The sequence below is a fragment of the Streptomyces kronopolitis genome (genome assembly GCF_014646275.1).
GTDB lineage: Bacteria > Actinomycetota > Actinomycetes > Streptomycetales > Streptomycetaceae > Streptomyces > Streptomyces kronopolitis.
In genome coordinates this window covers 228,087-458,772 of record NZ_BMND01000001.1, presented here as the reverse complement: position 1 = coordinate 458,772, position 230,686 = coordinate 228,087, and the positions used below count along the sequence as shown (strand labels likewise).

The 230,686-nt window shown below is 72.0% G+C and carries 160 protein-coding genes and 5 pseudogenes (2 of these 165 only partly in view); 88 read left to right on the top strand and 77 right to left on the bottom strand.

What is annotated here, in order from left to right:
* From IEY78_RS01730 to IEY78_RS01715, 4 genes and pseudogenes are all read right to left on the bottom strand, one after another.
* Positions 1–847, bottom strand: the 5' portion of a protein-coding gene (locus IEY78_RS01730; RefSeq protein WP_189095673.1) for a methyltransferase. 155 nt of this gene lie to the left of the window's left edge; only the first 847 of its 1,002 coding nucleotides appear in the window; it begins with the start codon at positions 845–847; its stop codon lies beyond the left edge, outside the window.
* A gap of 22 nt (positions 848–869) precedes the next feature.
* Positions 870–4,007 carry a non-ribosomal peptide synthetase gene (locus IEY78_RS01725; RefSeq protein ID WP_189095671.1) on the bottom strand — a complete coding sequence of 1,046 codons (3,138 nt, stop codon included), beginning with the start codon at positions 4,005–4,007 and terminating at the stop codon, positions 870–872.
* Positions 4,004–4,858: a hypothetical protein gene (locus tag IEY78_RS01720; RefSeq protein WP_189095669.1), complete on the bottom strand. Its 855-nt coding sequence runs from the start codon at positions 4,856–4,858 to the stop codon at positions 4,004–4,006. Before IEY78_RS01720 ends, IEY78_RS01725 begins: the two co-directional genes overlap by 4 nt.
* 723 nt (positions 4,859–5,581) lie before the next feature.
* A pseudogene (locus tag IEY78_RS01715) lies at positions 5,582–5,845 on the bottom strand (ATP-binding protein); the annotation flags it as partial.
* 444 nt (positions 5,846–6,289) lie between these two features.
* On the opposite strand from IEY78_RS01715, the gene IEY78_RS01710 reads away from it, so the two are divergent.
* From IEY78_RS01710 to IEY78_RS01690, 5 genes are all read left to right on the top strand, one after another.
* Positions 6,290–6,781 (top strand): DUF2975 domain-containing protein, encoded by a 492-nt coding sequence (locus IEY78_RS01710; protein ID WP_189095667.1) that lies wholly within the window; start codon positions 6,290–6,292, stop codon positions 6,779–6,781.
* Positions 6,781–7,056 (top strand): helix-turn-helix domain-containing protein, encoded by a 276-nt coding sequence (locus IEY78_RS01705; RefSeq protein ID WP_189095666.1) that lies wholly within the window; start codon positions 6,781–6,783, stop codon positions 7,054–7,056. The genes IEY78_RS01710 and IEY78_RS01705 overlap by 1 nt, the downstream gene beginning before the upstream one ends.
* Before the next feature lie 159 nt (positions 7,057–7,215).
* On the top strand, positions 7,216–8,439 hold the full coding sequence (locus IEY78_RS01700) for an FAD-dependent oxidoreductase (RefSeq protein ID WP_373294041.1): 1,224 nt from the start codon (positions 7,216–7,218) through the stop codon (positions 8,437–8,439).
* A 24-nt stretch (positions 8,440–8,463) separates the two neighbouring features.
* Positions 8,464–8,835, top strand: a complete 372-nt coding sequence (locus tag IEY78_RS01695) for a hypothetical protein (protein WP_189095663.1) — start codon at positions 8,464–8,466, stop codon at positions 8,833–8,835.
* A 264-nt stretch (positions 8,836–9,099) separates the two neighbouring features.
* The gene (locus IEY78_RS01690) at positions 9,100–9,978 is read left to right on the top strand and encodes a GNAT family N-acetyltransferase (RefSeq protein ID WP_229699622.1); all 879 of its coding nucleotides are present in this window, start codon (positions 9,100–9,102) and stop codon (positions 9,976–9,978) included.
* A gap of 259 nt (positions 9,979–10,237) precedes the next feature.
* Here the strand turns inward: IEY78_RS01690 and IEY78_RS01685 are convergent, their stop codons facing one another.
* Positions 10,238–10,933 (bottom strand): 2OG-Fe(II) oxygenase, encoded by a 696-nt coding sequence (locus IEY78_RS01685; protein WP_189095662.1) that lies wholly within the window; start codon positions 10,931–10,933, stop codon positions 10,238–10,240.
* Between the two features lie 355 nt (positions 10,934–11,288).
* Between IEY78_RS01685 and cysC the strand changes: the two genes are divergently transcribed.
* From cysC to IEY78_RS01670, 3 genes are read left to right on the top strand one after another with little or no spacing between them, the layout of a single operon-like run.
* A complete protein-coding gene (gene cysC, locus IEY78_RS01680; RefSeq protein WP_189095661.1) occupies positions 11,289–11,846 on the top strand; it encodes an adenylyl-sulfate kinase in 558 nt (185 codons plus the stop codon).
* A complete protein-coding gene (gene cysD, locus IEY78_RS01675) occupies positions 11,843–12,766 on the top strand; it encodes a sulfate adenylyltransferase subunit CysD (RefSeq protein WP_189095660.1) in 924 nt (307 codons plus the stop codon). The genes cysC and cysD overlap by 4 nt, the downstream gene beginning before the upstream one ends.
* Positions 12,767–12,768: 2 nt before the next feature.
* Positions 12,769–14,100 (top strand): sulfate adenylyltransferase subunit 1, encoded by a 1,332-nt coding sequence (locus IEY78_RS01670; protein ID WP_189095659.1) that lies wholly within the window; start codon positions 12,769–12,771, stop codon positions 14,098–14,100.
* A gap of 79 nt (positions 14,101–14,179) precedes the next feature.
* On the opposite strand, the pseudogene IEY78_RS34090 reads toward IEY78_RS01670, so the two are convergent.
* A pseudogene (locus IEY78_RS34090) lies at positions 14,180–14,329 on the bottom strand (IS5/IS1182 family transposase); the annotation flags it as partial.
* A 181-nt stretch (positions 14,330–14,510) separates the two neighbouring features.
* On the opposite strand from IEY78_RS34090, the gene IEY78_RS01665 reads away from it, so the two are divergent.
* Positions 14,511–15,704 (top strand): arylsulfotransferase family protein, encoded by a 1,194-nt coding sequence (locus tag IEY78_RS01665; protein ID WP_189095658.1) that lies wholly within the window; start codon positions 14,511–14,513, stop codon positions 15,702–15,704.
* Positions 15,705–16,022: 318 nt separating this feature from the next.
* On the opposite strand, the gene IEY78_RS01660 is transcribed toward IEY78_RS01665, so the two are convergent.
* Together IEY78_RS01660 and IEY78_RS01655 are read right to left on the bottom strand one after the other, a co-directional pair.
* Positions 16,023–16,748 (bottom strand): dienelactone hydrolase family protein, encoded by a 726-nt coding sequence (locus tag IEY78_RS01660; protein WP_189095657.1) that lies wholly within the window; start codon positions 16,746–16,748, stop codon positions 16,023–16,025.
* Positions 16,749–17,041: 293 nt separating this feature from the next.
* A complete protein-coding gene (locus tag IEY78_RS01655) occupies positions 17,042–17,749 on the bottom strand; it encodes a 2OG-Fe(II) oxygenase (RefSeq protein ID WP_229699621.1) in 708 nt (235 codons plus the stop codon).
* Positions 17,750–18,307: 558 nt separating this feature from the next.
* Between IEY78_RS01655 and IEY78_RS01650 the strand changes: the two genes are divergently transcribed.
* The 6 genes from IEY78_RS01650 (at position 18,308) to IEY78_RS01620 (ending at position 25,898) form a co-directional block, all read left to right on the top strand.
* Entirely contained in the window at positions 18,308–18,634 is a 327-nt protein-coding gene (locus tag IEY78_RS01650) for a hypothetical protein (protein WP_189095656.1), read from the top strand.
* Between the two features lie 952 nt (positions 18,635–19,586).
* Positions 19,587–20,471: a TauD/TfdA dioxygenase family protein gene (locus IEY78_RS01645; RefSeq protein ID WP_189095654.1), complete on the top strand. Its 885-nt coding sequence runs from the start codon at positions 19,587–19,589 to the stop codon at positions 20,469–20,471.
* A 1,122-nt stretch (positions 20,472–21,593) separates the two neighbouring features.
* Positions 21,594–21,860, top strand: coding sequence for a hypothetical protein (locus tag IEY78_RS01640; protein ID WP_189095652.1), 267 nt, complete (start codon positions 21,594–21,596; stop codon positions 21,858–21,860).
* Positions 21,861–23,319: 1,459 nt separating this feature from the next.
* The gene (locus tag IEY78_RS01630) at positions 23,320–24,585 is read left to right on the top strand and encodes a hypothetical protein (RefSeq protein WP_189095648.1); all 1,266 of its coding nucleotides are present in this window, start codon (positions 23,320–23,322) and stop codon (positions 24,583–24,585) included.
* A 414-nt stretch (positions 24,586–24,999) separates the two neighbouring features.
* A complete protein-coding gene (locus IEY78_RS01625) occupies positions 25,000–25,197 on the top strand; it encodes a hypothetical protein (RefSeq protein WP_189095647.1) in 198 nt (65 codons plus the stop codon).
* The gene (locus IEY78_RS01620; RefSeq protein WP_189095645.1) at positions 25,188–25,898 is read left to right on the top strand and encodes a glycosyltransferase family 25 protein; all 711 of its coding nucleotides are present in this window, start codon (positions 25,188–25,190) and stop codon (positions 25,896–25,898) included. Before IEY78_RS01625 ends, IEY78_RS01620 begins: the two co-directional genes overlap by 10 nt.
* A gap of 147 nt (positions 25,899–26,045) precedes the next feature.
* On the opposite strand, the gene IEY78_RS01615 is transcribed toward IEY78_RS01620, so the two are convergent.
* From IEY78_RS01615 to IEY78_RS01600, 4 genes are all read right to left on the bottom strand, one after another.
* On the bottom strand, positions 26,046–26,486 hold the full coding sequence (locus IEY78_RS01615) for an NUDIX domain-containing protein (protein ID WP_189095643.1): 441 nt from the start codon (positions 26,484–26,486) through the stop codon (positions 26,046–26,048).
* A gap of 389 nt (positions 26,487–26,875) precedes the next feature.
* A complete protein-coding gene (locus tag IEY78_RS01610) occupies positions 26,876–27,202 on the bottom strand; it encodes a DMT family transporter (RefSeq protein ID WP_189095641.1) in 327 nt (108 codons plus the stop codon).
* Entirely contained in the window at positions 27,199–27,549 is a 351-nt protein-coding gene (locus IEY78_RS01605; protein WP_189095640.1) for a DMT family transporter, read from the bottom strand. Before IEY78_RS01605 ends, IEY78_RS01610 begins: the two co-directional genes overlap by 4 nt.
* Positions 27,546–28,094, bottom strand: a complete 549-nt coding sequence (locus IEY78_RS01600; RefSeq protein ID WP_189095638.1) for a TetR/AcrR family transcriptional regulator — start codon at positions 28,092–28,094, stop codon at positions 27,546–27,548. Before IEY78_RS01600 ends, IEY78_RS01605 begins: the two co-directional genes overlap by 4 nt.
* Before the next feature lie 132 nt (positions 28,095–28,226).
* On the opposite strand from IEY78_RS01600, the gene IEY78_RS01595 reads away from it, so the two are divergent.
* A complete protein-coding gene (locus IEY78_RS01595) occupies positions 28,227–28,919 on the top strand; it encodes a LysR substrate-binding domain-containing protein (RefSeq protein ID WP_308426848.1) in 693 nt (230 codons plus the stop codon).
* Between the two features lie 2 nt (positions 28,920–28,921).
* On the opposite strand, the gene IEY78_RS01590 is transcribed toward IEY78_RS01595, so the two are convergent.
* The gene (locus tag IEY78_RS01590; protein ID WP_229699620.1) at positions 28,922–30,781 is read right to left on the bottom strand and encodes a virginiamycin B lyase family protein; all 1,860 of its coding nucleotides are present in this window, start codon (positions 30,779–30,781) and stop codon (positions 28,922–28,924) included.
* Between the two features lie 447 nt (positions 30,782–31,228).
* Positions 31,229–32,656, bottom strand: a complete 1,428-nt coding sequence (locus IEY78_RS01585) for an aminotransferase class I/II-fold pyridoxal phosphate-dependent enzyme (RefSeq protein ID WP_189095635.1) — start codon at positions 32,654–32,656, stop codon at positions 31,229–31,231.
* Positions 32,657–32,823: 167 nt separating this feature from the next.
* Here IEY78_RS01585 and IEY78_RS01580 point away from each other — a divergent pair, with 167 nt between their 5' ends.
* The 5 genes from IEY78_RS01580 to IEY78_RS01560 all read left to right on the top strand — a co-directional run bounded on the left by IEY78_RS01580 (position 32,824) and on the right by IEY78_RS01560 (position 37,596).
* Entirely contained in the window at positions 32,824–33,834 is a 1,011-nt protein-coding gene (locus IEY78_RS01580) for a substrate-binding domain-containing protein (protein WP_229699619.1), read from the top strand.
* 81 nt (positions 33,835–33,915) lie between these two features.
* Entirely contained in the window at positions 33,916–34,749 is an 834-nt protein-coding gene (locus tag IEY78_RS01575; protein ID WP_189095633.1) for a nitrilase-related carbon-nitrogen hydrolase, read from the top strand.
* Between the two features lies 1 nt (position 34,750).
* On the top strand, positions 34,751–35,686 hold the full coding sequence (locus IEY78_RS01570) for an ABC transporter substrate-binding protein (RefSeq protein WP_189095632.1): 936 nt from the start codon (positions 34,751–34,753) through the stop codon (positions 35,684–35,686).
* 135 nt (positions 35,687–35,821) lie between these two features.
* Complete coding sequence (locus tag IEY78_RS01565) at positions 35,822–36,790, top strand: amino acid ABC transporter permease (RefSeq protein WP_229699618.1); 969 nt, start codon at positions 35,822–35,824, stop codon at positions 36,788–36,790.
* Positions 36,787–37,596 carry an amino acid ABC transporter ATP-binding protein gene (locus tag IEY78_RS01560; protein ID WP_308426847.1) on the top strand — a complete coding sequence of 270 codons (810 nt, stop codon included), beginning with the start codon at positions 36,787–36,789 and terminating at the stop codon, positions 37,594–37,596. The genes IEY78_RS01565 and IEY78_RS01560 overlap by 4 nt, the downstream gene beginning before the upstream one ends.
* A gap of 96 nt (positions 37,597–37,692) precedes the next feature.
* Here IEY78_RS01560 and IEY78_RS01555 read toward each other — a convergent pair whose 3' ends face one another.
* Positions 37,693–38,676, bottom strand: a complete 984-nt coding sequence (locus IEY78_RS01555) for a glycine betaine ABC transporter substrate-binding protein (protein WP_189095629.1) — start codon at positions 38,674–38,676, stop codon at positions 37,693–37,695.
* A gap of 1,022 nt (positions 38,677–39,698) precedes the next feature.
* Here IEY78_RS01555 and IEY78_RS01550 point away from each other — a divergent pair.
* Positions 39,699–40,424 (top strand): hypothetical protein, encoded by a 726-nt coding sequence (locus IEY78_RS01550; protein ID WP_229699617.1) that lies wholly within the window; start codon positions 39,699–39,701, stop codon positions 40,422–40,424.
* Positions 40,425–40,604: 180 nt separating this feature from the next.
* Here IEY78_RS01550 and IEY78_RS01545 read toward each other — a convergent pair whose 3' ends face one another.
* Positions 40,605–40,967: a hypothetical protein gene (locus IEY78_RS01545; protein WP_189095628.1), complete on the bottom strand. Its 363-nt coding sequence runs from the start codon at positions 40,965–40,967 to the stop codon at positions 40,605–40,607.
* A gap of 322 nt (positions 40,968–41,289) precedes the next feature.
* Here IEY78_RS01545 and IEY78_RS01540 point away from each other — a divergent pair, with 322 nt between their 5' ends.
* Both IEY78_RS01540 and IEY78_RS01535 read left to right on the top strand, forming a co-directional pair.
* Positions 41,290–42,501 (top strand): DUF3103 family protein, encoded by a 1,212-nt coding sequence (locus tag IEY78_RS01540; RefSeq protein ID WP_189095626.1) that lies wholly within the window; start codon positions 41,290–41,292, stop codon positions 42,499–42,501.
* Positions 42,502–42,644: 143 nt separating this feature from the next.
* A complete protein-coding gene (locus IEY78_RS01535; protein WP_189095624.1) occupies positions 42,645–43,142 on the top strand; it encodes a MarR family winged helix-turn-helix transcriptional regulator in 498 nt (165 codons plus the stop codon).
* A 7-nt stretch (positions 43,143–43,149) separates the two neighbouring features.
* Here IEY78_RS01535 and IEY78_RS01530 read toward each other — a convergent pair whose 3' ends face one another.
* The 3 genes from IEY78_RS01530 to IEY78_RS01520 form a co-directional block, all read right to left on the bottom strand.
* Positions 43,150–44,205 carry a CinY protein gene (locus IEY78_RS01530; protein WP_189095622.1) on the bottom strand — a complete coding sequence of 352 codons (1,056 nt, stop codon included), beginning with the start codon at positions 44,203–44,205 and terminating at the stop codon, positions 43,150–43,152.
* A gap of 86 nt (positions 44,206–44,291) precedes the next feature.
* Complete coding sequence (locus tag IEY78_RS01525; RefSeq protein WP_189095621.1) at positions 44,292–46,358, bottom strand: cellulase family glycosylhydrolase; 2,067 nt, start codon at positions 46,356–46,358, stop codon at positions 44,292–44,294.
* Between the two features lie 60 nt (positions 46,359–46,418).
* Positions 46,419–47,531 carry a GDSL-type esterase/lipase family protein gene (locus IEY78_RS01520; protein WP_229699616.1) on the bottom strand — a complete coding sequence of 371 codons (1,113 nt, stop codon included), beginning with the start codon at positions 47,529–47,531 and terminating at the stop codon, positions 46,419–46,421.
* A gap of 869 nt (positions 47,532–48,400) precedes the next feature.
* Between IEY78_RS01520 and IEY78_RS01515 the strand changes: the two genes are divergently transcribed.
* A complete protein-coding gene (locus tag IEY78_RS01515; RefSeq protein ID WP_189095617.1) occupies positions 48,401–51,049 on the top strand; it encodes a helix-turn-helix transcriptional regulator in 2,649 nt (882 codons plus the stop codon).
* 213 nt (positions 51,050–51,262) lie between these two features.
* Entirely contained in the window at positions 51,263–53,869 is a 2,607-nt protein-coding gene (locus IEY78_RS01510; RefSeq protein ID WP_189095615.1) for a helix-turn-helix transcriptional regulator, read from the top strand.
* A gap of 8 nt (positions 53,870–53,877) precedes the next feature.
* Here the strand turns inward: IEY78_RS01510 and IEY78_RS01505 are convergent, their stop codons facing one another.
* From IEY78_RS01505 to IEY78_RS01470, 8 genes are all read right to left on the bottom strand, one after another.
* Positions 53,878–56,625 (bottom strand): helix-turn-helix transcriptional regulator, encoded by a 2,748-nt coding sequence (locus IEY78_RS01505; RefSeq protein WP_189095614.1) that lies wholly within the window; start codon positions 56,623–56,625, stop codon positions 53,878–53,880.
* A gap of 178 nt (positions 56,626–56,803) precedes the next feature.
* Positions 56,804–58,222, bottom strand: a complete 1,419-nt coding sequence (gene atpD / locus IEY78_RS01500; RefSeq protein WP_189095612.1) for a F0F1 ATP synthase subunit beta — start codon at positions 58,220–58,222, stop codon at positions 56,804–56,806.
* 182 nt (positions 58,223–58,404) lie between these two features.
* Positions 58,405–60,366 carry an FAD/NAD(P)-binding protein gene (locus tag IEY78_RS01495; protein WP_189095611.1) on the bottom strand — a complete coding sequence of 654 codons (1,962 nt, stop codon included), beginning with the start codon at positions 60,364–60,366 and terminating at the stop codon, positions 58,405–58,407.
* Entirely contained in the window at positions 60,363–62,480 is a 2,118-nt protein-coding gene (locus IEY78_RS01490) for a prolyl oligopeptidase family serine peptidase (RefSeq protein WP_189095609.1), read from the bottom strand. The genes IEY78_RS01495 and IEY78_RS01490 overlap by 4 nt, the downstream gene beginning before the upstream one ends.
* Positions 62,477–63,739, bottom strand: coding sequence for an MFS transporter (locus IEY78_RS01485; protein WP_189095607.1), 1,263 nt, complete (start codon positions 63,737–63,739; stop codon positions 62,477–62,479). Before IEY78_RS01485 ends, IEY78_RS01490 begins: the two co-directional genes overlap by 4 nt.
* A gap of 317 nt (positions 63,740–64,056) precedes the next feature.
* Complete coding sequence (locus tag IEY78_RS01480; protein WP_189095605.1) at positions 64,057–64,212, bottom strand: hypothetical protein; 156 nt, start codon at positions 64,210–64,212, stop codon at positions 64,057–64,059.
* Positions 64,209–66,797, bottom strand: a complete 2,589-nt coding sequence (gene lanKC, locus IEY78_RS01475) for a class III lanthionine synthetase LanKC (protein WP_189095603.1) — start codon at positions 66,795–66,797, stop codon at positions 64,209–64,211. Before lanKC ends, IEY78_RS01480 begins: the two co-directional genes overlap by 4 nt.
* 327 nt (positions 66,798–67,124) lie before the next feature.
* Positions 67,125–67,862: a (2Fe-2S)-binding protein gene (locus IEY78_RS01470; RefSeq protein ID WP_189095602.1), complete on the bottom strand. Its 738-nt coding sequence runs from the start codon at positions 67,860–67,862 to the stop codon at positions 67,125–67,127.
* A 234-nt stretch (positions 67,863–68,096) separates the two neighbouring features.
* Between IEY78_RS01470 and IEY78_RS01465 the strand changes: the two genes are divergently transcribed.
* The 3 genes from IEY78_RS01465 to IEY78_RS01455 all read left to right on the top strand — a co-directional run bounded on the left by IEY78_RS01465 (position 68,097) and on the right by IEY78_RS01455 (position 70,977).
* The gene (locus IEY78_RS01465) at positions 68,097–69,086 is read left to right on the top strand and encodes an ABC transporter substrate-binding protein (protein WP_189095600.1); all 990 of its coding nucleotides are present in this window, start codon (positions 68,097–68,099) and stop codon (positions 69,084–69,086) included.
* 95 nt (positions 69,087–69,181) lie between these two features.
* Positions 69,182–70,186: a FecCD family ABC transporter permease gene (locus IEY78_RS01460; RefSeq protein WP_229699642.1), complete on the top strand. Its 1,005-nt coding sequence runs from the start codon at positions 69,182–69,184 to the stop codon at positions 70,184–70,186.
* Positions 70,183–70,977: an ABC transporter ATP-binding protein gene (locus IEY78_RS01455; protein ID WP_189095597.1), complete on the top strand. Its 795-nt coding sequence runs from the start codon at positions 70,183–70,185 to the stop codon at positions 70,975–70,977. The genes IEY78_RS01460 and IEY78_RS01455 overlap by 4 nt, the downstream gene beginning before the upstream one ends.
* A 117-nt stretch (positions 70,978–71,094) precedes the next feature.
* Here IEY78_RS01455 and IEY78_RS01450 read toward each other — a convergent pair whose 3' ends face one another.
* Together IEY78_RS01450 and IEY78_RS01445 are read right to left on the bottom strand one after the other, a co-directional pair.
* Positions 71,095–72,807, bottom strand: a complete 1,713-nt coding sequence (locus IEY78_RS01450) for a SpoIIE family protein phosphatase (RefSeq protein ID WP_189095596.1) — start codon at positions 72,805–72,807, stop codon at positions 71,095–71,097.
* Between the two features lie 58 nt (positions 72,808–72,865).
* The gene (locus IEY78_RS01445; RefSeq protein WP_229699615.1) at positions 72,866–73,222 is read right to left on the bottom strand and encodes an STAS domain-containing protein; all 357 of its coding nucleotides are present in this window, start codon (positions 73,220–73,222) and stop codon (positions 72,866–72,868) included.
* 266 nt (positions 73,223–73,488) lie between these two features.
* Here IEY78_RS01445 and IEY78_RS01440 point away from each other — a divergent pair, with 266 nt between their 5' ends.
* Entirely contained in the window at positions 73,489–75,084 is a 1,596-nt protein-coding gene (locus IEY78_RS01440) for a serine/threonine-protein kinase (protein WP_189095595.1), read from the top strand.
* 89 nt (positions 75,085–75,173) lie between these two features.
* Here IEY78_RS01440 and IEY78_RS01435 read toward each other — a convergent pair whose 3' ends face one another.
* Complete coding sequence (locus IEY78_RS01435; protein WP_189095594.1) at positions 75,174–75,746, bottom strand: GNAT family N-acetyltransferase; 573 nt, start codon at positions 75,744–75,746, stop codon at positions 75,174–75,176.
* Positions 75,747–75,935: 189 nt separating this feature from the next.
* On the opposite strand from IEY78_RS01435, the gene IEY78_RS01430 reads away from it, so the two are divergent.
* The 3 genes from IEY78_RS01430 to IEY78_RS01420 are packed head-to-tail and all read left to right on the top strand — an operon-like array spanning position 75,936 to position 79,729.
* Positions 75,936–76,502 carry a 2Fe-2S iron-sulfur cluster-binding protein gene (locus IEY78_RS01430; protein WP_189095593.1) on the top strand — a complete coding sequence of 189 codons (567 nt, stop codon included), beginning with the start codon at positions 75,936–75,938 and terminating at the stop codon, positions 76,500–76,502.
* Complete coding sequence (locus IEY78_RS01425) at positions 76,499–77,482, top strand: FAD binding domain-containing protein (RefSeq protein ID WP_189095592.1); 984 nt, start codon at positions 76,499–76,501, stop codon at positions 77,480–77,482. Before IEY78_RS01430 ends, IEY78_RS01425 begins: the two co-directional genes overlap by 4 nt.
* A gap of 9 nt (positions 77,483–77,491) precedes the next feature.
* Positions 77,492–79,729 (top strand): xanthine dehydrogenase family protein molybdopterin-binding subunit, encoded by a 2,238-nt coding sequence (locus tag IEY78_RS01420; protein ID WP_189095591.1) that lies wholly within the window; start codon positions 77,492–77,494, stop codon positions 79,727–79,729.
* Positions 79,730–79,998: 269 nt separating this feature from the next.
* Here IEY78_RS01420 and IEY78_RS01415 read toward each other — a convergent pair whose 3' ends face one another.
* A complete protein-coding gene (locus IEY78_RS01415; RefSeq protein ID WP_189095589.1) occupies positions 79,999–80,595 on the bottom strand; it encodes a TetR/AcrR family transcriptional regulator in 597 nt (198 codons plus the stop codon).
* A 94-nt stretch (positions 80,596–80,689) separates the two neighbouring features.
* Between IEY78_RS01415 and IEY78_RS01410 the strand changes: the two genes are divergently transcribed.
* From IEY78_RS01410 to IEY78_RS35075, 3 genes are all read left to right on the top strand, one after another.
* On the top strand, positions 80,690–81,910 hold the full coding sequence (locus tag IEY78_RS01410) for an alpha/beta hydrolase family protein (protein ID WP_189095587.1): 1,221 nt from the start codon (positions 80,690–80,692) through the stop codon (positions 81,908–81,910).
* Positions 81,911–82,424: 514 nt separating this feature from the next.
* On the top strand, positions 82,425–83,009 hold the full coding sequence (locus tag IEY78_RS01405; protein ID WP_189095586.1) for a DinB family protein: 585 nt from the start codon (positions 82,425–82,427) through the stop codon (positions 83,007–83,009).
* A gap of 36 nt (positions 83,010–83,045) precedes the next feature.
* Positions 83,046–83,354, top strand: a complete 309-nt coding sequence (locus IEY78_RS35075; protein WP_373294039.1) for a transposase — start codon at positions 83,046–83,048, stop codon at positions 83,352–83,354.
* 3 nt (positions 83,355–83,357) lie between these two features.
* On the opposite strand, the gene IEY78_RS01395 is transcribed toward IEY78_RS35075, so the two are convergent.
* Positions 83,358–84,023, bottom strand: a complete 666-nt coding sequence (locus IEY78_RS01395) for a hypothetical protein (protein WP_189095582.1) — start codon at positions 84,021–84,023, stop codon at positions 83,358–83,360.
* Positions 84,024–84,646: 623 nt separating this feature from the next.
* On the opposite strand from IEY78_RS01395, the gene IEY78_RS01390 reads away from it, so the two are divergent.
* The gene (locus tag IEY78_RS01390) at positions 84,647–86,191 is read left to right on the top strand and encodes an FMN-binding glutamate synthase family protein (protein ID WP_189095580.1); all 1,545 of its coding nucleotides are present in this window, start codon (positions 84,647–84,649) and stop codon (positions 86,189–86,191) included.
* 120 nt (positions 86,192–86,311) lie between these two features.
* Positions 86,312–87,070, top strand: coding sequence for an alpha/beta hydrolase family protein (locus tag IEY78_RS01385; RefSeq protein ID WP_189095578.1), 759 nt, complete (start codon positions 86,312–86,314; stop codon positions 87,068–87,070).
* 105 nt (positions 87,071–87,175) lie between these two features.
* On the opposite strand, the pseudogene IEY78_RS01380 reads toward IEY78_RS01385, so the two are convergent.
* Positions 87,176–87,580 (bottom strand): annotated as a pseudogene (locus tag IEY78_RS01380) (cytochrome P450); the annotation flags it as partial.
* 2 nt (positions 87,581–87,582) lie between these two features.
* Positions 87,583–88,563, bottom strand: a complete 981-nt coding sequence (locus IEY78_RS01375) for an AraC family transcriptional regulator (protein WP_189095576.1) — start codon at positions 88,561–88,563, stop codon at positions 87,583–87,585.
* Between the two features lie 544 nt (positions 88,564–89,107).
* Between IEY78_RS01375 and IEY78_RS01370 the strand changes: the two genes are divergently transcribed.
* Both IEY78_RS01370 and IEY78_RS01365 read left to right on the top strand, forming a co-directional pair.
* Positions 89,108–90,328 (top strand): styrene monooxygenase/indole monooxygenase family protein, encoded by a 1,221-nt coding sequence (locus IEY78_RS01370; protein WP_189095574.1) that lies wholly within the window; start codon positions 89,108–89,110, stop codon positions 90,326–90,328.
* 86 nt (positions 90,329–90,414) lie between these two features.
* Positions 90,415–92,139, top strand: coding sequence for a styrene monooxygenase/indole monooxygenase family protein (locus IEY78_RS01365; protein WP_189095572.1), 1,725 nt, complete (start codon positions 90,415–90,417; stop codon positions 92,137–92,139).
* 77 nt (positions 92,140–92,216) lie between these two features.
* On the opposite strand, the gene IEY78_RS01360 is transcribed toward IEY78_RS01365, so the two are convergent.
* Positions 92,217–92,588 carry a winged helix-turn-helix transcriptional regulator gene (locus tag IEY78_RS01360; protein WP_189095571.1) on the bottom strand — a complete coding sequence of 124 codons (372 nt, stop codon included), beginning with the start codon at positions 92,586–92,588 and terminating at the stop codon, positions 92,217–92,219.
* A 93-nt stretch (positions 92,589–92,681) separates the two neighbouring features.
* Here IEY78_RS01360 and IEY78_RS01355 point away from each other — a divergent pair, with 93 nt between their 5' ends.
* The 3 genes from IEY78_RS01355 (at position 92,682) to IEY78_RS01345 (ending at position 95,063) form a co-directional block, all read left to right on the top strand.
* Positions 92,682–93,521, top strand: a complete 840-nt coding sequence (locus IEY78_RS01355) for an SDR family oxidoreductase (protein ID WP_189095569.1) — start codon at positions 92,682–92,684, stop codon at positions 93,519–93,521.
* 262 nt (positions 93,522–93,783) lie between these two features.
* Entirely contained in the window at positions 93,784–94,104 is a 321-nt protein-coding gene (locus IEY78_RS01350; RefSeq protein ID WP_189095567.1) for a hypothetical protein, read from the top strand.
* A 275-nt stretch (positions 94,105–94,379) separates the two neighbouring features.
* Positions 94,380–95,063, top strand: coding sequence for a DUF4232 domain-containing protein (locus IEY78_RS01345; RefSeq protein WP_189095565.1), 684 nt, complete (start codon positions 94,380–94,382; stop codon positions 95,061–95,063).
* Positions 95,064–95,196: 133 nt separating this feature from the next.
* On the opposite strand, the gene IEY78_RS01340 is transcribed toward IEY78_RS01345, so the two are convergent.
* Positions 95,197–96,603, bottom strand: a complete 1,407-nt coding sequence (locus IEY78_RS01340) for a short-chain fatty acyl-CoA regulator family protein (protein ID WP_189095563.1) — start codon at positions 96,601–96,603, stop codon at positions 95,197–95,199.
* A 366-nt stretch (positions 96,604–96,969) separates the two neighbouring features.
* Here IEY78_RS01340 and aceA point away from each other — a divergent pair, with 366 nt between their 5' ends.
* The 5 genes and pseudogenes from aceA (at position 96,970) to IEY78_RS01315 (ending at position 103,937) form a co-directional block, all read left to right on the top strand.
* Positions 96,970–98,253, top strand: coding sequence for an isocitrate lyase (aceA, locus tag IEY78_RS01335; protein WP_189095561.1), 1,284 nt, complete (start codon positions 96,970–96,972; stop codon positions 98,251–98,253).
* 86 nt (positions 98,254–98,339) lie between these two features.
* Positions 98,340–99,930: pseudogene (aceB, locus tag IEY78_RS01330) on the top strand (malate synthase A).
* On the top strand, positions 99,927–100,808 hold the full coding sequence (locus tag IEY78_RS01325) for a 3-hydroxybutyryl-CoA dehydrogenase (protein WP_189095560.1): 882 nt from the start codon (positions 99,927–99,929) through the stop codon (positions 100,806–100,808). The pseudogene aceB and the gene IEY78_RS01325 overlap by 4 nt, the downstream one beginning before the upstream one ends.
* A 266-nt stretch (positions 100,809–101,074) precedes the next feature.
* Positions 101,075–101,812, top strand: coding sequence for a (2Fe-2S)-binding protein (locus tag IEY78_RS01320; protein WP_308426846.1), 738 nt, complete (start codon positions 101,075–101,077; stop codon positions 101,810–101,812).
* A 214-nt stretch (positions 101,813–102,026) separates the two neighbouring features.
* A complete protein-coding gene (locus IEY78_RS01315) occupies positions 102,027–103,937 on the top strand; it encodes an APC family permease (protein ID WP_189095558.1) in 1,911 nt (636 codons plus the stop codon).
* Positions 103,938–104,017: 80 nt separating this feature from the next.
* Here IEY78_RS01315 and IEY78_RS01310 read toward each other — a convergent pair whose 3' ends face one another.
* On the bottom strand, positions 104,018–104,239 hold the full coding sequence (locus tag IEY78_RS01310; protein ID WP_189095742.1) for a DUF7489 domain-containing protein: 222 nt from the start codon (positions 104,237–104,239) through the stop codon (positions 104,018–104,020).
* Positions 104,240–104,511: 272 nt separating this feature from the next.
* Here IEY78_RS01310 and IEY78_RS01305 point away from each other — a divergent pair, with 272 nt between their 5' ends.
* Positions 104,512–105,048 (top strand): hypothetical protein, encoded by a 537-nt coding sequence (locus IEY78_RS01305; RefSeq protein ID WP_189095556.1) that lies wholly within the window; start codon positions 104,512–104,514, stop codon positions 105,046–105,048.
* Between the two features lie 103 nt (positions 105,049–105,151).
* Here the strand turns inward: IEY78_RS01305 and IEY78_RS01300 are convergent, their stop codons facing one another.
* Complete coding sequence (locus IEY78_RS01300; RefSeq protein ID WP_189095554.1) at positions 105,152–106,195, bottom strand: D-alanyl-D-alanine carboxypeptidase family protein; 1,044 nt, start codon at positions 106,193–106,195, stop codon at positions 105,152–105,154.
* 382 nt (positions 106,196–106,577) lie between these two features.
* On the opposite strand from IEY78_RS01300, the gene IEY78_RS01295 reads away from it, so the two are divergent.
* The 4 genes from IEY78_RS01295 to IEY78_RS01280 all read left to right on the top strand — a co-directional run bounded on the left by IEY78_RS01295 (position 106,578) and on the right by IEY78_RS01280 (position 111,729).
* Positions 106,578–107,108, top strand: a complete 531-nt coding sequence (locus IEY78_RS01295; RefSeq protein WP_189095552.1) for an EF-hand domain-containing protein — start codon at positions 106,578–106,580, stop codon at positions 107,106–107,108.
* Positions 107,109–107,294: 186 nt separating this feature from the next.
* Positions 107,295–108,992, top strand: coding sequence for an acyl-CoA dehydrogenase family protein (locus tag IEY78_RS01290; RefSeq protein WP_229699614.1), 1,698 nt, complete (start codon positions 107,295–107,297; stop codon positions 108,990–108,992).
* A gap of 53 nt (positions 108,993–109,045) precedes the next feature.
* On the top strand, positions 109,046–110,398 hold the full coding sequence (locus IEY78_RS01285) for a cytochrome P450 (RefSeq protein WP_189095548.1): 1,353 nt from the start codon (positions 109,046–109,048) through the stop codon (positions 110,396–110,398).
* A gap of 236 nt (positions 110,399–110,634) precedes the next feature.
* Entirely contained in the window at positions 110,635–111,729 is a 1,095-nt protein-coding gene (locus IEY78_RS01280; RefSeq protein WP_229699613.1) for a PP2C family protein-serine/threonine phosphatase, read from the top strand.
* A 79-nt stretch (positions 111,730–111,808) separates the two neighbouring features.
* On the opposite strand, the pseudogene IEY78_RS01275 reads toward IEY78_RS01280, so the two are convergent.
* Both IEY78_RS01275 and IEY78_RS01270 read right to left on the bottom strand, forming a co-directional pair.
* Positions 111,809–112,243, bottom strand: a pseudogene (locus IEY78_RS01275) (SDR family NAD(P)-dependent oxidoreductase); the annotation flags it as partial.
* Between the two features lie 86 nt (positions 112,244–112,329).
* A complete protein-coding gene (locus tag IEY78_RS01270) occupies positions 112,330–112,650 on the bottom strand; it encodes a helix-turn-helix domain-containing protein (RefSeq protein WP_189095547.1) in 321 nt (106 codons plus the stop codon).
* A gap of 401 nt (positions 112,651–113,051) precedes the next feature.
* Here IEY78_RS01270 and IEY78_RS01265 point away from each other — a divergent pair, with 401 nt between their 5' ends.
* The 9 genes from IEY78_RS01265 (at position 113,052) to IEY78_RS01225 (ending at position 129,435) form a co-directional block, all read left to right on the top strand.
* Positions 113,052–116,870, top strand: a complete 3,819-nt coding sequence (locus IEY78_RS01265) for a Pls/PosA family non-ribosomal peptide synthetase (protein ID WP_229699641.1) — start codon at positions 113,052–113,054, stop codon at positions 116,868–116,870.
* Positions 116,871–116,922: 52 nt separating this feature from the next.
* Complete coding sequence (locus IEY78_RS01260; protein ID WP_189095543.1) at positions 116,923–118,278, top strand: M1 family metallopeptidase; 1,356 nt, start codon at positions 116,923–116,925, stop codon at positions 118,276–118,278.
* A 203-nt stretch (positions 118,279–118,481) separates the two neighbouring features.
* Complete coding sequence (locus IEY78_RS01255; protein ID WP_189095541.1) at positions 118,482–120,449, top strand: hypothetical protein; 1,968 nt, start codon at positions 118,482–118,484, stop codon at positions 120,447–120,449.
* Positions 120,442–122,061, top strand: a complete 1,620-nt coding sequence (locus IEY78_RS01250) for a SagB family peptide dehydrogenase (protein WP_229699612.1) — start codon at positions 120,442–120,444, stop codon at positions 122,059–122,061. The genes IEY78_RS01255 and IEY78_RS01250 overlap by 8 nt, the downstream gene beginning before the upstream one ends.
* Before the next feature lie 180 nt (positions 122,062–122,241).
* Entirely contained in the window at positions 122,242–122,424 is a 183-nt protein-coding gene (locus IEY78_RS01245) for a hypothetical protein (RefSeq protein WP_189095539.1), read from the top strand.
* 78 nt (positions 122,425–122,502) lie between these two features.
* Positions 122,503–124,512 carry a TOMM precursor leader peptide-binding protein gene (locus IEY78_RS01240; RefSeq protein WP_229699611.1) on the top strand — a complete coding sequence of 670 codons (2,010 nt, stop codon included), beginning with the start codon at positions 122,503–122,505 and terminating at the stop codon, positions 124,510–124,512.
* Between the two features lie 62 nt (positions 124,513–124,574).
* Positions 124,575–127,193 (top strand): lantibiotic dehydratase, encoded by a 2,619-nt coding sequence (locus IEY78_RS01235; RefSeq protein ID WP_189095538.1) that lies wholly within the window; start codon positions 124,575–124,577, stop codon positions 127,191–127,193.
* Positions 127,190–128,221, top strand: a complete 1,032-nt coding sequence (locus tag IEY78_RS01230; RefSeq protein ID WP_229699610.1) for a thiopeptide-type bacteriocin biosynthesis protein — start codon at positions 127,190–127,192, stop codon at positions 128,219–128,221. The genes IEY78_RS01235 and IEY78_RS01230 overlap by 4 nt, the downstream gene beginning before the upstream one ends.
* Positions 128,218–129,435 carry a thiopeptide maturation pyridine synthase gene (locus IEY78_RS01225; RefSeq protein WP_189095537.1) on the top strand — a complete coding sequence of 406 codons (1,218 nt, stop codon included), beginning with the start codon at positions 128,218–128,220 and terminating at the stop codon, positions 129,433–129,435. The genes IEY78_RS01230 and IEY78_RS01225 overlap by 4 nt, the downstream gene beginning before the upstream one ends.
* Before the next feature lie 20 nt (positions 129,436–129,455).
* Here the strand turns inward: IEY78_RS01225 and IEY78_RS01220 are convergent, their stop codons facing one another.
* The 3 genes from IEY78_RS01220 to IEY78_RS01210 all read right to left on the bottom strand — a co-directional run bounded on the left by IEY78_RS01220 (position 129,456) and on the right by IEY78_RS01210 (position 133,796).
* Positions 129,456–132,329 carry a LuxR family transcriptional regulator gene (locus IEY78_RS01220; RefSeq protein ID WP_189095535.1) on the bottom strand — a complete coding sequence of 958 codons (2,874 nt, stop codon included), beginning with the start codon at positions 132,327–132,329 and terminating at the stop codon, positions 129,456–129,458.
* Between the two features lie 311 nt (positions 132,330–132,640).
* On the bottom strand, positions 132,641–132,898 hold the full coding sequence (locus IEY78_RS01215) for a hypothetical protein (RefSeq protein ID WP_189095533.1): 258 nt from the start codon (positions 132,896–132,898) through the stop codon (positions 132,641–132,643).
* Between the two features lie 193 nt (positions 132,899–133,091).
* Positions 133,092–133,796 carry a DUF4232 domain-containing protein gene (locus IEY78_RS01210; RefSeq protein WP_189095531.1) on the bottom strand — a complete coding sequence of 235 codons (705 nt, stop codon included), beginning with the start codon at positions 133,794–133,796 and terminating at the stop codon, positions 133,092–133,094.
* Between the two features lie 325 nt (positions 133,797–134,121).
* On the opposite strand from IEY78_RS01210, the gene IEY78_RS01205 reads away from it, so the two are divergent.
* The gene (locus tag IEY78_RS01205) at positions 134,122–135,228 is read left to right on the top strand and encodes an FAD-dependent oxidoreductase (protein ID WP_189095529.1); all 1,107 of its coding nucleotides are present in this window, start codon (positions 134,122–134,124) and stop codon (positions 135,226–135,228) included.
* 52 nt (positions 135,229–135,280) lie between these two features.
* Positions 135,281–135,871, top strand: a complete 591-nt coding sequence (locus IEY78_RS01200) for an O-methyltransferase (protein WP_189095527.1) — start codon at positions 135,281–135,283, stop codon at positions 135,869–135,871.
* On the opposite strand, the gene IEY78_RS01195 is transcribed toward IEY78_RS01200, so the two are convergent.
* Positions 135,805–136,716, bottom strand: a complete 912-nt coding sequence (locus tag IEY78_RS01195) for a LysR family transcriptional regulator (RefSeq protein ID WP_189095526.1) — start codon at positions 136,714–136,716, stop codon at positions 135,805–135,807. The two genes, IEY78_RS01200 and IEY78_RS01195, sit on opposite strands and share 67 nt — an antisense overlap.
* 229 nt (positions 136,717–136,945) lie before the next feature.
* Here IEY78_RS01195 and IEY78_RS01190 point away from each other — a divergent pair, with 229 nt between their 5' ends.
* From IEY78_RS01190 to IEY78_RS01180, 3 genes are all read left to right on the top strand, one after another.
* Positions 136,946–137,641, top strand: a complete 696-nt coding sequence (locus IEY78_RS01190; RefSeq protein WP_189095524.1) for an SDR family oxidoreductase — start codon at positions 136,946–136,948, stop codon at positions 137,639–137,641.
* 93 nt (positions 137,642–137,734) lie between these two features.
* Complete coding sequence (locus IEY78_RS01185; RefSeq protein ID WP_189095522.1) at positions 137,735–140,548, top strand: SpoIIE family protein phosphatase; 2,814 nt, start codon at positions 137,735–137,737, stop codon at positions 140,546–140,548.
* Positions 140,549–140,635: 87 nt separating this feature from the next.
* Positions 140,636–141,778, top strand: a complete 1,143-nt coding sequence (locus tag IEY78_RS01180; RefSeq protein WP_373294037.1) for an ABC transporter substrate-binding protein — start codon at positions 140,636–140,638, stop codon at positions 141,776–141,778.
* A gap of 20 nt (positions 141,779–141,798) precedes the next feature.
* Here IEY78_RS01180 and IEY78_RS01175 read toward each other — a convergent pair whose 3' ends face one another.
* Complete coding sequence (locus IEY78_RS01175) at positions 141,799–142,947, bottom strand: PP2C family protein-serine/threonine phosphatase (protein ID WP_373294036.1); 1,149 nt, start codon at positions 142,945–142,947, stop codon at positions 141,799–141,801.
* A 626-nt stretch (positions 142,948–143,573) separates the two neighbouring features.
* Here IEY78_RS01175 and IEY78_RS01170 point away from each other — a divergent pair.
* Positions 143,574–143,966, top strand: coding sequence for an STAS domain-containing protein (locus IEY78_RS01170; protein ID WP_189095516.1), 393 nt, complete (start codon positions 143,574–143,576; stop codon positions 143,964–143,966).
* Positions 143,967–143,999: 33 nt separating this feature from the next.
* Here the strand turns inward: IEY78_RS01170 and IEY78_RS01165 are convergent, their stop codons facing one another.
* The 7 genes from IEY78_RS01165 to IEY78_RS01135 all read right to left on the bottom strand — a co-directional run bounded on the left by IEY78_RS01165 (position 144,000) and on the right by IEY78_RS01135 (position 150,242).
* On the bottom strand, positions 144,000–144,410 hold the full coding sequence (locus tag IEY78_RS01165) for an ATP-binding protein (protein ID WP_189095514.1): 411 nt from the start codon (positions 144,408–144,410) through the stop codon (positions 144,000–144,002).
* Positions 144,411–144,522: 112 nt separating this feature from the next.
* Positions 144,523–145,854, bottom strand: coding sequence for a PP2C family protein-serine/threonine phosphatase (locus IEY78_RS01160; protein WP_189095512.1), 1,332 nt, complete (start codon positions 145,852–145,854; stop codon positions 144,523–144,525).
* Entirely contained in the window at positions 145,851–146,864 is a 1,014-nt protein-coding gene (locus tag IEY78_RS01155) for a SpoIIE family protein phosphatase (RefSeq protein ID WP_229699609.1), read from the bottom strand. Before IEY78_RS01155 ends, IEY78_RS01160 begins: the two co-directional genes overlap by 4 nt.
* Positions 146,861–147,337 carry an anti-sigma regulatory factor gene (locus IEY78_RS01150; protein ID WP_373294035.1) on the bottom strand — a complete coding sequence of 159 codons (477 nt, stop codon included), beginning with the start codon at positions 147,335–147,337 and terminating at the stop codon, positions 146,861–146,863. Before IEY78_RS01150 ends, IEY78_RS01155 begins: the two co-directional genes overlap by 4 nt.
* Positions 147,315–147,731, bottom strand: coding sequence for an STAS domain-containing protein (locus IEY78_RS01145; RefSeq protein WP_189095508.1), 417 nt, complete (start codon positions 147,729–147,731; stop codon positions 147,315–147,317). The genes IEY78_RS01150 and IEY78_RS01145 overlap by 23 nt, the downstream gene beginning before the upstream one ends.
* Complete coding sequence (locus IEY78_RS01140) at positions 147,728–148,606, bottom strand: STAS domain-containing protein (protein WP_189095506.1); 879 nt, start codon at positions 148,604–148,606, stop codon at positions 147,728–147,730. Before IEY78_RS01140 ends, IEY78_RS01145 begins: the two co-directional genes overlap by 4 nt.
* A gap of 454 nt (positions 148,607–149,060) precedes the next feature.
* Positions 149,061–150,242 (bottom strand): PP2C family protein-serine/threonine phosphatase, encoded by a 1,182-nt coding sequence (locus tag IEY78_RS01135; protein WP_189095504.1) that lies wholly within the window; start codon positions 150,240–150,242, stop codon positions 149,061–149,063.
* Positions 150,243–150,322: 80 nt separating this feature from the next.
* Between IEY78_RS01135 and IEY78_RS01130 the strand changes: the two genes are divergently transcribed.
* From IEY78_RS01130 to IEY78_RS01115, 4 genes are all read left to right on the top strand, one after another.
* Entirely contained in the window at positions 150,323–150,832 is a 510-nt protein-coding gene (locus IEY78_RS01130) for a MarR family winged helix-turn-helix transcriptional regulator (RefSeq protein ID WP_189095502.1), read from the top strand.
* Positions 150,833–151,303: 471 nt separating this feature from the next.
* On the top strand, positions 151,304–152,095 hold the full coding sequence (locus IEY78_RS01125; protein ID WP_229699638.1) for a Rieske (2Fe-2S) protein: 792 nt from the start codon (positions 151,304–151,306) through the stop codon (positions 152,093–152,095).
* Positions 152,096–152,250: 155 nt separating this feature from the next.
* Entirely contained in the window at positions 152,251–153,222 is a 972-nt protein-coding gene (locus tag IEY78_RS01120) for an SDR family NAD(P)-dependent oxidoreductase (protein WP_189095498.1), read from the top strand.
* Between the two features lie 143 nt (positions 153,223–153,365).
* A complete protein-coding gene (locus IEY78_RS01115; RefSeq protein ID WP_189095496.1) occupies positions 153,366–153,593 on the top strand; it encodes a hypothetical protein in 228 nt (75 codons plus the stop codon).
* A 72-nt stretch (positions 153,594–153,665) separates the two neighbouring features.
* On the opposite strand, the gene IEY78_RS01110 is transcribed toward IEY78_RS01115, so the two are convergent.
* The 4 genes from IEY78_RS01110 to IEY78_RS34085 form a co-directional block, all read right to left on the bottom strand.
* Positions 153,666–154,127 carry a GNAT family N-acetyltransferase gene (locus IEY78_RS01110; protein WP_229699637.1) on the bottom strand — a complete coding sequence of 154 codons (462 nt, stop codon included), beginning with the start codon at positions 154,125–154,127 and terminating at the stop codon, positions 153,666–153,668.
* 95 nt (positions 154,128–154,222) lie between these two features.
* Positions 154,223–155,440, bottom strand: coding sequence for an FUSC family protein (locus IEY78_RS01105; RefSeq protein WP_189095494.1), 1,218 nt, complete (start codon positions 155,438–155,440; stop codon positions 154,223–154,225).
* A gap of 112 nt (positions 155,441–155,552) precedes the next feature.
* Positions 155,553–155,726, bottom strand: coding sequence for a CsbD family protein (locus tag IEY78_RS01100; RefSeq protein WP_189095492.1), 174 nt, complete (start codon positions 155,724–155,726; stop codon positions 155,553–155,555).
* 155 nt (positions 155,727–155,881) lie between these two features.
* Entirely contained in the window at positions 155,882–156,052 is a 171-nt protein-coding gene (locus tag IEY78_RS34085; RefSeq protein WP_086716166.1) for a hydrophobic protein, read from the bottom strand.
* A 191-nt stretch (positions 156,053–156,243) separates the two neighbouring features.
* On the opposite strand from IEY78_RS34085, the gene IEY78_RS01095 reads away from it, so the two are divergent.
* From IEY78_RS01095 to IEY78_RS01070, 6 genes are all read left to right on the top strand, one after another.
* Entirely contained in the window at positions 156,244–156,453 is a 210-nt protein-coding gene (locus tag IEY78_RS01095; protein ID WP_189095490.1) for a hypothetical protein, read from the top strand.
* A gap of 431 nt (positions 156,454–156,884) precedes the next feature.
* Positions 156,885–157,646 carry an SDR family oxidoreductase gene (locus tag IEY78_RS01090; RefSeq protein ID WP_189095488.1) on the top strand — a complete coding sequence of 254 codons (762 nt, stop codon included), beginning with the start codon at positions 156,885–156,887 and terminating at the stop codon, positions 157,644–157,646.
* Positions 157,647–157,901: 255 nt separating this feature from the next.
* On the top strand, positions 157,902–159,011 hold the full coding sequence (locus IEY78_RS01085) for an alpha/beta fold hydrolase (RefSeq protein ID WP_189095486.1): 1,110 nt from the start codon (positions 157,902–157,904) through the stop codon (positions 159,009–159,011).
* Between the two features lie 161 nt (positions 159,012–159,172).
* The gene (locus IEY78_RS01080) at positions 159,173–160,849 is read left to right on the top strand and encodes an NAD(P)/FAD-dependent oxidoreductase (protein ID WP_189095485.1); all 1,677 of its coding nucleotides are present in this window, start codon (positions 159,173–159,175) and stop codon (positions 160,847–160,849) included.
* The gene (locus IEY78_RS01075) at positions 160,846–162,303 is read left to right on the top strand and encodes an ATP-binding protein (protein WP_189095483.1); all 1,458 of its coding nucleotides are present in this window, start codon (positions 160,846–160,848) and stop codon (positions 162,301–162,303) included. The genes IEY78_RS01080 and IEY78_RS01075 overlap by 4 nt, the downstream gene beginning before the upstream one ends.
* A complete protein-coding gene (locus IEY78_RS01070) occupies positions 162,300–162,650 on the top strand; it encodes a UBP-type zinc finger domain-containing protein (RefSeq protein ID WP_189095481.1) in 351 nt (116 codons plus the stop codon). Before IEY78_RS01075 ends, IEY78_RS01070 begins: the two co-directional genes overlap by 4 nt.
* A 61-nt stretch (positions 162,651–162,711) precedes the next feature.
* Here the strand turns inward: IEY78_RS01070 and helR are convergent, their stop codons facing one another.
* From helR to IEY78_RS01055, 3 genes are all read right to left on the bottom strand, one after another.
* Positions 162,712–164,862 (bottom strand): RNA polymerase recycling motor ATPase HelR, encoded by a 2,151-nt coding sequence (gene helR / locus IEY78_RS01065; RefSeq protein WP_189095479.1) that lies wholly within the window; start codon positions 164,860–164,862, stop codon positions 162,712–162,714.
* Between the two features lie 411 nt (positions 164,863–165,273).
* Positions 165,274–165,681: a RidA family protein gene (locus IEY78_RS01060; protein WP_189095477.1), complete on the bottom strand. Its 408-nt coding sequence runs from the start codon at positions 165,679–165,681 to the stop codon at positions 165,274–165,276.
* 103 nt (positions 165,682–165,784) lie between these two features.
* Positions 165,785–166,132 (bottom strand): DUF190 domain-containing protein, encoded by a 348-nt coding sequence (locus IEY78_RS01055; RefSeq protein ID WP_189095475.1) that lies wholly within the window; start codon positions 166,130–166,132, stop codon positions 165,785–165,787.
* Positions 166,133–166,471: 339 nt separating this feature from the next.
* Here IEY78_RS01055 and IEY78_RS01050 point away from each other — a divergent pair, with 339 nt between their 5' ends.
* On the top strand, positions 166,472–167,002 hold the full coding sequence (locus tag IEY78_RS01050) for a fluoride efflux transporter FluC (protein WP_189095473.1): 531 nt from the start codon (positions 166,472–166,474) through the stop codon (positions 167,000–167,002).
* Positions 166,999–167,373 carry a fluoride efflux transporter FluC gene (locus IEY78_RS01045; RefSeq protein WP_189095471.1) on the top strand — a complete coding sequence of 125 codons (375 nt, stop codon included), beginning with the start codon at positions 166,999–167,001 and terminating at the stop codon, positions 167,371–167,373. Before IEY78_RS01050 ends, IEY78_RS01045 begins: the two co-directional genes overlap by 4 nt.
* Positions 167,374–167,408: 35 nt before the next feature.
* On the opposite strand, the gene IEY78_RS01040 is transcribed toward IEY78_RS01045, so the two are convergent.
* A complete protein-coding gene (locus IEY78_RS01040; protein ID WP_189095469.1) occupies positions 167,409–167,843 on the bottom strand; it encodes a VOC family protein in 435 nt (144 codons plus the stop codon).
* A gap of 352 nt (positions 167,844–168,195) precedes the next feature.
* Here IEY78_RS01040 and IEY78_RS01035 point away from each other — a divergent pair, with 352 nt between their 5' ends.
* Complete coding sequence (locus tag IEY78_RS01035) at positions 168,196–168,519, top strand: GatB/YqeY domain-containing protein (protein ID WP_229699636.1); 324 nt, start codon at positions 168,196–168,198, stop codon at positions 168,517–168,519.
* A gap of 350 nt (positions 168,520–168,869) precedes the next feature.
* Positions 168,870–170,312, top strand: a complete 1,443-nt coding sequence (locus tag IEY78_RS01030; RefSeq protein WP_373294034.1) for a cellulase family glycosylhydrolase — start codon at positions 168,870–168,872, stop codon at positions 170,310–170,312.
* A 69-nt stretch (positions 170,313–170,381) separates the two neighbouring features.
* Here the strand turns inward: IEY78_RS01030 and IEY78_RS01025 are convergent, their stop codons facing one another.
* Complete coding sequence (locus IEY78_RS01025) at positions 170,382–170,834, bottom strand: VOC family protein (RefSeq protein WP_189095465.1); 453 nt, start codon at positions 170,832–170,834, stop codon at positions 170,382–170,384.
* A 271-nt stretch (positions 170,835–171,105) separates the two neighbouring features.
* Here IEY78_RS01025 and IEY78_RS01020 point away from each other — a divergent pair, with 271 nt between their 5' ends.
* Positions 171,106–172,986, top strand: coding sequence for a transketolase (locus IEY78_RS01020; RefSeq protein WP_189095464.1), 1,881 nt, complete (start codon positions 171,106–171,108; stop codon positions 172,984–172,986).
* A gap of 45 nt (positions 172,987–173,031) precedes the next feature.
* On the opposite strand, the gene IEY78_RS01015 is transcribed toward IEY78_RS01020, so the two are convergent.
* Positions 173,032–173,889, bottom strand: a complete 858-nt coding sequence (locus IEY78_RS01015; RefSeq protein ID WP_189095462.1) for a helix-turn-helix transcriptional regulator — start codon at positions 173,887–173,889, stop codon at positions 173,032–173,034.
* Between the two features lie 157 nt (positions 173,890–174,046).
* Between IEY78_RS01015 and IEY78_RS01010 the strand changes: the two genes are divergently transcribed.
* The gene (locus IEY78_RS01010) at positions 174,047–174,781 is read left to right on the top strand and encodes an SDR family oxidoreductase (RefSeq protein WP_189095460.1); all 735 of its coding nucleotides are present in this window, start codon (positions 174,047–174,049) and stop codon (positions 174,779–174,781) included.
* A gap of 21 nt (positions 174,782–174,802) precedes the next feature.
* Complete coding sequence (locus IEY78_RS01005) at positions 174,803–175,276, top strand: nuclear transport factor 2 family protein (RefSeq protein WP_189095458.1); 474 nt, start codon at positions 174,803–174,805, stop codon at positions 175,274–175,276.
* Between the two features lie 70 nt (positions 175,277–175,346).
* Here IEY78_RS01005 and IEY78_RS01000 read toward each other — a convergent pair whose 3' ends face one another.
* On the bottom strand, positions 175,347–177,149 hold the full coding sequence (locus IEY78_RS01000) for an eCIS core domain-containing protein (protein ID WP_189095457.1): 1,803 nt from the start codon (positions 177,147–177,149) through the stop codon (positions 175,347–175,349).
* Positions 177,150–177,470: 321 nt separating this feature from the next.
* Between IEY78_RS01000 and IEY78_RS00995 the strand changes: the two genes are divergently transcribed.
* Complete coding sequence (locus IEY78_RS00995) at positions 177,471–178,340, top strand: universal stress protein (protein WP_189095455.1); 870 nt, start codon at positions 177,471–177,473, stop codon at positions 178,338–178,340.
* A 29-nt stretch (positions 178,341–178,369) separates the two neighbouring features.
* On the opposite strand, the gene IEY78_RS00990 is transcribed toward IEY78_RS00995, so the two are convergent.
* The 8 genes from IEY78_RS00990 to IEY78_RS00955 form a co-directional block, all read right to left on the bottom strand.
* A complete protein-coding gene (locus IEY78_RS00990) occupies positions 178,370–178,834 on the bottom strand; it encodes a hypothetical protein (RefSeq protein WP_189095453.1) in 465 nt (154 codons plus the stop codon).
* 200 nt (positions 178,835–179,034) lie between these two features.
* Positions 179,035–179,661 (bottom strand): GNAT family N-acetyltransferase, encoded by a 627-nt coding sequence (locus IEY78_RS00985; RefSeq protein ID WP_189095451.1) that lies wholly within the window; start codon positions 179,659–179,661, stop codon positions 179,035–179,037.
* Positions 179,658–182,720: a non-ribosomal peptide synthetase gene (locus IEY78_RS00980; protein WP_189095449.1), complete on the bottom strand. Its 3,063-nt coding sequence runs from the start codon at positions 182,718–182,720 to the stop codon at positions 179,658–179,660. Before IEY78_RS00980 ends, IEY78_RS00985 begins: the two co-directional genes overlap by 4 nt.
* A 95-nt stretch (positions 182,721–182,815) precedes the next feature.
* Positions 182,816–183,859 carry an NAD-dependent epimerase/dehydratase family protein gene (locus IEY78_RS00975; RefSeq protein WP_189095447.1) on the bottom strand — a complete coding sequence of 348 codons (1,044 nt, stop codon included), beginning with the start codon at positions 183,857–183,859 and terminating at the stop codon, positions 182,816–182,818.
* Positions 183,856–185,868, bottom strand: a complete 2,013-nt coding sequence (locus IEY78_RS00970; protein WP_189095445.1) for a fatty acid CoA ligase family protein — start codon at positions 185,866–185,868, stop codon at positions 183,856–183,858. The genes IEY78_RS00975 and IEY78_RS00970 overlap by 4 nt, the downstream gene beginning before the upstream one ends.
* 10 nt (positions 185,869–185,878) lie before the next feature.
* Positions 185,879–186,808, bottom strand: a complete 930-nt coding sequence (locus IEY78_RS00965) for a hypothetical protein (protein ID WP_189095443.1) — start codon at positions 186,806–186,808, stop codon at positions 185,879–185,881.
* A 3-nt stretch (positions 186,809–186,811) separates the two neighbouring features.
* A complete protein-coding gene (locus IEY78_RS00960; protein WP_229699608.1) occupies positions 186,812–187,867 on the bottom strand; it encodes a 3-oxoacyl-ACP synthase III family protein in 1,056 nt (351 codons plus the stop codon).
* A gap of 493 nt (positions 187,868–188,360) precedes the next feature.
* Positions 188,361–189,110, bottom strand: a complete 750-nt coding sequence (locus IEY78_RS00955; RefSeq protein ID WP_189095442.1) for a thioesterase II family protein — start codon at positions 189,108–189,110, stop codon at positions 188,361–188,363.
* 810 nt (positions 189,111–189,920) lie between these two features.
* Between IEY78_RS00955 and IEY78_RS00950 the strand changes: the two genes are divergently transcribed.
* On the top strand, positions 189,921–190,358 hold the full coding sequence (locus tag IEY78_RS00950) for a VOC family protein (RefSeq protein WP_189095724.1): 438 nt from the start codon (positions 189,921–189,923) through the stop codon (positions 190,356–190,358).
* A 45-nt stretch (positions 190,359–190,403) separates the two neighbouring features.
* On the opposite strand, the gene IEY78_RS00945 is transcribed toward IEY78_RS00950, so the two are convergent.
* Positions 190,404–191,396, bottom strand: a complete 993-nt coding sequence (locus IEY78_RS00945; RefSeq protein WP_229699607.1) for an amidohydrolase family protein — start codon at positions 191,394–191,396, stop codon at positions 190,404–190,406.
* A gap of 83 nt (positions 191,397–191,479) precedes the next feature.
* Positions 191,480–193,111, bottom strand: coding sequence for an FAD-dependent monooxygenase (locus tag IEY78_RS00940; protein ID WP_189095440.1), 1,632 nt, complete (start codon positions 193,109–193,111; stop codon positions 191,480–191,482).
* 354 nt (positions 193,112–193,465) lie between these two features.
* On the opposite strand from IEY78_RS00940, the gene IEY78_RS00935 reads away from it, so the two are divergent.
* Complete coding sequence (locus IEY78_RS00935) at positions 193,466–194,719, top strand: cytochrome P450 family protein (RefSeq protein WP_189095438.1); 1,254 nt, start codon at positions 193,466–193,468, stop codon at positions 194,717–194,719.
* A gap of 105 nt (positions 194,720–194,824) precedes the next feature.
* Here the strand turns inward: IEY78_RS00935 and IEY78_RS00930 are convergent, their stop codons facing one another.
* The 4 genes from IEY78_RS00930 to IEY78_RS00915 form a co-directional block, all read right to left on the bottom strand.
* Positions 194,825–195,337 carry a GNAT family N-acetyltransferase gene (locus tag IEY78_RS00930; RefSeq protein WP_189095436.1) on the bottom strand — a complete coding sequence of 171 codons (513 nt, stop codon included), beginning with the start codon at positions 195,335–195,337 and terminating at the stop codon, positions 194,825–194,827.
* Between the two features lie 751 nt (positions 195,338–196,088).
* Positions 196,089–196,292 (bottom strand): MbtH family protein, encoded by a 204-nt coding sequence (locus IEY78_RS00925; RefSeq protein WP_093488359.1) that lies wholly within the window; start codon positions 196,290–196,292, stop codon positions 196,089–196,091.
* 261 nt (positions 196,293–196,553) lie between these two features.
* Complete coding sequence (locus IEY78_RS00920) at positions 196,554–216,578, bottom strand: non-ribosomal peptide synthase/polyketide synthase (RefSeq protein ID WP_189095434.1); 20,025 nt, start codon at positions 216,576–216,578, stop codon at positions 196,554–196,556.
* Between the two features lie 11 nt (positions 216,579–216,589).
* Positions 216,590–230,686, bottom strand: the 3' portion of a protein-coding gene (locus IEY78_RS00915; protein ID WP_189095432.1) for a non-ribosomal peptide synthetase. Its footprint extends 4,542 nt past the window's final position; 14,097 of the gene's 18,639 nt are visible here — the last part of the coding sequence; its start codon lies beyond the right edge, outside the window — the gene reads right to left on this strand; its stop codon occupies positions 216,590–216,592.

The following is a 230,686-nucleotide window of genomic DNA, read 5'->3' as shown; positions in this document are numbered from 1 at the left end:
CCCGCCAGCCGTCGATGTCGCTCTCCACCAGCGGCTCCACGACGAGCAGCCGGGCGTCGGCGGGGCTGTCGGCCATGGCGGTGGCGACGGTGCGCAGGATCCGGACGCAGTTGTCGTACGTCCAGTCGTGCAGCACGTTCTTCAGCAGGTAGCGGTCGGCTCCGGCGGGGAGCTCGACGAAGAAGTCGCTCGGGGTGAAGTCGATGCGGGCGAGCACGTCCTGCTTCGCGACCCGCTCCAGGGCCGTGCGGCCCCTGGCGCAGACGCTGGCCCGGTCGGCGACGGTGCCGCGCAGGTCCGAGTGGGCGGCCAGCAGGCCGGGGAGCAGGCCGCCGCTCCCGCCGCCCACGTCGACGACCGTCTTGACGGCACTGAAGTCGTGCAGGGAGAGCAGGCACTGGGCCACCGGCGTCGCCAGGTCGACCATGCCCTTGTCGAACAGGTCCGCCGTCTCGGGGTGGGTCTCCAGGTAGCCGTAGAGGGATTCCCCGAAGATCTCCTGGAAGCCGGACTTGCCGGTCTTCACCGTGTGCAGCAGGCCGGCGAAGGCGTCGTCGTACAGCTCGGCGGCGAGGATGGCGAAGTGGCGCTGGGTGAAGGGGTGGTCCGCGCGCAGCGGCGCGTAGGCCTCGGTCAGCCGGAACTTCTCCCCGTCGCGCTCCAGGACTCCCGGCACGGTGAGCATCTGGAGGAGGCGGTGGAGGATGTCGGGGTCGGTCTCGGTGCGCTCGGCGAGTTCGGCCGAGGTCATCGATCCGCCGTCAAGGATGTCGGCGATCTCCAGGCGGGCGGCGACCGCGAGGGCCCGGGCGAACCAGCCGCTGACGGCGAGCTTGAGGATTTCCATGAGCGCGTCTCTTTCGGTTCCGTCAGGCGAGCCGGCGCAGCCGGTCGGCCAGGGCGGCGGGGGTGGGCGTCTCGAACACGTCGGTCAGCGCGAGCCGGACACCGGTGATGTCCTTGATGCGCTGGGCGAGGGCGACGGCCAGCAGCGAGTGCCCGCCGTTGGCGAAGAAGTGCGCGCCGGCGTCGAGGTCGCTGCGGTCGAGCAGTTCGGCGAACAGGCCGACGACGGTGGCCGTCAGGTCGTCCTGCGCCCCGGCGGCGGAGTCCGCGCCGTGGCCGCCGACGGCCGGGCCGGAGTGCCGGGCCGCCTGTTCGGCGAGGGCCAGGTGGTCGACCTTGTCGCTGCCGGTGCGGGGGAAGGCGTCCACGGCGATGAACCGGTGCGGGACGACCGAGCGCGGGAGCTGCCCGTGCGCGTGGTCCCACAGTTCGTCCACGGCCTCGGGACGGCGCGGGACCCGGACGAACGCGGCCAGATAGCCGTCCGCCCCGGGGTCGCCGACGACCACGACGGCCGCCGCCTCGACGTCGGGGTGGGCGAGCAGGACCGCCTCGATCTCGGCGGGTTCGATCCGGTTGCCGCGCAGTTTGACCTGCCGGTCCCGCCGGCCGAACAGGTCGATCCTGCCGTCGGTGCGCCAACGGGCCACGTCGCCCGAGCGGTGGAAGCGCCCGTACTCGGCGTTCTCGCCGAAGCGTTCCGCGGTCAGGTCGGGCCGCTCGTGGTAGCCGGAGGCGACGCCGACGCCCGCGACGCACAGCTCTCCGCGGAGGCCGACCGGGAGCGGCCTGCCGTGCGGATCGGCGATGAAGATCCGGGTGTTGGCGACGGGAGAGCCGACATCGACCCTTCCACCGTGGCCGGCCGGTACACGGCCGGCGGTCGCCCAGATCGTGCTCTCGGTGGGGCCGTAGACGTTCCACAGTTCGGCGCCGGCGTCGAGCAGCCGGGTGGCCAGTTCGGCGGGCAGGGGTTCGCCACCGGTCAGCAGGACGCGTCCGGCCGTCACCTCCGCGATCTGCTGGGCGACGAGCCGCCACGTCGTGGGGGTCGCCTGCAGCAGGCCGATGTCGTGGCCGGTGACGGCGGCCGCCAGCAGGGTGCCGTCCGTGCGCGCCTCGTCCGGGAGCACCACCGTGTGGCCGCCGTGGAGCAGCGGCATCATCAGTTCGAGCGAGGAGGTGTCGAAGCTGTAGGTGCTGAGCCAGCCGGTGGGGCGCGTGGAGCCGGCCACGCCGAAGCGTTCGGCGTAGTCGACGATGTGGTTGACGAGGCTGCCGTGCCGGATCGGGATGCCCTTGGGCTTACCGGTCGAGCCGGAGGTGTGGATCACGTACGCGAGGGCGTCGGGGTCGGCCTTCACCGCCGCCTCGTCCACCGGCACCTGGGGCACCTGCTCCCAGTCGGTGGCGGGGACGGCGGCGTGGCCCTCCGGGGCGGTGATGCCGGCGCCGACGATGACGACGCGGGCGCGCGTGTCGTCGAGCTGGTAGGTCAGCCGCTCCACGGGGTGGTTCGGGTCGAGCGGCAGGTAGGCCGCGCCGGCGAGCCAGGTGCCGAACACCGAGGCGGCCAGGGCTGCGCCGCGCGGCAGGAGGAGCGCGACGACATCGCCGGGGCGTACGCCGGCCTCGGCCAGCCGGGCGGCCGTGTCGACGGCGGCGGACCACAGGCCGCCGTACGTGGCCGTGCGCTCGCCCTCCCGTACGGCCACGGCCGAGGGGTCGGCGGCGGCGCGGCGGGCGAAGCCGGTGAGCACCGACGGCAGGCCGATCGCGCGATCCGTGGCGTTGGCGGCGTCGATGACCTCGTGGTCGCGGGCCGACCAGGTGGGCAGGGAGGCGATCGGGGTGTCCGCCCCCGTACCCAGCGCGACCAGCAGGGCGTCGTAGCGCCGGACCATCAGTTCCACGTCCGACCGGTCCAGCACCCCGGTGTAGAACGCGGCGCGGACGGTGGCGGTCTCCTGGTTGGCCGAGACGAAGAACTCGAGGTCGAACTGGCTGAAACCGTTCTCGACGACGAGGAGTTCGGCCTCGGCGCCGGCGAGGGTGAAGATGCGCTGGTCCTCGGCGAAGGGGACGTAGTTGAAGACGTGCTTGAACAGCGCGTTGCGCCAGCCGGAGCCGTCGCGTTCGACCATGTCGAGCACGTCGTCGGTCGGTACGTCCTTGTGCGCCATCGCCTCCATGAAGGTCCGCCGGGTCAGGGCCGTGAGGCCCCGGAAGGTGGCGTCACGGTCCAGCAGCAGACGCAGGACGACGAGGTTGCTGTGGTAGCCGACCGCGTCCACCGCCTCGCGCGGGCGGGTGTTGACCGGCGAGCCGATGGTGAGGTCGGGCCCGGCGCCGTGCGCGGCGAGGAGGACCGCGTAGGCGGTGAGGAGCACGACGGACTCGGGCGCCCGCAGCTCGCGCTGGAGGCGGCGTACGACCGCGTGGGCCTCGGCCGACAGGACGTGGGTGACCTCGTCGCCCTGGAGGGTGGTGACGGGCTGGTCGCGCTGCTCGCAGAGGAGTTCCAGGCCCGAGGAGCGGAATCCGGCCATGCGCTGCTGCCAGTAGTCGCGGCTCTCGGGGGACGGTGCGGGCTCGTGCAGGGCGGGCACTTCGGCGGGGGCGGGGTGCCCGCCCTCCAGGACCGCCTCGTAGAGGGCGACGAACTCGGCGCGCAGGATGGCCGTCGACTGCACGTCCGACACGGCGTGGTGGAGGGCCAGGCACAGCACGTCGGCGTCCGGCCCGTGCAACAGCAGGGCGCGTACGAGGGGGCTGCCGTCCGGGGTGAACGGGCGGGCCACGAAGGCCGTCAGGACGGCCGGTTCGTCCTCCGCGCCGCCGCGGTGCTCCGCCTCCTCCAGCCCGACGGTCAGGGACGGCATGACGGCCCTGGTCAGCTCGGCGCCGTCACGCCGGTAGACCGTGCGCAGCACCTCGAAGCGCTCCGTCAGGAGCCGCAGGGCGTGCGTGGTGGCGGCGGTGTCGAGACGGCCCCGCACGCGCAGGGCCAGCGACAGGTTGTTGGCGCCGCTGCCGGGGACCAGCTCGTCGAGGAGCCAGAGGGTGGTCTCCTTGCGGCTCGCCGGTACGCGTCCGGCCGGGCGGCCGGACCCGTCCTGCGCCTCGCCGGCCGTGAGGCCGGCCGTGGCTTCGGCGCTCACGTGTACTCCCCGGGGCGACTTGCCAGGACTCCGCCCACGGCTTCGGCGATGGCGGGGGTACGCAGCAGGTCCCGGTGCTCGACCTCGAAGCGCCGCTCGTCCGCGACCTCGATGGGGGCGACGCCGGGTGTGGTGCGCATCCGGTTCAGTCCGCTGGTCGCACTGGCGGAGGTGACGACCGTGGCCCCCTGCCAGCCGGGGCGCGGGTCGAGACCGGCGGCGGTGGCGAGGTAGGACATGAACGAACCGACCAGCTGGACCAGTTCGCCGGCGTAGTCCTCGTCGAGTCCGGCCCGCCGCAGCGCCGCGGTGCCGATCGGGCGGAAGGCCGCGTACAGGCCGGCGGCGAAGGCGGCCGGGGTGATGTCGGGCTGCGCGGCGAGCCGCTCGGCGGCGCCGGACAGCTCGGCTATCTCCTCCGGGGTCAGAACGGTGGTCATGTTGCCGATGACCCGGCCGAACTGGAGGTGGACGGTGGGCACATCGACCAGTTCGGGGTCGAACAGCACCACACGGGGGGCAATCGGCTGCCGTGCGCCGATCTTCTCGGCGAGCACGCCGGCGAATACGGAGCCCGCACAGTAGCCGAGCACGGCGCGGACCGTGCGACCGGATGCGGCCACCTCGGAGAGCCAGGGCTCCAGGTAACTGTCGTCCAGGGCCGCGGTCTCGGGGTCGCGGACCGGGGCGACGGTCTGCCACAGATCGCAGTCCAGCTTCAGACCGGGCGCCAGATCGGCGAATCCACCCTCGTTCCTCCCCGTCACCGGGAAATCGGCCGCAAGCACGATATCGGTGTCGGCGTCGGATCCTGCGTCCGAAACGATATTCCACACGGTGGGGTTGGGCATATCAAGATCCCCCGAAAGTCAATGTCTCATCGATTTAATTTCTCGACCATCTCCGGCCAGACCAGGCCAGATCCTAGGGTCGCCAATCGACACTGTCCATAAGAAATCGATCATGGCCCGCCCGCCGTTCGACCGGAAAAACTCCGGACCGCAAGGGATTCACGCCAAGGGATTTCGGACACGGGGGAAGCAGTTTCCGCCAACCCGCATCGCCCCCTGACCCCACGTCCAGGGAGTTTCCTGAGACGCACACCCCGTCGAGTAGGCGGGGCCCCGCCTTGGACGCCAACCGGACCCTCCGGGGAGAACTTCCCAACTGCCCCGATTTGCCGCGTGACGGCCACCACACGAGACAGTCCCTGGCGGCAATCGTCGCCCCCGGATCCCTGACGCGACAGAGGCACCGGACGGGGCCGCAGAGTGGCGGAAACGGGGGCCACGGCGGGTGGTACCTCCCCGCCCCCGGTCGCGAGCCTGTCGTTTCGCCAGCTCAACCAAGGCCAGGCGCGGCCCGGTTGCAGCCAATGCTTCCCATCGGAGAAAGCAACTGCCAGCAAGCAACTGCCAGCCGAATTACGCCGGACCGTCCTGGATCACGCACGAAAGTTCAGAGGGGCTGAAAGTGCGGAGCTGGGAGTGGGCGCGAATTACCTGACCGGTGACGGCAGGCTTTCGTCACAGGCCGAGCCCGGGACTCCGGCCTGCCGGAAGGGGCTGTTCCGCTCAGATGACCTTCCCCTCACGGGTATGCCGGGTGCCCCAGCGATTGGCGAGCTGGGCCACCAGGAGCAGGCCGCGGCCGCCTTCATCGAAGGTACGGGCACGGCGCAGATGCGGGGCCGTGCTGCTGGCATCGAAAACCTCGCAGATCAACGTTGCCTGCCGGATCATGCGTAGCCGGATGGGGCCCTTGCCGTAGCGGATGGCGTTGGTCACCAGTTCGCTGACGATGAGTTCGGTGGCGAAGGCCGCGCCTTCGAGCCCCCAGATAAGGCATCGCCATCAGACACCACAATAAAAAGACAAGGCCCAGCCGGTGAGCGCGCACTCCCCTTGGCCAGCAGGCCGCCGCGCCGAGGCCATGAGCGACGATGCTCGCGAATCAGCCACCCCCCGGGGCGACTTGTCGCGCGATCCGCCGGCGCCCCCGGGATACCCACTCCCGCTCTCGGTCGATGACGGCGAGCGTAGCCAGTACCCCGAGCTTGTCGGCGACGAGCCTGGCCCGCCTACCCTAGCCGTTACTCAGAGTCACCCCGATCTCGACCTTGACGCCACGCTCCAGCCGCTCCACGCGGACCCTGGAGCCGGCGGGCCCCACTACGTCAGGGCCCCCAGGGGACACACAGGCCATCCCGCCGACCGGACCCGGCTTGCCATCCCTATCGATATTCGATAGCTTTCCATCGTGATTCGATCAAGGGAGTGGCCTTGGGAAAGCTGACAGTGCTCGCGCTGCGCGCCGTGATGGTGGCACTGCACGCCGGGGCGGTCTCCGCCCAGGCAGTGATGGTGGCAATGCTGACGGGCGCCATGGACGAGAGCATCCTTGTGGACCGCCGCACTCCGGTCCTCGTGATCACGATCCTGGGCGTCGTGACGGTCCAGGTCGTCCTGGTCTGCGTGTGGCGGCTCGTGACGATGGCGCAACGCGGAACCGTGTTCTCCCACGCCGCATTCCGCTACGTCCATCTCGTGATGGGCGCGTTCGTGGCGGCCTCGCTCCTGGTGCTCGCACTCGGGGCGGTCCTGGCGCCTGGCGATGTCGTTCCCCCGGGCGTTGTGGCCCTGCTGGGCGGGGTCAGCCTGGCGATCTTCGGGAACGCACTCATCGTGCTCGTGCTGCGGATGCTGCTCGCACAAGCCGTCGCACGCGACGTCGAGGCGTCGCAGCTGGGGGCCGAGTTGGCCGAGGTGATCTGATGCCGATCGCCGTCGACATCGACGTGATGCTGGCCAAGCGGAAGATGTCCGTGGGCGAACTGGCGGACCGCGTGGGGATCACACCCGCCAACCTGGCGGTGCTCAAGAACGGCCGGGCCAAGGCGGTGCGCTTCACCACGCTCGCCGCGCTGTGCGAGGTGCTTGAGTGCCAGCCCGGAGACCTGCTGCGCTGGGAGCCCGACGGCCCCGGTGACGGGGACAAGGCTGCGCACGAATCCGGAGCATCCGTCCCGGCCGGCTCCCCGCCGCGGTGACCGCAGTCGCGGTAGTCGGCCGCCTGCACACGATCACGAGGCGCGACGCCCTCGACCGTCCCTGCTGCGCGCCCCGCTCCGCCTGATCTTCAGCAAGCCCCCGAGTGACGACCTGACGACGACGTCCGCACACCTCATCGCGGCACGGGCCTGGCCGTAGTGCCCGCCGCCGGTCGGCGCCCGCCGCGCGCACCGTTGACGGACTCCACAACGAACAGAGCAGACATGACGACAGCACGCCTCGCCTACCGCCTCGGGGTCACAGACAGTGCCGACGTACTGGTGGTCGGGGCCGGCCTGGCCGGACTCAACACCGCCACACTCCTCGCCCGACAAGGCCACGACGTGCTCCTGGTCGAACGCCGAACGAACCTTGCCGGCGCGATCCGCACCACAGGAATCTTCGTACGGAAGACACTCGACGACTTCCCGCTGCCCCCCGACTGCCTCGGACCACCGATCCGACGCGTGGTCCTCTACCCCCCTGACCTGCGCCGCCCGGTCAGCCTCACCAGCCCCCGCGACGAATACCGGGTGGGCGACATGGGACCACTGTACGAAGCGACGGCCGCCACCGCGGTCGACGCCGGCGTACGCATCGCACTGGGCACGCGCTACACCGGCCGAGAGGGCAACACCTTCCACCTTGCCGGTCGCGACGGACCGACCACGGTCCGGGCCCGCTTCATCGTCGGCGCCGACGGGGCCCGCTCAAGAGTCGCCCGCGACCTCGCTCTCGACCGCAACCACCACCTGATCGTCGGAGCCGAAGAGGTCTTCGCACTCCCCGGAAGCGATCAGCCACCGACATTCCACTGCGTACTCGACCCCTCACTCGCCCCCGGCTACCTGGCCTGGGTAATCAACGACGGGCAACACGCCCACGTCGGAGTCGCAGGCTATGCCGACCGCTACCCGGACGGTCTTCGCCGTGCGATGGAGCAGTTCAGCGCCTCAGCGCCCGGACTGACCGGCATCGAACGTCCCGAGAAGGTGGAGCGGCGCGCAGGTCCCATTCCCGTCGGCGGCCTGCTGCGCCGGATCAGCTGCGCCGACGGACTCCTCGTGGGGGATGCGGCAGGCGCGGTCTCCCCGCTCACCGCCGGCGGCCTGGACCCGTGCCTACGGCAGTCGCAGCTCGCAGCCGAGGTCCTCCACGACGCACTGCGCACCGGAAATCCGGACACGATGACCCACTACGACGGAGCCGCGCTCCGCCCCCACTTCCGCGGCCGACTCATGCTGCGCGGGATATTGGCCCGCGTACGGACGCCTGCCACAGCAGCAGCGGGATTCACCCTGCTACGCACACCGTTCGGCCGGGCCGCGGCAAGCCGAGTCCTCTTCGGCGACAGATCCTTCCCCGACCCCACACCCAAGTGAACTCACCGACCGAAAGGCCACATCATGCCCACCTTCCCCATACCGGCACCCACGAAGCTCATCACCACGATGGCGGGGCTGGCTGTCGCCTGCGGACTCCTGACGGCTTGTGGTGCCGAGAGTTCCGACGTGACGTACAAAGCCTGGACCGAAGGGGGCAGCCTGCAATCCGTCAGGCACGACTACGTCGATGGCCTCAACGGCGCGGTTAGCACGCCGGCCAAGGTGAGCGGAGCAACATGGAGCACCCAGGAAGACGGCGGGCACTCTCCACGCATCAAGGTCGTACCTACCGGCAAAGGCGTGGCGCACTGCCTCCTGAAGGAAGGCGACCGCGTTCTGGACCAACAAAAGGGAGCAGCAGGCCAGCCGGTGACGTGCTCCGCCAAGCGGTAGCGCACGCCCTCCGCCCACTTCCCCGCCACCCACAAATGATCGCGTCAACGGCCTCAAGCCCCTGAAGCGGCATGTGTTCGGCAGCACCCGCTGTACCGCTCCGGAGGACGGACGAGCGCCCGCCCGCGCCGGAACCAAGGCAGAAGTGGAGCCGGACCCTTCCGGCTCCACTGACCCTGCCTGCGCCACCCCCGCTGCTCCTTCCGTCCGCAGGGAACGGAGGGAGCAGCACGGCCCCGGAGTATGAGAGCGAGCGATGACGAGATGCCGCAGCTCAAGCTGCCGCAGCACTCGGCGAAATCGCCGTGGTCCGATCGCCGACGACAGAGTGCGGTGCACGGATGCACACACCTTGCCCCACATAAAGCTTTTTTGCTATCGATAGACATGCATAAAGCGACTCAGCATGATCAACAACGCCAAACCCTCATCGGTCTCGACGGACTTCCGGCTCTGACTTACGTCGAGGGCACTCGCGACGGACATCCCTGTGCCGAACTCGCCGAGGTAGTGGGACCCGATCCTGTCCCGGCCATCCTCGCCGACATGTCAGGGTGGGCCGTTTCAGGATCTGTAGAACTTGGCGAACAGCTGATCCAACGCGGCGCCCGCATCATGCGGCACGCGCACAGCATGCGCCGCGACCTGATCGCCGACCCTCCCCAGCCCGAGTGGTCGACCATCAGCCTGCCGGACGGACTCCGCCTCGCCCCCTGCGACCGTCAAGCCGCCGACTTGTTCCCGGCATGGCGTGCCGCTTTTTCTCCCGAGCATGCGGATCACCACCACGGAAGCGACCAGCACGCCCTCGACACAAGCCTGACCCCGCTGCTCGCCGGCGAAATACTGGGCCCGGTCATGCCCTGCAGCGTGCTGGCGGTTGATGAAGCAGACCACGTGATCGCCGGAGTCGTCGTCACTGACCGTGACGGCCTCACGTGGATCGCCAACGTCTTCCGCCAGCCGGATTCCCGTTACGCCGGTCTTGGCTCGGTGCTCCTGCGTCGCGTGCTGGCAGGCACCGCATCTCGCGGTCTGGCAGAAATCGCGCTGGCGGTGAGTGACGCCAATCCCGCCCGTGGCCTTTACGAAAAGCTCGGATTCCAGCTCACACGTACTTCCCTCACCGTCCTGGTTCCCTGACCCCGAGGCCCAGCCACACGTTTGCATTCATGGCGGACCTCCACCAGCCCACCCCGCCCGACCGCGTTCACCGCCCACGGCCTGGTCCAGGAGACGCTCGCCCGCCCCTGTCCATCGCCGCAATTAAGCCGGTGCTCACCGATTGGGGTTCCAGCGCCCGAATCCGGCGATCAGCTCCCCCGCCGCGTCCTCGCTCAACCTGAGAGTCGCATGTCGTCAGGTCCTGGACGGGCTTCGTGTGCGTCAAGTTCGATCGGCGTCAGTTCGAAGTCATGTGAGGCGCGCCCAGCCAGCCGTTGATGGCGAAGCGGCTGTCCTCGGGCTGCTTGGTCGGGCAGCTGACTTTCCGTACCTCGTGCCAGGCGGAGGGGCGGAAGAACACGATGCTGTCGTGTTCGGGCTCCCAGTCCCGCCAGGTGCGATCCTCCCAGGACACGGAGCCCTCGGTGTGCAGGGGCAGGGCGATATCGAATACACGCAATTCACCGCCCGTGAAGGGCCGGGGTGTGCGGTGCACGAAGTACACGAACTTGAGCATGCGCTCCGGGTGGAACTCAGGCGTGCTGTCCTGGTGCGGCGCGTAGAAGTCACCGTCGTTGTACGAGATGAGGCCGTAGGTGGGTTCGGTGCCCTGGCAGGAGACTCCGAGTGTGTGCTCGACCGCTTCCTGCACCTCGTCGATGCACGACAGCAGCTCGGGTACGGCGAAGTCGTGGCCCGACCGGGACCGCCAGATATCGCGGTTCACCTGCCGGTCCGGCCCGATCGTGGAGGGGGGCATGAGGCCGTCCGCGGCGGCCATGGCGCGTCGCAGGACCGCTGCGGATGTCTGTTCGCCGAGGAAGTTGGTGATGCGGCAGACCGTCACCGGGAGCCGCCACAAAGCGTCCGTACACACCGGCGAAGGTTCCGCCGTCGCCTCATGTGCCGTTGTCGCGGTGTCCTGCGTGGTCATCGATACCTGCCTTCGCTAGGGGATAAGCCGAGCTGCACAGCCGGCTCACCGAGGAGGCATTGGTGGCTTAGTCCCTGCCACTAACGCTCAAGGGGGCGGGGCGTGAAACCACGCGGCCGGAACGTGGCCCACCACGGCACTTCGACCGAAGCGTCACCGCTCGGCTGTCCAACGCGGTCACCCTGTGACTGTCACGGTCGTCACCGGCGTGGCCGGTGATCCGGCGGCCCCCATCCACTGGGGAAACGAGGCACCTGGCGAGGAGTCACTCCGCGGTCAGGGGCCTGAAGTCAGATGGTGACGTTCCACTGATCCGTTCGTTGATTTCGGCGTGATCGACCCATCCTCTGGATCCATGGGTGTCTGTACCTGTCGGCCGGGCGCCACCGTGTGGCTCACGGGTCTACCGAGTTCAGGAAAGTCAACGATCGGGAACTCCCTGGCCGAACTGCTGCGAGCGGATTCTCGCCGGGTGGAGGTCCTGGACGGCGACGAGAACCGTGCGCTCCTGTCGGCCGGTCTCGGGTTCTCCCGGGCCGACCGGTGCGTCAACGTGCAGCGCGTCGGTCTGGTCGCGGAGGTCCTCGCCCGCAACGGCGTCATCGCAGTGGTCCCGGTCATCGCCCCCTACGCGGACAGCCGTGCCGCTGTGCGAAAACGACACGAGCAGTCCAGCACGCCCTACATCGAGGTGCACGTGGCCACCCCCCTCAAGGTCTGTGCCGGGCGCGATGTCAAAGGCCTCTATGCCCGGCAACTTGCAGGCGAGATCTCGGGTCTGACGGGCGTTGACGATCCGTACGAGCCGCCCCCGGCACCGGACCTGCGGGTCGACGCGCACCTGCAAAGCACCGAGGAGTCAGCCGAGATGGTGTACGAGCTGCTGATCGCAAGGGGAGTGACCCGGCGGTGACCGTCGAGGCCCTGGCGGCGGTGGCCACGGAACTGTCGCATCTGGACGTCCTGGAGTCGGAGGCGGTGCACATCATCCGGGAGGCGGCAGGCGAGTTCGAGCACACCGGGTTGCTCTTCTCCTCGGGCAAGGACTCCTGCGTCATGCTGCATCTCGCGCTCAAGGCGTTCACTCCTGCGCGCATGCCCTTCCCACTGCTCCACGTGGACACGGGGCACAACTTTCCCGAGATCATCGACCACCGGGATCGCGTGGTCGCCGCGCACGGGCTGCGTCTGTATGTCGCGTCCCTCCAGGAGTACATCGACGACGGCCGGCTGCGCGAACGCCCTGATGGCACCCGCAACCCCCTGCAGACCCTCGCCCTGCTCGACGCCATCAGGCATCATCGCTTCGACGCGGTCCTGGGCGGCGGCCGCCGGGACGAGGACAAGGCCCGCGCGAAGGAGCGGGTCTTCTCCCTCCGCGACGAGTTCGGAGGCTGGGACCCGCGGCGGCAGCGCCCCGAGCTCTGGCAGCTTTACAACGGCCGGCATGCACCCGGCGAACGCGTCCGTGTCTTCCCGTTGTCCAACTGGACGGAACTCGACGTCTGGCAGTACATCGCCCGAGAGGACATCGTGCTTCCGTTCCTCTACTACGCGCATCAGCACGCGGTTTTCGCCCGGGACGGCATGTGGTTGGCACCGGGCAGCTGGGGCGGGGCGCGCAAGGGCGAGCAGGTCGAGCGCCGACTTGTGCGCTACCGCACGGTCGGCGACATGTCGTGCACCGGTGCGATCGAATCGACCGCCGTGACCGCGGAACAGGTGATCGCGGAGATCGCGGCCTCTTCGCTGACCGAACGTGGCGCGCCCCGGGCCGACGACCGACTCTCGACCGCCGCGATGGAGGACCGCAAACGCGAGGGGTACTTCTGACCATGACCACCCCGGACGCTACTTCCCTCTTGTCCTTCGCAACCGCGGGGTCGGTGGACGACGGCAAGTCCACTCTGGTGGGTCGGCTTCTGTGCGACACGAGGTCGGTGCACACTGATCAACTCGCCGACATTGAACGTGCATCGCGGGACCGAGACGGGACGGAGCCCGATCTCGCCCTCTTCTCCGACGGGCTGCGGGCGGAGCGCGAGCAGGGCATCACCATCGATGTCGCCTACCGCTACTTCTCGACGCCGCGACGACGTTTCGTCCTGGCCGACACCCCGGGCCACGTCCAGTACACCCGCAACATGGTCACCGGCATTTCCCACGCAGACCTCGTGGTCATCCTGGCCGACGCGCGCAACGGTGTGGTCGAGCAGACCCTGCGCCATGTAGCGATCTCCGCGCTGCTTCGCGTCCCCCAACTGGTCCTGGCCGTCAACAAGATGGATCTTGTGGACTGGGACGAGCAGACATTCGCCGGGATCGCGCGGAACTTCACTGAACACGCCGCGATCCTCGGCGCGCGGGAAGTCACCGCCATCCCCATCTCAGCGCTTACCGGTGACAACGTCGTGAGCCCCTCCTCCCGCATGACCTGGTATCGAGGGCCCAGCCTGCTGAGCCACCTGCAGACCACCCCCGCCCGACCCGACCTGTCCAAAGGCCCGACACGCTTCCCGGTCCAGTACGTGCTCCGCTCCGGAACGACCACGTGTCCCCAGCGGGGATACGCGGGCCGGATCGCCTCCGGCCGGTTCCGTGTCGGCGAGGCCGTGACAGTCCTCCCCTCCGGACAGTGCACGACGATCGACGCGATCGACGTACTGGGTAGACCCGTCGACATCGCCCGGGCCCCGCAGTCGGTCACCCTCCGACTCGCCGGACAACTCGACGTCCCCCGCGGCGATCTCATCGCGTCCGGACACGATGTGCCCCGCACCACACGGGAGGTTCGCGCCACCGTCTGTCACCTGCACGATCACCCGCTCCGATCCGGTGACCGCCTCCTGCTCAAACACGGCAGCCGGACGGTCCGGGCCCTCGTCACGGAGATCATCGACCGGCTCGACATCGCCACGTTGGAGCAGCGCACCGGCTCCGGCGAACTGCGGGCCAACGACATCGGCACGGTGCATCTGCGCACCTCCGAACCGCTCGCCTTGGATGCCTATGCCCACTCACCGCACACCGGCTCTTTCGTGCTCATCGAACCCGTCCGGGGCGATACCTACTCCGCGGGACTGTGCTGGCGGCAGCTGAAGATCTCAGCACAGCGTTCGAGGGGAATCCTCCCCGGGCTCGGAAACCGCCTAACCGCATCCCCGTAAATGACCTTCGTTGCGGTCGCCGGGCAACGGCCGGCTGACGGCGACGACGAGTCGGGGCTCGGCGTCGATGACGACACGGGGCGACCAACAGCACCCGGGCCTCCAGCCGCAGGTACCAGGGCCGGCCCTGGCTGACCAGGTCGACGCCCTCGCGCCACAACGCTGAGATCAGCCCACCGAACTGACGCGGGCTGAACCCGCCGAACGGTGCTGTCCAGGACGGCTCGGCTCCAACTCCGTGAGCACACCAACCACATCAAGAACATCTGGACCGTGAACAGCAGTTACGGACAGCCCTCAGGCAGCGCCTTCCGCGCCGTGCCAGAGCGAACACCACTGAAATCGACCGGCCCGCCCCCAAAGAAACAGGAGAGAACGCCTTGCACCCGCATCAGCAGCACAATCCAGAAGTGATCGACCCCGCAGACAGTGTCGACCACTTCGTCTTCTCCCCGTCCTCCTCCTATCCCAAGCCGTACGCGCGGCTGTTCGACCGGCACGGCACTGAGGTCCACACCTGGAGCAATGATGTGGCCCAAATGCCCGTGGAGGAAGATCCGCCAAGCTTCATGCGGGGCTGGAACCACGTCGAAGTCGGCCCCGACGGATGCCTGTTCGCGATTGTCCCGATGCGCGCGCTGCTCAAGTTGGATGTCTGCTCCAACCTGGTCTGGCAGGCCGACGTCTCCGCACACCACGACGTAGCCCTCGCGCCTGGCGGTGGAGTCTACGTACTGACCGAAGTCCCGCGGCAGATCAGCGTGGACGGCCGCGCCCGCACCGTCGTGGATAACGCTGTCACCGTATTGGACGCGTCCGGCCGGCAGGTCCGCGACATCTCGCTGCTCGATGTCCTCTCCACCGACCCCGCGTTGTCCGCCATGGTGCAGGACCAGGTGGCCCGCAGGCACAATCGCTTTGAGCGGGCAGAGTTGGTACTCGATGCCGAGCAAGCCGCATTGCTGGCATCCGGCACCTACAGCGGACCGCAGAGCCGTGCGCTGCAGGTGCTGCGACAGCTGATGGGAGAGCCGTGCGACGTGCTGCACACGAACACGTTGGAAATCCTTGAGGCGCACCCGGCCGGGCTGTGGCAGCGCGGCCATGTCCTCGTTTCGATGCGGAACCTGGATCTCGTGGCAGTCCTCGATCTCGACACCCCGAGGGTGCTGTGGTGGTGGGGCCCTGGCGAGCTGTCCGCGCAACATCAGCCCTCGGCGCTGCCCAATGGCAACGTGCTGGTCTTCGACAATGGAGTGGCGACAGGGGTCTCCAGAGCCCTGGAAGTTGACCCCACCAGCAGCACCATCATCTGGGAATACCGTGCCTCGTCCTTCACGGCGTGCGCAGGCGGATGCGAGCTGCTGCCGAGCGGGAATGTCCTGGTGACGGAGGCTCAGGTGGGGAGGGCCATCGAGGTCACCCGCGACCAGCAGATCACCTGGCAGTGGAGGACGGCGAAGCTGTCCTCCGGACCGCTGACCAGCCGCGCGACGCTCTACCGCGTGGCAGGAGTCCCCTGGGCGACCGTCGAGCAGATTCTTCGCCACCAGCCAACACCCGCCTCGACGCCAGGCGCCAGCGAGCTCCAGGTGTGCCTCTGACCGGTGCCCAACCCATACCCGACCCGTGCGCCGGGATCGCACAACAGCAGCGCTGTGCACGCCACCGCTTCTCAGCCAGTGTGAACCGCCCGGGGAGCAGCCAAGACCAGGAAGGAGCCGGTCTTGGCTGCTCCCATAGGTACCCGGGTGACGCGAAGACGCCGGTCGTTGCGGTCTGGAAGGCCGCCGCTCGGCCGCTACAGCTTCACCGCCTCCACCCCGGCCGCCGGCGCCCTGCGCCCGCTGCGCGACCCGGACGCCCCAGAACTGGACGAGACGACGACGGCGGGCAGGAGTGAGTATCAGGAGCCGATCGGATCAATCCGTGACGGGCAGGCACTCGGCGAGCAGGGCGACGATGTCATGCCAGGCTCGCTGTGCGTGCCGTGGGTGGTAACCGACGCCGGGACGCACGGTGTGGTCGACCGTTGGATGGTGGAAGGCGTGCAGGGCTCCTCCGTAGACCACGAGGCGCCAGTCGACGCTCGCGGCCTGCATCTCTGCGGTGAACGCGTCCCGTTGGGCGGGCGCCATGATCGGGTCTTCCGACCCGACCCCGGCCCATACCGGGCAGCGGATGCGCGCCGCCTCGCCCGGTCGGCCCGTGATCAGCCCGTTGACTGTCGCGATCGCGCGCAGGTTGACGCCGTCGCGCCCGAGTTCCAGAGCGACGGCGCCCCCGGTGCCGTAGCCGACGGCGGCAATCCGGTCGGGGTCGGTTCGCGGTTCGGTGCGCAACACGTCGAGCGCCGCTTGGCCGATGCCTCGCGTCCGGTCGGGGTCGGCGAGCAGCGGCATGCAGCGGGCCAGCATCTCCTCGGGGTCCCCCAAATAGCGCCCACCGTGAAGGTCGAAGGCCAGCGCTACATATCCCAGCTCCGCGAGGGCATCCGCTCGGCGGCGCTCGACATCGCTGAGCCCCGTGCCCTCTGGTCCGAGCAGCACCGCGGGCCGGCGGTCGACACCGGCCGGGAGCGCGAGGTACCCGATCATCGTCAAACCGTCGGCCGGATACTCGACCGTGCGCGTCGTAATCGTTGTCATGAGTCTGGACGGTAATGACCGTTGCGCCCGCTCGGGGTGGCGTTCACCGATGGCAGACAGCAGTCTGTCCCGACTACAACACCCGGACGCGCCTGCTGCCTGTCGGCAAACGATCGATTGACGACAAATAGCCTGACGGGTCTCCACCGGGGCGTGAAGCGCCCGGCTCCCCGGTGCACATCCGGTGAACACCGAGGCGCAAGGTCGCCACGGGCGACGAACGCCCCCAGCATCGCGGAACAGCGATGTTGGAGGCGTTCGCGCGTCGGGGCGCAAATCTGTGGCCTTGTCCCTCAGCGGGGGTTTGGGATTTCCGGGCGGCACAGCCAGCCGTTGACGGCGAAGCGGCTGTCCGCGGGCTCCTTGGTCGGGCAGCTGACCTTCCGCACCTCGTGCCAGGCGGTGGGGCGGAAGAACACGATGCTGTCGTGTTCGGGCTCCCAGTCCCGCCAGGTACGGTCCTCCCAGGACGCGGCGCCCTCGGTGTGCACCGGCAGCACGACATCGAACACCCGCAGATGCCCGCCCTGAAAAGGGCGCGGTGTGCGATGCAGGTAATACACGAACGTGAGCAAGCGCTGTGCGGCCGGCCCGGGACCGGTGTCCTGATGCGGTAGATAGAAGTCGCCGTCGTTGTGCACATTGAGGCCGTAACTGGGCTCGGTGCCCTCACAGGACACTCCCAACGTCTGCTCGACCGCCTCCCGTACGTCCTCGATGGCCGACAGCAACTCAGGCACCGCGAAGTCACCATCCGACCGCGACCTGCGCATCGCCGGATCCACCTCCCGATTGACGCGAACCGTGGAAGGCGGCAAAGCACCCGAAGCCGAGGCAATGGCGCGCTCCAACAAGGCGCCGGACGCGCGTTCGCCCAGGAAATTGGAGATGCGGCACACCGTCACCGGCAACCGCCACAGCGCATCCATGGACACCAACGACGGTGCCTCCGACGCCTCAACAGTGGTGTCCGACCGTGCCATGGTCGCCTCGGAAGTCATGCTGCCTACCCTCAACAGTCAGAATCGGTGAACCGCCCTCACAGCCGGCCCACGCAAGGGAAAACGGAATGGATGGCGCCGCCGATAACCCACCCAAGTGTCCGGTGAACCAAAGGCCACGCTCGACCGAAAGCACCCTGGACGCCCTTCGGGATCTCCGGCGGCCGTGCCTCCCAGAACTTCCCCGACCAAGTGTCCGCGCTATCACAGCAGACACGTCATGCCATCACGGTGACGTGGCCAATGATCGGCTGGCCCCTCGCCATATCGACAACGACCCATCTGGCGGGACGTTACTCCAGAGGGATTCGCCTTCACTCGTGTGCCACTCCGCCGACCGGGGGCGGGTCCTGTCCAGCATGGTTGGCATTCCGTCTGGACGGGGTACTTCACTGGCACCGTCAGCCACATACCGAACAGCCCATCGATGCTTCCTCCACCATGCGCCATTGAGCAGAACAGGTGAATCGACGGAGCCATTCGCACCCTGTTTCTTCGCTGCTCGTTGTGGGTCTGTGGTCTCATTGACAGGACCGCATTGCTGACCAAGGAGGGATAATGCTCAGGCAGGCCGCCTATATCGTAGCTGCGGCGAGCGGGCTCTTGCTCGCGGACGCAGGCTTGGCCATTGCCGACTCGGGCGCCCACCACGCCCGTGGAGTTCACCATGTCCAGGTGAACTCCAACAACATCGATCAAGAGTCTCACAGGGTGTACAGGGACTCCCACGATGTTATTCAAAACAGCCGCACCAGGGTGTGTGCCATCGCCACCGGTTCAATGGCGCCGAACTCGTGTGGCAGCACGAATGTCTACCACCCCGTCATCTTCGGCGACGTGCTCGGGGCAGTACTCTCCCCCGGTGCCGCCGTTCCCCTTCTCTAGGGGACGCTGACCGTGAGCCTGGGGACTCCTCCTATGCCCCAGCGCTGAGGTCCGGAGGTCCGCAGTCCACCGACTGCGGCCATTCGGACCTGACTGGCCATTACTTACCAGCACTCATTTCACCTCGTCATCGTGTTGCCGTCAGCCAATGCGGTGAGGTCAACGCCAGCGAACAATCAGTCCAGGTGTGACGTGCGTTGCGGAATATGCAGAGACATAACTTCATCGATGCTGGCCCGCCAGTGCAGGAATTTGCATGCAACATTGCATCAACACCGCCATGTTGGCCATGAGCACTTGCCGACCCACCAGATCAGTCACCTCGGCTCACGATCCGTCCCTGCGCGAGGCCACCAGATATCACAGGACCACCACTCACGAGCTCATGTGAGTGCAGCTGTTCGGTGAGCGGAGCAGTAAGGGCAATTTGCCTCACAGCGCGCTAACCGCCGTATTGCTCGTTGCTGGTACAGCCACAGCGCTGGCAGGGCGCCGGTGAGTTCGCGATGGCAGCCAAGGTCCGGGGGCCGATTCCAATCCGTTGAGGATCACCGCGGCGCCTTCGCCAAGCGACCGCACCGGACGCATGAGCATCCATTCCGGTTGCCGGCGGTGGCCAGCGTGGCCGCCCGGGCTGGCTCGGGATGATCTTGAGCTGGCGGGGCGGACCACGGGATCCACTCCAAGTCCGACGACGCGTAAGGGCCCGTGGGTCACTGCCCAGCCGCCAGAGGCCGAGAAGTGAGTCGATCTCAAGCGCATAAGGCGCCATCACATTTCCGGATCCGTCGGCGACGCCGGTGCCGGATCTGCTGCAGCGTGACTTCACTACGGCCGAGCTGAATGATTAGCACGTTCGCCCTCGCCGGTCCGAGCACCGCTGCGGTTAGGCGAGATATCCAAAGTGTACCGATTCGCACTCGGTCGATATCAGCGTAGTGGGAGAAGATGCATGAAACTGACAAGACTCGGCACGTTTTTGGGCGCAGTTGTGGAGGATTACAAACTCGACACGGCCGACCCTGATCTGGCTCTCACCGTCCGGGAGTTGCTGCTGAAGCACAAGGTCGTCTTCTTCAAGCGGCAGCATCTCGATCAGCACCAATTCGTAGAAGTCGCCAAAGCGCTCAGCACATCGCTCGGCGCTGTCGACATCCACCCCTTCAAGTCCCACAGAGACCCGATCGTCAGAGGCCTCTCACCGCTCCAGCCGTACAGTGAGTACCCGGAGATTGTCGGCGTCTACCACGATGAGTCGACCACGAGGAACATCAACCGCTGGCACAGTGACCTCACCTGGCGTGAGGCTCCCCCGTTCGCCTCGATTCTCCGAGGCCTGGTGATGCCGCCCCTGGGTGGCAACACTTGCTGGGCCGACATGGCAAGTGCCTACAAATCGCTCGATGACTCGACCAAGGCCCGCATCCAGGAGATGCGGGTTGTCCACAACTGGGCTCAGAGCTTCCAGGGCGACTGGGCGCAGGGCTTTCAGATGGTGTTCGGTTCTAACCCCGAACTCCTCAAGGACATGAACGAGAAGTATCCGCCGTGCTCCCACCCGCTGGTACTCACTCACCCCTTCACAGGCGAGACTGTCCTTTTCACCAATCAGGTCACAGCCACCCACGTCGAAGGCATGTCCATCGAGGAGAGCCGAGAGCTGCTCGACGAACTGCACCGACTGCCCGCACGGCCTGAGTTCCAGTGCCGGTTCGCGTGGGAGGAAGGCGACATCGCACTCTGGGACAACCTGGCGACCCAGCACTACCCGGTCGCCGACTACTGGCCACACCAGCGCAAGGTTGAGCGCATCACCTTCGAAGGCGTCACGCTCTGACGTCCGTCGGGGTCTGTACCGGGCAACTGCTCGTCTCACGGGGCCCCTCGACGGACAGTGGCAAAAACAGGCTGACCACTCCCCGGCGCAGCACCAGGCCGCCTCCCGCCAAGGCGAGGTCGTGGGCGACTCGCCAACTGGGGATCTACACGGTGCGGGAGGTGGTGCCCAACTGGCGCTTGCTGTATCTGAAGGCGGCGCAGGCGCTGGTAGAAGCGTTGGCAGGTTCGTCCAGAGGTGGAGCAGACGATGGGGTGACTGGACGAGCTGCACCGTCTGTTGGACGAGCCGGCCGGAGAGAACCTGGCAGTGGCGCTGTTGGAGGTGTTGGAGCGGCCCGTCCCGGTGGCAGCTGTGGCAACGTCGTGGCCGGAGAACTATCACGCGTGGGTGGATGGTTGACGGGCCGGTGGCCTCCACCGGCCGGTGTGGCAGGAGCTCCTGCGCCGGGCCGCTGCCGATCCCTCTTCGTCCGCGATGGCGGCAGCTGCCGGGGCTGAGAGGGCGGTGACTCAGACTCCGGCGGCCGCCCGCCGCACGGCCGACTTTCCGCCGGATCGGACCGCCAGACGCTCACCTCCTGGCTTCAGCGGCATCCCGGGACGAGATCGTCTGGCGGTACCGGGTCAGGTCCCACGCCACGGCGGTCGGCACCGCCGCTCCGGACGTGATCCAGACCGCGGACCGCTTCCCTCTGCGGCTCAACCTGTGCACGACAGCTGAGAATGGCGTCGACGCACACCGTCGGTTCCTCATCCCGCCGCCGCAGGACGAGGCCGAGCGGGACGTGACGAAGCAGTCCGTCGACCGCCGGCGATCGAGGGCAAGCGGGCGGCAAACACGCGAGGCCACTTCGTCGCGGTGCGCGAGATGTATGGCATGGGTGTCGCCTGCGAGTGATCGCCAAGACACTGCACATGGATCGCAAGGTGGTACGCAAATACGCGAGTACCGCCATGGTCGAGGAACTGATCTGCCCGCCGCGGCAGAGCCGCAGGATGCTGCAGCCCTGGGCCTCGTTCCGCAATTTGCACCGGCAGGAGAGCTGCACCGACAGCGAACGCCGGCTTCTTGAGGCCAACGCTGCGGCCATCGTGGCTTCAGCCGCAGCGTCCGAGGTGGTTGGAGCCCCTGCGCTCCGCGGACGCCCCGTCGCCCAAGTGGACCGCGGCGCCCACCGTCCGGCAGGTCGTCGGCGGGCTCACCCGCCACCCCGACAACCTCGTCTCCAGCCAGCAGCTCCTCAAGCGCCTCGTGGTCCGCTGCACCGAACTCGGCGCTCTGACACGGAACATCGGGGGCTTCGCCAGCACGATGACGAATCTCGACGGCCACCTCCTACCGAGCTGGATCACTGCGACTGAGCAGAGCGAGCTGCCCCCTACGTAGCTCCGCCCGCAGCCTCCGCAAGGACCACGACGCCGTGACCAATGGCTCGCCCCTCTGCCCCTGCCCAAATTGAGCGGCACGGTCTAAGGCAACGTCAACTGCGGTCATTCCTCGAACGCCAAGGCTACGGACCTGCCAACCTCGACCTCCTCCGACGCCACATCCTTCTCACGCCGTGAACGGCCACGCTCGACGAGCCCGAAAAGCTGATCAGAGCTGAACTGCTCACCGTCAGCCGCGAACCGCTACAAGGTCGGCTCCCCTGCAGGAAGTCTGACGAAATGAAACATGCCACCAGCGCTCCTGGCAGCCGGTGGCACTTCCCTGGCATCGTCAGCTGCCTCGAGCGGTGAATCGCCCTGCCCCGTCAGGTGTCGTAAGCGGAACAGGTGAATTGAGAGGGCCATTCGCACCTTGACGTTTGTCTGGTCGTTGTGAGGTCTGTGGCTTCAACACAGGCCATATCGCCTATCAAGGAGGGACATTGCTAAGGCAAGCTGCCTATATTGTGGCCGCGGCGGGCGGGCTTGTGCTCCCGGACGCAGGCTGGGCCATTGCTGACTCGGGTGCTCACCATGCTCATGGCGTTCACCATGTCCAGGTGGACTCCAACAATATCGATCAACAGTCTCACAAGATTCACAGGGACTCTCACGACGTTACTCAGCGTCGGCACAGCAACCTGTGTGCTATCGCCTCCGGAGCGATGGCGCCGAACTCATGTGGCAGCACGAACTCTTACCACCCGGTCGTCTTTGGCGACCTGCTCGGGGCGGTGCTCTCCCCCGGCACTCCTGGGCCCCCCGGTACCCCTGGCACCCCCGGCACCATCGGGCCCCCCGGCACCCCCGGTACCCCCGGGTCGGACGGTGCCAAGGGCGATGCAGGAGCCCCCGGGCCCCCCGGGCCCCCCGGCCCCCCTGGCCCCTCCTGGTAGGGGGACGGATGACCTCGGACCCTGGCGGCTCGCTGCACGGGTCTCGGTCCTGAGGTTCGAAGCTTCGCCGTGGGCTGCGGAGCTTCGAACCTGGTCCACCTGTTGAGGTTCAGCGTGGCGCCGTGAGTCTGATTTGCCTCGTTTCGTGTTCGCCCGATCGTGATGCTGATCATCGTCGGAGCCGCTTGGCGAGCATGTGCACGTTGAGCTGCGGGACGGGGAGAGAGCTGTACCTCAACGACCTATCGGGCAGGCGGCCTTCTATCAGGATCCGGGCGGGCCGTCAGCGGCGCTTCCTGTCAGCTGACTTCCCGGCCTGGTCAGCGATGTTCCATTACTTCTGACTGTGGCGTGAGAGGGGCTGGACCAGCGGATCCAGGAACTCCTGCGCTGCCAGGTGCGGGAAAAGGCCGGCCGCCGATTAGAGGACGCGTCTCGCGTGATCATCGCTACCCAGTCGGCCCGCGCCGCGGCAGGTGTCTGGAGGACCACAACGGGGCGGGATGTGAACAAGAAGGTGTCATGAATCTGCAAGAAGTCCATGTCGTCACCGTCGCCAGCGACGAAAGCCGGGCCCAGGCCTTGTTTGTTTCCGCGGCGCGGATGAACATCGCCGTCACCAATCTGGGCCGCAACGTGGCTTGGCACGGGGGCGACATGACGGGCCCCGGTGGTGGACAGAAACTCAATTTGATGAGGACGTTTCTGGACCGCTGTGCCGACACGGACATCGTGCTGTTTGTCGACGGCTACGACGTGCTCCTGACACAGTCGCTGGAGCAGATGCTGAAGCGCTTTGCGCGTTTCCAGGCCGACATCGTCTTTGGCGCCGAAAAAATCTGCTGGCCAGACCAGCAGGTCGCGCCGCGCTTCGCCGAGACCGCGAGCGGCTACCGATTCCTCAACAGCGGCGTCTACATGGGCTACGCCTTCGCCTTGAAGGAATTTCTCGCCCCGCCCATCGCCGACGCGGCGGACGACCAGTTGTACATGCAGTACCAGTATTTGCACTACGAGGACTCGCACCTGCGACCCGCGCTCGATACCCGGGCCGAACTGTTCCAGTGCCTGTCAGCGGCCGGCGCCGAAGTCAGCCTGACCGAGGACAAGCTTCTGCACAACAGCGTCACAGACAGCAGCCCAGGCGTCCTGCACGGCAATGGCGGCTGGGCCGACAAGCAGGCCTTTGAGCAGCTCTGCAAGAACTACTTCACGGAAGCGGATGAGATCGTCTTCCAATCCCAAGACCAGAGCTACGAGGTCCTGGAGCGCGACATCATCGCGATCGACTTCCTGACACCGGAGGACTGCACAAAACTGCTGCACATGGCCGAGGCCCAAGGCCAGTGGAAAGCCATGCCGGGCGACAGTTTTCCCGGCCAGGAAATGCGCATCCGCGCCCTGGACGTGCACCTCTACAACCGCCTGGAAACACACTTCAGACTGCACATCAACCCAATCCTGACCAAGTACTGGGCGCCGATGACCATGCACGGTCTGCGCGACGTCTTCATCATCAAGTACTCCCCGGGCTCCCAAAGAAGCCTGGCTTGCCATGTGGACGCCTCGCTGGTCTCGGGCATCGTCAAACTCAACGACGACTACGAGGGCGGCGACACCTATTTTTACCGCCAGGGCTACAGCACCATGGATCTGGCGGTCGGCAAAATGGCGCTCTGGCCGGGCCAGGTCACGCATGGCCACGAGGGCCGTGAAGTCACCTCGGGCACCAAGTATGCGCTGGTGATCTGGACCGGCAGGTACAAGGGCGACGTGCTCAATCTATGAGGGGCGTTAAGTCTGACCTTTTCTCGGTTCGTGGTCGCTCGAAGCAGGACAGGAGGGCGCGGCCGGCGACCGGAGATCCCGGGCCCTGCGACCGCCTCCGGGAGGACGTGAACGCGATCTTCTATCAGGACCGGACGGGCTGGCAGCAGCGCCTCCTGCCACCTGACTCACCAGCCTGGCCCGCGGTGTTCTGCTACTTCGGTCTGAGGCAGGAGGGGAACAGGCTGGACCGCCGGATCCAGGAACTCCTACGTTGCCAGGTGCGGGACAAGGCCAGCCCGCCGACTACTCGACATCGCGCGAGTGCAACCACCAGCCCGACACCTCCGCCTCACGGGTCTACCGAGCCTCGATGCCGGTGGCGTCAGCCGCGCCATTAGCTTGGGCAGCGCCCAGGGCCATTCGGTACAGCAAGTGATCGCCGTCGTAGGGCGGATCAGCGGCCGGCCGGTGGCGCAGACCCGAGCGCTGGCGCGCGTGGGCGATCCCGAGCGCCTGGTCGCCAACGCCGATTTGGCGCGGCAAATGCTGGATTGGTGCCCGAATACTCAACGGGCAGAATCGTCGCCCACACTTTGGGCCTGGCAGCAAAGAAGTTTGCAATGCGCCTGATCGACTTCGACAAGATTTACATCATCATCCTGCGCGAGCGGCAACTGCAGTTTGCCGCTCGCTGTATCCAATACCTGGCACAAAACAATTTCGACATCAGCAAAGTGGAATTCATCGACGCCGTGCGCGGAACTGCCCACGAAGGCCGACTTGCCGCGCCGGTCACGGTCTACGCGGACTGGCAAATCGACAGTAGCAATACCTGGTGGAACCGCCCGGTGAGTGCGGGCGAGATCGGTTGCTCGCTGTCCCACTTGATCGTCTGGCAGAAAATCCGCTCAGCCAAAGTAGGGTACGCGCTGATTCTGGAAGAGGACTTCAACATCCCCAGAAGTATCCCTCAAGACTTTCGGATCGAGCTCGACTACGACCTGCTCTACCTGGGCCGCAACAAGGTCCAGGCACACCAGGAGGAGGGACGCGTGAATGACCAGTTGGTACGTCCCGGCTACTCCTACTGCACCCACGCCTACGCCCTGTCCCTGGCCGGCGCCGGCAAACTGCTGGACGCCGGATTCCACAAGCAACTGATCCCGGTGGACGAATACCTGAACCTGTTCTTCACCACCCAGCATCCGCGCCAAGAACTCTACCGCCTATACCAGTTGCCGACCGAGTTCCAGGCCTATGCGCTACGCTACGATCTGATCCGTCAGACCTCGAACGGCGACATCGATCGACTATTCCAAACCACCCCTTAGCCTTGTGCTGCACGACAGTAACTAAGCCACGCGGAGGCCGCGTTCTGCTTCGACCCGGTCGTTGTGCAGCGGCGGGTGAGTCGAGGGTTTTGAACCTCACGCTATTAGGCAACCGTGCTGGTCGCAGTCCTCAACGAAGGCCTGTGATCAGTGCTCTGTCCGTGTGGACTGCAGCATCCGAAGCGCATCGGAAGCCGCCGGCGACAGCATGGAGTCGCGCAGGTCCGCCAGGGGCGTCCAAACCGCCGCATCAATGGAACCGTCGATCTCGGTCACCGCCAGTGCCCCGGCCTTGAGGTCAACGGCGTAGAACAGTGCAGTGAGGCTCCAGTTGACTCCGTGTCGCTGCGCTGCGTACGTCCGCGCGTCGAGCAGTTGAGCAGCGGCCAGCTCTAGACCGGTCTCCTCCAGAAGCTCACGCGCCAAGGCCTCCACAGGCTGTTCACCTGGGTCGATTCCTCCGCCCGGCAGGTGCCACAGTCCTGGGGCAAAGATGGGTGATGCGTCCGACAACCGGGCCAGGAGCAGCTGCTCTTCTTCCACCGCGATGGCGTATGCCGAGACACGCGTCTGCACGTCATCATCCATGGTGCTCGTCCCTCCCCCAGATCAAAGCCACCCGGCGAAGAGTCTAGGCGAGCCAGCACTACCGACTCATTCGCGAGAGCGCCTTCCCGAACATGACTCGGGATCAGCCGGTGACCGCCACCCCGTTCGCGCTCAACGGCTACACCGAACCGGCCTGACCTCCCCCACAACTCACCGGGTCAGAAGAAGGGGTGGCTGGCCGTCTACGGGGCGTGGCACCGGTCACCTCCGGCAGGAGCGCTTGGCTCCGGCGCCGCGGCTCCAGGCGGTGCCCGGGCGAATCGCTGAGCGGCTCGTGGGAGTCGGTCTGGCGGTCGTGGGGCGGTAGGCGGCTGGTGTCTTGGCGTCGCCGCTGGAGGGCTTTCGTGCGGGGCCTTCCGGCGGTCGCGTCAGTGGACGGCTCCGAGTTCGATGGTGAGGACGCCGGCGACGATGAGGGCGATGCCGAGGCTCATGACCTTGGTGAGGGGTTCGTTGAACAGGATGCGGGAGGCGAGGGCGGTCAGGGCCACGCCGGAGGCCGCCCAGATGCCGTAGGCGACGCCGAGGGCCAGTCCGCCGTGCAGGGCGAGGGTGAGCAGGACGAAGGCGGCCAGGTATCCGGCACCCAGGCCGATGAACCACTTCCTCTTGTTGTCGGCCTGCGCGGCCATGCGCAGCGACAGGGTGGCGGCGACCTCGGAGAGGATGGCGCCGGCCAGGTAGACCAAGGTCATGAGGCTATTCCTTCCTTACGGGCGTGGGCTGCCTGAGAGCCGAGTTCGACACACAGCGCGCCGCCGATGACCAGGGCGATCCCCAGGCCGGTGGTTGCGGTGAGCGGGTCGCCGAAGATGAGCGTCGCGAGGATGGCGGTGAGGGCGACGCCGGAGGCGCCCCAGATCCCGTAGGCGACACCGAGGCCCATTCCCTGACGCAGGGCGAAGGTCAGGGCGGCGAACGAACCGATGTAGCCGATCGCCACGACGGCGACCCAGGCCGGGTGGTCGAGGGCCGCTCGCAGGGAGACGGTGGCGGTGGCTTCGAGCAGGATCGCGGCGAGGAGCAGCAGCCATTTCCTCATGAGGCGCTCTCGTCCTTCAGGAGTTCTTCGGCGACCGCGATCACCTGTGCGCGGTCTTGTGCCTGGGCGGGGAAGACGTCGGTTGCGGCGGCCATCCAGTAGCCGTCGGCCAGCAGTCGTGCGGCCGTGAGCCTGCCCCGGGCCGCGGCAGGCAGGTCGTCGGGCAGGTCGAGCCATCCCTCGAAGCGACGCACCCAGGCCGCGGTGAGGGCCTCGCGGTACAGGGCGTCGGAGTAGATCGCGAAGTCCGCGCGATCGAACTCCGCGGCCAGTGCCACCTCGACGTAGGCGCGGATCCGCTGGTGCGGCGAGGCCGTCTCCAGTGGCTGCCCCAAGCGGTCGAGCAGGAGCTGCTCCCACCGGGCGGCGACGTGGTCGACGACGCCGAGCATCAGGGCTTCCTTCGTCGGAAAGTGGTACATCAGCCCCGGCTTGGTCAGCCCGACCTGCTTGGCCGCGGTGGCCAGAGTGATCGCGCCACCCCCTTCTGCGCGCAGAAGATCGAGCGCGCCGTCCAGGATCTGGCGTTTTGCGTTTCCTGTCATGGCTCTACTTTACCTTCCGGAAGGTAAAGTGCAAGCGGCGGCTCCTCCCGTAGGCGCTGACCTGGAAGGACACGTGAGGGAGGCCCACTACCGCAGGACTGTCCGGCCGCAAGAGACCCGCCCCCTTCCTCCGTGACGTCCGGGTCACGCAGGGGCCGCAGGCCTCCGGGCAGGACGGACCCGCAGATCACGGTCACCACCAGCGAGGGCACCACGCCTCCTCTGATCCGGGCGCTGCGCGCGGGCTCGCTCGACCTCGCCGTGCTGATGTCCCGCCCACCCCACCGCCCCTTCGACGGCGACTCGCCGCGCCTGCACGTCGAGATCGTCGCGGACACCGAACTGGTCGTGGCAGTGCCCTCGACCGAGGAGTTCGGAAGACGAAGCACGATGCATGTCGACGAGTTGGTCGCCGCCGCGTGGATCGCCGCCCCGTCGTCGAGTTCCGAGTCGCTGCTCGGCGTCTGGCCCGGCCTGCCCGGACGGCCGCGCATCATCCACTCCGCACGCGACTGGCTGACGAAGCTTCAGCTGGGCGCCGGCGGCTTCGGCGTGACGACGGTGCCGTCCGGGCTCTCACCGGTGCTGCCACCCGGGGTGAGCCTGCTGCGCGTCGACGGCGCACCCCCGAGATCCGTTGGGTGCTCGTGGCACGTCTCCCCGGCCGCCCCGCCCCAGCCATCGAGACCGTCGCCCGAGCGATCACTTCGACCGCTTGAACCGCCGCCAAGGCCGCGCACGATCGCGTGTGCCCACGTCCTCCTCACGGGTGGGCACCGCGGTCGCCGTTGGCCTGTTCTTCGGCGTGGGTTTCGGGGCTGGTGAGATCAGCCCGGGATGGGGATGAACAGCAGGATGCCGTGGTCGCTGGCGGCGGTGTAGCAGGAGTTGCCGGCGAAGGTGGCGGTGTAGAAGGGGGTGGCGACGACGAAGACGGGGACGACGGCGTTGTGGATGGTGGCGGTGCCGTTGGCGTCGGTGATGGCCGTGCCGAGGTTGACCGGGCCGAAGAGCGTGGTGGCGGTGAAGGTCACCGGCTGGCCGACCACCGGCATCCCCGAGGTGGTCGTCAGGGTGGCGCTGAGGGTGGGGATGTAGAACTCGGGCAGCGGGGTCAGCCGGAGCCGGATCGTGCCTGGCTGCCCGGTCAGCTTTGTGGGAGTGGCGTTCACCGTGACGGGGGTGCTGGTGGAGGAGCCGGTGAAGCAGCTGTCACCGCCGTAGGCGGCGGTGAGGGTGCCGGTGGTCAGGGCGGAGGTGGTGAAGCAGGCCTGCCCCGAGGCGTTGACGGGGACCATCTGGGTTTGGCCGTTGGGGAGGGTGAAGGTGACCGTGCCGGTCGGCACTGTGGTGGTGGCCGCGTCCGGGGTGATGGTGGCGCATACCGTCACGGTCTGACCGCAGGTGGAGGGGTTCGGCGTCACCGACAGCGTCGTCGTGGTGGAGTTGGGGCTCACGGTGACGGGGGTGGGGTTGCCGTTCACGGTCGCGGTGAACGAACCTGCGGTGTAGGTGTGGGTGGTCTGCCCGCTACCGGTGGCGTCCAGGGGGACGGTGACCGTGGGGCTGCTGTCCCCGAAGTCCACCACCGCTGTTCCGTTCGGAGTCCCCCCGGAGATGCTGAACGTCACCGGCTGCCCGCACGCCGGCGCCGCAGGCGAGGGCGTCACCGTCAACGGCGAAATCTCCGTCACGTTGGCCGAGTTGGCGTTGGTGACGTAGACGTTGCTGTTCGGTGCCGCCGCCACCGAGAACGGGAACGCGCCGACGGGGACAGTGGCCACGACCGTGTTCGTGGCGCTGCTGATCACCGTCACGTTGTTGGAATTGCTGTTGCCGACGTAGACGTTGCCGGTCGGCGCCACCGCCACCCCGAACGGCCCCCCGCCCGTGGGAACGGTGGCCAGGACCGTGTTCGTGGCGCTGTCGATCACCGTCACGTTGTTCGAGACGGTGTTGGTGACGTAGACGTTGCCGTTGGGCGCCACCGCGATCACCCCGGGGACCGTGCCGGCGGGGACGGTGGCCACGACGGTGTTCGTGGCGCTGTCGATCACCGTCACGTTGTTCGAGGTCTGGTTGGCGATGTAGACGTTGCCGTTCGGCGCCACCGCCGCATAGCCCGGGAAACCACCGGTGGGGAGGGTGGTCAGGACGGTGTTCGTGGCGCTGCTGATCACCGTCACGGTGTTCGCGTTCCGGTTGGCGACGTAGACGTTGCCGTTGGCCGCCACCGCCACCGCGTCCGGGACCGCGCCGACGGGGACGGTGGCCAGGACGGTATTCGTGGCGCTGCTGATCACCGTCACGGTGTTCGACGTGCTGTTGCCGACGTAGACGTTGCCGTTCGGCGCGACCGCCAGCGCGAACGGGCCCCCGCCCGTGGGCACGGTGGCCAGGACCGTGTTCGTGGCGCTGCTGATCACCGTCACGTTGTTCGAGCTCTGGTTGGTGACGTAGACGTTGCCATTCGGCGCCACCGCGATCATGGCCGGGTCCGATCCGGCGGGGACAGTGGCCAGGACGGTATTCGTGGCGCTGCTGATCACCGTCACGTTGCCCGAATTGGCGTTGCCGACGTAGACGTTGCCGTTCGGCGCCACCGCCACCCCCAGCGGGGTCGTACCCGCCGGGATCGTCACCGTGGAGAACGCCGCACTCAGCAGCGGGGCCACAAGCCCCCGCACAGCGGCCACTTCAGATCCACCAGCCGGTACACCCGGCTGAACCCCGGCGACCGCCGGAGCTCCCCACCAACCTGTAGTCAGATCCATGACAAACCTCTCTCAGTTGAGAGGGCCGCCCGAAAACTCCCACCGGGGCCCGCGTCGTACAGCGCCGGAATACGCGAACCGGATCACCGCTTGCACACCGGGACAGAGAGACGCGCCGACACGTACGCGCACCGGAGCACCGCAGGGGTTGCCCATCTCTCCCCGGAGAGATGGGCAACCCACCGGAAAACGCTCACCATCATTAACCCGAAATGGCCAAGGGAACACCACCCTCTTGACTCGACAATCACCCGGACAGGCCAATCACCGCCCTACCCGGGCATGTTGTTGGAGGGGACGAACAAGTCCGGCGGGGTGGCTCGACGGCGGGCGCGCAGGCGACGTAGCGACGTGTGCCGCTCAGTGCAGGTGGTCCGCCGTGGCCGAGGCCGCGAGGGCCAGCAGAGTGGCGGTCTCGTCCAGGGCTGCCGGGTCGTCGGAGAGTCTGCTGGTGGCGACTCGGATGTGAGGGGTGTCGTAGGAGACGCAGTAGCGGCTGCCCGGTGACACGGTGATGCCGCGGGCAGCCATGGTGACCAGGGCGGACGTCTCGTCGGCCACCGGTACCCAGAGCATGAGGCCGTCCTGGTTGCGGGAGTGCACGCCGTGTTGGGCCAGGCGCTCGCCGAGGGCGGTTCTGCGCAGCGTGTACCGGTGGGCGGCCTCGCGAACGAGGTGGGTGGTCGCCTCGTCGGTGAGGAGGTGGGCCAGGGCATCCTGGAGGATGCGGCTGGTCCAGCCGGTGCCGAAAGTGCGCAGGACACGGGCCCGTTCGACCAGTTCCCCGGGGCCGCCGATCACGCCGAGGCGCAGATCGGGTCCGTATGCCGTGGAGTACGAGCGCACGAGTGCGGTGCGGGCGGGGAGGTGCGCGCCGATGCTGGTGCCGGGGACGGCGGCGAGGGGGCCGATGCCGTCGTCCTCCAGGACGGTGACGTTCGGCGCGCTCTCCAGGACGGCGGCGAGGGCGGCGGCCCGCGCTTCGGTGAGGGTGCGGCCGCAGGGGACCTGGGCGCGGGGCTGGTGCAGGAACAGGGCGGGGCGCCGGTCCAGGGCTTGGGCGAGTGCGTCGGGCAGCGGGCCTTGGTCGTCGCAGGCGACGGGGACGATCTGGGCGTCCAGGGCGTCCAGGATGTCGAGCAGCCGCGCCGCCGTCGGGTCCTCCACGATCACGCGGTCGCCCGGCACGAGCAGCGACTGGCACAGCAGATGGATGCCCTCGTAGCCGCCGCCTACGGCGAGCCACGCGTCGGGGGTGAAGGGCCAGGTGTCCCGTACGGCGTCGAGCAGGGCGTCGGTGACGGGGGTGCGGGTGTAGTCGTTGAGGCGGGGGGTGCGGGCTCCGGCGAGCAGTGCCTCCTCCAGGGGTGGCAGCAGCGCGGGGTCGGGCACGGCGACGGCGAGGTCGAGGGTGAGGCGGTCGCCGAAGTTGCCGACGCGCTCGTAGCGGAGGGGGCGGGGTACCGACGGCGGGCCGGCGACCACACTGCCGCGCCGCCCGAGTGTGGCGATCATCCGGTGCCGGCGCAGCACCGCCCAAGCTTCTGCGACGGTGCCCGGGCTGACGTTCAGCGCGCCGGCGAGGGCCCGCACCGTGGGCAGCGCGCTGCCGGGTGCCAACTCTCCCGATCGGATCAGGTCAGTCAGGGTGGCCGCGATGCCGCGGGCGCTCGCGTCCTCGACGCGTGCGGCCAGGTCGGCCGTGGACCACGTCCGCGCTTCACCGCCTCCCCCGTCTTCGCTCTCGGCCGCGCCCTGTCCCCGGTTCACCTGGGCGTTCTCCCGCATCGGTCCTCCCCTGCCGCGTATGGCTCCACAGGTTGCGCCACGGAAAAGTTGTGTTCAGTAACAAAATGAGTCTTGTTTTCTCTGTTTTCTGAACAATAACCTACCGCACAGTGCATGACCGAAAGAGGGCTATGCGCATCATGTGCGAACTGCTAGGAGTGCGAGCTGTGTCAGGTCTGTCCGTCCCCACCGTCCACCTGGGACTGCGCGACTGGGACCATCTGGTGCCGTTGATGACGGGACTGGTGCGGGTTCCGGGCTTCGAGGTGCGGATCGAGGCGCGGGACAGCACCCCGGACGTACTGGCCGAGCCCGGCCTGGACGGCGGGGAGACCTCGTTCAGCCGCTATGTGCAGGCCAGGGCGGCGGGCGACGACCGGCTGGTGGGCCTACCCGCCTTCGTGATGCGGGGCTTTCGCCACCGCTGTGCGCTGGTGCGGACCGACAGCCCGCTGCGGTCGTTCGAGCAGCTCGCCGGCGCCCGCGTCGGCCTCACCGGCTGGCCCGACTCCGGCAACACCTGGACCCGGGCGCTGATCCGCGCCGCGGGCGTGGACCTGGCCGACGTCACCTGGCGCGTCGGGCCGCTGGCCGCCGGTGAGACCGACAAGCGCCGGCTGGGCGACCGCCCGCTGCCGGCGAACGTCTCGGCGATGAAGGCGGGCGAGTCCCTGACCGGGGAACTGGCCGCCGGGCGCCTGGACGTGATCCTCACGCCCTTCATGCCGCCGGAGTTCTTCACCCCGGACAGCCGTTTCAGGCATCTGCTCGACGACCACCCCGCCGCCGAGCGCGCCTACTGGTCGGCCACGGGGTTCGTCCCCGGAATCCACCTGGTGACCCTCAAGAAGGAGGTCGTCGAGGCCCACCCCGAGCTGCCCGCCACGCTCCTGGCGGCGCTGGAGCAGTCCAAGCGCCACTGGCTGGGCCGACGCCGGCTGCTCACCGACACCACGCCCTGGCTGCTGCACTCGCTCACCGAGTCGGCCACCGTATTCGGCGACGACTGGATGCCGTACGGCACCGTGCGCAACGCGGCGATGACCGCCGCCTTCTGCGAGGAGCTGCACGCACAGGGCGTCTGGCCCGACCCGATCGACCCGGCCGTCGTCTTGCCGGAAGCCTTCCCGGAGCCCTTCCCCGAACCGTCCGCCGCGGCCGCCACCTCGGCCGCGTGAGCCGCAGACCTCGCCCACCCGACCCCATCCCCCCTCCACGTCTCCTTCATCCACCCGCCACCGCATTCTGGAGGAGCGCCCATGCGCATCGCCGTAGGACAGTTCGCCGCCGGTCCCGACTGGCAGGACAACCTCACCGCCTGCATCGACCTGGCCGCCGAGGCGGACCGCGGCCGCGCCGACCTGCTCGTACTGCCCGAGGGCGTGCTGGCCCGGTTCACCGAGGACCGCCACCGGATCCGCGAGGTGGCGCAGCCGCTGGACGGCCCGTTCGTCACCGAGCTGGCCGCGGCCACCGCCCGCAGCAGCACGGCCATCGTGGTCGGCATCCATGAACCGTCCGACGACGGCCGGGTCTTCAACACGCTGGTGGTGCTGCGCGCGGGTGCACTGATCGCCCGCTACCGCAAGATCCACCTGTACGACGCCTTCGGCACCCAGGAGTCCGTCGACGTCCGTCCCGCCGACGAGCCGCCCGTGGTCGTCGAGCTGGCCGGCACCAAGGTCGGCCTCATGACCTGCTACGACGTGCGCTTCCCGGAATTGGCCCGGCTGCTCGCCGACGCCGGTGCCGAGGTGCTGGCGCTTCCGGCGGCCTGGGTGCGCGGCCCGGCCAAGGAGCGTCACTGGGAGGTCATGGCCACCGCGCGGGCCCTGGAGAACACCTGCTGGGTCGCGGCCAGCGGCGAATGCGGCCCGCGCAACATCGGTAACAGTCTGATCGTCGACCCGCTCGGCACCGTCCGCTCCCGGCTCGCCGCAGCGCCGGGGCTGGCCTGGGCCGAAGCCGACCCTGGCGTCACCGCTGCCGCCCGCAGCACCCTCCCGGTCCTCGCCAACCGACGGTTCGCCGTCGACCCCGCTGTCCGTCTCCTCGGCACTGCCCCCGCCGACGCGTTTCCCCTCGGAGCCTGACATGTTCACCAGCAGACGCCTCGTCCTCACCCTCGGTGCCCTCTCCTGCACCGCCCTCGTCGCTGCCTGCGGCAGCAACCCGCCCCAGGCCGAGCCGGGCGGGTCGGCCGCCACCGGCTCGGGCGGCACGGTCAAGGTCAGCGAGGACAAGACGCTCCACGACAAGCTGCCGGCCAAGGTCCGCACGGCCGGGAAGCTGGTCTCGGTCAACAGCGGGTCCTTCCCGCCCTACGAGATCGCCGGCACCGACGGCCACACCCTCAGCGGCGCCTCCGCCGACCTGTCGGCCGCCCTCGGCCGGCTGCTCGGCGTCAAGATCGAGGACGTCACCGCCGACGGCCTGCCCAGCGTGCTGACCGGCATCAAGGCCGGCCGGTACGACTTCGCCATGGGCCCGGTCGGCGACTTCAAGGAACGGCAGGGCGCCAGCGACTTCGTGGACTGGGTGCGCGAGTTCGTCGTCTTCGCGGTGCCCAAGGGCAACCCCAAGAAGATCACATCCCTCGACACCGCCTGCGGCCAAAAGGTCGCCGTCATGGCCGGCGGCTCCGCCGAGGGCGTCATCAAGAAGCAGTCCCGGACCTGTGTGAAGGACGGCAAGTCCGCCGTCCAGGTGCAGTCCTACAAGGACCAGCCGTCCTCCGTCCTGGCCGTCAAGTCCGGTCGCGCCGACGCCTTCTTCTCCTCGCAGGCCCCGCTCACGTACTTCGTCAAGGAGTCCAAGGGGCAGCTGGAGCTCGCCGGCACCGGGCAGTCCAACGGCTTCGACGCCCTCTACCAGGGTGCCGTCGTCCCCAAGGGCGGCGAGCTGCGCGACGTACTGCACACGGCGTTCCAGAAGCTCATCGACAACGGCACGTACGGGCAGATCATGAAGAAGTGGGGTCTTGAGGACAACCAGCTCAAGCAGGCGGGCATCAACCTCGCCAAGTCCTAGGCCACGACGCCGGACCACCCACGAGAGCGACAGGAGACAGCCGCCATGGGCACCCCATCCCCCTCCCCGGAGCCCCGGGGCAACGCACCGACGGTCGCCGTCGGGACCGTGAAGGCGCCTGTGGACCACAGGCACGTGGACAACGAGCCCGTCGGCACAAGGCCGGACGACGTGGACGTGGCCCACGCGATCCCCCTGCGACATCCGCTGCGCTGGCTGTCCGTGGCGGTCCTGGCCGTGCTCGCCGCCCAGCTCGGGCACGTCCTGTTCACCAACCCGAACTTCGAGTGGGGCACGGTCCGCGCCTACTTCGGCGCACAGATCTTCGGCCAGGGCATCGCCACCACCATCGAACTCACGGTGGTGGCCATGGCGATCGGCATCATCGGCGGGGTGTTCGTCGCGGTGGGCCGCATGTCGGAGAACCGGGTGCTCGGCACGGTCTGCGGGGCGTACGTCTGGTTCTTCCGCGGCATCCCCGTGCTGGTGCAGCTCATCTTCTGGTACAACCTGTCGGCGCTGCTGCCCCGGATCTCCTTCGGCATCCCCTTCGGCCCCGAGTTCGTCAGCGCCGGGACCAACTCGCTGATCAGCCCGTGGCTCGCGGCCATCCTCGGCCTCGGGCTCAACGAGGCCGCCTACATGGCGGAGATCGTGCGCGGCGGTCTGCTCGGCGTGGACCACGGCCAGACCGAGGCCGCCTCGGCACTCGGCATGGGCCGGGCGCGGATCCTGCGCCGGATCGTGCTGCCGCAGGCCATGCGGTTCATCGTGCCGCCCACCGGCAGCCAGGTCATCAACATGCTCAAGGCGACCTCGCTGGTCAGTGTGATCGCCCTGGCCGACCTGCTCTACACGGCTCAGTCGATCTACAACCGCACCTTCGAGACCATCCCGCTGCTCATCGTGGCCTGCCTGTGGTACCTGGTCATGACCTCGGTGCTGTACATCGGGCAGTCGTTCATCGAGCGCCATTACGCCCGCGGCAGCAGCCGCAACACCCCGCAGAGCTTCTGGGACTTCGCGCTCTTCCGCCGGCGCACGGCACCCGCGAAGACACCCTCGGCAGACCCGGCAGAGTCCGCATCGGAGGCCTCCTCATGACGACCGACACGACCACGCTCACGACGGACGCCGCCCCGGCCACCGAGACGCCGATGGTGCGGGCCCACCAGGTGCACAAGCACTTCGGGCACCTGGAGGTCCTCAAGGGCATCGACCTGGAAGTGCGCCGCGGGGAGGTCGTCGTACTGCTCGGCCCGTCCGGCTCGGGTAAGTCGACGTTCCTGCGCTGCGTCAACAACCTGGAGCGGATCGACTCCGGCTCGGTCCACGTCGAGGGCGAGTTGATCGGCTTCCGCAGGTCGGGCTCCCGGGTCCACCACCTGCGCCCGAGCCAGGCGACGGTGCAGCGGCGGGACATCGGCATGGTGTTCCAGCACTTCAACCTGTTCCCGCACCAGACCGTCCTGGCCAACATCATGGAAGCCCCCGTGGGCGTCCTCCGAGTCTCCAAGGCCGAGGCACGTCAGACGGCGCATCGCCTGCTGGACCAGGTGGGCCTCGCCGACAAGGCGAACGCTTACCCCCGCCAGCTCTCCGGCGGCCAACAGCAACGGGTCGCCATCGCCCGCGCCCTGGCCATGCGCCCCAAACTGATGCTCTTCGACGAGCCGACCAGCGCTCTCGACCCCGAACTGGTCGGCGAGGTCCTCGCCACCATGCGCGACCTGGCACGCGGCGGTCTCACCATGCTGGTCGTCACCCACGAGATCGGCTTCGCCAAGGAAGTCGCCGACCGCGTGGTCTTCATGGACGGCGGCCGCATCGTGGAGAGCGGCACCCCCGAGCAGGTCCTGGACCACCCGGAGAACCCGCGCACGAGGGCATTCCTGAGCCGGTTCCTGTGACCGCACCACACCACCGTGCCCACCCGTTCCCGGCCATGTATACGAGCGGCAGGGCGCTCTCCCCCTGCCCGTCGGACGCTCACGCGAATCCGTCTGTCAGCCTTCCCGGATGAAGCCCTGCCGCATCAGCCAGTCCTTCGCCACCTCGTGCGGGTCCTCACCGTCCACGTCCACCCGGGCGTTCAGCCGTTGGGCCTCTGCTCCCGTCAGGCGCTTGGTGATCGGGGCGAGGAGGTCGGCGATGGCGGGGTACTTCCTCAGTGTGGCGCTGTTCATCTCGGGTGCCGCGTTGTAGTTGGGGAAGAAGTGCCGGTCGTCCGCCAGCACCTTCAGCTTGAGCTGGGGAATGCGGCCGTCGGTGGTGGCCGCCACGCCGAGGGAGCAGGCCGCGCCCTTGGCGACCTGGGTGTAGACGACACCGTCGTCCATCTTTTTGAAGTTCCCGCGCCGGAGGGCGAATCCGTAGGTCTTCGCCACGCCCGGCAGGCCGTCCTCGCGCACCGAGAACTCGCTTCCGCCGCAGATCGTCGCCGCGCCCGGGTCCTTCTTCGTCAGACGTGCCACGTCGGAGAGTGTGCGCAGCCGGTACTTCTCCGCATTCGACTGGTTCGCGACCAGCGCGTAGGTGTTGTTGAGCGGGGCGGCGGGCAGCCAGGTGATGCCGTTGCGGCGGTCCGCCTCGCGTACGGCCTCCCACTGGCCGCGCGGGTCGACGACCCGCTTGGTGTGACCGAGGTAGGTGATCCAGGCCGTGCCGGTGTACTCGTACATCCCGTCCGCCGCACCGGACTTGACCGCCTCGCGGGCACCGATCGAGCCCTGGATGTTCGTCCGGTCCAGGACTTCCGCGCCGGCCGCTTTGAAGACCAGCCCCATGATCTGGCCCAGGATGATCTGCTCGGTGAACTCCTTGGAGGTCACGGTCAGTTGGGCGCCTTTCAGCGGTCGCCCCTTCCCGATGGAGCCGGGGCGCACCGAGTCGGCCAGCGGGCTGCCACTGGTCAGTCCGCAGCCGCTCAGCGCTGCGGCGGCGAGCAGCAGGGCGCCCGCGACGGCCGTCCGTACCTGGGCCAGGCCCATCAGTCCACCTCCAGGACGCGTGGGCGTATCGCCACACGCACCTCGCCGAGCGTCTCGTCGGTATCTGTACCTCTGGCGACCGGGCACATCTGGGACTGTATCTCCGCCGACGCGTTTCCCAGTGGCAGAAACTCCCCCACCGTGCCCTTGAGAATGGGAATGCAGGTCACCGGCCCCCTCAAGCACAGCACGCACCCACCTGGCCAATTGAAGTACCCATCACTCCTCACAGCGTGACGCATCGTTCCCCTTGCCGACAGTGGCTCGAATCAGCCATCCCGGCTCACGGTGCGGCCGCAAGGGCTCCTCTCGGCACCGACGCTCGGTGACCGCCAGGCACTCATCACGCGGGCCTCGGTGTCGCGCGCATTCTGCGGGAATTGCCAGGCCATCGACCTCACCTGACGAGCCATTTCGAAGTAACCGCTCAGTGGGCAGATCGATTGCCGGGAGGGTGGCGCTGTAGTTACCCGTGCGGTGATCCGGTCGCGTTACGTTCTGCACGCAGTGGCGGTCCCTCCCGAGGGCGGGCGCAGCAACGGCCGATACCGCGAGGTGGGCGAACCTGTCGTCCCGTGCCGGTGGAACATCTACCCAGGGCAGGTAAGAGATGAAGGACGGCGTTGCGCTGACCGAGAGTGACGTACTCGACTACGTGTACACGCCGCTGCGCGACCTCCCGTTGACGGAGTCCATTCCGGATGGCCACGGCCTCAAGGGGGACGGTGACGACGACCCCGACGAAGCCGGCGAATGTCTGAGGGGCGCGGAACTCGGCACCACCGGGTGCACGCCCGCCGATCACGCGGAGACATGCAACGCCGGACGGGATCACCCCCACCCTCAAGAGCGCCGGACTCAACCCGGCGGACCACGACACCGAGCCGTCCTGCATCCAGTGCACATGGGCTCTGCTCCAGGACGCCGGCCTTCTGCCGCACCATCTACCGCGCCGTGAAGTCCCCTTCCCCATAAGGGATCAGGGACCCGAGCCGGTTGCACCGATCGCACAAGGAGTTCGCATGACCGAGTTCATGAAGTTCACCCCCGACGACGAGAACGAAGTCCATGACGTGGTGGACTTCAGCGACCCGGGCCGGTGTCATGTCACACCCGTCATCCAGCTGCCCGCCGAGATCTCCGTGGCCATCACCGACGCCCTGAGCGGTGTGGTGCGTACCGCGCACCACACCCCGGCCGCGATCACCCAGGACAAGGACGGCATCCAGCGCGCCCAGACCTTCGAGGAGGGGGACGTCTACATGCTGGACGCCCCCTTCGACGGGTTCTTCGCCGACCGCTACCTCATGGACTTCTACGATGTCATCGACCGGGACATCTGCTCCCGGATGCACCTGCACACCGGGCTGCGCTTCGTACGCATGATGACCGGTCCCGACACCCGCATCCGGGTGTCCAGCCTCTCCCCCATCGACGTGACCCACATCGAGGGCCTCACGCCGTTCCGGCCGGAGGTCTTCGAGGACGTCGCCTCCGACACCCCGGACGGCGTGGAGCGCACCCGCTACAACCTGATCGTCCCGGAGAACTCCTGGGCGGACATGCAGATCCCGCGCGGCGTCAGCCACCAGTTCAACGCGCACGGCCCGCACGCCGTCATCGACTCGGTGCACCCCGAGGAGTCCATCGAGACGTTCCGCGAGCGCATCAGCGGCTACAAGATGATGGCCCAGACGATATTCCTCGCCAAGGAGCAGCCGGCCTCCGAAGCCTGCAAGCTCGACTGAGCCGCGCCGTTCCGCTCCGCCGGTAGCCGCCGGGATTACCGTGGCTACCGGCGGAGCGGTGTAACGGCCGCGGGCCCCCGGTGCGCAAGGGATCTTCTGCCTCTGCCCTCTCCGACTGCTACAGCGTCGTGACCACGCCCGAGCCCCGCCCGACCACGGCGCGGGTGAGGTCCGGATCTTTCATGGCCCGACGCTCCGTGTGCGCAGGGCGAGCGCGCCGGCCATGACGAGGCCGCCCACGCCGAGCACGGTGCACATCCCGCGTGAGCCGAGCGCGCGGCGCGGGCCGGCGGTCAGCAGGGACCACCGCGCCTGGACGGACAGCGCGCTTCCGGTGATCTGCAGGGACCCGAACGACAGCAGCGACATGGACGATCCGATCGAGCCGATGGACAGTGCGGAGCCGACCGAGCCGATGGACAGGACGCTGCCCACCGATCCGATGGACAGCACGGAGCCCGCGGAGCCGATCGACAGGAAGGAGTCTCTCGACCACAAGGAGAGCGCGGAATCTCCTGCTGCGCGGGAAGAGGAGTGCGTCATGGAGGCAGTGTGCCGCGTGAAGGCGCGGCGCACACCGCAACGCACTGAGGCCGAGCCGAAGGAACCACAAGGGGCCGGGGACACCGCCACGCCCCGATAGGGCCGTTCCGTCCCAATTGCTGTGCAGCGAAGGGTTGTTGAGTAGCGGCTACCCATGACAGGGCGTCCGCTCGCGGCCTTAATGAGTCCTCGGCGCGGAACGCGGTGTGCGTCCGGGACGGTCATGGCCCACGAAGCGGTGACGTCCCGCTGCCGCGCCGAATCGTGGACCGAGGCGGGCGCGGCATCCGAACGCGCCGCCGCGAGCAATGGAGAGAAGACCATGGACCGGTCTGGACTGATCAGGACGGCGGTGGCCGTGGCCACGTCGTCCGTGTGCCTGGTGAGCGGCGCCGCGGGGGCGTGGGCGCAGCCCGGGGCACGTACCGCGCCGGGTGGGGCGCGGCCCGCGCGGGTGGACGTCGTGCAGGACGCGAAGCAGGCGGCGGCGCGGAGCCTGCGGGAGGCGTATGCCTCGGGGCAGGCCAAGGGGGCGGTGGCCGGCCTGGCGGCCTCGGCGAACGAGGTGGGCATGGACCGGCTGCCGGTCGGGTCGACCAGCGCTTTCCGCGCGAGCGTGGCGTCGTCCAACAGTGCGATCCTCGCGGCCAAGGGGCTGCCCGCCTCGACGGGCAACGTCCTGCAGGTACGGCTCGCCAACCCGCGGGCGCGAGCCGCGCTGGCCAGGGGGGTGCAGCCGCTGATCGCCGCGGAGCCCTCCGACCGTCGGGCCGACACACTGACCGCGTACCGGCCCGACGGCAGTGCGGTGACGCTGGGGGCCACGGCGCCCGCGGATGTCCCGGTGCTGATCGTGGGCACCGACGGCGACCGGATCGTGGCGGCCGGCACGAAAGTGATGAGCGAGGGCTTCAAGGCCGCCCGAGCGCAGTCGGGTGCCGCCCCCACCCGCGGCCGCTCCGCCCCGAAGCCGCAGACCGCGGCCCGGGCGGCCGATTCGCCGCAGGGGAAGGACGTCACCCGTATCAACGACGTCTCCTTGCTCCGGAGCAACGAGGAGCCGTTCTGGAAGGGCGGCGCCGAGGCGTTCGCCGTCGTCGGCGGCTGGGACAAGAACGACAAGGCATTCGCCGAGCCGGCCCTGCAGATGCCCTACCTGGACTCGACGGGCGTCGCCTACCACCCGAACCAGAACCTCATCGACTGGAGTCACTTCGGATACGACTCGGCCGATCTGGTGTTCCTGGAGGAGGACGACGGGACCAACTACCGGGACCTCACCAAGGCCATCGTCGACGCGCTACTGACGGTCACCGGCTACGGCACGACCGGCATCCCGCTGGCCAACACCATCATGGACGCCATTCCTGACAAGTGGTGGACCGATGACACCGACGACCTTGACCAGGTGTACTCGGTCAGCCATGCCGCCATCGCCGGGGCGCAGAACTCCGGCGCACCGGGACTGACGTACTCCGGGGCCGGCGGCAACATCTCTCTGGGGCTGAGCAACGCCTTCATCCCCAAGACCTGAGCGGTTTCCGGCCCACCCGGGACCGTTGAGTGAGGGCCCGCCGCATCTGCGGCGGGCCCTCGTCGAGCGGTGCACGGCAAGGCCCCACGCCGCAAGCACAACCATATTTGCGCAACCGGAGTTGGCAAATACACAATGGCGTCATGTCCGAACCCGCACGCCATGCCGTTGCCACCGACCGGCTGGACACCGGCAGCCTCGCGCTCTTCGTCGGCTTCGCCGCCTCCCAGCTGGTGCAGGAGCAGCTCGCCGAGCAGGGCTTCGGAGATCTGCGCTTCTCGCACGGCTATGTCTTCCAGCATCTCGTCGACGACGCCCGGCCCACCGTCGGGGAACTGGCCGCCAAGCTGGACATGACCCAGCAGGGCGCCTCCAAGGCCGTCGTCGAACTCGAACGCCTCGGGTATGTCGAGCGCGTCCCCGATCCGGGGGATGCCCGCGCCCGCCGCGTGGTGCTCACCGCGCGCGGCCGGGCGGCGGTCGCCGCGGCGCGACAGGCCAGGAGCACCCTCGACGACCGCTTGGCCGCGCGGTTCGGCGCGGGCCGGCTGGCCGAACACCGCGCGCTGCTGGCGCAGTTGCTGGACGAGCTCGGCGGCACGACCGACGTCCGGCGCCGCGGGGTCCGGCCGCCCGCCTGAGCCGCTGTCAGCAGTCGCGGGCCGGGTTGTCGTGGCTGAGTGCGCAGGCCAGCCGGGTTCCCCGGTCCGGCCCGTAGGTGGCGGTGAGGGTCTCGCGGAAGCCCTGCCACTGCACGCGGGTGTTCTCCACGGCCATCGACACGGCGGCGGCGAAGTTGCCGGACACCTGGCCGCGCGGTGTGGTGGGCCGCGTCGCGGCGCCCGATACCGCGTCGATGATGCCGGTGTCCTTGTTGAGCGTGTCGTGGGTGACCCGGTCGGCGCAGCCGCCCGGCCACAGGGAGTAGCACCCGGTGGTGAGGTCGGCCGGGACGGTGGAGAGGGCGGCCGGCGCGGAGAGCCGGAGGAAGGGGGCGGGGGTGGTCTGCCCCAGGCCCGGCGGATTGGCCGTCCCGATGGCCCGGTGGGGGTCGGCGTGGTCGGTCCAGTTGCTGTGGGAGTAGAAGTCCTGGGTCCCGTGCAGGGCGCGCCCCAGGCCTTCCAGCGCATCGCATTTGGCGCGCCCGGGCACGCCCAGGGCGAACGTGCAACCCGGCACGAGGCGCACGTCGTTCACGTCGACCTCGCCTCCGGGTGCCATACCCGCCGCCCGTGTGATGCCGCGGGTGAAGTCCGCTTTCAGATGGGCCACACAGTCCCCCAGCGCGCCGCGCGCCGCGGCCCGGCTGCGCGGATAGCCGGGGACCGCCAGGTAGTCCGCGTCATCGCAGTGTGCCGCGGGGGTGAAGAACTCGTCGATGTCCGGAGTGCCGACAGCCCCGAACGCCCCATTCGTTCCTGCGAGTTGGTCGAGTGAGGCGGGCTCGAAGCAGTCGTTGCCGCTGCGGCCGGGCGTGCAGGCGAGCGCGGCGCGGGTGATGCGTTCGTGCTCGGCGTGCTGCCCGAATCCGTTCATGGTGCCGAATCCGTACGGGGACCCGTCCGGCGTGGTGGTGTGCGAGGGGGCGGTGGCCCAGGCCGGGCCTCCGCTGCCGGACACGGTCGCGGTCAGTGCGGCGACGAGCAGGACGGGCAGGCAGAACAGGGGCCGGAGGGGGCGGCGCGGGCGCGGCGCGGCTGTCATGTCGTATCTCCTGGGCGGGGTGGGGCGGTGGGGGCGGGCGCCCGGTCCGAGGTCGGGGACGGGCGCCCGCTCCGGTGGGCCGTTCGTCAGTGGTCGAGCTTGCCGAGCAGCTCGACGGGGTTCTTGTGGTCCCGGACGATGCTCCGGTTGAGCTGCGACTGGATGCGGGTCAGGTCGGCCCGGTCGCTCGCGCTGGGGTCGGCGACGACCACGGCGTAGTGCCAGGTGTCGTCGGTCTCGCCGGTCTCCGGGTCGTCCCAGACCATGAGCCGGCGTCCTCGTGCGGTCGAGGCGTCCGTCCCGGAGTCCTGCGTGAGCAGCACCTCGTCCGGGAGGTTCTTGGGGGCCTCGTCCTGCGCGCCGAACCCGAACCGGGTGGTCTTCTCGGTGATCACCGCGGTCGACGCCGGGTCGAACCCCGGCGGCAGGGCGATTTCGGTCGGGGCGGCGGAATGCCGGCTCCGCCAGGTGACAAGGGCGAACTTCTTGCCCTGGAAGTAGTGGGAGTCGGTGCCCTGGGGAGCCAGCCCGTACCAGTCCAGCGGGGTCTTCCAGCCGTCCTTGGCCATGTCGTTGTAGGTGAAGTTCATCAGGTCGCCCTGCACGGCCCGGGGGTAGACCCGCTCGGTGTTGGCCGGATCGACGGTGAACGAGACCGGTCCGCTGCCCTTGTCCACGACGGAGAAGTTCTCGTCGTTCCAGCCGTCGCCCTTGGTGAGGACCTTGTCCGGGTTGCCGTTCATGGTCTCGTGGTGCTTGTCGTGGTAGATGTCCCAGTGCCACTGGGTGCCGGAGATCAGCGGGGTGTACGGGTCGATCCGGTTCGGGCCGTTGGCGGCCTTCCACTGGTCGCTCTGCTCCATGCCCTGGTAGGTGGCCTTGATGATCCGGTCGGTGTCCTTGGCGCCGATGCCGTTGAGCCACATCCCGTACTCGGAGAGGAACATCGGGATGCCCAGGTACCGGGCCTCGTTGCGGACGTCCTGGAGCTGGGGCAGGTAGGTGTTGTTGTCGACCCCGTCGGGATTGGGCCCCATCCGTCCGGAGTCGTAGAAGTGGCTGTTGAAGACGAAGCCGGGGCCGGGCTTCTGCTTGAGGTAGTGGCCGCCGGTGGCCGGGGCGAAGACGCCGGCCTGGGAGTTCCAGAAGACCAGGGGTTCGGCGAAGACCTGCTGTGTGCTGAATCCGGTGTCGTTCATGACCTTGCGGACCCGCTGGTAGAAGGGCCACAGGAAGTCGTTGTCGAACCTGGACCAGTCGCTGCCGACGACACCGCCGTCAGCGGGCTCGTTGAAGGGGTCCACGCCGAGGAAGTGGTCGCGGTCCTCGGCGTGCAGTTGGGGGCTGAGGTACTCCAGCGCCTGGGTCATCTGCCATACGAAGGCGTCCTGGACCCGCGTCTGCTCCGCCGGGGTGCCCGCGGGGAGCGGCCCGGCCGGGCTGTCGAGGTCTGTGATGGGGGTGTTCTTCCAGAAGCTGCGGTAGGCGCTGCGGATCAGCTCGTTGGTCTGCAGGTTCATCGCCCAGTGCGGGCACACGACCCCGCAGTACTCCTTCCCTCCCGGCACCGCCCACCGCGGCGCGCCGTTGCCGGTGAACCAGGAGTCCTTGTGCCACAGGTGCCGGGAGTACAGGTCCTGGTGCCAGTCCAGCAGGACGTACAGTCCGCGGCTGGTGGCCTCCTTGATCTGCGCGGCGACCTTGTCCAGGTAGTCGTGGTCGATGACGCCCGGCCGCGGGTTGACGCCCTCCCAGGAGATCAGGAAGCGGACGGTGTCGGCTCCGGTGAGGTTACGCATCTGCTGGAAGGCGGCCGCGGCGTCGGCGGTCGTCTTGAAGGGCTTGAAGCCCGCCTCGGCGATCTTCGTCTCGCCGGACGTGTTCCAGCCGCGCAGGGACACCTCCCTGCCGGTGCCGTCCCGGAAGACCTTGTCCGTGACGCTGGCCTTGCCGAGGGGGCCGAGGTCCTGGACGACGGTCTTGTCGCCGATGCTGATCCTGGCGGCTCCCGGTTGCCACTCGTAGTCCAGGCTGTGGTGGACCTCCCCGGCCCGGGCGGGCGAGGTGCTCAGTGTGGTGACCACACCCAGCAGAGCGGTGAGGAGGAGCGGGGTGCGCCGTGTCCGGGAGGCGGAGCGGGCCTTGTGATGCATGCGGTTGCCTTGTCTGGTGAGGCGGATCGAGGCTGCGGGAGGAGCGCGCGGAGAGCTGTCTCAGCCGGTGGTGAGGTACATCCCGTCGTAGCCCTGGCCCGGGGTGTTGCGGCATTTCCGGCTACCGCCTCCGGCGTTCCACAGACGGCCCAGGCAACGGCCCAGCGCGAGCTGTCCGTAGGCGTTGGGATGCAGGGATTCCTTGAGCTCCCCCTGCAGCGCTCCGGTGTTGAAGTAGCGGGCCCAGTCGCTGCCGGTGGCGGACGGCGGGTGGGTGGCGTCGGCCATGTGCGAGTTCCTGGAGCACACTTCGCGTCCCTGCAGTGCGTCGCTCAGGTCGAGGAAGTCCGTGCCGTTGGCCTGTGCCACGGCCCGGAGCCCGTCGGTGATGCGTGGCATCAGGGTGTCCCTGGCCCAGTCGAGGTCGGCGTCGAACATGGGGCAGCCCTCGTAGGTCCGCGCCCCGGATTCCGGATAGCGCATCTCCGCTCCGCGCGGCAGCGGGGACGGGTAGGACTGCACGACCAGGTGGTAGTCCGCGGGGGCGTATCCCGCCCCGGACATCACCGCCCGGATCTCCTTGACCGACCTGTCGACCGCCGCCATGGCGGGGGCGAAACGCGTCTGGACCCGGGCCTGCTGGGCGGTGTGGCAGCTGCCGGTCCCGGTCAGGTAGCCGGTCATGCAGGCCTGGAGGATGTCGCCGAAGCCGATGTCGTTGCCGCCGACCGACAGCACCACCAGCTGCACCCGGTGCGAGCGCGCGACCTCGGCCAGGGCATCCGCCTGGGGCCGCTCGCCCTCGAGTGGCTGTCCGCCGTGCGCGCTGCGCCAGATGTTCGGGGACTCGGCGCCGGAGCAGGCGAGGTTGAGCGCCTGGTCGACCGGGATCCCGGTGCGCCTGATCTCGGCGACGTCCGACCGGAAGCAGCCGCCGTCGGTGGTCCCGTAGACCGTGGCCGGGTCGTATCCGTTGGGGACCGCGGCGCGGTCGGTACCGCTGCGGTCCCCGAACGGATCGTCGCTGTTGCCGCGCCACCGGCCGGCGTTGCCCGCGATGTAGCTGTCGCCCAGGGAGACGACGGCGGTCGGCCCGGCCGGCGCGGCCTCGGCCGGGGCGGGTGCCACACAGGTCGCGGCCGCGAGGCCCAGGAGGGCCAGGACGCGGGGCATGGAGCGGGTACGGGGTCTGGCTCGGCGCATAGGAGTCGGTGCCTTCGGATCGAGAGGTGTGGGGCGCACACCGACCGGGGACGCCGAAGCCGCAGGCACCAGCGGCCCATCACGGTGCTCCGTGTCCGCCGGGCCGCCGCCGTCGTCCCGCCGGCAGGTCCCCGGCCGGTGTGGTGGCCCCAGGGTCACCCCGGAAACCGGTCGCCTCTGGAGCAACGGCTACTCAAAGGCGGTCATCCGGCCCGTGTTTCGGTGCCGGGGGCACTCGTGCGCGGCGGTGCGGCGCACGACCTCCCACCCGGGTCGGGCCGGGGGGGGCACCGGGTACTGGCCGGGGCGGCTGCCGGGCGCCACAATGCCGCGGGAGCGGGCCGCGGCGCCGGGTGTGCGCGGGGTATGCCGACGGAGTTGAGTAATCGCTCCCCTGGTCGGTGCCGGGGCGGATACCGAGACTGGCCGGGACCATTGATCACCTGGCGCCGCCCGGCACGGCGGCGCGTACTGCCCGCGCGGCCGTCCCGGACGCGAGGAGGAGGGGCGGGGACATGTCCGCGGCGACACGCCACCGAATCCGTCGCATCCCACCGGTGCCGGGGCGGGCGGTCGCAGGGCCGCCGCGAGGCCGCTGCCGCCGGCGGCGCATCCGCCCGTCGCCGCGCTGACCTCCCCGTCCCCCACCCGTCACGCACCCCCGGCGCCCGGCCGCCGCGGTACGGAGGTACGCCGCGGCGCAGCCCCCGTTACGCACCCTTGCCCCGTTACCCGGCCCGAAGCGGCCCCGCACCCCACGGTGGCCTGCGCCGTTCTCCCGGACGCGTCGTGCTGCCCGGCCGCCGCCGGGCCGGTCCTGATCCTCAGCCCAGGAACTCATGAATTCTCTTCCCCACCCCCCGCACTTCCCGGTCACCCAGCCGCGGCCGGTGCTCGCCACCGGCTCGCCCTTCGTCGGCAGGGTCGGCGAACTGGAGCAGATCCGCCGGGTGTTGGCGTCCCGGCGGGGCCCGCGCGGCGTGCTGATCGCCGGACCGGCCGGCATCGGCAAGTCCCGGCTGCTGCACGAGGCGCGGGCGCTGGCGCCGGGCCGGCAGCTCATCAGCCTGCACCCGCGCGCCGACGCCACGGTGTCCGGCCACGACGCGGGCCGGCGCCCCTCCCCCGCCGCACGGGCCCTGACCGACCTGGTCCGGACCGCGGAGCGCGACCCGGCCTGCGCCTGGCTGCTGTGCGTCGACGACGCGGAGCTGCTGGGCCCGGCGCTGTGGCCGCTGGTGTACGAAGCCGCGCGTCACCCGGCGGGCAAGGTGCTGCTCTCGGTGACCGGCGACGGGCAGGCCCTGCCCCCGGAGATCCAGGCGCTGTGGAGCGACCACGCGCTGGTGCGCATGGACCTGCAACCGCTGGACGCAACCGACGTCAAGGAACTGACGGACTCGCTGCTGGAGGGCGGGCTGGGGCAGACCAGCGCGGCCCGGCTGGCCCAGCTCTGTGCCGGCAGCCCGCGGCTCCTGCGGGAGGTGACGCGCACGGCCGTCGAACAGCGCCTGCTGGTGCGCGCGGAGGGCTGCTGGCACTTCCTCCACGATCAGCTGCCCGTGCCCCCGTCCGTGCTGGAGCTCGTCGATCCGCAGATACGCCGTCTCGGCGCGGCGGGCCGGGAGGCCCTGGAACTGGTCGCCCTGGCCGGGGAGCCGCGCCTGTCGTCCGTCGAGCGCCTCTGCGACGCCGAGCAGCTGGAGGAGCTGGAGCAGCGCGCTCTGCTGCGCACCGTCGACGACGCCCCCGCCGGCTCCGGTGAGCCACGGGTCCGCATCACCCACCCGCTGGTCCGCTACGCGCTGTCCTGCGGCCTCGCGCCGCTGCGCCGACGGCGCCGGCTGCGCGACTGGCTGGCCGCGCACGGCGGACCGGCGGCGCTGATGGCGCACGACGACTGCCTGCGCCTGGCCGAGTGGCATCTGGACGCCCTCGAACAGCCGCCCCGGGCGCTGCTGGACCGGGCGGTGGAGCAGAGTCTGCGCGAGCAGGTGCTGCCGAGCGCGATCCGGCTCACCCGGGCGGGCTGGCGGCACTACCCCGGGGAGGACACCGCCGAGCTCCACGCCCAGGCGCTCATCGCCGGCGCCGAGTTCACCCGGCTGACGTCGTTCGTCACCACCGTCCGCCGCAGCACCCCCCGCTACGCCCGTGGCCTGGAGCGGGCCGAGGCGCGGGCGCTGCTGCTCCAGGCCCGGTACGCGGAGCTGGACACCGTGCTGCCCGCCCTGTCCGAGGGCGAGCAGGACTACTACCGCATGGCCGCCGGGTACTTCCAGGGCCGCTTCGCCGAGGCGCACGCGCGGGCGGAAACCCTGCGCCGCACCGGGCCGGACGCGCACGCCCTGGAAGCCGGGCTCATCATGATGGGCTCGCTGTGTCACATGGGGCTGCCGGACCGGGCGTTGTGCCTGTACCGCACGCTCCGCTCGGAGCTGGAGCGCACACCCGGCGGCCCCGCCAAGTTCCACGCCGACTCCCTGGAGGAGCTGCACGCCTCCGCGCTGCACTACTGCGGCCGGTTCGACGAGGCGGAACGCATCTACTGGCGCGAGTACGCGCAGGCCGTGCAGAACCACCATGTGCGCGTCGATGCGCAGCGCGGCCTGGCGCTGGGGCATCTGCTGCACGATCGCGGCAACATCGAGGTCGCCCTGAAGTGCTGCACGTTCACCTCCAGTTACCGGGTGGGGTGGCGGCAGTGGCAGGTCAAGGCGGGGATCCACGCCGCCCTCGCGCTCAGCTCACTGCCGCTGGACCGGCGGGTGGCGGACCCGCTGCCCGCCGGCCTGACCGCGGACGAGGCCGGCCACTGCGCCATGGTCCTGGCGGTGGTGCGGGCCCGGCGGCACCACGAGCGCGGGGAGACCGCCCTGGCCGAACGGACCCTGCACGACGCGGTGGCGCGGGCACTGGGGGACGCGGCGCACGCCGATGCCGCCATCGGGTTGCACGAGTGCGCGCGGCTGTCCCTGCCGGCGCCGGAGCCACCGCCCACCGGACTGCACCTGGAGGGCACCTTCCTGCAGACCCGGGCGGCCTACGCCGAGGCCTACCGGGCGCGGGAGCCCAAGCTCATGGGGCGGGTGGCGCGGGCCTTCGCGGAGATGGGTGCCGACCTGTTCGCCGCCGAGGCGTACGCCGAACTCGCCCGGTTCCACCAGCGGTGCGGGGGCGCCAAGGCGGCCACCGCGGCCACCGCGCGGGCCCGGGAGCTGCTGAACGGCTGCGGACCGGTGGACACTCCCCCGCTGCGCTTCCTCGGCCGTTCGGCGCTCCTGTCGGACCGCGAGCGGCTCATCGCCGGGCTGGCGGCCGGCGGGCTTCCGGACAAGGAGATCGCCGAGCAGCTGTGCCTGTCCGTGCGCACCGTCAGCAACACCCTCTACCGGGTCTACCAGAAGGTCGGTGCGGCGAACCGCCGGGACCTCCGCCTGCTGATGACGCAGCGGGACGGCGGGGCTTCCGTCGTCGCCGAACGCTGATCCGGGTCCGGCGTCCCGTCCCGTCGCCCGCGCGGGGTCCGGCGTGCGGCCCCGGCCGCTGCGCAGGGCGTTGACGGGCGACAGGTGCGCGGGGTACCCATGCTCGTGGCAGGTCTTCGGGCCCGGCCGTTGCCCCCACGATGATCGGCAGCCCTGCGGTGCCCCGGCCGGCCGCTGCGGCATCCTGGCACCGCCGATGTGCAGGAAGCACCGATGAAGACGACGAGTCCCGACCGGCCCCGGCGGTCCTGGCCGCTGCTCGGCCGCGACGCGGAACTGGCCGAGGCAGGCCGGGCGATCGACGATCCCCGCCGCGGCGGGGTGTGGGTGACCGGGCCCTCCGGCACCGGCCGCAGCCGGCTGGCGCAGGAGTGCTGGGAGCGGGCCGGGCGCCGGGGACACCCGCGGCTGCGCGTCACGGCGACCGCCGCCGCACGCTCGGTGCCCCTCGGCGCGCTGGCCCCGCTGCTCCGGAGCGGCCCCGACGGGACGCCCGCCCTCGACACCGACGCGGCGCCCGGGCGGCGACGGCCCGTGCTGCTGCTGGACGACGCCCACCATCTCGACGGCGCGTCGGCCCGGTTGCTCACCTCCTGGCTACAGGGGCGCCGGATCGCACTGGTCGCCACGGCCGACGCCGCGGGTGCCGACGCTCCGTGGCCGGAACACGCCCTGCACGCCGTGCGACTGGGGGCTCTGCCGCAGGCCGTGGTGGGAGAACTCCTGGAGCGGGTGCTGGACGGTGCGGTCGAGCGCAGGACCGTGCGCGTGCTGCACGAGACCAGCGGGGGGCGGCCGCGCGACCTGCGGGAACTGGTGGACGACGCGGTGCGGCGGCGGACGCTGGTGCCGGAGGGGCCGCTGTGGCGGCTGGTCGGTCCGCTCACCGCTCCCCCGAGGCTGCTCGCCCTGATCGAGAGCCGGCTGCGCCGCCTCGACCCGCCGCACAGCGCCTTCCTCCAGCGGTTGGCGGTGTGCGGGCGCCTCGCGCTGGGCTCCGCGGAGCGCGCGTCCGCGGAGGTGCTGGCCGACGAGGGCTGGCTCCGCTTCGTGGCGGAGGGCCCGCGGCAGTGCGCCGAGCCGGCCGGTCCGCTCTACCCGCAGGTGCTGCGGGCGGGACTTCCGGCGCAGCGGATCCGCCGCATACTGCGGGACCAGGCCGCACGTTCGCGGGCCCTGGACCCCGGCCCCGCGGGGCTGCTGCGTTCGGTGTGCTGGCGCCTCGAAGCGGCCGACGCCGTGGATCCGGGCGAGCTGGAGCAGGCCGTCGCACTGGCCCGGCGGGCCCAGGACCACGCGGTCACGCTGCGGCTGGCCCGGGAGCTGGCCCAGGTGCGCCCGCATGCGCGCACCCTGCTGCTGCTGGCCGAGGAGCTGTACGAGGGCGGCCACCCGCGGGAGGCCGAACGCACGGTGCGACGGGCGCTGGAGGAGGCCACCGAGGACGACGACCGGCTGTTCGCCGTGGCGTTGCACGTCCAGAGTCTGGCCTTCGGCCTGCTGCGGGTCGACGAGGCGCTCGACGTCAACTCCGCGGCGCTGCGGGCGTTCGCCGGCCACCCGGAGGTGGCGGTACTGCGGGCGAACGAGGCCGCGCTGTGGAGCCTGCTGGGGGACGTACGGCGGGCCGGGCGGGCGCTGCGGGAGGTCGCGGCGGCCCCGGGAACGCCCGCCGCCGCTCTCGTGGCGGTGCCCCGCGTGTACTGCCTGACGGAGGCGGGCCGCACGGGCGACGCGGTGCGGGCCGCCCGGCAGGCGCGGGCCCGGCGCCGGGCGGAGGCCGGCGCCGACACCATGGCGCACCCGACGCTGCTGCTCGGCGCCGAGGCCCGGGCGCTGGCGGAGTCCGGGGCGCTGGCCGCGGCGGAGGAACTGGCCCGGCAGGGCTACGACCGGGCGGTAGACGCCGGTGCGGGACGCGCCCAGACCTGGTTGTCGGAGCACCTGGGCTGGATCTGCTATCTCGGGGGCCGGCTGGGCGAATCGCGGGTCTGGTACAGCAGCGTGCTCGCGCACGCCCGCGAGGTGGGGCTGCGTTCCGGCGAGTGGGTGGGCCTGTGCGGGCAGGCGCTGACCGCGGCGGTGTGCGGCGAGGTCGACCGCGCGGAACTGTGCTGGGAGCAGGCGCGGTCGCTGCGCCCGGGCCGTTGGTGGCGTCCGGAGGCGGCGCTGGTCAGCGCCTGGCTCGCGGCCGCGACCGGCCGGGCGTCGCGGGCCCGGGACGAGCTCGTCGCGGCGGCCGCGGAGGCCTCCCGGCGGGGTCTGCGCACCGCGGCGTCCCATCTGTGGTGCGACGCGGCCCGGCTCGGGGCGGCGCAGCAGGCGGTGGCGCCGCTGACGGAGCTGGCGGAGGGCTCCGACAGTGCGCTGGCCGCCGCACGTGCCGACCTGGCGCGGGCGCTGGCCACCGGGCGGGCCGGCCCGCTGGAGCGGAGTGCCGGCCGGCTGGCCTCGCTGGGCGCCGGGCTCCTCGCCGCGGAAGCCTGGAACGCCGCGGCGACCGTGCACACCAGGGCCGGCGCCGGGGTGCCGGCCCGCACCGCCCGGGAGCGCGCCCTGGCCCTCACCGGCCCGGGCGGCGCGCGGACTCCGGGGCTGGTGCCGCCGGCGGTGCGGTGCCGGCTGACCGCGCGTGAGTTGGACGTGGCGCTGGCCGCGGCGAGCGGTCTGAGCAGCGAGGAGATCGCCCGGCGGCTGTCCTTGGCGGTGCGCACCGTCGTCAACCACGTCCAGCGCATCTGCGCCAAGCTGGAGATCAACGACCGGAAGATGCTGCCCACCGCGGTCCACCGCCTGCCCGGGGAGCCGGCCGCGGGCTGACGCGGCGGCTATTCCCACTCCCCGAGCGCGCGGCCGAGTTCGCCGCGCGCGCTCACGCCGAGCTTCGCGTAGGCCCGTTGCAGATGGTTGTCGACGGTGCGTACCGACAGCACGAGCCGCGCCGCGATCTCCTGGCTGGACAGTCCGCCCGCCGCCAGCTGCGCCACGTCCCGCTCGCGGCCGGTGAGCGGACGGGCCTGGTCCCGGTGCGGCAGCGGCGCGCTGACGCGGTCCGTGCCGCAGCGGTCCAGCAGCCGTCGGGACAACACCGCGGCCGCCGCGGCGCTGCGCGACTCGCCCGCCCGGGCCGCCAGGGCCGACGCCTCGCCGGCGGCCTCGGCCCCCGTCATGTCGGCACCCAGCCGGGCGCACCGTTCGGCGGCCGCGCGCAGCGCCCGGTGGTCCTCGTCGGCGAGCCCCGCGGCCAGTCGGGCCCGGGCCCCGGCGAGCGGGCTGTCGCCGTCCGCGGCCAGTTCCGCGAGGCGGGTGCGGACCTCGGGGGCGGCGCCGAGCCGCGCGGCGTCCGCCAGGAGCCATCCCTCGTACGAGGCCATGCCCGTCGCCCGGGCACGGGCGGCGGCGGCCAGCAAGGCGCGTTGTGCCGCCGGCCGGGCGCCGCGGGCCGCGTGCTGCCAGGCGAGCGCGAGCTGCCGGATGAGCCAGGACGCCTGCTGGCGTTCGCCGTCCGGGCCGCCGGTGGCGGCGAGTTCGCGCTCGGCCCGGTCGGCGCGCCCGGCCTGGGCGTGCACCGCGGCCAGGCCCGCGCCCGCGAACACCACCGCCCGCCGGAAGCCGTGGCCCCGCGCCAGGCCCAGTGACTCGGTGAACCAGTCGTGCGCGGCGCCGAGATGGCCGGCGAGCAGTTCGCAGCGCCCCAGGTGCGCGGCGATCCAGATCTGCGGTGCCAGTGCCCGGGCCGCCACCGCTTGGGTGAAGGCCGCCCGGCCCACGGCGCGCGCTTCCCCGCCGCGCCCGGCATCGGTCAGCGCCGCGACGCGGTAGATGGCGGGTCCGCTGGCGTGCGACGAGGGGCTGCCCGGCCGCTGTTCGCCCTCGGCGGCGACGAGTTCCTCGTGCACCTCGCGGGCAAGCTCCACGGCCTCGCCGGTGCGGCCGGCGTAGCCGAGGGCGAGCGAGCGCTGCAGCTGTGCCCACAGCCGCAGCCGCGGGACGGCGATGTCCTCCGCGTCGGCCAACAGCCGCAGTGCGTCGGGCACGCCACCCGCGTTGAGCCGATAGGCGGCCTCGTTGACGCGCAGGAACCGCCGGCCGCCCGCGTCCAGCCGGGTGGCGGCGCGGGCGTTGACCTCCAGGGTGCGCGCGGTGTCGCCGAGGCCCCAGTAGAGGTTCTGAGTGCGTTCCATGGCGACGGTGACGATGTCCTCGTGGCTCGTCGCCAGGCGTTCCGCGGCGCTCAGGGAGTCCTCGGCCTCCGCCCAGCGGCCGGTGTGGTGGTACGCCTCCCCGCGCAGCAGCAGGACCTCCAGGACCGCGTCGTTCCGCGGGACATCCGCGAGGAGTTCGACGACCTTGGGGTAGTCGCGGACGTGTCGTGCCATGCGGGCCGCGGGGAGCAGTGTCTCCAGGCCGACGGGCAGTCCGGCGGCCAGCCGCCAGGTGGCCAGGCGCAGCGCGTCCTCCCGCCGGCGGGCCCCCAGTTCGGCGAGGTGGGCGGCCTGGTCGCGGTAGATCGCCCGACGGCGCGGGGCGGCGATGCCCCGCCGCAGCACCTGGCCGTAGAGCGGGTGGTCCAGCACGCAGACGACGCGCCGTCGGTCCATGCGGACGCGTATCAGTCCGTCCTCCTCCAGCGCCTCGACATCCTCCGGCCGGTGACCGCCGTGCGCCAGGGCGTCGGGCGAGAGCGGCTCGCACAGGGCGAGGAGTTCGAGCACCCGCAGCCGGCGGGCGTCGAGGCCGGCGAGCCGGCTGCGGACGATCTCGGTCAGCCGGCTGGTGCCGGCCAGCGGACCGGTGAGGTGCCACAGCCCGTTCTCGCGCACCAGCTCGGCCGAGTCGAGGGCGCCGGCGACCAGTTCGCGCAGTACGAGGGCGTTGCCGCGCGAGGCGTGACTCAGCGTGCGGAGGGTGGCGTGCTCCACGGGTCCGCCGAGCACTCCGCGGACGAGTTCGGCGGTTTCGGCCGCGTCGAACGCGGCCAGGTCCAGGCGGTGGCTGCCCTCTTCGTGCTCGAAGGACTCCACCACGTCCGACGGCGGCACCGGGGTGCGCACCGTGCCCACCAGGGTGACGACGCCGGTCCGCACCAGGTGCCCGAGCAGCACGGCGGAGGCGTTGTCCAGCAGGGGGAGGTCGTCGACCAGGACCACGGTGGGCCGGGGGCGCCCGGTGGCCGGGGGCGGTGCGAGGGCCTCCGCCGCGGCGTGGAAGGTCCGCACCGGGTCGTGGGCCGGCGCATCCGGTGGCAGCAGATGCCCGAGCGCCCCGAGCGGCAGTGCGGCGGTCGCGGCGGTGGCCACCACTCGCTCGGTGCGGTGACCCGCGCGTGCCGCGTGGCGCAGGAACTCCTCCGCGAGCCGGCTCTTGCCCACCCCGGCCGGGCCGTACAGCAGCAGGGCACATGCCTCGGCGCTGTCGAGGTGGGACCGGAAGGCGGCCAGTTCCTCGGCGCGGCAGGCGAACGGCCAGCGGTGGCGCCGAGCGCCCGGGAGCGGGCAGGCCCCGTCCCGGGCACCGGTTGCCGGGCCCTCACCTGCTTCGTTGCGCGGTCCCGAGGAGGACCGGGGGGACGTCACCTCATGCTCCCTGCTCGTTGTGCCCTGCGCCGCCGGCCGACCGGCCGGGCCGCCCGTCGCGGAGCGGGCCCTGCCGGCCCGCCCCCAGTCTGTCCGCTCCCGGCGCCGGGCACATGAGTAGGTATTGCTCCGATGGCCCCGAACCCGCGCGGCCGGGCACCACGCGGTCAGGCTGCCCTCAGAGCAGCGCCTTGGCGTTGCGTTCCAGGTCCTCGATGCCGCCGCACAGGAAGAATGCCTGCTCGGGGAAGTGGTCGTAGGTGCCGTCGGCGATCGCGTTGAAGGCGTGGATCGACTCGTCCAGCGGCACGGTCGAGCCGTCCATGCCGGTGAACTGCTTGGCGACATAGGTGTTCTGCGACAGGAAGCGCTCGATACGGCGGGCTCGGTGGACGATGGTCCGGTCCTCGTCGCCGAGTTCGTCGATGCCCAGGATCGCGATGATGTCCTGAAGGTCCTTGTACTTCTGCAGGATGCTCTTGACCCGTGAGGCGCACTCGTAGTGGGCCTGCGAGATGTAGCGCGGATCCAGAATGCGGGACGTGGAGTCCAGCGGGTCGACCGCCGGATAGATGCCCTTCTCCGAGATCGGACGGGAGAGCACCGTCGTGGCGTCGAGGTGGGCGAAGGCCGTGGCCGGAGCCGGATCGGTCAGGTCGTCGGCGGGGACGAAGATCGCCTGCATCGAGGTGATCGAGTGACCACGGGTCGAGGTGATGCGCTCCTGCAACAGGCCCATCTCGTCGGCCAGGTTCGGCTGGTAACCCACTGCCGAGGGCATCCGGCCGAGCAGGGTCGACACCTCGGAACCGGCCTGGGTGAATCGGAAGATGTTGTCGATGAAGAACAGCACGTCCTGCTTCCGCACATCGCGGAAGTACTCCGCCATGGTCAGACCGGCCAGCGCGATGCGCAGCCTGGTGCCCGGCGGCTCGTCCATCTGACCGAAGACCAGCGCGGTCTTGTCGATGACGCCCGAGTCGGCCATTTCCTCGATGAGGTCGCTGCCCTCCCGGGTGCGCTCGCCGACACCGGCGAACACCGAGACGCCCTCGTGGTGGTGGGCGACGCGGTAGATCATCTCCTGGATGAGCACCGTCTTACCGACACCGGCGCCGCCGAACAGTCCGATCTTGCCGCCCTTGACGTAGGGGGTCAGCAGGTCGATGACCTTGACGCCGGTCTCGAACATCTCCGTCTTCGATTCGAGTTCGTCGAAGCGGGGCGGACGGCGGTGGATCGGCCGGCGCTCGACGGTGTCGGCGGGCCTCTCCGCCCCGTTCAGGACATCGCCGAGAAGGTTGAACACCTTGCCCTTGGTGAAATCCCCGACCGGGACCGTGATCGGGGCACCGGTATCGGTCACCGGGGCCCGGCGGGCCAGACCGTCCGTGATCTGCATGGCGATGCATCGCACCAGCCCGTCCGCCAGGTGGTGAGCCACCTCCAGCGTCAACGTGCGCCGCTCGCCCGCGAAATCCACGTCCACGTGCAGCGCATGGTGGATTTCCGGCAGCGCGTCCGGGGGGAATCGCACGTCGACGACGGGCCCGAGCACGCGGGCGACCCGGCCGGTGACGGGGGTGGCGGTAGCCATGAGAGGGCACTCCTTGCCTTCGCGGATGGGGCTCGGCCCATCTCGACCAATTACACACAACCATAGTTGTGGAAATCTAGATTCTCAACCTTGGTTGTGCATTTCCGCGAGGAATCCCACCTGAGCTCCGTTCGTCCTCGACGCCCCGGCCCTGCCGTCGCCCCCAGGCCCGGGGTGCCGGGTCAGTTGTCCGGCGCGTCCGAGCCCATCCGGGCATCCGTGCCGCACACGGCCGGCCCGGGACGGGGCCGGGTCCCGTCGACCGGCGTGCACAGCCAGTCGACGACCTTGTCGTTCTGCCGGAAGAACGCGGCGTTGGTCCGCGGCCGCGACAGCGACCCCAGCGCGCCGGAGGCGGCGTGATCGCCGAGCGCGACGAGCCGGTCGTCCCGCCGCCCGTGGCCGTCGAGGACGTGGAACGTCCGCGGGCAGGTGGCGAGCTTCGCCCCGTGGGCAGGCGTGGCCGGTACGGTCACCCGCGCGAGACCGCCCTCCGCCATCCCGCGCAGCAGCCCCGAGGCGTCCGCGAGGACATCGGAGTCGGGCAGCCAGGCGTCCACCAGGTGTGCGGCCCGGAACTCCTCGCCCGGCAGCGTGCGGGTGCGCAGGACGAAGGTCCCGGTGGACGGGTCGGTCCCCACGGCCGGCTCCGCTCCGGCGAAGCGGACCAGGCCGCATCCGGCCAGCGCCGCGAGCTGTTCGATCCGCAGCGCGGGCGCGCCCGCCGCGGCGCGCCGGGCGAACCCGGACAGCGTCGCGACGAGTCGGCGCGCCTCCGGGCCCGACGCGGCCCCCTCCCGCATCAGCACGCCGATGATGGTCTCGACGGCGCGCACCAGGGCCTGTTGGGCCGCGGCGTCGGTGGTGTGCCGGGGGTCGTCGGCCCGGCGCGCCGCCGCGTGCAGCCGCTGCCGCATCCAGGTCGTGAGCCGGTCGGCGGACGGCATGACGGGCAACGCGGCCGGTGCGAGGTCGGGTTCGACGAACCGGTCGGCGGGGTGGGTGAGGTGCCGGGCGAGGGCGGACCATGCGGGGTCACCGACGGGGGTGGCCCGCAGGACGGCCGCGCACGCGTCCCATCCCATGGGTCCGGCCTGCGGATCCCTGGCGAACAGCTCCTCATAGTGTGCCCAGGCCATCTCCCGCACCACGGCCCGCCACAGCTCCCCCGGGACGGCCCGCCGCACGGCCTGGCCGCCACTTGTCAGGCGGTCCGCGGCTGCCCGGATGTCCGCTTCGCTCAGCAGGACGGGCGCGGTCCGCTCCGGCGTGAGCGGCGGCACGGAGGGACGGGCGCGGGGCGGGAGGCCCCGGCGCGACGCGACGACGAACGCCGGTTCACGGCCGGACGGCTCGTAGGCCAGCGCTCCGGACGTGTCCCGGCGGAAGACGCCTCCGCGCCCCTCCGTCAGCAGGATCATCAGGTCCAGGAACGCCAGCCCCAGCCCCCGTACGAGGAGCGGTTCCCGAGCCGGCATGCCGGACAGGTCGAGGTCCGCGGTGTAGGAGGGCGGGAGGTAGCGGCCCCCGCTGCGCACGGCGAATGTGTGCAGGTCCCGCTGCCCGGGTGAGGGGGCGCCGTCGAGATTGCCGAGGGCGAGGACCGCGCGGTCGGCGACCAGGCGGCGGCCGCCCTCCAGGTGGACGTCCAGCGCGCCGTCGGAGCGTTCGCGGACGCGGAGTGCGCGCACGGCATGGGTCACCACCGTCCACCCGGAGGACAGCGCGTCCAGCGACGTCCGCAGACACCAGGACAGGTACGCGCCGCACAGCCGGCGGCTCGCATAGCTTCGGGGTGTCAGCAGACCCGCTTCGGCGACCAGCGCCGGATCGGTGCACCAGCGGGGTGCGATGCGCGAGGCCCAGGTGTACAGCGTCGGCCCCACCGTCAGCGGGCCGGTGGTCCGGACGCTCTCGTCGGGCAGGAGGGTGACGTCGCCGCACCGCGAGTTCATCCACAGCAGCGAGGACTGGTCCTGCCGCCAGACCCGGCCGCCGTCGGGGTGCGGATCCACCAGGTGCAGCGTCCCCGGCCCCTTGGGGCGGCGGGCCGCGAGGCGTTCGACGATGCCGACGCCTCGCGGGCCCGCGCCGATGACCACGACACGGGGGGCGGTGCCGCTCGGGGAGCCGGCCGCGCTCACGGGGTGCTCCCCCGGGTGAGGTCGAGTCCGGTGTGGTGAGCGGCGAAGGACAGCACGTCGCAGCTCATCAGGTGGCGGGCGCCGCGGGCCATCGAGGTGTGCCCGCTGTCGCCGTAGGAGCGCAGGAGGTACGGGCCCCGGCCGCTCGACGCGCGCTGCAGCCGGGCGCAGAACTTCCGGGCGTGCAGCGGGGCGACGCGGGTGTCTCCGTGCAGGGTGATGAGCAGCGTCGGCGGATACCGCAGCCCGTGCTCGATGCGGTGGTAGGGCGAGTAGGAGAGCAGATGCCGGAACTGGTCGGGGTCGGCGGCGGAGCCGAACTCGTGCCGCCAGGACCGCCCCAGTCCGCTCCGCTCGTAGCGCACCATGTCGGTGAGCGGAGCGACGCAGACCACCGCGGCGTACCGGTCGGGATCGCGCACCATGGCGGCGGCCATCGTCAGACCGCCGTTGCTCATTCCCACAAGGGCCAGCAGGTCGGGCCCGCCGAGTCCGCGCCGGCGCAGATGGTCGGCGACCGCCTCCAGGTCCTCGAAGGTGCTGTGCTTGCCCGCGGCCGCGGTCGGTCCGCGCAGGTCGGGGACCACGACGAGGCCGCCCGCCCGCACCCAGGCCAGCACCAGCGATTCGTACGACGAGGTCAGCTCCCGGCCGAAGCCGCCGTAGCCCAGCAGGAGGGTGGGCAGCGGGCCGGAGGGCCGGCCGCGGTGGGCGAGCAAGGTCAGCGGCACACCGGTCCCGTCGGCGGAGGGCGCGGACTCCCGCCACTCCTCCAAGGGCTGCGGTCCGGCCTCCGGGATCGTCACACCGGGCGCGGAGTCCGGGTCGAGGGGGACCGCGACGGGCGGTGTCGTCCAGCTCGTCCAGCCCAGTCGTACCCCGCCGTGTGGTGGGGACTCCAGGGAGAGCACCGTGCCGGAGGGAGGAAGCGGCAGCGGGCGCGGCGGGGTGCGCGTGCCGGGGTGGTGGACGAAGAGCGCGGGGCTGCCGGCGAGGGTGCGGGCGACCAGCAGCCGGGGCGGGCGGGACCCGTCGGCGTCGTCCACGGGGCACAGGTGGGTCAGCGGGGCCCCGGGTTCCTCCGGGATCACGGTCGTCCAGTGGTCCGGGCCCGGCCGGTCCCGGTCGACCACGACGACCTGCCCGTCCGGTGCCCCGTGCGTCGTGGCGACGAAGACGGTTCCGTTGCGTGCGACATGGGCGGTGGAGACGGCGTCGGCTGCTTCCTGCAGCGGTGTCCAGACGGGGCGGGCCGGATCCGCGCCGAGATCGGCGAGCCACAGCCGGTTGCGGGTCTCGCTGCCGCGGCGGATCTCGACCGTCAGCCACCGCCCGTGCCACACACGGGCCCGGTAGCGGTCCAGATCGTCGCTGCCGTGCCACACCTGCCGGTCCCGGCCGTGGCGGTGCAGCCAGAGGTCCTGGGGCCCGCCGTCCGCGGCGCTCCTGGCGTGGAAGAAGCCGCTGCCGTCCGGCAGCCATGCGACCGGGCTGTGCCGCGTGCGCGGGATGCGGTGGCGCACCTCACCGGTCGCCACGTCCAGGAGCAGCAGCGGGGTGTGGTCCTCGCGCCCGTCCTGGAGGATCTGGCAGGCGACCGTACGGCCGTCGGGAGCGGGCTCCCAGGACGCCAGGGCCGACTGCCGCCACAGGACGACCGGTTCGTCGTCGCGCCCCGCCTCGAAGACGGCCAGGGCCGGGAATTCCGCCTCGGCGTCGACCACTTCCCGGAAGACGCGGGTGCCGACGCGGCGTTCCGGCCGCCGTCCCCCGTACGCCATGAGGTGCGACAGGGTCCGCGCCGCGGCATGGCGGCCGGGGAGGGCGGCCAACTCGGCGTCGGAGAGCCGGTCCTGGTGTGCCAGCCAGTCGAGGGTGGCGGGCGCGGCGGGGTCTTCCAGCCACCGGAACGGGTCCTCCACGAGATGGCCGTGGATCACCTCATGCGCCGGCGCGCATGGGCCGACGGGGTGGGTGACGCCGCCGGGGCCGCCCCGGGGTGCGGTCGTGTCGGGGCGGTCCCGGGGTGCGGAACGAGGGTGACCGTCCGGGCGGTCGGGCCCGTACGGGCCGGTGCCCGGGTGGGCCGGTCCGGGGTGAGGCGTGGGGGTCATGACACCGCCTTCTCCGTGAGGGTGGTCGGGGCAGGTCCCGGGCGCCGGCCAGGTGGGGTGCGTACGCCCCTGGCCAGCCAGGGAAGGGTGAGCAGCGGAAGGGCGGCGGCACACCACAGCGTGGTCCGGGTTCCGGCGACGGTGGCCAGCAGCCCGGCGCCGAGTGCGCCTGCCACCTGGCAGGCGGTCGAGGCGCTGCGCAGGAGGGCCACGGTGCGCCCGAGGGTGCCGGGTGCGCTGTCGGCCAGGACCACGGTGGAGAGGCAGACGTTGGAGACCGCCCCGGAGAACTTCGCCGCGGCGAGGCCGGCGGCGGCCGTGGCCGCGGCCAGCGGAAGCGGTCCGCCGGCGGCGGCGAGCGCGGCGGACGCCAGGATCTGTGCTGCGCTCGCCGCGAGGAACCACCGTCGGGTACCGCCGCGCCGGGCCAGGCGAGGTCCGGCCCAGGAGCCGAGCATGCCCGCCAGGCCGGTCGCCACGAAGGCGAAGCCGAACAGGGCGGCCGGCACGTGCAGTTCGCGCAGGAGGAAGGGGCCCAGCAGCGCCGCGCCGGCGGCGGTCGCGGCCGATTGCAGCAGGAGCAGACCGAAGACCGACCGCAGGAATGAACCCCGGCGGAGCAGGCCGTGGAGCCGCACTCCCTCGCGAGCGGGCCGGTCCTCCGCCGCCGCCCCGTCGTCGGAGACGGGCGCGTCGGGCCGGCGGATGCTCAGCAGCAGCACGGCGCTGAGCGCGTAGGTGAGGGTGTCGATGCCGTAGGCGGCGGCGCCGCCCAGGGCGGCGACGGTGAGCCCGGCCAGCGCGTTGCCCGCGAGCCTGGCCCCGTACTCTCCGCTCTGCAGCGTGGCCCGCGCCTCGGGCAGCGCTCCGGCGGGCACCACACTCTGGAGGTGCAGGAAGTACAGGGTTTCCGACGCCGCGGCGATGCCACCCAGCAGCAGGGTGAGCCCGGCCAGCCAGAGGACCGAGAGGTGAGCCGTCGCGGCGGCAAGTGCGGTGAGTGCCAGCAGACTTCCGGCGGCGAGGTCGCAGCGGACGAGCTGTCGGCGGGGCCGCCGGGCCCGGTCCGCTGCCGCGCCCGCCCAGGGGCCGAGGAGGGCCGCCGGAAGGTATCCCGCCGCGGTCAGCAACCCGGTCTGCGTGGTCGAGGCGTTGAGGGACTCCACCGCGATCGTGGTGGTGGCGACGAAGGTGAGGACCGTCCCGAACTGCGAGGCCACCTCGGCCCACCAGTACCGGCGGAAGTCCGTGCTGCTCATGGCGGGGCGGTCTCCGTCCTTGGTTCTCCGGTGGCCGTGGGCCGGGCGCATCGTCACTGGGTGCCCCCCCCACGGCCGGATATCAGCAGGCGATGGAGAGCGTGCTCTTCTCCGGCGGCATCGGAGCGTCGTCCACGTCGGTGGCCAGCTGCTGCAGCTCAATAACGTTCATCACGATCAATTCCTTCTTCTCGAACGGACGGCGGTCGGGTGCGACCGCCGCGGCCCCGGGGGCTCCCCGGGAAGTGCATTGGGACCTGTCGGTCCGGTGGCCGTGGGCCGGGCACTCGGTGAGTCGCCCGGCCCACGGCCGGGCATCAGCAGGCGATGGAGAGCGTGCTCTTCTCCGGCGGCATCGGAGCGTCGTCCACGTCGGTGGCCAGCTGCTGCAGCTCAATAACGTTCATCATGATCAATTCCTTCTTCTTGAACGGACGGCGGTCGGGTATGACCGCCTCTCCCGGGGAGATCACCCCGGGAAGTCTGAGGGGAGGGCAGGCGCCGGCACCGGGCGCCGCTCGACGTGGGCGTCGAGGGTGAACAGCGGGTCGGCGGTGCCTCGCAGGAGGTGGTCGAGGAAGAGCAGCACGCCCGCGGAACCGCTGCCGAGGTCGCAGCTCAGCCGCACCCCCGGGTCCCCGTGCAGGTAGGTGCCGTCCTCGGTGGGGACGAGGTGCACGAACAAGCGCGTCGCCACGTCCTGGGCCATGGCGCGGGCCGATTCGTCCGCGGACCGCCGGGCGGCGTCGGACCAGTGGGTGCCCAGTCCGGCCAGCCCCTGGAACAGGCCGCCGGCACGGGTGAAGAGACAGCTCGCGGCCGTGCGGATCCCGGCCGCGGCATCGCACAGCTCCTCGTCGTCCCCGAGCGAGCGGTAGCGCTCGACCACCATGCCGATGCCCGCGCTCCCGCTCCAGAGGTACGGCATGAGCCGGCGGTCCGTCGCCGACACCGGGAAGAGCAGACCTCCGTGGTCGTACGTCCCCCGCCCGAGGTCGCGGGCGAGCAGCCGTCGGCCCCGCACACGCGCCGGTTCGTCACCGGTGAGCCGGTAAAGGTAGTAGAGGGCCATGGCGACCCCGGCGGGTCCGGTGGCCAGCCCTGTGGTCGCCAGGTCGCCGGGAGTCTCGTCACGCGACGGCGCGAGCAACTCCGCGGCCCACTCGGCGTATCGGCACTCGCGCGTCGCCGCGTGGAGTCGCAGACACGCCATCGCCACGCCGGCCCGCCCGTGAGCGAAGTCGGGACAGTCCCGCAGGACGGGGTGGTCCACGGCGAGCCGGAGCAGCGCCGCGGCCTCGTCGAGCCGCCCGGCGTCGGCCAGGACCCAGCTCAGGCCCGCCGTACCGCTGAAGAGCCCCGGGGGCAGGACGGTCCGTGACGCGACGGCGTCCCGTGTGAAGCGGGCGAGGATCGCGTCCGGCACCTCCACCCCGGACCGCTGCAGCGCGTACAGCACCCCCGCCGAACCGTGCCGGATCGCCAGCGTGTTGGTCGCGAAGCCTTCGGGGACGGTGGGAAAGAGCGTGCCACCGTTCTCCGGGTCCGCCGCGCTCAGGATGCCCCGCACCAGATCGTCCCGGAGCGCGTGCAACTGCGGCGCGGGCGCGCTCGCCGGCCGCTCCGGGGACACAGCGGGCGTCGGCGGGGACACCAACAGGGGTGCGCTGCGGCGCAGTACCTGGTCCCACAGGGCCTTCGGCGGCGGACTCACCCGCTCCAGCAGGGCCCGCAGATGACCGAGCACGGCGGGATTGCGGTCCGCGGTCACCTGGATCGGGGCCAGCAGGTACAGCGCCACGGAGGACAGGGCGTGCTCGTCCTGTGCGAGAGGGCGGGTCCTGGCGAGGTCCGGATCGAAGAAGCCGGCGGCGCCGATCAGGGCCGGCAGCCGGCCGACGGGGCCGACGGTCTCGAAGTCCACCAGTCGCGGCACTCCGCCCTCCTGGACCAGGACATTGTCCGGACCGAGGTCGATGAAGGCGTGGCCCGCCGCATGGAGGCGCCGCAGGTCGTCGCGCAGCGCGTCGATCAATTTCTCGCAGGCGGCGAAATACCGCTCGAATTCCGCCGCGGTCGCGGTGCTGTTGACAATGGGGTTGTTCCGCACCGTCCAGGCGTGGAGGCTCTCCCCGTCAACGAACTCCGTCACCAGAAAGTCGTGCCCGCCCTCGGTGAAGTAGTCGAGTGGCTCCGGACACAAACCCGGGTGCAGGGCGTGCAGTGCCGTCAAGGCCTGGAATTCGGAATGCAGTCGCTGCCGCGCGTCGCTTTCCGTGCTGACCAGGCCGACATGCGGCCGGGCCTCTTTCAGGAACACCCGCCGTCCGGTGGACTGCTGGACGCCCTGGTACGTTCCGCCGCTGTTGCTGAACCGCACGACGCGCTCGATCGTGCAGCCACCCACCGACACCTCTCCCGCCCGGGGCGCCCGGGAGGCCACCGGCTCCTGGAAGGGGTCGGTGATGCCCGGGGGAAGTCCGCATCCGATGCCCCGCTCGTCCTCGACGGTGTCGCCGTGCGCGTCGATGACCGTCCCCGAGAACGAACCGTCAGGTCGTACGCGGCCCTGCGAGGTGAAGGCACCGTAGCGGTAGTACACGCAGGCCGAGCCCTCGAAGGCACGATCGGTCAGGACGTACGGGCCCTCCTCGCCGGCCAGCGCCTCCTTCAGGTCGCGCATCAGGCACAGGGCGGTCCGCGGGTCACCGGGATACGCGGCGATGAACTTGCCGGCCTGGCGCCGCGAGGCGTGCTTGTGGTGCATCACCACGAAGTCGAGCGGGGTGGCCAGGTGTTTGAACACCACACCGTGCTCCGCGCAGAGCGGCGCTGCGATGTCGAGCACGTGCCGGGCCCGGTCGGCGCGCGCACTGATGTGCACCTTCCAGCCCTGCGCCTCGATATCCGCGCCGCCGCCCGGGTGCCATTGCCGCCATATTCCGGAGACGGTGTTCCGCCAGTCGACCGGCAGACCGTGCGGAACATAGGAGGCATCTTTCCCGGGCACCGTCCCGGCCTGGACATAGAAAGGACCGGCTCCCAGAACATGAGCCAATTCATTCATGGTTGCCCCTTCGGGTGGAGTGGTCCGCCGGGAGCCTCCGTCCGGCTCACCGTGCTTGCGGGAATGACAATTCCATCGCCGGAAACCTCTCCGGTGAGTAATCACGACTCCATCCGTATCGCTCGATCGAATGACAGCTCGCTCACTTGCTCAAACAAGAGAACATGCCGGTGCTGAGTGGGCTAAGACGGGTGATAGCGCCCATGACGCCTATGACTCCCATGGCACCTATGCCGCAAGTGATGTGTGTGCCCGAACATGCGGACGGGTGGACGCACGTCCCGGCGGCGGGATCCCCGGCCGCTCGGCCCAAGGACGCTATGTGGCGGCGGAGTTGACGCGTTCGACGCCGCGTGGAGCACGTCCCCTGCGGTGGAGGACGCACTCGTCGCAGTACCCGGAGTCCGAGACCCGGTAGTAGAGGCAGCAGCTGTGGCGACGGTAGTCGAGGGGGTCGAGGGTGAGGGTGCCGGCGCTCGCGAGGGGCTCCCGTTCCAGTAGGGCGGTGGCGAGCGGGAGCGGCGGGTGCGGGGCGTGCGGAGCGCGCCTGGTCAAGGTGCGTACGGCGCCCATGAGCGCGGAGGTGGCGTTGCCCTGCAGCACCTTCGGCGAGAGTCCGATGTGCCGGCGCATCGCCTCGTCCAGCGGCCGCAGGTGGCGTACGACGATGCTCTCGTACAGGGCGTCGGGCAGGTCGTGGCCACGGGAGCGGGCCGGCAGCTCGGGCAGCCAGAGGTCGATCGGGCCGGAGGCGGTCGCGCGCCACCACAGCCGCTCGGGCGCGAGGTCGGGTACCTCACCTGTCAGTGCGGTGGCGGCCAGGGCGACCGACCACAGGCGGGCCGCCGTTCCGATGTGGAGGGTCGAGGCGGACACCCGTCGCTGATCGGTGCCGAGTCGTTTGCCCATGGCGGCGACGGAGGCTTCCAGCGCTCCCTGGTCCCCGTGCAGTTCGCTCAGCGGCGAGAAGTGCGCGGCATCGGGTCGTGGCCCGCTGGACACCTTGAAGTAGGGGCCGATGGCGGAGATCTGAGCGAGTGTGTCGGTGGTCATCATGGGTGCCCCGCTCGGGTCGGTCGTGGAAGGAAGCGTGACCTGCCTTTCGGCCGAGGAGCCACGCGACGTCGGTGTTCGTGTATGCCGGGCCCATGCATCCGCGCGTCCCCTCCCCCATGTCTCTCCCCTCGGCAGCTTTATTGCACGACTATCCCAGTTGCACATAACTTGCGGAACCGTGGCCTCCCGCTGTGCGGCGTGCGCCGCCTCCCGAAAATGCCTGGAAGGAAACCCATGAAGAGCAGACGCTCGCTGCCGTTGCTGCTGACCGCGCTCGTGGCCATCTCGGTGGCCGGCTGTGGCGGCCCCGTCAAGCAGAGCGACGCCTCCTCAGCGGGCCCCGCCCCGAAGGGGTTCCCCGTCACCGTGTCCAACTGCGGCGTGCGGACCACCTACCAGCGCCCGCCGCAGCGGGCCGTCTCGCTGAACCAGCACGCGACCGAGGTCATGCTGGCGCTCGGGCTGCAGAAGTCGATGGTGGGCACGGGCTATCTCGACGACAAGATCCTCCCGCAATACCGGAGCGCCTACGGCAAGGTCAAAGTCCTGTCGAAGGAGTACCCCTCGTTCGAGACGCTACTGGCGGCCGAGCCCGACTTCGTCTACGGCGGGTTCGCCAGCGCCTTCGACGAGAAGGAGGGACGCGGCCGCGCCGCCCTCACCAAGGCCGGGATCAACACGCATCTGAACATCGAGGGGTGCGCCAAGGGACCCGTGACGATGGACCGGATGGACGAGGAGATCCGTACCGTCGCCAAGATATTCGGCGTACGGGAACGAGGAGAACGGGAGGTGCGGAGTCTGCACACCTTGCTCGACGGCGTGCGGCGCAAGCTCTCCGGGGTCTCGCCGGTCAAGGCCGTCGTCTATGACAGCGGCGACAAGACCGCCTTCACCGCGGGCGGCAAGGGCATCGGCAATGAGGTGATCAAGCGGGCCGGCGGGGCGAATCTCTTCGCCGACCTGGACAAGCCCTTCGGTGATGTCTCGTTCGAGCAGATCGCGCAGCGGGCGCCCGACGTCATCGTCCTCTACGACTACGGCGACCAGTCCGCCGAGGCCAAGAAGAAGTTCCTGCTGTCCAACCCGGCGCTGAAGGACGTGCCGGCGATCAAGAACAAGCGCTTCGCGGTGCTGCCGCTGTCGTCCACCGTGCTCGGCGTGCGGGTTCCGTCGGCCGTGGAGTCGCTGGCCCGCCAGCTCCACCCGGGGCGCTTCCGGTGACCGTGGTGAAGCAGGCGCCCGGGGCGGTCGAAGGGCCCGGCGGGCGGGAGCGGCACGGTCCACTCGCCGGGCGGCGCCCCGGAGTTCCCTACTCCCTGGTGCTCGCTGTTCTGGGCGTCGTGCTGCTCGGCGCCGCGACAGCCGGCATCGCGGCGGGCTCGATCAGCATCCCGGCCGACCAGGTCTGGAGCATCCTGCTGCACCGGTTGCATCCGGCGCTGGCCGAGCCGACATGGACCCCGGTGCGCGAGACGATCGTCGTCGACGTCCGACTGCCCCGGGTTCTGCTGGCCGGTGCCGTGGGCGCGGGACTGTCCGTGTCCGGGGCGGCGCTGCAGGCCCTGGTCCGCAATCCGCTGGCCGACCCGATGCTGCTCGGGATCTCGTCGGGCGCATCGGTCGGCGCGGTGCTCGTACTGGTCCTGAACGTGACCGTGTTCGGCATGTTCTCGCTGCCCATCGCGGCGTTCTGCGGGGCGCTGGCCGCGCTGGTCGCCGTCTATCTGCTGGCCCGTTCCGGCGGGAGGATGACCACGGTGCGGCTGGTGCTGGCGGGCGTGGCCATGGCCGAGGTGCTCTCCGCGCTGGCCAGCTTCCTCATCGTCACCTCCCACGACCCGCACAAGACCCAGTCCGCCCTGCGCTGGATGCTCGGCGGGCTGGCCGGCACCACCTGGACGACGGTGTGGATCCCGGTCGGTGCGGTCCTGCTGGGGACGGCGGTGCTGCTCGGCGTCTGCCGCTCGCTCAACCTCCTGCTGGCCGGGGAGGAAGCCGCGGCGGCCCTCGGCCTGGACGTGCACCGCTTCCGGGCCTCGCTCTTCACCCTCGTCGCGCTGATGATCGGCACGATCGTCGCGGTCAGCGGGCAGATCGGCTTCGTCGGACTGATCCTGCCGCATGTGGTGCGGCTGCTGGTGGGCGCCGACCAGCGCCGCGCGCTGCCCGCCGCCGCGCTGCTGGGGGCGGCCTTCCTGATCGCCGCCGACCTGGCCGCACGCACCATGATGAGTCCGGAGGAGATCCCCGTCGGCATTCTCACCGCCCTGGTCGGCGGCCCGTTCTTCCTGTGGCTGATGCGGCGGAAGGCGGCCCGATGACGACCGGCACGACAGCCGCGGCCGGGGCGCTCGACGCGCAAGAGGTCTCCGTCGTGGTCAACGGCAAAACCCTGGTCCATCCGGCGTCCCTGCAGGTGGCGCCCGGCGAGATGGTGGCGCTCGTGGGCCCCAACGGGGCCGGCAAGTCGACGCTGCTGCGCACGTTCTACCGGGCGCAGCGCCCCACCTCCGGCCGGGTGCTGCTGGACGGCACGGATGTCTGGCGGATGCCCGGCAAACGACTCGCGCAGCAACTGGCGGCCGTCCTCCAGGAAACCGCCGGCGACTTCGAACTCACCGTGTACGACGTGGTCGCCATGGGCCGCACGCCGCACAAGCGGGCCTTCGCGGGCGACGACGCGGACGACCGCGACATCATCCTGCGAGCGCTGGAGGAACTGCACGTCGACGCCCTGGCACACGCGCCGTTCGACCAGCTCTCGGGCGGGGAGAAACAGCGCGTCCTGATCGCCCGAGCGCTCGCACAACGCACCGGCACGATGGTGCTGGACGAGCCGACCAACCACCTGGACCTGCGCCATCAGCTCGACACACTGCGGCTCGTCCGAAGACTCGGCGCCACCGCCGTCATCGCCCTGCACGACCTCAACCTGGCCGCCGCCTTCTGCGACCGGATCTGCGTGATGGACGCCGGCCGGGTGGTCGCGACCGGAACACCGGTGGAGGTACTCACCCCCGCGCTGCTGTCCGAGGTCTACCGCGTCGAGGCAGAGGTGACCGAGCACCCACGCACGGGCGTGCCGCATGTCACCGTGCAGGCATCTCCGTGACACCGCAGTGCCCGGGGCAACTCCGTCGGGGTGGGGCATCGGGTACGAGACACGCACACCGCCCAGGTGGAGCGAACGTCCTGGCGGTGCGCGGGCTGCCTGCTCGTACCAACAGGGCTATGGAGTGGGCGTCCGGGCGGCGATGAGGGTGATGTCGTCGCGTGGGTCGCCGAGTTCTCGGGCGAGTTGGGCGCACAGGTCGGGCAGTGGAAGGTGGCGGTGGGTCGTGGCGTGCTGGCGGAGGCGGGTCATGCCGGTGTCGAGGGACTGGGTACGGGATTCGACCAGGCCGTCGGTGTAGAGCAGCAGCGTGGCGCCGGCCGGGAGCGGGGCGCGTGCGGTGGGACGTGGGGTGCCGGGACGCAGCCCGAGGAGCATCTCGTGCCCGTCGTCGAGGTAGCAGCCGGTGCCGTCGGCGGTGATGAGGAGTGGCGGCGGATGTCCCGCCGCTGACCAGGCCAGCTGCCACGTTCCGTCCGTGGCGCGGTGCAGGCGGGCGAGGACGGCGGTGGCCGAGTCCGCGAGGGTCAGCCGTGCCTGGGCCGTGTCGAGACGGCGGAGGATCTGACCGGGCGCCTCCTCGGGACGGTCGACGGCCAGGGCGCGGAGCATGTTGCGCAGCTCGCTCATGCGGGAGGCGGCCTGGATGTCGTGTCCGGTGACATCGCCGATGACCATGGCGATGTCACCGCCCTCCAGGGGGAAGGCGTCGTACCAGTCGCCGCCGACCTCTGCCGCATGCTGGGCGGGTTCGTAGTGGGCGGCCAGCTCCAGGTCCGCGACGTCGGGCAGATCGGTGAGCAGCGCGCGCTGCAGGGTGGCGGCGATGTCGGCCTGGGCCGCGTGCAGGCGGGAGTTGTCCAGCCCGAGGGCGATGCGACGGGCCACTTCCTCGGCCAGCAGGCGATCGGCCTCGTTGAAGGGCGGGCTGGCGGGGGCCCGCGTCAAGGTCAGTGCTCCGAAGGTGGTCGCCCGCAGCCGGATGGGGATGACGACCGCTTCCTCGGCCTCCACCAGCGTCAGCAGATCTTGCCCATCGCCCGGTGCGGTGACCGGCAGGTGGGTGTTCAGGTGCTGGGGCCCGGCCCCCTTGAGGACCCGCCGCAACGCCTCGGCGTGGGCCGGGCGGTCGGGCATTGCGCTGTCGTGGAGGGAGCCCGGGGGCAGCACACCGGGAATGTGGTGCGCGCCGGCCACGCGGCGCCGCCCGCGGCCCTCGGCCACGTCGATCAACGCCGTGTCGGCGATCCGCGGAACCAGCTGCCGCACCACCCGTCCCAGCGCTTCCTCCGCGTCCAGCGTGCTGACCATGGCCAGTGTCACCTCGCTGAGCCAGGTCGCCTCGGCCAGATCGTATTCGGCCTGCTCGCGCATGGTCTCGCTGTGCGCGTAGCGCTCCGCGCGCCGGCCTTCCCGCGCACGCTGGGCGGACGCGTCGTGGAAGACCACCACGGCACCCTCGTCATGTCCCATGTGTGCCGGCAGCGGCGCCGCGGTCCACCACACCTGCAGCGCGGTGCCGTCCGCCCGCAACAGCACCGCCCGGTCGCCGCTGACGCGTTTGCCGAGCGCGATGTCCTTGAGGATGGGCCGCTGAGTGGGCAGGCTGCCCTCCTCGGCGGGCGGGTGCAGCGTGCGATGCGCGTTGACGCCGATCAGGGTGCCGGGCTCGTACCCGAGCAGCTTCTCCGCCCAGGGATTGCAGGCGACCACCAGTCCCTGACCGTCCACGGCGTACACCCCGGCGCCGGCCGCGGCGAACAACTCCGACATCAGCGCCTCGCCCCTGCCCCGGCCGGCGGCGGGATCCGTCTGCGGGAGTCTCTCCACCCGCCGTATTCTGCCCTTCCGCCGCTCCGCGGTTGACGGGACCCGGGAAACCCGACCCTCATTGGCCGGGAGCCTTGCACGCCCCTGCGACGTCCTCGTAGACCTCCACCACGCCGTCCAGCCCGGTCAGCTCCAGCAGCCTGCGCACCTGGACACCGGGGCCGGCCAGCCGCAGCCCCCCACCGAGTGCCTCGGCGCCGCGGATCCCGTACACCAGTACGCCCAGGCCCGAGGAGTCCATGAAGGTGACCTGCTCCAGGTCCAGCACCAGCCACGCCCGGTCCTCCGCGGTCAGGGCGTCGATGACCTCTCGCAGCTCCGGCACCAGGCAGAGGTCCACCTCACCGGCGAGGACCACCACCGCCCACGGCCCGCAATCCCCGGTTCGTCGAACGCTGGACGCCGGAACCAACACGGTGGTTCCTCCTCACCCTGGAATCTCCCCATCCTCCCACCCCATCGACCCGCGGAGGCCATCGGCGTCACCCGCTCGTTCCTGGCCGGGGTGTGCCCGGCGCGCAACCCTCGGTGTCGGACACTGAGGAAAACCGCGGAAAACGGAGGCAGGGCCGAACCGCGTCGGCCGTGCGTGCGTCCTACACGTGGACGCCGCGGGCCGCCCCGCGTGGCTTGCGGTGGCCGGGCGAATCGCACGTGCACAGGGCTGGTGGAGGACGCGCAGTGTCGGATGAGGGACGGCTCGTGGCCGGACGCTACCGGCTCGCGGAGCGCATCGGACGCGGCGGCATGGGCACGGTCTGGCGCGCCGAGGACGAGGTCCTGGGCCGCCAGGTCGCGCTGAAGCGACTGCACTCGCAGCCGCACCTGGCCGAGGACGAGCTCGCCACGCTGTATGAGCGCACCCGCCGCGAGGCGCGCAGCGCCGCCCGCATCACACATCCGAACGTGATCGTCGTCCATGACGTCGTGGACGACGACGGCCGGCCCTGCATCGTCATGGAGTACGTCGCGCCGCCCACGCTCAGCGAGCTGCTCAAGGGCGGCCGGACCATCGGGCCCGAGGAGGCGGGCCGCATCGGCCTGGGCATGGTCGCCGCCCTGCGGGCCGCGCACGCCGCCGGCGTGCTGCACCGCGACGTCAAGCCCGGCAATGTCCTCCTGGGCACGGGCGAGCGGGTGGTGCTCACCGACTTCGGCATCGCGATGACGGCCGGGGCGTCGACGCTGACCAAGACCGGCGAGCTGGTCGGGTCGATCGACTACATGGCGGCGGAGCGCGTCCGCGGACGGACACCGGGGGCCGCTTCCGACCTGTGGGCACTGGGCGCGACCCTGTACCAGGCAGTGGAGGGGCGGCCGCCGTTCCGGCGTGACACCGCGATGGAGACCGCGTACGCCATCGCCGTCGACCCGCCGGAGCCGATGAAGCACGCCGGTCCCCTGGAACCGGTCATCGGGGCCCTCCTGTCCAAGGACCCGGACGACCGGCCGTCGGCGGACCAGATCGAGCAAGCCCTGCGGGACGCACGCTCGGGCGAGTCGACGGCGGGGATGTCACCAGCGGTCACCGGTGCGACCTCACCGGTGGAACGGCATTCCGTGGCCGGACCGGACCCCCTCCAGGAGCCCGGGTCAGAGGCTCGGGCCACGAGCGACGGGTCCGCACCCCCGACAGTGCCGGTGCCCCCACGGACCGCCGCCGGACGGGGCCGCCGCCGGGGCCGCAAGCGCCTCCTCCTTGCCTCGACCGCCGTCACCGTGACCGCGGCGGCCACCGCCGGGGCGCTCTACGCGGCATCGCACCGCAACCAGGGCGCGCCCGAGGCCCGGCAGAGCCATCACGCCACCCCGTCCTCGCCGGCGGCATCGCCGGTGCCCCACGGCTACCACCAGGTCAGGGAGGAGAAAATCGGCGCCTCCTTCCCCGTTCCGAACGGCTGGAAGAACTCGAAACGCACAGCCGAACAGGTCACCTACATCAACCCCGTCAGCCATGTCGAACTCACGATCAGGACAGTGGCTCCCGCTGGCCCCAACCCCATGTCCCGCATCGCGGACCAGGAGTCGAACACAAAGGTCAACTACCCCATATATCGCCGGCTGCGCATGACAGAGACGACGTTCCGGAACCAGCCGGCGGCGGTATGGGAGTTCGCCTTCCGGGGAAAGGCATCCTACCGAGCCATCGAACTCGGATTCGGCCACGAAGGCGGCCGGGAGTACGACATCTACGTCTCGGCGCCGGAAGGGAAGTGGGACACCTACCGTCCCGTCTTCGACAAGGTCCTGGATGGTTTCCTCCCGACCGCTTCCTGAGACAGCCAGTTCCTGAACTCCTCGCTACCGGACGGCACTTGACGGGTGGCAGCACCCGCGCCCTGCACGCGGACGAGCAGTCCAACCCCTTAGCGGTCTGGAGTCCACACGGCCGAGGGACGCCATTCTCGCTTGATCAAACCGAACACCCACGAGTCGGATACCTCGCCGTTCACGACGCAGTCCTCCCGCAGCGTCCCTTCACGCACGAATCCGACCTTCTCCAGCACCCGGGCGGATGCCTCGTTGCGCGTATCGGCCTCGGCCTGGACTCGATTCAGGTCCAGTGTGTCGAATGCCCACTCCAGCAAGGCGTGCGCGGCCTCTGTCGCGTAGCCGTGGCCCCACATCGCTTCGTCGAGGCAGTAGCCCAACGACGCACTGCGGTAGTCCGGGTTCCATCCGGTCAGACCGCACCAGCCGACGAAGGCACCGTCAGAGGCACGGTCGATGGCCACCCGTGCCCCGGTTCCTTCGTCCGCGATCGTCCGGCACTTCGCGATGAAACGAGCGGCGCGGGCATGGTCGGTCCACGGCGGGGAGTCCCAGTAGCGCATCACGTAGGTGCTGCTGTGCAGTGCGAAGAGGGGCTCGGCGTCGGCGTCGGTGAAGGGCCGCAGCCGCAGGCGAGCGGTGTGCAGTGTAGGGGTAGCCAATGTCATGCGCACCATCCTGTGTCCTCTTGGGGCGGGCAGAACAGCGAATATCCGACCCCGGTCCGCGGCAGTGCGGCCCCGGAGAAGCCGTCGCCATGCGAGGGCGGGGCTTCTGCGGGATCCTGGGGGCCAGGGGGCGCGCCCGGCAGTGGCGACACGTGGCACCGCAGCACCCAGTGAGGAGGGCCGGCTGTGATGAGCGAGCCAGATACGGGCGGCGGAGAGCGTCAGGCCGGGGCGGCTCCGCTCTCGGCGGTCGAGTTGCGCGTCAACGATCAGGTGCGGCGGCTCGAACTGGATCCGCGGACCTCGCTGCTCGACGCGTTGCGTGAGCATCTGCGTCTGAGCGGCACCAAAAAGGGGTGTGACCATGGCCAGTGCGGCGCCTGCACGGTGCTGGTCAACGGACGGCGGATCAATTCCTGTCTGACGCTGGCCGTCATGCACGAGGGCGACGAGGTGGTGACGATCGAGGGTCTGGGCGCGCCCGATGATCTGCATCCCATGCAGCGCGCCTTTGTCGAGTGTGATGGCTTCCAGTGCGGTTACTGCACTCCTGGCCAGATCTGTTCCGCCGTCGGCATGCTGGCGGAGGTGCGGGCGGGTTCGCCCAGTCATGCCACCGCTGAAGTCGCCTCGTCTCGGATCTCGTTGACCGATGAGGAGATCCGCGAGCGGATGAGCGGCAACATCTGCCGGTGCGCCGCCTATCCGAACATCGTCGCGGCCATCCGCGGCATCGCGGAGGGAGGCGCAGCATGAGGCCCTTCACCTACGAGCGGCCGACGGACGCACGGACCGCCGTGTCCGCGGTGTCCAGAAGCGGCGCCAAGTTCATCAGCGGCGGCACCAATCTGCTCGACCTGATGAAGCTCGACATCGAGCATCCCAGCCATCTGATCGACATCAGCAGGCTCCCGATGCGGGACATCGAGGAGCTGCCGGACGGCGGACTGCGCATCGGCGCCCAGGCGGTGAATTCCGATGTGGCCGCCGATGACCGAGTACGCACCCGCTATCCGGTGCTGTCGCAGGCGCTGGTGTCCGGCGCCTCGGGCCAGTTGCGCAACAAGGCGTCCACCGGGGGAAACCTGTTGCAGCGCACTCGCTGCCCCTACTTCTACGACACGGCCGCCGGCTGCAACAAGCGGGATCCCGGATCCGGCTGCTCGGCGATCGGTGGGTTCAATCGGATCCACGCGGTCCTCGGCGCCAGCGACGCCTGCATCGCCACGCACCCCTCGGACATGGCCGTCGCGATGACCGCCCTGGAGGCAGAGATCGAGCTGCTCGACGCCGAGGGATCGGTGCGCCGCGTCGTCATCACGGACTTCTACCGGCTGCCCGGCGACACCCCGCACCTGGAGACCGTACTGCGGCCCGGCGAGTTGATCACGGGCGTGATCCTGCCCCCTCCCCCGCCGGGCCGGCAGCTCTACCGCAAGGTCCGCGACCGGGCGTCCTACGAGTTCGCGCTGGTGTCCGTGGCGGCGGTCGTCTCGACCGAGCGGGGAATGATCAGCGAGGCGCGGGTGGCGTTCGGGGGTGTGGCGCACAAGCCGTGGCGGTCCTTCGAGGCGGAGGCCGCCTTGATCGGCCGCCCCGCCGAGATGGCCACCTATCGCGACGCCGCCCGGGCCGCGATGCGCGACGCGGTGGGCCAGGGGCACAACGACTTCAAGATCGAGCTGGCTCGGCGCACGCTGTGCCGCACGCTGGCACAAGCGGCCCGGTCGAGCTGAGGAGGCGAGATGATCGGGCAGCCTGTGAACCGCGTGGACGGGCCGTTGAAGGTCTCCGGCCGGGCCACCTACGCCTACGAGTACTGGGACGCCGGCCAGCCGCTCTACGGCTGCATCGTTGGCGCGACGATCGGCAAGGGCCGCATCACCCGCATCCACACCGAGAACGCCGAACGCGCCCAGGGCGTACGGATGGTGATGACACATCAGAATGTCCCGGTACAAGGTGTCCGTGACGAGTCGGTCCAGTTCGAGTACTGGCGCGCCCAGCCGGTGCTGACCGGTCCGGACATCCACTATCACGGCGAGCCGGTGGCACTCGTCGTCGCCGCGACCTTCGAGCAGGCCCGAGCGGCGGCCGACCTCCTCGACGTGGAGTACACCGTCGGGCGGGGACGTTTCGCCTTCGCCGCGGACGACGACGAGGCGTACATCCCGAAGGTGGTCAACGCCGGGCTCCCCACCGATACCGCGGTGGGCGACTTCGAGGCCGGATTCCGTGCCGCCGCCGTACGGGTCGACCAGCGCTACACCACACCGTATGAGTTCTCGATGCCGATGGAACCGCACGCGTGCCTGGTGGAACCGCGCGGCGAGGACCTGGTCGTCCATGTCAGCTCGCAGATCGTCGATGCGGCACAGACCTCGGTCGCCGCCACGCTGCGGATGGCCCCTGAGCGGATTCACATCGTCACGCCGTTCGTCGGCGGGGGCTTCGGCTCCAAGCTGGGCGTCCACGCCGAGACGATCCTGGCGGCGCTGGCCGCCCGCGTGCTGGGCCAACCGGTCAAGGTCGCGCTGACCCGGCAGCAGATCTTCCAACTCGTCGGTATGCGCCCCACATCGAGCCAGCGGGTGCGGCTGGCAGCGGGGCGCGACGGAAAACTGACGGCGATCGCTCATGACGTCACCATGCACACCAACCCCGACCTGGAGTTCGCCGAGCAGACCGCCGCTACCACCCGCAGCCTCTACGCCGCGCCCCACAGGTTGACCAGCCACCGGCTCACCCCGCTCGATCTGCCGCGCGGGGCGGACGTCCGCGCGCCGGGCGAGGCACCGGGCCTGCTGGCGGTCGAGTCAGCGGTGGACGAGCTGGCCCACGCCCTCGGGATGGACCCGATCGAGGTGCGGATCCGCAACGAGCCCACCGTCGACCCCGAGCGGGATGTGCCGTACAGCGACCGCCACCTGGTCGACTGCCTGCGCGACGGCGCACGCCGGTTCGGCTGGGAGCACCGGCCCGCCACGCCCGCGAGTCTGCGCGAGGGCAGATGGCTGGTCGGCTACGGCATGTCTGCCGCCATCCGCGGGCATTTCCAGGGGCCGACAGCGGTGCAGGTGCGGCTGGAGGCGGACGGCACCGGCGTCGTCCGGACGGACATGACCGACATCGGCACGGGCACCTACACCATCCTGACCCAGGTCGTGGCGGACGGACTCGGACTGCCGGCCGACCGGGTGCGGGTGGAGCTCGGGCGCTCCGGGCTGCCCACCAGCTGGGGATCCGGTGGCTCGTGGGGCGCCGCCAACTCCTGCGCGGCGGCGGCTCGGGCGTGCGCGGCCCTGCGGGAGAAGGTGCTGGTCGCGGCATGCGGCGACGCGGACTCCCCGCTGCACGGCCGGGACCCGGCAGGTGCCCATTTCGGCGACGGCAGCGTACGCATCGATGGCGCGGAAGGCGCGTCCCAGGCCCTGGGCGAGATCGTGGCACGCCACCATCCCGAAGGCATGGAGGCCCAGGGCGAGATCCGCTTCATGGGCGACGATCCGAACTACTCGGACTACTCGATCCACACCTACGGCGCCCATTTCGCCGAGGTCGGGGTCGACGCGGACACCGCCGAGATCCGTCTGCGGCGGATGCTGGGGGTGTTCTCCGTGGGTCGCGTGCTCAATCCGAAGACAGCGCGCTCACAGTTGATCGGCGGCATGATCTGGGGCGCCGGCGCGGCCCTCGAGGAGGAGGCAGTGGTCGACTCGCGATCCGGCGCCTTCGTCAACCGGGACCTCGCCCAATATCTGGTCCCCGTCCATGCCGACGTCCCCGACGTCGAAGCCGTCATACTCGACGGATACGACGACAAGGCCAACCTCCTGGGCGCGAAGGGCGTCGGCGAGTTGGGCATTTGCGGCGCGGGCGCGGCGGTGGCGAACGCGGTGTTCAACGCCACGGGTCTGCGCGTGCGCGACTTCCCCATCACGATCGAGAAGCTGCTGCCCGGGCTGCCGGACGTGGATGCCTGACTCTGCGGCCGGTCTGCCGAGCGTGGATGCCTGATTCCGACTCCGTGGCCCAATCTCCGGCCTCTCGGCACAAGTCTGCGGTGTAGTCACGGAGTTGACGTTCAGCGCCGCCTGCAACGTACTACGTATGTCGCGCGAAATGGCGGGACCGCCATCTTCAGCGATGTCTTTGCCCTGCCCTACAGCACCAAGCGCAGGGCCGACAACCGGGCACAGGCCATCTAGAACATGCAAGGCACCTTGGGGAGCCGGCTACTCCCAAAGAGAGCTCACTCCCCTCCGGCGGCGGCGTGCAGGCACAGCAGGCGGTCGACCAGTTCGTCGGTGTAGGCGGGAGTGAGCGGGCCCGTGCCGAACAGGATGCGGATGTACATCGGGGACAGGATGAGATCGAGCACCTGGAGGACGTCCGGCGGGTGTTCGCCTCGATCCCGGGCCCGGTCGAGCATGGCCTGTAGCTGGCGGGTGCGTTCGGCGAGAAACGCGTCGCGGGCGTCCAGGCCCGGCTGCCCGGAGTTGGACAGGGAGAGGGCCAGGCGCAGTATCGCCATCCCGTCCGGCCCGGCGACGTCGCGGGCGGCGGTGGCCGCGTAGGTGCGCAGATCGCCCTCCAGGCTGCCGGTGTCGGGGGTGGGGGAGGTCATGGTGAGCCGGGTGATGGCCACGTCCGAGAGGAGGGCTTCCAGGTTTCCCCAACGGCGGTAGACGCTCGTGTCGGCCACGCCCGCGCGGGCGGCGACGTCGCCGACGGTGAAGTTCCCGTATCCGCGGTCGCCGGCCAGGTCGGCGACCGCCTGATGCACTGCCGCTCGGACGCGCGCCGCGCGGCCACCGGGCCGACGGGCCGGCTCTCGTTCCCTCTCCATGATCCCCACCTTAACGCAGCCGAGACTTGCGTTTGCTGTTTCCGCGACCCTACAGTCCCACTAAACGCAGCCAACAACTGCTTTAGGAGTTTCGATGGAGCCCCTGTTCTTCCCGCACAACCCTTCGTTCTGGTTCGAGACACTGCGGTCCTTCGGGCACATCGCCTACGGCGGCGCCGACTTCGGGGAGGTCGTGGTGACCACTCAGCGGATCACCGCCGGCGACTACGACAGCTGGCACGACGAGTGGCTCGCCACCGCCGACCGGGTGGCCGACGAGGGACGTACGGCCCTGGCCGGCGGGCACCGCGTCAGCGCCCGGGACGCCTTCCTGCGGGCGTCGAACTACTACCGAAGCGCCGAGTTCTTCCTGCACGGCGACGCCACGGACCCGCGCATCCTGCACGCGTACGACGCGTCGGTGAGGTGTTTCCGCCAGGCCGCCGCACTGTTCACCCCGGCCATCGAGCCGGTGGAGATCCCCTACGAGGACACCGTGCTGCCGGGGTACCTGTACCGCGCCGACGACTCGGGCGCCGCCCGGCCGACCGTGGTCATGTTCAACGGGTTCGACGGCACGGCCGAGGAAATGCACTTCAGCGGCGCCGCCGCGGCAGTCGAGCGCGGCTACAACGTCCTGTCCTTCGACGGCCCCGGCCAGCCGGGCACCCGCCACCACCACGGTCTAATGTTCCGTCCCGACTGGGAGAACGCAGTCGGCCCCGTCCTCGACTACGCCCTCACCCGCCCCGAAGTCGACCCCGCCTGGGTCGCCCTGCTGGGCAACAGCATGGGCGGCCTGCTCGCGCCACGCGCCGCGGGCTTCGAGCACCGCCTCGCCGCCGTCATCGCCCTCGACGGCGTCTACGACCTGGGCGACATGGCCACCGGCTTCCTGTCCCTCGACCGCGCCGAGGCCGAACGGCGGCTGCGCGCCGACCACGACCCCGAACTCGACGCCGCCGTGGAGGCGGCCATGGCCGCCAGCCCCAAGATTCGCTGGCTCGTCGACCAGGGCATGTACGTCATGGGGGCCGACACCCCGCGCGGGCTCTTCGCCACCTTCCTCGACTATCACCTGCGCGACGGCATCGCCCAGAAGATCACCTGCCCCACCCTGGTCTGCTCGGCCCCGGACGACGTGTTCTTCGAGGGCCAGCCCGAACTGCTCCACAAGCACCTGACCTGCCCCAAGACGCTGCTGGAGTTCACCGCCGCACTGGGCGCGGACGCACACTGCCAAGCGGGCGCCCAACGCCTGGCCTTCGCCCGCGTGTACGACTGGCTGGACGACGTCATGACCGAAAGCGCCTGAGTACCTGACCCGACTGCCCTGCACAAGGCAGTCGTGAGCGGTGGCTTACCTGCCATCGCTGCTCCCGCCGTATTCGACTGCCCTCCGCTCAGCACGCCTTGCCCCTGCCGGCCCGTGACGTACCCCCACGGGCCAGTACGTCGCGCCCGCCTCCAAGCGAGACTTCGGCCGCGCTCCCAGGCCACAGGCCGGACGGCCTCGCCAGTGACCAGCCCCGCACCAGCGGGGAGAACCGACCAGCCGTGACGAGGAGGCCGGTCTCTTTCCGACAGCCCCTTGAATTAACGGCGTTGGTTCAAGAACTTCGGCCCGAGAGAGCTCCTGAGATCTACCTCAAGCACGGGATGAAGCAGTCGAGTTCGAGGAGCCTTAGAGGTTGTCTCACGTGGACAGGTTCCTGAGCTCCTTGCAGCAGGTCGGGGCGGTGACCATAGCTGACCACGGCTCCGCCAGTTGTTGCGGACCGCGTATGGGACCTTGAGACCTTGAGAAGCCGATGGCAGGCTCGTGCCGCATGATCGATGAGTTCGCGAAAGACAACCTGCACAAGAGACTGCGGCGGGACCGTGAGGCGTTGCTCTGGAAGATCGACGGCTTGTCCGAATACGACGCGCGCCGGCCTCTGACAGCGACCGGGACCAACCTCCTCGGCCTGGTCAAACACGTGGCCACGGTCGAAGCCAGGTACTTCGGTGAGGTCTTCGACCGCCCTTCTCCGGAACCGCTGTGCCGGTGGCAGGAATCCGACGGCAGCGATCAATGGGCGGCCGAGAACGAGACACGCGATCAGATCGTAGGGTTCTACCGGCGCACGTGGGAACACTCGGACGCGACGATCAATGAGCTTGCCCTCGATGCCCCCGGCCACGTGCCCTGGTGGTCGGAGCCTCATCCGAACACGAACCTGTTCGCCATCATGGTCCATGTCCTCGGCGAGACCATCCGGCATGCCGGGCACGCCGACATCCTGCGCGAGGGCATCGACGGCCGGACCGGGGTGCGCGCCGAAAACGAGCAGCCGATCGACGAGGAAGCCCGTGCAGCCTACTTCGCGAAGATCGAGCAGGCCGCCAGGACGGCCGCACCAACCAAGGCTTAGAAGGCTGTTCACGACGTGACGTGATGTTCGAGCGGCATGATGCCGGTCGTGAGTGCTGATCTATCGAAGCGTCTGGTCCCTGATGCACTCTGGGAGCTGGTAACCCCGTCATTGCCGTCGTTCGCGGCTCGACCGCAAGGTGGTGGGACCGCTCCGTGTGACGAAGGGGCCGTGTTCACGGCAGTGGTGTACGTCCTGACCACCGGCTGTGCATGGCGGCATCTGCCGCCGACATTCAGCACGTCCCCCGCCACCGCGCATCGCCGCTTCACGATATGGACCAAGGCCGGCCTATGGCGTCGGCTCCACCGGGCGGTGCTGGACGAACTCGGGGACTATCGATAGCTTTCAGAGATTTCTTACGGCTAGCTTTTCTCCGTCCGCCCCGCGTACCACTACATTCCAGGCGGTGCCGTCGCCATCGTCACCGTCCCACCACTTCGCAAAGGACTGCGCCAGGCCGGTAGCCGCCGAACGGTCGTCACCGGTAGACGAATAGTCGGTGGTCAGCTCGATGTCGTAGTCACTGTGGTGCAGTTCTACGAGGGTCAGCCTGTTGACATGACCGGTCATCGGCCGGTTGTCGGTGCCACTCAGCCAAGCCTTGAAGCGATCAAGGAGATCCTTGCCGTTGCTGTGCTTGGTGACTTGGCCGCTCGGCAGGTGCTTGGCGTTCTCACTCACGCCGTCCAGACATCCCGAGACCCAGGCTCCACGGTCGGCTTCGGCCTCCTGACCGGCGCTGAGAGCCCGACGTGTGCAGCCGCCCCAGACGACTTCACGGACTGGCGAGCCTTTGCCACCTGCGTCACGGACCGCCCGGCCCCGGTTGTAGCCGGCGGTGTAGGCGTCCTGCGCAACCTTCTTCTTGTCCTTCGCAGGTGCATGGGTTGGCCGCTGCGATGACTTGCCCGGTTGCGGGCTGCCTGGCTCGCTGCCGCATGCCGGTATGGCTAAGGCGGCAAGCATGGTCGCAGCGATCGCGAGACGCGGGCGATGACGGGGTAGATGCATGGTGTCTCCTGGCGTGTGCGCATGTTGAGTGAGGGTCTGGTGCCCGCCAAGTGTTCCTGCGGATAGCCGGCTCAGGGCCACTTCGAGCAGAACGTCCGGAACGGGCCAGAGGCTGGGCCGGCAGTGCCGCAGTCCCGAGGTCTGCATCAGTCAAGATCCGGGCTCCTCCCGGGCCAGCTGTCCCGGCAAGATCAACACGGCTGCTGTATTTGCGGGGTCAGCGGCCTGCTTGCGGATGGACAGCCGGCAGCGAAGAACCTCCTGTGGGTGGCTCGCGGTGGAGCGCGGCTCCCTACCAGTTCATCGCCGGAGCGCTCTGACCTGCGCTGGCTTCCCCCGGACCGATAACCGATCCGGCGCCGCCCGGCCCGGCGCAGCGCGACGCTCAGACGCTACGCCGCGTCACCCAACCATCACCGTGCACAGCCCGTTCCCACGTGCCGGGACCACCCGCCACCGGAAAGCCCACCCCGCCCCCGACCCGCCATCCGGGTGAGCCCCTAATATCATCTGGCGTCCTTCGACGGACGCGGACGCCCGCTGGGTCGTGCCCGGTGTCCGGCGCCCGGTAGGACGGCTCCGCCGCTTGGCAATGGAGTCGAGCATCGAGGAGAGGATCGTTCATGCGCGCCCGGAGCATCGCCACGGCCACCGCGACAGCATTGGCGCTGGTGGCCGCTCGTGACCTCGTTCAGAAGAAGCACGCATTGCTCCGGAACTTCCCCGTGCTCGGGCATGCCCGGTACCTGTTGGAGACGATCGGGCCGGAGCTGCGGCAGTACATAGTGACCTCGAACGACGAGGAGCGCCCGTTCAGCCGCGACCAGCGCACCTGGATCTACGCGTCGTCGAAGGGGGAGAACAACTACTTCGGGTTCGGAACCGACAATGATGTCGAGCACATCCAGGGGCACGCGTATCTGAAGCAGCGCACGTTCGCCGGCACGCTGCCCGACGCGCACGACCCGCAGGCCCCGCTGCCGTCGGCCAAGGTGCTGGGCGGGCCGCGCGGGCGCGCCAAGGCGTTCCGGCCGGCGAGTGTGGTGAACATCTCGGCGATGAGCTTTGGATCGCTGTCCGGCGCGGCGATCACGGCGCTCAACAAGGGTGCGGCGCTGGCGGGCACCCTGCACAACACGGGCGAGGGCGGTCTTTCGCCGTACCACCGCAACGGCGGCGATCTCATCCTGCAGATCGGTACGTCCTACTTCGGCTGCCGCAACGAGGACGGCAGCTTCAACATCGACAAGCTCAAGGACGTGGTCGCCGGCGCCCCGGTCAAGGCGTTGGAGATCAAGCTCTCCCAGGGTGCCAAGCCGGGGCTGGGCGGAATGCTGCCGGGCGCGAAGGTGACCCCGGAGATCGCCGAGATCCGCGGCATCCCGCGCGGCGAGGATTGCGCCTCCCCGTCGCGACACACCGCGTTCAGCGATGTCGACTCGATGCTCGACTTCGTCGAACTGCTCGCCGCCGAGACCGGACTGCCGGTCGGGATCAAGAGCGCGGTGGGCGAGATGGAGTTCTGGCAGGAGCTGGCCACGCTGATGGCGCGTGGTGACCGTGGTGTCGACTTCGTGACCATCGACGGCGGCGAGGGCGGCACCGGGGCGGCTCCGCTCACCTTCTCCGACTCGGTGTCGCTGCCCTTCCGGATGGGCTTCTCCCGGGTCTACGGCGTCTTCGCCGAGCGGGGGCTGACCGACGACCTGACCTTCATCGCCTCCGGAAAGCTCGGCCTGCCCGAGAACGCCGCGGTCGCCTTCGCGCTGGGTGCCGACATGATCAACGTGGCCCGTGAGGCGATGCTGTCAATCGGCTGCATCCAGGCGCAGAAGTGCCACACCGACAAGTGCCCCACCGGTATCGCCACCCAGAGCCCGTGGCTGGCCCGCGGCCTCGACCCGGTCTCGAAGGCCGACCGGGCCGCCGTCTACCTGCGCACCCTCCGCAAGGAGCTGCTGAAGGTCTCGGCGGCCGTCGGCGTCGCGCACCCGGCGCTCATCACGGCCCGGGACATCGAGATCATGAACGGCGACTACGAAGCCCGTACCCTGGCCGGGGTCTACGGTTACAAGGACGGCTGGGGTGAACTCGCACCGCACCTCGCCGAGGAGATCACCGCACTGCTCACCGCCGAGCGGTCCTCCGACCGGAAGCCGACCGCCTGACGCCGATCGCGGAAGGCTCCACGCTCGCCGCTCCCCTGCCCGGAGCGCGCGCGTGGTGCCGACCGGTGGCACCCTTGTCTTTCCTGCTCCACGCACAGCCCCTGCCTAGGTGATCACAACATGAGCGAAAAAGTGAGATTCCCGAGCGTCGTCGGCCCCGAACTGGCCGGCGCGATCGACCTGCCGGACGGCGAGATCCGCGGCTGGGGGATCTTCGTGCACGGATTCACCCTCGGCAAGGGCTCGCCGGCCGCGTCGCGTGTCAGCAAGCAGCTGGCCCGCGAGGGGATCGGCATGCTGCGGTTCGACAACCTCGGGATCGGGGACTCCGACGGCGACTGGGGCGACGGTTCCTTCACCGTCAAGGTCCAGGACACGATCCGTGCCGCCGCCATGATGGCGGAGCGGGGGACGCCGGCGGACCTGCTGGTGGGGCACTCATGGGGAGGCGCCGCCGTCCTCGCCGCGGCGGCCGAGGCAACCGGCGTCCGCGCGGTCGCCACGATCGGGGCCCCGGTCGATCCCAGCCACGTGGAGCGGCAGTACGACGCGGTCGTGGATCGCGTGCTTCATGAGGGGTCGCACGAATGGTTCGTCGGCGGGCGGACCCTGGTCCTCAAGCGTGCCTTCGTCGAGGACGTCCGCCGTGCGCACCTGCGGGATCGGATCGGCGAGTTGGATCTGCCGCTGCTCGTCCTGCATTCGCCGACCGACAACACCGTCCACATCGACAACGCCGGCGAGATCTTCCGCGAGGCACGACACCCGCGAAGCTTCGTCTCACTCGAAGGCGCGGACCATCTGCTGACCGCCCGAGGACAGGCGCAGCGAGCCGCCCACATCATCAGCGCCTGGGCCGACCAGTACATCCACGGGTAAGAGCCCGCAGGAGACACCTCAACCGGTTGAGTGCTCGCTCGGATACGTACGGGGGCTGAGCCTCACCCCTTCCGCCTCGGACCCACCGAACAGGCCTCAGAGAACTCAGAGGTCCCGTAGCCGCACCGTCATCCGGATGCCGTCCCGCGCCCAGAGCACGAACCGTTCCACCGGTGTCACTTCGTGTCCCGGCGCGGGTCGAAAGCTCAGGCGCTTGAGGAGGACGGCCAGGACGAGCTGGGCCTCGACCGTGGCCAACGCGGCGCCCTCGCAGCTGCGGGGCCCGATCCCGAAGGGGACGTACGCGAGCCTCGGCCGCTTGGCCACCTCCTGCGGTGTGAACCGTTCGGGGTCGAAGCGCTCCGGCTCGGGCCAGTGCTCGGGGTTCAGGTGCACCGCCCAGAACGGGTAGAACACCGTCGTCCCGGCCGGGATCTCGTACGGGCCCAGCACCAGGTCCTCGGTCGTCTCGCGGGCGCCGTACGGGCCGGGCGGGAACAGGCGCATCGACCCTATGACCGCAACGTCTCCGAAGGCGACTCCCCGAACTGCCGGCGGTACGCGAGTGAGAAGCGACCAGGGTGCAGGAAGCCCCAGCGGGAGGCGACGGCGGTCACGGTCTCGGTGCCCGGGTCGAAGGTCAGGAGTTCCTTGCGGACACGGTCCAGGCGGACCTCGCGCAGGTACGCGAGCGGGGTGGTGTCGAGGTGCCGGCGGAAGCCCTCCTGAAGGGCCCGTACGCCGATGCCCACGCATTCCGCGATCTCCGCGACCGTGAGCGGCTCGGCGGCGTGTCCCTCGATGACCTCCATGGCGCGGCGGACCGCGGGCGGTGCGATGCGCGGCTGCTCGCCGAGCAGCGCCGACGTGTAGTTGTGAGGTTGGGCCATCAACAGCTGGGTCATGAGGAGTGATTCGAGCTGCTTTGTCACGAGGGGCTGATTCCTCATCCCACCAGGCCCCTCCGCCTCCCGGCGCATGAGGTCGACGATGTTGAGCCAGGAGCGGGAGCCCGATGTCGTGAGGTTCATGCCGAGCGAGAAGAAGATCGGGCGGCGCACGGTGCGGCCGAGCAAACTGCCCAGGTGCGATTCCAGAGATGAGCGGTCGAACCACACGATCAGCTGCGGATTGCCGTCACCCCAACGCATATCCAACTTTCCGGTCGGCGAGGGGACGGAAGCGAGTTCAGGGGAGGAAATGATCTCCTCGCGGCCGCAGGTGATTTCGGCATGACCGGCGAGCGGGATCTGGACGAGGAAAAAGCTCTCCAGGTCGCCCGGTGTAATCCGGACTTCCGTTCCGTAATCCAGGTAATAGAGACCTGTCCGATCGAAGGGTGCACCGTGCAGCCGGGCGTCGAGCGTCGCCGAGCGCCGGGTGATGCGCAGGTCATGAGGGCAGAAGGCACGGCCGACCTCGGCCCGTGCCTCCCAAATGTCCGCTGTATGGAACAGCTGGTGATTTGCGAGGGGGGACTTTTCAGCGGGCATGTAAACCTCCACCGCCGAGATGCGCGATCGGGACAGCGACCCGCGTGATCCGGATAGCGGGGGTGATCTTGCCATACCAAGATTGACGCCTGAACGTCGCGGACCCGAGAGATCCTGGGAATCAACAATGCAGGGAGTGCCGGGCCGGACTGCGCTCGTCAGAAGCGGAGTCACGCCCAGCGGACAGCCCGCCGCATGCGCGCTGCGCGTATTACGCGCGACCGACGCGGTGAGGGCTGCCAAGGCCGTACCCCCGCACGTCGCGGCATCCCTGCCGCTGCTGCCCCGGCTCACCGACTCGGTCGGGCGTCTCCAGCCGGCAGGGTCACCCGGGCCCATCCCCCGGCCCCACGGGTGACCCGGCCTCCCGCGGCTGCCCGCCGGCCCCCCTCCGGCGGGCAGCCGCACTCCACACCACCGCCGTGCGCCCGTTGATGCCGCCGCGCGCCGGAACGCTCGTACAGCACGGCATCACACGGCGCCGCAAGGCACCGCACGGCGCCCCTCAAAATCCGCACGCCCCGAACCCCCGGAGAACCCGCTCATGCGCAAGATCACCATCGTCGGAGCCGGCCAGGCCGGTCTTCAGCTCGGCATCGGCCTGATCGACCACGGTTTTGACGTCACCCTCGTGTCCAACCGCACCGGAGACCAGATCCGCGACGGCCGGGTCATGTCGAGCCAGGCCATGTTCGGCACCGCGCTGGCCCACGAGCGCAACCTCGGCCTCGACTTCTGGGGCGACGCCTGCCCGCCGATCTCCGGTCTCGGCGTGAGCATCGCCGACGGCCAGGGCGGCCGGGCGCTCTCCTTCGACGCCCGTCTTGAGGCCACCGCACGCTCCATCGACCAGCGCGTCAAGATGCCCCTCTGGATGGGCGAGTTCGCGCGCCGCGGCGGCCGTCTGGAACTCTGCGAGGCCGGCGTCGAGGACCTGGAGCGCTACGCCGCCGAGTCCGACCTCGTCATCGTCGCGGCCGGCAAGGGCGAGATCGCGGGGCTGTTCGAGCGGGACGCCATGCGTTCCCCGTACGACGCTCCGCAGCGCGCGCTGGCCCTGGCGTATGTCACCGGCATGGCACCGCTGCCCGACCGCCCCGGCGTCAGCTTCAACGTCATCCCCGGTGTGGGTGAGTACTTCACCATGCCCAGCCTCACCACCAGCGGCCCCTGCGACATCATGTTCTTCGAGGGCGTCCCGGGTGGCCCGCTCGACTGCTTCGACGGGCTCGCCCCCCACCAGCAGCTGGCGAAGTTCCAGGAGCTGCTGCGGACGTACGTTCCGTGGGAGGCCGAGCGCTGCACCGATGTCACACTCACCGACCAGAACGGCACCCTCGCGGGCCGCTTCGCGCCGACCGTCCGCAAGCCCGTCGCCACGCTGCCCTCCGGCAGGCAGGTGCTCGGCCTCGCCGACGTCGTCGTCCTCAACGACCCGATCACCGGCCAGGGGTCCAACAACGCCTCGAAGTGCGCCGCCTCCTACCTCGCCACCATCCTGGACCACGGCGAGCACCCGTACGACGCCGCGTTCATGGAGCTGGCCTTCGGCCGCTTCTGGGACAACGCGGAGGCCGCCACGTCCTGGACCAACGCGATGCTCGGCGCCCCGCCGCAGCACGTTCTGGAGATCTTCGGCGCGGCGAGCGCCAACTCCCGTGTCGCCGCCCGCTTCGTCAACGGCTTCGACGACCCGCGCGACTTGTTCCGCTGGTTCATGGACCCGGCCGCCGCGAAGAACTATCTGACCGGCATCGGCATCTGAGTGGTCGTCAGGACCAAACGGATCAGACTCGCAGCAACTGACATCACGTCAGCGATAGACACGTAACGAGAGCAGGACAGCAGGGCATGAGAAGGATCGCGGTGGTCGGAGCCGGGCAGGCGGGTGCCCAACTCGCCCTGGGACTCCAGGCGCACGGCTATGACGTCACCTTGGTCACCGACCGTGGCCCCGACGAGATACGTCGCGGCCCGGTCATGTCCAGTCAGTGCATGTTCGACACCGCGCTCCAGAGCGAGCGGGAACTCGGCCTGCACCACTGGGAGGGCCAGGCTCCGGACATCTCCGGCATCGCGTTCTCTCTCATCGGCCCGCACGGCACTCCGGACGTCTCCTGGCGTGCGCCGCTGGAGGGCCCAGCCCACTCGGTCGACCAGCGGGTCAAGTGTGCCGCCTGGATCGAGCAGTTCGCGGACGGCGGCCGCGGCGAGATCGTGCTGCACGAGGCGGGCGTCAACGACCTGGAGTGGTATGCCCGCACGCACGATCTCGTCGTGGTCTCCACGGGCAAGGGCGAGCTGAGCCAACTCTTTCCGCGCAACTCCGAACTCTCCCCCTACGACCGGCCGCGCCGTGCGCTGGCTCTGACGTATGTCACGGGAACGGCGCCGCGGGAGGGGGAGGACGCCGTCCACTACCGCCTGATCCCCGGCGTCGGCGAGTACTTCTCCTTCCCAGCCCTCACCACCACCGGACCCTGCGACATCATGGTCTTCGAAGGTGTCCCCGGCGGCCCGATGGACTGCTGGGACGACATCCGCACGCCTGAAGAACACCTCGTCCGCTCACTGGAGGTCCTCCGGCGGTTCTTCCCCGACGAGTACGAGCGCTGCCGGCACGCCCGGCTCACCGACAGCGGCGGCGTGCTGCGCGGCAGGATCGCTCCCACCGTCCGGCACCCCGTCGCCCGCCTGGCCTCCGGCCGGCACGTCCTCGGCATGGCCGACGCCGTCGTCCTCAACGATCCGATCACCGGCCAGGGTGCGAACAACGCGGCCCAGGCCGCGACCCACTACCTCGACAGCATCCTCCGCCACGGCACCGCCGAATTCACCCCGCAGTGGATGCGGCGCACCTTCGACAACTTCTGGCGCGGCTGGGCCCAATGGGCCGTCGGCTGGACCAACTCCCTCCTGACCGACCTGCGTCCCCACCACCGTGACCTGCTGACGGCGGCGGCCGAAGTCCCCTCCGTCGCCGGTGCCCTCGCCGCCGGATTCGACGACCCGCGCACCCTCTACCGCTGGTGGTTCGAGGAGGCCGAAGCACACCGCTTCCTCGCCGAGAAGCGCGCGCAGCACGCCGCCCGCTTCGACGGCCGCGAGCTGCGCCGCGCGCTGGGCCAGTACGCCACCGGCGTGACCGTGGTGACGGCCCGGGCCCCCGACGGCCGCAATGTCGGGATGACCGCGAACTCCTTCGCGTCCGTCTCGTTGGACCCGCCCCTCGTTCTGTGGTGCCCCGGCAAGAACAGCCCGAGTCTCCCGGACTTCACCGACGCCTCGCACTTCGCCGTCCACGTCCTGGCCGCCGACCAGCACCACCTCTCCCGGCAGTTCGCCACCCCGGCCGACGACAAATTCCGCGGCACCCCCACCACCCCCGGCATCGCCGGCACTCCCCTGCTGGACGGCGCGGTGGCCCGCTTCCAATGCCGCACCGTCCAACGCCTCGACGCCGGCGACCACATCATCTTTCTCGGCGAGGTCGAACAGTACGAGGCCGACGGCGGTACGCCGCTGGTGTTCCACTCGGGGCGCTACCAGGTGGCGACGAAGCATCCAGATCTGTGAACGCGTAATGTCTCTCGGCCCGGCGCCATACGACTCACGCAGCCGGGCACTGCCTCCCACAGCCGGGCGCTGCAACGCTATTCCGCGCTGTACGGCGGCAGCCGCCGGGTGATCCGGTCGAACAGCTCCGTCAGCGGCTCGCCGATGTCCCGGCCGAACTCGGTCAGCCCATAGGTGACCTGAGGCGGCGTCGTCGGCTCGACCTCCCGCCAGACCAGGCCGTCCCGCACCAGCGTGCGCAGCGTCTGGGCGAGCATCTTCTCGCTGACGCCCTGGATGCTTTCGCGCAGCTCGTAGAACCGGAGGGCGTTGCTCCGCAGGGAGATCAGCACCCAGATGCCCCATCTGCTGGTCACATGGCCGACCACATTGCGCGCGGGGCAGTCGGTGTGAAACACGTCATACCGCTTCCCCGTCTCGGCCTGTCTGCGCTGCGCGCCTTCCGTCACGTCGTGAGCTTACTTCAAGGTACGTCCTTACGAAAAGTTAGCCAGCTCTCCTAGCGTGACGACCACAGAGGGACATCCGACAAGGAGCTGATCATGATCGTGGTGACCGGAGCTACCGGCAATATCGGCCGGCCGTTGACGCAGGCACTGGCCGAGGCGGGGCGGCAGGTGACTGCCGTGTCACGGCACACGGCGGCGGTGCCGAACGGCGTGCGCCACGTGGCGGCCGACCTGGCCGAACCGGCAAGCCTCAAGCCCACGTTGGCCGGAGCGGAGGCGTTGTTCCTGCTGCTGTCCGGCGACCTGCACGCCGCCGGAGCCGACCCGGCGGACATCGTCGCCCAGGCCGCGGCCGCCGGGGTCCGCCGGGTCGTCCTGCTCTCCACGCTGGGCGTGGTGACCAGGCCCTTCGGCCCCACTCGGATCGCGATGCGCGCGCTGGAGGACGCGTTGCGGGAGTCCGGCCTGGAGTGGGTCATCCTGCGGCCGGGCGGCTTCGCCTCCAACGCCCTGTGGTGGGCGGAGTCCGTCCGCACGCAACAGGTCGTCGCAGCGCCCTTCGGTGATGTGGGGGTGCCGATCATCGACCCGGCGGACATCGCCGCGGTCGCGGCGGCCTGCCTGCTGGATGACCGGCACGCCGGCGGCGTCTACGAGCTGACCGGCCCGGAGGTGATCACTCCGCGCCGGCAGTCGGAGGCCATCGCCGCCGCGCTGGGCACCCCGGTGAGATTTCACGAACTCACCCGCCACGAGGCCAAGGCCGCCATGGCCCAGAGCATGCCGGCGGAGCTCGCCGACGACACGCTGGACATCCTCGGCGCCCCGAACCCGGCCGAACTCCGCGTCAGCCCGGACGTCCAGAAGGTCCTCGGTCGCGCCCCGCGCCCGTTCGCCGACTGGGCCGCCCGCAATGTCGCCGCGTTCCGCTGAGATTGTTGAGCGGTCAACCCCTGTACCCGCACCGCACCGTCAAGGAGGAGAACGGAAGGGTCGGGCGGATCATGGTCTGATTCGACTCGTTCCGTTCCCTGCAGAATTCCTGAGCGGCTCGCCGCAACTCGTCCCTCCCAACAGCGCTGGTGGGACTCCCGGCAGTCACCTGAAGCTCAGCGGATTCCCGCTCCGGCAACCCACTTCGATGTCCTGGCGTCCAACTCCCTGACGGACGACCGCTGATCACCCGGGAGAGCACGTGGCGAAGAAGGACAGGACGACGGACGCGGCGAGGGAGAAGGACCGCGAGAAGTGGATGGCGCGCTTGCAGGTGCGGCTGGTCATGCAGCCGGGCGTGGACCGGGCGATCGTGCTCCAGGCGGTCAAGGAAGTCACGGCGCACTGCGCGCAGACGGGAGAGCACCCGCGGGACGCCTTCGGTGACCCCGACACCTATGCCGTGCAGACCGCCGCGCGGCTGGTCCCGGCGGATCGGGCGGCGCGCGTGAGGCGGCACGACTCCGTGGTGGAGAGGCTCGGCTCCGTGCTGAAGAGGGCCGGGGACGTCGCCGGTCTGTGACCGGTGGAAGCGACCGCGTGGCGCGCTGAACGGTGGGGGACGGCGCGCCGCACCCGGTGACCACCCTCGTGTGTGCCGGGCCGCGTGCGGGCGCCGAGATCCACGGTGCGGAGTTCTCAGGCCGCGCCCGCGCCTCGGCCTCACCCGTTCGCGCGGTGTGTTCGCGGGACGTGAGTGAGGCGTTTCCGAAACGTCAGTGGCTCCGGGAAGAGTGGTGTGCACACCGCGGGAACGGCTTGAGAGCAGTCCCGCACGAACACAGGGGGAACCTGATCATGCGCACTTCCCGGATCCGTACCGCATCACTTGCCGCCGTCACCGCCGCGCTGGCGCTGGGTCTGACCGCCTGCGGCGGCAACGACGGCGGCGCGAAGGCAGCAGGCGGTGTCCACGCCGCCGGTGCCGCGCAGAGCCAGTCCGCGTCCGGCGGGGACGGCAAGGGGGGCGCGGCGCAGGCCGACAACGGCGGTGCCGCGAAGGAGAGTGCGCGCTCGGCGACCGTCTCCGGCGCGGCGGGCGGGGCCACCACGGCCGGCGCCCGCCAGTGCCGTGGCGACGAGATGCTGCTCACCGCGGTGCACCGGTTCGCCGGGCAGCAGGGCGACCACCTGCTGGTCACCGCGACGAACAAGGGCACCAAGCCCTGCTGGGTCACCTCATACCCGTCCGTGAGGCTCGGCGACGTCAACAGCACCGCGCTGCCGCACTCCAAGAAGGACAACCCCGGCGGCGGCACGCACATCACGCTCCGGCCCGGCGGCACGGCGTACAGCGCGGTCAACCTCTTCGACTACGGCCCGAAGCACCACACTGCGAAGTCGTTCGCCCTCGCGCTGCGCGGCGCGAACGGTCACGACGGCCCCACCTACTCCGTGTATCTCAAGGGTGAGAAGCCGCAGTTCAGCTGGAACGAGGCCGATGTGCTGAACTGGAGCACCAAGAAGCCGTACAACTTCTGACGGCCCGTCGGCGGGCGATGCAGCAGTGCGGGACGCGGCGGACGCGTCCCGCACTTCGCCGGTATGGGCCCAAGCGTCCTGCGGCCAGGTCACACCGAAGGCAAGCAAACCCCCAGCCGCCGAACGCGCGTGCTCAGAAGCCCGGTTCCGCGACGGGGTACGGCACGAACGTGCTGCTGTTCTCGTCCACCGCAAGGCGGCGGTCCAGCGGCGGGACCGCTCGCTGGGGGCAGTCGGTGCGTTCGCAGATGCGGCAGCCCATGCCGATCGGGGTGGCCGCCGCGGCGTTGTCGAGGTCCAGGCCGTCCGAGTAGACGAGCTGGGAGGCGTGGCGGACCTCGCAGCCGAGGCCGATGGCGAAGGTCTTGCCGGGCTCGCCCCAGCCGCCGCGGTGCCGGGTGATCGCCCGGGCGGTCCACAGGTAGCGCTGCCCGTCGGGCATCGCGGCGATCTGGACGTGGATGCGGCCGGGTGCGGCGAACGCCTCGTAGACGTTCCACAGCGGGCAGGTGCCGCCCGCCCGGGAGAAGTGGAAGCCGGTGGCCGACTGCCGTTTGGACATGTTGCCGGCGCGGTCCACCCGCACGAAGGAGAACGGCACGCCGCGCAGCCGCGGGCGCTGCAGGGTGCTCAGGCGGTGGCAGACCGTCTCGTAGCCGAGGCCGAACTGGTCGGTGAGGCGCTCGATGTCATAGCGGGCCTCTTCCGCCGCCGCGTGGAAGCGGCGGTACGGGAGGATCATGGCGGCGGCGAGGTAGTTGGCGATGCCGATGCGGGCCAGTGACCAGGCGGCGGAGTCGGGGGTGAAGTCCTCCGAGGCGAGGCGGGAGAGTTCCTCGTCGTATTCGAGGAACGCCAGCTGGGTGGCCATCCGGAACGCCTGCTGGCCGGGGCGCAGTCGGCTCGACAGGTGCAGGACGCGGTCGGCGGCGTCGTAGTGGTGCAGGGCCCGCGAGTCCCCTGAGACCCGTACGCCGTGGCGTTCGGCGAGGCGGGCGGACAGGAGGCGCACGACCTCGCCCGGGCGGATGCCGATCTGGGTGGCGAGGTCCTCGGCGGCGAGGTCGGCGTCGTGGAGGTAGTTGCGGCGGCGGTAGAAGAACTCGCGGATCTCCTCGTGCGGGGAGCGCGGCAGCGTGCCCACGGTCTGCCCCCTGCCCTCCGCGGCTTCGGCCAGCCGCTCGGCGAGCTGGTGGTTGCGCCGGCCCAGGTCGACGAGCACTCCGGCGACATCGGGCATACGGGAGGCGAGTTCCGCGAGGTCCGAGGGGGACACCCGGCTCGCGGCGATCTCACCTGCGAGGGCGTCGCGCAGATCGGCGACGAGGCGGCCGGTGTCACGCTCCGAGAAGAACCCGGGGTCGACACCGAACACCTCGGTGAGACGGAGCAGGACGGGGACGGTCAACGGCCGTGAGTCGTGCTCCATCTGGTTGAGGTAGCTGGGCGATATCTCCAGCATCCGCGCCAGGGCCGCCTGGCTCAGGCGCCGCTCTTCACGAAGCCGGCGCAGGCGCGCGCCGGCATAGGTCTTGCTCACAGTGATCGTCGTCCTTCGCCGCAGGAGTCTCCCCCGGATCCTAAGCGCACCATCGCCGAGCCGACCCTTCGCAAAGTTGGCAAAGACGGGCCGGAAGATTCGCAGAACTTGGCATACATCCATGGTTGATGGCACTCAGTGCCGGTGCCAGAGTCTGAGTACGGCCCGCCGGAACCGGCGACCGCCGCGGAACACCGGGCACGATTCACGCCCTGACGTCGGAGACACCGGCCGTTCCGGAAGGAAGTCCGCGCAGCATTGCTCACCCTTGATCGCGCAGGGACCTCCGGCGGGCCGTACCCGCAATCGGCACTCAGCGCCACATTCGCACTTTTCACGAGACTCAGGCAGACCCGGGAGACGGTCATGGCACAGGCAAGCACGACGACGGCCGCAGAGCTGGCCCAGCGGTGGGCGACCGACCCGCGCTGGAAGGGCATCGAGCGCACCTACTCGGCCGAGGACGTGGTGCGGCTGTCGGGCAGCATCCGCGAGGAGCACACACTGGCCCGCCACGGCGCCGAGCGGCTGTGGCGGCAACTGCACGAGCAGGACTACCTCCACGCGCTCGGCGCGCTGACCGGCGGCCAGGCCGTCCAGCAGGTCAAGGCCGGGCTCCAGGCCATCTACCTGTCCGGCTGGCAGGTCGCCGCCGACGCCAACCAGGCCGGTCACACCTACCCCGACCAGAGCCTCTACCCCGCCAACTCAGTGCCGCAGGTGGTCCGCCGGATCAACAACGCGCTGCTGCGCGCCGACCAGATCGCCACCGCGGAGGGCGCCGGCGACACCACCGACTGGCTCGCGCCGATCGTCGCCGACGCCGAGGCCGGCTTCGGCGGCCCGCTCAACGCCTTCGAGCTGACCAAGGCGATGATCGCGGCGGGTGCGGCCGGTATCCACTACGAGGACCAGCTCGCCTCCGAGAAGAAGTGCGGCCACCTCGGCGGCAAGGTCCTGGTCCCCACCGGCCAGCACATCCGCACGCTGAACGCCGCCCGCCTCGCCGCCGACCTCGCCGATGTGCCGACCCTGATCGTCGCCCGCACGGACGCCCTCGCGGCGAACCTGCTGACCAGCGACATCGACGAGCGCGACGCCGAGTTCGTGACCGGCGAGCGCACCGCGGAGGGCTTCTACCGCGTCCGCAACGGCATGGCGCCGGTCATCGCCCGCGGCCTGGCCTACGCCCCGTACGCCGACCTCATCTGGGTCGAGACCGGCACCCCGGACCTGGCCCAGGCCCGCGAGTTCGCCGAGGCGATCCACGCCGAGCACCCCGACCAGATGCTGGCCTGCAACTGCTCGCCGTCCTTCAACTGGAAGGCCGCTCTGGACGACGACCAGATCGCGAAGTTCCAGCGTGAACTGGGCGCGATGGGCTACCGGTTCCAGTTCATCACCCTGGCCGGCTTCCACTCCCTCAACCACGGCATGTTCGACCTGGCCCGCGGCTACGCCGAATCCGGCATGACGGCCTACGTCGACCTCCAGGAGAAGGAGTTCGCCGCGCAGGCGCAGGGCTTCACCGCCGTCAGGCACCAGCGCGAGGTCGGCACCGGCTACTTCGACCAGATCTCCACCGCCCTCAACCCGGCGTCCTCGACCACCGCGCTCAGCGGCTCCACGGAGGAGGAGCAGTTCCACTAGGGGCTGTCTGCAGACAGGGGCCGGACGACCGTCTCCGTCCGGCCCCCACCACCCCGCTCCCCCGCTCAGCCCGTTGAGGAGATGCGATGACCACCACCGAATTGACCAGCCGTGTCCAGGTGCTCGGCGCGGCGGGCGACCGCTTCGACGAGATCCTCACGCCCGCCGCCCTCGATTTCCTCGGGCGCCTCGCCCATGCCTTCGCCGACCGCTACCGCGGCATCCACACCGAACGGCGTCGCCGGGCGCTGCGCCTCTCATCGGGGTCCCCCCTCGACTTCTCCCTGGCCACCTCCGCCCTCCGCGCCGACCCGCACTGGCGGGTCGCCCCGCCCGCACCGGGTCTCACGGACCGGCGGGTGGAGATCACCGGGCCGCCGGAGCGCCGGATGACGGTCGAGGCGCTCAACTCCGGGGCGCAGGTCTGGCTGGCCGACTTCGAGGATGCCACCTCCCCCACCTGGGAAAACATCATCGGCGGTCAGCTCAATCTGCTGGACGCCATCGAGCGCCGCATCGACTTCACGGCCCCGGACGGCACCGAGTACCGGCTCGGCGCACAGCTGGCAACCATCGTCGTCCGTCCCCGCGGCTGGCACCTCACCGAGGACCACCTCCTCGTCGACGGCCGTCCCGTGCCCGCCTCGCTCGTCGATTTCGGCCTGTACTTCTTCCACTGCGCGCAACGCCAGATCGACGCCGGCTCCGGCCCGTACTTCTACCTCCCCAAGCTGGAGAACGCCTACGACGCCCGCCTGTGGAACGACGTGTTCGTGCTCGCCCAGGATCTGCTCGGCATCCCCCAGGGCACCATTCGGGCCACCGTGCTGATCGAGACGGTCACCGCGGCCTTCGAGATGGAGGAGATCCTCTACGAGCTGCGCGAGCACAGCGCGGGCCTCAACGCCGGCCGCTGGGACTACCTCTTCAGCCTGATCAAGATCTTCGCGCACCGCCCCGACTTCTCGCTCCCCGACCGGAAGCGGGTCACCATGACGGCGCCCTTCCTGCGCGCCTACACGGAGCTGCTCGTGCGCACCTGCCACAAGCGCGGCGCACACGCCATCGGCGGCATGACCGCGCAGGTGCCCGGCCACGACGCGCAGGCCCACGAGGCCGCGCTCGCCACGGTGCGGCTCGACAAGGAGCGCGAAGCCGAGGACGGCTTCGACGGGACCTGGGTCGCCCACCCCGGGCTCGTCCCCTTCTGCCGCGAGATCTTCGACAACGTGTTGGGCGGACGGCCGCACCAGATCGACCGCACCCGGGAGGACGTCGAGGTCTCGGCCGACGCACTGCTGGCCGTGCGGCGCACGGCGGGACCGCCCACCGAGGACGGGGTGCGCGCCAACATCGCGGCCGCCCTGCGCTACTTCGACGCATGGCTGCGCGGCACCGGAGCCGTGGCGCTCGACGGGCTGATGGAGGACGCGGCGGCCGCCGAGATCGCCCGGGCGCAGATCTGGCAGTGGCTGCGCCACGGTGCCGTCGACCGGGACACCGTGCTCGGCCTCCTCGACGAGGAGCTCGCCCGGCTGGGAGCCGAGTACCCCTGGGCACGGATCGACGAGGTGCGGGAAATCTTCGAACGGAACGCTCTGACACGGGAGTTGACCGCCTTCTTCACTCCGGACGCCTACGCCCCACCTCGTGCAGCGGGCCGGGGTCACGGCATGAGCGCCGCACCGAACCCCGCGATCCGGCGGGTCGGAGTCGTCGGCGGCGGCCAGATGGGCGCCGGTATCGCCGAGGTGTGCGCCCGCGCCGGCCTCGACACCGTGCTCTGCGAGGCCGATGCGACCGCGGCCCGCGCTGCCCACGAGCGCGTGGCCAGGTCCCTCGAACGCGCCGTCCAGCGCGGCAAGCTGGACCGCATCTCGGCCGAGGACGCCCTCGCCCGGACGGTCGTCACCGGCAGTCTCGACGACCTCGCCGACCGGCAGCTCGTCATCGAGGCCATCGTCGAGAACACCGAGGCCAAAACGGAGGTCTTCACCGCCCTCGACAAGGTCGTCGAGGACGAGGAGGCGATCCTGGCGACCAACACCTCGGCCATACCCGTCATGCGGCTGGGCATGGCCACCCGCCGCGCGGACCGCGTCCTGGGGCTGCACTTCTTCAATCCGGTCCCGGTGCTGCCGCTGGTCGAGGTCGTCACCTCCCTGCACACCTCGGCAGCGACGATCACCACCGCCGAGGAATTCGTCACCGGCACGCTGGCGAAGACGGTCGTACGGTCCCAGGACCGGGCCGGCTTCGTCGTCAACGCCCTGCTCGTGCCGTATCTCCTCTCGGCCGTCCGGATGGCCGAGTCCGGGTTCGCCACCGCCGCCGACGTGGACGCGGGCATGGAACTGGGCTGCGCCCACCCGATGGGCCCGCTGAAGCTCGCCGACCTGATCGGCCTGGACACCGTGGCCTCCATCGCCCAGTCCCTCTACGACGAGTTCAAGGAACCCCTCTACGCCCCGCCGCCACTGCTGCAACGCATGGTGGAGGCCGGACTGCTCGGCCGAAAGACGGGGCGCGGGTTCCACACCTACGACCAGGGCTGAGGGCCCCTGGGTCGCCGCCGGGTTGAGGGACCCGGCCGGTGTGCGGAACGGGGCGCGGAACGGACGACTGAGGCCGTTCCGCGCCCCGCCGCGAAGTCCTCCTCGCGCCGCCGGGTACGACGGGGCGTTCCAGCCGGTCATCCAGCGGAAGCGCACACCCGCGGAGTACCGGGACGAGGTGGGCCGGCACCGACGCGGCGCGCACCCGCGTCGGTCCGGCAGCTACGATCCGGGCCGGACACCCCATGCCGAATCGAGGAGAACCGGTGCCGCAACAGCCGATGACCACCGCACTCGGCCGCGCCGCCGCCGTGGGCCCGTTCTTCTCCGTGCGGACCCGGGCCGGGGCACCGCGCGAACAGGGATTCCTCCCGTTCGCGGAGGTGTACCGGGAGGGCGTCTCACCGGCACTGAGCCACCGGGTGGAGACGGTCGCCACCCGGCTCGGCACAGCGGAGAGGCGGGTTGCCGCCTCCCTCGTCTACCAGGGACTCGCCGGCCGCCTGTGGTCGATCGCCCTCGGACCGGCCGTGCTGGCCGGAGACGTCCCCGATCTCGACGCCGACACCCTGTGGTGGCACCCGGACCGCAGCACACCCGAGGAAATCTGGCTTCCCGCACCGACCGCCCTGACGACGGCCTCGAACGAAGCGCTGACGACCCGGCTGGCGGAAGCCGTTGTGCACCACCACCTGGAGCCCCTGCACCGCGCCCTCGGCGCCGTTTCCCCGGTCTCCCCGCGGTTGCTGTGGGGCAACGCCGCCTCCGCCCTGGTCGGCACCCTCCGCGTGCTGCACGGTTGGTGTTCCGGACGCGGCCACCGGGAAGCGGCGGAACGAGCCGTGACACTGACGGCCTCCTTGCTCGACACCGCACCGCTGCGCGACACCGGAACGTTCGATCCCGTCACCCCTGCCTTCTCACGGAACAGTTGCTGCCTGTACTACCGCGTGCCGGGCGGCGGCCTGTGCGGCGACTGCGCACTGAGGCATGTCGAGCGATAGGCCCGGTCCCGGCACACGCCCACCAGCGTGACGGGGCCGGGCGCACTGCCAGAACGCCGCCCCCGTCCCGTCAACAACGAGTGAAGAAGCCCCCCTCCCCCGTCAAGGAGGCGCCAAGGCTCCCCGCCCGCCGCCGCTTCGCCCCGCACTCTGAGCTGGCCCAACAGCAGCACAGCAGCACTGCACCACGGTGCGGTACGGAGGTGGACGAACGATGTCGACGGTCTCCCGGCCCGGCGGCCGGTCCGGCGCCCGACACGACGGCCAACCGGAAGAACCACCGGATACGACGCCCGCCGGGCCCGGGAGCAGCCCGGCTCCGGAGCCCGACGCCCGCCACCGCCTCACCGCCCTCCAGGGCCTGGCCGCGCTGTCCCTGGACGCCATGGCATCCGTCGCGTACGGCCCCGAGTCGATCGTCCTGGTCCTGGCCGCGGCCGGCGGCTACGGCCTCGGCTTCACCCTCCCCGTCACGCTCGCCATCGCCGCGCTGCTGGCCGTACTGGTCGCCTCCTACCGCCAGGTGATCGCCGCGTTCCCCGACGGCGGCGGCTCGTACGCGGTCGCCAGGACCCACCTCGGCCGGCGCGCCGCCCTGTTCTCCGCGGCCTCCCTCGTCCTCGACTACGTCCTCAACGTCGCCGTTTCGGTGACCGCCGGCGTAGCGGCCCTGACCTCGGCGTTGCCCGCCCTCTACAACGACCGCGTCGCGATCTGCCTCGGGGTCCTGGCCCTGATCACGGCCCTCAACCTGCGCGGGATCGTCGACTCGGCCAAGGCGTTCCTCGTCCCCACCGCGGTCTTCATCGGCGCGGTGCTGACGATGGTCGTCGTCGGCCTCTTCCGTACCGCGCCCGCCTCCACCGTCACCGCCGACGGACACCCCTCCGCCCTCGCGCCCCAGGCCACCGCGGTCGGCGCCCTGCTGCTGCTCAAGGCGTTCGCCGCCGGCTGCTCGGCGCTGACCGGGGTCGAGGCGGTCGCCAACGCGGTGCCGTCGTTCCGTGCCCCGGCCGCCCGGCGCGCCCAGCGGACGGAGGTCGCGCTCGGCGCGCTGCTCGGGGTGATGCTGATCGGCCTGTCGGTCCTCATCGGCCGCTTCCACCTCCAGCCGGTCGCGGGCGTCACCGTCCTCGCCCAGCTGGCGGACGCCTCGCTCGGCCACAACTGGGCTTTCTACGTCGTCCAGTTCGCCACCATGACGCTCCTCGCGCTGGCCGCGAACACCTCCTTCGGCGGCCTGCCCGTCCTCATGGGGCTGCTCGCCCGGGACAACTATCTTCCGCACGTCTTCGGTCTGAAGGCGGACCGCCAGGTCCACCGGCACGGTGTGCTGGCCCTCGCCGCCGTCGCGGCGGCCCTCCTGGCCTTCTCCGGCGGCGACGTCAACACCCTCGTACCGCTCTTCGCCATCGGTGTCTTCGTCGGCTTCACGATCTGCCAGATCGGCATGGTCCGGCACTGGCGCCTCGCACGCTCCCCCGGTTGGCGCGGCAACACCCTGCTCAACGGCCTCGGCGCGCTGCTCACCGGCGTCTCGGCGGTCGTCGTCACCGCTACCAAGTTCACCGAGGGCGCCTGGCTCGTCCTCCTCGCACTGCCCGTGCTGGTCCTCACCTTCGAGGCCGTGCACCGGGCCTACGCACGGATCGACGAACGCCTGGACCTGGGCCGGGTGCCCCTGACCCCGCGCCGCGCCCACTCCCTCGTCATCGTCCCCGTCTCCCACCTGTCCCGGCTCACCTGCGAGGCCCTGAACGCGGCGGTGTCCCTGGGCGACGAGGTGGTGGCCGTCACCGTCACCTACGGCGGGCCCGAGGACCGCCCGGCCGCCGAGGCCCTGCGCCGCGACTGGGAACTCTGGAACCCCGGCGTGGAGCTGCGCGAACTCCCCTCCACGACCCGCTCCCTCGGCCGCCCGATCGCCGGCTTCGTCACCGACCTGTCGGCGCGCCGCCCCGGTACCCGTGTCACCGTCCTGATCCCGGAAGCCGAACCCGCCCGCCTCTGGCAGCGGCTGCTCCAGAACCAGCGCGGCGCGGTCGTGGCCCACGCGGTCCGACGGGACACCGACGCGGCGATCTGCCGACTGCGCTTCCGGCTGAAGGCGCCAGAGGGACGGTGAACAGGGCCGCCGCGGCATCTGCGCGAACGGCTGGGTGTAGCTGGCGCCCCCCGCGCGCCGGCTACACCCGCTGTGCATGGCTAGCCCTTGACCGGATCGGCGCCCGGCCGCTTGACGATCCGATCGCCGACCGCGATCGACTTCCAGAGCCGACGGCTGATCCGGACCTTCACCACGTCCCCCTCGGCAAGACGAACCTCGACGAAGTGATACATATTCGAACCGTCGAGCATGCCCCGGGACGCCTTGACGACGGTGCCTTCCCAGGAGTCGTCTCGTCCGACTTTGTGAGATTTGAACATGCCATGAAGCCTACGAGGACCGGCAGCCGGCCTGCAGAGCCGCGCGTCACCTTCCTGGAGATGACAAATGTCCTGCCGGGGCAGCAGCGGAGCGAAGTGATCGCCGCGGTGACCGTTGCCCATACCACGAACCCTGACGCGAGTGCAGTCGAAGGCCGAGGAGTCCAGCTACCGAATGTCATCCGTCGGGATTCGCCCGCCTTCCGCCCGATCGGCGGTCTACCGTACGGGCACACCGCGTTACCCGCTGCGGTCATACGAGGAGGAGTCCTGTGTCGTCGCCCTGTGACCCCGAGTACGCTCCCGCCGGCGATGTGGGCGCGGCGCTCATGATGATCGACTCTCGGCTCAAGGCCCTCTACGAGAACAAGACCGAGACCGACCCCGAACAGCAGCAGATGCTCGACCACTTCGCCGCGTCCATGGGCCCCACCGGGGTCGACGAGCTGCTGGACGGCGCGTGCACGCTCATCTACATGTTCATGAAGTGGCTGCGGACGGCCTGCGAGGACCACGACAAGGACGTCATCGAGTACTCGGTGCCCAGCCTCGTGGCCACGATGCGCATGATGCCCAAGACCTTCCGCCCCGAGGTCATCCCCACCATGGCCGGCCTGCTCATCGCCGCGGGCACCGGCCTGAGCCCCAACCTGTGGCGCGCGCAGTACGGAAGCTGGCGCGAGGTCGAGATGAACCCCCTGGAGGCCCTGGTCGTCCTGCTCGCCGAGCACCTCAACCGGATCGCCGACGACCACGACTTCGCCACCCGCTTGATCACCGACGCACTGTCCAGGGCGAGCCAGGACTGACGCACACCGTCTTCGCCCTGTGCGGCACGGCCGGACGCGTCCTGGAGTGGAGGTCCGGCCGTGCCGCACGTGGTGTCCGCTCAGGGGCGGGGGCGCTGCCCGCTCAGTGGGCGAAGCCCCAGTCGAGCATCTTGGCCGCGTCGTCGAAGCGGCCCTGGTCGTCCTTGAGGATCGCGCCGACCAGGGTGCGGTTGTCCCGCTTGGCGGCGAACACCAGGCAGTAGCCGTCCTCCGGGCCGCTGCCCGTCTTGATGCCCAGGGCACCGTCGTAGCTGGTCAGCAGCTTGTTGGTGTTGTCCCAGGTGTAGTAGCGGATGTGGCCGTTGGCCGCCGGCGCCTCGGCCTTGAACTGCTTGTTCTTCACGATGTCGGCGAACATCGGCTGCAGCATCGCACGCTGGCCGAGCTTGGCCAGATCGCGGGCGGTGCTGTGGTTGTTGCCCTGCGAGATGCCGTCGAAGCTGTCGAAGTTCGTGCCGGTCATGCCCAGTTGCTGCGCCTCGACGTTCATCTGGCGCACGAAATCGGCGATCCGCGCCTCCTGGCTGTCCCCGGAGCCGAGGTTGTCGGCCAGCGCCATCGCGGCGTCGTCGCCGGACGGGATCAGCATGGCGTGCAACAGCTGCTGAACGCTCAGCGTGTCGCCGGTCTGGAGGTCCGCGGTGCTGCCGCCGACCTTCTGGACGTAGTCCCGGTACTCCTGCTTCACCCTGATCTGCCGGTTCAGCCACTCCGGGTGCTTGAGCACCACCAGGGCAGTCATGATCTTGGTGGTGCTGGCCATCGGCACGCTCTCGTCCGCCTTGGCCCCGCTCCACAACTCCCGCTGCTGGCTGCCGTCGCGGGCGTCCAGGAGGAAGGCGTGGTCGGTGTTGATCTGAGGAGCGGCCTGGTCCTGCGGGTCAGCGGCCGTGCTCCGGGCAACGCCCTGCGCCGACGGGGCAGCCTGGGACTGCTGCTGCGCGCCCTGGTGCCGGGCGGCCTCGCTCCCCTGCTGGCCGTTCTCGTCCGCGGAATGCGTGGCACCGGGCGTGGCCGCCTCGGCGAGACCGCCGGCGCTGATCGGCAGTGCGGCGCCGACAAGTGCGACCATCGCGATTCGGACACCGGTGCGGTGTATTCGGTTGGGGCGGGCGTGGGAACCCATGGGGAATCCCTCCTTCCGGCGAGGGACGCCGGTGTCGTAGTAGGAACTCGGTTCAAGGGGAATCTACTTGCCCGACGAACCCGATGATCAAGCGGGCTGCACCTACGTCTGGAGCGGGAGTTCGCCGCGGATCTCATGAGGCCCCCGGACGGTTCGCGCCGCGCTACTCGCCGTCGGCGGGCGGGCGGCATCGTCCTCGCCGAGGCCCGCGGTGGCGCCCCCGGGCGTGGACGCCTTCCCGGCAGTGAGAAATTCGAGAATTACGTCAATCGCAACGGCCGCACTTCACTCGATCGAGACCCTCGCGATGGATGGATTCACCCGATTGCCTCCCAGTAGTCTCGAACCTGCTTCGGGCAGACTTCCGCCAATGGAGGGCTATATGGGCGCACTACTGGATCAGAAGTACGAGAAGCTCTTCGCCTTGCTGGACACCAACGGTGACGGGGTGATCGGCGAGGACGACTTCGAGCTGATGGCCGGCCGAGTGCTGAATGCCGCCGCCGAGGAAAAGACGGCGAAGGGCGAGAAGTACGCCGACGAGATGCGGAACTACTGGCGGGCGCTGCGGGACACCGCCGACGCCAACGAGGACGGCCGGATCAGCAAGGACGAGTTCCGCCAGGCCCTGCGTCATGTGAGCGACACCTTCGACACGCTGGTCGGACCGCTCTACCAGGCCGGCTTCCACCTCGCCGACAGGGACGACGACGGCCTGGTCGGCAGGGAGGACTTCGTCGCGGTCCTCGCCGCCATCGGCGTCCCGGCGCCCGAGGCCGGGGCGTCCTTCGACCGGCTCACCGAGCAGAGCGGACAGCTGACGAAGGACCAGCTGATGACCGCCGCCACCCGGTACTACTGCCATGAGGACCCGGCCGACTCCGCAAGCCACCTCCTCTTCGGCGCACTGTGAGGTAAGCCCACATTGGACATGATCGCGGTGGCGGAAACGGGCGCCTGCGCCACGGCTGGCACCACAGCCGTCCCGGCGGACCCGGTGCAGATACTGAAGGGCGTCCTTTTCGGCGGGCGTTTCGACGATCTGCACAAGCCATGGACAAGGGTTTTCGGTCGGGACGTTTTCCGCTACCGCGATGGGTTGTCACCTTCAGAGCGTTCCGAACTCGCCTATGAGCGCTTACGGGTCGTCAACGAGGAGATCGACAACGTCGAGGAATTGGTCGGCGCAATCGACCAACTGGTATCACTGCATGAATGGCTGGGAGTGGTCGACGGCACGCTGACCACTCTGGCGACCATCCATTACAACCTGTTCCTGGGCAGCCTGCTCCGCCTCGACCCCGGACGCACGGTGGACCTCACCCCGTTCACCCGGCTGCGACGCTACGGCACGGTTCTGATCACCGAACTCGACTACGGCAACAACGCCGCCGAGTTGGAGACCACGGCGACCTACCGGCCGGACACCGACACCTTCGTGCTGCACACCCCCTCGCGTGGCGCCCAGAAGTTCATGCCCAACACCGGCCCCGCCGGCGGGGCGAAGAGCGGCCTGGTCGCGGCCCGGCTGACCGTCCGCGAGCAGGACTGCGGCGTGTTCCTGTTCCTCGTGCCGCTGCGCGACGCACACGGGCCGCTGCCCGGGATCCGGGTGCGCCTCCTGTCGCAGACCCCCGGTTCCGCTGTCGATCACGCCCTCACCTCATTCGACCGCGTCGTGCTCCCGCGTACGGCGCTGCTGGCCGGCCACCACGCGGACCTCACCGCCGAAGGGGCTTTCCACAGCACGCTCGGCAGCCGGCGGCGACGGTTCCTGCGGTCCATCCAACGCGTCACCACGGGCAAACTCTGCCTGAGCGCGGCGGCGTTGGGCGGGGCCCGGGCGAGTCTCACCGTCGCCGTGCGCTATGCCCACCGTCGGCGCACCTTCGCCCCGGCGAGCAGGTCCGGCGTGCCGGTCTTCGACTACCGCTGCCACCAGACCAGGCTGCTCGGGGCCGTGGCCCGCGCCTACGCGGCGACGTTCCTGCTGCGCGAGACCACCCGCGGCTGTGCCGGCGCGGACGCCCCCGAGTCGGCCGAAACGGAGGTTCTGGTCGCGGCGGCGAAGGGCTGGATCACCTGGCGGGCCAGGGACATCGTGATCGAGTGCCGGGAGCGCTGCGGCGCCCAGGGCCTGCTGTCGGCCAACCGCATCGTCGACCTGCTCACGCCGATCGAGAGCACGATCACCGCCGAAGGGGACAACCTCGTCATCTGGACGAAGGCCGGCGCCGACATGCTGATCGGCCGCGGCTACAGCCCGCCCCCGGCGCCCGTGATGCGCACCGGCGCGCTGACCGACTGCGCGTTCCTGCTCGATGTGCTCGTCGGGCATGAGCGGTACTGCCTCCAGTACGCCCGCAGCCGCCTCAGCCGCCCCAGCGCCGACCCGATGGAGCGCTGGAACCACGCGGTGAACCCGGCCGTGGACCTCGTCGGCGCGTACGCCACCCGGCGGGCCGCCCAGGCGTTCCTGGCCGCCGCCGAGCGCGTCGGCGACCCCACCACGCGCGACCTGCTCGCGCAGGTCTTCCAGCTGTTCGTCCTGCAACATCTCGTGCCCTGCGCGGGGTTGCTGCTGGCGGAAGGACACCTCACCGCCGATGCGGTCCGGGACCTGGCCCCCGCCATCGACCGCGTCAGCGCCGCGCTGGCCCCCCACGCCCTCACTCTCGTGGAGGCGTTCGCCATTCCGGACGCCGTTCTCCAGGCTCCCATCGCCACCGACGGCTACGACGCCGCCTACGACGACCCGGCCGGACCCTGGCTGCCGACACCGGCACCGGCCGGCTGAGTCCGGCCCGGTCTCGCCCTCCCCCGTCCACCGTTCCGAGGAGTCCACCGGCCGTGAGCGTCGCGTTCGCCCGTGAGCCGTCGTGGGCTCCCCGGCTCTTCCCACCGGCCGCCCGTGCGCCGCGCGCCGTGCAGACCGCACGGATGCTGCTGGATCCCCAGGGCTACGCGCGCTCGCTGCGCCGGCGGTTCGGCCCGGTCTTCTCGCTCCGTACCTACCCCTACCGCGGTGCCCTCGTCTGCGCGGCCGGCGCCGCGGCCAACCGGGCGGTGCTGACCGACCACGCGCGGTTCACCGGCGGCGACGCCGCCGCGCTGCTGGCGCCCGCGGTCGGCGCCGGGTCGCTGATCTGCACGCCGCCACCCCTGCACCGGGGCCACCGCAAGCTCCTGCTGCCGCCCTTCCACGGCGCCCGGATCGCGTGCTGGAGGGAGCGGGTGCGGGAACTTGTGCGCAGCGGGCTGCCCGGCCTGCTGACCGGCGACGGCGTGGCCGTGCGCCCCTGGGCGCAGCGGCTGACGCTCGACATCATCCTGCGGGTCGTCTTCGGTGTGCAGGTCCCGGCCCGGGCCACCGCCTTCCGGCACGCGCTCGACGCCTTCGTCGCCACGGGCAACCTCGCCGTGCTGTTCCTGCCCAATCCCTTGCAGTGCGACCTCGGACCGCTCTCCCCGGGCGGCCGCTTCCGCCGGCTCCGCGCGGCCGTACGCGACCTGACCCGCGAGGAGATCGCCGCACGCCGGGCCGCGCCCGACCGCGCCCGTCGCGACGATGTGCTGTCCCTGCTGCTCGACGCCCGCGACGAGCACGGGGCCGGGCTGGACGACGCACAGCTCCTGGACGAGCTGACCGGTCTGGTGCTGGCCGGTTACGAGACCACGGCGACCACGATCGCCTGGACCCTCCATCTGCTCGCCCACCATCCCGCCGCCCGCGACGACCTGATCGCCGACCTCGACGCGGGCTCGGACCGGCTGCTCAAGGCGACAGTCAGCGAGTCCGGCCGACTGCGCCCCGCCGTCCACCACGCCATGCGTACCGCGGCACACGACACCGAGCTGGGCGGCCACCCGGTGCCGCGGCACGCGTTCGTCGCGGCACTGTTCTCGCTCACCCACCTCGACCCCGAGCTGTGGCCGCGGCCCGATGCCTTCCGGCCCGAGCGCCATCTGGGTGCGGCCCCGGTGCCCTACTCGCTGACTCCGTTCGGCGGTGGCCTGCGCCGCTGCATCGGGGTGTCGCTGGCCCAGCTCGAAACCGAGACCGTTCTGCGGGAGATCCTGGCGGTGGCCGTCCCCGAGCCGGCCGGCCCTCCGGAGACGGCGCGCCTGGTGTCCGTGACGATGATCCCGGCGCAGGGCGGAAGGGTCCGGCTCCGCGCGCGCCGGTCACACCCGGCCGCCTAGAGCTGTTACGCAAGTGCTGGTCACAGTCACTGAGTGAGCGTTCATCTAGTTGCTTGGCCCGCGCCGGTCACGCTGCGCGAGCGGTGGCAGGTGGGCCCGGGCGCCGGACCCCGCACGGCAGGGCCCGGAGGACGCCGACCGGGCTGGTCGGCGGGCGGGCGGCCCGGGTGGGGCGCTTCCCCCGTCACGCTGTCGCCAGAGCGCTATGTTCCCTTTGCATGGATACTCTGTGAAATGTGATCGAGTCTGGACGGCCGCGGTTCCGTCGCCGCCACGGCCGGTGGCTTGTGCGGCTGTCGCCGGTGATCCTGACCGTCGTCATCGCCAGCCTGGCGTACGCCACTCCCCCGGAGGTGGCCTTCAGCCGTCTTCTGCCCGCGGCTCCGGCCCTCGCCGCCGCCATGTGGCCGGTGCTCCCCACCGTGCTCCTGGGGACGGTCTGCCTCTTTCTCATGATCGGCCTGAGCATCGTCTTCCCCGGTCTGGGGACGTGGTGGACGGCCGGGGGGATCATCGCGGTCACCGTGGCGGCCGCGTACGGAAGCCATGTCCGGCTCCAGCGGGAGCGGACCCTCTTCCAGGTGCGGCTGGTCGCGGACGCGGCGCAGCAGGTGGTGCTGAGCCCGATGCCACGGCGCTTCGCGAGCGTCGAGATCGAGTCGCTGTATCTCGCGGCCGCGGCGGAGGCCCGTATCGGCGGGGACTTCTACGAGGTGGTCGACACGCGATACGGGGTCAGGCTGCTCATCGGTGATGTGCGGGGAAAGGGGCTGCCGGCGGTGGGGGCGGCCGCGGCGATCGTCAATGCCTTCCGGGAGGCGGCCTACGACGAGGCCGACATGGTCACCGTCGCGCGCCGGCTGGATGCCAGCAGCACCCGTTACAACGCCGCATTTCCCCCCGAGGGGCCGATGGAGCGGTTCGCCACCGCGCTTCTCGTCCAGATCCCGCACGGGGAGCGGCGCATCGAGATCCTCAACTGCGGACATCCTCCGCCGCTGCTCCTGAACAGCGGGGAACTCCGCGCCCTCGACCCCACGGTCCCCTCGCCGCTGCTCAACCTCGCGGAGCTGATCGGCGACCACTACACCATCGACACCTTCGACTTCACCCCCGGTGACCTGCTGCTTCTCTACACCGACGGGATCGCCGAGGCCCGCTCCCGCGACGGCGGCTTCTTCCCGCTGGCGGCCTGGATGCGCCAACAACCGCTGACGCCGCCCCACGAGCTGCTCGCGGCTCTCCACCGCGACCTCCTCCGCTACAGCAGAGGGCGCCTGGACGACGACATCGCCGCCCTGGCCGTGCGCCTGAGTGACCCGCCGGAGTGAGCACGGAGTCCTCGCGGAGGACGGTGCCCGGAGGACCGGGCTCCGGTATGCCCCCCGGTGACGGCTCCCCCACCGCCCCTCACCAGGGCACGGGCGTCCCGTCCCACGAGAAGAAGCCACCGGTGGGACCGTCGTCCGGCAGCAGGGCCAGGCGGAGGGCGCCCCGCGCGGCCTCGGCCGGGTCACCGCCGGACGTGGCGGCCCGGGGGTTGAGGTCGGTGGCCCGCAGGCCGGGGGCGAGCGCGTTGACCTTGATGCCGTCCTCGGCCGGCGTCTGGGCGTAGCGGACGGTGAGGGCGTTGAGGGCCGCCTTGGACGACCGGTAGGCGGCGGCGCCACCGCTTCCCGGGGTGAATTGCGGGTTGGGGTGTGTGCTCCAGGTCAGCGACGCGGTGCCACTGGAGACATTGACGATGCGCGGGTGCGGGGACCGGCGCAGGGCGGGCAGGAAGGCATTGGTCACTTCCACCACCCCGAACACGTTGGTCTCGTAGGTGCGCCGGTATTCCTCGACGGGGGTAGGTACCCGACCAAGTGGCCGCACACCTCAGCGCGTTCGACGCCATGTTGCGATAAGCACGCCTGACAGTCGGGCGATTGCTACTCGAAGGGGTCCGCGGAAGGGACGGCGGGCAGCAGGGTGATGGTGGCGTGTGCCGCGTCGGAGTCGCCCTCGAAGGAGTAGGTGAGCAGACCGGCCTCGCTGAGTCGGGCCAGGGCCGTGGTGAGGGCTTCCGGGGAGGTGCCCAGTGCGCGTGCGGCCGGGTGCACGGGGAGGCTGACGGTGTGCGCGGTGTCCCGTCCGAGGGCGGGGGCGGTGGTGGCGAGGTCCACGAGAAAGCCCGCCAGCGCGCCTCCCTCAAGGGCTGAGCGGGCCTTCGCCGCCCAAGGGGCCAGCCAGTCTTCGGCCAACGACGTCAACGGGACCACTCCTTCCACCGGGGTTCCAGAGCAGGATCGGCCGGGGGCTGACGGGGTGCACGGCTACGACGCCGAATGGGTGACCCGCCGGCCGTCCCCGGAGGAGCGGCCGCGGGGGAGCAACCCTATTGCCGCCACCGCTCGCCGCGTATCGGCGGACGCCGCATATTCGGATGGATGGACGAGTGGATCCTGTGGGCCACGCGTGCGGTCCGTGCCTTTTGCCGGGTCGGCGTCGCAGCGGCGGAGTTGTCCGCCCCCGGCCACCCGTCCCACTCGGTGGCGGAAGGGGGAACAGGGACGAGGGACGCATGGTGGAACTGGCATCGGGGCACGTGGTGCGGGAGCCGGCCCCCGTCGAGGAGCGCGCCGGTCGCCTTCCGGCGGTGTTCGGCGGGCGGATGGCTCCCGCCGCGCGGACGCTCGTGGATGTGCTGGACGCCACCGTCCTGATCCATCCGCACGAGCCGGCCCTGGACGACGGACTCACCGCCCTGAGCTACCGGGAACTCGCCGCCGAGGTCGACGGGCTGCGGCGCGAGCTGGCGTCGGCCGGCATCGGTGCGGGCGATCGCGTCGGGGTGCGGCTGCCGTCCGGCACCCATGATCTCTACGTCTGCATTCTGGCCGTGCTCGCCGCGGGGGCGGCGTACGTCCCGGTGGACGCCGAGGACCCGGACGAGCGAGCGGAGCTGGTCTTCGCGGAGGCGGGGGTGAGCGCCGTCCTGGGGGCCGGGCGAAGCCTCACGATGACGGGTGCGGGCGCCACCGGCCGTCAGCGCCGCCCGAGCCCCTCGGATGACGCCTGGATCATCTTCACCTCCGGTTCCACGGGGAAGCCCAAGGGCGTCGCCGTCACCCACCGCAACGCGGCGGCCTTCGTCGACGCCGAGGCCGCGCTCTTCCTCCGGGACGAGCCGATCGGCCCGGGTGACCGGGTGCTGGCCGGTCTCTCGGTGGCCTTCGACGCCTCGTGCGAGGAGATGTGGCTCGCCTGGCGGCACGGCGCCTGCCTGGTGCCCGTGGCGCGATCCCGGGTACGGGACGGCGCCGGTCTGGGCCCGTGGCTGGCCGAGCAGGACATCACCGTCGTGTCCACGGTCCCCACCCTCGCCGCGCTGTGGCCGGTCGAGGCGCTCAACGAGGTGCGGTTGCTGGTGTTCGGTGGCGAGCCGTGTCCGCCCGAACTGGCCGAGCGGCTGGTCACGGAGGGGCGGGAGGTCTGGAACACCTACGGTCCCACGGAGGCCACCGTGGTCGCCTGCGCCGCACGCCTGACCCGTACCGGGCCGGTGCTGATCGGTCTGCCGCTGGACGGCTGGGAGCTGGCCGTGGTGGACGGGTCCGGGGCGCCCGTCGCGATGGGCGGGAGCGGCCAGCTGGTCATCGGCGGGGTCGGGCTGGCGCGGTACCTGGACGAGGACATGGACAAGGAGAAGTACGGTCCGCTGGAGTCCCTCGGCTGGCCGCGGGCCTACCGCACGGGCGATCTCGTACGGGCCGAGCCCGGCGGCCTGGCCTTCCTGGGGCGGAACGACGAACAGGTCAAGCTCGGCGGCCGGCGGATCGAGCTGGGCGAGGTGGACGCGGCGCTGCTGGCACTGCCCGGCGTGAGCGCTGCCGCCGCGGCCGTGCGGACCGCGCACGGCGGCAATGCGCTGCTGGTCGGGTATGTGGTGACCCGGGAGGGCTGGGACCGGGCAACGGCCGTCGAGCTGCTGCGTGCCCGGTTGCCCGCCGCCCTGGTGCCGTTGCTGGCCCCCGTCGACGCCCTGCCGACCCGCACCTCCGGCAAGGTGGACCGGGCCGCGCTGCCCTGGCCGCTGCCGGGGGCGGCCGGGCCGGACCCCGAAGGCGCGGGTCCGGCAGGGCCCTTGAACGGCACCGAGGCGTGGCTGGCCGAGCAGTGGCGCGAGATCCTCGGTGTGCCGGTCGCCGACGCCCAGGACGACTTCTTCGCGATCGGGGGCGGCAGCCTCGCCGCCGCCCGGCTCACCACCCTGCTCCGCGACCGCTACCCGGCCACCGCCGTCCGCGATGTCTACCGGCAGCCCACCCTGCGCAAGATGGCCCGGATGCTGGAGCGTTCCGCGCAGGGCGGCAGCAGTGGCCGGTCTGTGCTGCCCGTCCCGGCGCGGGCCGGGCTCGGGCAACTGCTCCTCCTGCTCCCGCTCTTCACCCTGGTCGGGCTGCGCTGGACGCTCGCCCTGCTGGCCCTGGGCAATGTGCTGGCGTGGTGCGGCAGTTATCCGTGGGCGCCGACGGTCTCGTGGTGGTGGGTGGCGGCCGGCGGTCTGCTGCTCTTCAGCCCGCCGGGCCGGCTGGCGATAGCGGCCGGCGGGGCCCGGCTGCTGCTGCGGGGGCTGCGGCCGGGCAGCTACGCCCGCGGCGGGCACGTCCATCTGCGGCTGTGGACGGCGGAGCGGCTCGCGGACCTCAGCGGAGCCGTCGGCCTGTCCGGGGCGTGGCTGGTCCGGTACGGCCGGGCGCTGGGCGCGCGGATCGGACCGGAGGTGGATCTGCACTCGCTGCCGCCGGTCACCGGCATGCTCAAGCTGGGCCGCGGGTGCGCCGTCGAGCCGGAGGTGGACCTGTCCGGTTACTGGCTGGACGGGGACCGGCTGCAGATAGGTCCGGTGAAGGTCGGCTCGGGGTCCGTGGTCGGTACCCGCAGCACCCTGATTCCCGGTGCCCGGGTGGGCAAGCGGGCCCGGATCGCGCCCGGTTCGGTGGTCGGCGGCCGGGTGCCGACCGGCCAGAGCTGGGGCGGTGCGCCCGCCGTCCACACGGGCCGGGCCGAACGGCGGTGGCCCAAGCGGCGTGTCCCGCGCCGGGCCCGGTGGGCGTTCCTCTACGGGGTGAGCGGCCCGGGGCTGGGGCTGTTGCAGGTGCTGGCGGGCATCCCGGCGCTGGCGGTGGCGGGCCGCTTCGTTCCCCCCGGGGCGGGTCTCGCCGAGGCCGTGCGCGGAGCACTCCTCGCTCTGGTGCCCGCCACGCTGGTCTACGGGCTGGTGTACGCCGCGCTGCTGGTCGTCGCCGTGCGGCTGCTGAGCCGTGGTCTGCGCCCCGGCTGGCACCCGGTGCACGGTGGGGTCGCCTGGCGGGCCTGGACCGTGAGCCAGCTGATGGATCTGGCCCGCGGCACGCTCTTCCCGCTCTACGCCGGTCTCATCACTCCGCTGTGGCTGCGCACGCTGGGCATGACGGTCGGCCGGCGCGTCGAGGTCTCCACGGTGCTGGCGCTGCCGACCCTCACCACGGTGCGCGACGGGGCCTTCGTGGCCGATGACGCCCTGCTCGCCCCGTACCAGCTGGGCGGCGGGTGGCTGCGGATCGGGGCGGCCGAGGTCGGCGAACGGGGCTTCCTCGGCAACTCGGGGATGACCGCGCAGGGCCGCGCCGTCCCCGCGCGGTCGCTGGTGGGGGTGCTGTCCGCGACGCCGAAGAAGGCGAAGAAGGGCGGCTCGTACCTGGGGATGCCGCCCATGCGGCTGCCGCGCTCGGCGGACGCCGCGGACGATCGCCGGACCTATGATCCGCCGTCCCGGTTGCTGTGGTGCCGCGGGCTGGTCGAAGGGTGCCGGCTGCTGCCGGTGCTGGCCTCCGCCGCGCTCGGCCTGCTGGTGCTCGCCGCGCTGGCGCGGCTGGCCACGGAGGGCTCCGTGGTGGTGGCGGCGCTGCTGTCCGGCCCGGTGCTGCTGGCCGCGGGAGGCGCCGCCTGCGGGGTGTCCGTCGCCGCCAAATGGCTGCTGGTGGGCCGGTTCCGGCCGGTGGAACGCCCGCTCTGGAGCGGGTTCGTGTGGCGGGCCGAGCTGGCCGACACGTTCGTGGAGGTCCTGGCCGTGCCGTGGCTGGTGGGGGCGGTGCCGGGCACGCCGCTGCTGAACCTCTGGCTGCGGGGACTGGGCGCCACCGTCGGCCGTGGGGTGTGGTGCGAGACCTACTGGCTGCCGGAAGCCGACCTGGTCACGCTGGAGGACGGGGTGAGCGTCAACCGGGGGTGTGTGCTGCAGACCCACCTCTTCCACGACCGCATCATCAGGATGAACGGCGTGGTGCTGCGCGACGGTGCCACGCTCGGCCCGCACGGCATCGTGCTGCCCGGCAGCACTCTCGGGGCGCGCAGCACCCTCGGGCCGGGGTCGTTGGCGATGGGCGCGGAGACCGTACCGGACGGCACCCGGTGGCTGGGCAATCCGATCAGGGCCTGGCGAGAATGAGGCACCGCGCGACCACGGACCGCCGGCCCGCCGTCCGGGAGGAGGCAGACCGTTGAGCCCACCACAGGCCTCGCCCGGCCCGGATCCGTACTTCCCGGAGCACGGGGACACCCGCTACGGGGTGCGGCGCTACGCACTCGACCTGGACTACCGGCCGCTGTCCAACCGGCTCAGCGGCACGGCACGGCTCACTGCGCTGACCGGCCCCGCCCCGCTGAACGAGATCGCACTCGACCTGGCCCCGTTCCGCATCCACCGGGTGCTCGTCGACGGCCGCACCGCGCGCTACACCCACCGGGCGGGCAAGCTGCGCGTCCGGCCGGGCCGCGCACTCGCCCCCGGCGCGCCCTTCACCGTCGAGGTGCGCTACACCGGAAACCCCAGGCCGCTGAACAGCCCCTGGGGCGGTCTGGGTTGGGAGGAGCTGACCGACGGTGCGCTGGTGGCCAGCCAGCCGGTGGGCGCGCCGTCGTGGTACCCCTGCAACGACCGGCCGGCCGACAAGGCGTCCTACCGGGTGTCGATCACGACACCGTCCCTGTACACCGCGGTGGTAGGCGGCCGGCTGGTCAGCCGTACGACCCGGGCGAGCAGCACCACCTGGGTGTACGAGCAGCCGGCCCCCACCTCCAGCTATCTGGTGACCGTGTCGCTCGGCAGGTACACGGCCGTGCCGCTCACCGCCCCCGTGCCGGCGGACGGACCGCACCCGGAGGTACCGCAGACCGCTTACCTGCCCGCCCGGCTGCTGCCCCGGTTCAGCGTGGACTTCGCCCGGCAGACCCAGATGATGCGGTTCTTCGAGTCGGTCTTCGGGGCGTTCCCCTTCGGGGAGTACGCGGTCGTGGTCACCGACGAGGAACTGGTCGTCCCGGTGGAGGCCCAGGGGGTGGCCACCTTCGGTACCAACCATCTCGACGGCGCACGCACCTCGGAACGCCTGGTCGCCCACGAGCTGGCCCACCAGTGGTTCGGCAACAGCGTCTCGGTCGCCGACTGGCAGCACATCTGGCTCAATGAGGGCTTCGCCAAGTACGCGGAGTGGCTCTGGTCGGAGCGGGCCGGCGGCACCACGACGGCCGGGCACGCCGCCGCCGCCCACCGCACCCTGGCCGCGCTGCCGGAGGATCTGCGGCTGGCCGACCCGGGCAAGCAGCAGATGTTCGACGACCGGCTCTACGAACGCGGCGGGCTGACGGTCCATGTACTGCGCTGCGCACTGGGGGACGACGCCTTCTTCCGCATGCTCAGGGACTGGGCCGGGGAGCATCGCCACAGCGCCGTGCGCACCGCCGACTTCACCGCGCACGCCCAGCGGTACGCCGCCTCGCCCCTCGACGGGCTCTTCGACGCCTGGCTGCACGAACCGTCCCTGCCCCCGCTGCCGGGCTCCCCCGCGACGCGCTGACCACGACCGGGGCAGCCGTCAACGCTCCTAGCACGCCCGGGCATCGGCCACAACCTGTGGTGCGCCCTGTGGCCCGACCGTGAAGACACCGCCGCGGACCGCCGTGATACTCGGCTGGGCTCCAACCGACTGCAGGTGCCGCGGCCGGGCGCGATGGCACATCGGATGCCGGACCGGCGGGTACCCGACCCGGAAGGCGGACGATGCGCCCCCGACTCAAGTCCGATGTCCTCTACGTGCCGACCGGCGACGGTGTCCATGTCTTCGGCGCCGGGGTCGACCTGGCCCTGCGCGGCAGGTCCGCCTACCAGTGGCTGGACCGGCTCGCACCGCATCTCGACGGCTCGGTCGAGCTTGACGCGCTGCTCGGGCGGCTGCCGGACGACAAGCGGCAGGCGGTGCACGCGCTGGTGGGCCAACTGCGCGCCGCCGGCTGCCTGGTCGACGCCGGGGAGGACCTGCCGCACGGGCTCACGCGGCAGGAGCTGGAGACCTACGCGTCCGAGATCGCCTTCCTCGACTACCACGGTGGCTCCGCGGCGCGGCGGTTCGAGACCTACCGCCACAGCGAGATGGTGGTGGTGGGCTCGGGCCCGGTGTTCGTCTCCCTGGTGTGCTCGGCGCTGCGCTCGGGGGTGCGCAGCCTGCGCACGGTGTGCACGGACCCGGCCGGCACCCCCACCGTGCGCATGGCGGAACTCACCGCCGAGGCCGCGGCGCGCGATCCGCGGCAGGTCGTGCGGCACACTCCGCTGGAGGACGGCACCTTGCGAAGGGTGGTCGGGCAGGCGGATGCCGTGCTGCATGTCGCGGACGGTGCGGGGGTCGACCGGGCCGTCCGCCTCGACGCACTGTGCCGGGAGTCGGACACGCTGCTGGTGCAGGGACTGGTGCTGGACGACATCGCCTGGCTGGGGCCGGCCGGTTCCGCCTGGCGATCGGCGTGGCGGCGGCTCGGCGCGCGCGGCCCGTTCCGGCCGAACACCTTTCTCACCGGGCCGGCCGCCGCCGTGGTCGCGGCGCACCTGGGACTCGCGGCGTTCACCGCGCTCACCGGGATCGCCGCCGGTGCGGAAGCCGCGGCCGGCGCGCGGGAGGAGATCACGCGCATCGACCTGGAGACCCTGCGCACCTCCACGCACGCCTTCCTGCCCCACGCCTCGGCGCTCCCCGCCCGTGCGGAGACCCGGGAGGAGTTCACCCGGCGGCTCGAACGGCTCGCCGCCGCACCGCCGTTGAACGAGGAGGCTTTCTCCCGGCGCGCGGCCCGCTGCTTCGATCCGCACGTCGGTGTGCTGCGCGCCCTCGACGAGGGGGAGTGCACACAGGTGCCGCTCAACGTGACCGAGGCGGTGCCGCACACGCCGGGCGCCGTGCCGGTGTACGGGGCGGGCACGGGCTTCGCCGAGGCGCGCCGGAGTGCCGCGTTGCGCGGGCTCGCCTCGTACGCGGTGCGCGGGTTCGACGAGCGCCGGCTGGGGCCCGGGGACACCGTGTGGGGGTGGGCGCCGGACGAGGGGCGCGCCGAGGCGGTGGCGGTCGGCCAGGTGTGCGCGGCGGACCACGAGGTGGGCGTGGCCGCCCGCTTGAGCTGGGACGACGCCGTGGCGGACGGCCTCGCCCAGCACTGTGTGCGCCTGGCCCTGCGGGATGTGGCGGAGGGGCGGGCGCGGCCGTTGCCGCTGCGGCTGGATCCCGAGGCCCTGTCCCCCGGGGCGCGGGACCTCCTCGACCTGCTGCACGCCTCCCGCGGCGCGGTCGAGGTCGCCGACATCGGCGGGGCGCTGGGCCTGCCCGTGCTCGCCTGGTGGCAGCGGGACCGCCCGGTCGCCGCGACCTGCGGGCCGGATGCGGTCACCGAGGGGCTCCGTGCGGCCCTGCTCGACCGGCAGTCGGCGATGACGCACGAACCCGCCTATGCGCCGGTCCCGTTGGGCATGCCGCACGCCCCTGCCCCGGACGAGAAACGCGTCGGGTTGGCGGAGCCGGCCGGACGCACCCGGATGGTCGAGGCCTTGCGTGCGCGAGGGGTGCGCCCCCTCGTGGTGCCGCTCGACCACGATCCGGCGGTGCACGAGGTGCTGCCCTTCCTGGTGCGCGTCGTCCTCGCCGACGGGACGGACGAGGCTGCGGCGGCCGGGCCGCGGGCGGAGGTGCCCGACCGTGCCTAGCGTCGTCGACGACCTGCGGAGCTCGGTCGGCCTGCGGTTCTGGTGGCGGACGTTCGAAGGGGTCCAGGACCTCTTCGCCGAGGGGCACGGGGAGGAGGGCGGCGCGGACGATCCGCTGCCGGTCAAGACGTACCGCGGGCTGCCCCGCCACGTCCTGCCCGAGCCGGCGCGAAGGATCGGGGACGCCCGCTGGTCCTTCGAGGCGTTCCGCGCCGCACACCCCGACCAGTCCCCCCGCCGCGATGCCCTGGACCTCCGGACCCTCTCCGCGCTGCTGTACTGGACGTACGGGGTCGGCCGGATCGAACTCGGTCCGCACGCGGTGTGGCCGTACCACCGGACGGTGGCGTCCGCGCGCTGCTTCCACCCTGTGGAGCTGTATGTGTGGCCGGCCCGTCGGGCGGGCGAGCTGCCCGCGGGGTGCTATCACTACCACCCGGCGCACCACGCGCTGACGCGGTTGCGGGCGGGCGGTGTGCCGGATGCCGTGCACGCTGCCGCGGGGGTGCGGGCGGACCACGGGCTCCTGGTGGTGTCCGCGTGGTTTCGCAAGACCGCCTTCCGCTACCGCGACTACGCCTACCGGCTGTGCGCGCAGGAAGCGGGGATGACGGTCGGGAACGCGCTGTTGACCGGCGCCGCGCTCGGGCTGCGCGGGAGGGTGCACCACCGCTTCGACGACGCCGTGGTCAACCGCGCGCTGGGGCTCGACGGCACGGAGGAGACGGCGTTCGCGGTGATCGACCTGGCCCCGGCCGGGACCCCGGAGCCTCCTGCCGTGGTGCGTCAACGTCCGCTTCCCGTCCGCGCGTTGCCCGTGCTGCATGCTCCCCATGTACGGACCAACCACTCCCCCGCCCGGGCCTGGTCCGGGTTGACCGCGCTCGACCTGGCCGCCCGGCTCACCGGCCCCGGCGAGGCGATCTCCCCCGACCGCTTTCACCGGCCCGCCCCGCCATCGGACCCGGACCGCTCCCTCGCCCTCGCGGCGGCGGAGCCCGAGCCCGGCGGCGTGGAGCTGTCCGCGGCGCTGCGGGCCCGCGACTCGGGAGGGCGGATGTTTCTGCCGGCCGCCCGCCCCCTGGCCGCCGGACGGCTGGTGTCCGCGTTGCGGTACGCGCTGGAGCCCGTGTCCGCGGACCACACCGACGGTTCGTGCCGTCCCCTGGTGGACGCCTATGTGCTGGTCCTCGGCGTGGACGGGGTCCGCCCGGGGCTCCACCGGCTGACGGCCGGCACCGGGTCACCGGCGCTGGTGCGGCTGCCGGAGCGGGACTGGCGCGCCGTGGTCGGCATGCTGTGCGACCGCACGCCGGCGGTGAACTCGGCGAAGGCGGACGCCGTCGTCTTCCTCACCGCCGACCGGCTGGCCGGGGAGCGGTGGTTCGGGGCTCGGGGGTACCGCGTCCTGCACCAGGAGGCGGGGATCGTCGCCCAGCGGATCAGTGTGCTCGCCGCCGCGGCCGGGCTGTCGGTACGGGTCAGCAACGGCTATGACGACGCGATGGTCAGGGATCTGATCGGGGTGGGCGCCGCCCAGGTGCCCGTCTTCACGCTGGTCATGGGCAGGCGTCGGCCCACCGCGCAGTACGAGCCGCAGCTGATCTGGTGAACCGTGCCCGCGCCGTCCGGTGGGCCAAAACCTACGGGCGGCCTACGGCCGCGACCACGGCCCGGGCCTGCGGCCGTCCTGCGGTCGGACCGTGGAGACGCCTGACGCACGGGCGCCGGAGGATGCGCATGGACCAGTGACTGGCCCAACTCACCCATCCGAGAAGAAGGGGGGATCGCGATGAAGGACGACCTCGTCCTCGACCTCGCCGACCTCAGCGTGGACGACCTGGACATCCTGCCGGCCTCGCCGGGCGCGAGCCTGGAGACCGTGAACGTCGGCCACGCCATGGTCGAGATCGGCGCGTCCAACTGCACGTCCACCGGTACTCCGGCGAGCTGCTGTTCCTGCTGCTGCTGCTGAACCGAGCAGCGGCACAACCGTGTCCGGCGGGCCCTGGACCGCCGGACACGGCGTCCCGGCGATGACGAGGAAGTGACGTTGACCGACGCAGTGACAGTCCCCCGCACCGGACGGCCGCCGGCGCGCTCCGGCGATGCCGCGACGGCGCCCGCGGCCCGCGTCGCCGTCGTCGGCGAGGGCTCCCTCGCCGCGGCGATCCGCACCGCACTGTCCCGTACGAGCCGGCTGGTGCCGGAGGAGGACCCCGGCTGCGAGGCGGTCGTCACGGCCGCGGACCACTGGGCGACCGCGACCGAGCCGCCGCGCGCCGACCTGCGCTGGCTGCCGGTCCGGGTCGAACTCGGCCGGCTCGTGGTCGGTCCGACCACCGTTCCGGGCCGGGCCGGCTGTGCCCGATGCGCCCGGACGCGCCGGCAGCGGGCCCTGGGCAAGGACAGCCCGCGCTCGGCACTGCTGCAACGCCACGGCGAACGGCTCGCGGAGCAGGCGTCGCCGGTCCTGACCACCTGGTCGTGCACGACGGCCGCCACCCTCGTGGCGAACGAACTGGGCACTGTAACAGGCCAGTTGACGGACCGGGCCCTCGTCTTCCTGTCGCTGACGACGCTCGCCGTCGATGTGCACCCCTTCCTGCCCGACCCGGCGTGCGACGGCTGCGGCGGGCTCCCCGCGGACCGGCCGCCCGTCCTCATGGAGCAGCCCCGCCCCAAGCCCGACCGGGACGTACCCCGCGTGCGCGACCTGCGAGCCGACTGGGACGGGCTGGTCGCCCGGTACGTCGACGGGCGCACGGGACTGATCCGGCAGCTCGATGTGCGCACCGACTACCCCTACCCCATGGCCTCCGCCCCATTGCACCTGCCCGGCGGTGAGCAGGAGGCCGGGTTCGGCCGCGACCTGGGCTACGGGGCCTGCGCCCGCACCGCGCTGGCGGAGGCCCTGGAGCGCCTCGGCGGCGCGCGGCCCGGCGGGCGGCGCACGACGGTGCGGGCTAGCTACTCGGAGGTGGCCGACCGGGCGCTGTGCCCGCTCGACCTGGGGCTGTACCCGCCGGAGCGGTACGCCGAGCCCGACTTCCCCTATCCGCCGTACGCTCCGGACCTGGCGCTCAACTGGGTGTGGGGGCACTCCTTCGGCCGCGACGCCCCCGTCCTCGTGCCGGAGGACTACGCGTACTACCGCACCCGGCACGACAACCCCGCGGCCCGGCCCCTGGCGTACGAGGTGTCCAACGGCTGTGCGCTGGGCGGCTGCCTGGAGGAGGCGGCGCTGCACGGGCTGGTGGAACTCGCCGAGCGGGACGCGTTCCTGCTGACCTGGTATGCCCGCCTGTCCGTGCCGCGGGTCGATCTGCGGTCGGTGGCGGACCCCCGCATCGGTGCGCTCGTCGAGCGCGTCCGCCAGGACAGCGGCCACCGGGTGCTGGCCTTCGCCACCACCCCGGACCACGGCATCCCCACGGCCTGGGTGATGGCCGTGCGTCCGAGGGGACCGGGCCGGGACGAGGAGCCCGCCGCGGTCTGCGCCGCGGGCGCGCACTTCGAGCCCGAACGCGCCCTGCTGAACGGGCTGTTGGAGCTGACCGCGAACCTGGGGTGGAACCGGGCGGCGTTCCGCGAGGAGCGGGAGCGGATCGCGGCGATGGTGGACGACCCGGACCTGGTGCGCGAGATGCGGGACCATGCGCTGCTGTACTGCCACCCGGCCGCGTTCGACCGCTTCTCCTTCCTGCTCGGCGACGGCGGCGACACCGAGGAGGGCGGCCTGCCCGTCGAGGAGGCCTTCGCGCACGCCACCTGCCGGCCGCGTCACCAGGACATGCGCGACGATCTGGCCGAGGCGGTGGCCCGGTTCACCGAGCGGGGCCTGGACGTGATCGTGGTCGACCAGACCACCGACGAGCACCGGGCGGGCGGTCTGGCCTGCGCGAAGGTGATCGTGCCGGGGCTGCTGCCGATGACGTTCGGGCACCGGATGCGCCGCACCCACGGGCTGCCGCGGCTACTGCGACTGCCCGCGGAACTCGGCCGCCGTGCAGCGCCCCTGACCGCGGAGGAGATCAATCCACACCCGCACCCGTTCCCGTGACCGTCCCCGACGCCGCCGTGCCCACGTCCGCAGATCCGCACCCTCCGCGACGGGAGTCCGCCATGACCGAGGAGTTCTCACCATCGGACGCCTTCGGCGTACGGATCGGCGGGCTGCCCGCGCACATCCTGGAGGACATGCGCTCGCCGGAGTTGTGGCGCCAGGTCGAGTCCGTACGCGACACGGAACGCCAACTGGACGAACTGGACGCTGAGTTGTCCGGTCTCCTCTACGAGCAGATCGGGCGGGCCGGTGCCGGCAAGCCGCTCCTGGTGGCCGTGCGGCGGGCCGTCCACAACCGCCGCCCGCTCGCCGAGCGCCACTGGAACGACAGCGTCCGTGCGCTGCTGCCCCCCGCCCTCGTCGCCCGGGTGGACACCTGGGCGACGTTGCGCGCCGGCCATCAGGACGCGCTGGCCCTGCTCGACGACCTGATCGCCCACCACCTGCGCACCCGGCACACGCTGCTGCGCAAGGCGGCCACCGATCCCGGGTTCCAGCACGGTCTGGTCCTGAGCAGTCCGGTGCTCCTCGCCGAGGTACGCAAATGGCTCGCGCACCCCGACGAGCGAGCGCCGGAGCGCTCACTGGCGCTGCGGCTCGCCAAGTACCTCGGGCGGGTCACCATGAAGACCAGCCCGTTCAGCACGTTCACCGCCAGCGGCCTGGGGACCTGGAGCGCCGGCGAAGCGGGCCACGCGTCCACCGGCCCCGAGGTGCGCACGGTCGCCGAGCTGAACGTATGGGTCGTCCAGCAGGTCGTCCGCAGGCTCGAAAGCCATCCCGAACTCGCCGGGCGCGGCAGACTTCGCCTCAACCCCAGCGCCCTGCGCACCGATGACGGCTGGCAGTTCCTGGGAGCCGGGGCCGAGGAGCCGCTCCGCACGCTGCCCGAGGCGGCCGCGGTGCGGGTGTGCGTGGAGGTGGTCCGCGAGGGACGCCCCACCCGCGAGGAGGCGGCGCGGGCCGTCGCGCGCCGCACCGGCAGCGACCCGGCCACCGCCACCGCGTACCTGGCGCGCCTGGAGGAGCTGGGACTGCTGGAGGCCGAGCGGCCGCTCGCCGACCAGACCCTCGATCACGTCGCCGACCTGCGCGGGTGGCTGGCCGGTGCGACGAGCCCGGAGCTGGTCGGGGTCGAGCGGGAACTCGCCGTGATCGCCGAGACGCTGTCGGACTACCCGGGGATGACGGATCCGGCGCAGCGGGTGCGGGCCGTCGAGACCGTCGAGGGCACCCTGCGGCGGATAAGGGACCTGCTCGGCGCCGACCACCTCAGTCTGCCCACCAAGAACAGCGTCATCGAGAACGCCCTGCTGGCGGCGCCCCTTCCCGGACCGGACCGGGGCGCGTGGGAGCCGGTCCTGAAAGATCTGGACGCCCTGCGGCACTGCTACGCCGTGCTCGACCCGGCCCTGCCCGGCCGGATCGCGCTCGCCGATCTCTACGCCGAGCGGGTCGGGGCCGGGCGGACCCTGCCGTTCCTGGCCTTCCACCGGCAGGTCCAGACGTGGCTGCGCGAGGACCCCGAGCTGCCCGCCCTGCTCTCCGTCGCGGTGCACGGCTACCGGACGATGCACGCGCACCGGCTGCCGCGGCTGGGCGAGTTGGCGTCGCTGCGGGACGAGCTGTGCGAGGTGGTGCGCGCCACGCCGGCCGATGCGCACGGAGTGGCCCGGATCGCCCCCGAGCAACTCCTCGCGGTGGCCGCGCGCCGGCCCGCGTGGATGCGGGCGCCGGACTCCGTGGCGTACTACGGCCAACCCCTCGGCACCGGCTCCGCGCCCGAGTTCGTGGTCAACGCCGTCAACTCCGGGCACGGCCGGGGGCGTGACCGGATCGCGCGGCTGCTCACCCAGGCGGGCGGCGGCGCGGCGCGGGACGCGGCCGTGCACACCGCTCCCCCGCCCGCCGGTGTCCTGCATGCCGACACCTGCCGGCACTTCGGAAGCAATGTGGGCCTGCGCGCGTCCGCCGTGGGCATGGAGATCGACTACCCGGGAGGGCGCAGCCTGCGCGGTCCGGAGCACCGCATCCCCCTGGCGGATCTATCGGTGCGGCACGACGCCGCGCTCGGCCTGTTGACCCTGCACGCCCGCGGGCACGCCGGTGAGCTGCGGCCGGTCCACCCGAACCTGATCGCGGAGCTGTGGCTGCCGCCGGCGCTGCGCCTGCTGATGCAGACCTTCGGCGCCACGTCCAATCTGCTGATCCCGGGACGGCGGATGTTCGGCGACCCCTCCCTCGCCGAGGTGCGCGAGGTCCTGGCGGAGCCGCGGGTGGTCGTGGGCCGTACGACGGTCAGCCGCCGGCAGTGGGTGCTGCCGCCCGACGCCGTGCCGCGGCGGGGGAAGGGGGAGAGCGACCGGTCCCTGCTGCTGCGGCTCGCCGGGTGGCTGGCTGAGCACGGGATGCCGCAGCGCTGCTTCCTGCGTGCCCTCGACCCGCGCTCGGTGGTCAGCGGGGACGTGTGGCGGGTCAAGTCCCGCAAGCCGCTCTACGTGGACTTCGCCAATCTGCTGCTGGTCGGCGTCTTCGAGCGGCTGCTCGCCGGCGGTGCGGGTCAAGTGCTCTTCCTCCAGGAGGCCCTGCCCGGCCCCTCGCAGATGCCGATCCGCGGCGGCAGCGGCCCCCGGGTGACCGAATTCCTCGTCGAGATCAACGAAGGACGGACACGATGAGCATGACGAACGGACACGGCGACGGCCTCCGCCTGGATCCGGCGACCGCGCGCGCCGAGGACTGGGTGTGCGCCCACGTCTTCTACGACACCGACCAGGACGCGCTCCTGACCCGCTGCGTGCAGCCGTTGGTGTCGGAGCTGGAGAAGCACGGCCTGATCCAGCGGTACTTCTTCCTGCGCTACTGGGAGGGCGGCCCCCATGTGCGCCTGCGGCTGCTCCCCGCCCGCGCCGGCGATCGCGCCGAGGTCATCGAGACGGCGGAGCGTGCCCTGAGCGCGTTCCTGGCGCTGTCCCCCGCCCCGGACGTGGTGGACCGCTCCCACTTCGCACAGGTCGCGCAGGGACTGGCCGGACTGGAGGGCCGCGCCGGCCACGACGCCGTGGTGCGGGCCAACAACACCGCGGAGTTCCTGCCGTACGCCCGCGAGCACGCCGACTACGGTCACGGCGCCGCCATCGCGGCCGTGGAACGGCACTTCTGCGAGTCGAGCCGGCTGGCGCTGTCGGTGGTCACCGCGGGCACCACCGTGGAGCAGCGGGCGCTGCTGGCGTTCGACCTGGTGGTGGGCGTGTTCGCGCTGTGCGACGAGATCCGTGAGCGGTGGGCGCGGCACGGTGGTCCGCCGCTGCCGTTCGGCAGCGGACCGGAGGCGGCCGACGTCGAACCCCGCTACCGGCTCCAGCGCGAGCAGCTGCACGCGCGCGCCCGGCGCACCTGGGAGGCGGCCGCCGAACCCGCCGCGACCGGGCAGCGCGGATACTGGCTCGCCTCGATCCGGCGGCTGCGCGACGCGCTGCACCGCATGGAGGAGTCCGGCGAGTTCGCCGCCGACTGGGCGGCCTCTCCGCTGGCGGAGCCGCTGGACCTGACGGCGACCGCGCATCCGGCCACGAGCCTGGTGCTGCTGCGCTGCGCCCATCTGGTGAACAACCGGCTCGGGCTGACCCTGTGGCAGGAGAACCAGTTGCGGTTCCTGGTGGGGCGGGTGCTGGCCGAACTGCCCGAGGCGCAGGGCGTCGCATGACCGAGGCCGCCGGGGCGTCCTGGCACAGCCTGCACGTCCACCACCACGACGAGGACGCGGAGCCGGCGCTGATCCTCGACGCGGTGCGCCCCGCGTTCGCCGCGGTGCGGCCCCATGTGCGCGGCTGCTGGTTCGGCCGGCACTGGCTGCGCGGCCCCCACCTGCGCCTCAACTTCCTGACCGACGAGGCGGCGTGGAGCCGGCAGGTGCGCCCCGTGGTGGAGAGCATGGTCACGGACCACCTACGGGCGCGCCCCTCCACCGTCACACTGGACCAGGCTGCGCTGGCGCCCGTGCACGAGCGGCTCGCGGAGCTGGAGATGGAGCCCGGGCCGCTGCGCCCGTGGGTGGCGGACAACACGGTCGTGGAGCGCCCGTACGACCACCGTCTTCAGGTGCTCGGCTCGCTGCGCGCCGGCGAGCTGGTGGCGGACTTCCTCTCCGACACCACCGACCTCACGTTCCGCATGTACGAGCAGCTGCGCACCGCTCCGCTGTCCGTGCTGGCGCTGGACCTGATGTGGACCACGGCGGCCGCGGCGGCGATCCCGTTCGAGCCCGGCGGCGCCCCGATCGAGCGGGGGGTGCTGTCGCTGCGCTCGCACGCGGACGCCTTCCTGTCCCGCACGAACGATCCGGTGGCCTTCCGCACCCGCTTCGACGAGCGCTTCCACCGGCAGGAAGCCGCCCTGAGCGCCCGGTTGCGGGAGGTCGAGGCGGCCCTCGCGGAGCCGGCGGGCGGCGGTGCCACGGGATCCGACGCGACGGGCTCCAATGCGACGGACTCCGAGGTGGCATTCGTACGGGAGTGGGCGCGGGCCGTGCGCCGCCATCAGCGCCTCGCGCAGCCGCTGCTCGCCTCGGGCGAGGTGTCGATGGGCGGGGCGGCGCTGGCTCCGCGCATGCCGACCCGGCAGCTCAGCGAGTTCCACACGCTGCTCCTGTCCGACCACGGGCACCGGGACTTCCTCGTCGACGACGCGTGGTTCGCCTCCTTCCGCCTGGTGATGAACTACCTCTACCTCCACCTCAACCGGTTGGGGCTGGCGCCCGTGGACCGCGGTCTGCTGTGCCATCTGGCGGCGCGGACCGTGGAGTCGGTGCACGGCACCTCGGCCGTCGACAGCTTCGAGAGGTACGTCGCCGCGCCGGACGGACCGAAGGTGCCCGGCTGGCGGCGGATCGGCGCCGAGTGGGCGGAGGGAAGCCGATAGGGACCGTGCCGGGTCCGGTGTCAGCCGGCGCTGAACACCTCCGCGAGCTGGCGCCGGCCGGCGATGCCCAACTTGCGGTACGCGCCGGAGAGATGGAACTCGACGGTGCGGACGGCGACGAACAGCCGGCCCGCGATATCGCGGTTGGAGTAGCCGTCCCGGGCCAGGTGGAGGATCTTCCTTTCCTGGGGCGTCAGGCTGTCCAGCAGCGGATGGGCGGCGTGACCCGGGGGCTCCGGGGTCGCGGCGGGTGCCACCTCACCGGCCGGGCGGGCGCGGGGAGTGGCCGCGAGCGCCCCGGACGGCGCGCAGGCCGCCAGGCACCGTGCCCGGAGCGGCCCCAGGGTTCTCTGGACGCGGTGCGCCAGCGGATCGGCGCCACAGGCATGGGCGAGCTGGAGCGCCGAGCGCAACTCGGCACGCGCCGCCTCCGCCCGGCCGTCCGCGGCGAGCTCCGTGCCCAACGCGGCCTGGACCACGGCATGCTGCATGCGGTCCGCGGACCGGGCGAGCGTCCTGCTCGCCTCCGTGAGCACGCCGATGCGCCGCTCCCCCGTCTCGCTGAGTGCCAGGGCGTGCAGGGCGGTGCCGATGGATTCCGGGGTGCCCCAGCGGCGGGCGTCCGCCAGCTCGGCTCGCGCGAGTGCGGCGGCCTCCGCGCGCTCCCCGCAGGCCGCGAGGATCCGCGCGGCACGGGAGCGCCAGGGGAGCACCGCGGGGTTGCGCACCCCGGCCTCGTCCAGGAGGCGTCCCGCCGCGAGCAGGTCCTCCACCGCGCGGCCGGGATCGTCGCTCTCGTGGACCGCGGCCCGCGCGGCGAGGGCGTACGCCGAGTCCCGCCGCCACGGCAGCCGGTGCCGGTCGAGCCTGCTCTCGGCGAGCAGGGAGCGCGCCGAGTCCGTCGCACCCCGCAGGGCCCGCACCTCGGCCAATGCCGACACGCCGACCACGGCCAGGGGGTGCCCGGCCGACACGAACGACAGCAGGCGATCGGCCACGGGGGTCAGGGTGGCGTCGGCGGCATGGAGATCGCCCCGGGCCCGCAGCACCGTCGCGCGCACCAGTGCCAGGGTGACCTGGTCCCAGCGGCCGGCCCGTACACCGGAGACCTGCCGCCCGCGGCCGCAGTGCGTCCACGCCTCGGCGACCTCACCGGCCGCCACCAGCGCGCCGCAGGCGTGCCACAGCAGGGTGGCCGAGCCGCACCCCTCGCCCCGGGGCAGGCCCTGCCGGGCGTAGCGGGCCGCCGCCTCGCGGTCGGCCCCGGCGTCGACCGCGTGGACCGCGCGCAGCGCCGCGAGTTCCCGGCCGGCGACGCCCTTGCGCGGGGCCTGGCAGGTCAGCGTGCCCGGGGGATCGGCGGCCCGCGCCAGCCACAGCGGGGCGCGCCGGCAGATGAAGGCCTTGTGCAGGCGTAGCCGCAGCTGCCAGGAGCCGTCGCGCGGCGTGCGTCCGAGGCGGGCGGCGGCGTCGTCGAGGACGGTGACGGCGTCCTCGGACCGGCCGCACCCGTCGAGCACGGCGGCCAGTGCCAGCGCGTACTCCACGACGATGCCGGGCGGATGGGATTCGCAGCGGGCGGTGTCCAAGAGGTGGACGGCACGCTCGGGGTCGATGACCGCGTACAGCTCGGCGAGTTCCCGACGAATGGCCAACTTCTCCTGCGGCCGCAGCGGTTCGCGCAGCACACAGCGCCGGTAGCGTGCCGCGTCATGCGGCCTGCCCTCCCGCTCCAGCTGGCGCGCGGCCAGCCGCAGGCAGCGCTTCGCCCATTCCTCTCCCACGGGTCCGGTGGCGAGCAGGTGATGGGCGACGGAGGTGGCTTCGGCCTGCCGGTCGCGCAGCAGGGCGGCGGCCCGCAGGTGTAGGGCGGTACGGGTGCCGGCGGCGATGCTGCCGAGCACCATCGCCTCCAGGAGCGGGTGGCGGAAGGCCAGCGGCGTGCGGTTGGCCAGCAGACACGCGTCGACGAGCTGATCGACGGCCGCGAGCGCCTCCTCCACCGTGAGGTGCGCCAGTTCGGCGCTGACCGCGACCTCGGCGCCGCCGCCGAGCACGGCGACCGCCCGCGCCAGGGCCAGCGCGGGCGCGCCGAGCGCTGCCAGCCACCGGTCGGCTCCTGTCAGGGCCCCGGACGCCGCGGTGGCACGGAGGGCGTCCTCCGTCGGCGCGCGGTCGGAGTGCGGCGCCAGCAGGGCGTGCAGGAGGGCGGGGTTGCCTCCGGTGAGGTCGCCGCACAGCGCGGCGGTCCGGGCGTCGAGCACGACGCGGCACCGCGCGGCGGCCGCCGCGGCCAGGTCCTCCGTGCGCAGCCCCGCCAGGTCGATGGACTCGGCCCCGGTGAGGAGCACGCATCCGGGAGCGTGGGAGCTGCCGAGCGCGGGGGCCGCGACGGCCCTGGCCCCGGCGCCGCAGGTCCGGTCCGTCAGCACGAGGGCCAGCGGCACCGGCGGCACCGTCCGGGACAGGTCCAGCAGCCACCGGAGGGACCAACTGTCAACCCGCGCCACATCGTCCACGCACAGCACGACGGGCACATCGGCCTCCGCCCCTGCCCCCACCACTGCGGCCCACCCCGGGCCGGGGTCGCCGTCCGGTGCGCAGTGCGGATCCGCCGCGAACCGGCCGTCCTCGGACCCGGACCGCAGCTGCGCGATGAGCCGATGGACCGCCGCATACGGCCGCTCCCCGGCCCCGGTCCCGCGCACCGCGGCCACCCGGCACCCGCCCGCGGAGGCCTCCGCTCCGAACGCGTCCAGCAGCGCCGACTTCCCCGCCCCCGGCTCCCCGCGGACCACCACCAGGGCCGCAGCGCCGCGGCCCCGGCGGCACCGTTCCAGCACGGCACGCAGCCGCGCCGTCTCGCTCCTGCGGCCGATCTCTCCGAGCGCCATGAGCCCCTCCCGATCGCCGGCCGTCCCACCCTGCTCGCGGCACAAAACCGGCGATCAGTTCACAGGATGCGCGATAGGCATGAAGGGCATACTTTCGCAATTGTCTTGAAAGAAATGCTTTATGGCAGGATGCCCTTAGACGCTCACCGCGAGGTCCCCCGGCACCGTCCCCCACCCCTCGGGAGCGCTCTCATCCGTCCTGAGCATGCGCGCACACCCCCGGGGCGACAAGCCGGACGACGTGCCGACGGGGGCGATCCGGCCACGCCCGAGCGCGCCGGATTACGCGGCGGGGAGGGGCGGCCCCGCGCTCAGGACATGACCCTGGCGGACAGCCCGTAGTCCAGCTCGTCACCGTCGACGAGCACCGCCTCGACGGTCCGCGTGCGGGGGTCGATGTCGGCCACCATCCCGTCCCCGGCGTAGCGGGGGTAGCCGGAGGCGCCCGTCTCGCCCGTGGCCTCGACGACCGCCGCTCGCACGGCCGAGTCCTCCAAGGACGCCCCGTCCGCGCCCTCCACGTGCTCGGGTACCAACAAGATCTTGAAGCGCTGCGGCTCTGTAGTCACACTCCGCATTTAAGCGCCTGCGCGACCAGCAGTCGGGCAGGCGCACGGCAACGGATGCGCGTCTGCGGCCCCCTGACCATCTGCCGTCGAGGAATCGCGGCCGGCCGCCAGGAGCCGGACCGCGCCCGCCACCCGAACGGACGTTGCCCCGCTCCGGACGACCGGATCGGGGCAACGTCGCGCTGATGCGGTGTCAGCTGTCCGTGCCGTCGCCGGGGACAGCGTCGGCGGGGGCGGTGTGCCAGTTGGTGACGATGGGCTTGTCGACCGTGACGGAGCCGGTGGAGACGCTCGCCGGGTTCGGGTCCGACGTACCGATGGCCGCGATGAGGAATGTGAACTCGATGCCGCCGTCGGCCTTGGTGGTCTTGGGGTTGATCCCGGCGTAGGCGGTCGTCGCGCCGCTGAGTTTGATCGCCGGGCCGACCGACTGCTCGGCGCTGGTGGCCTCGATCCCCTTGGAGCCGAAGGAGATCGAAGGCAGCCCGCTGGGAAGCGTGCAGGTGACGCCGGGCTTGGCGCGGGCGGACAACAGGAGGTAGCCGCCGGCCTGCGTCTCGGAACGCGCCGAGAACGTCAAGTCGTCGGCCCCGCAGGCCTGCCCGTAGCCCTTCTTGCCGCCGCCGGGGGCCGACTCGCCGCCCGACGAGGACGCGCCGCCCTTCCCCGCCGAGCCCCCGCTCGACGACGAACCGGCCGCCTTGCCGCTGTCGGAGCCCTCCTGGGACGCATCGCTCGACGCCTTCGCGGTGGCCTTGGCGGACGCGGCGGAGTCGCCGCTCGCGGCCGACCCGCTGCCGTCGGCCGAACCGCATGCGGTGACAGTCGCCGCGAGCACTGCGCCGGCGGCCGCGGTCAGCGCGACACGTCGGATGCGGGCGGTGTAGGTGCGGTTCAACAGACACTCCTCATGGCATGCAAAGGCAGCGGGACCAGGCCGAACGCCTGTTGGCCCCGCATGGGATGCCTTCATTCTCACGCACGCCACGGCCGACCCTACGCCCGGGTAACATCGGCGTCGCTCTTGAATCCTGGAATTCGTCGCCGCCGGGAAACAGTTGACGATCCACCAGGCCGTCGCGTTTCGTCGGTGCGCCACGACGCCTGGCCATCTCGCCACCGGCACACGGGATTCCGATGACGCCCGCTTCGTGACTGTGCTTTCTTGGTGGATGAATCGCCGGGCATTCCGGCGACTCATCCACCTCGTCGAGGGGACCCCCATGAACTCCGCTCACGCCCGTATCGCGGTCGTCGGCGCCGGCCTCGGCGGCCTGGCATTGGCCCGCATCCTGCAGCTCCACGGCCGCTCCGTCACCGTCTTCGAACGCGAGGCCGCCACCGGAGCCCGTCCCCAGGGCGGCAGCCTCGACATCCACGGCGGCACCGGCCAGGTCGCCCTGCGCGCGGCCGGCCTGCTCGACCGGTTCCGTGCCCTGGCCCGCCCCGAGGACCAGGTGTGGCGCGTGGTCGACCCCGTCACCGCCGCCGTTCTCCCCCTTTCGGGGCCCCAACACGACGACGACAGCCCGGAGATCGACCGCGGCCAGCTGCGCGGCCTGTTCCTGGACTCCCTCACCGAGGACACCGTCCGGTGGGGCCGCGCCGTCACCGGTGCCACCCCGCTGGGGGACGGCTCCTGGCGCCTGCGCCTCGACGACGGAACCACCGAGGACGCCGATCTGGTGGTGGGCGCCGACGGCGCCTGGTCGCGCATCCGGCCGGCCTTGTCGGACGCCGCACCCGGCTACACCGGCGTCACCCTCGTCGAGACCGGTCTCGACGACTGCGACACCCGCCATCCCGCCCTCGCCCGCATGGTCGGCAACGGCACCGTGCTGGCGACGGCCGCCGGCAAGGCCCTGCTCGTGCAACGCAACAGCAACGGCCACTTCCGCGTCTACGCCACGCTCCGTGCCCCGCTGAACTGGCAGCTGGCCGCCGACGTGGACCTCGGCGACGCGACGGCCGTGCGCGCACATCTGCTGAAGATGTTCGACGGCTGGGACAACAACCTGCTCGACCTCCTGCGGCACCACGACGGCGAGTTCGTCAACCGGCCCTTGTTCGTGCTGCCCGTCCCGCACACCTGGGAACACCGTCCCGGCATCACGCTGCTGGGCGATGCCGCACACCTCATGCCCCCGGTCGGACTCGGCGCCAACCTCGCCATGCTCGACGGCTCCGACCTCGCCCGGGCACTCCTCACCGAGTCCACCCTCGACGAGGCTGTCCGCGCCTACGAGGACCTCATGCTGCCGCGCTCGGCCCGGGCCGCCGCGGACTGCGCCGGGGTACTCGACGATCTCATTCCCCTGACGGACGACTGAGATCGTTTAGCAGGCTGATGGAGGCTTCATGAGACCAAGAGAGGAATGAACCATGGAACACGGGCTCGCCCAACTACTGCATGAGTTAGAGGAATTCGGCAGCTCCAACGATGCGGCGACGGACGACCGCAGCCGGAAGATGCTGAACATCACACACGACACCGGCGCGTTCCTCGCGCTGCTCGTCAAGGCGACCAAGGCCAAGAACCTCCTGGAGATCGGCACGTCGAACGGCTACTCGACATTGTGGCTCGCCGATGCCGTGGGCGAGGGCGGCGCGGTCACCACCATCGAAAGGGCGTCTCACAAGCGTGACTTGGCCGAACGGAACTTTCAGCGCTCCGGGCTGTCCCGCCGCATTCACCAGATCGAGGACGAGGCCGGCCGATTCCTCGCGACATGCGAGGCGGGAGCGTACGACTTCATTTTCCTGGACAGTGATCGCGGACAGTACGCCGACTGGTGGCCGTCACTCCAGCGGATCCTCGCGGACGGCCACCTGCTCGTGGTCGACAACGCGATCTCCCACGCCCACCAGATGGAAGACTTCAACCGTCTGGTCGCGGCATCGGACGGCTACCTCAGCTCCCTGTCCCCCATCGGCAAGGGCGAGTTGGTGATTTTGAAGGAGGAGGGCGCGTAGCGAGTTGCCTCCTCCTTCGCCTTCTCCGCATCGCCGGGACCGCGACGCAATACCGCGGTGGCGATGGCGAGGAAGTCCTCCACGGGGCGCGCGGTACTGCTTTCCGGTGCCGCCAGGCACGTCTCGACCGGCAGGGCATCGGTGACGGGCAGGTAGACGACGTCGGAGCGGGAGTAGGAGCCCGCGACGCTGACGGGGACGAGCGCGATGCCCTGCCCGGAGGCGATCAGCTCGAACTTCTCCTCCAGTGAGGACGTGCGCCGCGTCCTGACGTCGAGGATCGGCTCACCATCGAGATCAGCCGACGTGAGGGTGCGGCGGCCGGCCAGCGGATGCGTCACGGGCAGGCAGGCGACCTTGGTCTCGTGGCCGATGGGGACGGTGCGCAGCCCCGCGTCGTCGAAGGGGCGTCGGAGGTATCCCACATGCGCGCGGCCGTCGCGAAGCGGTGCGTCCTGCTCCCACCAGCGCAGCGGGAAGACATCGATCTCGACCTTCGGGTGGCTCGCCGTGAACGTCCGGATCGCGTCCGACACATGCAGACCGGGCGAGAAGGCGACGACGAGGCGCTGCTCGCCGCGCTCGACCTCCTGCACCCGTCGCAAGGCCGCGTCCACCATCGGGGTGATTCTTCGCGCCTCCTCGTACAACTGCCGCCCCGCCGGTGTCAGCTCCACGCTGCGCGTGGTCCGCGTGAACAGCTGCGAGCCCAACTCCTGCTCGAACGCTCGGATTTGACGGCTGAGGACCGGCTGCGCGAGGAACAGCTCCTGTGCCGCCCGACCGAAGTGCCGGTGCTCGGCCACCGCGACGAAGTAGCGGAGCTTGCGCAGATCCAGATCCATGCCGTAACGGTATCAATGTGCTCAGGAGGGTATTGGACGCCCGGCCGAGCCCCACGGAGACTTGAAGCCTGATCGTCAGCACCGCTCCGACGGCAGCCCCTTCCCCGCCACGACCGCCCGTCGGCGAACGTCCGCCGACCGACGACGGCCATGAACGGGCTTCGCGACGGTCCAGAACAACGACGCCGCCCACGACGCGGCCCACGACCCGACCCACGACAGGAATCTCATGACCGACACCCGCAAGACCGCCCTCATCGTCGGGGCCTCCCGGACCCTGGGCCTCGGACTCGCCGCCGAGTACCTCCGCCGCGGCTGGGACGTCATCGGTACGGTCCGCGGCAGCCGGCGCACCGGCCTCCACGACCTGGCCGAGACGTCGGACGGGCGGCTGACCGTCGAGTCGCTGGAGATGACCGAGCCGGAGCAGATCTCCGCACTGCGCGACCGACTGGGACGGCGCACCCTCGATCTGCTCTTCGTCAACGCTGCCATCACGCGTGGCGATCTCCCGATCGGCGAGGTCCCGACGGAGATGTTCACCGAGGTCATGATGGTCAATGCCCTCAGTCCGATGCGCGTCGTGGAGTCCCTCCGCCCGCTGGTCGCGCCGAACGGGACCATCGGCGTCATGTCGTCCAGCCAGGGAAGCATCGCGCTGAACACCAGGGGCGGGCAGGACCTGTACCGGGCCAGCAAGTCGGCGCTGAACCAGCTGATGCGCTGCCACGCCGCCCGCACTGCCGAGGACACCCGGACGTTGCTGCTGATGGACCCGGGCTGGGTGCGCACCGAACTCGGTGGGCCGGATGCCGAGCTCAGCGTGGAGGAGAGCATTCCCGGGGTCGCGGAGACGATCGAGCGCCACCGCGGGAAGCCCGGGCTCCATTTTCTCGATCACCAGGGGCAGGTCGTGCCCTGGTAGGGGCCGTGAACGGGCCCCGGCCCCGTCGGCCCGTGGGGCAGCTGCCGTAGCACGCGTTGCCGCCACGCGGGCGAAGCAGGATAAATGTGAATCATGAGCGGACACTCGGGTCGATTCCGGCGCTGGCTGAGCCGCGCGCCCGGCCGTTCCGCCATTCCGGGTACGACCGCTGCCGGGAGCGGTACCGGCGCCCCTCAGGAGGAACCCTCCCCGGGGAGCGGAGAGGGGCAGCGCGTCCGGCGCTCATGGCTCACCCGCAGCGTCTCCCGGGAGGTCTTCCTCCTGCAGCTGGTGCTCGTGGTGCTGCTCGTCGCGGCGGCGGTGGTGGTTTTCGTCGTACAGACCCAGCGGGACACCATGACCGACGCCCGGCACCGCACGCTCGCCGCCGCGGAGTCCTTCGCCCACTCCTGGGGGCTTCAGGAGGCCCTGAACAGCCCCGATCCGACCGCGAAGCTCCAGCCGCTCGCCGAGGAGGCGCGGAAGGCGTCCGGCGTCGACGCCCTCATCGTGTACAAGCTCGACGGGATCACCCTCACCCACAGCGACCCGCGGCAGATCGGCAAGCACGTCATCGGCCCGTATGCCGAGGCCGCCCGGGGCAAGTCGTTCACCAGGACCTTCAATGGCGCCCTGGGCCTCTCCGTGGTCTCCGCGGCCCCCGTCAAGGACTCCTCGGGCAGGGTCATCGCCATCGTCGCCGCGCCGGTCACGGTGGAGAAGGTGCAGAAGTCGGTCAACCGGCAGCTGCCGCTCTTCCTGGGCATCGCGATCGTGGCGCTGGCACTGGCCGGCGGCGGCGCGGGGCTGGTGAGCCGTCGGCTGCGCCGGCAGACCCACGGTCTGGGGCCGGCCGAGATGACCCGGATGTACGAGCATCACGACGCGGTCCTGCATGCGGTGCGCGAGGGCGTGCTCATCGTCGGCCGCGACGGGCGGCTGGTGCTGGCCAACGACGAGGCCCGGCGGCTGCTGGACCTGCCGGCCGACGCGGAGGGACGCGCCGTCGACGACCTGGGGCTGGACCACCGCACCGCCGGACTCCTGGCGTCGGACCGGATCGCCACCGATGAGGTGCACCTGGCCCAGGACCGGCTGCTGGCCGTCAACAAGCGGTCCACCAGCCCGTACGGAACCCACCAGGGCAGCGTGGTGACCCTGCGCGACACCACCGAACTCCGATGGCTGTCGGGGCGCGCCGAGGTGGCCCGGGAGCGGTTGCGGCTCCTGTACGACGCGGGGGTGCGGATCGGCTCCACGCTGAATGTCGCGCGCACTGCCGAGGAACTGGCGCAGGTGGCGGTCCCCCGGTTCGCCGACATCGTCACCGTCGCCCTTCAGGACCCGGTGCTGAAGGGCGAGGAGCCGGCCGGGGCGGGTACCGAGCTGCGGCGGACGGCCCTGGCCGGTCTGGCGCCGGACCATCCGCTCTACCGGGTGGGTGAGCTGCTCGCGGGCGTCCCGGGCACTCCGGTGGCGGAGGGGGACCGGGCCGGGTCGATAGTGGAGCCGGACCTGGCGGCCGCGTCGGCCTGGCGGTCGCAGGACCCGGACCGCGCCCAGCGCATCCTGGACCACGGGGTGCATTCCCTGGCGGTCGTCCCGCTGCGCGCCCGGGGCGTCGTGCTGGGAACGGTGGACTTCTGGCGGTCGGGGAGTTCCCCTCCGTTCGACGAGGAGGACCTTTCCTTCGCCGAGGAGCTGGTGGGGCGGGCCGCGGTGGGCATCGACAACGCCCGGCGCTTCACCCGCGAGCGCACGATGGCGATGACGCTCCAGCGCAGTCTGATGCCCCGCGGCCTGCCGGACCAGGAGGCCCTGGAGGTGGCGCACCGCTATCTGCCCGCCCAGGCGGGGGTGGGCGGGGACTGGTTCGATGTCATCCCGCTGCCCGGCGCGCGGGTGGCGCTGGTCGTCGGCGACGTGGTGGGGCACGGCCTGCACGCGGCCGCCACCATGGGCCGGCTGCGCATCGCCGTGCACAACTTCTCGGCCCTGGACCTCTCCCCCGACGAGCTGCTGGGCCACCTGGACGAGCTGGTGACCCGCCTCGACCGGCAGGACGAGGACGCCGACGACGCACCGGCGATCACCGGCGCCACCTGTCTGTACGTCGTGTACGACGCCGTCTCCGGGCGGGTCACCGCGGCCACGGCCGGCCATCTGCCGCCGGCCGTGGTCCACCCCGACGGGCGGGTGGAGTTCCTGCACTCGCCGGTCTCCCCGCCGCTGGGGCTGGGCACCGGCCTGCCCTTCGAGACCGCTGAGCTGACGCTGCCGGAGGGCTCCCGGCTGGTGCTCTACACGGACGGGCTGGTCGAGAACCGCGGCCGCGACCTGGACACGGGGCTGGCGGCGCTGCGTGCGGTCCTCGCCGGGCAGGACCGCACGCCGGAGGACACCTGCGCCACCGTCATGCGCGAGCTGCTGCCCGCCCGGTCGGCCGATGACGTAGCACTGCTGGTAGCCCGGACCCGGCGGCTGGATCCGTCCCACGTCGCCGAGTGGGAGGTGCCCCGCGACCCGGCGGCGGTGGGCCCGGTCCGCAACGCCTGTGTCCGCCAGCTGGCGGAATGGGGGCTGCGGCACCTCGCCGTCGGCGCCGAACTCATCCTCAGCGAGCTGATCACCAACGCCGTTCGCCACGGTGCCGGGCCCATCCACGTGCGGCTGCTGCGCACCCGTTCCCTCTTCTGTGAGGTCTCCGACGGCAGCAGCACCTCCCCGCACATCCGCCAGGCGAAGGACACCGACGAGGACGGCCGCGGCCTCTTCCTGGTGGCGCAGTTCGCCGAGCAGTGGGGCACCCGCTACTCCGCCAGGGGCAAGACGATCTGGGCCTCCCTGGCGATCGGCGCCGACGCCCCGGCCGCGGAAGAGGAGCCGCCGGAGAAAGGGGCAGAGTAGGCTAATCCGGACCATTGATGCAGAGCGATGCCTCGGGCGGGTGCCCACCCGGCGGACCGCCCCTCACCTGGTCCGGCTGGAGGCGTTGTGACGAGACATCATCGGGCCCGCACAGGCGCCCTCCTGTGCGTGCTGGGCCTGGTGACGCCCGGTCTCGGCGCCTGCGGGGAAGGGGGGCCGCCCCGGCCGGTCGCGCCCTCGCGGGCCGCGTCGGCGGCGGACGTGGGCGGGTCGGCGGCGCTGGTCAGGGCGGCGAAGCGGGAGGGCAGGCTCAACACGATCGCGCTGCCGCGCCAGTGGGCCAACTACGGCGGGCTGATCGACGGCTTCGAGAAGAAGTACGGCATCAAGGTCGTCGTCAGCGAGCCGAACGACCACAGCGAGCAGGAGATCGACGCCGTCAAGCGCTACCGCGGCGGGAAGCGCGCCCCCGACGTGATCGATGTCGGGGATTCCTTCGCCCAGTCCGCGGCACGGCAGAACCTGCTGGCCCCCTACCGGGTCGCGCCGTTCGACCAGATCCCGCCGGAGCAGAAGGACGCCAAGGCCCGCTGGTACAACAACTACGGGGGCTATGTCTCCATCGGCTGCGACGCCTCCCGCGTCCGGACCTGCCCCGAGTCCTTCGCGGACCTGCTCCGGCCGGAGTACAAGGGCCTGGTCGCCATGTACGGCCAACCCACGGACGCGGGATCGGCCTTCGCCGCCGTGTACGCGGCGGCCCTCGCCAACGGGGGGTCGTTCGACGACATCCGGCCGGGCATCGACTTCTTCGCCCGGCTCAAGCGAGTCGGCAACTACAACCGGACCGCCCCCACGCCGACCACGATCGCCAAGGGCGAGACCCCGATCAGCATCGAATGGGACTACCTCAACCTGGCGCACCTCGACCAGCTCCACGGCACCGGCGTGAAGTGGAAGGTCTCCATCCCCTTCGACGGCAGCTTCTCGCAGTACTACGCGCAGGGGATCAACAAGAACGCCCCCCATCCGGCGGCGGCGCGGCTGTGGGAGGAGTACCTGTTCACTCCCGAGAGCCAGAACCTGCGCCTGGTGGACTACGCCCGCCCGGTGCTGCTGGCCGCCATGGCGAGGAACGGCACCCTCGACACGGCCCTGGCCGCACGGCTGCCGACGGTCGAAGGCACGCCGCAGTTCCCCACCGAGGCGCAGCTGAACAAGGCGGTGCGCACCGTCCAGGAGAACTGGGCCAAGGCGGTGGGCAGCTGATCCACGTGCACTTCCGGCCGCTAACGGGATCCTCTACCGGAGCCGGCCGGTCCGGGCGGCCGGTGGCCGGGCTTGCCGAACCAGTCGACGCAGAGCACCAGCGCGTCGTCCGCCGATTCCGCGGCACGGAAGTCGGCCAGGTCACGCAGTACGGCGCGGGGCACGGCGGCGGCCGGGAGCAGCCCGGTGGCGTGCAGGGCCCGGGCCAGGGCGCGTTCCGCGTACGCCTCCCCCTGGGGCGACCGCACGGCGTAGACGCCGTCGCTGACGATGAGCAGCCGGTCCCCGGGCCGCACGCCGAATTCCTGCGCCTTGTAGTGCGTCTCCTCGAACATGCCGAGCGGCATCTGGGGATCGAGCGCTATCCGCTCGATCGCTCTCCCCCGCATCCGCCACAGCTGGGGCGAGCCGGCGTCCACCGCCTGGACCCGGCCGGTCGCGAAGTCGAAGCGCAGCAGCAGGGTGGAGACGTGGGCGGCGCCGCGGTATTGGGCGTAGAGGGCCTGGTCGGCCAGGGCCGCCTGGTCCTCGACGCTGATGCCGGCCCGGCGGGCGTTGCGCAGCGCGCTGACGGCGAGGTGGGTGAGCATCGAGGCGTTGACGCCGGTGCCCATGCCGTCGGTGACGGCGAGGGTCAGCTCGTCGGCGTCCGAGGCCCAGTCGTAGTTGTCGCCGTTGGTGTCGTGGGCGGGTTCGAGCTGGGCGCCGATGGCGTACTCCTCGGCGGAACAGGACCTGGCCGGGAGGAGTTGCCACTGCATCTCGGCGGCCAGGGTGAGCCGGCTCAGGCGCCGGGCCCGCCGGTAGACATCGGTGTCGCGCTCGGCCACCAGGAGTTCATGGCCGAGCAGGCCGGCGGTGTGGACGAGGTCGCGGACGGTGTCGGGGACGGACCGCTCGGCGGGCAGCCACACCGTGAGGATGCCGGTGCGCTCCCCCCGGACGGCCACCGGGAAGTGGTGCTCGACGAGGTCTCCGTGCCGGGTCTCCTGATGGGGTTGGCGGCTGCCGAAGGCTCTGCCCTCGGCGCTGTTGACGACCGGGACCGGCGCGGCCGACGCCCCCGCCGCGCCGAAGGGGGTGAGCGCCGTGGCCCCGTGGTCCGCGAGCAGCAACTCCACGGAGAGTGCTCCGTAGCGTTCGGCGAGCACCCCACGAAGCGTGTTCACCAGAGCGTGCGGGGCCGATGCCCGCACGGCTCGTTCTACGTCACGAGGTTGAGTCACGGTCTCTCAGGCATTCTTCGTCCGTGGACGAGGGCAGAGGCGGGGGCTGACGGGACCGTGCCGCAGGACGGAACGGGGTGGTCGGGTGTCCCGTTACCGTGGCCGGCCGGTCCGCCGCGCACGCGGAAGGGTGGGTGCCCCGGGCGCCGTTGAACCGGCGGAGGCGCTCAGGGGTGACAGGGGGTCCTCCCGCCGGGAGGGGGCCGCGCAGTCACCGCCGCGTTCCCGTGTGGCGGCAAGGCTCGATGCGTTCCACGCGGCGGCCTCCTCCCCCTCACCTATGAGGGTGGCGGCCCACACGTCGTCGGCGGCCACGCTCATGTTCTGACAGCGTGCAGCGGATCTCAGGCCGCCCATTCGTCCCCAGCCACGGCAGGCGCAGCCGCCTCGTGATGTGACGAGAACAGATTGTTGCCTTATGGCGAATGTTGTCAAACGGCAACTATCGCTTCTATCCTGGTCCGAGCTGGTCACTTGGTCGTGTGGAACGTCCGGCCCGCCGCTTTGCCCGACCGTCAGCCCCTACAGCGAGGTGCACCGTGCTGCCGCAGCCCAGTGGAGGCCGACCGATGGCCGGAGAGCCGGCGGCGGGAGAAGGCGAGCCGACCGTGCGTCAGGAGCGGAATGCTCTTGTCGTCAGCGTCACGGGACACCTCGACATCGACAACGTCGAACCGCTGAGCGCGACCCTGCGACGGGCGGCCGAGGACGGCGTGGCCCCGGTCGTCATCGACCTGTCCGCGGTCACCTTCGCCGACTCCGCCACGATCAACGTCCTGCTCCAGGCGCACAGCGCACTGGGTCCGGCCCTGCGCCTCGCGGCGCCCTCCAGCGCCTTGGCGCGGCTCTTCGCCCTCACCGGGATCGACACCGTCCTGTCCCTGTACGCGTCCGTGGCGCAGGCCGTCGACGCCGGGCCGCCGGTCTCCCTCGGAGCCGAAAGCGGCGACCGCGAGGGCTGAGTCCTTCCCCCGGGCCCCGGGGTTCCACTGCGCTCAGCGCGCCAGGACCGCCTGGACCGTCTTGCCGCCACCGGTCCCCGGGAGGACCGCGACCTCGACGGCCAGCGTGTGCACCATGGGCCATCCGAAGCCGCCGTGACTGCCGGTCAGGTCGGGACGGCGCTCCTGCGGCGGCGTGGGACTGGGGTCCTCGACGCACACCTCGATGCGCTCACGGTCCGCGCGCAGGCGCAGGGCCGTGACGGCGCCGGCGTGCCGCAGCGCGTTGGCGACCAGCTCGGATACCAGAAGCAACAGGTTCTGGGTGGTCAGTGCGCTGGGCTCGGGGCAGAGCAGGGCGGCGAAGCCGCGGGCGAAATCGCGGGCCTGTGCCGCGGAATCCGGTTGGCAGGCACGCTGCACCTGCGGTGACGGGTGGTCGTCAATCGCTAGCCGATGTTGCATGGCCTTCGTCCCCCCGCTCGTAGGGTCCTGTTTCCGGCTGCTGTCCGTGAGGCGTCTACCCAGACAATCGCGCGGGAAAAGAGCGTGTTCGGTCCACTATGGTCTGCGATGTTCACGGCTGACCTGCCAGGGGGTGTCCGCGCTGCGGCTTCCCGGTCCGGCGCACGGCCAGGGCGAGGGTGTCGTCCGGATGCAGGATGACGGTGTGCATGTCCTTCGCGACGGCGCCGGGGATCTCCTCCACCGGGCGTCGGGCATGGGCCCGGGCGCTCGTGACGAGCCGCGCCTCGCCCTCGATGGGGTCCCGCCGGCTCTCGGTCAGGCCGTCGGTGTAGAGCATCAGGAGGTCCCCCTCGTGCAGGGTGTCCTCCCGCACGGTGTCGCTCCCGGGGAGCGGGAACCCGATGCCCCGGCCGCGCAGTTCCAGGTAGTCGGCGGTTCCGTCGGCGCGGACGACCAGGGCCGGGGGGTGGCTGCCGTTGGCCAGCTGCAGCGCCCCGGTCTCGGGGTCGATCCGGGCGAGCAGGACGGTGGCCATGAGGTCGGGATCGAACGGCGCGAGGATGTCGTGGGTACGGGCCACGATGGATTCCAGCGGATGCCCTTCGAGGGCCAGGGTGCGCACGGCGTGCGTGACATTCAGCGCGCTGCGGGTGCTGCGCACGCCATGGCCCAGCGCGTCCACGACGGTGATGTGCACGGTGCCGTCGGGAAGCAGCAGCCAGTCGTAGAAGTCGCCGCCCGTGGGGGCGTCCGGGTCGGCCGGCGCGTAGTGGACGGCGAGATCCATACCGTTGACGGTGATCGGCGGGGGACGCAGCGCGTCCTCCAGCTCGCGCAGGATCTGGCCGTGCGCCCGGCGCAGCTGCTCGTCCCGCTCCTCCAGTTGGACGTAGAGGGCGAGCACGCCGCTGTTGGTCTCGGCGAGTTCGTCCTTGAGGCGGTGCAGCTCGGTGCTGAGGGTGTCGACGCGGGACAGCGCGGCACCCAGCTCGCCTTCGAGGGCCGCGATCTCCGCCTCGTACCCCTCGGTGGCCGCCGCCTCGCGGGCACCGCCCGGGGCCGGCGCGTCACCCCGGGGCGCGGGCGGCGCGAGGGAGGGCGGCCGGTCCCCGCCCCGGCTGTCGGCCTCGCCGAGCGGGAGGTGCCAGGCGACGGTGCCGTCGGGGGTGGCCTGTCCGGGCAGCGGCAGCTCGGCCGGGCTCGGCGACGCCGGGGTCCGTCCGGCGTGCAGCGTGACGGCCAGCAGAGTCCTGCCACCGGGCGCGGGCTGCTCGACGGCCTCCAGGCGGACGGAGCCGCCGGCGTCGAGGGCGGCCGTGGCCACCCGGGACACGGACAGCACCAGACGCGCCCCGTTGGGGGACGGAAGGCGGTGCGCGCGGCAGATCCCGCGGACGGCGTGGCGCAGGCTCGGCAGGGTGTGGAAGGTGTGGGGGCTCACGGAATTCTCTGGCGGGGTCGGGCCGCGATCACGGTCGCGTCGTCGCGGCTGAGGCGGTGGCTGTGGGCGAGGGAGGCGGCAAGGAGGAACGGTGGCAGCCGATGCACGAAGGCCGAGGGCGACCGGGCCCATCGCTGGTCGATGCCGTCGGAGTGCAGCACCGCGGTGGCCTCGGTCGGTAGGGGGAAGGCCCGCACGCTCGGCGTTGCCATGTTCAGCCCGACGATACCCGGCTGGCCGGTCAGGCGGTGCTCCACGTCGAGCGGAGTCAGCGTCAGCACCCGGACATTTCCCACCCCGCTGTACTCCGCACGGCCGGGGTGCAGGCGCAGCAGGCCCACCGCCGCGCCCCGGGTGCGGCGCAGCGCCCGGTGGAGGCCGGTGAGGAGAGCGGGCAGCGGAAGGTCCGGGGCCCGGTGGAAGGCGCGCAGGGCCGCCTGCGCCGCCTCGGCCGCCGGCGGGCCATGGCCGAGACCGTCGACCACGATCGCGGTGCGGGCGGAGTCGTGCTCGACGACGGCGCAGGCGTCACCGCTGACCTGCTCGCGGTCCGCCGGCAGGCAGACGACGCCCACTTCCTGCCCGGCCGGCTCCTTGGCGTCGGGCTCGGTGAGACGCGCGCAGATGAGGGTGCCGGTCCCGGGCTGCGTACGGATGGTGAGAGCGGTGGCTATCCGCTTCACGGCACCCAGCCCGGCGCCGAGGGAGGTGCCGGTGGTGTAGCCGTCGGCGAGGCACCGCTGGAGTTCGCCGATGCCGGGGCCGCGGTCCACGGCGACGATCTCCATCCCCCCTCCCAGGGGCAGGGGCTGGAGGAACAGCGAGCCGCTGCTCGCGTGTTTGGCCAGATTGCTGGCCAGTTCCGAGGCGACGACGGCGGCCCGGTCGGGCAGGGCGCCCGACAGGCGGCAGCGCTCGGCGACCGCCCGGGCGGTCTCGGCGGCGAGATGGACGGCGCTGTAGTGGTCCACCGCGATATGTGCCGTCGGCACCGCCTCGGCGGATGTCACCGCCCCGCCCACCGGGTGGCGATCACGGTCGTGCCCTGACCGGGGCCGGTGTGCAGTTCGAAGTCGTTCATCAGGCGGCGGGCGCCACCCAGGCCGTGGCCGAGTCCCACGCCGGTGGTGAAGCCGTCGGCCAGCGCCGCGTCGGTGTCCAGGATGCCCGGACCGTCGTCCTGGACGGTCAGCCGCAGCCCGGCGTTCCCTCCCGTCGTCAGCTGGTCGATGGTCACGGTGCCCCCTCCCCCGTGGATGTAGGCGTTGCGGGCCAGCTCACTGGCGGCGGTGACCACCCGCGTCTGGTCCACGATGCTGAATCCGGCACGCAGGGTGGCCGCCCGCACGGCGTGGCGGACGGTCAGCAGGTCTTCTTCGGTGCGCACGTGGTGGACCGTCCGGTCCATGAGCGCGTGGCGGTCGGCGGCGCGCCCGCTCGGGGCGAGAGCCACCGCGTGGTCAGTGTTCCGGGTGGAACTCACCCAGGCCCCCTCCGGATGGTTGCGGACTCTGACGCCAGCCCATCGCGGCCATTCCCTGCTCGGCATTGAGTGCCGTCTCCACTCCGGTGAGCTGGAGCCCCAGCTCGACCAGGGTGATGGCGACCGGCGGCCGCATTCCGGCGACGATCACCCGGGCGCCCAGCAGCCGCGCCATGGTGGTCAGTTCCATCAGCGTACGGGCCACGAAGGAGTCGACGATCTCCAGCCGGGAGATGTCGATGAGGACGCCGCGGGCGCCGTCCGCGGTGATCCGGCTGGTGAGCTCCTCGGTGAACGCCACGGCGGTCTTGTCGTCGAGTTCATTGAGGAGGCCCGTGACCAGCACGTCCCCCAGGCGCAGGATCGGGACGCTGCCCGAGACGGGCGTGGTCATCGCCTGTCCAGCGGCGCGCGGTCCGACCCGGCGGCCTCGGTGAGCTTGACGGCCTCGCTGAGGGCGTCGGCGAGGGTGGCGCGGGTCAGGATCGTCGACAGGTCGATGCCGAGCTGTGCGATGGTCTGGGCGATGGGCGGCCGGATGCCGCTGATGACGCAGTCCGCGCCCATCAGCCGCACCGCGTTGACGGTGTGCATCAGGTGCTGGGCGACGGCGGTGTCGACGGTGGGCACGCCGGTGATGTCGATGATGGCGACCAGCGCCTCGTGCTCCTGGATGGCCTGGAGGAGGTTCTCCATCACCACCTGGGTGCGGGCGGTGTCGAGCGTGCCGATCAGCGGGACGGCCAGGACCTGGCGCCACAGTCGGACGACCGGCGTCGACACCTCCAGCAGCTGCTGGCTCTGCCGGCGGATGATCTCCTCGCGGCCCTCGACGAAGGTCTCGAACGCGAGCGCGCCGGCGCTGTCCAGCAGCCGGTTGATCAGCACCGCGCTGCCGAAGAGGTCGTCCGCCGCGCGGGTCCGCCGCTGGACGGCCTCCAGCAGGGCCTCCTTGAGCGAGAGCACCGCCAAGGAGGTCGCGGTGGGGGAGACACCGCGGCGGGCGCGGCGCAGGGAGATCTCGGACACCGTCCGGTGGATCTCCTCATGGGCGGTGACCACGCGCTCGATCGGGAGGCCGAGCTCCAGTCCGGACAGCAGGGCGCTGACCAGGGCGTCGGCCTCCTCACCCAGCTCGGCCTCGCTCACTTCCCCGTCCAGCGACGGCTGTGCCAGCTGCAACTGCACCCAGCGGTCCGAGATCTTGTCGGCCTCTTCGCGCAGCACGCTCGTGACATGCTCGCGTGCGGCAGCTTCAGCGGAACCCAACTCGTTGTCCTTTCGGTCCGGCCGGCCCGTGGTCCCCTCGGACTGCTCGTCGGAGGGGCGGCCGGGCCGAGCCACATTCGTCGATAGTTGCCTTCCGGCAAATGTTATCGAGCGCGATCAAGCCCTGGAACCCGCGGGCCCCTCTTCACCCGCCGAGGCCGGAATGGCCGGACGGCCGAAACGGTGCGGTGATTTCGTGGCCCGAGAGCGGGGAGGTGGGCCCGTGCCGTCTCGAGGACCCGACAGTACGGCGACCGCCTGAGCGGGCGGCGGGCAACCCCCTCGTGAGCGAACTCACGCGACGCCCGGCCACGGGAGCCGCAGCAGGTCGGCGCCACGGAACCGGGGACCGCAGTGCGTCCGTCCGCGGCGCGACCCAGCCGTGGACCGGAGCCGAGGCGACGCTCCCGGAGGATCGACAGGACACGTCCGAGGGACACCCGGCTCCCCACGCTCAGTCGAGACTGTCACCGAACCAGTCAAAGCACAGCACCAAGGCGTCATCCAACGTCTCCGCGGCACGGTATTCGGCCACATCGCGCAGCAGCGCACCGGGCACCAGGGCGGCCGGCAGCAGCCGCGTGGACTGCAGCGCCCGCGCGAGCGCCGCCTCGACATACGTGCCGCCCCGCGGCGAGGGCGCCTCGTACACCCCGTCACTCACGAACAGCAGCCGGTCCCCCGGCAGCACCGTGAAGCTCTGGGGCACGTAGTGGGACTCCTCGAACATGCCCAGCGGCAGTTGTCTGTCGGGGTCGATGCGCTCGACGGTCCTGCCCCGCAGCCGCCACAGCTGCGGCGACCCGGCGTCGATGATCTCCATCCGCCCCGTCGCCAGCTCGACGCGCACCAGGAGCGTCGAGACGTGGGACGCGCCCCGGTAGTGGTCGTAGACCGCCCGGTCCGCCAGCGCCGCCTGGTCGGCGAGGCCGACGCCGGCCCGCCGGGCGTTGCGCAGCGCGCTGACCGCGAGATGGGTCAGCAGCGACGCGTCGACGCCCTGGCCCATGCCGTTGGTGACGGTGAGGGTCAGCTCGTCGCCGTCCGAGGCCCAGTCGAAGTTGTCGCCGTGCACCGTGTAGGCGGGCTCCAGCTGGGCGCCGATCGCGTACTGCGCGGCGGTGCACGCCCGGGCCGGAAGCAGCTGCCACTGCATCTCCGCGGCCAGGGTGAGGCGGCTGACCCGGCGTGCGCGCTGGTAGAGGTCGGTGTCCCGCTCGGCGACCAGGATCTCGTGCCCCAGCTGGTCGACCACCTGCCGGAGCTCGTCGAGGACCGCGGGGGTGGAGCGGTCACGGGGGAGCCGGACCGTGAGAATGCCGATCCGGTCGCCGCGCACCGTCACCGGGAGGTGGTGGTCGACGGCGTCCCCGTGCGGCACCTGCTGCGCGTGGCGCTCCTGGCTCCCCAGCGCGCGGCCTTCCGGGCTGTTGGAGACGGGCAGCGACCCGGCCCCGTTCTCGGACGGATCGCAGGACGGGTCGCACGGGCTGAGGACGGTGCCGCCGTAATCCGTCAGATACAGCCGCACCAAGGTGGCACCGTAGACGGCCGCGAGGTGCTCACGGACGGTGTCGAGCAGGGCGTACGGCGGCGACGCGCGCAGCGCCCCACCCACATCACGGCCTTCCGTCATGCTGCCGCGGACCCCCTTCGTGCCGTGCCAAGGGCAGGGTCGGTCTGACAACGGGACGCGCAGGGTGACAGAGTGTTCGTGTGCCCCGTTTCACCAGTCGGTCCCTTTCCCGCGAGCAGGCGAGCGCGGCGGCCCTCGCCGCCTCCGAGCTGCTCGAGGTTTTGTGGGGACGCGGACAGGAAGCGGCGCGCTCGGCGGAGGTCTCCCCGTCCCAACTCCGCGCGCTCCTCGTGATCGAGCAGCGGGAGGGCACGAATCTGCGCACGCTCGCCGAAGCGCTCGCCTCGCGGCCGCCGGCGGTCAGCCGGCTCTGCGACCGCCTGGAGGCGATGGGCCTGGCCGAACGGGCTCCCAGCGCGACCAGCCGGCGCGAGGTCGAGCTGCGGCTGAGCCTGCGCGGCCGCGTGCTGCTGGAGGACTACCGCGCGGCCCGGAGCCGAGAGGTCACGGCCACCCTGGAGCGGATGGAACCCTCCGATGTCGCCAAGCTCGCGGCCGGCCTGGAGGCCTTTCACACGGCGTTCGCCCGGCGCGCGGCCGACGAGCGCGGCGCCTCCGTCCGGGACGACAGCGTCGCGGACACTGCCTAGCTTCACCTGTTGCTCCGCCTCTCGAGCCGGCATCCCCCAACGGAATCCCTCTGCGCGGACGGACAAGCGATCTTCGCCGCACCGCCGACGCTATCAAACCGCCCATTCACCCCCCGTTCGGACGAGCCCGGCCTTTGACGAGGAACCGCGCGCGCACGAACCGCGGCCGGGTGCCACGCTGGGAGGACGTGCGGTGTGCCACGCCCACGCACCACCTCATGCACCACTCCCCCGTACCGCCCGGCGCGAGACCGCCGGCAGTTCGACAGGGCTCCAGGAGAACGCCGTCCGCGAGTGAGGGCGGACGACAGGAGGATGACCGTGCGAGTGACTGCCCCAGCCGACGGAAGCGGCCCCACCGTGCCGAGCGCGGACCAGGTGAAGGGGGGCGTCACCCGAGCGGGCGAGGCGCTCCTGAAATCCCTCGATGCGCTCGGCCGTGCCACGGCCCTGGATGTCGTGATCACCCCGATGGAGCGCCTGGTGCGCGCTCTTCCCCTGGGGCGGGCGCGCGATGTGCTGCACGGGCTGCCCCTCGGCCATCCCCTCCACCCGGTGCTGGTGCAGGTGCCGCTCGGGGCGTGGCTGTCCTCCGCCGTGCTGGACGTCGTGCCCGGCAACCGCCGTGGCGCCCGCCTGCTGATCGGTGTGGGCGTCCTCGCCGCCGCGCCCGCCTCGTGGGCGGGCTGGGTGGACTGGGCCGAGCAGCACGACGAGCAGAAGCGCACGGGTCTGGTGCACGCGATGTCGACCGCGGTGGCCGTCGGCCTGTACGCGCAGTCCTGGGTGCAGCGTGGCCGCGGCCGTACGGCGCTGGGCAAGGTGCTCGGCATGGCGGGTCTGTGCGCGGCCGGTGCCGGCGGGATGCTCGGCGGCCACCTCGCGTTCCGGCAGGCCGCGGGCCCCAACAAGGCGGAGCCCGTACCGCATCTGCTGACGGACGCCTGGCAGCCGGTGGGCAGCGTGCAGGACTTCCCGGTGGGCGAGGCCGTGCGCCGCCAACTGGGCGAAGTGCCACTGCTCGTGGTCCGCCAGGCGGGCGGGGACATCCACGTCCTGGCCGACCGGTGCAGTCATCTGTCCGGCCCCCTGTCGGAGGGCACGGTCGCCGACGGGTGTGTGCGGTGTCCCTGGCACGGCAGCGTCTTCCGGCTCGTGGACGGCGCGAACGTCCGTGGGCCGGCGACGGCTCCGCAGCCCTCCTTCCAGGTCCGTGTCGACGAGACCGGAACCGTCCGGGTCCGGCTGCCGGACGCCGGGTGAGGCGGCGCGGGCCACACCCGCCGCCGGCCGCCGGCGCGCATGCGCAGCGGAGTGCCTCCGGGTAGCGTCGAAGAGGCGAAGCACAGGTCCGTGGCGCGGTGCGGCCCGGCCGCCACATCCGATGGCACGGGAAGGGCTCGACGGAAGGGCTCCTCATGCAGGTATTGCCGGCCGCTCCCTCGGTCGCAGGGCTCACCGCCGTGGTGACCGGCGGCTCACGCGGACTCGGTCTTCTGATGGCTCGTCAATTGCTGGTGCGTGGCTGCGATGTGGTGCTGCTGGCACGCGACGCGGCCGAACTTGACCGGGCGGTCGGCACACTCGGCGGGGCGCGGGAGCGCGTGCTGCGCGGCGTGGTGTGCGATGTGCGCGACGGCGCGGCGGTGCGGGAGTGCTTCGACGAGATCGCGCGGCACCACGGCCGGCTGGACATCGTCCTCGCCAACGCGGGCATCATCCAGGTCGGCCCGGCCGAAGCCCTCGGGGCCGAGGGGTTCCGCGACGCGATGGACGCCATCTTCCGCGGGGCGCTGAACACCGCGCTCGCCGCCCTTCCTCACCTCCGGCGCAGTCCGGCGGGTGGCCGGCTGGCGCTCATCGGGTCGGTCGGCGGTCTGCTGGCGGTGCCGCATCTGCTGCCGTACTCATGCGCCAAGTCGGCGGTCGCCGCACTGGCCGAGGGGCTGCACGCGGAGGAGTCCGCACACGGGGTGACCGTCACCGGGGTGCATCCGGGCCTGATGCGGACCGGATCGCATCTGCACGCGCGGTTCGGCGGCGACCGGCGGCGCGAGTACGCCTGGTTCCAGGCGCTGGCCGGCGCGCCCGTCCTGTCGATGAACGCCGAACGGGCGGCCGAGCGCATCGTCTCCGCGGTCCAGCGACGCCGGACCCGGATCGTGCTCACCCCCGCGGCCCGACTGGGTGCGGCGGCGCACGGCGTGGCACCGGTGTTCACCACCCGGCTGCTGTCGGCGGTGACCCGGCTGCTGCCGCGCGACGGCGGCTCCGGCACGGCGGAGGGCCTGCGGATCGAGGCGGAGGAACAGCCGCCCGCCCGGCGGCTGCGCGGGGTGCTGGGCGTGCTCAACGAACGGGCCGCGGGACGCTTCAACCAGCGGGGCTGAAGGGGCGGGTGAGCGGACACGTGGGCTTGCTCTCGTGCCCGCCAGGGAATCTCGTCACCCGGCAGATCACCGAACTCCGCGCGAAAGTACGGAGGGCGGATCGTCAACGCCTTGAGAAGGGCGTCACGGGGCATACGCGGACAATGGACCAACACAGCGCACCGTCCACGTTCGCCCACCCCGCCTGGGCAGGATGGATCTACCTCGGGCTCGCGGCACTGGCCGGCGCCCAGCTTCTGGCAACCATGCTCCAGTCCGGCGCCGCCGACCCCGGCTTCGTCCCCAGCGTGGTCGGCGTCATCGCCTTCCCCGCCCTCGCCGGCCCGGCCCTGCGCCGACGGCACACGGGGCAGCCGGGGCGGCACGGCTAGGCGGTCTCCGGTTTGCGTCTGTCGCGGTCCCACGCCGTCGAGCTGGGCAAACCGGGCGGCCCGTCCGTTCCGTCAGACGACCCGCCGGGCCAGCACTTGTCCCGGCCAGCCCTCGGACAGGAAACGGGCTGTGGGAGTGAAGCCGTTGCGCTCGTAGAACGCGACCAGTTCGCCTCCGCCGCCGGCCCAGCAGTCGACGCGCAAGAGCGTCACGCCGGCCCGTCGGGTCTCCTCGGCGGCATGGGCCAGGAGTGCCGCCCCGATGCCCAGACCGGTGTGCTGTCGGTCGGAGATCAGCAGCCGGACGTACCGCTCGGGTTCCTCGGCCGGCGCGATGGGCATCTGCGGGCTGGGCGCGCAGTCCAACACCAGGGCTCCGACAGGTGTCCCGTCCAACTCCGCGATGTATGAGGAGTTCTCGGTGGTGTACCTCTCCACCCGCTCCACCCCGCCGGGCCGCTGCGAATACGGCGTTGTGCCCCACTGCTCGGTGTTGCCGCGATCGTTCATCCAGATCACAGCGGCGTCGAGCATGTCCAGCACGGCCGGTGCGTCGGCCAGTCCGCCTGGTCTGATCCGTATGCCATGGGTGCCGTCCACGGCGGAAGCGTACGACAAAGGCCAGGGCGCTACGCGGCTCGTTGGTCGACGTGGTGTTGGAGGACGTCGCAGGTGTACTGGAATTCCTCCATGAGGCGGGTGGCTTCCAGGACGAGGACGCCGTATGGGCGTGCCGGGTCCGTCAGGGGCAGGTGGTCCTGCTCGGCCTGTTCGCTGACGCGGTGGCGGCGTTGCTGTGCCTGGTCCGACAGTCGGCACAGCTGCGGGGCCTGTTCGTTCAGCCGGTCTTCGTCGAGTGTGGCGAGGACCTCGTTGATCTCGGCGATGGACTCCAGGAAGTCGGCGTAACACGCCAGGAAAGAGGCGTGGTTGTGGGGGTCCTCGTCCTCCGACTTGCTCCACTGGTGCAGGCTGCGGGTGAGGGACGCCAGCTGGTAGAGCGTGCGCTCCAGGGCTTCCAGCACCGCGCCGTAGCCCTCGAAACTGGTACTGCCGCGGTGTCGGCGCAGGAGGCGGCGCGGGTTGTACTGGATGCTTTCGCGGGCGGTTCGCAGACCCGTCCGGGCCTGGGTGACGAGTTCTCCGGTCCGGTCGGCCCGCTCCCGCCAGTGTGCGGCGCGATCCTCGTCGAGTTCCCCCTGGCGCAGCGCCGGATACATGTCGCCGACCAGGTCGCGCTGCGCGTCGGCGAGGGAGCGGATGCCGTGTTCGGCGCCGCGGAGCCGCAGCGGCGGGAAGACGGTGACGTTCACCAGGACGCCGACGCCGCAGCCGATGAGGACCAGCAGGATGATCTGTCCCAGCTGGGTGATCTTGTCGAGGTCGGAGGTCGCGGAGATATAGGTGGAGAACGCGAAGAACGCCGCGGTAGCCACCTGCGAGCCCTGCGAGCCGAGGGCGGGCCACCGTCCGATGGTGAGCGCGACCAGCGCCACCAAGGCGAACGTCAGCAGGTCAGGGCCGCCCAGGAACCCCAGAGCGGCCTGCACTGCCACACCGGCGGCCACCGCCCCCACATACCGCGTGGACTGCAGGAGCGACTGGTAGACGGTCACCTGCATGATCAGCACCGCGGAGAACGGCGCGAACGCCGGCGACTGCGCGTCGAGGACGTTGTAGGAGAGCACCCAGGCCAGCGTGGCCGCGAGGGTGCTCTTCCCGATCAGCAGCGCCGTGTGGCGCTCGTGGCCCTCCCACCCCCATGCGCGCCGCCACCACTGTGCGGCCCGGGCCGCCCGGCCCTGCCGTGTCGAACCCGCCCGGCGCTCGTCTGCCGCCCCGCTCACACCACGCTCCCGCTCTCCCGCTCGCCCCGAACGCCTGCCGTCCGAGGGACGTCAGACCCGCGGGTGGGGCCCGGCGTTCCGCTGGGCCCCACCCGCGAGATATCTGTGCATCTCAGTGCTTGAAGGCGTCCTTGGCCTTTTCCTTGGCGCTGCGGAGGTCTCCCTTGGATTCCTTCGCCGAGCCTTCGACGGCGGCGCTTTCGTTTCCGACCGCGCTCCCCGCTTCCTTCTTGACCTTGCCGGCGGCTTGCTCGGCCTTGGCTTTGGCCTTTTCACTGGCGCTCATGACGCGGTCCTTTCCTGGGGGACACCACTCCGGGTGCCCGGTAATTCCTCCGCGAAACCCATGGTAATCCTGGGCGGGGTGGGAGTGGCTCGGGGCGGATCATGACGCGGGGTCCACCCCGGGCCGCTTTCGCGGCATCGTTGCAGGTCGCATGGCTACCAGCGGTACCACCGGCCGCGCTTTCCACCCGCTCCCGCGGAACGCAGGACAAAACCGAGCAGCCACACCGCGAGAACGATGACCGCGACAATCCAAAGAGCCTTGAGCGCGAATCCGGCACCGAAAAGAAGCAGTGCGAGAAGAAGAACGAGAAGCAGCGGAACCATATTTATCAACCTCCGAGCCCTCATGTGCCCCGTCCCGTGCCACCCACACGACGGAAAATGATGTTTCTCGATCCGGATGCCGGGCATTCCCCCCGGCCGCCCGCCAGGGTCAGGCGTGCACGGAGAGTGCGGTGTCACCCGACCGGGCCATGCCGCGCGCGGTGCGTGCCGGGACTCGGCAGGCTGAGGGTATGTCCAAGCCCCGGCCCCGCATCGTCGTCCATCCACCGGCCCCCACGGGCGGCCGCCGTGTGCACGGTGACACCGACATCCTCGGCGTCGCCTACGGCGTGGTCGATCTGTTGGAGTTCCTGCGCCGGGTGGGCCTGGACCCGGAGGAAGTGGGGCTGCGGGACCCGTTGATCAGGTGGGTCGGCGGAGGTCCCGACGTCTGGGGGTGACCCGGACACGCGCCCGCCACGAGCCGGCACGGCCCGACCCCGCACCGGCACGGCACGCCAGCAGTCCACCCGCCGGCACGTCCAGGTCCGCTCCCTCGAACACCGGGCCTCTCGGCCCCCGCACGCTCGCCCCGCGGGCCACCACGTCGACTCCAGCTGTCATGCGGCAAGTCCTGGCCAGGATCGGTCAACCCACCCCAGTCGTACGCCAGTTGTGACGCTCTTCACGTGCGGCGGGCGAAACCCGGACACCCGTCTCGTGTGCCGCCCCTCCCCCTTCGCTCCCTCCGTCCCGTCTCCTGAAGCGGCCGACAGGTGATCAGCGGCCCGAAGCGCCACGATGGGAGCAGACACCGATGTCCGGAGGTACGGATGACCGGAAGAGCGCGCGTACCCGACCGCTTCACGGCCCTGACCGGCGGTGTTCGGTCATGACCGCGGCGTCCGGCGGCCCCGGTCCCCCGCCTCGGCGCGATCTCGCGGGCCGGACCGTCGTGGTGATCGGCGCCAGCTCGGGCATCGGCCTCGAAACCGCCCGCCAGGTTCAGGCCGGGGGCGGCAGGCTCATCCTCGTCGGCCGCAATCCGGAACGGCTGGAACGCGCCGCACACGCACTGCGTCCGGTCGGCACGGCGGCGTTCGACGCGACCGACACGGACCGCCTCCAGCAGTTCTTCCAGGATCTGGCCGAACCCGTCGACCATGTGATGGTGACGGCCGGCAGTCCCTCCTACCGGCCCTTGTCCGGCATGGATCTCGACGCCGCCCGCCGGGAGTTCGAGGACCGGCTCGCCCTGCCCCTCGGCGTCGCCCTCCACAGCCGGGAAAGGGTTCGCCCCGGCGGCACGCTGCTGTTCATGGGTGGCACCGGCGGCCGGCGCCCCGCTGTCGGCATGACCATCATGTCCGCCCTGACGGCCGCGCTGTCCGCCCTCACCGCCAATCTGGCGCTCGAACTGGCGCCGGTCCGGGTGAACCTCATCGCCGCCGGATTCGTCGACACGCCGCTGTCCGCCTCGCTGCTGGGCGATCAGCTGGAGGCCCGGCGGGCGGAGCTGCGTGCCACGCTTCCCATCCGGCGGGTGGTCGAGCCGGCGGACGTCGCCGCCCTGGCCGTCCATCTCATGTGCAACGACGCCCTCACCGGCGGCACGTACGACATCGACGGCGGACAGCAACTCCTTCCCCACTGAGGGCCCGACCCTTTTCCGCACGGAGGCCCCGCACCTATTCCCGGGACGACGCGCGCGGTGTGCCGCCGGCCCCTTTCACCCGGTCGTGCGGTCGCCCCGCCGGCGGGCGCCCCTTGCCGTTCGGCCTTCCGCCGATGGCCTGGAGTTTCCGTGCACGGCGACGGGGCGGGTGCCGGACCGGGGAAGGAATTCCGCGCATTCCGCGGCGGCACCATCCGAATGACGGCCGACCGCGGCTTCACGGGAAGTACGGAGATGATCAGCAGGAGAACCTTCGGGAAGACCGTCGGCAAAGGGGCGGCCGCCGCTTCGGCAGCGGCCCTTTCCACGGCCTGTTCCACGGCCGCGTCCGTCGACCACCACGAGCCCCGGCCGGCGGCCGACCGCGGCACACGACGCCCGGCAGCGGAACCGTCCTTCGGTCCGTTGAAGCAGGTCAGGGCGGGCGTCCTGAATGTGGGATACGCCGAGGCGGGCCCGGCCCACGGGCCCGCGGTCCTTCTTCTGCACGGCTGGCCCTACGACATCCACAGTTACGTCGCGGTCGCCCCCTTGCTGGCGGCCAAGGGCTACCGGGTCATCGTCCCGTATCTGCGCGGCCACGGTACGACGCGGTTCCTGTCGAGCACGACCTTCCGGAACGCCCAGCAGTCGGTGTTCGCCCTCGACATCCTCGCTTTGATGGATGCCCTGCGGATCGACAAGGCGATCCTGGCCGGCTACGACTGGGGATCGCGGACCGCGGACATCATCGCCGCCCTGTGGCCGGAACGGGTCAGGGGTCTGGTCTCCGTGAGCGGATATCTGATCACGAATCGTGCGGCCAATAAGCAGCCGTTGCCGCCGAAGCTCGAATGGGCGTGGTGGTATCAGTTCTACTTCGCCACGGAGCGGGGCCGGCTCGGCCTGGAGCGCAACCGGCGTGAGCTGGCCCGGCTGATCTGGACGTTCAATTCCCCCACCTGGCATTTCGATGCCGCCACCTTCGCTCGCACCGCGGCGGCGTTCAGCAATCCGGACTATGTGCGCATCGTGCTGCACAACTACCGCTGGCGGCTGGGCCTGGCCGAGGGGGATCCGCGCTACGACGGCCTGGAGCGGCGCCTCGCCGAGGGCCCCGTGATCACCGTGCCCACGATCACCCTCGACGGCGCGGACGATCCCTTCACGCCCGCGGGCGGCGGCTCGTCCTACCGAGGCAAATTCCGTGGCCGCTATGCGCACCGCACGCTGAGGGGCGTCGGCCACAATGTGCCGCAGGAGGCACCCGAGGCCTTCGCCCGGGCCGTCGTGGATGTCGCGGAGGCCGCGGGTGTCGTGGGCGCCGACGGCTTCGGCACGGCCGAACGGCGGCCGGGGAAGTGAAGCCGGTGCCAGGCAGCAGCCCGCCCTCCCGATCTTGCATGGAAAACCATGACAATCACCCATACGATGGACACGACCGGCACGCCGGCATGCCAGACGGGCTCGTGCGGCCGGTGAGGTAAGGGCGAGAACGGCGCGAGCGACCCGGGGACGGGATGCCTATGGAGCAGGCCACCAGTCCGGCGCGGACCGTCATCCTGACCGTGGACGACGATCCGGGCGTGTCGCGAGCCGTGGCCCGCGACCTGCGGCGGCACTACGGCGAGTCGTACCGCATCGTGCGTGCGGAGTCCGGCGGGTCCGCCCTCGACGCCCTGCGCGAGCTGAAGCTGCGCGGCGGCCCCGTCGCGGTGATCCTGGCCGACTACCGGATGCCGGAGATGAACGGCATCGAGTTCCTGGAGCAGGCCCTCGACATCTACCCCGACGCCCGAAGGGTGCTGCTGACCGCGTACGCGGACACCGACGCGGCGATCGACGCGATCAATGTCGTCGACCTCGACCACTACCTCCTCAAGCCGTGGGAGCCGCCCGAGGAGAAGCTCTACCCGATCCTCGACGACCTGCTGCAGGCCTGGCGGGCAGCCGATCACCGGCCGGTGGCCGTCACCAAGGTCGTCGGGCACCGCTGGTCGGCGCGTTCCTCGGCCGTCCGGGAGTTCCTGGCCCGCAACCAGGTGCCGTACCGCTGGTACTCGTCTGACGATCCGGAGGGCCGGCGGCTGCTGTGCGCCGCGGACGAGGAGGGCCTGCGGCTCCCGCTGGTGATCACTCCGGACGGCACGGCCCTCGTCGAGCCCGAGGACCGGGAGCTCGCCGCCCGGGTCGGCCTCGCGACGACCCCGGCCACCGACTTCTACGACCTCGTCGTCATCGGCGGCGGACCGGCCGGTCTGGGTGCGGCGGTGTACGGGGCTTCCGAGGGACTGCGGACCGTCCTGGTGGAACGCTCCGCGACCGGGGGCCAGGCGGGCCAGAGTTCGCGCATCGAGAACTATCTCGGCTTTCCCGACGGCGTGTCCGGGGCGCAGCTCACCGACCGGGCCCGGCGGCAGGCGGCGAAGTTCGGCGCCGAGATACTGACCACCCGCGAGGTCACCGGCCTGGAGGTCAATGGCTCCTCGCGGGTCGTGCGGTTCTCGGACGGCTCCGCCGTCGCCGCGCATGCCGTGATCCTCGCGACCGGCGTGTCGTACCGGCAGCTGGACGCGCCGCACGTCCCCGAGCTGACCGGCTGCGGAGTGTTCTACGGCTCGGCGCTGACCGAGGCGGCCGCCTGCCAGGGCCACGACGTGTACATCGTCGGCGGCGCGAACTCCGCCGGTCAGGCCGCGATTTACCTGGCCCGGAGCGCCAAGTCGGTCACCGTGCTGGTGCGCAAGCCGTCCCTGTCCACCTCGATGTCGCACTACCTCGTCCAGCAGGTCGACGACGCACCCACGATCTCGGTGCGCACCCACACGGTCGTCGACGCCGCGCACGGCTCGCATCAACTGGAGCAGCTCACCCTGCGCGACACGGCGACCGGTGACACCGAACTCGTCGACACCCAGTGGATGTTCGTCTTCATCGGGGCGGCCCCGCTGACCGACTGGCTGGAGGGCACGGTGCTCCGGGACTCCCGCGGCTTCATCCTGACCGGACCCGATCTGACCGCGGACGGACGCCCGCCGGACGGCTGGGAGTTGAACCGGCCGCCCTACCACCTGGAGACCAACGTCCCGGGTGTGTTCGTGGCCGGGGACGCGCGCGCCGAGTCGGCCAAGCGGGTCGCCTCCGCGGTGGGAGAGGGAGCCATGGCGGTCATGCTCGTCCACCGATATCTGGAGCAGTCATGAACAGCCGGCCGATGCCGTGCAGCCAGGAGGAACTCGGCTCACTGTTCCTGTTCGAGAAGCTGGCTCCCGACCAGATCGACCGGCTCTGCCGCGAAGGCCGTGTGGAGGCGTTCGAGCCCGGGCCCGTGTACGCGGAGGGCGACCCCGCCACCTGCTTCTACGTGCTGCTCGAAGGAACCCTGGTGCTCTCCCGCCGGATCGGGGACTACGACGTGGAGATCAACCGGAGTTCCAGCCGCGGGGTGTACGCGGGAGCCTTCCAGGCGTATCTGGGTGACCGGATGCGTCAGGTGTACAACAGCTCCCTGAGCGTCATCGCCCCCACACGCTTCTTCGTGCTGCCGGCGGAGAGCTTCGCGGCGATCATGCGTGAGTGGTTTCCGATGGCCGTCCATCTGCTGGAAGGCCTGTTCTTCGGCGCCAAGAGCACCCAGGAGGCCGTCGGCCAGCGCGAACGGCTGCTGGCTCTGGGGTCGTTGTCGGCGGGTCTGACCCATGAGCTGAACAACCCCGCCGCCGCGGCCGTGTGCGCCACCTCCGCGCTGCGCGAGCGGGTCGCCGGAATGCGCCACAAGCTCGGCATGCTCGCGGCGGGACCGTACCGGCGCGACAGCCTGGAGACGCTCATCGAGGTCCAGGAACGCACGGCCGAGCGCGTCGCCAAGGCCACCACCCTGACCCCGCTGGAGGCCTCCGACCGGGAGGACGCGCTCGCCGACTGGCTGGACGACCACGGCATCGGGGACGGCTGGCAGCTCGCGCCGACCTTCGTCCAGGCCGGTCTGGACACCGACTGGCTGGACCAGGTCGCCGCGACCGTGGACCGGGACAGCCTCGAAGGCGCCATGCGATGGCTCAACTACACCGTCGAGACCGAGCTGTTGATGAACGAGATCGAGGACTCGACCACCCGCGTCTCGGCCCTCGTCACGGCCGCCAAGCAGTACTCCCAACTCGACCGGGCGCCCCACCAGGTCTCCGACGTGCATGAACTGCTGGACAGCACGCTGCTGATGGTCTCCGCGAAGATCGGCCCGCACATCACCGTCGTCAAGGACTACGACCGCACGCTGCCGAAGATCCCGGCCTACCCCGGCGAACTCAACCAGGTATGGACGAATCTGATCGACAACGCCGTCTCGGCGATGAACAGCACGGGCACCGAGGGCACGTTGACCGTCCGCACCGCGCGCGAGGGGGAGCTGCTGCTCGTCGAGTTCCGCGACACCGGTCCCGGAATCCCCGAGGAGATCAGCGACCGCGTCTTCGACCCGTTCTTCACCACGAAACCGGTGGGTGAGGGGACGGGTCTCGGCCTGGACATCTCCTGGCGGATCGTGGTCCACAAGCACAACGGGGACCTGCGCTTCCACTCCGTCCCCGGCGACACCCGCTTCCAGGTCCGACTCCCGCTGGCCGTCGCCGAAACCCGTCCCCCACAGGAGCCGTCATGACGTCCCCGAACGGAATCGACCCCTCGGTCCCGCCCAGCGGAACCGGATGCACCGAGTGTGACGCCGACGGCGGCTGGTGGTTCCACCTGCGACGCTGCGCACAGTGCGGCCACATCGGCTGCTGCGACGACTCGCCCGCCAAGCACGCGACGGCCCACGCGCGCGACACCGGGCACCAGGTGATCCGCAGCTTCGAACCGGGCGAGGCCTGGTTCTACAGCTACCAGACCTCGGAGGTATACGCCTCGGGCCCACCCCTGGCTCCCCCGGAGAGCCACCCGGCCGACCAGCCCACCCCCGGCCCCGCGGGACGGGTCCCGCAGGACTGGGCCGAGCGTCTCGGCTAGCGGGTGCCGTCCGGAGCGGGCCGGGAGAAGCTGGGAGGCGGTCACCTCGCGCGGCCCGGCGTCAGGAGCTGGTGAGGATGACGAGCTGCCGGGTCGCCCGGGTCATCGCGACATAGCGGTCGACCGCTCCTTCGATGCCGTCGCCGTACGCCTCCGGGTCGACGAGGACGACCAGGTCGAACTCCAGCCCCTTCGACAGCTCCGGGGTCAGCGACCGGACGCGGGGCGTCGCCCGGAACGTGGGATCGCCGATGACGCAGGCGATCCCCTCCGCATGGGTGCCCAGCCAGGTGTCCAGGATCGAGTCACGGTCGGCAACCGATCCGTGGACGACGGGGAGGCCGCTGCGGCGGATGGAGGTCGGCACATTGGCGTCCGGGAGCGCGGCCCGGATGACCCCCTCGGCCTCCGTCATGACCTCTTCCGGCGTGCGGTAGTTGATGTTCAGGGAGGCCACGGTGCTCCGGGCGAGACCGACCCGCTCCAGCCGTTCCTGCCACGACTCGGTGAATCCGTGCCTGGCCTGGGCGCGGTCGCCGACGATGGTGAAGCTCCGGGACGGGCAGCGCTGGAGCAGCATCTGCCATTCGGCGTCGGTCAGTTCCTGCGCCTCGTCCACGATGATGTGCGCGAACGGGCCGGCGAGCGGTTCGGGGTCCGCGCCCGGCAGTGCGCTCTCGTCGATGAGAGTGTCCTGGAGGTCCTGCCCGTGCAGCATGGTCACCGCGCCCTCACCGTCGTCGGCCCGCAGCAGGCCGTCGATGACGTCGGCCCTGCGGGCACGTTCGGCGGCGACAAAGGCATCGCGCCGACGCTTGCGCCGTGACACCTCCGGGTCGCCGAGCCGCAGCCGCGCCGCGTCCAGGAGCGGCAGGTCGGACACCGTCCAGGCCTGGGCGTCCGCACGCTGCAACGCACGTACCTCGTCGAGGCCGAGCCCGGGAGCGCACTTGCGCAGGTAGGCGGGCACCGACCACAGGTCGCCGACGAGCTCACCCGCGTCGAGCATCGGCCACGCGCGGTTGAGGGTCCGGTTCAGCTCCCGGTTCTGCAGCAGCGACCGCTTCAGCAACTCGGGCGGGGCGTCACTGCTGTCCTTGTCCATCAGGATCGTGAGCAGCTCCTCCCGGATCTGGTCGCGCGCCTCGTTGTGCGGGGTACCGGGTTCCACCGCGTCGAACCCCGCCGCCCAGTCGTCGGCACTCAGCCAGAGGTCGGACCAGTGGCTGGAGACCGTCATCCCCTCGGTCGGCGGCTCCTCGTAGAGGCCGACAGCCGGCTCGATCGCCATCACCAGGTCCGCGGACGACTTCAGCCGGGCCACGTCCGGGTCGCGCTCGGTCACCGCGCCGGCTCCCTCGGGGACGAGGTCGCGCAGGATGCAGGTCTGCACGCCCTCCTCGCCGAGACTGGGCAGGACATCGGCGACATAGGCCAGGTACGGCCGGCTCGGACCGACGAACAGCACGCCTCCCTTGCGGTGGCCGAGGCGGGGATCGGAGTAGAGGAGGTGGGCGGCGCGGTGCAGCGCGACGACGGTCTTGCCCGTCCCCGGACCGCCGTCGACGACGAGCGCACCGCGGGATCCCGCCCGGATGACGGCGTCCTGGTCGGCCTGGATGGTGGCGAGCACATCGCGCATCCGGGCCGAGCGGCTGCCGCCGAGCCCGGCGATGAACGCGGACTGGTCGTCGAGCGCGGCGTGCCCCTCGCGCCCGTCGGCGGTGAACACCTCGTCCCAGTAGTCGCTGATCCGGCCGCGGGTCCAGCGGTACCGGCGGCGGCTCGCCAGCCCCATCGGGTGCGCGTGGGTCGCCGCGAAGAACGGCTCGGCCGCCGGGGAACGCCAGTCGACCAGCAGCCGGCGCCCCGTGCTGTCGGTGAGGCCGAGGCGTCCGATGTACATGGTCTCGGCGTTGTCCGTACGGACGAAGTGCCCCAGGCACAGGTCCAGTCCGAAGCGATGCAGGGCGCGCAGGCGGCCGGTCAGCTGGTGGACCTCGGTGTCCCGGTCCATCGCCGCCCGGCCGAGGCCGCCGGGTGCCTTGCGCGCGGCATCGAGACGGCCGGACAGTTCGGCGATGGTCTGCGTCAGGCTCTCCGAGACGGCCGCGAAGTGCTGCTCGTCGCCGTCGATCAGCGCCGGGTCGGCCTTGGCGGCGAGCTGCTCGGGAAGGGCGAACGCGCTGGTCGTCGTGGTCTGAGGGGACATGTCCTCAGCTCCGTTCCGGGGCCGCGGCCATGACGGCCGACGGCAGGCACACCCGCGATGCGGCGCCGAGCGCCCGCACCTGCCCCCGCGGTACGCGTCCCGCCACCGGCTCGACGTCCCCGCACCATCCCTCAACCGACAGCAATACACGCACTTCGCGAATCTCCCTTTTCCGCAGGTTCCGACTTCGGCCCGCGATTGTGCCCGACCACCAGGGCCTTGCCGCAAGCCCCCCGGTGCGCTATAAGTTGAGAGTGGCAAGGAGTGGGAATTCCTCCTTGCCTTTGTGTTTTCCGGGTCGGGGGCTTGGTTTCCTGTCCGTGGATTCGGTCCCTGACCGAGGGCTCGGTCTTTACCGTCGCGCTTTCCTGGCCCGCCGGGCCGCGCTCGCCATCGCCGGTCTCGCGCGTGTTACTCCGGAACGACCGCCATGGCTTCGACCTCGACGAGGTATTCGGGCTGCGCCAGGCCCTGCACGCCGATCCATGAGGACGGGGGCGGGTTCTCCGTTCCGAATACGTCGACCAGGACGCGGCCGATCACATCCGCCTCGGGGCCGGACTCGAAGTTCGGAAGGTAGAGCCGGAGGATCTGAATGTCATCCGGGGTGCCGCCGACCTCTTCGAGGGCGATGAACACATGCTGGAGCGCCTGGCGGAGCTGCGCCTCCCGCCCCACCGCCGTCACCTCGTGGTTGCGGTCCCACGCGACCTGGCCCGCGATGTTGACGATCTTCCCGGGCGGGGACACCGCGACCTGGGAGAACCCCCACGGACGGCTGCGGAACAGGGCCTCGGGCTGAAACGTCGTACGCGGCACAGCACACTTCCTTCAGTAGCCAGGCCATGGAGCGGACCGGAACACCGCACCAGCCCCATGAGTCACTTCGTACCCTACCCACCAGGCGCCATGGCCGGCCGGTTCAGGTATCTGCCTGGGTGCGACCGACGTAGCGGATGACCTCGCAGTCGTCGAGGATCACCAGCCCCTCGCTGACCAGTTCATCGAGCTGCGGCAGGAAGGCACGAATGCGTTCTTCGTCGTCGACGATGACGACGGCGACCGGCAGATCCTCGCTCAGCGACAGCAGTCGGGTGGTATGGATCAGCGAGGAGGCGCCGTAGCCCTCGATGCCGCGGAAGACCGAAGCCCCCGCCAGCCCGGCCTTGTGCGCCCGGTGCACGATCTCTGAGTACACCGGCTTGTGGTGCCAGATGTCGTTCTCACCGATGAAGATCGTCACGCGCAGTGCGGTACCGCTCAGCCGCATCGCTGGCTCCCTTGGACTCTCGATGACGTGTTGCTCAGGAGGGACCGTTGGCGGCATTTTGCCGCGACGGTGGCACGGCGGGGCTCACCGCCGCGCGGTGTCCGGGGCAAAGGCTCGGCAGGACGAGCCCACACGGTCCCGGAGCCCCCCAAAGGACCCCCACGGCCCACCGGCAGCAACGCTGGGTACCCTGTATGGCGCAGCCGGCCCGTGAGAGGGCGCGGCTGTACGGCGGTGGGGCCCGCCGTACCCAACCGCGGCGACACCGCCGCCAACGGTCCCTGCCTGAACGGCGCGCCGATCCCGCGCGCCGGATCGACGTCAGGTAGGAGATTGCCCGTGACCAGCGAACACGACGGCCCCGCGCCCCGGCCGGGCGACTGGGCGGCCGAGCCCGTCGACCCGGACACCGCGATCGACCCATGGCCAAGCCGGGCGGGCCGGACACCCGCACGCAAGCACGCCGCGATCCTCACCGCGATCGCCGCCGGCGGGGTGATCGGCGCCTGCGCGCGCTACGGTGCCTCGGTGCTCTGGCCCACCGCGCCCGCCGCGTTCCCGTGGACCACGTTCTGGGTCAACGTCACCGGCTGCGCCGCCATGGGCGTGCTGATGGTCCTGATCACCGAACGCTTCGCCGTGCACCCGCTGATGCGGCCGTTCCTGGGCACCGGCGTCCTGGGCGGCTACACGACCTTCTCCACCAGTACCCTCGACACCCAGCGCCTGCTGGTGGGAGGCCACCCGGGCACCGGGGTGCTGTACGCGGCCGGCACCCTGCTGGCCTCCTTCGGAGCGGTCTGGGCCACCGCCGCCCTCACCCGCCTCGCCGTCCTTCCGCATGCCGACGCGGAGCGGGGGCGGTCGTGAACTGGCTGATGGTCATCGTCGGCGCGATCATCGGCGCCCCGCTGCGCTACCTCACCGACCGGGCCGTGCAGGCCCGCCACGACACCGTCTTCCCGTGGGGCACGTTCAGCGTCAACCTCGCCGCCTGCGCGGGGCTGGGCTTCCTCACCGGCGCCGCGACCGCCACCACCGTCCCCCAGGCGCTGCAGCATCTGATCGGGCCCGGTCTGTGCGCGACGCTGAGCACCTACTCCACCTTCTCCTTCGAGAGCCTGCGGCTGGCCGAGACCGGCGCGAAGTACTTCGCCGCCGCCAACGCGGTCGTCAGCGTCCTCGCCGGTCTGGGCACCGCGTACCTCGCCACCGCCCTCGCCACGGCACTCCTGGGCTGAACGGGGCCGAAGGGACTCGGGCCGGTGTGCGGCCCTCAGTCGAGACAGAACTCGTTGCCCTCGATGTCCTGCATCACGAGGCACGACTCGTTGTCGTCATCGGCAGGCAGCAACCGCACGCGCACCGCGCCGAGTGCGACCAGTCGTGCGCACTCGGCTTCGAGTGCGGCGAGGCGCTCTTCCCCCACGAGCCCCGTGCCGACCCGCACGTCGAGGTGCACCCGATTCTTGACGGCCTTGCCTTCAGGTACGCGCTGGAAGAACAGCCGCGGGCCCACCCCCGAGGGGTCGACGCAGGCGAACGCCGAACCCTGCTGCTCAGCCGGCAGCGAGCGGTCGAACTCGTCCCAGGTGGCGAAACCCTGCGGTGGCGGCGGCACGACGTACCCCAACACCTCGCACCAGAAGCGAGCGACCAGCTCAGGTTCCGCGCAGTCGAAGGTGACTTGGAACTGCTTGATCGATGCCATGGGCCCACCTCAGTCAGTGCTGTCCGCCGAGACACCTGATGTCATCGCCGAGTCATGGCGGGCGAGCCTGCCACGTGATCAACCGGGGCTCAACCGGATTTCCACCCGCTGACCCGGCAGGTGTGTGTCCGGTGACGGGCTCTCGGACAGCACTCACATGTACGGCCCGGTGTTCGGCGATGTCGCCCAGCAGGTGTATGGGCGGACGGAAGCTTGATGAACTGCCCCGATTCTAAGCCCAGTTGGTGGGGGGCTGGTGCTGTGGCGGTATTGCGTTGTGGGCACCGGAGCACTGCCATAGGGTCCTGGCATGTCCCTTCGTGTTCGTATGCGTGAAGCCCTTCCGGAAGCGATGCGTGCTCGTGACAAGGTCGCGGTGAGCGCCCTGCGTGCCACACTCGCCGCGCTGGACAACGCGGAGGCGGTGCCCGTGGGCGAAGCGGAGCTGCGGGGTGGGGCGCTGGAGCACACACCGGCCGGGGTCGGTGTCACAGAGGCGGCACGCCGTGACCTGAGTGAGCGCGCCGTGGCGGACATCGTGCGAGCCGAGGCCGCCGAACGGCTGGACTCCGCAACGCAGTTGAGTGCGCCCGCGCATGCGGATCACGTCACGCGGCTCCGCGCCGAGGCCGCTGTGCTGCTTCGCTTCCTCGACGACGACCACGGCACCCCGTAGAGGGATAGCCCGCGGACTCGTCAGGCCACGGGTGGTGCCGAGCCATGCCCCTTCTTCGGCCATCGGCCGGCTGACACATTTCGGCCGCAGCGCCCACCCCCGGGTCGGTCGACACCCGGTCAACACAGCAGCTCGGGGCCGGTGTTGACGTGCTACACCGGCTTTCCTCGCCTCCCCCGTGGGTTTGGCGGGAAGCGCTGCGGGCCATCTCTTCGGAGGCCGGTGTCGAGGGATGTCGGTCTCGATGTCGGTCTCGATGTCGGTCTCGATGTCGTCTCGATGTCGAGGTGTGCGGTGCGTGTCAGCCCGGTGTACGTCCGTGTCAGTGCGAAGCCTGGAGGGCTCTGGTCATGAGCGGATTCATCGTCAAGGCGGGGATGGCGCTGGTCGCCGTCGGCGCACTGCTCGTACCGGCCGCAGTACGCGCGGACGCGGCGCCGCCCCCTTCGTCCCCACCGTCGCCCGCGTCGTCGGCCGCACCGTTACCGCCGCCGCTCACCGACGACCGCGGGCGCACGCTCACCCTGCGCGGCTGGAACATCGAGGACAAGTCGCACCGCGGGGCCGACGCCCTCAGCGCCATCACCCCGCGGCACTTCCGCGATCTGCACGCGCAGGGCTTCGACTTCGCGCGCCTGCTGGTCTTCTGGGACGACCTGGAACCGCGTCCCGGCCACTACAGCGCGCGCTATCTCGGTAAGATCGAACGGGTACTGAACTGGGCACAGCGCTGGCACATCAGGGTGGTCATCGACGCCCACCAGGACGTCTACGGGCCCGCGTTCGGCCACCGGGGCATCCCCGAGTGGGCGACCCGCACCGACGGGCTGCCCTTCACACCGCACCCGGACGACTGGTTCGGGGAGTACTTCGAGCCCGCGGTGCAGGCGGCCTTCGAGCACCTCTACGAGGACAGCGACCTCCAGCGGGCCCAGGCCCGCATGTGGCAGGTCCTCGCCCGGCGCTTCGCCCACCACCCCGCCGTGTTCGGGTATGACCTGATCAACGAGCCCATGGGGCGGATGCGCGCGGGCGAGGACCTTCCGGCCGCCGCCCATCGCATCGAGTCCGAGCAGCTGACTCCGATGTACGACCGGATCGCGAGCGCGATCCGCACGGTCGACCGGCGCCACCGGCTGTTCGTCGAACCGACCCCGATCGTCGGCGAGGGGCTGCCCACGGGCCTCGGCCGGATACACGACCCGAAGGTGGTCTACGCGCCGCACTTCTACAACGCCACGATGGAAGCCGGCGGCGACTACGACCCCGCGGCGCACTGGATGGAGGCCTACGAGAACGCCGTCGTCGGGTACCCGAGCGCACATCACCTGCCGGTCGTCGTCGGCGAGTGGGGTCCCCGGGACAGCTCGCTGCCCCACATGGCGCGCTTCTACGGCGATGCCCTCGGCTCCCTGGACCGCTACAGCTCCGGCTGGGCGGGCTATGTGTGGTGCTACGGCGGCGGGTACTGCGCCGTCGACAAGGACGGCCGCTTCCTGGCCAACAAGGAGCAGACCGCACGTCCCTATGCCCCCGCCGTCGCCGGCACGGTGCGCGCGCAGCACTACGACCCCACGACGCGGACGTTCCGCCTCGTCTACGACGCCGTACGGCGGCCCGACGTCAGCGAGTTGTCCGCGCCGCCCGCGGCCGAGGGATGGCAGGTGTCGGTACGCGGCCCGGCCACGGCTCGGCCGCGTACCGTACCGGTCGGGGAGCGAGGCACGATCCTGGTGACGACCGAGCCGGGTGCCTCCGGACGGGTCACGGTGACCCTCTCGCCACGGGGCTGAGCGGCGTCGCACCGCCCCTCGACGGCGGGGAGGGCCCCGCTCCTCCCCGCGCTGTCCCGCCACCGGCCACTACGCGGCGCAGAACTCGTTGCCCTCCGGGTCCCGCAGCACCCACCAGTGTCCGGCGGGTCCCTTGTCCACCTCGCTGACGCGGGTCGCGCCCAGGGTCTCCAGGCGGGCCACCAGCGCGTCGAGGCCGCCGGGTTCCGCGTGGATGTCGAGGTGCAGACGGTTCTTGCCGGTCTTGGCCTCGGGCACGTCCTGGAAGAGCAGGCGTCGCCCGCGGCCGATGCCACTGGTTTCGTCGAATGGGTCGTCGGGGTGGCGGATCGCGGCATAGCCGCGGAAGGTCTTGTGGCCGCGGTACTCGGCGATCGCTTCCTCGCCGATGTGGCCCGCGGTCAGCAGCTGCTCGATGAGCGGGCCGGGGTTCTCCACCTCGTAGCCGAGTGCCTCGGCCCAGAAGTCCGCGAGGGCGGGGGCGTTCCTGCTGTCGATGACGAGTTTCCAGCTCAGGGTCATGCGACTGGTTATAGCCGAGCCGGGCACCCGTGCGGTGGACGGGTGGGGACTGCCGCGGTCGCCGCGCTCCGGATCGTCCGGGGCGTCCGGATCGGGCAGCCATTCGGGGGTGCGGTCGGCGGTTCGCCGGGCGGGACGTGATGCCGGCGTGCGCGGGCCGAGGGGCCCCGCGGCTGGCAAACGGTCGTACCGGTGGCCGGATCCGGGAACCCGCCCAGGGCACGGGGTACACGCACCTGGTACCCGCGTTTCCGCAGGAGAGGAGGCCGTGATGGCGGCCGAGCCCGGATCCACCCATGTGATCGGTCCCGACAGCGAGCTGGGCCAGGTCTTCGAACTCGCACAGCAGCTGCGTGTCGACTCGGTGCGCGCCAGTACCTCGGCCGGCTCGGGCCACCCGACCTCCAGCCTGTCCGCCGCCGATCTCATGGCCGTCCTCATGGCCCGCCATCTGCGCTATGACTGGCAGCGGCCGGCGAACCCGGCGGGCGACCACCTGATCTTCTCCAAGGGCCATGCCTCTCCCCTGCTGTACGCCATGTTCCTCGCCGCCGGGGCCATCGACGAGCAGGAGCTGCTGACGACCTACCGCCGGGACGGCGCCCGGCTGCAGGGCCACCCGACGCCGGTGCTGCCCTGGGTGGACGTGGCCACCGGGTCCCTGGGGCAGGGCATCGCCTACGGCGTGGGGATCGCCCTGACCGGCCGCGACCTGGAGAAGCAGCCCTACCGGGTGTGGGTGCTGTGCGGGGACAGCGAGATGGCCGAAGGGTCGGTGTGGGAGGCCCTGGACAAGGCCGGCCGCCACAAGCTGGCCCACTTCACCGCCATTATCGACGTCAACCGCCTCGGCCAGACCGGGCCCACCGAGTGGGGCTGGGACACGGACGTCTACGCCCGGCGCGCCGAGGCCTTCGGCTGCCGCGCTCTGGTCGTCGACGGCCACGACCTGGCGGCCGTCGACCAGGCCCTGACCACGGCCGCCGACGGGCAGGCGCCCACCGTCATCGTCGCCAGGACGGTCAAGGGCCGGGGCGTGGCGGAGATCGCCGATGCCGAGGGCTGGCACGGCAAGGCGCTGCCCGACGACCTCGCCGAACGGGCCATTGCCGAGCTGGGCGGCGTGCGCCGGCTGACCGTCCGCGGGCCCCGGCCCCCGGCCGACGCCCACCCCCGCGAACCCGTGGGTGAGATGCCCATCGAGCTGCCGCGGTTCGAGCCCGGTGACAAGGTCGCCACCCGGGTCGCCTTCGGCAAGGCCCTGGTGGCACTGGGCGCACGCGCCGATGTCGTCGTCCTGGATGCCGAGGTCGGCAACTCCACCCACACCGCGGACTTCGGCAAGGCGCACCCCGAGCGCTACTTCCAGACCTATATCGCCGAACAGCAGCTGATCGCCTCGGCGGTCGCCATGGCCGTCCGCGGCTACCGCCCCTACGCCGCGACCTTCGCCGCGTTCCTCAGCCGCGCCTACGATTTCATCCGCATGGCCGCGATCTCGCAGGTGACCATGGCGCTGTCGGGCAGCCACTGCGGCGTCGAGATCGGTGCGGACGGGCCGTCCCAGATGGGTCTGGAAGACCTCGCCATGATGCGCGCGGTGCACGGCTCCACGGTGCTCTACCCCGGCGACGCCACCTGTGCCGCGGCCCTGACCGCCGCCATGGCCGACCTGGAGGGCATCTCCTACCTCCGCACCACCCGCGGCGCCTACCCCGTCCTCTACCCCGCCGGCGAGCCGTTCCCGGTCGGCGGCTCCAAGACGCTGCGGGCCACCGACCGCGACCAGGTCACGCTCGTCGGCGCGGGCGTCACCCTGCACGAGTGCCTGGCCGCCGCCGATCACCTCGCCGCCGACGGCATCAGCGCCCGCGTCCTCGACCTGTACTCCGTCAAGCCGGTGGACGGCGACGCCCTCGCCCGCGCCGCCCGGGACACGGGCGCCCTCGTCGTCGTCGAGGACCACCACCCCGAAGGCGGCCTCGGCGAAGCGGTCCTGTCGGCCCTCGCCGAGCACCGCCAGACCCCGGCCTTCGCCCACCTCGCCGTCCGCAACCTGCCCGCCTCCGGCACCCCCGACGAACTCCTGGACGCCGCCGGCCTCTCCCAGTCCTGCATCACCCGCGCGGCCCGGGATCTCATCGCGGGCTGACCCGCGTGGGCCACCGGTCACGACGCAGACCCGTCCCCGCACCCGCTAAGTCGCCCTCGGATACCGGTCGTTGGCCTGGTCGTGGCGGCGGGTGGCGTCCAGGCTGCCGAGGAGGGTGAGGGCCTGGGCGCCGGGGCTGCCGGGTTCCGCGTGGTAGATCACGAGCTGCTGGGCGTGCGCGCCCCGGACGTCGAAGGACTGGTAGGTGAGGGACAGGCTGCCGACCTCGGGGTGGTGCAGTTCCTTGGCGTCGCCGTTCTTCGCCTGGATGGTGTGGGCGGTCCAGAGCGCGGCGAATTCCGGGCTCGACTCGCGGAGTGAACGGACGAGTGCGCGCAGGCGGGGGTAGCGCGGGACGAGGCCGGTTGCGTGGCGCAGATGGGCCACCGTCGCCTCGGCCGCACGGTCCCACCGGGCGTAGAAGCGCTGTCCCGCGGGGTCGAGGAAGACCATCCGGGCGAGGTTGTCCGCGGGGTCGAACGGCGAGAACAGCGCGTCGGCCGGCGAGTTGGACGCCAGCAGGTCCAGGGCCGGGTTGAGGACGAAGGCCGGGGTGTGCGGGTAGCCGTCCAGCAGCTGCCGCAGCGTCGGGCTCACGGTCTCCTGCGGGTGCGCCTGGGTGCCGGCGGGCACGGTGTCCGCCAGCCGGTAGAGGTGGTCGCGGGTCACGTCGTCCATGCGCAGGGCGCCGCTGATCGCGTCGAGGACCTGCGCGGAGGGACTGGACTCGCGGCCCTGTTCCAGGCGGGCGTAGTAGTCGGCGTTCATGCCGGCCAGGACGGCCACCTCCTCACGCCGCAGGCCCGCCACCCGCCGCCGGCCGTACGACGCCAGGCCCACGTCGCCCGGCTGGAGGCGCGCGCGGTGGGCACGCAGGAAGTCTCCGAGGTCGTTGCTCTTCACCTCGTCAGGTTAAGCGCCGCCCCCTGGGCGGTGCCTGGGTGTGCCATGCCCAGGCACCGCCCGTTCTGGCAGGGCCGTCGGCCGGTGTCGAGAGTGGTCGCAGCTCCACCGAACGAGCGAGGACGAAGCGGTCCTCCACCGAAGGAACGGAACAGCTATGACACAGCACGCCAAGGTCGTCGCGATCACCGGCGCGAGCAGCGGTATCGGTGCGGCGACCGCACGCCGGCTGGCGGCGGACGGACACCGGGTCCTGCTCGGCGCGCGCCGCACCGGCCGTCTCCAGCGACTGGCCGAGGAGTTGACCGAGCAGGGCGGCACCGTCGCCTTCCGGCGGCTCGATGTCACCGACGCGGCGGGCATGCGGGCGTTCGTGGACGCCGCGGGCATCGAGTTCGGCCGCCTCGATGCCCTGGTGAGCAACGCGGGGGTGATGCCGCTGTCGCCCCTGGAGGCGGCGCGGACCGACGAGTGGGACCGCATGATCGATGTGAATCTGCGCGGTGTCCTGCACGGGATCGCCGCCGCGCTGCCGGTCCTGCGCGCGCAGGGCGGCGGCCACTTCGTGCAGATCGCCTCCGTCGGCGCCTACGAGGTCTCGCCGACCGCGGCCGTCTACTGCGCCACCAAGTTCGCGGTCCGCGCCCTCTCCGAAGGGCTGCGCCAGGAGTCCGCCGGCGACATCCGCACCACCCTCGTCTCCCCCGGCGTGACGGAGTCCGAGCTGGCCGACGGCATCTCCGACCCGGCGGCGCGGGAGGCGATGAAGGCCTACCGCGCGGTGGCGCTGCCGGCCTCCGCCATCGCGGACGCCATCGCCTATGCGCTCGCCCAGCCCCCGCAGGTCGATGTGAACGAGATCGTCGTCCGTCCGAGCGCGAGCGCCCAGTAACCGACCCTGGCAGGAGCCGAGATGACCGTCACCACCGACGAGTACCGACGTCTGACGCGACGCCTGAACGACCTGGAGGACAAGGCGGCCCTGAGCACGCTCCTGATCCACGGCTGGCGCGCGCTGGACCGCAAGGACTGGGACACCTGGAGCGCGTGCTGGGCCGAGGACGCCGTGCTGGAGTTCGGGCCCTGGGAGGAGATCCACGGCAGGGAGGCGATCCGGAACACGGTGGCCGCCGCGGAGGCGCCCTACCCGAGCATGCAGCACCACCTGCTGAACATGCAGTTCGATGTGGCGGGCGACCGGGCGACCGGCATCGGCTACATGTGGTTCGTCGCGGTGACCGAACCCGGCCGCTCGGCCTCCCCGTACGCGATGGGCGGCCCCTACGACTGGGAGTTCCGCAGGGTCCCCGGGGGCTGGCTGCTGACCCGCCAGCGGCTGGGGGTCCGGTGGACCCAGGGCGAGGACACCGTGCGGGCCTTCGAGTAAGTACCCGCAGGTGCGGGCCCGTTCCGCGGCAGGGGCCGGGCCGATGGGCCCCGGCCGCCCGGCGCGCGAGTCAGGACAGGGCGATCTCCAGCCAGGGGCTCATCATGATGCCGGACGTGCCGCCCGGCTGCTCGTTCAGCTCCGCCTGGGCGGTTCGCAGGTCCTGGCCCGGCCCCTGCCAGAACGTGTACGGCCCGCCGCTGTGTGCGGGAGGGATCAGCGCCCAGTACTGGTAGTGCGTCAGGGTGAGGTAGACGCGCTTGTTGATGTAGTCCAGCACCACCTTGACGTTGTGCTCCCAGTCGCTGCCCGTGCCGGTGTACTCGGCGAAGCCGCGGGGTGCCGTGGCCGCGTTCTGGACCGAGGAGCCCGCGCCGGATTGCGAGTGGGCGGTGTAGTGGGCGTGCAGCGCCTGGGCGTGCGCGGGGACGGCGTCGGGGGCGAACCGGTTGTCGGGCAGCCTGCCGTAGTCGTCCTGGTGCCAACTGCGCAGCGTTCCGGGCTGATTGGGGCTCTTGTCGCGGACCGCCTGCTGCGCCTCGGTCCGCTCGTCGATCACCGGCTGCCGCTGTCCCGCGTCCGGTGTCTCCAACTGGTAGCGCACATCGAAGATGAGGTTGAGCAGGGGGCGCGGCAGCATGTCGGCGGCCTGCTTCAGCGTGAGCCGGGTCAGCGGCAGGTTGGCGCCGCCCCGTGCGTGACCGGGGAGCCTCGGCTGCTCCTGCTGGGCTCCTTCGGCGACGACCGGGCCGAGCGAACGGCCGGTCTTCTCCCGCATCGTGTCGTCGTTGCCCCAGTACGGTTCCGTCTTCCCGGAGAGGGAGGTGTGGTAGTAGCCGGTCTCCTCGGTGTCCGGCTCGGTCGCGTAGCGGGTGTCCGCGTTCGGCACCGGAACCATGGCGCCCGGCCCGTCCGCGTGGTGCGGCGGGTGGTAGTCGGAGACGTAGGTCTGCTGCTCCGCGAGGACGGTGTTCACCGCGCCGACGAGCCGGGTGGTCAGCCGGAGGGCCGCCGGCACGTCGGGGGTGGCGGACTTGAGTCCCCGCTTGATCTCCCGTAGTTCCGCCTCGAACGTGCCCTCGGGGTCGATCTTCTGGGCGCGGTTGACCTCGTCCTGGACGGCGATCGCCAGATACCGCATGAGCTGGGGCGCGGTGAGGGTCTGCTCGGTGGCGTCCACGCCCCGCACGTACATGCCGGGAGTGACCTTGACGACCCGCTGCACGGCGCCCGGACCACCGGCTCCCGCACGCGCCGCGGGAGCGGAACCGGGGTCGTGCGTGCCGGTCGCGGGCCCCGCCATGACGCGCTGCGCGGTGGCCTCGGCCTCCCGTTCGAAGCGGTCGGCGGGGTCCGAGACCCTGAGGCCGTCCCCGTGGTCGGTCCCGGCGACGGAGCCCCGGCGCTGCTGGATCACGTGCACGAGTTCATGGGCCAGGGTGTGCCGGTCCGCGCCGCCCTCCCCGATGACGACATGGCTGCCCGAGGTGTACGCCCGTGCTCCCACCTCGGCCGCGGAGGAGCGGGCCGCCGCGTCGCGGTGGATCCGCACATCGGAGAAGTCGGCGCCGAGCCGGGTCTCCATGTCGGTACGGGTGGTCTCGTCCAGCGGCTGTCCGGGGGCGCGGAGCACGTCATGGACGGCGGAGCGCTGCACGGCGGGCTGCTCGTGCCCGCAGCCGGCGCCGTGCCGGTGCCGCTCCTCGTCCAGGTGTCCGGCCTGGCGCAGCATCTGCACCACGGCGTCGTTGCCGGCAGCCGCCTGCAGCGCGGCGAGGCCCGGCGGAGCCGCCCGTGATCCGGCGGCGGCCTGCCGGGCCGGCGCCCGGCCCGTCTCGCTGCCGGTCGTCCTCGTCCTGTCGCGGTCGTGCACGTGTTCCTCATCTGACGGCGGTATGCGGCTCCTCCTGGATACCGGGCGGGCCCCTCCGGCACCAGAGGCGGCAGGGCACACCGTGGAGCCGAACGGTCACCCTGGTGTGCCCTCGGGGCCGCCCCGGAACACGGCCTCGCGCGGTCACCGCAGGAAGACCGGGTGGCGCTTGCCGTAGGGCGGCCGCCGCGACCACTCTGGAGGTGCGGGGCAGTGCACCGGCCGCCGTGCCGACGTGGTTCGTCCCGGCCGCCGAGGGCCCGACACCGGTCATGGGTGGCCCGCGCCCCGCGGCATCCGCCGGAGGAGGCTGAGCACGTCATGAGGAACCTCATCACCGTCGGTCTGGACGGGACCCCCCAGTCGCTCTCCGCGGCCGTGTGGGCCGCGCGGGAGGCGACGCTGCGGCAGGCCGGACTGCGGCTGCTGCACGCCTGGGTCCTGCTCGTTCTCGCACCGGACGGCACGCTGGCCGGGGACGCGGAGCAGAACTACTGGCCGCGCCGGATCATCGAGGAGGCACGGGCGGCGGTCCGGTTGTCCTGCCCTGACCTTCCCGTGGAGGTCGGTACGGTGCGCGAGGACCCGCTGGACGCCCTGACCGAGGCCGCCGAGCAGTCGGATCTGCTGGTGATGGGCTCCCGGGGGCTGGGTGCCGCGGCGCGCTTCGCCCTGGGGGAGATCGGGCTGGAGCTGGTGACCCGTACCGAGACGCCGATGGTGCTGGTGCGCACCCGGCAGGACATGCCCGCCGACAGCGCGCACCACAAGGTGACCGTGGGTGTCGGGCTGCACGCCGCCTGCGAAGACCTGCTCGCGTTCGCCTTCGAGACCGCGGCCCGGCGGGCGGTCCCGCTGCACGCCGTGCACGGCCGGCACCTGCCCTCGTACGCCTACAACCGCGGTGGCGGGGTGGAGCAGAGCGCCGCGGACGAGGCGGTGCACGAGGCCCGGTACGAGCTGGCCGCGGCGTTGCAGCCGTGGCGGGAGAAGTTCCCGGAGGTCGCGGTGGAGGAGGAAGTCGTGATGGAGAGCCCGGCCTCCGCCCTCCTGCACAGCAGCGCGCACGCGGAACTCCTGGTCGTCGGCCGCCGACACCGGGGACGGCTGCTGCCCCCGCGCATCGGCCATGTCGTCCAGGCGGCCGTCCACCACGCCCCGTGCCCTGTGGCGGTGGTGCCGCACACCTGAGCATGCGCCGGGCCGCACGGCCAGGGCAGTCAGGCCCGACGGACGGCGGCGGTGACGATCTCGCCGTTCTGCACGGTGTACGTACCGGTGAACCGGCCGTGGGAGCCGTTGGTCTGGGTCGCGTCGAAGGTGACCGTGACCTTGTTGCCGACGACGGAGTCGACGGAGACGACGTCCTGGTCGGTGCCTTGGGTCGCCGTCACGAAGCCGTCGTACGGCCGCCCCGAGGTGTTCTTGCCGCCGAGCGCCCAAGCGGCCTCGAATTCATCGTCGTTGAGGGCCGCGAAGTAGGCCTGGACCACGTCGATGGGGTCGGGCTGCGGTCCGGCCGGGGCGGCCGCGGGGCGGGCCGCGCTCCCCACGGAGTGGGCCGGGGCGGTGGCCGCCGGTAGCGCGGCGCCGGCGGGCTGGGCAACGCCGAACAGGGCGCCGGCACCGGCCAGGGCCACGACCACCGCTGCCCGCACGAGCGTCACCCGCACGGTCTTCACCACAGAGGTGTCACATCCTGGAAGCTCCGTCATCGGACATCCCGGGGATTCGAGGGGGTGGGGGTGGGTGCTGGTTCCCATCGTGCGGTACGGGTGCCGGGGATGCACCTGCGGCCGGGCTGCCGGTGACGTGCTGCGTTCGGTCGGTCACCGGGCCGGGCGGGACGGTGGGGTGCCCGTGTCCCGCCCGCGGTGCGCGGGGGTCAGCCGCGGACCGTGCGGCGCATGCGTCGGAAGCCGTCGAGTCCCGTTCCGCGGCGGTCGTGGCGTTCGCCCTGTGACTCGAAGCCGAGGCGCTGGTACAGCGCCCAGGCGCGGGTGTTGGAACAGGAGACGTCGCCTTCGAGGTGGGTCAGGCCGGCGGCGCGGGCGAGGCGTTCGGCCTGTTGCACCATCAGTGAGCCGTAGCCCTGGGAGCGGTGGGCCGGTCGTACGGATAGGTTCGCCATGAAGAGGGCGTGCGGGCTCGGCGGGGCGAACAGCCGGGAGACGGCCGCGGTCCGGCGCAGCACCGAGAGCAGGCCGCGGGGGCCGAACCGGGCGGCGGACAGCAGGGTGTGCAGGCTCAGTGCGCCGTAGCGCTTTCCCCGGTACAGGGTCATGGTGGCCAGCACCTCGCCGTGGGGTGCGACCGCGAGGATCTGCTGGGCGTGCCCGAATATCCCGCGTCCGCGCAGGAAGTCCCGCCGCAGCAGGGCGGCCGGGCCGCCCGGCACCCCGCCCATGGTGCGGTCGAGGAGGTCGCGGGAGGAGTCCCACATCAGGGGGACGACCTGGTCGGCGTCCGTCGGGCGGGCGGTGCGGAACTCGACGGTGAGGGGGGTGGTCATGGGTGCTCCGTGGGTGGGGTGGTGAGTGCCGTGCGCGCGGCGGCGCAGACGTGGTCCAGGGTGGGCCGGCGGATCAGGTCGCGCAGCCGGGCGTCGAAGGCGGGCTCGCCGGCCGGGCCGACCACGTCCGAGGCGACCGCGGCGAGCATCCGCAGCAGCGTCAACGAGTCGCCGCCGAGCCGGTGGAAGTCGTCCCCGGGTACGGGGCGCAGGTCCGGGTCGCCCAGGACGCGCGACCAGATCGCGGCGACGGCCGCTTCCACCGCGTCGGCGCCGGGGCCGGTCGGCGGGTGCGCGTGCGCCGCCTCGTCGCTCCGTCCGGTCTCCGTTCGTGCGTCGTCGGCCGGACGCCCGCTGGTGAACGGGTCCGGGAGCGCCCGGACGTCGACCTTGCCGTTGACCGTCCACGGGAAGGCGTCCAGCGCGTGGACGGCCGCGGGGACCAGGTAGGGCGGCAGGTGCCGGGCGGCGTGTGCCCGCACGGTGTCCGGGGCGGCGGTGCCGGTGATCCAGGCGCACAGCACGGGTTCGGCTCCCGCGCGCGGCGGGCGGGCGGTGACCACCGCGCCACTCACGCCGGGGTGCCGCTCCAAGGCCGCCGCCACCTCGCCCGGCTCGATCCGGTGGCCCCGGACCGACAACTGGTCGTCGGTACGGCCGAGGTAGCGCAGCACCCGGTCGGGGGTCAGCTGTGCCAGGTCGCCGGTGCGGTACACCCGGGTGCCGTCGGCGAGGTGCCGGAAGCGCTCGCGGTCGAGCTCCGGCCTGCCGAGGTAGCCGCGCGCCAACTGGGCGCCGGAAAGGTGGAGTTCACCGATCTCGCCCGGTGCGGTGAACCCGCCGTCGGCGTCCAGCAGGTACGCCTCGGTGTTGTCCACCGGCAGGCCGATCGGCACGGCCGGGAGGTCCCCCTCGTGCGCGGGGTCGAAGGTGTGCACGATGCAGCCGATGGTCGCCTCGGTGGGGCCGTACTCGTTGACGATCCGGCAGTCCGGGCCGAACATCCGCTGCGCCCGCGCGGCCACCGGGCCGCGCAGCTGCTCGCCGCCGACCACGAGCACCCGGAAGGGCTCCGGCTCGATGCCGAGGGTGGTGAGCAGGTCGAGGTGGGCGGGGGTGAGTTTGAGGGCGTTGGCGCCGGAGCGGGTCAGCAGGTGCCGGAGCGTGCGGTGGTCGGGCTCGTCGGGCACCAGGGCGATGCTGCCCCCGGCGGCCAGCGGCGCGAAGAGCGTGGTGCCGGTGAGGTCGAAGGCCAGTGAAGTGAACAGCGCGAAGCGGGTGGTGGCATCGACGCCGTAGCGGTCGGTGGCCCAGCGGGTGTAGTTGACCAGCGCCCGGTGCTCGACCACGACGCCCTTCGGGTGACCCGTCGAGCCGGAGGTGTAGAGGACGTACGCGGCGTCGTCCGGCGCCGCCGTTCCGGGCTGCGGCCGTGCGCCGCTCACCGGCAGGTCGTCCAGGACGAGCACGGAGCGGTCCGGGCCGGGCAGCGTCCGGTACTCGCGGCCCGCCAGGCAGTGCGAGGCGTCCGCGTCGGCCAGGACCGCGGCGATCCGGGCCGGTGGGTGCGCCGGGTCCAGCGGCAGGTACGCGGCACCCGCCTTGAGCACGCCCCACAGGCCGGCGACGGCCGCCACACCGCGGTCGGCGAGCAGCCCCACGACCGCGCCGCGGCCCACACCCCGCCCGCGCAGCTCCGCGGCCACCACGTCGGCCCGCTGGTCCAACTCCCGGTAGGTGACCGTGCCGTGGGGCCCGGTCAGCGCCACCGCGTCGGGGGCGCGGTCGACCTGCCGCCGCAGCAGGTCGGTCAGGGTCAGCGGGGGGACGGAGCGCCGCGGACCCGCGGCGACCGGGCGGCGCCGGGCGCGGGGCGACAGCGCTTCGCACACCGCGTCCAGCAGCGCCGCGGCCCGGGCGTCCGCGCGGGGACCGCCGGGGTGGGCCATGGCCAGTTCGGTGCGGTCCGCGCACTCCACGGCGGTGAACGACAGCGGGACGAACGGCGCCTGGACCGGCAGCGCGTACACGGTGCGGGCCGCGAAGCCCGGCGCGCTCATCTCCTGCGGCGCGATCCGTCCCAGGGTGGTGACCAGGGCGGAGCAGGGGTGGCGGCCGGCCGCCGTGGTGGCCGTGTGCGCCGCGGTCAGCAGTCCGGCGAGCGGGCCGAGCGGCAGCCGGATCGCCGACTCCTCCTCGCCGGCGGACAGTTCGCGCCCCTCGGCCAGGGCCCGCAGCAGCTGCTCGTGCCACTGCTCCCAGGGGTCGCCCGCGGTTCCGTCGAGGAAGACGGGGAGGCTGAGATTGGCGGTGGAGCGCAGCTGCGGGCGGTGCCGGCGCAGGTCGACCGGCACCATCACCCGGGTGTCGCCCGGGGTGAGGTCCGCGAGGGCGGCGGCGGTCTTCGCGACCAGGCCGGGGTGGGTGCCGTGCAGGGTCCGCCGCTGCCAGCGCGGCGGGTGGCCGCGGCGGACGCCCGCGAGCGGGGAGCGCCAGCGCGGGGTGACCGGCGCGCGACGGGTCCCGCCGAGCGCGTCGAGCAGGGCGAGGTCGTAGACCGGGGACGGGGCCCCGAGGGGTGCCTCGCCGCGCAGCGCGCGGAACACGTCCGCCGTCCAGTCGAGCGCGCCTCGCGCGTCCATGACCGCGTGGTGGACGCGGAAGACCAGCGTGCCGGTGGCGCCCCCGGTGACGACGGCCACCTCGCAGCCGCGGCCGTCGCCCGGGGCGAGCGGGGCGCCGAGCACCGCGCCGAGGCGGTCCACGGTCCGTACGGCGGGGGGCCGTCCGGTGTCCGTCCAGATCCGCCCCCGGCGGCGCAGGCGCGCCCCGGGGCAGGCCTCGGACGCCTCGTCGACCGCCCGGCGCAGTGCGTCCGGGTCGATGCGTCCGGTGCCCTCGATCACGATCTGGACGGCGAACGGCGGGGCGAGGCGGCCGCCGGCGAGGTAGAGCCACTCGGTGGGTGAGACGGGCCGCTCGAAGCGGCCGCCGCCGGGCGGTCGGCCCGGTGCGGGCACCGGTCGCCCGGCGGCGCGGGCCTGCTGGAGGGGGGTCATGACGTTCCGTTTCATTGTGCTCGGCTGCCTGCCGCGGCCGGTACGGGCGGCGGCCCCGGGCGCGGTGCCGGGGCGCGCCCGGTGCCGCTCCGGTCTCACCGGACGGCGCGTACGAAGGCCTCGGGGCCGCCGGCCGATTCGACCCAGGCGGCCAGCTGCCGCAGCCCGGTCTCCTGGTCGGTCTGCGGGGTGTATCCGAAGTCGCGCGCGGCGGCGCCGGTGTCGTAGGTGGTGGAGCGGGTGAGCAGGGCGACGGTGTAGCGGGTCAGCGGCGGGGCCACCCGGGCCCGCAGCGGGGGCAGCTTCCACAGGTGGTCGACGGCCGCGGCCAGGGCGTCCCTGACCGGCGGCGGGATGGGGCGGGTGGGCGGCAGGCCGCCGAACATTCCGGCGAGCCGGGCCAGGAAGGCCCACAGGTCCGTGCGCTCCCGGTCGGCGATGAAGTAGGCCCGGCCGCCGACCCGTTCGGCCGGGGCCGCGGCCGCCCGCAGGCAGGCCGCCACCGCGTTGTCGCAGTGGCACAGCGACACCTCGACGCGCTTGCCGGCGGCGAGGTCCGGCAGCCGGCCCGCGCGCATCCCCGCGACCAGGCGCGGCAGGAAACCGGAGTGGTCGCGCGGCCCCCAGATGCCGCGCGGGCGCAGCGCGACCGTGCCGAAGTCCGGCGCGCCGGCGGCCAGTACCCGCCGTTCCGCCGCGGCCTTCGTCTCGGAGTACAGATTGAGGAACCGGTCGGGGTAGGGGGTGCTCTCGTCGATGTCGAACCGGTCGCCGTCCTTGACCCGCATCAGCGCGCTGGGGCTGCTGACGAACACGAAGCGGTGGGCGCCGGCCCGGCGGGCGGCGTGCAGCAGCTGCTCGGTGCCGGCCACGTTGGCCCGCCAGAACTGGGCGCGGGTGCCGAAGTCCACCACCCGTGCCGCGCTGTGGTGCACGACGTCCACGCCCGCCACGGCGCGGCGCAGCGAGTCGGCGTCCTCCAGGGAGCCGTGGACGAGTTCGACGCCGTCCAGGGCCCGCAGTCGCGAGACGTCGCTGGTGGCGCGGACGAGGGCCCGCACCTGGTGCCCCTCGGCCAGGCAGCGGTCCACGAGGTGCCCGCCGAGGAAGCCGGAGGCACCGGTCACCAGGACCTTCATGCCGCCTCCTCCCCCGTGCTCGGGTGGGCGGGGGTGGCCGGTGGCAGGGTCCGCCACCAGGTCGCCCCGTAGAGCATGGTGAGGCCCACCGTCGCCGCGGCGCCCCGGCCGGCGGCGCGTCCGCGCGGCAGGGCCTTCGGCAGCTGGGCGGCGTGCACCACGACGCTGAGGAAGGCGTCGGCCCACCACAGGGCCGTCAGCACCGGGGAGTGGAACGGCCGGACGGCGCCGACCAGCAGGAAGGCCCAGCCCGCCAGCGGGATCGCGCGCAGCGCCGTGCGCCGGCGCCGTGCCCCGCGGTCCAGTTGCCGGCCGGCCCAGCGGGCCAGCTGTTCGCGGCCGATCTTCGCGTTGTGGCGGGGGTCGACGGGGAAGCCCGGGTGACGCAGGAAGTCCTGGATCTGCCGGGTCTGCGGGTGTCCGTCGGCCAGTTGGCGCAGTTCGGGGACGAGGCTGCGCCACTGCGTGCGGCCGGTGCCGGGCTCGGTCTCCACGCAGAGCACCGGCCGCTGGGCGCCCGGCGCGCCGATGCCGACCAGCGCGGTGCGCCGGACGAGCGGGTGGGTATGGAAGACGCCTTCGCAGCGGACGGTGTGCAGATCGCCGCCGGCGGTGGTGACCCGTTGGGTGCGGCGGCCGGCGAACCACAGCCGGCCCTGGTCGTCCAGGCTGCCCAGGTCGCCCGTGCGGTGCCAGATCCGTGGCGCGCCGCCGTCTTCGGGGTGCTCCTGGATCTTGTGCAGGGCGTCCGCGGCCGGGGCCGCGTGGTAGCGGCGGCTGACCGCGTCCCCGGCCACGGCGATCTCGCCCACCCCGCCCGGCGGGACGCCGAGTTCCGGCTCCCAAAGGGGCAGCGGCCCGTCGCTGGTCCGCACGATCCGCAGGTCGACGCCGGGCACCGCCCGGCCCACGCAGGTGCCGTCGCCCCGCGCCGCGCGCGCGGCCGTCTCGCCGAGCAGTTCGGCGGACTCCAGGGAGGAGATCGGCAGGGCCTCGGTGGCGCCGTACGTCGTGTGGATCTCGGCCGCGTCGTCGAGTACGTCCCGCAGCAGGGCGACGAGGTCCGCGGGCACCGGGGCGCCGCCGGAGACCACGCAGCGCAGCTCCGGCAGTGCGGTGGGCCGGCGGCTGAGGTGGTCGCCGAGCACCCGCAGCAGCGCCGGGGAGGCGAACATGGTCGACACGCCGAACCGCTCCAGCGCCGCCACCACCGCGACCGGGTCGGCGCCGGCCACCTTGGCGGGAGCCACCGGGGCCACCACCAGGGTGGAGCCGAAGACCAGATCAAGGATGCCGTACAGCGGCAGCGTGACCAGCGAGACCTCCTCGCGGCTGCGGCGGTGCGCGGAGGCGATGCCGCGGGCCATCGCCGCGGCCATCCGGTGGGTGTACTCCACGCCCTTGGCCGGTCCGGTGCTGCCGGTGGTGAACCCGATCATCAGCAGGTCGTCGGCGGCCGGCCGCCGCTCCCCCGCCACCGCGGTACCCGTCTCACCGGCCGAAGTGACCGGCCGGCGCAACTCGTCGAGGGTGTGGCCGCCCCAGAACCACCGGCGGCCGACGGTCACCCGGATCCGGGCGTCGGCGAACGTGCGGCGGCTGAGCACGCGGACGGCGTGCGCGGCCGGCGGCCCGATGAACGCCTCCGCCCCCACGCTCCGGTAGCAGTGCAGCATCCGCCGCACGCCCATACCGGGGTCGACCACGACGGGCACGGCACCGATCCGGAACAGGGCGAAGGCGAGCGCGAACAGGTCCGGGCCGGGGGACGCCATCAGGACGGTCTTGGTGCCCCGCCCGATGCCGAGACGGACGAAGCCGGCCGCCAGGGTCTCGACCTGCTCCTGGAGCGCGCCGTAGGTGAGTGTGCGGTAGTGGAGTGCGCCGCCGGGTCCGGTGCCGTGCGGGTGGCGGATCGCGGGCTTGTCGGGGACGTCGCGGGCGTTGCGCTCCAGGAACGAGGCGAGGTCCGGCAGCACCTCGTTCTGAGGCTCTGTCAGGATCGACATGGTGCCGCCCTCACCTCCCCTGGAGCGTGTAGCTCGCGCACGCCGCGCTCGGCCCGGCGCCCACGGAGACGAAGAGCAACTCCTCGTAGGCGTGCGGCAGTCCGCCGTCGAGGGCCGCGAGGTAGCCGAGGACGGGCGCCGCGGTGTGCGGCTCACCGGACCGCTCCGGGTCGCCGCCGGGCACGCCCGCGGCCACGACGGAGGCCGGGTCGAGGTCCAGCCGCGCGGCGAGCCGGGCCGCGAAGTCCGGGGCGGGGCGGGAGCAGACGACCATGGTGCGCTCCGGGTCCAGGCCGTGCTGCTCGACGTACTCCGTCACGGTGGCCGCCGCGAGGTCGAGCAGCTTCTCGGCCCGGTCCGCGTCCTGTTCGACGGTGATCAGACTCCGGCCCCCGGCCCCCATCGCGGCGGTGTCCAGATACCCCGACGTGCCGACCGGGCCCGGCCCGCTCCGCAGGTGCACCGGCCCGAAGCCGGCCCCGGGGTCGGCGGAGCGCTCCAGCAGCAGCGCCCCGCCCAGGTCCTCGTACGGGTACGCCGGGTCGTCGGCGGCCCGCCCGCCGGGGTGGACGTCCGCCGCGGTCACCAGCACCCGGTCGGTGCTGCCGGTGGCCAGCAGGGCCTGCGCGACCTGGACGGCGTTGAGCAGGCCGCAGGCGCCGTTCATCAGGTCGAAGGAGAAGCCGGCGCTCGGCACGGCGTCGGCGAGGTAGTCCAGGTTGATGCCCGCCTCCTTCTGCACCATGGCCGCGAGGGCGGGTTCGAAGGTGTTGGACTCGCGGTAGACCCCGACGTTGATCAGCACCCCGACGGCGTCCGGCGACAGTCCGGTCCCGGTCAGGCAGTCCCGGGCGGCCCGCCCGGCGAGTTGCACCGTGGTGGCGCGGGCGTCGGTGGGACGCGGCAGCGCGACCGAGGCAGCGGCGATGACGGTACCCATGGTTCACACCCCCATCGTGGAGATCGTGGCGGACAGGGCACCGGCGACCACGCCCGAGGCAGCGGGCACCAGCAGGAACTTGCCGCCCTGCCGGGCCGTCCCGGCCTTCAGGTGCTCGCGCAGCGTCAGGAAGTGCGAGGTGGTGGCGGTGTTGCCGAACCGTTCCACCACCGACAGCGACTGCGGCATCTCCGTGCCGAACACCTCCTCGCCGGTGCGGTTGACGAACTCGACGAAGCGGGTGCCGACCTGGTGCTGCACGATGTAGTCGAACTCCTCACCGGCGAAGGTGCGGCCCTGCTTGGCCAGCACGTCCCCGTGGAAACTGGGCCAGAGCCGGAGCCGGTCCCGTTTGTGCATCTGCTTGTTGTCCGTGTAGAGGGCGATGCCGTCCGTGCGGTCGCTGGGCATGCCCAGGCACAGATGCGAGTACTCCGAGCAGGTCATCATCTCCACGTAGTGGATGCGGTCGGCCGCGTCGACCGACTCGTCGAGGATGACGGCCGCCGCCGAGTCGCCCACCGAGAGCGAGGCGAACTGCGGATCGTAGGAGTCGGTGATCTCGGCGGCCGCGGTCTGCGCCACCTTGGTGGCCTGCTCGCCGCTCACCACCATGCCGTTCCTCGCCACACCGGCCCTGATGAGCCGGTCCAGCAGATACACGCCGGTCAGCATCCCGGCGCAGGCGTTGGACACATCGAAGTGGATGGCCTTGCGCGCACCCAGCTCACCGGCCAGCTGCCGGGCGAAGGACGGCTCGAAGGCGAAGCGTTCGCCGTCCTGGAAGCGGGTGATGGACGCGGAGATCACCACATCCAGCTCACCGGCCGTATAGCGGGAGTTGCCCAGGCAGTCCTCGGCGGCCCGCAGCGCCAGGCCGTAGGAGTCCTCACCCGCCTCCGGGCGGGGGTCGTGGACCCTCCGCTCGGCCACCCCCGTGATGCGCTCCAGGTCAAACTCCTGCGTGCCGGACACCTGCGCCACCAACTCCGCGGTCGTCTGCACGGTGGGCGGCAGATAGGCGCCGAGCGCCTCTAATCGACTGCTCCTGCTGGTCATGGTCCTCACTCCTTTTCCTTGCCCCTGTGCCGGGTGCCGACGGCCGAGCCGGTCGGCACCGCAGGGGCCGCACGGCGGGAGCTGGGCTCCCGCACCGCCACCGAGGCAGCGCGGAGCGGGTGCCGGTCGTCGCACGACCGGGCACCGGCGTACGGCGCGGTGATTCTCGGTGGAGGCCCTGCCCGGGGTCATGGCCCCGTTGCGGCAGGAAGACTGCTGATTCCTACGGAGGCGGCGTCAGCGGCGCACCCCGCGATGCCGCGGAGGGGCCCGTCGGTCCTGCCTCGCTGCGGCGTCGATATTTACCGTATCCCGTGATCTGCCGGCATGACCTGACATGCCACATGATGATGATCACTGGGGAGATTGTGTGGACGCGTGGAACCAAAACCCCGTGCCGAACGACATGGGCGCGCGCGCCGCACCTGTCGTCGTCGGTGAGGCTGAGAGGCGCGGGGCGCAGTGTGTTACCTGGGCGCCGGGGCTCCCGTGGTCACAGGAAGTCCGAGACGAGTCCGGTCACGGCATCGGCCTGGGTGTCCACGAAGAAGTGGCCGCCCTGCACCTCGTGGAGGGCGAACGACGCGGTCGTCCGGCCGGCCCAGCCCGCCATCTGCTCGGCGGTGGCCCGGTCGTCCTCGGTGCCCGCCAGCGCGAGGATCGGCACGTCGAGCGGCGGCTCGTCGCGGTGGCGGTAGGACTCGACGATCGCGAAGTCGGCACGCAGGGCCGGCAGCAGCAGGCTCATCAGATCCGGCTGCGCGAGCACCGCCTCGGGCGTCCCGCCCAGCTCACGCAGCGCCTCGGTGAACTCGTCGTCGGGCAGCCCGCTGACGTGCCGGAACCGCCACGGCAGACCCGGCGCCTGGCGGGCGGAGACCACCAGCCCCTCCGGCATCGGCAGACCGCGCCGCCTGATCTCCCGGCACAGTTCATAGGCGACGGTGGCCCCGAGGCTGTGGCCGAACAGGACGTACGGCCGCTGCGGGGTCCGCGGCACCGCGTCCGCCAGTGACGTCAGCAGTGACGGAAGATCGCGGCAGGGCTCCTCGGAGAAGCGGCGGCCGCGGCCGGGCGGCGTCATGGCGAGCACCTCGACGGAGGGACCGAGCAGCTCACCCCAGCCCCGGTAGGTCTGCGGACCGCCGCCGGCGTAGGGGAGGCAGAGCAGGGACCGCTCGGCGAGCGGGGCGGGCTCCCCGGTCCACCACGGAGCGGCCAGGGAGCCTGTGATGCCGAACATCTGCGAGTCCTCGTTCCGACGGCGGCGGACCGGCCGCCAAGTGGACCCCGCATTTTACACGTCCGGAAATCACACGAGGGGGCCAAGGCGCCCTGGGGGAACGGGACTCGGGGACATCGCACGGGGCGAGGGCGCGCCCCCGTGACGAAGGCACACGTTCCCGTGCGTGCACGGGCCGCGACCGGTCCAAGGCCCGTACGGGCCCGCTCGTGGTATGTCCGTAGAGAGAGGGTTGTCCGGACGAGGCGGGGTGGGCGTATGCGGGAGAGTCGGGCATCCGGGGTGCGGGGGCTGCTGAGAATCCGCCCGACGCCGCGGTGGATCGTTCCGCTGTTCACCGTGCTGGGACTGGCGCTCGTTCCCTGGACGCTCTATCTGGCGATCACCCTTCCCCGGCGGGCCACGCTGGATTCCTACGACGCCCCGTGGGTGGGGTTCGACATCGGGCTGGCCGGGCTCATTCTGCTCACGGCGGTACTCGCCCGCCGCCGGCACCGGCAGGTGGGTCTCGCGGCCGTGGCGGTGTCGACCATGCTGGTGGCCGATGCCTGGTTCGATGTGACGACCACTCCCGGCGGCGGGACCCGGGGCATCGCCGTCGCCCTGGCCATCGCCTTCGTCGTCGAACTCCCCCTCGCCGGCTTGTCGTTGTGGCTCGCGCTGACCGCCGGCGACCTGGTCGGCACGCGTCTTCCGGACCGCGCGGCCGCGACGGCGCCGCCCGGTGGGACGCGCCCTCGGTTCCGCCGGACCGGCGACGGCACCGGGCGCCTGCGCTCCTACGGCCGCCGCTCACGGCACAGTGGGGGCATGAACGCAGACGGCAGGGAGATGTTGGCCCGGGGGCGCGTGGCAACCCGGCTGCCGGCCCAGGACCTGGACCGGGCGCGGCGCTTCTACGCCGAGCGGCTCGGCCTGGAGCCCGTCGACGAACGGCCCGGTGGGCTGCTGTACCGGTGCGGAGGCGTGGACTTCGTGCTGTTCCGGTCGACGGGCACCTCTCCCGGCACGTTCACCCAGATGGCCTGGGAGGTCGAGGACATCGAGCGCGTCGTGTCGGCACTCGAAGGGCGCGGTGTGGTCTTCGAGGAGGTCGACCTGCCGGGGCTGCTGGGCGGCGGGCGGACGACGGACAGCATCGCCGAGATCGAGGGCAACTACCCGAGCAAGGGCGCGCGGGGTGAACGCGGCGCCTGGTTCCGGGACAGCGAGGGAAACCTGCTGGGTGTCGGCCAGCTCGTCCGCTGAGCGGCACCGTGCCGGATCCTCCGGTGTGCCGGGACCGCCGCCGGATCAGAGCTGCGCGAGGCCCGGCATCAGGCTGAGCGCGTTGTCCCGGTTGATGCCGCGCCGCTGGTCGTCGGTGAGTGCCGGATCGCGGTCGAGGGCCGGGGCCACGACGTCGGTGATGATGTCGGCCGAGGTGGGCGGCCAGTCGGTGCCGTAGAGGATCCGGTCGGGGGAGACGGTGGCGACGAGGGTGGGGGTGGCCGCGGGCGACATCGGTGCGGCGGTGTCGTAGTAGAAGCGGTGCAGGTAGTCGCGGACCCGGGCGGGCTCGATCTTCGGGGTGAGCATGTGCCCGAAGAGTTCCAGGCGCGTGGCCATGTAGGGCAGGAAGCCGCCGCCGTGGGGCAGGATGAACGAGAGGTTCGGGTAGCGGTCCAGGGTCCCGTTCAGGATGAGGCTGATGGCCGCGCGGGTGGTGTCCAGCAGGAAGTCGCAGAGGAAGGGCGGCAGTCCCGGCATCACCGGGCCCGAGGGCATCTCCATGGGGTGGGTGCTGACGACCGCCGACCGTTCGTTGAGTTCGGCGAGCAGCGGTTCGTGGGCCGGGTTGCCGAGGTATTCGCCCTTCATGCTGGTGCGGGTGCTGACGCCGACGGCGCCGTAGTCGTCGAGGCCCTTGCGCACGGACCAGCTCGACGTTTCGAGGTCGTCAAGGAAGACCGGGGTGAAGAAGGCGAAGCGCCGGGGGTGGGCCTGGGCGAGATCGGACATCGCCTGCAGCGAGATCTGGAGGCCTTCCTTGCGCTGGTGGGGGTCCTGCGACGGGCTGCCCGGCATGGCCGCGGTCAGCACGCTGGTGCTGATCCCCGCCTTGCTCATCATGGCAAGCGTGGTGTCCTCGTCCCAGTGCGCCCACCAGGGCAGCTTCTCGCGTCGCGTCAGCTCCTTGCTCTCGGCCCAGTCGATCCAGGCCGGCGCCGTGAAGTGGTGGTGGACGTCCACCCGGCCGGGAGCGCTGCCGGGGTGCTGCGCGGTGTGCTGCTCGGGCGAGGTCACGTGGATCTCCCTGGTCTGAACGGGCCGATGGGCGGGCGGGGCGGGCACGGCTGCCGGGGGCGTGGTGTGCGCCGGCCGACGGGCTAGGCGCGGTGCAGGACCTTGGTGACCACGTCCGTCAGCACCTGCTGCGGATCGGCGGCGCCGTCGTCCGACTTCCAGGCCACGAACCCGTCGGGGCGGACGAGTACCGCGCCGTCGTCGTGCGTGCCGTGCAGCTGCGCCCAGTCCACTCCGGGCTCCGGGAGCAGGTCGCAGTCCGCGGCGGTGCCGATGAGGTGGGCGGCGAGCGGCACGTCCAGCTCTTCCGCGACGGCGCGCGCCGCGGCCCGCCACGGACCGCCCGCGGCACCGCTGAGGAGGGTCAGGGACGTCTCGTGGAGGTCCAGCGTGGAGATCCGCTTGCCGTTCCGCTCGACCCACAGGTGGGGAGCCCGGCTGCCGAGCGCGCCGCCCAGTGCGAACTCGCGGGGGACGACCTCAGCGGTGGGATCGCTGCCCAGGACGGCGTCCGAGGCGTAGCGGTAGCACAGCGCGACGGTGAGCAGGTCGGCCGGATCGTTGTTCCGGGAGGCCGCCGCGGTGTAGCCGGGGTGCTGTTCCTCCACGGCCTGCTGGGACGCGCGCAGGGTGGTGGCCAGGGCGACCGACCGGCGTTCCGGCTGATAGGTGTCCAGCAGTGCGGGTCCGGCCCAGCCCTGGAGGACGGCGGCCATTTTCCAGGCCAGGTTGTGTGCGTCCTGAATTCCGGTGTTCGAGCCGAACGCACCCGTCGGCGGCATCTCGTGGGCGGAGTCGCCGGCCAGGAATACCCGGCCCCGGCCGTAGCTGTCGGCCACTCTGTTCGCCGCGTGCCAGGGGGCCTTGCCGGTGATTTCCACATCGATGTCGGGGTCACCGGCCGCGGCCCGGATATGGGCGGTCAGGCGCTGGTCGGTGAAGGCGTCCAGGGTCTCGCCGCGGTCGTATGCCCAGGGGACGTGGAATACCCACTGCTCGTCGTTGTCGACCGGCAGCAGAGCGCCCTCGCCGTCCGGGGTGGTGATGTAGCAGACGACGAAACGGCGGTCGCCCACGACGTTCTTGAGGTTCTTGCTGCGGAAGGTGACGCTGACGTTGTGGAACAGGGTTCCCGGGCCCGAGTGCGTGATGTCGAGAGTTTCCCGCACCGGGCTGCGGGGGCCGTCGGCGGCGATGAGGTATTGCGCGTGCACCGCCTGCGACTCGCCGGTCTCCCGGTTGTGCAATTGGGCGTGGATACCGCCGGCGTCCTCGGTGTACGAGGTGAGTTCGGTGCCGAACCGGATATCGCCGCCCTGGCCGCGGGCGTACTTCAGCAGCACCGGCTCCAGGTCGTTCTGGCTGCACAGACACCATCCGGAGGGGGTGATGCTGGACAGCGTGGCATCCGGATCGATGCGCGGGATGATCCAGCGCTGCTCGTCGCCGGCGAGCATTTCCGTCTGCAATACGCCGTCGTTCCCCGCGAGCGCGGAGGCCGCCCGGCGGATGTCCGGCTCAACTCCCGCGGTGCGGAACAGCTCCATGGTGCGGATATTGTTCCCGCGGCCGCGCGGGTGAATGGAGGTCTCCGCGTGCCGCTCGACCAGGAGGTGTTTCACCCCCAGGCGGCCGAGGAAAACCGAGGCGGACAGCCCGACCAGGGACCCTCCCGCAATGAGTACCGGCACGGATTCTGCGGCGCTGTCACTCATGTTCGTTCCTCTGGTCGGCGTCCTGGAGGCCGGGGCCGATCGGTGCGGCCCCTGTCGGCTCAACTCTCGATCGGCGGCCTTTTGACGCGCGAGTTCTGCTGGTCCGAACGGGACACCGACACGCCGGGCCCGATTTCCCGGCACGGGCCGGAGAAGGCAGCCCGGAAAGGCACGGGAGGGCTCTCGAACGGGCTAATGCCGATGTTTCGCGTGGGACGGCCCCGGGAACTTTTCGAACGGCCCTCAGCATTCCTTCCGCAGGTTCTTCCTCGGTGAATGCGAGGCCCGATCTCCCCGAATGCAGCATTCCTCCCGGCTGCAGTTCCAGCGGCAGCCCCTACTCCAGGATGAGCCGTGACAGACGTACATGAGTCCTCAGAAGCCGCAGCCGCCGCCTCCGCGTGCACGCCGGAGTTCCGCACCAACCCGCACCCCGTCTACGCACAGTTGCGGGAGGACACCCCGGTCTGTCCGCTGCTCCCGCCGCACGGCGTGGAGACGTACCTGATCACCCGGTACGACGACGCGCGGGCCGCGCTGGCGGACCCCCGGTTCAGCAAGGACATGTACGGCGCCATGGACGCCTACCAGCGGATCTTCGGCGACTCCTCGGTGGCGCTGGACGACAACATGCTGTTCTCCGACCCGCCCAAGCACACGCGGCTGCGCCGGGTCGTCAACGGCGCGCTCACCCCGCGGCGGGTGGAGGCGCTGCGCCCGCGGGTGCAGGAGATCGCGGACGGGCTGCTCGACCGGTGCTCGACCACCGAACCGGTGGACCTGCTGCCCTCCTTCGCCTTCCCGCTGCCGCTGAACGTGATCTGTGAACTGCTCGGTGTACCGGAGCACGAGCGCGAGCAGGCCCACACCTGGTCCGTCACGGTGGCCAAGACCGGATTCGGGCCCGAGGCGAAGAAGGCGCTGGAGGAGGCCGAGGGGAATCTGCGCAATTACCTGGTGGAACTCATCGCGCGCAAGCGGCGCGACCCCGGTGAGGATCTGCTGAGCGCGCTGATCACCGCTCAGGACCAGGACGGGGCGCTGACCGACAGCGAATTGGTCTCGACCGCCTGGGTCCTGCTCTTCGCGGGCCACAAGACGACGGCCTACCTGATCGGGAACTCCGTCTACCATCTGCTCAACCAGCAGGATCAACTGCGCATGATGAAGCAGGATCCGTCCCTTTTCCCGCAGGCCATCGAGGAATTGCTGCGGTATGAGGGGTCCGTCGAGAACTCGACGTTCCGCTACGCCACCGAAGACGTCAAGATGCGCAACGTGCTCATCCCCAAGGGCGCGCTCGTGCAGATCGCCATCTCCTCCGCGAACCGGGACCCGGAGGCTTTCGCCGAACCGGACCGGCTCGACCTGATGCGCGAGGGTGTGCAGAGCACCCACATCGCGTTCGGCCACGGTCCGCACTATTGCGTCGGGGCCCCGTTGGCGCGGCTCGAAATGCAGATCGCGCTCACCACGCTGTTCCGCCGGTATCCCGACATCTCCCTGGCCGTGCCGCCGGGGGACGTGCAGTGGCTGACGGTGCCCTTCCCGGCGTTCCGTGGACTGGTCGAACTGCCCGTGTCGCTGGAGCCGGGCCGCACGCGCTGACGGACGGGGCGGGGCGTGGCGCGGGCTGCTCGTGGCGGCCGGCCGGCCGAAGCGGGCCGGCGGGCGAGGTCACGGCAGCCCGCGCCACGGTGTCCGGACCGGGCGTCAGGTGCGGACGCCGACCGGTATCACCACCATCTTCGTCACCGTGCCGTCGTCCCCGACGACATCGCGGATGTGGCGGGAGCCCATCTTGCCGGCCAGCCCCAGGCAGGCGGAGTTCTCCGCGCCGACCATGCCGTAGACCTCGCTGACCTTGAGGGTGTCGGCGGCGTAGTCCAGCAGTCCTTGCACGAGTTCGGTTCCCAGGCCCTTGCCCCAGTGTCCCCTGACGAGCGCGGCGACGGCCTCGTAACCGTCGACATTGCCGGTCTTCTTGATCTCCGCGTGGCCCACATAGGCGCCGCCGGACCATACCGCCCATACGTCGAACATGTTCTTCCCGTAGACGTCGGTGAGGATGGACCGGAATAGCGATCGGATCTCCTTTTCCGGTGATCTCTCCTGGCCCATCCAGCGGCAGACGACCTCATCTCTGAGCAGGGCCACGAAGACCTCCTCGTCCTCGGGCCGGTAGGGGGCGAACACCAGGCGGTCGGTGTGCAGGGTAGGGGTCATGGCGGAGTCCTTCGCATTCGTGGGTGCCGGGGAGATCCCGATGGCGTGAGAAACGATGCCGAGCCAGTGGGGGGCCGGCGGAAGTGCGGGGAAGTGTGCCGCCGCGGGGCGGTCAGGGACCGTTCACCGGGGGTGGGCGTGGGGGTGTGCGTCCTTCTTCACCGGCCGGTGGCAGAACTGCTCCGCGTTCACCGCGGCCCCCTCACCCCGTCAACGTCCTGAATTCCGCACTCAGGTACGCGTTCTGTGCGTGATGCACTCCACTGGTATAGCGCAACAGGCCATCTTTCGTCACTAGCCAGCACCTAAACGGAATGCCCGTCAATTTGGACGTACGTCAGCATCAGTAGGAGATGACTTACGGGGGTGGTAGGAGAGCGGTATTCAGCGGAACTTCGCCACTCACTTCTGGAGAACGAGAAACGTCCGGGTGAAGACTGTGCTATCCCGAACGCGGCGCTCATGAGGGCCGGGGCGAGGGCAGGACCGAGCCCGGCGCGGCGCACGTGAGGTGCGGCGGCCGCGGTGGGCGGAACAACTCCCGGACGTGGCGGATGAGTTCGCTGACGGGCCGCTCAAGTGCGGACATCGGCAGGGCGGGCGCGCGCACGGGGGCCTCCGGGGCACAGTGGCTCTCCGGGGCGTGGGGGCCGTGGGCGCTGCCTTCGGGGCCGGGCGGAATCGCGGGGCCCGCGGGGAGGGGGTGGAGAACGCGCGGGGCACGGCGGATCGCCGCGCCCCGCGGGGCGGTTCAGGAGCCGGCGTTCTCCATGCGCTCACGCAGGCTGCGCGGCCGCATGTCGGTCCACACCTCGTCGACGTAGGCGGAGCACTCGTCCTGGGTGCCCTCCTTGCCGACGGCCTGCCACCCGGCGGGGATCTCCAGGTCGGCCAGCCACAGAGAGTACTGGTCCTCGTCGTTGCGCAGCACCTGGTAGCGGGCGTTCTCGTCCATGTCGTGCTCTCCGATCGTTGATTGCTTCACTCGGTTGTTCACTCGGTTGTTCACTCGGCGGTCTCGCACGGTCGCGTCATGCGGTGGTTGCCGCACGCGTGGGAGGCACCGGGCGTTTCATCGTGCGGCCGCGCGGGCCGGGCCGGTTGGCCGGGCGCGCGGTCGACGACGTTCTGGGGGTCTCCGGCATCCGGTGGCGCGGAGACGGGTGCGGGAGGCCGGCGGGCGGCGCGGGTGCCGGACCCGCCGGCCTCCCCCGGGTCACACGCTGTCCCGGGCGTGCCGGGCGATCTGGCGGAGCGCCTCGGCGAAGTCCTCGGCGACCGCACCCACGGTCGCCTCGTCGTGGACGCCGGGGCGGTAGTGCCAGGTGAAGGCGAGCCGGCCGTCCTGCACCGCGCCGACCGCCTCCAGCAGATGGGAGCCGCCGTCGCGCGGGTCGTGGTCCTGGCCGAAGGAGCCGTGCTCGGTGCGGACGAGTCCGCCGCCGGACCCGCCGGGCCGGGCGTCCCACTGGCCCAGGTAGTTGAACACGACCTGCCCGCGGCCGGTGCGCTCCAGGCGCTCGCGCACCTCGGCGGGGCCGTGGGTGCGCAGGGCGCCGAAGCCCAGGCCGTTGCCGGGCACGGCGCGCAGCTGGCGCCGGACCGACTTGACCAGGGCGCGCCAGTCCCGCGACGCACCGAGGTCGTCGCGGTCGGACACCTGGAGGCCGACCGGGTAGACGGTGGTGAACCAGCCGACCGTGCGGGAGAGGTCGACCCCCTCCAGGAGGTCCTCCCGGCCGTGTCCTTCGAGGTCCACGCAGACCCGGTCGCGGCCGGTCCAGCGGGCCAGGGCCAGGGCGAGCGCGGCCAGCAGCACGTCGTTGATGCGGGTGCGGTAGGCGGTGGGGGCCGCGCGCAGCAGCGCGGTGGTGTCCGCCTCGTCCAGCGTCACGGTCACCGTGCGGGCCTGTGCGGCGGGCGCGGCGCCGTCGTGGTCGACCGGGATCGGGGCGGGGGCCACCGCGTCCTCCCAGTACGGCAGTTCGTGGTCCAGACCGCCTTCGGCGACGTAGGCGGCGAGGCCCCGCGCCCAGTCCCGGAAGGCGGTGGTGCGCTCGCCCAGGGACACGGTCCTGCCCTGTACGGCCTGCTGGTAGGCGGTCTCCAGGTCGTCCTGGAGGATGCGCCAGGAGACGCCGTCGATGACCAGGTGGTGGGCCACCAGGAACAGGAAGGCGGGGCGGTCGGCGCCGCCGGTGAAGAGTGCCGCCCGCAGCAGGGGGCCTTGGGCGATGTCGAAGCCGGCGTGCAGGTCGTCGGCGGCCTTCTCCATGGCGGCGTCGGCCGCGTCGGACGGCAGGCCGGTCAGGTCATGGCGGGTCAGCACGCGCGGGTCGGCGGTCGGCGGCGGGTTGTGCTGGCGCCGGCGGCCGCCGTCCTCGGTGAAGCGCATCCGCAGCGCGTCATGGTGGGTGAGCAGTGCGGCCAGGGCGGTCTCCAGGGCCGCGATGTCGGGCGTGCCGTCGAGTTCGAGCAGCACCGACTGGTTGAAGTGGTGGGGGTTGGCCCGGGGGGTGGCGAAGAACCAGTCCTGGATGGGGGTCAGCGGCAGGTCGCCGGTCACCGGGCCGTGGTCGGAGCGCTCGGGTTCGGTGGTGACGACGGTCGCCAGCGTGGCCACCGTCTGGTGGGTGAACAGGTCCTTGGTGGCCAGGTGCAGTCCGGCCCGGCGCAGCCGGGAGACCACCTGCATGCTGAGGATCGAGTCGCCGCCGAGGTCGAAGAAGTTGTCGTCGGCGCCCACCGTGTCGAGGCCGAGGACATCGGCCCAGATCTGGGCGATCCGGCGTTCGGTGTCGGTGCGCGGGGCGACATGGGGGGCGGTGGAGCCGGACACCGGCTCGGGGTCGGGAAGGGCGCGGCGGTCGGTCTTTCCGTTGGGGGTGAGCGGGAGGGCGGCCAGCGGGACGAACACCGACGGCACCATGTGCGGCGGGAGGCTCTCGGCCAGGAAGTCGCGCAGCGCGGGGACCGGCAGCGGTTCCGCCGTCCCGGCGGCCGGGACGACATAGGCGACCAGCCGTCCGGGGCCGGCGGGGCTCACGCCGGCCGGGCCGGTGGCGCGGACGGCGACGACGGCGTCGCGCACCTGCGGGCTGCGCCGCAGCGCGCTCTCGATCTCGCCGGGCTCGATGCGGAAGCCGCGCACCTTGACCTGGTCGTCGGCGCGTCCGGCGTAGCGCAGTTCGCCGTCGGCGCCCCAGCGCACCAGGTCGCCGGTGCGGTACATCCGGCTGCCCGGGGCGGCGAACGGGTCGGCGACGAAGCGGGCCGCGGTCAGGCCCGGGCGGGCCAGGTAGCCGCGGGCGAGTCCGGCGCCGGCCACGTACAGCTCGCCGGTCACCCCGACGGGTACCGGGCGCAGGGCAGCGTCCAGGACGTAGGCCCGGGTGTTGTCGACGGGGCGGCCGATGGGCGGTGCGCCGGCCTCCGGGGTCAGCGGGCCGGTCCAGGTGGCGACCACGGTGGCCTCGGTGGGGCCATAGGAGTTGATCATCCGGCGGCCCGGGGCCCAGCGCTCCACCAGATCGGCGGGGCAGGCCTCGGCGCCGACGATCAGGGTGCGCAGGTCCGGCAGGGCGCCGGCGGTCTCGGGCGGCACGGTGGCCAGTGCCGCGGGCGGGATCAGGGTGTGGGTGATGCGCCGCTCGTCGAGCACCCGGGCGAGGCGTTCGCCGAGCAGCGGCCCCTCCTCCCCCGCGATCAGGGTCGCCCCCGCGAGCAGGGAGATGCTCAGCTCCAGGAAGGAGGCGTCGAAGCTGGGCGAGGCGAACTGCAGCACGCGGTCGCCGGGTCGGACGTCGTAGCGCTCCGCGGCGGCCGAGACGAAGCCGGCCAGTCCGGCGTGGGTGACGACCACCGCCTTGGGGGTGCCGGTCGAGCCGGAGGTGTAGATGACGTAGGCGGGGTGGCCGGTGCGCAGCGGCGCGCGGCGGTCCGCGTCGGTGGGTGCCGTGTCCGGGCCGTCGGTGCTCCAGACGGCCTCCGGGTCGTCGAGGACGACGGCCGCCGCGGAGTCGCGGACCATGAAGTCCCGCCGCTCTGCCGGGTAGGCCGGGTCCACGGGCAGGAACGCGCCGCCGGCCTTGGCGACGGCCAGCTGCGCCACGGTCATCTCGGCCGAGCGGGGCAGCGCCAGGGCCACCAGGCTCTCGGGGCCGACGCCCCGGTCGATCAGGTGGTGGGCGAGCCGGTTGGCCGCGCTCTCCACCTCGGCGAAGGTGAGTTCGCGTACGCCCTGGACGAGCGCCACCGCGTCGGGGGTCCGGTCGGCCTGCCGCTCGAACAGCTCGGGCAGGGTGGCCGGCGGCACCGGGCGTACGGCTCCCTGCCGGTCGGTGAGCAGGCGCCGCAGGGTGTCGGCGGGGGCCAGCGGCAGGGCACCGAGCGGGCGATGAGGATCGTCGGCGATGCCGGTCAGCAGGGTGCTGAGCTGGTCGGCCATCCGCCGGGCGGTGTCGGGGTCGAAGAGGTCGGTGTTGTAGGTGAGCAGACCGTGCAGGGCGCCGGAGTCCGTCTCGGCGAATTCCAGGGTGAGGTCGAAGGCCGCGTCGTCGCGGTCCGCCTCGATGTCGCTGACCTGGAGGCCGGGCAGGTCCATCGCCTCGCCGGGCGCGTTCTGGAGCACCACCATGGCCTGGAAGAGCGGGGTGCGGCTGGTGTCGCGAGTGGGCTGGACCTCGTCCACCACCCGCTCGAACGGCACGTCCTGGTGCGCGAAGGCGTCCAGCACGGTGGTGCGGACGTCCGCGAGGAACGCGGGGAAGTCCTGTGCGGCGTCGACCGTGGATCGCAGGACCAGGGTGTTGACGAAGAAGCCGATCAGCCGCTGGGTCTCGGCGCGGTCGCGGCCCGAGGTGACGGTGCCGACCGCGATGTCCTGCTGTCCGGACAGCCGCGCGAAGAGCGTCTGGGCCGCGGCGACCAGCGTCATGAACAGGGTGGTGCGCCGGGACCTGCCGAACTCCCGCAGCCGGTCGGCCGTCTCGGGAGGCAGGACCAGGCCCGTGGTCCCGCCGTTTCTGCTCTGCACGGCCGGGCGCGGCCGGTCGGCGGGCAGCTGGAGGGGTTCGGCTCCGGTCAACCGCTCCTTCCAGTAGTGGAGTTGGCTGTCGGCGGCCGGGCCGGTGCGGGCGGTCCGCTGCCAGTGCGCGACATCGGCGTACTGCACCGGCAGCGGGGGCAGCGCGTCCGGTGTGCCGTCCAGCGCGGCCCGGTAGAGGTGGGCGAGGTCGCCGGTGAGGACGCCGGTCGACCAGCCGTCGGTGATGATGTGATGGAGCGTCAGGGTCAGCACGTGGTGGTCGTCGGCGAGCCGGACCAGTCCGGCGCGCAGCAGGGGGCCGACGCGCAGGTCGAAGGGGCGGGTGCGCTCCTCGGTCAGCAGCCGCTCCAGGGCGGCCGGGCGGTCGGCGGCGGGCAGTGCGGTCAGGTCGTGCAGCGGCAGGGGCACCTGTGCCGGGGCGTGGACGATCTGGACGCCCTGGCCCTCCACGCTGTCGAAGGTGGTCCGCAGCGACTCGTGCCGGGCGGCCAGCGCCGTCAGGGCGGCGGCGAGCGCGGCGCTGTCGAGCCGGCCGCGCAGCCGCAGGGCGAGCGGGGTGATGTACTCGGTGCTCTCCGGGGTGAACGCGTCGAGGAACCAGAGGCGTTGCTGGGCGAAGGAGAGCGGCAGCGGAGTGCCGCGGTCCACGGGGAGCAGCGCGCCGCCGTCCTCGGCGGGCGCGTCCTGCGCGGTGAGCAGCGCGGCGAGGGCGGCCGGGGTCGGGTGGGTGAAGACGGCCCGCGGGGTCAGCTCGGTGCCGAAGGCCTCCGCCAGCCGGGAGGTGAGCCGGATGCTCAGGATGGAGTCGCCGCCCAGCGCGAAGAAGTCGTCCTCCACCCCGACCTCCGCCAGGCCGAGGACCTCGGCCCAGACCTCGGCGGTGCGGCGTTCGGCCTCGGTGCGCGGGGCGACCGGCTCCGGCCGGTCGGCGGCGTCGGCGGGGGCGGGCAGTGCCGCGCGGTCCACCTTGCCGTTGGTGCTCAGCGGCAGCGCGGCCAGCGGCACGAACGCCGTCGGGACGAGGTAGTCGGGCAGGGTGTCGCGGGCGTGGGCGCGCAGCTCGCGGGGGTCGAGCCCGTCGTGGCCGACCACGTAGGCGACCAGCTGGCGGGCCCCGGGCCGGTCCTCGCGGGCCACGACGGCGATGTCCGCGACGCCCGGGTGGGCGGCGAGTGCCGCCTCCACCTCGCCGGGCTCGACGCGGAAGCCGCGGATCTTGACCTGGTCGTCGGCGCGGCCGAGGAACTCCACGGTGCCGTCGAGCCGTCGGCGGGCGAGGTCGCCGGTGCGGTACATCCGGGCGCCGGCGGGCCCGGACGGATCCGCGACGAAGCGTTCCGCGGTGGCCCCGGGGCGGCCGAGGTAGCCGCGGGCCACGCCCTCACCGGCCAGGAAGAGTTCGCCCGCGGTGCCCGGCGGGACCGGACGCATCCGGGCGTCGAGGACGTGCACGCGCATGTCGTCCAGCGGGTGGCCGATGGGTACGTTGGCGGGGACCGCGGCGGCGTCGGTCATGGCGAAGGACGTGGCGAAGGTGGTGGTCTCGGTCGGGCCGTAGCCGTCCACCACGCTCAGGCCGGGGCAGGCGGTCAGCACCCGGCGCACGGCGGCGGCCGGTACCACGTCACCGCCGGTCCACACCTGGCGCAGCCCCGCGAAGCAGTCCGGCGCGTCCTGGGACAGCAGCCGGAACAACCCGGCCGTCAGCCACAGCGCCGTCAGCTCTCCCCCGGCGGCCAGCCGCCGCAGGAGCCCCGCGTCCACCGGTCCGGGCGGCGCGACCACGATCCGGCCGCCGTTCAGCAGCGGCGCCCAGACCTCGAAGGTGGCGGCGTCGAAGGCCACCGGCGAGTGCAGCAGCACCCGGGCGAAGTCGGGCCCGGTGAACCGGCTGTCGGTGGCGAGCGCGGCCACGTCGCGGTGGCGCACCCCGACCGGCTTGGGGGTCCCGGTCGACCCGGAGGTGAACATCACGTAGGCGAGCCGGTCCGGGTCGGCGGGCGGCAGCGCCCGCTCCCCCGCCGGGTCGTCGGTGCGGGCGGCGGTGACGTCCTCGGCGGTGAGCCGGGCCACCGCGCCCGCCTGGTCGAGCAGCATCCGGCGGCGTTCCGCGGGCGCCCGGCCGTCCACGGGCAGGTAGGCGCCGCCCGCCTTGAGCACGGCCAGCTGGGCGACCACGAGCGCGGCCGAGCGGTCCATGAGCAGGGCGACCCGGTCCTCGGCGGCCAGGCCGCCGGCCAGCAGGCGGTGCGCCACCCGGTCCGACCAGTCGACGAGTTGGCGGTAGGTCAGCTCGGTGCCGTCGTGGTCGGTGAGGGCGACCGCGTCCGGGGTGCGGCGCGCCTGTGCGGCGAACCGGTCGACGGGTGAGCCGCCCGGGACGTGGCGCGCGGGGGTGTGCCAGCGGCGCAGTACCGCGCGGTCGGCGTCGGTGAGCAGATCGAGGTCGTCCAGGGACCCGTCGGCGCCGTCGGCGACGGCGGTCAGCAGGGTCTCCAGGCGGGCGGCGGCCCGCTCCACCGTCGACCGGTCGAACAGCGCCCCGTCGTAGGCGAGGTCGAAGCCGAGGCGGTCGGCGAGGTAGGCGCGCAGGCACAGCGGGAAGGTGGTGGCGTCCTCGGCGCGCACGTCCTGGATGCGGATGCCCGCGCCGGTGGCGGCGGCCTCGTCGAACGGGTAGTTCTCAAAGACCACCATGCTGTCGAACAGCGCCTCGCCCGGCGGGAGTTCGCCGAGGGACCGGATGCGGGCGAGCGAGACGAAGTCGAAGCGCCGCGAGTCGCTCTGCTGCTCCTGGAGGCCGCGCAGCCAGGGCAGCACGCCCTGGGCCCCGTCGAGCACGGCGCGGGTGGGGACGGTGTTGATGAACATGCCGACCATGGCCTCGACGCCCGGCAGTTCGGCCGGGCGGCCGGAGACGGTGGTGCCGAACACGACGTCCTGGCGGCCGCTGTAGCGGGCCAGCAGCAGCGCCCAGGCGCCCTGGACCACGGTGTTGACGGTCAGTCCGCTGCGCCGGGCCGTCGCGCGCAGCCGCTCGGAGACCTCGGGGGTCAGCTCCAGGTGCACCAGTGCGCCGGAGCGGGCCCGGTGCGCCTCGACGGGCTGCCGGTCGTAGGGCAGCGGGGTGCGGGCGGTGAATCCGGCGAGGGTGCCTTGCCAGTGCCGCTCGGCCTCCTGCTGGTCCTGTGTGGCCAGCCACTGGAGGAAGTCCCGGAACGGGCGGCGGGCCGGCGGCCGGACGGTGCGGCCCTCGACGGCCGCCGCGTACTGCGTACACACATCGGCGAAGAGCTGCCCGGTGCTCCAGCCGTCGAGCATCAGGTGGTGCGAGGACCACACCAGCATGATCTCGTCGTCGGGCAGTGCGGCCACCGCGATCCGGCTCAGCGGTGCGCGGGTCACGTCCAGGCCGGCCGCGCGGTCCTCGGCGAGCAGTTCCTCCAGCGCCCGGTCGCGGGCCTCGGGGGTCAGGTTCCGCCAGTCGTGGTGGGTGGCGGGCAGCACGGCGTGCCGGTGCACGACCTGCACCGGGTCGGGCAGGCCCTGCCAGTGGACGCTGCTGCGCAGCGCCGGGGTGTGGTCGGCGACGGTCTGCCAGGCCGCGGCGAACGCCCGCGGGTCGGCGACCCCGGCGATCCGCAGGGCGACCTGGTCGAAGTAGGCGCCCGCGTCGTCGACCAGCCCGTGGAAGAGCATGCCGGCCTGCAGCGGGGTGAGCGGGTGGATGTCCGCCACGTGCCGGCCGTCGCCCGCGACCAGGTCCACCTGGTGCTGGTCGAGCCCGGCGAGCGGGAAGTCGGACGGGGTGCGGCCGCCGGTGTCCTGGCGGGCGCAGTGCGCGACGATCTCGGCGAGCGCGGCGAGGGTGTCCTCGGCGAGGCGGCGCACGGTGGACTCGTCGTAGCGGGCGGGCGGGTAGGTCCAGCCGAGTTCGAGCCGGCCGTCCTGGACGACGCCCGTCACATCGAGCAGGTAGGTGCGCTCCTCGCCGGGGTCGGTGTCCGCTCCGGCGGGCGGCAGGGCGGCGCGGTAGAGCCCGTCGCCGGCCGGCCCCTCGCCGGCGGAGATGCCCCACTGGCCGTGGTAGTTGAAGCCGATCTGCGGGGACGGCGCGTCGGGCAGGGCGCCCGGGCGGGCGAGGTGGCGCAGCGCGCCGTAGCTCAGTCCCTTCAGCGGTACCGCGCGCAGCTGCTCCTTGACGGACCGTACGGTCGCGCGCCAGTCGGCGTCCGGGGCGACGGTCAGGGCGAGCGGGAATTCGGCGGTGAACCAGCCGACGGTGCGCGACAGGTCCAGGTCGTCGAAGAGGTCCTCGCGGCCGTGTCCCTCGACGCCCAGGAGCACGGTGTCCCGGCCGCTCCAGCGGGCCAGGGTGCGGCCGAGGGCGCTCAGCAGGACGTCGTTGACCTGGGTGCGGTAGACGTCCGGGACCCGGCGCAGCAGGGCGTCGGTCTCGTCGCGGCCCAGGCGCACGGTGAGGGTGGCGGCCTCGCCGTGGGTGTTGCCGCCCTCCCGGTCGGTGGGGAGGCCGGCGGGGGCGGCGCAGACATCGGTCCAGTACGCCAGGTCGCCGTCGAGGGCGCCGGAGCGGGTGTGCTGCGTGAGGCGGGCCGCCCAGTGTCCGTAGCCGGTGCTCGCCGGGGGCAGGCCGGCCGGACGCCCGGCGGCGGTGTTGCGGTAGGCGGTCTCCAGGTCGCCGAGCAGGATCCGCCAGGACACCCCATCCACGGTCAAGTGGTGCACGGTGAGCAGGAGTTGTGCCGTGCGGTCGGGACCGCGGTCGAAGTACAGGACCTGTACGACGCGGCCCTCGGTGACGTCCAGGGAGGTCTGGGCCGCCTCGGCGGCGCGCTGGACGGCCTCCTCCTGGGCCGCTTCGTCGAGTCCGGTCAGGTCGTGGCGGGCGAAGACCTCGCCGGGGGCGGTGGGCAGCACCTCCTGGTGCCAGGCGCCGTCCGTGCGGCGGAAGCGGGTGCGCAGTGCCTCGTGCTGGGCCACCAGGGCGTCGGTGGCCTGCCGCAGCGCCTCCTCGGCGCAGCCGGGGGCCAGTTCCAGGCGGTGGGTCATGGTGAAGCGCAGCGCGTCGCCGGGGCGGCGGCCGTCGAGGTACCAGTGCTGGATGGGGGTGAGCGGGGCCGGTCCGGTGGGGGCCGGGGCGGCTCCTTCGGGCGCCGCCGCCACCGCGCCGGTGCGCAGGGCGAGTTCCGCGACGGTCTGGTGGCGGAAGACGTCCTTGGAGGTGAGGGCGAGTCCGGCGCGGCGGGCCCGGGAGACGATCTGGATGCTGAGGATCGAGTCGCCGCCCAGGGCGAAGAAGTTGTCCTCGACGCCGACGCGGGGGACGCCGAGCACCTCCGCCCAGATGCCGGCGAGGCAGCTCTCGGTGTCGTTGCGCGGGGCCACATGGCCGGTCGCGGTGTCCGGCTGGGCCGGGGGCTCGGGCAGGGCGCGCCGGTCGGTCTTGCCGCTACTGGTCCGCGGGATGCGCGCCAGGGCGACGAACGCCGCGGGGACCATGTAGTCGGGCAGGGTGCGGCGCAGATGGACGCGCAGTTCCTCGGCCGGGGGCGTGCGTTCCCCGGCGGGGACCACATAGGCCACCAGCCGTGCCCGGCCGTCGTGTGCGCGGGCCACCACCACGGTGTCGGTGACCTCGGGGTGGTCCAGCAGGGCCGCCTCGATCTCGCCGGGCTCGATGCGGAAGCCGCGGATCTTGACCTGTTCGTCGGCGCGTCCCAGGAACTCCAGCAGCCCCCGGTCGTCGTGGCGGGCGCGGTCACCGGTGCGGTACATGCGGGTGCCGGGCGCGCCGAACGGGTCGGCGAGGAAGCGGCCGGCGGTGAGCCCGGGCCGCCCCAGGTAGCCGCGGGCGACCTGGGCACCGGCGAGGTACAGCTCGCCGGGCACCCCGGCCGGCACCGGCCGCAGCTGCCCGTCGAGGATGTAGGCGCGCAGGTTGCGGCCCGGACGGCCGATGACGGGACGCTCGTCGTGGTCGGTGAAGCGGCCGTAGACGGCGTCGACGGTGCACTCGGTGGGGCCGTAGACGTTGTACGCGGTGACGCCGTCGGTCTCCCGCAGCTCCCGCCACAGCGGCGTGCCGACGGCCTCGCCGCCCACCATGACGATGCGCGGGCGGTGCCCCCCACCGGTGAGCAGGCCGGCGGTCATCAGCTCGTGCAGGAAGGACGGTGTCACGTTCACGGCGTCCAGGCGGTGCGCGGTGACCTGCGCGACGAACGCGGCCGGGTCCAGGCGGACGTCCTCGTCGATGAGGTGGACCTGCTGGCCCAGCGCCAGCAGCAGCGGGCCCTCCCACGAGGTGTCGAAGGAGAAGGCGGCGCTGAGCGCGAAGCGCAGCTCCCGTCCGCCGGCGGTGTGCGGTGCGACGAGCCCGGCCCGGTGGTCGTGGACGAGGTTGACCAGCTGGCGGTGTTCGACGGCGACGCCCTTGGGCCGGCCGGTGGAGCCGGAGGTGTAGTTGATGTAGGCGGTGTGGGCGGCGCACAGCGGCGCGAGGCGGTCGGCGTCGGTGGGGTTGTGGGCGGGCTGCCCGTCCAGGGGCGCCTCGCGCAGCGTGTCGGGCGTCAGGACGGTCCGCGGCGCGGCGTCGGCGAGCAGGAACGCGAGGCGCTCCGTGGGCAGTTCCGGGTCGAGGGACAGCTGGGTGCCGCCCGCCTTGAGGACGGCGAGGAGGGCCACCAGCATGTCGGAGGTGCGCGGCAGCTGCACGGCGACCACCCGCTCGGGGCCGACGCCGAGGCCGATGAGGTGGTGGGCCAGCCGGTTGGCGCGGGTGTTCAGGGTGGCGAAGTCGAGGGTGGCGTCCCGGGCCACCAGCGCCGTGGCGTGCGGGGTGCGGACGGCCTGGTCCTCGAACAGCGCGGGGAAGGTGGTGTCGGGCACGGGCAATTGCTCGCCCTGCCACTCCTGGAGCACCTGCCGGCGCTCCGCCTCGGTCTGCAGCGGCAGTGCGCCCACCGCCCGTCCGGGGTCGTCCGCGACCGCCTCCAGCAGCAGCCGCAGCCGGCCGGTCAGCCGCGCGATGGTGCCCTCGTCGAAGAGGTCGGTGTTGTACTCCACGAAGGCGGTGAGGCCGCCGTCGCCCTCGACGAAGTCGAAGCCGAGGTCGAAGGTGGCGTTGCGGACCGGCGGCTGGATCGTCTCGACATCGAGGCCGGGCAGCCGCGGGGCCTCGCCGCCGAGGTTGTGCAGCGCCACCATGACCTGGAACAGCGGGGTGCGGCTGGTGTCGCGCTCCGGCTGGAGGGCGTCCACGAGCCGCTCGAAGGGCACGTCCTGGTGGGCGAAGGCGTCCAGCACGGTGCCGCGCACACCCGCGAGCAGCGCGCTGAACGGCCGGTCGGCGGGCACGCTGCTGCGCAGCACCAGGGTGTTCACGAACATCCCGGTCAGGTGCTCCAGTTCGGGGCGCTCCCGTCCGGAGGCGACGGTGCCGACCGCGATGTCCTCCTGGCCGGCCCAGCGGGCGAGGAGGACCTTGCAGGCCGCGAGCAGCGTCATGTAGAGGGTGGCGTCGGCCGCGCGGCCGGTCTCCCGCAGGCGCTCGGTCAGCCCGGCGGGCAGTGAGAACTCCAGCAGCGCGCCGTTCTTGGTGCGCACGGCGGGACGCGGCCGGTCGGTCGGCAGCTCCAGCGGGGCCACATCGGCCAACTGCGTGTTCCAGTAGGTGAGTTGCTCCTCCGCCTCGGCGGTGCGGGCGCGCTGCCAGACCGCGTAGTCGGCGTACTGGACGGGCAGCTCGGGCAGCTCGGGGCGGCGGTCGTCCAGAGCCGCCGCGTACAGCTCGCCCAGGTCCCGGCCGAGCACGGCGGTGGACCAGCCGTCGGTGACGATGTGGTGCATGGCCAGGGTCAGCACGTGCTCGTCGGCGTCGAGGCGGATCAGCCGGGTGCGCAGCAGCGGTCCGGTGCCCAGGTCGAACGGGGTGGCGCCCTCAGCTGCCAGCAGCGCGTCGAGCGCGGCGCCGCGGGCCCGCGGCGGGGTGGCCGACAGGTCGTGCAGCGGCAGGTCGACCGGGGCGGGGGCGTGGACCTGCTGGTGGGCGCGGCCGTCCTGTTCGGCGAAGGTGGTGCGCAGCGGTTCGTGCCGGGCCACCAGGGCGTCCAGGGCGGTGCGCAGGGCGGCCTCGTCGAGGGGGCCGCGCAGCCGCAGCACGAAGAAGGTCAGGTACTCGGTGCTGTCCGGCTCGAAGCGGTCGAGGAACCACAGGCGCTGCTGGGCGTACGACAGCGGCACCTCGGCGGTGCGGTCGGCCACCGGAATCGCGTCGCCCTGTACCGGGCGGCCCGTGGCCGGGGTGGGCAGGGCGGCGGCGAGCGCGGCCACGGTGGGGTGGGTGAACAGCAGGCGGGGCGAGACCTCGGCGCCGAGGGCGGCGCGCAGCCGGGAGGTGACGCGGATGGCGAGGATCGAGTCGCCGCCCAGCGCGAAGAAGTTGTCCTCCGCGCCCACCTCCGCGGCCTCCAGCACCTCGGCCCACACCCGGGCGACCAGGCGCTCGGCCTCGGTGCGCGGGGCGGTGCGGTCCTCGCCCGCGGCGTAGCCGTCGCGGCCGGGGGCGGGCAGCGCCCGGCGGTCGAGCTTGCCGTTGACGGTCAGCGGCAGCGCGTCCAGGGCGACATAGGCGGCCGGCACCATGTGCGACGGGAGGGTGCGCGCCAGGTGGGCGCGGAGCGCGGCGGCGGGCGGCGGGGCGTCCTGGCCGCTGCCCACGACGTGGGCGACCAGCCGCCGCACGCCGGGGGTGTCCTCGCGGACGTCGACCGCGGCGGCGCCGATGCCGGGGTGGGCATGCAACGCGGCCTCGATCTCGCCGAGTTCGATGCGGAAGCCGCGGATCTTGACCTGCTGGTCGGCACGGCCGAGGTACTCCAGGGTGCCGTCGGGCCGCCACCGCGCGCGGTCACCGGTGCGGTACATCCGGGTGCCGGGCGCGCCGAAGGGGTTGGCGACGAAACGGGCGGCGGTCAGGCCGGGGCGGTGCAGATAGCCGCGGGCCAGCCCCTCCCCCGCCACGTACAGCTCGCCGACGGCGCCGTGCGGCACCGGGGCGAGGTCGCCGTCCAGGACGTGGACGCGCAGGTCGGGGATGCCGGAGCCGATGGCGCTGGCGGTGGCTCCGGTCACCGCGGCGCGGTCGAGCGGGGCGTAGGAGACGTGCACGGTGGTCTCGGTGATGCCGTACATGTTGACCAGGACGGGTGCGGTGTCGGGGTGGCGCGTGTACCAGTCGGTCAGCCGTGCCAGGTCCAGCGCCTCACCGCCGAAGATCACCGTCCGCAGGGCCAGGCGCGCGCCGGTGGCGGGGTGTTCGGCGTCCGCGCGCATCAGCGGGTAGAACGCGGAGGGCGTCTGGTTGAGGACGGTGACCCGCTCGTCCGCCAGCAGGCGCAGGAACTCCTCGGGGGCCCGGGCGGTGTCGTGCGGGACGACGACGAGCCGGCCGCCGTGCAGCAGCGCGCCCCAGATCTCCCAGACGGAGAAGTCGAAGGCGTAGGAGTGGAAGAGGGTCCACACGTCGTGCTCGTCGAAGGTGAACCACTGGCGGGTGCGGGAGAACAGCCGGATGACGTTGGCGTGCGGGACGACCACGCCCTTGGGCAGGCCGGTGGAGCCCGAGGTGTAGATGACGTAGGCGGGGCTCTCCGGCAGCGGGCGGCGGGCCGGCTCCGGGCCGGTGGCCGGGCGTTCGGCCAGGTCGTCGCGGACCGCGGGGTCGTCGAGCAGCAGCCGGGGCGCGGTGGTGTCGGTGAGCCGGCCGGCGACGGCGGTGGTGGTCACCAGCAGGGCCGGGTCGGCGTCGGTGAGCAGGTGGGCGATGCGGCCGCCGGGCAGCTCGGGGTCGACGGGGAGGTAGGCGGCGCCGGTCTTCAGCACCGCCACGATCGCCACGAGCAGCTCCGCCGAGCGGGGCAGGGCGAGCGCCACGAAGCGCTCGGGGCCGGCTCCGTACTCGGCCAGCCGGTGGGCCAGCCGGCCCGCCCGCGCGTCGAGTTCGGCGTAGGACAGGGCGGTGCCCTCGCAGGTCACGGCGGTGGCGTCGGGGGTGCGGGCGGCCTGCGCCTCGAAGAGGTCGACCAGGGTCGCCTCGGGCCGGCCGTGCTCGGTGCCGTTCCAGTCGACCAGCATCCGGTGCCGTTCCCCGGCGGTCGTCCACGCCAGGTCGCGCAGCGGGCGGTCGGTGTCGGCGGCCAGCTCCGTGAGCAGCAGGCACAGCCGGTCGGCGAGCGTGCGGACGGTGGCGGCGTCGAACAGGTCGGGGTCGTAGGCGAGGTCGAAGCCGAGGCGGTCGCTGTGGTGGGCGCGCAGCACCAGCGGGAAGTTGGTCGCGTCCCGGGAGGTGACCTGCGCCAGGCGCACTCCGGCGCCGGAGGTCCGGGCCTCGTCGAAGGGGTAGTTCTCGAAGGCGACCATGCTGTCGAACAGGGCGGTGCCGGCCGGTACGTCGCTGAACGAGGTGAGCTGCGCCAGCGAGACGGCCTCGAAGCGCCGGGACTCGGACTGGGCGTCCTGGAGCTCGCGCAGCCAGGCGGTGGCGGTGCGCCGCCCGTCGACCCGGACCCGGGTGGGCAGGGTGTTGATGAACATGCCCACCATCGACTCGACGCCGGGCAGGGTGTCGGGACGGCCGGAGACGGTGGTGCCGAACACCACGTCCGGCTCCCCGCTGTAGCGGGCCAGCAGCAGCGCCCAGGCGCCCTGGACCACGGTGTTGAGGGTGAGTCCGCCGCGCCGGGCGGTGTGCAGCAGCTCCGCGGAGCGCTCGGCGGACAGGCTCACCGCCAGCACCTCGGCGGAGCGGGCCTGATGGGCCTCGCGGGGCGGGCGGTCGCAGGGCAGCGGTGTCGGGGTGGCGAAGCCGGCGAGGTGGGCGCGCCAGTGCTCCTCGGCCGCGCGGTCGTCGGCACCGGCCAGCCAGCGGACGTAGTCGCCGAACGGGCGGCGGACGGGCGGCGCCGGTTCGCGGCCGGCGACCAGCGCGGCGTACTCCTCGCAGACCTCGGTCAGCACCTGGGCCAGGCTCCAGCCGTCCAGGATCAGATGGTGCGAGGTCCACAGCAGTCGCAGCGCCCCGCCGGGCAGCTGGATCAGGGTGAGCCGCATCAGCGGGGGCGTGCCGAGGTCCAGGCCGCGGGCCAGGTCCTCGGCCTGGAGCCGGGCGAGTTCGGCGCTCTGCCGCTCCGCGTCCGCCGTGCGCAGGTCGACGTGGACGACGGGCACGGTCGCCCGGCGGTGCACCACCTGCAGCGGTACGGGGACGCCCTCCCAGACGACCGAGGTGCGCAGCACCGACGTCCGGTCGGCCACCCGCTGCCAGGCCAGGGCGAACGCCCGCGGGTCGGACACCCCTTCCAGCAGCAGGGAGGCCTGGTCGAGGTAGACGTCGTCGGCGCCGCCCACCAGGCGGTGGAAGAGCATGCCCTCCTGGAGCGGGGTGAGCGGGTAGAGGTCCTCGATGCCGCGGCCGTCGCCGACGAGCCGGTCCACGCCGGCCTGGTCGAGGCGGGCCAGCGGGAAGTCGGAGGGGGTGCGGCCGCCGGCGTCCGGCTGCGCGCAGTGCGCGGCGATCGCGGTCAGGGCGCGGAGCGTGCCGTCCGCCAGGTCCCCCACCGTGCGCTCGTCGTGCACCTGGTCGCTGTAGTGCCAGGTGAGTTCCAGGACGCCGTCGGCCACCACGGCGGAGATGTCCAGCAGGTGGTCGAGGGCCGCGTCGGCGGCCAGGTCGCGGCCGGGGACCTCGCCGGCGGGGGCGAAGTCGCCGCCGGCCGCGTGCTCCCACTGGCCGTGGTAGTTGAAGCAGACCTGGGGCAGCGGCACGTCGCGCAGGGCGCGGGCGGCCGGGTCGGGTGAGCCGAGGCGGGCGAGCGCCTCGTAGCCGAGGCCGCGCCGGGGGACGGCGCGCAGCTGTTCCTTGACGGCCTTGAGGGTGGCGCCCCAGTCCGGCGCGTGCGAGGGCCCGGCCGGGGTGAGTGTGACGGGGTACTGGGTGGTGAACCAGCCGACGGTCCGGGACAGATCGGTGCCGTCGCCGGCCGCGGCGGCCGCCTCGTCGGTCTCGTGGAGCTCCTCGCGCCCGTGCCCCTCCAGGGCCACGGTGACGCGGTCGCTGCCCGCCCAGTCGGCGAGCACCCGGCCCACCGCGCTGAGCAGCACATCGTTGATCCGGGTCCGGTAGACGCCGGGCACCCGTCGCAGCAGCGCCTCGGTGGTGTCGCGGTCCAGGCGGGTGCGGACGGTGCGGACGGATCCGGCCAGCGGGGTGCCGGGGCGGTCGACCGGCAGCGGGGTGCGTACCGCTTCGGTCTCGGCCTGCCAGTAGGCCAGGTCGCCGTCCAGGCCGCCGTCTGCGACGTGGCGGGAGAGGGTGGTGGCCCAGGTGGTGAACGCGGTGGTGGCGGGCTCCGCTTGGATCTGCTCGCCGGCGGCCGCCTGGTGGTAGGCGCGCTCCAGGTCGGTGAGCAGGAGGCGCCAGGAGACGCTGTCCACGGCGAGGTGATGGGCCGTCAGGAAGAGCTGGGGCCGGTCGCCGGGGGTGGGCAGGAACAGCGCGGCGCGCAGCAGCGTGCCGGTGGTGAGGTCGAGGGCCGCGCGGGCGGCGTCGGCGGCCGCGGTGCGCGCGGCGTCCCGGGCGGCGCCGGTGGTCCCGGCCGGGTCGTGCCGGGTCAGCAGGCCGGGGGCGACGGGCGCGCCGGGGTGCTGCCGCCAGGTGTCGCCGGTGCGGACGAACCGGGTGTGCAGCGCGGGGTGGTGGGCGGTCACGGCGTACAGGGCCCGCTCCAGGGCGTCCGCGTCGAGGTCGCGGGGCAGGTCGAGCAGCATCGACATGGTGAAGTGCCGCAGCGGACCGTGGGTGGCGAAGAACCACTCCTGGATGGGGGTGAGCGGGGCCGGGCCGGTGTCCTCGGGCTGCCGCTGCGCGGGCAGCGGGGCGCTGCGCCGGTCCACGGCGGCGGCCAGTTCGGCGACGGTCTGGTGCTGGAAGACGTCCCGGGAGGTCAGGTGCAGACTGGCGGCGCGGGCCCGGGAGACCGCCTGGATGCTGAGGATGGAGTCGCCGCCCAGCTCGAAGAAGTTGTCGCCGACGCCGACCCGTTCGAGGCCGAGCACCGCGGACCAGATCCCGGCCAGCGTCCGCTCGGCGGGGGTGCGCGGGGCCACGAATTCCTGTGCGCGGGGGGCCGCGTCGAGGTCGGGGGTGGGCAGCGCGCGGCGGTCCAGCTTGCCGCTGCTATTCAGCGGCAGGACGTCGAGGACCACGAAGGCGGCGGGCACCATGTGGCCGGGCAGCGTGCGCTGGAGGGCGGCGCGCAGCTCGGCGGCATCGGGCGGCCCGTCCTGGGCGGTGGGGGTCACGTAGGCGGCGAGCCGGGCGTGGCCGTGCGGGTCGTCGACGGCGACGACGGCCGCCTCGGCGACGGCCGGCAGGGCCAGCAGGGCCGCCTCGATCTCACCGGGCTCGATGCGGAAGCCGCGGATCTTGACCTGGTCGTCGGCGCGGCCGAGGTAGTCCAGCTGTCCGTCGGCGGTCCAGCGGGCGAGGTCGCCGGTGCGGTACATCCGGCTGCCGGGGGGACCGTAGGGGTCCGCCACGAAGCGGGCGGCGGTCAGGCCCGGGCGGTGGAGGTAGCCGCGCGCGAGCTGGTCGCCCGCGAGGTAGAGCTCTCCGCCGACGCCGGGCGGCACCGGCTGGAGCCGGTGGTCGAGGACATGGGCGCGGACATTGGCCAGCGGCCGTCCCACCAGGGGCCGTCCGGTGCCGTCGATGCGGCAGGCCAGCGCGTCCACGGTGCACTCGGTGGGCCCGTAGAAGTTGTACGCGGCGACATCGGGCAGCTCGCCCAGCTCCCGCCACAGCGCGGAGCCGACCGCCTCGCCGCCCAGCATCAGCAGCCGGGGGTGGTGGCGGGCGTCGGTGAGCAGCCCGGCCGGCAGCAGCTGGCGCAGGTAGGAGGGGGTCAGGTCGAGGAAGTCGATGCGGTGGGCGACGACGTATTCGACCAGGGCGGCCGGGTCGAGGCGGGTCGCCTCGTCGACCAGGTGCAGCCGGTGGCCGTCGGCCATCAGCAGCACGCCCTCCAGCGAGGTGTCGAAGGAGAACGACGCGGTCAGGGCGACCCGCAGCGGACCGCCGCCCGCCGCGGCGACGAAGCCGTCGCGGTGGCCGGCGAGCAGGTTCATCAGGGACCGGTGGGCCACGGCGACGCCCTTGGGGCGGCCGGTGGAGCCGGAGGTGTAGATGACGTAGGCGGTGTGTCCGGGCAGCAGCGGGGCGCGGCGGTCGGCGTCGGTGGGGTCGGTCGCGGGCGCCGAGGCGGGCACCTCGCGCAGCGCCGCCTCGTCGAGCACCAGCAGCGGCCGGGCATCGGCAAGCAGGAACTCCAGCCGGTCGGCGGGGAGTTCGGGGTCGACGGGCAGGTATCCGGCACCCGACTTCAGGACGGCGAGGATCGCCACGACCATGTCGGCGGTGCGCGGCAGCCGCAGCGCGACGAGCTGCTCGGGGCCCGCGCCGCGGTCGATGAGGTGGTGGGCCAGCCGGTTGGCGCGGGCGTTGAGGGCGGCGTAGTCGAGGGTGGTGTCCCCGGCGACCAGTGCCGTGGCGTCGGGGGTGGCGGCCGTCCGCGCCTCGAACACCTCGGGGTAGGTGGTGGGCGCCACGGGCAGCGCGGTGTCGTTCCACTCGGTGATCAGCCGCTGCCGCTCACGCGCCGAGAGCAGCGACAGCTCGCCCAGCGGGCGGTCCGGTTCGTCGGCCACGCCGTCGAGCAGGAGGAGCAGTTGCTCCGCCATCCGCGCCGCCGTCGAGGCGTCGAACAGATCGGTGCGGTACTCCAGCAGGCCGGTGAGCGCCTCGCCGTCGGGGACGAATTCGACGCTCAGGTCGAAGGTGGCGGCCTGGCGGGGCACGGTGACGCTCTGTGCGGTCAGCCCGCGCAGACCGGGGGCCTCGGGCGGGGCCGGGTGCAGCAGCACCATGACGTCGAAGAGCGGGTTGCGGCCCGCCTGGCGGACCGCCCCCACGGCCTCCACCAGCCGCTCGAAGGGGGTGTCGTCGTGGGCGAAGGCGTCCAGGACGGTGCCGGCGGCGGTGTCCAGCAGCTCGCGGTAGGGGCGTGCGGTGTCGACGGGGCAGCGCAGCACGACGGTGTTGACGAAGAAGCCGACCGCGCGCTCCAGTTCGGTGCGGCCGCGGCCGGGGGTCAGCGACCCGACGGCGATGTCGTCCTGCCCCGACCAGCGGGCGAAGAGCGCCTGGCAGGCCGCGATCAGTGCGGTGAACAGGGTGGTGTGCTGCTCGGCCGCCAGCTGCCGCAGCCGGGCCGCGGTGCGCGGCGGGACGCGGAACTCGTGGATCGCGCCGCCGCCGGACTCCGCGCCGCTGCGGGGGCGGTCGAGCGGCAGCTCCAGCGGCGCCGCCTGGTCCAGCTGCTTGGTCCAGTACGACAGCTGCTCGGCCAGCAGGGCGCCGGTCAGCCGGCCGCGCTGCCAGACGGCGAAGTCCGGGTACTGGGTCGCCACCGGCGCGAGCGCGGGCGTCTCGCCGTGCGCCAGCGCGTCGTAGGAGGTGCACAGTTCGTCCAACAGCACGCCCATGGACCAGCCGTCGGTGACGATGTGGTGCGCGGTGAGCAGCAGGACGTGCTCCTCGTCGGCCACCCGCACCAGCAGGGCCCGCAGCAGCGGTCCGGTGCGCAGGTCGAACGGGCGGGAGTACTCGGCTTGCAGCAGCGCGTCCAGGGCGCCGGGGCCGCCGCCCCCGGGAACCTCGTCCTGATACTCCGTCAGGTCGCGGACCGGCAGGGGCACCGGGGCGGCGGGGCGCACCGTCTGCACGGGCCGGCCGTCGATGTCGTCGAACGTGGTCCGCAGCGCCTCGTGGCGCTCCAGCACCGCGTCCAGCGCGCCGGACAGCGCGGCCCGGTCCAGGCCGCCGGTCAGCCGCAGCGCGACCGCGCTGTTGTAGCGGCAGTCGCCGGGGCGCAGCTGGTCGAGGAACCACAGGCGCTGCTGGGCGAAGGAGAGCGGCAGCGGCTCGGAGCGGTCGGCGCGCGGGATTTCCCGGGCCTTGGCGGCCGCCGGGCCGCCCTTGCCGGCCAGACGGCGGCGCAGCGCGTCCTGGAGTTCCTGCGGCAGGGCCGCGGCGCGGCCCTTCTTCGAAGACGTCATGGGGTCGGTCCTCACCGTTCGTCGTGGTCGCTGTCGCCGTGTACGGCGTCTTCGAGTTCGCGCAGGATGTGTTCCTCCACCAGGTCCGCCAGGGCGGCGACCGTACGGGAGGCCAGCACGTCGCGGGGTGTGAGGGACACCCCGAAGGTCTCGTTGGTCCGGGAGGCGATGAGCAGGCTGCGCAGCGAGTCGCCGCCCCGTGCGAAGAAGTCGTCCTCCACGCCCACGGCCGTCTCCAGGGCCGTGGACCAGATGTCGGCGAGGACTTCCTCGGTGGGGGTGCGCGGCGCGACGTGCCCGGCCGTCTCCCCCTCGTCCCGTCCGGGCGCGGGCAGGGCCGCGCGGTCGGTCTTGCCGTTCTCGGTGAGCGGGAAGCGCTCCAGCACGACGAAGGCCGAGGGCACCATGTGGCCGGGCAGGCCGCGGGCGGCGAAGGCGCGCAGCTCCGGGCCGGCCGGTGCGTCGGCGCCGGGGACGGCGAGCAGGTGGGCCACCAGCCGCGGCAGCCCGGGCTCGTCCTCGCGCACCGTCACCACCGCGTCCAGGACGGCCGGGTGCCGGGTCAGGGCGGCCTCGACCTCGCCGGCCTCGATGCGGTGGCCGCGCAGCTTGATCTGGTGGTCGGTGCGCCCGAGGTGGTGGAGTTCGCCCCCCGCGTCGCGCCGGACCAGGTCGCCGGTGCGGTACATCCGGGTGCCCGGCGGGCCGTACGGGTCGGCGGTGAAGCGGCCGGCGGTCAGGCCCGGCCGGTTCAGATAGCCGCGGGCCAGCGAGGGTCCGCTGATCCAGAGTTCGCCGGGGACGCCGTCGGCGACCGGGCGCAGCCGCCCGTCGAGGACGTACACCCCGGTGGCGGGCAGCGGGCGGCCGATGGGCGGCGCGCTGCCGTCGGGCCGCAGCGGGCCGGACCAGGTGGCGACCACCGTGGTCTCGGTGGGGCCGTAGGAGTTGATCATCCGGTGGTGCGGGGCCCAGCGGCTGACGAGGTCGGCGCCGCAGGCGTCCGCGCCGACGATGAGGGTGCGCAGGTCCGGCAGGGTGCCCGCGGTGGCGGGCGGCACGGTGCCGAGCGCGGCGGGCGGCAGCAGGGTGTGGGTGATGCGCTCCTCGCGCAGCACCGCGGCCAGCTGTTCACCGAGCAGCGGGCCCGGCGGGGGCACCACCAGAGCCGCGCCGGCCGGCAGGGACATGCACAGCTCCAGCACCGAGGCGTCGAAGCTGGGGGTGGCGAAGGCCAGCACCCGGTCGCCGGGGCGGACCTGGTAGTGGTCGGCCTCGGCGGCGGCGAAGTCCGCGAGCCCGCGGTGGGTGACGACGACGCCCTTGGGGGTGCCGGTGGAACCGGACGTGTAGATCACATAGGCCGGGTCGTCCACGTCCAGCGGGCGGGCGCGGTCGCGGTCGGTGGGCCGGTGGGCGGGCGCGGTGTCCTGCGCGTCCGCCAGGAGGCGTCCGACCTCCGCGGCGTCCAGGGTGAGCGCCGGGGCCGCGTCGCGCAGCATCAGCGCGATCCGCTCCTCGGGGTAGCCGGGGTCCACCGGCAGGTACGCGGCGCCCGTCTTGGCGGTCGCGAGCTGGGCGACGGCCATCTCGGCCGAGCGCGGCAGGACCAGGGCGACGAGGTCGCCGGGGCCCGTCCCGCGGGCCAGCAGCCGGTGCGCCAGGCGGTTGGCCCGCGCCTCCAGCTGCGCGAAGGACAGGGTGCCCTCCGGCGCGTGCACGGCGGGCGCTTCGGGCCATCGGTCCACCGCCGCCTCGACGAGCGCGGCGAGGGTGGCCGGCGCGGCGGCCGCGGCCTGTTGCGGACCGCCGGTGAGCCGGGCGCGCTCGTCCGGCGGCAGGATGTCGATCCCGTCCACGGACCCGGCGGCCTCGGGCGCCGCGAGGGCGGCGAGGGTGTGCACCAGCTGGGCGGCGAGGGAGCGTGCGGTGGCGTCCTCGAAGTAGCGCGGGTCGTAGCCGAGTTCGACGCTGAGTTCGTCGCCGGGCGAGATCACCACGGTGAGCGGGTAGTTGGTGGCCTCCAGGGCGTGCAGCTCGCGCACCCGCAGGCCATTGGCGTCGGCCGCGGTGTTGTTGATCGGGTAGTTCTCGAAGACCACCAGGCTCTCGAACAGCGGGGTCCCGGCGTCCAGTTCGCTCCAGCCGTGCAGGTCCGACAGCGGGACGTGGTCGAAGCCGCGGGCGTCGGCCTGGGTGGACTGCAGGCCCCGCAGCCAGTCGGCAGGGGCGGCGGCGCCGTCCACGTCGACGCGCACCGGCAGGGTGTTGATGAACAGGCCGGTGATGGCGTCGGCGCCGGGCAGGTCCGTGGGCCGGCCGGAGACCGTGCTGCCGAAGCACACCTCGCGCTCCCCGCTCCAGCGCGACAGCAGCAGGCCCCAGACGCCCTGGACGACGGTGTTGAGGGTGAGGTGGTGGCGCCGGGCGAAGTCGGTCAGCGCGGCGCTCCGTTGCGCGTCGAGCCGCTGCGAGTGCCAGGTGCCGGCCCGGGTGGCCGCGCCCTGGGCCGGGCGCCGGTCGTAGGGCAGCGGGGTGGGGGCGGACAGCCCGGCCAGCACCCGGCGCCAGTGCTCCTCGGCCGGGGCGGTGTCGTGCGCGGCGAGCCAGCCGGCGTAGTCCGCGAACGGCCTGCGGTCCGGCAGCCGGGGCTCGGTGCCCGTGGCGAGCGCCGCGTGGCAGGCGAAGACGTCCGAGAGGACCTGGAAGACGCTCCACCCGTCGAGCAGCACATGGTGGAAGGTCCACACGACCCGCACCTCGGCCGGGGCGAGCCGGATGAGGGCGACCCGCAGCAGCGGCGCCCGGTCCAGGGCGATCCCGCGGGCCCGGTCCTCGGCGAGCAGCCGCTCCAGCGCGGCGTCCCGCTCGTCCGGCGTCAGGGCGCTCCAGTCGTGCTCGGCCACGGGCAGGGTGACGGAGCGGTGCACGGTCTGGAGCGGCACCGGCACCTCGCGCAGCACGACCGCGCTGCGCAGCACGGGGGTGCGGTCCACGACCTGCTGCCAGGCGGCGGCCAGCAGCCGCGGATCGCGCACCCCGTCCACGACGAAGGTGGCCTGCTCCACGTACAGCCCCTGGTCGGGCTCGTCCATGCCGTGGAAGACCATGCCGGTCTGGGTGGGGGTCAGCGGATAGATGTCGGTGACGTCCCGGCCGTTGCCGGCGAGCCGGTCGACGCCCTCCTGGTCCAGGCGGGCCAGCGGGAAGTCGGAGGGGGTGCGGCCGCCGGCGTCCGGCTGTGCGCAGTGCCGCACGATGCCGCGCAGTTCGGCGGCCGTCTCCTCGGCCAGACGGGCCACGGTCTCCCGCCGGTGCAGGTTCTTCGAGAACGACCAGGTGAACTCCAGCCGCTTGTCCGCGACCAGGCCGACGACACCGATCAGATGGGGCCGTGCGGCCGCCGGGTCCATGCCGCCCGCCAGGGCGCCGTACGGCGCGTGCAGCAGTCCGTCGCCGGCCGCGGCGCTCCAGTCCTGCTGGCCGAGGTAGTTGAAGCCGATCTGCGGCAGGGGCGGCAGGCCGTCGGCCTCCGGGGTGCGCAGATGGCGCAGCGCGCCGTAGCCCAGGCCGTGCCGGGGCAGCCTGCGCAGCCCCTCCTTCGCGGACTTCAGCGCCGCCCCGAGACCGGCCTGCGGCGGCAGGTCCAGCGCGACGGGGAACATGGTGGTGAACCAGCCGACGGTGCGGGAGAGGTCGACGTCGTCGAAGATCTCCTCACGGCCGTGGCCCTCCAGCCCGATCAGCACCCGGTCGCGCCCGGTCCAGCGGGCCAGCACCCGGCCCAGGGCGCACAGCAGGACGTCGTTGACCCGGGTGCGGTAGGTGTCCGGCACCTCCTGGAGCAGCCGGCGGGTCTCCTCGGCCTCCAGGCGGACGGTGACGGTGTCCTCGGAGTCCGCGGTGTTGCGGCCCTCGCCGTCGGTGGGCAGCTCGGCGTGGCCCTGCGGCCCGTTCCAGTACGGGAGTTCGTCGTCGAAGCCGCCGGCGGCGGTGTGCTCGTGCAGCCGCTGCGCCCAGGCGCGGAACGAGGTGGTCTTGGGGCCGAGTGCGGCCCGGGCGCCGGTGCGCGCCGCGCGGTAGGCCGTGTCCAGGTCCTCCAGGACGATGCGCCAGGACACCGCGTCGACGACCAGGTGGTGGGCCGCCAGCAGCAGCACCGGGCGCTCCTCGTCCCCGAGCCGGCACAGCACGGCCTTCAGCAGCGGCCCGTCGGCCAGGTCGAAGCCGGCGTCGAGGTCGCGGGCCAGCGCGCGCAGCGCCTCGGCCCGCTCCCCCGGTGCCCGGTGGGTCAGGTCGCACACCTCCATCGCGGGGGCCGCGGTGGGGGCCGTGCCGATCTGGCGCCGGTGGCCGTCGCCGGTGTGCTCGTAGCGCATCCGCAGGGCGTCGTGGTGCTCCCAGACCGCTGCCAGGGCGGCCCGCAGTGCCTCCTCGTCGACCTCGGCGGCCAGTTGGAAGGACAGCGACTGGGTGAAGTGCCAGGGGCTGTCGGGGACGGTGTCGAACAGCCAGTGCTGGACGGGGGTGAGCGGGACCTCGCCCACCACGGGGCCCTGTTCGGCGGCGGTCGCCGCGGCGGGCAGGCCCTCGGCGGCCGCGGCCAGGGCGGCGACGGTCTGGTGGACGAACAGGTGCCGCGGGGTCAGCTCGATGCCGGCGCGGCGGGCCGCGGAGACGATCTGGATGCTGAGGATCGAATCGCCGCCCAGGGCGAAGTAGTTGTCCTCGGCGCCCACCCGCTCCACGCCCAGCACCCGGGCCCAGATGTCGGCGAGCGCCCGCTCGGTGTCCGTGCGCGGCGGGACGTGGCCGCCGGCCGGGGCCGCCCAGTCGGGCGCCGGCAGGGCGCGCCGGTCGAGCTTGCCGGTCGCGCCCAGCGGCAGCCGCTCCAGCGGGACGATGACCGAGGGCACCAGGTGCCCGGGCAGGCTCTCGGCGAGGAAGGCGCGCAGCGCGGCGGGGTCGGGGCGGTCGGCGCCGCGGCCGACCGCATAGCCCACCAGGCGCTTGTGGCCGTCGGTCTCGACGACCCGGGCGGCCGCCTCGGCCACCTCCGGGTGGCGGGCCAGCGCGGCCTCCACCTCGCCCAGTTCGATCCGGAAGCCGCGCACCTTGACCTGGTCGTCGGTGCGGCCGAGGTACTCCAGCTGCCCCTCGGCGTCCCAGCGCACGAGGTCGCCGGTGCGGTACATCCGCTCGCCCGCGGGGCCGAACGGGTCGGCGAGGAAGCGCCGGGCGGTCAGGCCGGGCCGGGCGAAGTACCCGCGCGCCACGCCCGTTCCGGCGAGGTAGAGCTCGCCGGGCACCCCGACGGGCACCGGCCGCAGGTGCGGGTCGAGGACGTAGGCGCGGGCGCCGGTGACGGGGCTGCCGATCGGCGGGGTGCGGCCGGGGTCGTCGGGGTCGCAGTGCCAGGCAGTGGCGTAGACGGTGGCCTCGGTGGGGCCGTAGATGTTCACCACCCGGCAGCCGGGCACGGCCGCGCGGACCTCGCCCACGGTGCGGGCGGCGAGCCCCTCACCGGCCAGCACGACGGTGTCCGCGCCGACGTGGACGGTGTCCTCGGCGAGGAGTTGGCCCAGGGCGGAGGGGACGGCGCTGAGCAGGCCCGCGGTCCAGGGGCCGCGGCGTTCGGCCAGGGCGAGCAGGTCGGCGACCAGCTCGACGCAGCCGCCGGACAGCAGCGGGCAGACGATCTCGAAGACCGACACGTCGAAGTTGAGCGAGGTGGACGCCACGACGTGGGACAGGCCGCGCTCGCCGAACTCGGCGGCCGCCCAGTCGGCCAGTGCCACCACCGAACCGTGGGTGACCACCACGCCCTTGGGCAGGCCGGTCGACCCCGAGGTGTGGATGACGTACGCGGGGTGGGCGGGCAGCAGCGCACCGGCCCGCTCGGCGTCGCCGAGGTCGTCGGCGGACCGCACCGCGAGCCGCTCCGCGGTCCCGGCGTCGTCCAGCACCAGGCGCGTGGCGGGCCCCTCGGGCAGCCGGCCGGCCAGCGCGGTGGTGGTGAGCACGATGTCCGGGCCGATGTCGTCGAAGAGGAAGGAGATCCGCTCGGCGGGGTACGAGGGGTCGACCGGCAGATATCCGGCGCCGCTCTTGAGGACCGCCAGCATCGCCACCAGCAGGTCGGCGGTGCGCGGCAGCGCGAGCGCCACGAAGCGCTCCGGACCCGCGCCGGAGTCGATCAGCACCCGGGCCAGCCGGTTGGCGCGGGCGTTCAGCTCGCGGTAGGTCAGCCGGTCCGCGCCGGCCCGTACCGCCGGGGCGTCCGGAGTGCGGGCCGCCTGCTCCTCGAAGACGGCGGGCAGCACCCGCTGCGGCGCGCGCAGCGCCGGTCCGCCGAACCGGGTGAGGATGCGGTCCCGTTCGTCCCCGGTGAGCAGGGGCAGCTCGGCCAGCCGGCGGTCCGGGTCGGCCGACATCGCCGTCAGCAGGACGCGCAGGCACTCCCCCATCCGCTCGACGGTGGCGGCGTCGAAGGCCGCCGGGTCGTAGTCGAGGGTGATGGCGAGGCGCTCGCCGGGGGCGACGACCACGCTGAGCGCGTAGTTGGTCGGCTCCAGGTCGCGTTCCTGCTGGATGCCCAGGCCGTGCCGGGCGAGCCCGTCGCTGTCGAAGGGGTAGTTCTCGAAGACCACGATGCTGTCGAACAGGCCGGTCCCGCCGGGCAGTTCGCTCCAGGTCTGGAGCTGGGCCAGCGAGACGAAGTCGTGGCGCCGGGACTCCGACTGGGACGTCTGGAGCGCGCGCAGCCACTCCAGCAGGGGGCGCTGCCCGTCGATCCGCACCCGGGTGGGCAGGGTGTTGATGAACACGCCGACCATGGACTCGACGCCCGGCAGGGCGGCGGGGCGGCCGGAGACGGTGGTGCCGAAGACCACGTCGTCGCTGTGGCCGTAGCGGGACAGCAGCAGACCCCAGGCGCCCTGGAGGACGGTGTTCATGGTCAGCCCGGCCTGCTGCGCGGTCTCCCGCAGGCGGGCGGACTCCTCGGCACCGAGCGTGATGCCGACCGAGCCGGACGAGGCGGTGCGGTGGGCCTCCAGCGGCACCCGGTCGCGGGGCAGTTCGGTGGGTGAGGTGAAGCCGGCCAGGGCGGTGCGCCAGTGGCGCTCGGCCTGGGTGGTGTCCTGCTCCGCCAGCCAGCCCAGGTAGCTGCCGAAGGGGGCGCGGGTGGGGAGTTCGGGGCGGCGGCCCGCGGTGAGGGCCGCGTACCGCTCGCAGATCTCGTCGAAGACCTGGGCCGCGCTCCAGCCGTCGAGCAGGGTGTGGTGGAAGGTCCAGATGATGCGAACCCGGTCGGCGGCCAGGGTGATCAGGTTCAGCCGCATCAGCGGGGCGCGGGTCAGGTCGAGGCCGGCCGCCCGGTCCTCGGCGAGCAGCGTCTCCAGGGCGTGTGCGCACCGGTCCGGGTCCCACCCGGTCCAGTCGTGGTGGGTGACGGGCACGGTGGCCCGGGTCTGCACGATCTGCAGCGGCTGCGCGGTCCGCTCCCACTCCAGGCGGGTGCGGAGCATCGGGTTGGCGTCGGAGGCCTGCTGCCAGGCCGTGGCGAGGGCCGCGGCGTCCCGGACGCCGGACAGCACCAGCTGGACCTGGTTGAAGTAGGCCTGGGAGGAGGGGTCCATCAGGCCATGGAACAGCATGCCCGCCTGCATCGGCGTCAGCGGGTAGATGTCCTCGACGCCGTGCCCGTCCGCCGCGATCCGGTCCACGGCCGCCTGGTCGAGGCCGGCCAGCGGGAAGTCGGAGGGGGTGCGGCCGCCCGCGTCGGGGGCGGCGCAGTGGGCGACGATGTCCTCCAGCGCCGTGCGCATGCCCGTGGCCAGGGCGGAGACGGTCTCCTCGCGGTGCACACCGCCGCTGTAGTACCAGGTGAGTTCCAGCTGCCGGTCCTCGACCCGGCCCACCACGTCCAGCAGGTGCGGGCGGGCCGACTCGGGCGCGGCGGCGCCGTCCAGTCCGCCGCGCACCCCGCGGATCAGGCCGCCGCCCTCGGCGGACCAGTCGAACCGGCCGAGGTAGTTGAAGCTGATCCGGGGCTGCGGCGCCGCGGCCAGGTCCGGGTCCGCGGCGAGGTGGCGCAGTGCCCCGTGCCCGAGGCCGCGGCCGGGTACGGCGCGCAGCTGCTCCTTGACGGACTTCAGCGCCGTGCCCCAGTCGCCGTCCGGGACGTCGAGGGCGACGGGGAACAGGGTGGTGAACCAGCCGACCGTGCGGGACAGGTCGACGTCGTCGAAGAGGTGGTCCTCGCGGCCGTGCCCCTCCAGGCCGACGGCGACGGTGCGGTGGCCGGTCCAGTCGGCCAGCACCCGGCCGAGGGCGGTGAGCAGCACATCGTTGATCCGCGTGCGGTAGACGCCGGGCACCTGCTGCAGCAGGGCGTCGGTGCGCTCCCGGTCGAGGCGGACGGTGACCGAACGGAGGTCGGCGATGGTGTTGGTGCCGGCGGCGTCGACGGGCAGCGCGGGCTCGCAGTGCGCGGCCACCGCGCCCCAGTGGGCGCGCTCGTCACCGAAGCCGCCGGCCTCGGTGTGGGCGCGCAGCCGGCCGGCCCATTCCTGGACGGAGGTGGTCCGGGCGGGCGGGGTCACCGTCTCCCCGGCCCGTGCCTGCCGGTAGGCGCTCTCCAAGTCCTCCAGCAGCACCCGCCAGGAGACGCCGTCGACCACCAGGTGATGTACCGTCAGAAACAGCCGCGGCGGCCGGTCCTGGGCGCCGGTGAAGAGCCGGGCGGCGAGCAGCGGCCCGGACGCCAGCCGGAAGCCCGCGTGCGCCTCGGCGGTGGCCTCCGCCACCGCGGCGTCGCACCGGTCGCCGGTCAGCCCGGTCAGGTCGTGCGTCCGCAGCAGGTGCGCCTCGGCCGCGTCCGGTGCCGGGCAGTGCTGCTGCCAGGTGCCGTCCGCCTGCTGCGTGAAGCGGGCGCGCAGCGCGTCGTGGTGCGACCACAGGGCGTGCAGGGCCGCCGCCAGGGCCCGCGGGTCGGGGTCCTCGGCCAGTTCGATGACCACGGACTGGTTGAAGAACTCCGGGCGCTCGGCGCCGGCGTCGAGGAACCAGTGCTGGATCGGCAGCAGGCCGACCTCGCCGGTCACCGGGCCGGTGCCGGAGACCTGCGCGGTGGCGCCGGTGGCGGCGGCGAGCGCGGCGATGGTGGGGTGGCGGAACAGGTCCCGGGGGGTGAGGGTCAGGCCCGCCCGGCGGGCGCGCGAGACGACCTGGATGCTCAGGATCGAATCGCCGCCCAGCATGAAGAAGTTGTCCTCGACGCCCACCCGGTCAATGCCCAGCAGGGCGCACCAGATCTCGGCGAGGATCCGCTCGGCCTCGGTGCGCGGCGCCCGGTGCCCGGCCGTGGTGGCGGCCGTCCAGTCGGGGGCGGGCAGCCGGCGCCGGTCGACCTTCCCGTTGCGGGTCAGGGGCAGCGCGTCCAGGGTGACGAACGCGGCGGGCAGCATGTAGTCGGGCAGCACCTCGGCGAGGAAGGCGCGCAGCTCGGCCGCCGGCGGCACGCTCACCCCGGGGGCGGGCACGAGGTGGGCGACCAGGCGCTTGCGGCCGCCCTCGGCGAGGACGGTCAGCACCGCTTCGGCGACGGTGTCGTGGCGGGTCAGCGCGGCCTCGATCTCGGCCGGTTCGACGCGGAAGCCCCGGATCTTGATCTGGTCGTCGGCGCGCCCCACGAAGTGGAGTTCGCCGTCCGCGCCCCAGCGCACGATGTCGCCGGTGCGGTACATGCGGGAGCCGGCCGGGCCGAACGGGTCGGCGAGGTAGCGTTCGGCGGTCGCGCCGGGGCGGCCGCCGTAGCCGCGGGCGACTCCGGCCCCGGCGAGGTAGAGCTCTCCGGGGATGCCCGGCGGCTGCGGCTGGAGCACGTCGTCCAGCACATAGACCCGCATGTTGTCGAGCGGACGTCCGATGGGCAGCGCGGCGGGCAGCGTCTCGCCGGCGTGGAAGGCCCGCCGGGTGGCGAAGGTGGTGGTCTCGGTGGGGCCGTAGCCGTCGACGACGGTGAGGTCCGGGCAGGCGTCGAGCACCCGGCGGACCACGGCGCCCGGTACGGCCTCGCCGCCGGTCCACACCTCCCGGGCGCCGCGCAGGCACTCGGGGTCCTCCTGGGCCAGCAGGCGGAACAGTCCGGCGGTCAGCCACAGGCAGCTGACGCCCTGTTCGGTGATCGCCCGGCGCACGGTGTGGGCGTCCACCTCGGCGGGCGGGGCCAGCACCGCGCGGCCGCCGCGCAGCAGCGGCACCCACAGTTCGTAGGTGGCGGCGTCGAAGGCCTGCGGGGAGTGCACCAGGACCCGGTCGTGTGCGGCGAAGGCGCGGTCGAAGGCGAGCGCGACGACGTCGCGGTGGCGCACCGCGACGCCCTTGGGGCGCCCGGTGGAGCCGGAGGTGAACATCAGGTACAGCGCGTTGTCGGGGTGGACGGCGGGCAGCGGCGCGCCGTCCGGGGCGGGGGTGTCCGCGGCGCCGGGCGGCACGGCGGCCGATCCGTCGCCGGTGAGCAGCAGGGTGCACCCGCCGGCCGCCGCCTCCCGGGCGCTCTCCTCCCACGAGGCGTCGGTCAGGACGAGGTCCGCCGCGCTCTCCTCCAGCACCTGCCGCAGCCGCTCGCGCGGGGCCCGGCCGTCCAGCGGGACGTACACACCGCCGGTTCGGGCCAGCGCCAGCTGGGCGACGACCAGCGCGGCCGAGCGGTCCATGAGGACGGCGACCGGCCGCTCGGGCCGCACGCCGACACCGTGCAACTGACGGGCCAATGCCTCTGCCCTGTCATCGAGTTGACGGTACGTCAGGGTCAGCTCTCCGGCGTCCAGCGCGAGGGCGTCGGGGGTGCGCCGGACCTGGTCGGCGAACAGCTCGGCCACCGTGCCCTCGGGCAGTGCGGTGGCGGTGTCGTTCCACTCCTCGACGACCTGGCGGCGGTGTGCGGCGCCGAGCACCGGCAGCCGCGCGGGCGGGCGTTCGGCGTCGGCGGCCATGCCCGCCAGCAGCACCGTGAGGTACTCCCCCATCCGCTCGACGGTGGCGGCGTCGAACAGCTCCGGGTCGTAGCCCAGCCGCAGCGCCAGCTCCGCGCCCGGGTAGGCGACCAGGCTCAGCGGATAGTTGGTGGTCTCGATGCCGTCGAGGCCGCTCAGCCGCAGGCCGTGCGCGGCGGCGAGGTCCCCGCCGACCGGGTAGTTCTCGAAGACCACGATGCTGTCGAACAGGGCGACCCGCTCGGGCAGGTCGGTGTACGCCGTCAGCCGGGTGAGCGGGACGAAGTCGAAGCGCCGGTCGTCGGTCTGGATCTCCTGCACGCCGCGCAGCCAGTCCCGCAGGGTGCCGTCGGCGGGGACCGTCAGCCGGGTCGGCACGGTCGCGATGAACAGGCCGTTCATCGCCTCGACGCCGGGCAGCTCGGGCGGCCGTCCGGAGACGGTGGTGCCGAAGACGACCTCGCGCCGGCCCGTCTGGCGGGCCAGCAGCAGCGCCCAGGCGCCCTGCACCAGGGTGTTCACGGTCACGCCGGCGCTCTTGGCCACCCCGTCCAGCGCGCGGGTGGTGTCCGCGGACAGGGTGCGGCGCACCGCCGCGGTAGATTCGGCGCGATGGGTCTCGCGGGGCTCGCGGTCGTAGGGCAGCGCGGTGGGCTCGGTCAGGCCGTCGAGCCGGTCGCGCCAGTGCCGTTCGGCCTCCGCCCAGTCGCGGTCGCCCAGCCAGGCCACGTAATCGCGGAAGGGGCGGCGCACGGGCAGGGCCGCCTCGGACCCCGCCGGGTCCGCGCCGGCCGGCAGCGCGTGGCAGCGGAAGACGTCGGACAGCACCTGGAACAGGCTCCAGCCGTCGAGCACCAGGTGGTGGAAGGACCACACCACCTGCACCTCGGTATCCGACAGCCGGGCCAGCACCAGCCGCTGGAGGGGGGCGGTCTCCAGGTCGATGCCGCGCCGCCGGTCGCCGTCGAGCAGCTCCCGCAGCTGTGTGCGGCGCTCTTCGTCCGGCAGGGCGCGCCAGTCCAGGTGGGTGACGGGCAGGGCGGCCTCGCGGGCGACGACGAGCAGCGGCTCGGGCACGTCCTGCCACACCACCCGGCCGCGCAGCACCGGGGTGCGGTCGGTCACCCGCTGCCAGGCCGCGGCGAGGGCCCGGGGGTCGGGCACGCCGTCCAGCACGAAGGTCAGCTGCTGGAAGTAGGCGCGCCGGTCGCCCTGCGACAGCCCGTGGAAGAGCATGCCGGACTGGGTGGGGGTGAGCGGGTGGATGTCCTCGACCGCGGCGGCGTCCGCGCCCACCAACCGGTCCACGGTCGGCTGGTCGAGCACGGCCAGCGGGAAGTCGGAGGGGGTGCGCCCGCCGGCTCCGGGCCCGGCGCCGTGCCGGGCGATGTCGCCCAGCGCCGTGGCGAACTGCCCGGCCAGCGCGGTGACGGTCGCCTCCTGGTGGAGGTGCGCCGAGTAGAACCAGGTGAACTCCAGCGCGTCGCCGTCGAGTTGGCCGACGACCTCCAGGGCGTGCGGGCGCGCCGCGGACGGGTCGGCGTCCAGCGACAGTGCACGGTGCGGGCCGCGGTAGAGCCCGCCGCCGCCGGGCAGGCCGAACTGGCCCAGGTAGTTGAAGCTGATGCCGGCACTGGGGGTGTCCGGCAGGCCCTCCGGCCGCAGCAGATGGCGCTGGACGCCGTAGCCCAGGCCGCGGCGCGGCACGGCCCGCAGCTGCTCCTTGACCGACTTGAGCACGGTGCCCCAGTCCGCGTCCGGCGTCACGGTCAGGGCGACCGGGTAGCGGGTGGTGAACCAGCCGACCGTGCGGCTGAGGTCCACGTCGGGGAACAGCTCCTCCCGGCCGTGGCCCTCCAGGTCCACCGGGACCCGGTCCCGGCCGGTCCACGTGTGCAGCACCCGGCCCAGCGCGCTCAGCAGCACATCGTTGACCTGGGTGCGGTAGGCGCCGGGCAGGGTGTGCAGCAGGACGGCGGTGTCCTGCGGGGTCAGGCGGACGGTCACCGAGCGGGCCGAGGCGTAGGTGTTGGCGCCGTCGAGGTCGGTGGGCAGCGCCGGGTCGCAGGAGCGGGCCAGTCCGGTCCAGTACGCGGCCTCGTCCTGGAAGCCGCCGGTGGCGGCGTGCTCGGTGAGCCGGCGGGCCCAGTGCCGCAGCGGGGAGGACTTCGCCGGCAGCCCGGCGGCCCGCTCGCCGCGCGCCCCGGCGCGGTAGGCCCGGTCCAGGTCCTCCAGCAGGACGCGCCAGGAGACGCCGTCGACCACAAGATGATGAACCGTCAGGTGCAGTACGCGGGGCCGCCCGTCGCCCCGGTCGTGGAGCACGGCGCGCAGCAGGGGGCCGTGGCGCAGGTCGAACGGGCCGAGGTGCGGTGTGTCGTCGTCGGGGCCGGCGTGGTGGTGCAGCACGGCGGCGGGCGCGTCGGCGTCGATGTGCTGGAGCCGGTGGCCGTCGCTGTCGTGGGCGAAGCGTGAGCGCAGCGCGTCGTGGTGGGTGACGACCGCGCGCAGGGCGGCGTCCAGCAGCGCGGCGTCCACGTCGTCGGACAGCTCGACGGACAGCGTCTGGCCGAAGTGCCCGGCCCGCTCGGCGTCGGTCTCGAACAGCCAGTGCTGGATGGGGGTCAGGGGCGCGGTGCCGGTGGCGGCCGCCTCGGCAGGGGCGGCGGCCGGGCGCCCGGCGGCGTCCACGCACTGCGCGAGGGCGCCGACCGTCTGGTGCCGGTAGACGTCGCGGGAGGTGACGGCCAGGCCCGCCTGCCGTGCCTGGGCCACCACCTGGATGCTGAGGATCGAGTCCCCGCCCAGCGTGAAGAAGTTGTCCTCCAGGCCGACCCGCTCCACCCGCAGGACCTCGGCCCACACGGCGGCGAGCGCCCGTTCGGTGGCGGTGCGCGGCGCCACGTACGCCGTGGTGCCCGCGGCGGTCCGGTCGGGGGCCGGCAGCCGGTCGCGGTCCAGTTTGCCGTTGGGGTTGAGGGGCAGCGCCGGCAGGACGACGACCGACGAGGGCACCATGTAGTCGGGCACACTGCGGCCCAGTTCGCGGCGCAGCGCGCCCGGGTCCGGCTCCGCCCCGGGCGCCGGCACGACATAGCCGATCAGGCG

Coding starts and splice junctions, on each gene's coding strand:
- IEY78_RS01385 (WP_189095578.1), top strand. CDS start 86,312: ATGAGCGAAAAAGTGAGATTCCCGAGCGTCGTCGGCCCCGAACTGGCC.
- IEY78_RS00925 (WP_093488359.1), bottom strand. CDS start 196,292: ATGGACGAGAACGCCCGCTACCAGGTGCTGCGCAACGACGAGGACCAG.
- IEY78_RS01370 (WP_189095574.1), top strand. CDS start 89,108: ATGCGCAAGATCACCATCGTCGGAGCCGGCCAGGCCGGTCTTCAGCTC.
- IEY78_RS01685 (WP_189095662.1), bottom strand. CDS start 10,933: ATGACCACGCAGGACACCGCGACAACGGCACATGAGGCGACGGCGGAA.
- IEY78_RS01025 (WP_189095465.1), bottom strand. CDS start 170,834: ATGACCCTGAGCTGGAAACTCGTCATCGACAGCAGGAACGCCCCCGCC.
- IEY78_RS01110 (WP_229699637.1), bottom strand. CDS start 154,127: ATGCTCGACGCCGCTGTGATCTGGATGAACGATCGCGGCAACACCGAG.
- IEY78_RS35075 (WP_373294039.1), top strand. CDS start 83,046: ATGATGCCGGTCGTGAGTGCTGATCTATCGAAGCGTCTGGTCCCTGAT.
- IEY78_RS01355 (WP_189095569.1), top strand. CDS start 92,682: ATGATCGTGGTGACCGGAGCTACCGGCAATATCGGCCGGCCGTTGACG.
- IEY78_RS00940 (WP_189095440.1), bottom strand. CDS start 193,111: ATGAGTGACAGCGCCGCAGAATCCGTGCCGGTACTCATTGCGGGAGGG.
- IEY78_RS01010 (WP_189095460.1), top strand. CDS start 174,047: ATGACACAGCACGCCAAGGTCGTCGCGATCACCGGCGCGAGCAGCGGT.
- IEY78_RS01555 (WP_189095629.1), bottom strand. CDS start 38,676: ATGGGCCTGGCCCAGGTACGGACGGCCGTCGCGGGCGCCCTGCTGCTC.
- IEY78_RS01410 (WP_189095587.1), top strand. CDS start 80,690: ATGGAGCCCCTGTTCTTCCCGCACAACCCTTCGTTCTGGTTCGAGACA.
- IEY78_RS01525 (WP_189095621.1), bottom strand. CDS start 46,358: ATGCATCACAAGGCCCGCTCCGCCTCCCGGACACGGCGCACCCCGCTC.
- IEY78_RS01540 (WP_189095626.1), top strand. CDS start 41,290: ATGGACCGGTCTGGACTGATCAGGACGGCGGTGGCCGTGGCCACGTCG.
- IEY78_RS00930 (WP_189095436.1), bottom strand. CDS start 195,337: ATGACCCCTACCCTGCACACCGACCGCCTGGTGTTCGCCCCCTACCGG.
- IEY78_RS01255 (WP_189095541.1), top strand. CDS start 118,482: ATGCGCCCCCGACTCAAGTCCGATGTCCTCTACGTGCCGACCGGCGAC.
- IEY78_RS01630 (WP_189095648.1), top strand. CDS start 23,320: ATGAATCTGCAAGAAGTCCATGTCGTCACCGTCGCCAGCGACGAAAGC.
- IEY78_RS34085 (WP_086716166.1), bottom strand. CDS start 156,052: ATGGTTCCGCTGCTTCTCGTTCTTCTTCTCGCACTGCTTCTTTTCGGT.
- IEY78_RS01120 (WP_189095498.1), top strand. CDS start 152,251: ATGCAGGTATTGCCGGCCGCTCCCTCGGTCGCAGGGCTCACCGCCGTG.
- IEY78_RS00985 (WP_189095451.1), bottom strand. CDS start 179,661: ATGACCACCCCCCTCACCGTCGAGTTCCGCACCGCCCGCCCGACGGAC.
- IEY78_RS00920 (WP_189095434.1), bottom strand. CDS start 216,578: ATGACGTCTTCGAAGAAGGGCCGCGCCGCGGCCCTGCCGCAGGAACTC.
- IEY78_RS01615 (WP_189095643.1), bottom strand. CDS start 26,486: ATGGATGATGACGTGCAGACGCGTGTCTCGGCATACGCCATCGCGGTG.
- IEY78_RS01375 (WP_189095576.1), bottom strand. CDS start 88,563: ATGCCCGCTGAAAAGTCCCCCCTCGCAAATCACCAGCTGTTCCATACA.
- IEY78_RS01300 (WP_189095554.1), bottom strand. CDS start 106,195: ATGGGTTCCCACGCCCGCCCCAACCGAATACACCGCACCGGTGTCCGA.
- IEY78_RS01670 (WP_189095659.1), top strand. CDS start 12,769: ATGACCACCCCGGACGCTACTTCCCTCTTGTCCTTCGCAACCGCGGGG.
- IEY78_RS01165 (WP_189095514.1), bottom strand. CDS start 144,410: ATGCAACATCGGCTAGCGATTGACGACCACCCGTCACCGCAGGTGCAG.
- IEY78_RS01430 (WP_189095593.1), top strand. CDS start 75,936: ATGAGCGAGCCAGATACGGGCGGCGGAGAGCGTCAGGCCGGGGCGGCT.
- IEY78_RS01600 (WP_189095638.1), bottom strand. CDS start 28,094: ATGACAGGAAACGCAAAACGCCAGATCCTGGACGGCGCGCTCGATCTT.
- IEY78_RS01465 (WP_189095600.1), top strand. CDS start 68,097: ATGAAGAGCAGACGCTCGCTGCCGTTGCTGCTGACCGCGCTCGTGGCC.
- IEY78_RS00970 (WP_189095445.1), bottom strand. CDS start 185,868: ATGTCGATCCTGACAGAGCCTCAGAACGAGGTGCTGCCGGACCTCGCC.
- IEY78_RS01005 (WP_189095458.1), top strand. CDS start 174,803: ATGACCGTCACCACCGACGAGTACCGACGTCTGACGCGACGCCTGAAC.
- IEY78_RS00995 (WP_189095455.1), top strand. CDS start 177,471: ATGAGGAACCTCATCACCGTCGGTCTGGACGGGACCCCCCAGTCGCTC.
- IEY78_RS01585 (WP_189095635.1), bottom strand. CDS start 32,656: ATGCGGGAGAACGCCCAGGTGAACCGGGGACAGGGCGCGGCCGAGAGC.
- IEY78_RS01035 (WP_229699636.1), top strand. CDS start 168,196: ATGCGTGCTCGTGACAAGGTCGCGGTGAGCGCCCTGCGTGCCACACTC.
- IEY78_RS01070 (WP_189095481.1), top strand. CDS start 162,300: ATGACGTCCCCGAACGGAATCGACCCCTCGGTCCCGCCCAGCGGAACC.
- IEY78_RS01420 (WP_189095591.1), top strand. CDS start 77,492: ATGATCGGGCAGCCTGTGAACCGCGTGGACGGGCCGTTGAAGGTCTCC.
- IEY78_RS01605 (WP_189095640.1), bottom strand. CDS start 27,549: ATGAGGAAATGGCTGCTGCTCCTCGCCGCGATCCTGCTCGAAGCCACC.
- IEY78_RS01455 (WP_189095597.1), top strand. CDS start 70,183: ATGACGACCGGCACGACAGCCGCGGCCGGGGCGCTCGACGCGCAAGAG.
- IEY78_RS00980 (WP_189095449.1), bottom strand. CDS start 182,720: ATGACCCCCCTCCAGCAGGCCCGCGCCGCCGGGCGACCGGTGCCCGCA.
- IEY78_RS01085 (WP_189095486.1), top strand. CDS start 157,902: ATGATCAGCAGGAGAACCTTCGGGAAGACCGTCGGCAAAGGGGCGGCC.
- IEY78_RS01090 (WP_189095488.1), top strand. CDS start 156,885: ATGACCGCGGCGTCCGGCGGCCCCGGTCCCCCGCCTCGGCGCGATCTC.
- IEY78_RS01095 (WP_189095490.1), top strand. CDS start 156,244: ATGTCCAAGCCCCGGCCCCGCATCGTCGTCCATCCACCGGCCCCCACG.
- aceA (WP_189095561.1), top strand. CDS start 96,970: ATGGCACAGGCAAGCACGACGACGGCCGCAGAGCTGGCCCAGCGGTGG.
- IEY78_RS01650 (WP_189095656.1), top strand. CDS start 18,308: ATGCTCAGGCAGGCCGCCTATATCGTAGCTGCGGCGAGCGGGCTCTTG.
- IEY78_RS01205 (WP_189095529.1), top strand. CDS start 134,122: ATGAACTCCGCTCACGCCCGTATCGCGGTCGTCGGCGCCGGCCTCGGC.
- IEY78_RS01660 (WP_189095657.1), bottom strand. CDS start 16,748: ATGACAACGATTACGACGCGCACGGTCGAGTATCCGGCCGACGGTTTG.
- IEY78_RS01075 (WP_189095483.1), top strand. CDS start 160,846: ATGAACAGCCGGCCGATGCCGTGCAGCCAGGAGGAACTCGGCTCACTG.
- IEY78_RS01695 (WP_189095663.1), top strand. CDS start 8,464: ATGCCCACCTTCCCCATACCGGCACCCACGAAGCTCATCACCACGATG.
- IEY78_RS01575 (WP_189095633.1), top strand. CDS start 33,916: ATGCGCATCGCCGTAGGACAGTTCGCCGCCGGTCCCGACTGGCAGGAC.
- IEY78_RS00960 (WP_229699608.1), bottom strand. CDS start 187,867: ATGACCAGCAGGAGCAGTCGATTAGAGGCGCTCGGCGCCTATCTGCCG.
- IEY78_RS01365 (WP_189095572.1), top strand. CDS start 90,415: ATGAGAAGGATCGCGGTGGTCGGAGCCGGGCAGGCGGGTGCCCAACTC.
- helR (WP_189095479.1), bottom strand. CDS start 164,862: ATGTCCCCTCAGACCACGACGACCAGCGCGTTCGCCCTTCCCGAGCAG.
- IEY78_RS01245 (WP_189095539.1), top strand. CDS start 122,242: ATGAAGGACGACCTCGTCCTCGACCTCGCCGACCTCAGCGTGGACGAC.
- IEY78_RS01040 (WP_189095469.1), bottom strand. CDS start 167,843: ATGGCATCGATCAAGCAGTTCCAAGTCACCTTCGACTGCGCGGAACCT.
- IEY78_RS01170 (WP_189095516.1), top strand. CDS start 143,574: ATGGCCGGAGAGCCGGCGGCGGGAGAAGGCGAGCCGACCGTGCGTCAG.
- IEY78_RS01470 (WP_189095602.1), bottom strand. CDS start 67,862: ATGATGACCACCGACACACTCGCTCAGATCTCCGCCATCGGCCCCTAC.
- IEY78_RS01230 (WP_229699610.1), top strand. CDS start 127,190: ATGAGCATGACGAACGGACACGGCGACGGCCTCCGCCTGGATCCGGCG.
- IEY78_RS01295 (WP_189095552.1), top strand. CDS start 106,578: ATGGGCGCACTACTGGATCAGAAGTACGAGAAGCTCTTCGCCTTGCTG.
- IEY78_RS00975 (WP_189095447.1), bottom strand. CDS start 183,859: ATGAAGGTCCTGGTGACCGGTGCCTCCGGCTTCCTCGGCGGGCACCTC.
- IEY78_RS01415 (WP_189095589.1), bottom strand. CDS start 80,595: ATGGAGAGGGAACGAGAGCCGGCCCGTCGGCCCGGTGGCCGCGCGGCG.
- IEY78_RS01080 (WP_189095485.1), top strand. CDS start 159,173: ATGGAGCAGGCCACCAGTCCGGCGCGGACCGTCATCCTGACCGTGGAC.
- IEY78_RS01515 (WP_189095617.1), top strand. CDS start 48,401: ATGAATTCTCTTCCCCACCCCCCGCACTTCCCGGTCACCCAGCCGCGG.
- IEY78_RS01425 (WP_189095592.1), top strand. CDS start 76,499: ATGAGGCCCTTCACCTACGAGCGGCCGACGGACGCACGGACCGCCGTG.
- IEY78_RS01195 (WP_189095526.1), bottom strand. CDS start 136,716: ATGGATCTGGATCTGCGCAAGCTCCGCTACTTCGTCGCGGTGGCCGAG.
- IEY78_RS01315 (WP_189095558.1), top strand. CDS start 102,027: ATGTCGACGGTCTCCCGGCCCGGCGGCCGGTCCGGCGCCCGACACGAC.
- IEY78_RS01395 (WP_189095582.1), bottom strand. CDS start 84,023: ATGCATCTACCCCGTCATCGCCCGCGTCTCGCGATCGCTGCGACCATG.
- IEY78_RS01145 (WP_189095508.1), bottom strand. CDS start 147,731: ATGACCACGCCCGTCTCGGGCAGCGTCCCGATCCTGCGCCTGGGGGAC.
- cysC (WP_189095661.1), top strand. CDS start 11,289: ATGGGTGTCTGTACCTGTCGGCCGGGCGCCACCGTGTGGCTCACGGGT.
- IEY78_RS01490 (WP_189095609.1), bottom strand. CDS start 62,480: ATGACCCCCACGCCTCACCCCGGACCGGCCCACCCGGGCACCGGCCCG.
- IEY78_RS01620 (WP_189095645.1), top strand. CDS start 25,188: ATGCGCCTGATCGACTTCGACAAGATTTACATCATCATCCTGCGCGAG.
- IEY78_RS00965 (WP_189095443.1), bottom strand. CDS start 186,808: ATGGGTACCGTCATCGCCGCTGCCTCGGTCGCGCTGCCGCGTCCCACC.
- IEY78_RS01690 (WP_229699622.1), top strand. CDS start 9,100: ATGCCGCAGCTCAAGCTGCCGCAGCACTCGGCGAAATCGCCGTGGTCC.
- IEY78_RS01100 (WP_189095492.1), bottom strand. CDS start 155,726: ATGAGCGCCAGTGAAAAGGCCAAAGCCAAGGCCGAGCAAGCCGCCGGC.
- IEY78_RS01225 (WP_189095537.1), top strand. CDS start 128,218: ATGACCGAGGCCGCCGGGGCGTCCTGGCACAGCCTGCACGTCCACCAC.
- IEY78_RS01325 (WP_189095560.1), top strand. CDS start 99,927: ATGAGCGCCGCACCGAACCCCGCGATCCGGCGGGTCGGAGTCGTCGGC.
- IEY78_RS01125 (WP_229699638.1), top strand. CDS start 151,304: ATGGAGCGCCTGGTGCGCGCTCTTCCCCTGGGGCGGGCGCGCGATGTG.
- IEY78_RS01545 (WP_189095628.1), bottom strand. CDS start 40,967: ATGACGCACTCCTCTTCCCGCGCAGCAGGAGATTCCGCGCTCTCCTTG.
- IEY78_RS01655 (WP_229699621.1), bottom strand. CDS start 17,749: ATGACTTCCGAGGCGACCATGGCACGGTCGGACACCACTGTTGAGGCG.
- IEY78_RS01310 (WP_189095742.1), bottom strand. CDS start 104,239: ATGTTCAAATCTCACAAAGTCGGACGAGACGACTCCTGGGAAGGCACC.
- IEY78_RS01560 (WP_308426847.1), top strand. CDS start 36,787: ATGACGACCGACACGACCACGCTCACGACGGACGCCGCCCCGGCCACC.
- IEY78_RS01550 (WP_229699617.1), top strand. CDS start 39,699: ATGACCGAGTTCATGAAGTTCACCCCCGACGACGAGAACGAAGTCCAT.
- IEY78_RS01530 (WP_189095622.1), bottom strand. CDS start 44,205: ATGACAGCCGCGCCGCGCCCGCGCCGCCCCCTCCGGCCCCTGTTCTGC.
- IEY78_RS01190 (WP_189095524.1), top strand. CDS start 136,946: ATGACCGACACCCGCAAGACCGCCCTCATCGTCGGGGCCTCCCGGACC.
- IEY78_RS01485 (WP_189095607.1), bottom strand. CDS start 63,739: ATGAGCAGCACGGACTTCCGCCGGTACTGGTGGGCCGAGGTGGCCTCG.
- IEY78_RS01720 (WP_189095669.1), bottom strand. CDS start 4,858: ATGCCCAACCCCACCGTGTGGAATATCGTTTCGGACGCAGGATCCGAC.
- IEY78_RS00955 (WP_189095442.1), bottom strand. CDS start 189,110: ATGTTCGGCATCACAGGCTCCCTGGCCGCTCCGTGGTGGACCGGGGAG.
- IEY78_RS01405 (WP_189095586.1), top strand. CDS start 82,425: ATGATCGATGAGTTCGCGAAAGACAACCTGCACAAGAGACTGCGGCGG.
- IEY78_RS00950 (WP_189095724.1), top strand. CDS start 189,921: ATGAACGCAGACGGCAGGGAGATGTTGGCCCGGGGGCGCGTGGCAACC.
- IEY78_RS01520 (WP_229699616.1), bottom strand. CDS start 47,531: ATGCCCCGCGTCCTGGCCCTCCTGGGCCTCGCGGCCGCGACCTGTGTG.
- IEY78_RS01020 (WP_189095464.1), top strand. CDS start 171,106: ATGGCGGCCGAGCCCGGATCCACCCATGTGATCGGTCCCGACAGCGAG.
- IEY78_RS01115 (WP_189095496.1), top strand. CDS start 153,366: ATGGACCAACACAGCGCACCGTCCACGTTCGCCCACCCCGCCTGGGCA.
- IEY78_RS01435 (WP_189095594.1), bottom strand. CDS start 75,746: ATGACATTGGCTACCCCTACACTGCACACCGCTCGCCTGCGGCTGCGG.
- IEY78_RS01220 (WP_189095535.1), bottom strand. CDS start 132,329: ATGGCGCTCGGAGAGATCGGCCGCAGGAGCGAGACGGCGCGGCTGCGT.
- IEY78_RS01055 (WP_189095475.1), bottom strand. CDS start 166,132: ATGCGGCTGAGCGGTACCGCACTGCGCGTGACGATCTTCATCGGTGAG.
- IEY78_RS01200 (WP_189095527.1), top strand. CDS start 135,281: ATGGAACACGGGCTCGCCCAACTACTGCATGAGTTAGAGGAATTCGGC.
- IEY78_RS01645 (WP_189095654.1), top strand. CDS start 19,587: ATGAAACTGACAAGACTCGGCACGTTTTTGGGCGCAGTTGTGGAGGAT.
- IEY78_RS01390 (WP_189095580.1), top strand. CDS start 84,647: ATGCGCGCCCGGAGCATCGCCACGGCCACCGCGACAGCATTGGCGCTG.
- IEY78_RS01705 (WP_189095666.1), top strand. CDS start 6,781: ATGCCGATCGCCGTCGACATCGACGTGATGCTGGCCAAGCGGAAGATG.
- IEY78_RS01510 (WP_189095615.1), top strand. CDS start 51,263: ATGAAGACGACGAGTCCCGACCGGCCCCGGCGGTCCTGGCCGCTGCTC.
- IEY78_RS01265 (WP_229699641.1), top strand. CDS start 113,052: ATGGCTCCCGCCGCGCGGACGCTCGTGGATGTGCTGGACGCCACCGTC.
- IEY78_RS01610 (WP_189095641.1), bottom strand. CDS start 27,202: ATGACCTTGGTCTACCTGGCCGGCGCCATCCTCTCCGAGGTCGCCGCC.
- IEY78_RS01235 (WP_189095538.1), top strand. CDS start 124,575: ATGACCGAGGAGTTCTCACCATCGGACGCCTTCGGCGTACGGATCGGC.
- IEY78_RS01185 (WP_189095522.1), top strand. CDS start 137,735: ATGAGCGGACACTCGGGTCGATTCCGGCGCTGGCTGAGCCGCGCGCCC.
- IEY78_RS01345 (WP_189095565.1), top strand. CDS start 94,380: ATGCGCACTTCCCGGATCCGTACCGCATCACTTGCCGCCGTCACCGCC.
- IEY78_RS01535 (WP_189095624.1), top strand. CDS start 42,645: ATGTCCGAACCCGCACGCCATGCCGTTGCCACCGACCGGCTGGACACC.
- IEY78_RS01135 (WP_189095504.1), bottom strand. CDS start 150,242: ATGACGGAAGGCCGTGATGTGGGTGGGGCGCTGCGCGCGTCGCCGCCG.
- atpD (WP_189095612.1), bottom strand. CDS start 58,222: ATGGCTACCGCCACCCCCGTCACCGGCCGGGTCGCCCGCGTGCTCGGG.
- IEY78_RS01570 (WP_189095632.1), top strand. CDS start 34,751: ATGTTCACCAGCAGACGCCTCGTCCTCACCCTCGGTGCCCTCTCCTGC.
- IEY78_RS01030 (WP_373294034.1), top strand. CDS start 168,870: ATGAGCGGATTCATCGTCAAGGCGGGGATGGCGCTGGTCGCCGTCGGC.